Source organism: Algoriphagus sp. NBT04N3 (genome assembly GCF_019443765.1).
Taxonomy (GTDB): domain Bacteria; phylum Bacteroidota; class Bacteroidia; order Cytophagales; family Cyclobacteriaceae; genus Algoriphagus; species Algoriphagus ornithinivorans.
This window is the reverse complement of record NZ_CP048415.1, coordinates 3,182,501-3,413,186: the sequence shown is the minus strand read 5'-3', so window position 1 is coordinate 3,413,186 and position 230,686 is coordinate 3,182,501. Positions and strand designations below refer to the sequence as shown.

General features: G+C 40.2%; 201 protein-coding genes and 4 tRNA genes (2 of these 205 cut by a window edge). 132 read left to right on the top strand and 73 right to left on the bottom strand.

Translation table 11 applies throughout. The annotated features are described in order from the left end of the window. The 6 genes from GYM62_RS14800 to GYM62_RS14775 all read right to left on the bottom strand — a co-directional run. Window positions 1-458 carry the 5' end (the start) of a Fic family protein gene (locus GYM62_RS14800; RefSeq protein ID WP_219956991.1) on the bottom strand. Its footprint begins 922 nt before the window's first position, so only the first 458 of its 1,380 coding nucleotides appear in the window; its start codon is at window positions 456-458; the stop codon falls past the left edge of the window. Between the two features lie 204 nt (window positions 459-662). Beyond that, window positions 663-2,843, bottom strand: coding sequence for a TonB-dependent receptor domain-containing protein (locus tag GYM62_RS14795; RefSeq protein ID WP_219956990.1), 2,181 nt, complete (start codon window positions 2,841-2,843; stop codon window positions 663-665). A 55-nt stretch (window positions 2,844-2,898) separates the two neighbouring features. Further along, window positions 2,899-3,462 (bottom strand): hypothetical protein, encoded by a 564-nt coding sequence (locus GYM62_RS14790; protein ID WP_219956989.1) that lies wholly within the window; start codon window positions 3,460-3,462, stop codon window positions 2,899-2,901. Between the two features lie 1,240 nt (window positions 3,463-4,702). Beyond that, window positions 4,703-6,598: a PQQ-binding-like beta-propeller repeat protein gene (locus GYM62_RS14785; protein ID WP_219956988.1), complete on the bottom strand. Its 1,896-nt coding sequence runs from the start codon at window positions 6,596-6,598 to the stop codon at window positions 4,703-4,705. A gap of 250 nt (window positions 6,599-6,848) precedes the next feature. After that, on the bottom strand, window positions 6,849-7,145 hold the full coding sequence (locus tag GYM62_RS14780) for a hypothetical protein (protein WP_219956987.1): 297 nt from the start codon (window positions 7,143-7,145) through the stop codon (window positions 6,849-6,851). Between the two features lies 1 nt (window position 7,146). After that, a complete protein-coding gene (locus tag GYM62_RS14775) occupies window positions 7,147-7,347 on the bottom strand; it encodes a hypothetical protein (protein ID WP_219956986.1) in 201 nt (66 codons plus the stop codon). A gap of 199 nt (window positions 7,348-7,546) precedes the next feature. Between GYM62_RS14775 and hflK the strand changes: the two genes are divergently transcribed. Together hflK and hflC are read left to right on the top strand one after the other, a co-directional pair. Beyond that, complete coding sequence (gene hflK / locus GYM62_RS14770) at window positions 7,547-8,518, top strand: FtsH protease activity modulator HflK (protein ID WP_144607038.1); 972 nt, start codon at window positions 7,547-7,549, stop codon at window positions 8,516-8,518. Further along, complete coding sequence (gene hflC / locus GYM62_RS14765; protein ID WP_091652589.1) at window positions 8,515-9,453, top strand: protease modulator HflC; 939 nt, start codon at window positions 8,515-8,517, stop codon at window positions 9,451-9,453. Before hflK ends, hflC begins: the two co-directional genes overlap by 4 nt. Window positions 9,454-9,530: 77 nt before the next feature. Here hflC and GYM62_RS14760 read toward each other — a convergent pair whose 3' ends face one another. Then, entirely contained in the window at window positions 9,531-10,010 is a 480-nt protein-coding gene (locus tag GYM62_RS14760) for a thermonuclease family protein (protein ID WP_091652592.1), read from the bottom strand. Window positions 10,011-10,184: 174 nt separating this feature from the next. On the opposite strand from GYM62_RS14760, the gene GYM62_RS14755 reads away from it, so the two are divergent. Both GYM62_RS14755 and GYM62_RS14750 read left to right on the top strand, forming a co-directional pair. Next, the gene (locus GYM62_RS14755; RefSeq protein WP_219956985.1) at window positions 10,185-11,249 is read left to right on the top strand and encodes a hypothetical protein; all 1,065 of its coding nucleotides are present in this window, start codon (window positions 10,185-10,187) and stop codon (window positions 11,247-11,249) included. Window positions 11,250-11,373: 124 nt separating this feature from the next. Continuing rightward, window positions 11,374-11,856, top strand: coding sequence for a thiol-disulfide oxidoreductase DCC family protein (locus GYM62_RS14750; RefSeq protein ID WP_219956984.1), 483 nt, complete (start codon window positions 11,374-11,376; stop codon window positions 11,854-11,856). Between the two features lie 52 nt (window positions 11,857-11,908). On the opposite strand, the gene GYM62_RS14745 is transcribed toward GYM62_RS14750, so the two are convergent. Together GYM62_RS14745 and GYM62_RS14740 are read right to left on the bottom strand one after the other, a co-directional pair. Beyond that, on the bottom strand, window positions 11,909-12,655 hold the full coding sequence (locus GYM62_RS14745) for a TMEM175 family protein (RefSeq protein WP_219956983.1): 747 nt from the start codon (window positions 12,653-12,655) through the stop codon (window positions 11,909-11,911). 73 nt (window positions 12,656-12,728) lie between these two features. After that, a complete protein-coding gene (locus GYM62_RS14740; protein ID WP_219956982.1) occupies window positions 12,729-13,364 on the bottom strand; it encodes a GDSL-type esterase/lipase family protein in 636 nt (211 codons plus the stop codon). 106 nt (window positions 13,365-13,470) lie between these two features. On the opposite strand from GYM62_RS14740, the gene GYM62_RS14735 reads away from it, so the two are divergent. Then, a complete protein-coding gene (locus tag GYM62_RS14735; protein ID WP_219956981.1) occupies window positions 13,471-14,310 on the top strand; it encodes a hypothetical protein in 840 nt (279 codons plus the stop codon). A 331-nt stretch (window positions 14,311-14,641) separates the two neighbouring features. On the opposite strand, the gene GYM62_RS14730 is transcribed toward GYM62_RS14735, so the two are convergent. Then, window positions 14,642-16,000, bottom strand: a complete 1,359-nt coding sequence (locus tag GYM62_RS14730) for an acyl-CoA dehydrogenase family protein (protein WP_219956980.1) — start codon at window positions 15,998-16,000, stop codon at window positions 14,642-14,644. A 66-nt stretch (window positions 16,001-16,066) separates the two neighbouring features. On the opposite strand from GYM62_RS14730, the gene GYM62_RS14725 reads away from it, so the two are divergent. Beyond that, complete coding sequence (locus tag GYM62_RS14725; RefSeq protein WP_219956979.1) at window positions 16,067-16,660, top strand: methyltransferase domain-containing protein; 594 nt, start codon at window positions 16,067-16,069, stop codon at window positions 16,658-16,660. Here the strand turns inward: GYM62_RS14725 and GYM62_RS14720 are convergent. The 3 genes from GYM62_RS14720 to GYM62_RS14710 form a co-directional block, all read right to left on the bottom strand. After that, on the bottom strand, window positions 16,657-18,006 hold the full coding sequence (locus GYM62_RS14720) for a neutral/alkaline non-lysosomal ceramidase N-terminal domain-containing protein (RefSeq protein WP_219956978.1): 1,350 nt from the start codon (window positions 18,004-18,006) through the stop codon (window positions 16,657-16,659). The genes GYM62_RS14725 and GYM62_RS14720 overlap by 4 nt on opposite strands. Window positions 18,007-18,009: 3 nt before the next feature. Continuing rightward, window positions 18,010-19,173 (bottom strand): AIR synthase related protein, encoded by a 1,164-nt coding sequence (locus GYM62_RS14715; protein WP_219956977.1) that lies wholly within the window; start codon window positions 19,171-19,173, stop codon window positions 18,010-18,012. A gap of 1,381 nt (window positions 19,174-20,554) precedes the next feature. Next, window positions 20,555-21,541 carry a D-alanine--D-alanine ligase gene (locus GYM62_RS14710; RefSeq protein ID WP_219956976.1) on the bottom strand — a complete coding sequence of 329 codons (987 nt, stop codon included), beginning with the start codon at window positions 21,539-21,541 and terminating at the stop codon, window positions 20,555-20,557. A 306-nt stretch (window positions 21,542-21,847) separates the two neighbouring features. Here GYM62_RS14710 and GYM62_RS14705 point away from each other — a divergent pair, with 306 nt between their 5' ends. Beyond that, a complete protein-coding gene (locus GYM62_RS14705; RefSeq protein ID WP_219956975.1) occupies window positions 21,848-24,034 on the top strand; it encodes a S9 family peptidase in 2,187 nt (728 codons plus the stop codon). Between the two features lie 136 nt (window positions 24,035-24,170). Here GYM62_RS14705 and GYM62_RS14700 read toward each other — a convergent pair whose 3' ends face one another. Together GYM62_RS14700 and GYM62_RS14695 are read right to left on the bottom strand one after the other, a co-directional pair. Then, a complete protein-coding gene (locus tag GYM62_RS14700) occupies window positions 24,171-24,410 on the bottom strand; it encodes a hypothetical protein (protein WP_219956974.1) in 240 nt (79 codons plus the stop codon). 138 nt (window positions 24,411-24,548) lie between these two features. After that, window positions 24,549-25,883 (bottom strand): rhodanese-like domain-containing protein, encoded by a 1,335-nt coding sequence (locus GYM62_RS14695; RefSeq protein ID WP_219956973.1) that lies wholly within the window; start codon window positions 25,881-25,883, stop codon window positions 24,549-24,551. A 174-nt stretch (window positions 25,884-26,057) separates the two neighbouring features. Here GYM62_RS14695 and GYM62_RS14690 point away from each other — a divergent pair, with 174 nt between their 5' ends. Beyond that, on the top strand, window positions 26,058-26,540 hold the full coding sequence (locus GYM62_RS14690) for a C40 family peptidase (protein WP_219956972.1): 483 nt from the start codon (window positions 26,058-26,060) through the stop codon (window positions 26,538-26,540). Window positions 26,541-26,590: 50 nt separating this feature from the next. On the opposite strand, the gene GYM62_RS14685 is transcribed toward GYM62_RS14690, so the two are convergent. Genes GYM62_RS14685 through GYM62_RS14660 form a run of 6 tightly spaced genes read right to left on the bottom strand, consistent with a single transcriptional unit; the run spans window position 26,591 to window position 33,342 of the window. Then, window positions 26,591-27,199 (bottom strand): HmuY family protein, encoded by a 609-nt coding sequence (locus tag GYM62_RS14685; protein WP_144606999.1) that lies wholly within the window; start codon window positions 27,197-27,199, stop codon window positions 26,591-26,593. A gap of 17 nt (window positions 27,200-27,216) precedes the next feature. Next, on the bottom strand, window positions 27,217-29,511 hold the full coding sequence (locus GYM62_RS14680; RefSeq protein WP_219956971.1) for a TonB-dependent siderophore receptor: 2,295 nt from the start codon (window positions 29,509-29,511) through the stop codon (window positions 27,217-27,219). Between the two features lie 43 nt (window positions 29,512-29,554). After that, window positions 29,555-30,604 carry a hemin-degrading factor gene (locus GYM62_RS14675; protein ID WP_144606995.1) on the bottom strand — a complete coding sequence of 350 codons (1,050 nt, stop codon included), beginning with the start codon at window positions 30,602-30,604 and terminating at the stop codon, window positions 29,555-29,557. After that, complete coding sequence (locus tag GYM62_RS14670) at window positions 30,588-31,409, bottom strand: heme ABC transporter ATP-binding protein (RefSeq protein WP_219956970.1); 822 nt, start codon at window positions 31,407-31,409, stop codon at window positions 30,588-30,590. Before GYM62_RS14670 ends, GYM62_RS14675 begins: the two co-directional genes overlap by 17 nt. Then, on the bottom strand, window positions 31,409-32,470 hold the full coding sequence (locus tag GYM62_RS14665) for an iron ABC transporter permease (protein ID WP_219956969.1): 1,062 nt from the start codon (window positions 32,468-32,470) through the stop codon (window positions 31,409-31,411). The genes GYM62_RS14670 and GYM62_RS14665 overlap by 1 nt, the downstream gene beginning before the upstream one ends. Further along, a complete protein-coding gene (locus GYM62_RS14660) occupies window positions 32,470-33,342 on the bottom strand; it encodes a hemin ABC transporter substrate-binding protein (RefSeq protein WP_219956968.1) in 873 nt (290 codons plus the stop codon). The genes GYM62_RS14665 and GYM62_RS14660 overlap by 1 nt, the downstream gene beginning before the upstream one ends. A 307-nt stretch (window positions 33,343-33,649) precedes the next feature. Here GYM62_RS14660 and atpD point away from each other — a divergent pair, with 307 nt between their 5' ends. The 6 genes from atpD (at window position 33,650) to GYM62_RS14630 (ending at window position 38,761) form a co-directional block, all read left to right on the top strand. Then, the gene (atpD, locus tag GYM62_RS14655) at window positions 33,650-35,152 is read left to right on the top strand and encodes a F0F1 ATP synthase subunit beta (protein ID WP_091652627.1); all 1,503 of its coding nucleotides are present in this window, start codon (window positions 33,650-33,652) and stop codon (window positions 35,150-35,152) included. 80 nt (window positions 35,153-35,232) lie between these two features. Further along, window positions 35,233-35,478, top strand: coding sequence for an ATP synthase F1 subunit epsilon (gene atpC / locus GYM62_RS14650; RefSeq protein ID WP_219956967.1), 246 nt, complete (start codon window positions 35,233-35,235; stop codon window positions 35,476-35,478). Window positions 35,479-35,627: 149 nt separating this feature from the next. Then, window positions 35,628-35,822, top strand: a complete 195-nt coding sequence (rpsU, locus tag GYM62_RS14645; protein ID WP_091652632.1) for a 30S ribosomal protein S21 — start codon at window positions 35,628-35,630, stop codon at window positions 35,820-35,822. A 137-nt stretch (window positions 35,823-35,959) separates the two neighbouring features. Then, window positions 35,960-36,844, top strand: a complete 885-nt coding sequence (locus GYM62_RS14640; protein WP_219956966.1) for a tyrosine-type recombinase/integrase — start codon at window positions 35,960-35,962, stop codon at window positions 36,842-36,844. A gap of 36 nt (window positions 36,845-36,880) precedes the next feature. Then, window positions 36,881-37,186 carry a ribosome hibernation-promoting factor, HPF/YfiA family gene (gene hpf, locus GYM62_RS14635; RefSeq protein WP_091653053.1) on the top strand — a complete coding sequence of 102 codons (306 nt, stop codon included), beginning with the start codon at window positions 36,881-36,883 and terminating at the stop codon, window positions 37,184-37,186. Between the two features lie 66 nt (window positions 37,187-37,252). Continuing rightward, on the top strand, window positions 37,253-38,761 hold the full coding sequence (locus GYM62_RS14630; RefSeq protein WP_219956965.1) for a glycosyltransferase family 39 protein: 1,509 nt from the start codon (window positions 37,253-37,255) through the stop codon (window positions 38,759-38,761). Here the strand turns inward: GYM62_RS14630 and GYM62_RS14625 are convergent. Then, window positions 38,755-40,410, bottom strand: coding sequence for a glycosyltransferase family 39 protein (locus GYM62_RS14625; protein ID WP_219956964.1), 1,656 nt, complete (start codon window positions 40,408-40,410; stop codon window positions 38,755-38,757). The genes GYM62_RS14630 and GYM62_RS14625 overlap by 7 nt on opposite strands. Window positions 40,411-40,527: 117 nt before the next feature. Here GYM62_RS14625 and GYM62_RS14620 point away from each other — a divergent pair, with 117 nt between their 5' ends. The 10 genes from GYM62_RS14620 to GYM62_RS14575 all read left to right on the top strand — a co-directional run bounded on the left by GYM62_RS14620 (window position 40,528) and on the right by GYM62_RS14575 (window position 50,255). Beyond that, window positions 40,528-41,487, top strand: a complete 960-nt coding sequence (locus GYM62_RS14620) for a glycosyltransferase (RefSeq protein WP_219956963.1) — start codon at window positions 40,528-40,530, stop codon at window positions 41,485-41,487. A 112-nt stretch (window positions 41,488-41,599) separates the two neighbouring features. Continuing rightward, complete coding sequence (locus tag GYM62_RS14615) at window positions 41,600-42,475, top strand: lysylphosphatidylglycerol synthase transmembrane domain-containing protein (RefSeq protein WP_219956962.1); 876 nt, start codon at window positions 41,600-41,602, stop codon at window positions 42,473-42,475. Window positions 42,476-42,542: 67 nt separating this feature from the next. Beyond that, window positions 42,543-43,700, top strand: coding sequence for an ATP-binding protein (locus GYM62_RS14610; protein ID WP_219956961.1), 1,158 nt, complete (start codon window positions 42,543-42,545; stop codon window positions 43,698-43,700). Window positions 43,701-43,925: 225 nt separating this feature from the next. Further along, window positions 43,926-44,744 carry an orotidine-5'-phosphate decarboxylase gene (gene pyrF / locus GYM62_RS14605; protein WP_219956960.1) on the top strand — a complete coding sequence of 273 codons (819 nt, stop codon included), beginning with the start codon at window positions 43,926-43,928 and terminating at the stop codon, window positions 44,742-44,744. Between the two features lie 81 nt (window positions 44,745-44,825). Further along, the gene (locus GYM62_RS14600) at window positions 44,826-46,121 is read left to right on the top strand and encodes a DUF2851 family protein (RefSeq protein WP_219956959.1); all 1,296 of its coding nucleotides are present in this window, start codon (window positions 44,826-44,828) and stop codon (window positions 46,119-46,121) included. A 55-nt stretch (window positions 46,122-46,176) separates the two neighbouring features. Next, window positions 46,177-46,812 carry an acetyltransferase gene (locus tag GYM62_RS14595; protein WP_219956958.1) on the top strand — a complete coding sequence of 212 codons (636 nt, stop codon included), beginning with the start codon at window positions 46,177-46,179 and terminating at the stop codon, window positions 46,810-46,812. A 106-nt stretch (window positions 46,813-46,918) separates the two neighbouring features. Next, window positions 46,919-47,248 carry a transposase gene (locus tag GYM62_RS14590; protein WP_219956957.1) on the top strand — a complete coding sequence of 110 codons (330 nt, stop codon included), beginning with the start codon at window positions 46,919-46,921 and terminating at the stop codon, window positions 47,246-47,248. A 142-nt stretch (window positions 47,249-47,390) separates the two neighbouring features. After that, entirely contained in the window at window positions 47,391-48,290 is a 900-nt protein-coding gene (locus GYM62_RS14585; protein WP_219956956.1) for a DDE-type integrase/transposase/recombinase, read from the top strand. 113 nt (window positions 48,291-48,403) lie between these two features. Beyond that, window positions 48,404-49,408 carry a rhodanese-related sulfurtransferase gene (locus tag GYM62_RS14580; protein WP_219956955.1) on the top strand — a complete coding sequence of 335 codons (1,005 nt, stop codon included), beginning with the start codon at window positions 48,404-48,406 and terminating at the stop codon, window positions 49,406-49,408. Continuing rightward, window positions 49,386-50,255, top strand: coding sequence for a nucleoside phosphorylase (locus GYM62_RS14575; RefSeq protein ID WP_219956954.1), 870 nt, complete (start codon window positions 49,386-49,388; stop codon window positions 50,253-50,255). The genes GYM62_RS14580 and GYM62_RS14575 overlap by 23 nt, the downstream gene beginning before the upstream one ends. A gap of 6 nt (window positions 50,256-50,261) precedes the next feature. Here the strand turns inward: GYM62_RS14575 and GYM62_RS14570 are convergent, their stop codons facing one another. The 3 genes from GYM62_RS14570 to GYM62_RS14560 form a co-directional block, all read right to left on the bottom strand. Next, window positions 50,262-50,537, bottom strand: coding sequence for a hypothetical protein (locus tag GYM62_RS14570; RefSeq protein WP_219956953.1), 276 nt, complete (start codon window positions 50,535-50,537; stop codon window positions 50,262-50,264). 263 nt (window positions 50,538-50,800) lie between these two features. Next, complete coding sequence (locus tag GYM62_RS14565) at window positions 50,801-51,436, bottom strand: response regulator transcription factor (RefSeq protein WP_219956952.1); 636 nt, start codon at window positions 51,434-51,436, stop codon at window positions 50,801-50,803. Next, window positions 51,426-53,426, bottom strand: coding sequence for an ATP-binding protein (locus GYM62_RS14560; RefSeq protein WP_219956951.1), 2,001 nt, complete (start codon window positions 53,424-53,426; stop codon window positions 51,426-51,428). The genes GYM62_RS14565 and GYM62_RS14560 overlap by 11 nt, the downstream gene beginning before the upstream one ends. A gap of 84 nt (window positions 53,427-53,510) precedes the next feature. On the opposite strand from GYM62_RS14560, the gene GYM62_RS14555 reads away from it, so the two are divergent. Both GYM62_RS14555 and GYM62_RS14550 read left to right on the top strand, forming a co-directional pair. Further along, window positions 53,511-54,227, top strand: coding sequence for a DNA alkylation repair protein (locus tag GYM62_RS14555; protein WP_219956950.1), 717 nt, complete (start codon window positions 53,511-53,513; stop codon window positions 54,225-54,227). 96 nt (window positions 54,228-54,323) lie between these two features. Further along, window positions 54,324-54,500 (top strand): GxxExxY protein, encoded by a 177-nt coding sequence (locus GYM62_RS14550; RefSeq protein WP_219959473.1) that lies wholly within the window; start codon window positions 54,324-54,326, stop codon window positions 54,498-54,500. A gap of 209 nt (window positions 54,501-54,709) precedes the next feature. Here GYM62_RS14550 and GYM62_RS14545 read toward each other — a convergent pair whose 3' ends face one another. The 7 genes from GYM62_RS14545 to GYM62_RS14515 all read right to left on the bottom strand — a co-directional run bounded on the left by GYM62_RS14545 (window position 54,710) and on the right by GYM62_RS14515 (window position 62,471). Beyond that, window positions 54,710-56,638, bottom strand: coding sequence for an ABC-F family ATP-binding cassette domain-containing protein (locus GYM62_RS14545; protein WP_219956949.1), 1,929 nt, complete (start codon window positions 56,636-56,638; stop codon window positions 54,710-54,712). 329 nt (window positions 56,639-56,967) lie between these two features. Further along, the gene (locus GYM62_RS14540; protein ID WP_219956948.1) at window positions 56,968-58,002 is read right to left on the bottom strand and encodes a Fic family protein; all 1,035 of its coding nucleotides are present in this window, start codon (window positions 58,000-58,002) and stop codon (window positions 56,968-56,970) included. A gap of 95 nt (window positions 58,003-58,097) precedes the next feature. Next, window positions 58,098-59,219, bottom strand: coding sequence for a DUF4221 family protein (locus GYM62_RS14535; protein WP_219956947.1), 1,122 nt, complete (start codon window positions 59,217-59,219; stop codon window positions 58,098-58,100). Between the two features lie 96 nt (window positions 59,220-59,315). Then, complete coding sequence (locus tag GYM62_RS14530) at window positions 59,316-60,512, bottom strand: 6-bladed beta-propeller (RefSeq protein WP_144606940.1); 1,197 nt, start codon at window positions 60,510-60,512, stop codon at window positions 59,316-59,318. A 55-nt stretch (window positions 60,513-60,567) separates the two neighbouring features. Beyond that, complete coding sequence (locus tag GYM62_RS14525; RefSeq protein ID WP_144606938.1) at window positions 60,568-60,774, bottom strand: hypothetical protein; 207 nt, start codon at window positions 60,772-60,774, stop codon at window positions 60,568-60,570. Window positions 60,775-60,994: 220 nt separating this feature from the next. Beyond that, window positions 60,995-61,243, bottom strand: coding sequence for a hypothetical protein (locus tag GYM62_RS14520; RefSeq protein WP_219956946.1), 249 nt, complete (start codon window positions 61,241-61,243; stop codon window positions 60,995-60,997). 34 nt (window positions 61,244-61,277) lie between these two features. After that, window positions 61,278-62,471 (bottom strand): 6-bladed beta-propeller, encoded by a 1,194-nt coding sequence (locus tag GYM62_RS14515; RefSeq protein ID WP_219956945.1) that lies wholly within the window; start codon window positions 62,469-62,471, stop codon window positions 61,278-61,280. Between the two features lie 492 nt (window positions 62,472-62,963). Between GYM62_RS14515 and GYM62_RS14510 the strand changes: the two genes are divergently transcribed. From GYM62_RS14510 to GYM62_RS14500, 3 genes are all read left to right on the top strand, one after another. Next, on the top strand, window positions 62,964-63,446 hold the full coding sequence (locus GYM62_RS14510) for a peptide deformylase (protein WP_219956944.1): 483 nt from the start codon (window positions 62,964-62,966) through the stop codon (window positions 63,444-63,446). A 346-nt stretch (window positions 63,447-63,792) separates the two neighbouring features. After that, the gene (gene xerD, locus GYM62_RS14505; RefSeq protein ID WP_219956943.1) at window positions 63,793-64,698 is read left to right on the top strand and encodes a site-specific tyrosine recombinase XerD; all 906 of its coding nucleotides are present in this window, start codon (window positions 63,793-63,795) and stop codon (window positions 64,696-64,698) included. 66 nt (window positions 64,699-64,764) lie between these two features. After that, window positions 64,765-65,901, top strand: coding sequence for an ATP-binding protein (locus GYM62_RS14500; RefSeq protein ID WP_219956942.1), 1,137 nt, complete (start codon window positions 64,765-64,767; stop codon window positions 65,899-65,901). 47 nt (window positions 65,902-65,948) lie between these two features. Here the strand turns inward: GYM62_RS14500 and GYM62_RS14495 are convergent, their stop codons facing one another. Next, complete coding sequence (locus tag GYM62_RS14495; protein ID WP_219956941.1) at window positions 65,949-67,094, bottom strand: acyl-CoA dehydrogenase family protein; 1,146 nt, start codon at window positions 67,092-67,094, stop codon at window positions 65,949-65,951. A gap of 222 nt (window positions 67,095-67,316) precedes the next feature. Here GYM62_RS14495 and GYM62_RS14490 point away from each other — a divergent pair, with 222 nt between their 5' ends. Beyond that, on the top strand, window positions 67,317-69,248 hold the full coding sequence (locus GYM62_RS14490; RefSeq protein ID WP_219956940.1) for a tetratricopeptide repeat protein: 1,932 nt from the start codon (window positions 67,317-67,319) through the stop codon (window positions 69,246-69,248). A 90-nt stretch (window positions 69,249-69,338) separates the two neighbouring features. Beyond that, a complete protein-coding gene (locus GYM62_RS14485) occupies window positions 69,339-69,632 on the top strand; it encodes a hypothetical protein (protein WP_219956939.1) in 294 nt (97 codons plus the stop codon). Between the two features lie 162 nt (window positions 69,633-69,794). On the opposite strand, the gene GYM62_RS14480 is transcribed toward GYM62_RS14485, so the two are convergent. Next, entirely contained in the window at window positions 69,795-72,824 is a 3,030-nt protein-coding gene (locus tag GYM62_RS14480) for a hypothetical protein (RefSeq protein ID WP_219956938.1), read from the bottom strand. Window positions 72,825-73,158: 334 nt separating this feature from the next. On the opposite strand from GYM62_RS14480, the gene GYM62_RS14475 reads away from it, so the two are divergent. Next, a complete protein-coding gene (locus tag GYM62_RS14475; protein ID WP_219956937.1) occupies window positions 73,159-73,653 on the top strand; it encodes an acyl-CoA thioesterase in 495 nt (164 codons plus the stop codon). 2 nt (window positions 73,654-73,655) lie between these two features. Here the strand turns inward: GYM62_RS14475 and GYM62_RS14470 are convergent, their stop codons facing one another. The 5 genes from GYM62_RS14470 to bshA all read right to left on the bottom strand — a co-directional run bounded on the left by GYM62_RS14470 (window position 73,656) and on the right by bshA (window position 79,353). Next, window positions 73,656-75,767, bottom strand: a complete 2,112-nt coding sequence (locus GYM62_RS14470) for a PQQ-binding-like beta-propeller repeat protein (protein ID WP_219956936.1) — start codon at window positions 75,765-75,767, stop codon at window positions 73,656-73,658. Window positions 75,768-75,811: 44 nt separating this feature from the next. Continuing rightward, window positions 75,812-76,603 carry a sterol desaturase family protein gene (locus GYM62_RS14465; RefSeq protein ID WP_219956935.1) on the bottom strand — a complete coding sequence of 264 codons (792 nt, stop codon included), beginning with the start codon at window positions 76,601-76,603 and terminating at the stop codon, window positions 75,812-75,814. A gap of 12 nt (window positions 76,604-76,615) precedes the next feature. Continuing rightward, on the bottom strand, window positions 76,616-77,446 hold the full coding sequence (locus tag GYM62_RS14460) for an NAD(P)-binding domain-containing protein (RefSeq protein ID WP_219956934.1): 831 nt from the start codon (window positions 77,444-77,446) through the stop codon (window positions 76,616-76,618). Window positions 77,447-77,489: 43 nt separating this feature from the next. Then, entirely contained in the window at window positions 77,490-78,113 is a 624-nt protein-coding gene (locus GYM62_RS14455; protein ID WP_219956933.1) for a sterol desaturase family protein, read from the bottom strand. Window positions 78,114-78,216: 103 nt separating this feature from the next. Further along, window positions 78,217-79,353, bottom strand: coding sequence for an N-acetyl-alpha-D-glucosaminyl L-malate synthase BshA (gene bshA / locus GYM62_RS14450; RefSeq protein ID WP_144606902.1), 1,137 nt, complete (start codon window positions 79,351-79,353; stop codon window positions 78,217-78,219). A 337-nt stretch (window positions 79,354-79,690) separates the two neighbouring features. On the opposite strand from bshA, the gene GYM62_RS14445 reads away from it, so the two are divergent. Further along, complete coding sequence (locus GYM62_RS14445) at window positions 79,691-81,010, top strand: Xaa-Pro peptidase family protein (RefSeq protein ID WP_219956932.1); 1,320 nt, start codon at window positions 79,691-79,693, stop codon at window positions 81,008-81,010. Between the two features lie 43 nt (window positions 81,011-81,053). Here GYM62_RS14445 and GYM62_RS14440 read toward each other — a convergent pair whose 3' ends face one another. Further along, window positions 81,054-84,008, bottom strand: a complete 2,955-nt coding sequence (locus GYM62_RS14440; protein ID WP_219956931.1) for a glycoside hydrolase family 3 N-terminal domain-containing protein — start codon at window positions 84,006-84,008, stop codon at window positions 81,054-81,056. A 374-nt stretch (window positions 84,009-84,382) separates the two neighbouring features. Here GYM62_RS14440 and GYM62_RS14435 point away from each other — a divergent pair, with 374 nt between their 5' ends. Genes GYM62_RS14435 through GYM62_RS14420 form a run of 4 tightly spaced genes read left to right on the top strand, consistent with a single transcriptional unit; the run spans window position 84,383 to window position 88,368 of the window. Then, a complete protein-coding gene (locus GYM62_RS14435) occupies window positions 84,383-84,787 on the top strand; it encodes a hypothetical protein (RefSeq protein ID WP_219956930.1) in 405 nt (134 codons plus the stop codon). After that, entirely contained in the window at window positions 84,784-86,646 is a 1,863-nt protein-coding gene (gene mutL, locus GYM62_RS14430; protein WP_219956929.1) for a DNA mismatch repair endonuclease MutL, read from the top strand. The genes GYM62_RS14435 and mutL overlap by 4 nt, the downstream gene beginning before the upstream one ends. Further along, entirely contained in the window at window positions 86,639-87,430 is a 792-nt protein-coding gene (locus GYM62_RS14425) for a rhomboid family intramembrane serine protease (RefSeq protein WP_219956928.1), read from the top strand. Before mutL ends, GYM62_RS14425 begins: the two co-directional genes overlap by 8 nt. A 2-nt stretch (window positions 87,431-87,432) precedes the next feature. Then, complete coding sequence (locus GYM62_RS14420) at window positions 87,433-88,368, top strand: rhomboid family intramembrane serine protease (protein WP_219956927.1); 936 nt, start codon at window positions 87,433-87,435, stop codon at window positions 88,366-88,368. Here the strand turns inward: GYM62_RS14420 and GYM62_RS14415 are convergent, their stop codons facing one another. From GYM62_RS14415 to rlmN, 3 genes are all read right to left on the bottom strand, one after another. Continuing rightward, window positions 88,369-88,845 carry an outer membrane beta-barrel protein gene (locus tag GYM62_RS14415; protein WP_219956926.1) on the bottom strand — a complete coding sequence of 159 codons (477 nt, stop codon included), beginning with the start codon at window positions 88,843-88,845 and terminating at the stop codon, window positions 88,369-88,371. Between the two features lie 55 nt (window positions 88,846-88,900). Then, window positions 88,901-91,576: a TonB-dependent receptor plug domain-containing protein gene (locus GYM62_RS14410; protein WP_219956925.1), complete on the bottom strand. Its 2,676-nt coding sequence runs from the start codon at window positions 91,574-91,576 to the stop codon at window positions 88,901-88,903. Window positions 91,577-91,648: 72 nt separating this feature from the next. Next, a complete protein-coding gene (rlmN, locus tag GYM62_RS14405) occupies window positions 91,649-92,716 on the bottom strand; it encodes a 23S rRNA (adenine(2503)-C(2))-methyltransferase RlmN (RefSeq protein ID WP_219956924.1) in 1,068 nt (355 codons plus the stop codon). A 140-nt stretch (window positions 92,717-92,856) separates the two neighbouring features. Here rlmN and aroQ point away from each other — a divergent pair, with 140 nt between their 5' ends. From aroQ to rnhA, 4 genes are all read left to right on the top strand, one after another. Further along, window positions 92,857-93,270, top strand: a complete 414-nt coding sequence (gene aroQ, locus GYM62_RS14400) for a type II 3-dehydroquinate dehydratase (protein ID WP_219956923.1) — start codon at window positions 92,857-92,859, stop codon at window positions 93,268-93,270. A 14-nt stretch (window positions 93,271-93,284) separates the two neighbouring features. Then, entirely contained in the window at window positions 93,285-94,340 is a 1,056-nt protein-coding gene (locus GYM62_RS14395; protein WP_219956922.1) for an aminotransferase class V-fold PLP-dependent enzyme, read from the top strand. Between the two features lie 100 nt (window positions 94,341-94,440). Beyond that, a complete protein-coding gene (locus GYM62_RS14390) occupies window positions 94,441-95,022 on the top strand; it encodes a MarC family protein (protein WP_091652751.1) in 582 nt (193 codons plus the stop codon). 31 nt (window positions 95,023-95,053) lie between these two features. Further along, window positions 95,054-95,509 carry a ribonuclease HI gene (gene rnhA, locus GYM62_RS14385; RefSeq protein WP_219956921.1) on the top strand — a complete coding sequence of 152 codons (456 nt, stop codon included), beginning with the start codon at window positions 95,054-95,056 and terminating at the stop codon, window positions 95,507-95,509. A 4-nt stretch (window positions 95,510-95,513) separates the two neighbouring features. Here rnhA and GYM62_RS14380 read toward each other — a convergent pair whose 3' ends face one another. From GYM62_RS14380 to GYM62_RS14340, 9 genes are all read right to left on the bottom strand, one after another. Beyond that, window positions 95,514-96,728 carry an ATP-binding protein gene (locus GYM62_RS14380; protein ID WP_219956920.1) on the bottom strand — a complete coding sequence of 405 codons (1,215 nt, stop codon included), beginning with the start codon at window positions 96,726-96,728 and terminating at the stop codon, window positions 95,514-95,516. A gap of 100 nt (window positions 96,729-96,828) precedes the next feature. After that, window positions 96,829-97,956 (bottom strand): sugar phosphate isomerase/epimerase, encoded by a 1,128-nt coding sequence (locus GYM62_RS14375; protein ID WP_219956919.1) that lies wholly within the window; start codon window positions 97,954-97,956, stop codon window positions 96,829-96,831. 50 nt (window positions 97,957-98,006) lie between these two features. Then, window positions 98,007-99,350 carry a vanadium-dependent haloperoxidase gene (locus GYM62_RS14370; protein ID WP_219956918.1) on the bottom strand — a complete coding sequence of 448 codons (1,344 nt, stop codon included), beginning with the start codon at window positions 99,348-99,350 and terminating at the stop codon, window positions 98,007-98,009. 129 nt (window positions 99,351-99,479) lie between these two features. Then, the gene (locus tag GYM62_RS14365) at window positions 99,480-102,758 is read right to left on the bottom strand and encodes a VCBS repeat-containing protein (protein ID WP_219956917.1); all 3,279 of its coding nucleotides are present in this window, start codon (window positions 102,756-102,758) and stop codon (window positions 99,480-99,482) included. Beyond that, a complete protein-coding gene (locus GYM62_RS14360) occupies window positions 102,745-106,047 on the bottom strand; it encodes a VCBS repeat-containing protein (protein ID WP_219956916.1) in 3,303 nt (1,100 codons plus the stop codon). Before GYM62_RS14360 ends, GYM62_RS14365 begins: the two co-directional genes overlap by 14 nt. Continuing rightward, window positions 106,044-106,607, bottom strand: coding sequence for a hypothetical protein (locus tag GYM62_RS14355; protein WP_255590392.1), 564 nt, complete (start codon window positions 106,605-106,607; stop codon window positions 106,044-106,046). Before GYM62_RS14355 ends, GYM62_RS14360 begins: the two co-directional genes overlap by 4 nt. Beyond that, window positions 106,594-109,872: a VCBS repeat-containing protein gene (locus GYM62_RS14350; protein ID WP_219956915.1), complete on the bottom strand. Its 3,279-nt coding sequence runs from the start codon at window positions 109,870-109,872 to the stop codon at window positions 106,594-106,596. Before GYM62_RS14350 ends, GYM62_RS14355 begins: the two co-directional genes overlap by 14 nt. Before the next feature lie 64 nt (window positions 109,873-109,936). Beyond that, window positions 109,937-111,424 (bottom strand): RagB/SusD family nutrient uptake outer membrane protein, encoded by a 1,488-nt coding sequence (locus GYM62_RS14345; protein WP_219956914.1) that lies wholly within the window; start codon window positions 111,422-111,424, stop codon window positions 109,937-109,939. Window positions 111,425-111,443: 19 nt separating this feature from the next. Next, window positions 111,444-114,434: a SusC/RagA family TonB-linked outer membrane protein gene (locus tag GYM62_RS14340; RefSeq protein WP_219956913.1), complete on the bottom strand. Its 2,991-nt coding sequence runs from the start codon at window positions 114,432-114,434 to the stop codon at window positions 111,444-111,446. Between the two features lie 641 nt (window positions 114,435-115,075). Between GYM62_RS14340 and GYM62_RS14335 the strand changes: the two genes are divergently transcribed. Continuing rightward, entirely contained in the window at window positions 115,076-117,727 is a 2,652-nt protein-coding gene (locus tag GYM62_RS14335) for a DUF5686 and carboxypeptidase regulatory-like domain-containing protein (RefSeq protein WP_219956912.1), read from the top strand. A 49-nt stretch (window positions 117,728-117,776) separates the two neighbouring features. Here the strand turns inward: GYM62_RS14335 and frr are convergent, their stop codons facing one another. The 3 genes from frr to GYM62_RS14320 form a co-directional block, all read right to left on the bottom strand. Continuing rightward, window positions 117,777-118,337: a ribosome recycling factor gene (gene frr, locus GYM62_RS14330; protein ID WP_219956911.1), complete on the bottom strand. Its 561-nt coding sequence runs from the start codon at window positions 118,335-118,337 to the stop codon at window positions 117,777-117,779. A 5-nt stretch (window positions 118,338-118,342) separates the two neighbouring features. Then, window positions 118,343-119,053, bottom strand: coding sequence for a UMP kinase (pyrH, locus tag GYM62_RS14325; protein ID WP_219956910.1), 711 nt, complete (start codon window positions 119,051-119,053; stop codon window positions 118,343-118,345). Window positions 119,054-119,189: 136 nt separating this feature from the next. Then, window positions 119,190-119,684: an acetyl-CoA carboxylase biotin carboxyl carrier protein subunit gene (locus tag GYM62_RS14320; RefSeq protein WP_091652784.1), complete on the bottom strand. Its 495-nt coding sequence runs from the start codon at window positions 119,682-119,684 to the stop codon at window positions 119,190-119,192. A 74-nt stretch (window positions 119,685-119,758) separates the two neighbouring features. Here GYM62_RS14320 and GYM62_RS14315 point away from each other — a divergent pair, with 74 nt between their 5' ends. The 54 genes from GYM62_RS14315 (at window position 119,759) to cysM (ending at window position 159,765) form a co-directional block, all read left to right on the top strand. Continuing rightward, complete coding sequence (locus GYM62_RS14315; protein ID WP_219956909.1) at window positions 119,759-122,386, top strand: M1 family metallopeptidase; 2,628 nt, start codon at window positions 119,759-119,761, stop codon at window positions 122,384-122,386. Between the two features lie 148 nt (window positions 122,387-122,534). After that, window positions 122,535-122,617, top strand: a tRNA-Tyr gene (locus GYM62_RS14310). A gap of 105 nt (window positions 122,618-122,722) precedes the next feature. Next, window positions 122,723-122,795: transfer RNA gene (locus tag GYM62_RS14305), tRNA-Gly, on the top strand. A gap of 33 nt (window positions 122,796-122,828) precedes the next feature. After that, a tRNA-Thr gene (locus tag GYM62_RS14300) sits at window positions 122,829-122,900 on the top strand. 60 nt (window positions 122,901-122,960) lie between these two features. Next, window positions 122,961-124,148, top strand: a complete 1,188-nt coding sequence (gene tuf, locus GYM62_RS14295; RefSeq protein ID WP_091652789.1) for an elongation factor Tu — start codon at window positions 122,961-122,963, stop codon at window positions 124,146-124,148. Between the two features lie 111 nt (window positions 124,149-124,259). Then, window positions 124,260-124,333, top strand: a tRNA-Trp gene (locus GYM62_RS14290). A 15-nt stretch (window positions 124,334-124,348) separates the two neighbouring features. After that, window positions 124,349-124,537 (top strand): preprotein translocase subunit SecE, encoded by a 189-nt coding sequence (secE, locus tag GYM62_RS14285; RefSeq protein ID WP_091652792.1) that lies wholly within the window; start codon window positions 124,349-124,351, stop codon window positions 124,535-124,537. 18 nt (window positions 124,538-124,555) lie between these two features. Next, window positions 124,556-125,113 carry a transcription termination/antitermination protein NusG gene (gene nusG, locus GYM62_RS14280; RefSeq protein ID WP_091652794.1) on the top strand — a complete coding sequence of 186 codons (558 nt, stop codon included), beginning with the start codon at window positions 124,556-124,558 and terminating at the stop codon, window positions 125,111-125,113. 3 nt (window positions 125,114-125,116) lie between these two features. Beyond that, entirely contained in the window at window positions 125,117-125,560 is a 444-nt protein-coding gene (gene rplK, locus GYM62_RS14275; RefSeq protein WP_091652797.1) for a 50S ribosomal protein L11, read from the top strand. A 10-nt stretch (window positions 125,561-125,570) separates the two neighbouring features. Continuing rightward, window positions 125,571-126,269 (top strand): 50S ribosomal protein L1, encoded by a 699-nt coding sequence (rplA, locus tag GYM62_RS14270; RefSeq protein WP_091652800.1) that lies wholly within the window; start codon window positions 125,571-125,573, stop codon window positions 126,267-126,269. A gap of 2 nt (window positions 126,270-126,271) precedes the next feature. Beyond that, complete coding sequence (gene rplJ / locus GYM62_RS14265) at window positions 126,272-126,811, top strand: 50S ribosomal protein L10 (protein ID WP_091652802.1); 540 nt, start codon at window positions 126,272-126,274, stop codon at window positions 126,809-126,811. Between the two features lie 47 nt (window positions 126,812-126,858). Continuing rightward, complete coding sequence (gene rplL / locus GYM62_RS14260) at window positions 126,859-127,242, top strand: 50S ribosomal protein L7/L12 (protein WP_091652805.1); 384 nt, start codon at window positions 126,859-126,861, stop codon at window positions 127,240-127,242. 155 nt (window positions 127,243-127,397) lie between these two features. Continuing rightward, window positions 127,398-131,273, top strand: coding sequence for a DNA-directed RNA polymerase subunit beta (gene rpoB / locus GYM62_RS14255; RefSeq protein WP_091652807.1), 3,876 nt, complete (start codon window positions 127,398-127,400; stop codon window positions 131,271-131,273). 52 nt (window positions 131,274-131,325) lie between these two features. Further along, complete coding sequence (gene rpoC, locus GYM62_RS14250) at window positions 131,326-135,636, top strand: DNA-directed RNA polymerase subunit beta' (protein WP_219956908.1); 4,311 nt, start codon at window positions 131,326-131,328, stop codon at window positions 135,634-135,636. 63 nt (window positions 135,637-135,699) lie between these two features. Next, window positions 135,700-136,023 carry a DUF3467 domain-containing protein gene (locus GYM62_RS14245; protein ID WP_219956907.1) on the top strand — a complete coding sequence of 108 codons (324 nt, stop codon included), beginning with the start codon at window positions 135,700-135,702 and terminating at the stop codon, window positions 136,021-136,023. Window positions 136,024-136,121: 98 nt separating this feature from the next. Next, complete coding sequence (rpsL, locus tag GYM62_RS14240; protein WP_009183384.1) at window positions 136,122-136,511, top strand: 30S ribosomal protein S12; 390 nt, start codon at window positions 136,122-136,124, stop codon at window positions 136,509-136,511. 22 nt (window positions 136,512-136,533) lie between these two features. Then, window positions 136,534-137,001 (top strand): 30S ribosomal protein S7, encoded by a 468-nt coding sequence (rpsG, locus tag GYM62_RS14235; RefSeq protein WP_091652815.1) that lies wholly within the window; start codon window positions 136,534-136,536, stop codon window positions 136,999-137,001. Between the two features lie 5 nt (window positions 137,002-137,006). After that, window positions 137,007-139,130, top strand: coding sequence for an elongation factor G (gene fusA / locus GYM62_RS14230; RefSeq protein ID WP_219956906.1), 2,124 nt, complete (start codon window positions 137,007-137,009; stop codon window positions 139,128-139,130). A gap of 12 nt (window positions 139,131-139,142) precedes the next feature. Next, window positions 139,143-139,448: a 30S ribosomal protein S10 gene (gene rpsJ / locus GYM62_RS14225; protein WP_024284766.1), complete on the top strand. Its 306-nt coding sequence runs from the start codon at window positions 139,143-139,145 to the stop codon at window positions 139,446-139,448. Window positions 139,449-139,695: 247 nt separating this feature from the next. Beyond that, window positions 139,696-140,328: a 50S ribosomal protein L3 gene (gene rplC / locus GYM62_RS14220; RefSeq protein WP_219956905.1), complete on the top strand. Its 633-nt coding sequence runs from the start codon at window positions 139,696-139,698 to the stop codon at window positions 140,326-140,328. Window positions 140,329-140,331: 3 nt separating this feature from the next. Continuing rightward, window positions 140,332-140,961 carry a 50S ribosomal protein L4 gene (gene rplD, locus GYM62_RS14215; RefSeq protein ID WP_091652823.1) on the top strand — a complete coding sequence of 210 codons (630 nt, stop codon included), beginning with the start codon at window positions 140,332-140,334 and terminating at the stop codon, window positions 140,959-140,961. A gap of 4 nt (window positions 140,962-140,965) precedes the next feature. After that, on the top strand, window positions 140,966-141,253 hold the full coding sequence (gene rplW, locus GYM62_RS14210) for a 50S ribosomal protein L23 (protein WP_026956448.1): 288 nt from the start codon (window positions 140,966-140,968) through the stop codon (window positions 141,251-141,253). Between the two features lie 13 nt (window positions 141,254-141,266). Then, window positions 141,267-142,091 (top strand): 50S ribosomal protein L2, encoded by an 825-nt coding sequence (gene rplB / locus GYM62_RS14205; protein ID WP_091652826.1) that lies wholly within the window; start codon window positions 141,267-141,269, stop codon window positions 142,089-142,091. Window positions 142,092-142,093: 2 nt separating this feature from the next. Continuing rightward, window positions 142,094-142,372: a 30S ribosomal protein S19 gene (gene rpsS, locus GYM62_RS14200; RefSeq protein ID WP_106566639.1), complete on the top strand. Its 279-nt coding sequence runs from the start codon at window positions 142,094-142,096 to the stop codon at window positions 142,370-142,372. 2 nt (window positions 142,373-142,374) lie between these two features. After that, window positions 142,375-142,767, top strand: a complete 393-nt coding sequence (gene rplV / locus GYM62_RS14195) for a 50S ribosomal protein L22 (protein WP_091652829.1) — start codon at window positions 142,375-142,377, stop codon at window positions 142,765-142,767. 9 nt (window positions 142,768-142,776) lie between these two features. After that, a complete protein-coding gene (gene rpsC / locus GYM62_RS14190) occupies window positions 142,777-143,508 on the top strand; it encodes a 30S ribosomal protein S3 (RefSeq protein WP_091652832.1) in 732 nt (243 codons plus the stop codon). A 23-nt stretch (window positions 143,509-143,531) separates the two neighbouring features. Further along, complete coding sequence (gene rplP / locus GYM62_RS14185) at window positions 143,532-143,951, top strand: 50S ribosomal protein L16 (RefSeq protein WP_091652834.1); 420 nt, start codon at window positions 143,532-143,534, stop codon at window positions 143,949-143,951. Between the two features lie 9 nt (window positions 143,952-143,960). Further along, window positions 143,961-144,143: a 50S ribosomal protein L29 gene (gene rpmC, locus GYM62_RS14180; RefSeq protein WP_091652837.1), complete on the top strand. Its 183-nt coding sequence runs from the start codon at window positions 143,961-143,963 to the stop codon at window positions 144,141-144,143. Window positions 144,144-144,161: 18 nt separating this feature from the next. Continuing rightward, window positions 144,162-144,425 carry a 30S ribosomal protein S17 gene (gene rpsQ, locus GYM62_RS14175; protein ID WP_091652840.1) on the top strand — a complete coding sequence of 88 codons (264 nt, stop codon included), beginning with the start codon at window positions 144,162-144,164 and terminating at the stop codon, window positions 144,423-144,425. Window positions 144,426-144,427: 2 nt separating this feature from the next. Next, complete coding sequence (gene rplN, locus GYM62_RS14170) at window positions 144,428-144,796, top strand: 50S ribosomal protein L14 (protein WP_026956456.1); 369 nt, start codon at window positions 144,428-144,430, stop codon at window positions 144,794-144,796. A 2-nt stretch (window positions 144,797-144,798) separates the two neighbouring features. Continuing rightward, the gene (rplX, locus tag GYM62_RS14165; protein ID WP_091652843.1) at window positions 144,799-145,143 is read left to right on the top strand and encodes a 50S ribosomal protein L24; all 345 of its coding nucleotides are present in this window, start codon (window positions 144,799-144,801) and stop codon (window positions 145,141-145,143) included. After that, window positions 145,136-145,696, top strand: coding sequence for a 50S ribosomal protein L5 (rplE, locus tag GYM62_RS14160; RefSeq protein WP_219956904.1), 561 nt, complete (start codon window positions 145,136-145,138; stop codon window positions 145,694-145,696). Before rplX ends, rplE begins: the two co-directional genes overlap by 8 nt. A 2-nt stretch (window positions 145,697-145,698) precedes the next feature. Continuing rightward, a complete protein-coding gene (rpsN, locus tag GYM62_RS14155; RefSeq protein WP_026956459.1) occupies window positions 145,699-145,968 on the top strand; it encodes a 30S ribosomal protein S14 in 270 nt (89 codons plus the stop codon). A gap of 82 nt (window positions 145,969-146,050) precedes the next feature. Next, the gene (gene rpsH / locus GYM62_RS14150; protein ID WP_091652847.1) at window positions 146,051-146,446 is read left to right on the top strand and encodes a 30S ribosomal protein S8; all 396 of its coding nucleotides are present in this window, start codon (window positions 146,051-146,053) and stop codon (window positions 146,444-146,446) included. Between the two features lie 9 nt (window positions 146,447-146,455). Next, window positions 146,456-147,013, top strand: coding sequence for a 50S ribosomal protein L6 (gene rplF / locus GYM62_RS14145; protein ID WP_219956903.1), 558 nt, complete (start codon window positions 146,456-146,458; stop codon window positions 147,011-147,013). A 6-nt stretch (window positions 147,014-147,019) separates the two neighbouring features. Beyond that, on the top strand, window positions 147,020-147,370 hold the full coding sequence (gene rplR, locus GYM62_RS14140; protein WP_219956902.1) for a 50S ribosomal protein L18: 351 nt from the start codon (window positions 147,020-147,022) through the stop codon (window positions 147,368-147,370). Between the two features lie 5 nt (window positions 147,371-147,375). After that, window positions 147,376-147,894, top strand: a complete 519-nt coding sequence (gene rpsE / locus GYM62_RS14135; protein ID WP_091652857.1) for a 30S ribosomal protein S5 — start codon at window positions 147,376-147,378, stop codon at window positions 147,892-147,894. Between the two features lie 5 nt (window positions 147,895-147,899). Further along, window positions 147,900-148,079: a 50S ribosomal protein L30 gene (gene rpmD, locus GYM62_RS14130; protein WP_091652860.1), complete on the top strand. Its 180-nt coding sequence runs from the start codon at window positions 147,900-147,902 to the stop codon at window positions 148,077-148,079. A gap of 2 nt (window positions 148,080-148,081) precedes the next feature. Then, window positions 148,082-148,528, top strand: coding sequence for a 50S ribosomal protein L15 (rplO, locus tag GYM62_RS14125; RefSeq protein WP_091652863.1), 447 nt, complete (start codon window positions 148,082-148,084; stop codon window positions 148,526-148,528). 4 nt (window positions 148,529-148,532) lie between these two features. Next, the gene (gene secY, locus GYM62_RS14120) at window positions 148,533-149,852 is read left to right on the top strand and encodes a preprotein translocase subunit SecY (protein ID WP_091652866.1); all 1,320 of its coding nucleotides are present in this window, start codon (window positions 148,533-148,535) and stop codon (window positions 149,850-149,852) included. A 1-nt stretch (window position 149,853) separates the two neighbouring features. Further along, window positions 149,854-150,627: a type I methionyl aminopeptidase gene (map, locus tag GYM62_RS14115; protein ID WP_091652868.1), complete on the top strand. Its 774-nt coding sequence runs from the start codon at window positions 149,854-149,856 to the stop codon at window positions 150,625-150,627. A 1-nt stretch (window position 150,628) separates the two neighbouring features. Next, window positions 150,629-150,847, top strand: a complete 219-nt coding sequence (gene infA / locus GYM62_RS14110; RefSeq protein WP_008202999.1) for a translation initiation factor IF-1 — start codon at window positions 150,629-150,631, stop codon at window positions 150,845-150,847. 94 nt (window positions 150,848-150,941) lie between these two features. Next, entirely contained in the window at window positions 150,942-151,058 is a 117-nt protein-coding gene (gene rpmJ, locus GYM62_RS14105) for a 50S ribosomal protein L36 (protein ID WP_091652871.1), read from the top strand. Window positions 151,059-151,060: 2 nt separating this feature from the next. Continuing rightward, window positions 151,061-151,438: a 30S ribosomal protein S13 gene (gene rpsM / locus GYM62_RS14100; protein WP_091652874.1), complete on the top strand. Its 378-nt coding sequence runs from the start codon at window positions 151,061-151,063 to the stop codon at window positions 151,436-151,438. Window positions 151,439-151,453: 15 nt separating this feature from the next. Next, window positions 151,454-151,852 carry a 30S ribosomal protein S11 gene (gene rpsK / locus GYM62_RS14095; protein WP_091652876.1) on the top strand — a complete coding sequence of 133 codons (399 nt, stop codon included), beginning with the start codon at window positions 151,454-151,456 and terminating at the stop codon, window positions 151,850-151,852. 17 nt (window positions 151,853-151,869) lie between these two features. After that, window positions 151,870-152,475 carry a 30S ribosomal protein S4 gene (gene rpsD, locus GYM62_RS14090; protein ID WP_091652879.1) on the top strand — a complete coding sequence of 202 codons (606 nt, stop codon included), beginning with the start codon at window positions 151,870-151,872 and terminating at the stop codon, window positions 152,473-152,475. Between the two features lie 39 nt (window positions 152,476-152,514). Then, on the top strand, window positions 152,515-153,504 hold the full coding sequence (locus GYM62_RS14085) for a DNA-directed RNA polymerase subunit alpha (RefSeq protein WP_091652882.1): 990 nt from the start codon (window positions 152,515-152,517) through the stop codon (window positions 153,502-153,504). Between the two features lie 5 nt (window positions 153,505-153,509). Continuing rightward, the gene (gene rplQ, locus GYM62_RS14080; RefSeq protein WP_144606829.1) at window positions 153,510-154,043 is read left to right on the top strand and encodes a 50S ribosomal protein L17; all 534 of its coding nucleotides are present in this window, start codon (window positions 153,510-153,512) and stop codon (window positions 154,041-154,043) included. A gap of 115 nt (window positions 154,044-154,158) precedes the next feature. Beyond that, window positions 154,159-155,256 carry a glutamine-hydrolyzing carbamoyl-phosphate synthase small subunit gene (gene carA, locus GYM62_RS14075; protein WP_219956901.1) on the top strand — a complete coding sequence of 366 codons (1,098 nt, stop codon included), beginning with the start codon at window positions 154,159-154,161 and terminating at the stop codon, window positions 155,254-155,256. Between the two features lie 21 nt (window positions 155,257-155,277). Continuing rightward, window positions 155,278-156,561 carry a phosphopyruvate hydratase gene (gene eno, locus GYM62_RS14070; RefSeq protein ID WP_144606826.1) on the top strand — a complete coding sequence of 428 codons (1,284 nt, stop codon included), beginning with the start codon at window positions 155,278-155,280 and terminating at the stop codon, window positions 156,559-156,561. A gap of 655 nt (window positions 156,562-157,216) precedes the next feature. Next, on the top strand, window positions 157,217-157,504 hold the full coding sequence (locus tag GYM62_RS14065) for a septum formation initiator family protein (protein ID WP_091652892.1): 288 nt from the start codon (window positions 157,217-157,219) through the stop codon (window positions 157,502-157,504). Beyond that, window positions 157,485-158,036, top strand: coding sequence for a hypothetical protein (locus GYM62_RS14060; protein ID WP_219956900.1), 552 nt, complete (start codon window positions 157,485-157,487; stop codon window positions 158,034-158,036). Before GYM62_RS14065 ends, GYM62_RS14060 begins: the two co-directional genes overlap by 20 nt. Window positions 158,037-158,054: 18 nt before the next feature. Next, on the top strand, window positions 158,055-158,900 hold the full coding sequence (locus GYM62_RS14055; protein ID WP_219956899.1) for a serine O-acetyltransferase: 846 nt from the start codon (window positions 158,055-158,057) through the stop codon (window positions 158,898-158,900). Further along, window positions 158,887-159,765, top strand: coding sequence for a cysteine synthase CysM (gene cysM / locus GYM62_RS14050; RefSeq protein ID WP_219956898.1), 879 nt, complete (start codon window positions 158,887-158,889; stop codon window positions 159,763-159,765). The genes GYM62_RS14055 and cysM overlap by 14 nt, the downstream gene beginning before the upstream one ends. Window positions 159,766-159,826: 61 nt before the next feature. On the opposite strand, the gene GYM62_RS14045 is transcribed toward cysM, so the two are convergent. Next, entirely contained in the window at window positions 159,827-160,738 is a 912-nt protein-coding gene (locus GYM62_RS14045) for a sugar phosphate isomerase/epimerase (RefSeq protein WP_219956897.1), read from the bottom strand. Window positions 160,739-160,889: 151 nt separating this feature from the next. Here GYM62_RS14045 and GYM62_RS14040 point away from each other — a divergent pair, with 151 nt between their 5' ends. The 4 genes from GYM62_RS14040 to GYM62_RS14025 are packed head-to-tail and all read left to right on the top strand — an operon-like array spanning window position 160,890 to window position 167,095. After that, the gene (locus tag GYM62_RS14040; protein ID WP_219956896.1) at window positions 160,890-161,564 is read left to right on the top strand and encodes a hypothetical protein; all 675 of its coding nucleotides are present in this window, start codon (window positions 160,890-160,892) and stop codon (window positions 161,562-161,564) included. Beyond that, entirely contained in the window at window positions 161,557-164,301 is a 2,745-nt protein-coding gene (locus GYM62_RS14035; protein ID WP_219956895.1) for a TonB-dependent receptor domain-containing protein, read from the top strand. The genes GYM62_RS14040 and GYM62_RS14035 overlap by 8 nt, the downstream gene beginning before the upstream one ends. Further along, window positions 164,301-165,455, top strand: coding sequence for a DUF4249 domain-containing protein (locus GYM62_RS14030; RefSeq protein WP_219956894.1), 1,155 nt, complete (start codon window positions 164,301-164,303; stop codon window positions 165,453-165,455). The genes GYM62_RS14035 and GYM62_RS14030 overlap by 1 nt, the downstream gene beginning before the upstream one ends. Before the next feature lie 50 nt (window positions 165,456-165,505). Further along, window positions 165,506-167,095 carry a hypothetical protein gene (locus tag GYM62_RS14025; protein ID WP_219956893.1) on the top strand — a complete coding sequence of 530 codons (1,590 nt, stop codon included), beginning with the start codon at window positions 165,506-165,508 and terminating at the stop codon, window positions 167,093-167,095. A gap of 1 nt (window position 167,096) precedes the next feature. Here GYM62_RS14025 and GYM62_RS14020 read toward each other — a convergent pair whose 3' ends face one another. The 5 genes from GYM62_RS14020 to tilS form a co-directional block, all read right to left on the bottom strand. Continuing rightward, window positions 167,097-168,764 (bottom strand): mechanosensitive ion channel family protein, encoded by a 1,668-nt coding sequence (locus GYM62_RS14020; RefSeq protein WP_219956892.1) that lies wholly within the window; start codon window positions 168,762-168,764, stop codon window positions 167,097-167,099. Between the two features lie 62 nt (window positions 168,765-168,826). Next, complete coding sequence (locus GYM62_RS14015; protein WP_219956891.1) at window positions 168,827-171,532, bottom strand: hypothetical protein; 2,706 nt, start codon at window positions 171,530-171,532, stop codon at window positions 168,827-168,829. Between the two features lie 98 nt (window positions 171,533-171,630). After that, window positions 171,631-172,566 (bottom strand): malate dehydrogenase, encoded by a 936-nt coding sequence (gene mdh / locus GYM62_RS14010; protein ID WP_219956890.1) that lies wholly within the window; start codon window positions 172,564-172,566, stop codon window positions 171,631-171,633. A 213-nt stretch (window positions 172,567-172,779) separates the two neighbouring features. After that, complete coding sequence (locus tag GYM62_RS14005; protein WP_219956889.1) at window positions 172,780-173,295, bottom strand: Crp/Fnr family transcriptional regulator; 516 nt, start codon at window positions 173,293-173,295, stop codon at window positions 172,780-172,782. Next, complete coding sequence (gene tilS / locus GYM62_RS14000; RefSeq protein ID WP_219956888.1) at window positions 173,295-174,617, bottom strand: tRNA lysidine(34) synthetase TilS; 1,323 nt, start codon at window positions 174,615-174,617, stop codon at window positions 173,295-173,297. The genes GYM62_RS14005 and tilS overlap by 1 nt, the downstream gene beginning before the upstream one ends. A 48-nt stretch (window positions 174,618-174,665) precedes the next feature. Here tilS and GYM62_RS13995 point away from each other — a divergent pair, with 48 nt between their 5' ends. The 12 genes from GYM62_RS13995 (at window position 174,666) to GYM62_RS13945 (ending at window position 187,281) form a co-directional block, all read left to right on the top strand. After that, on the top strand, window positions 174,666-176,327 hold the full coding sequence (locus tag GYM62_RS13995; RefSeq protein WP_219956887.1) for an OstA-like protein: 1,662 nt from the start codon (window positions 174,666-174,668) through the stop codon (window positions 176,325-176,327). Window positions 176,328-176,472: 145 nt separating this feature from the next. Beyond that, window positions 176,473-177,189, top strand: a complete 717-nt coding sequence (locus tag GYM62_RS13990; RefSeq protein ID WP_091652931.1) for a T9SS type A sorting domain-containing protein — start codon at window positions 176,473-176,475, stop codon at window positions 177,187-177,189. Window positions 177,190-177,251: 62 nt separating this feature from the next. Then, the gene (locus GYM62_RS13985; RefSeq protein WP_370627633.1) at window positions 177,252-178,163 is read left to right on the top strand and encodes an outer membrane protein assembly factor BamD; all 912 of its coding nucleotides are present in this window, start codon (window positions 177,252-177,254) and stop codon (window positions 178,161-178,163) included. Window positions 178,164-178,178: 15 nt separating this feature from the next. Beyond that, a complete protein-coding gene (locus tag GYM62_RS13980) occupies window positions 178,179-178,493 on the top strand; it encodes a DNA-directed RNA polymerase subunit omega (protein ID WP_091652937.1) in 315 nt (104 codons plus the stop codon). Between the two features lie 2 nt (window positions 178,494-178,495). Further along, the gene (gene coaBC, locus GYM62_RS13975) at window positions 178,496-179,710 is read left to right on the top strand and encodes a bifunctional phosphopantothenoylcysteine decarboxylase/phosphopantothenate--cysteine ligase CoaBC (RefSeq protein ID WP_219956885.1); all 1,215 of its coding nucleotides are present in this window, start codon (window positions 178,496-178,498) and stop codon (window positions 179,708-179,710) included. A 23-nt stretch (window positions 179,711-179,733) separates the two neighbouring features. After that, the gene (locus GYM62_RS13970; protein ID WP_091652943.1) at window positions 179,734-180,636 is read left to right on the top strand and encodes a DUF4835 family protein; all 903 of its coding nucleotides are present in this window, start codon (window positions 179,734-179,736) and stop codon (window positions 180,634-180,636) included. 36 nt (window positions 180,637-180,672) lie between these two features. Further along, window positions 180,673-182,325 carry a DNA repair protein RecN gene (gene recN / locus GYM62_RS13965; RefSeq protein ID WP_219956884.1) on the top strand — a complete coding sequence of 551 codons (1,653 nt, stop codon included), beginning with the start codon at window positions 180,673-180,675 and terminating at the stop codon, window positions 182,323-182,325. A gap of 62 nt (window positions 182,326-182,387) precedes the next feature. Beyond that, window positions 182,388-183,203, top strand: coding sequence for an enoyl-ACP reductase (locus GYM62_RS13960; RefSeq protein ID WP_091652950.1), 816 nt, complete (start codon window positions 182,388-182,390; stop codon window positions 183,201-183,203). A 342-nt stretch (window positions 183,204-183,545) separates the two neighbouring features. Further along, window positions 183,546-183,812 (top strand): hypothetical protein, encoded by a 267-nt coding sequence (locus GYM62_RS21060; protein WP_255590386.1) that lies wholly within the window; start codon window positions 183,546-183,548, stop codon window positions 183,810-183,812. 8 nt (window positions 183,813-183,820) lie between these two features. After that, complete coding sequence (locus GYM62_RS13955; RefSeq protein WP_255590385.1) at window positions 183,821-184,546, top strand: transposase; 726 nt, start codon at window positions 183,821-183,823, stop codon at window positions 184,544-184,546. Window positions 184,547-184,800: 254 nt separating this feature from the next. Next, window positions 184,801-186,387: an amidohydrolase family protein gene (locus GYM62_RS13950; RefSeq protein WP_219956883.1), complete on the top strand. Its 1,587-nt coding sequence runs from the start codon at window positions 184,801-184,803 to the stop codon at window positions 186,385-186,387. Between the two features lie 93 nt (window positions 186,388-186,480). Next, on the top strand, window positions 186,481-187,281 hold the full coding sequence (locus GYM62_RS13945; protein ID WP_219956882.1) for an alpha/beta fold hydrolase: 801 nt from the start codon (window positions 186,481-186,483) through the stop codon (window positions 187,279-187,281). Window positions 187,282-187,303: 22 nt separating this feature from the next. Here the strand turns inward: GYM62_RS13945 and GYM62_RS13940 are convergent, their stop codons facing one another. Further along, window positions 187,304-188,170 (bottom strand): family 16 glycosylhydrolase, encoded by an 867-nt coding sequence (locus GYM62_RS13940; RefSeq protein WP_219956881.1) that lies wholly within the window; start codon window positions 188,168-188,170, stop codon window positions 187,304-187,306. Between the two features lie 66 nt (window positions 188,171-188,236). Beyond that, the gene (locus GYM62_RS13935; protein ID WP_139217465.1) at window positions 188,237-189,640 is read right to left on the bottom strand and encodes a hypothetical protein; all 1,404 of its coding nucleotides are present in this window, start codon (window positions 189,638-189,640) and stop codon (window positions 188,237-188,239) included. A 193-nt stretch (window positions 189,641-189,833) separates the two neighbouring features. On the opposite strand from GYM62_RS13935, the gene GYM62_RS13930 reads away from it, so the two are divergent. From GYM62_RS13930 to GYM62_RS13910, 5 genes are all read left to right on the top strand, one after another. Further along, a complete protein-coding gene (locus GYM62_RS13930) occupies window positions 189,834-192,752 on the top strand; it encodes a triple tyrosine motif-containing protein (RefSeq protein ID WP_219956880.1) in 2,919 nt (972 codons plus the stop codon). Between the two features lie 103 nt (window positions 192,753-192,855). Beyond that, a complete protein-coding gene (locus GYM62_RS13925) occupies window positions 192,856-193,308 on the top strand; it encodes a MarR family winged helix-turn-helix transcriptional regulator (RefSeq protein WP_091652965.1) in 453 nt (150 codons plus the stop codon). Window positions 193,309-193,381: 73 nt separating this feature from the next. Next, window positions 193,382-193,930, top strand: coding sequence for a YceI family protein (locus GYM62_RS13920; protein ID WP_219956879.1), 549 nt, complete (start codon window positions 193,382-193,384; stop codon window positions 193,928-193,930). Between the two features lie 173 nt (window positions 193,931-194,103). After that, complete coding sequence (locus GYM62_RS13915) at window positions 194,104-195,054, top strand: ring-cleaving dioxygenase (protein ID WP_219956878.1); 951 nt, start codon at window positions 194,104-194,106, stop codon at window positions 195,052-195,054. Further along, window positions 195,047-195,664: an alpha/beta hydrolase gene (locus GYM62_RS13910; RefSeq protein WP_219956877.1), complete on the top strand. Its 618-nt coding sequence runs from the start codon at window positions 195,047-195,049 to the stop codon at window positions 195,662-195,664. The genes GYM62_RS13915 and GYM62_RS13910 overlap by 8 nt, the downstream gene beginning before the upstream one ends. Before the next feature lie 791 nt (window positions 195,665-196,455). Here GYM62_RS13910 and GYM62_RS13905 read toward each other — a convergent pair. Continuing rightward, window positions 196,456-199,488 carry an SbcC/MukB-like Walker B domain-containing protein gene (locus GYM62_RS13905; RefSeq protein WP_219956876.1) on the bottom strand — a complete coding sequence of 1,011 codons (3,033 nt, stop codon included), beginning with the start codon at window positions 199,486-199,488 and terminating at the stop codon, window positions 196,456-196,458. Further along, window positions 199,485-200,720, bottom strand: coding sequence for an exonuclease subunit SbcD (locus GYM62_RS13900; protein WP_219956875.1), 1,236 nt, complete (start codon window positions 200,718-200,720; stop codon window positions 199,485-199,487). The genes GYM62_RS13905 and GYM62_RS13900 overlap by 4 nt, the downstream gene beginning before the upstream one ends. A 369-nt stretch (window positions 200,721-201,089) precedes the next feature. Here GYM62_RS13900 and GYM62_RS13895 point away from each other — a divergent pair, with 369 nt between their 5' ends. The 5 genes from GYM62_RS13895 (at window position 201,090) to GYM62_RS13875 (ending at window position 205,360) form a co-directional block, all read left to right on the top strand. Then, on the top strand, window positions 201,090-201,596 hold the full coding sequence (locus GYM62_RS13895) for a septal ring lytic transglycosylase RlpA family protein (RefSeq protein WP_219956874.1): 507 nt from the start codon (window positions 201,090-201,092) through the stop codon (window positions 201,594-201,596). A 229-nt stretch (window positions 201,597-201,825) separates the two neighbouring features. Beyond that, the gene (locus GYM62_RS13890; protein WP_219956873.1) at window positions 201,826-202,044 is read left to right on the top strand and encodes a hypothetical protein; all 219 of its coding nucleotides are present in this window, start codon (window positions 201,826-201,828) and stop codon (window positions 202,042-202,044) included. Between the two features lie 295 nt (window positions 202,045-202,339). Then, entirely contained in the window at window positions 202,340-203,188 is an 849-nt protein-coding gene (locus tag GYM62_RS13885) for a hypothetical protein (RefSeq protein ID WP_219956872.1), read from the top strand. Window positions 203,189-203,793: 605 nt separating this feature from the next. Next, entirely contained in the window at window positions 203,794-204,876 is a 1,083-nt protein-coding gene (locus GYM62_RS13880; RefSeq protein WP_219956871.1) for a hypothetical protein, read from the top strand. A gap of 331 nt (window positions 204,877-205,207) precedes the next feature. Then, window positions 205,208-205,360 carry a hypothetical protein gene (locus GYM62_RS13875; protein WP_219956870.1) on the top strand — a complete coding sequence of 51 codons (153 nt, stop codon included), beginning with the start codon at window positions 205,208-205,210 and terminating at the stop codon, window positions 205,358-205,360. Between the two features lie 353 nt (window positions 205,361-205,713). Here GYM62_RS13875 and GYM62_RS13870 read toward each other — a convergent pair whose 3' ends face one another. Both GYM62_RS13870 and GYM62_RS13865 read right to left on the bottom strand, forming a co-directional pair. Further along, on the bottom strand, window positions 205,714-206,562 hold the full coding sequence (locus tag GYM62_RS13870; protein ID WP_219959471.1) for an IS3 family transposase: 849 nt from the start codon (window positions 206,560-206,562) through the stop codon (window positions 205,714-205,716). Further along, window positions 206,532-206,909 carry a transposase gene (locus tag GYM62_RS13865; RefSeq protein ID WP_219956869.1) on the bottom strand — a complete coding sequence of 126 codons (378 nt, stop codon included), beginning with the start codon at window positions 206,907-206,909 and terminating at the stop codon, window positions 206,532-206,534. Before GYM62_RS13865 ends, GYM62_RS13870 begins: the two co-directional genes overlap by 31 nt. A 67-nt stretch (window positions 206,910-206,976) precedes the next feature. Here GYM62_RS13865 and GYM62_RS13860 point away from each other — a divergent pair, with 67 nt between their 5' ends. The 4 genes from GYM62_RS13860 to GYM62_RS13845 all read left to right on the top strand — a co-directional run bounded on the left by GYM62_RS13860 (window position 206,977) and on the right by GYM62_RS13845 (window position 215,874). Then, window positions 206,977-207,591 (top strand): hypothetical protein, encoded by a 615-nt coding sequence (locus GYM62_RS13860; RefSeq protein WP_219956868.1) that lies wholly within the window; start codon window positions 206,977-206,979, stop codon window positions 207,589-207,591. 992 nt (window positions 207,592-208,583) lie between these two features. Further along, complete coding sequence (locus GYM62_RS13855; RefSeq protein WP_219956867.1) at window positions 208,584-209,654, top strand: efflux RND transporter periplasmic adaptor subunit; 1,071 nt, start codon at window positions 208,584-208,586, stop codon at window positions 209,652-209,654. 3 nt (window positions 209,655-209,657) lie between these two features. Further along, the gene (locus GYM62_RS13850; RefSeq protein ID WP_219956866.1) at window positions 209,658-212,702 is read left to right on the top strand and encodes an efflux RND transporter permease subunit; all 3,045 of its coding nucleotides are present in this window, start codon (window positions 209,658-209,660) and stop codon (window positions 212,700-212,702) included. A gap of 1 nt (window position 212,703) precedes the next feature. Beyond that, window positions 212,704-215,874 (top strand): efflux RND transporter permease subunit, encoded by a 3,171-nt coding sequence (locus tag GYM62_RS13845; RefSeq protein ID WP_219956865.1) that lies wholly within the window; start codon window positions 212,704-212,706, stop codon window positions 215,872-215,874. A 217-nt stretch (window positions 215,875-216,091) separates the two neighbouring features. Here GYM62_RS13845 and GYM62_RS13840 read toward each other — a convergent pair whose 3' ends face one another. Genes GYM62_RS13840 through GYM62_RS13830 form a run of 3 tightly spaced genes read right to left on the bottom strand, consistent with a single transcriptional unit; the run spans window position 216,092 to window position 220,189 of the window. Continuing rightward, window positions 216,092-216,787, bottom strand: a complete 696-nt coding sequence (locus tag GYM62_RS13840) for a hypothetical protein (protein ID WP_219956864.1) — start codon at window positions 216,785-216,787, stop codon at window positions 216,092-216,094. A gap of 60 nt (window positions 216,788-216,847) precedes the next feature. Then, window positions 216,848-218,161 carry a hypothetical protein gene (locus tag GYM62_RS13835; RefSeq protein WP_219956863.1) on the bottom strand — a complete coding sequence of 438 codons (1,314 nt, stop codon included), beginning with the start codon at window positions 218,159-218,161 and terminating at the stop codon, window positions 216,848-216,850. A 21-nt stretch (window positions 218,162-218,182) separates the two neighbouring features. Continuing rightward, window positions 218,183-220,189, bottom strand: a complete 2,007-nt coding sequence (locus GYM62_RS13830; protein ID WP_219956862.1) for a thiamine pyrophosphate-dependent enzyme — start codon at window positions 220,187-220,189, stop codon at window positions 218,183-218,185. Between the two features lie 370 nt (window positions 220,190-220,559). Between GYM62_RS13830 and GYM62_RS13825 the strand changes: the two genes are divergently transcribed. Further along, complete coding sequence (locus GYM62_RS13825) at window positions 220,560-221,036, top strand: DUF6252 family protein (protein ID WP_219956861.1); 477 nt, start codon at window positions 220,560-220,562, stop codon at window positions 221,034-221,036. Between the two features lie 492 nt (window positions 221,037-221,528). On the opposite strand, the gene GYM62_RS13820 is transcribed toward GYM62_RS13825, so the two are convergent. The 3 genes from GYM62_RS13820 to GYM62_RS13810 all read right to left on the bottom strand — a co-directional run bounded on the left by GYM62_RS13820 (window position 221,529) and on the right by GYM62_RS13810 (window position 225,102). Continuing rightward, complete coding sequence (locus GYM62_RS13820; RefSeq protein WP_219956860.1) at window positions 221,529-222,896, bottom strand: Gfo/Idh/MocA family protein; 1,368 nt, start codon at window positions 222,894-222,896, stop codon at window positions 221,529-221,531. 123 nt (window positions 222,897-223,019) lie between these two features. After that, on the bottom strand, window positions 223,020-224,093 hold the full coding sequence (locus GYM62_RS13815) for an Ldh family oxidoreductase (RefSeq protein WP_219956859.1): 1,074 nt from the start codon (window positions 224,091-224,093) through the stop codon (window positions 223,020-223,022). A gap of 67 nt (window positions 224,094-224,160) precedes the next feature. Next, window positions 224,161-225,102, bottom strand: a complete 942-nt coding sequence (locus GYM62_RS13810; protein ID WP_219956858.1) for an exopolyphosphatase — start codon at window positions 225,100-225,102, stop codon at window positions 224,161-224,163. A 188-nt stretch (window positions 225,103-225,290) separates the two neighbouring features. Here GYM62_RS13810 and GYM62_RS13805 point away from each other — a divergent pair, with 188 nt between their 5' ends. From GYM62_RS13805 to GYM62_RS13785, 5 genes are all read left to right on the top strand, one after another. After that, a complete protein-coding gene (locus tag GYM62_RS13805) occupies window positions 225,291-226,874 on the top strand; it encodes an acyl-CoA carboxylase subunit beta (RefSeq protein ID WP_219956857.1) in 1,584 nt (527 codons plus the stop codon). A 160-nt stretch (window positions 226,875-227,034) separates the two neighbouring features. Then, window positions 227,035-228,102, top strand: coding sequence for a M42 family metallopeptidase (locus tag GYM62_RS13800; RefSeq protein ID WP_219956856.1), 1,068 nt, complete (start codon window positions 227,035-227,037; stop codon window positions 228,100-228,102). Window positions 228,103-228,180: 78 nt separating this feature from the next. After that, window positions 228,181-228,939, top strand: a complete 759-nt coding sequence (locus tag GYM62_RS13795; protein WP_219956855.1) for an ABC transporter substrate-binding protein — start codon at window positions 228,181-228,183, stop codon at window positions 228,937-228,939. A gap of 116 nt (window positions 228,940-229,055) precedes the next feature. Further along, the gene (locus GYM62_RS13790) at window positions 229,056-230,405 is read left to right on the top strand and encodes a Gfo/Idh/MocA family protein (protein ID WP_219956854.1); all 1,350 of its coding nucleotides are present in this window, start codon (window positions 229,056-229,058) and stop codon (window positions 230,403-230,405) included. Window positions 230,406-230,408: 3 nt separating this feature from the next. Further along, window positions 230,409-230,686: the 5' end (the start) of a DUF1080 domain-containing protein gene (locus GYM62_RS13785; protein WP_219956853.1), read on the top strand. 484 nt of this gene lie beyond the right edge of the window; the window shows 278 of its 762 coding nt (coding positions 1-278); it begins with the start codon at window positions 230,409-230,411; its stop codon lies off the right edge, out of view.

Genomic DNA, 230,686 nt, shown 5'->3' with positions numbered 1-230,686 from the left:
GCATAGGTCCCTGCTGGCTGTTCTCCATTCCTAGTATTTCCCCATTCAGCCAGTTTTTGTTTTTCTTCTTTGCTGAGAAAGCTGTCGATGTTGGGACGGTAATTTTCCAAGAAACTTCGTTCGTATCCGACAGGTTTCCTTTGTGCAACAAGACGTGAGACCAAGGCCCAAACGTCTTTGCCTTCTTGTGAAAGCGGAATGGTCGATTGTAGCTCCTCTTCTGATTTTATCTTTCCAGAATCCTGAGTTTGTTCAGGGACATTTGTATAATACTTTGTTGATCGAGCTTCTCCTTTTATTAGAATCAGATTCTTTTCTCTGAGGCTTTTTAGTCGTCTTTGAAGTGCTCTCTTTTCAATTTGAAATGGGAGCAACCTAAGAAGTTGTTCTATTCCTAAGCCATCAGATGATGATGCAATTATTTCTTTAATCAGTTGTAGCTCATCTCGATTTTCCATTTTCAATCCCATTTGTATCGCGACAATAATAGCATAAAAATGACGCAATAAAAAGAATCGTGTCACGATAATTGACGCAATATTTAAATCGCGTCATTCTTTGGAAAGAATGTCGATTCTCTATTTCTCCGCTTTTGTCGAGTCGTTTTGAAGAATTGTCTCTGAGTTTAATCCCTAAGTTATAATATAAGAAGGTGGAATTGATCAGATTCTAAAACCAAGGGAAATAACCAAACTTCTTCCATCAGACGACCATATGCCTGGTCCCGGATACATTTGAGGTCTTTTTGTGAAATAGGAGTTGTCGAAAATATTCTGAAAACTTGCCCGCAAAGTCAGGTTTTCATAGGTATAAATTCCCTGAAGATCCCAAATGTGATAAGAAGGAACCAAACCCACTGCACCTGATGGAGGTGGACTTTTTGTATTGAGTGCGTCGGAAAAAGATTCGCTTACAAACTGATGCTGTAGAGCCAATTGTAAAGAACCATAGGAAGCGGTTAGCCCGTTTCTGCTGATCCACTCGGGAACAGCCTCGACATGATTTCCCTCGATTTCTTCATTTCCTTCCGAACCAGCCACAAACCCGTTTAGATATCTTGCCCGCATCCAACTTGATGAGGTATAGAATGAGAGTGCAAAGCGATCTTTTTTCAAGAATTCCCAATCCCAAAGGAGCTCAACCCCGGCCGTTCCGCTGTCTCCGATATTGCTTTTTTGAATCAGGGTATTATCATCTTGCTCCACTAAAATACTGCCGATGCGTTTGCCTATAAATGTGTAAAACAGGGTAGCGTTTAAATGCATCGATTCCTTGGGGCTGAGTTCCCAGCCTATTTCCGAATTGTATCCAAAGCTGTGGGTAAGGTTTGGGTTGATTATAGTTAGAGGATTTCCGGGAATTATATCCTGAAACAGAACCGGTCTGTTGGCTTGGGAAATTCCTGCATAGAGGCGATTGGAAGGCGAAAACTGATAATTGGCGTTGATCCCCAACGTCACAAAATCATATTCAATTTCCTGAGGCACTTGCTCTGCTTCCACATAACTGATAGTTCCGCTCATTGCTGAACTTCCATTCTCTATCCGTAATCCAGGTGAAATTGAAAATCGGTCATTTAAGTGAAATTGGTTTTCCAGTGATGCTGCAATGCTTTGACTTTTCAAGTTGATATCTCTGGGAAAATCTCCTACAACAGACAGGTCGTAGTCTGTGCCAGTCGTCCCTTTACCCCTTTGCCTGCGATCAAAGGAATTATTGAAATATCGAACTGAAATTGAGAGATCATTTTTAACAGAACCTAATGTATATCCATGTAAAATTCTAGCCTCAAAAGTCCGGGTATGGTAATTATCAATATCCACATTTCTAGGAGCGTACTCAGAAGTTGCACTATTGATGGTGTCGGGCACGTTTGCAAGTGCATCAAAAGTGACTGAACTTCTCTGACCAAATATCCCGCTTCCCACCAAACTGAAACTTGTATTAGCTGCCAATCTGCCTTCCAGTGTCAATACCGGTACCCAGATTTCAGGACTGTAATAATTGCGTGACCGGGTGGCTTGTGTTGGATCCTCCTTAAACTGGGCGTCAGTGAGTGGACCCGGAATTCGGTAAAGAAAGATACTCCGACTCAGTTCTGCTTTAGCTTTCAGGCGGTCGTTAATCTGATAGGAAATTTCCGCATGCTGGGCATCAGATTCGGATTTTCCGCCATCCCGATATCCGTTGGAATTCCTCTTTTGATAGTATCCAAAGTAGCTGAACTTGCCAATCGTGCCTCCCACCGAAGTGTAGTTGGACAACAGTCCAAAAGACCCTACTGAACTGATGTTTTCAAGACTGAACTTTTTAATTGGATCGGGCTTTTTGAGCACATAATTCAGCATCCCACCAAACTGCTGACCATACTGTAGCGCTGCAGTTCCACGAATCAGCTCGATCCGTTCCACTGCTTCCATGGGCATGGAATAGTGGCTGGCAGGATATCCATAGATATCTGTATTGATCATGACCCCATTTTGCCTGACATTGAATTCCCAACTGCGATGCCCATCCAATCCCCTCACAGAGACGTTGATTTGGTTTCCGGTACCATCCATGTCATAAATGAATGCTGAGGGAATTTTTGCAAACAGGCTTCGGCCTGTCTTTTCTGCAAGATTCGTAGCTAATCCACTCAGGGAAATCACTTCCGATTTCCTTCCCCCGACTACCATCAATCCATGCGTCGACGGAAGACTGGTGACAGGGTTTTGAAGTCGAAAATTCTGGATTTTAATCTCTTCGAGAGTAAGTGTTTTAACAGTGTCTTGCTGCGCAAATGCATGGTTTGATAGCCAGTAAAAGCCCATAAGCAAGTAGATATAATACTTGTATTTCATAGAAAGAAGTCATAATTAATGGGGAAATTCAGGGATTATTTCCCTGAAAAAAGATTCAGGACAACTGGAGTCCTTGGGGAGGAAGCAGTATGATATCCTTGATTCCCATCGGAATGGTGATTAAAAAAGGAGAAGAATGCCGGATTAATATTTCGGAAAGTTTTGGTGCAAAGGAGAAATCGTGAATGCGTAGGACAAAGTCTTTTACGAAAGATTTTAAAAGTACTTTCTGTAAAGGCGGACCCTCAAAATCTCCCTGATCAGATGCGAGAGAAACTATCCAGAGTTTCACCTGTTCATTAAGTTTCGTTTGGAGCTCATCCTTCACCACGACTACCTCTAGGTGATCTTCAAAATACCGTTGTTTTATTACTCGGTTCATTTTTCCCTCAATTTCCATTTGGAAATTCACCGTTTGAAAGTTTTCCTGATTCTGTCCATACGGCATGGCAAAAGGAATTCGGATCAGTTTACCCTCAAGAAAGTCTTCGTCATTTTCCCAAATCTGATTTTCCCAATGTTGATGTATTGCCATAGGCATAAGGAACTGCACCGCAAAAAATCCCAGGTGATACAGTCCAAAGCACGTAAGGAGAAAAATGGCAGCTGATTTTCTCATGATTAAAGGCTAAAGTAAAGTTAAAAAAGAATGGAAATGAACTTAATATCCCAAGGATAAAAAATAATGATTTAACGCCATTGGAATTGATGGGTGGAAAATTATGAGGTTGACATTAAATTGAGTTTAGTAGAATTGTCTTTTAAAAATTGAACAGTTTACATGTTCCCTCTTATAGAGAAATCCTTTTTTTGTTCTTTCTCCGTGGCATCGATCTAAATTAGCCAACTGGAAATGATTAATTTTTCCGGTTGGATTGGGCTATCGGATCAAATCATTTGAAAATTGAGTTTGACTTTTCAACTGAGACACTAAAAGACATAGATAAGTAACCCAATCGTGTCAAGGAAGGCCATCCACTGTTGATGCTCAGTAACGAATTATAAACTGATCTATTCCAAGATAGTAGAAGAAATAAAGATTTTGGATATTAAAATTTAATTTAGAGGAACCTTTCTTGAAAAGGGAGAGCAGCCACTTTTCATAAAAATCCTGCTTCATAGCCTTTTCATGAATTATACCTCAATGGAAACTTTGGAATTTACTTTGTGAACACAGATTGTGCACAAAGTGATTGGTGAAGCGCAAAAACAATCAGTGGTGTTTTTGCCACAAAGAAAGATTCTCAAACAGCAAAAAGAAAAAAGGCTTAATTCGTACGGTTCGTACACTTCGCACACCTCGTACAGTACGAATTATTCGAGGGCTGAAATTAAAATCAATTCAAATGAATTTAAATTTCGAATAAAAAATGAAGATTCGATTTCTGATTAGCCTAGCTGAAGCCTTGGACGTTTTTTGTTCTTAACATCAAAAAGAAAAAAATATCATTCAAAACTGAACCCCCTCATACAGACCAAAAACCCAGATTTTGCAAAAAATCCGAGATTTAGACAAAAATCAATTCAAATGAATTTAATTTTTTTGGTACAAAATGAACCTGTCCCCCGATTTGTCCTCTTTAAGTCGTAAACTATTAGTAAACAGTAATTTAAAATAGTCCTGTTCCCGCTACTACGAAGCCGATCAGAAATGATCGGCTTTTTTTGTTTTAAGGTTTAGAAACCGGTATAGAGTTTTTTTATAAATGCTATTTTATCAAATCATTTAAGTCCTGAAATATCTATTGCTTTAACAACTCTTTTCCTATAATTTCAATACCATACCTTCTTACTAATCAAAAAACCTCTCTCAGTTAATTTCCGAGAGAGGTTTTTTTGTTGAATAGCGAGAAACGCTCTTATTTTTTTAAATCAAAGGCACTGATGACTCCATTTCCGGATAGGTAATACAAATAGCCTTCTATATCATCCACTTCATATACCGGTTTTTTATCTTTCAGGATGATTTCCTTTTCGGTTTTTCCAGAATCTTTGTTCACTTTGACCAAACCTACTCCGTCGCTCAAATCTGTTAGGATAAACTGATCATTAGCCGTTGCCATGGTGGCTTTAAATCGTTTGGTCATTTCTCCATAGGATACGGAAGCTATATTTGCAAAAGATTCTGCTGCAGCCGCATTGTTTTTAGCGCGCATGGCATCTGCACTATTATATTCTCCGATATAATAGGAATAGGTGGATTGGGAAGCTGCTGCCGCTGATACTGCTGCAGAAGCTACCGATAAAGCTCCCAATGCAACTTTTGCAAAGGTGCTTTGGCCCGGGGCCTTATGAAATACATGATAATTCTCTTTTCCCTCACTATTCAACAACATCATATTTTGATCAGATGCTAAATAGATTCCTGAGGAGCGAACTCCCATCGTGTAAGGACTTTCTTTTCCATCAAATTTGAATTTGGCAAGTGTGCTGAGATCTCCTGTATTTTCATCAATAGCTAAAATTTCCTCTCCTGTGCTGATCAAATAGCGTCCCTTCGCAGCATCATACGCGCTGGTAACAGCTGTTGCTTTCTTGTATTGAATTCCTTTTTTCCATTTAGAATCACCGGTAGTGAGGTTGATGATATTTGCATCGGTGTCGGTGATATAGATCATGCCTTGAGGAGTGGTAGCCATGGTATGGATATTTGCTCCTGTATCAATGGGCTTTTTGAAAAGTGGAGTGCCGTCAAACTTGATTTTATTAATTCCACCTTCTGCAATACCAAATAAAATTCCATCCTCCATTACATAAAAGTGCTGTACATATCCCTTGGTTTTAGGGGCTTTCTCCCAAAGATCTTCTCCATTGTTGGCATCAAGGAAAGCAATCTTGGATTCACCGCTTCCACCTATCTGGCTTACCAAGCTGCTTCCTCCTTTGAACACATCACTTACGATTGCCAGACCTTGGGGTAAAATCTGAAACCTTGTAATTGAACCTTTGATTTTTCGCTCTTTATCCCAAAGTTCTCGCCCGTCTTTTCCAAATTTGTGAATGCGGGTATCTCCATTACTTCTCTCTTCGAATCCGTAAATTTCATTTCCGGTATTATCTGCGATCATACTGGTGACATTTTTGATTTCATTCTGCCAGATAATGCCTCCATCTTTCACATTGGCGCAGATTACCCCTTTGGTTGTAGGAACAAATACTTGATTTTGAAGTAAAAATGGCGCTCCAGAACTCATAGGAATAGCAGCGCCACTTCTAACTTTCCCAATATTGGGATCGAGCTTTGCAAATCCCTCTTGTTTTCCAGAAGCTAGATCATAAATACCAACCGCTAGTACCTCTTCTTCACGCTTCTCACGGTTTCCCACCACGACAACCTTATTTTCCGGAAGGAAAATTTTTAATTGAGCTATTTGCTTCCAGCCATTTTCTTCAGTGACAAATACCTTCTCTCCGGTAATCACATCGATCACTGTACGTTTGGAGTTGGCGAAAATGGTTCCCGGAATTTGGGAAGCTCCGCCTTGGGTTAGAATTATGTAGGGGCTTAAAGGCACGAGTTCCATTTCTTCTTCTTTGATTTTACCATATTCGGCAAAACTGAAATGCGGGCTACTTGCTCCGGGTCTTATTCCGGATAGCCCGCTGCTACCATTGACTAATAGGACTCCTGCGTCTGTGAGGGTCATTTTTTCGATTTTCCCACCTATTTCATATTTAAATGTGGGAGCTGTTTGACTCCAGGCATTCCCTGCCAGGAAGATTACAGCCAGTAATAAAAAACTTAATTTTTTCATCTTTTTGGGAGTTGTGAGGTTTTCAAATTCTACACCCTAAAGAAAAAATAGCCACAGATGGATTACCATACGTTATATGGCGTATTTATATTGTAAAAAGCCTAGGAATGAGGGAAAAGAACTGATTTTGAAATGCTTAAGAACCCCAAAAAGGAAGATAAGCTGATTTTTTAAGCAAGGGGGCAACCTTGGATTTTACTTTTTAAAAAAAATACTGCTGACTTTATTGATGGAATGGTTGGATTTTATTTCAAGATGATCTGCTAAAAAGTAATCTGATAAGTGCTGAAACATTAGAAAAGCGAAGAAGAGATTTATCACTGCGATAAATCTCTTTTTGATTGTAAACAATGCGTATTCGCTGATTGATATTGGCTTTTGGGAAACTTCTTAGAAGCTTAAAAAGTCTCCAAGTGGAAATTCCTAAGTTGGGCATCCCATTTCCATTGATGGCAATTCCTATTTCCTCTGAATCACTCAAGACGATTAACTCATGAGTTTCGGAGGAAATAGTTAAATCAGCTGCAATTGTTAAGCTAGATGCCATCTTACTTCTCGCTGGTTGAGATTTTCAATTTGCCGTTGACTTTCCAATTGGTAAAAGTGGAAATGTCGCCAACTTCCTTCGGTACGCCCAACGTAAAATCTTCGAAATCATAGGAAATCACTGCACCTTTTCCTGTTAGCTTTTCATACAGTCCAATGGCCAAATCAGGCCAGGTTTGAATACTTTCTTTTTCTTTTGTCATGGTAATTAAAATTGGTTTATGAATACCTAACAGATTAAAAAAGGGATTGTTATGGCATTTAGTTAATTTCTGCGTTAAGCCACCTTCTCTTTTTACTATGAATTATTTCTTCTTTAGTATTTTTAGTGGTATTCTTAAATAATCAAGTCTGCTCGAGTTAACCTTTGAACTAGTAGGCAATAAACTGGCTTAATATTATATGGAAGAAAAAATTTATCAAATCAACCTGTATTGGTTCAGGAAACACCTCAGGAAAATAGTCCTAGGGTTTTTGTTGCTCATAGCCCTTTTCACTAGCATCCGAACCGTAGGTCCGGAAGAGGAAGGAGTGGTTATTCAACTGGGCCAATACAATCGTACGGTCAATCCCGGTCTGAATTTTATCATTCCATTTTGGATAGAGCGTATGTATAAAATTCCCGTTCAGCGTCAATTGAAGCAGGAATTCGGATTCCGAACTACCCGGGCAGGGACTCAAACTGATTATACCAAGACAGGCTTTGGTGATGAAAGTATGATGCTGACAGGTGACCTCAATCTCACCGATGTGGAATGGGTGGTACAATACCGGATTACCAATTCGTATAATTTTCTATTCAAAGTGAGAAATGCAGAAAAAACCCTCCGGGATATGTCGGAGTCAGTGATGCGGAAGGTGGTCGGAGACCGCACGGTGAATGAAGTTTTGACTGTAGGAAGACAGGAAATAGCCACGACGGTGGAGGGGCTGCTTCAGGAACTTTGTGACGAATATGAAAATGGAATCAGAATAGACCAGGTAGTGCTACAGGATGTAAATCCCCCAGAGCCGGTGAAGCCATCCTTCAATGCCGTAAACCAGGCTCAGCAGGAGCGGGAAACTTTGATCAACCAAGCTGAAGCGGAGTATAACCGTGTGATTCCTAGAGCTAGGGGAGAAGCGGAAGAGACCATCCAATTGGCAGAGGCTTTTGCCCTTAATCGGGTCAACCGTGCCAAAGGTGAAGCTGAGCGATTTAATGCTTTATATGAAGCGTACATCAAGGCGCCAGAAGTTACCAAACAACGAATTTACTTGGAAACCATGGAGAAGATTTTGCCTAAAATCGGCAACAAAATTATCGTAGATGAAAAAGGCAACAATGTCCTTCCTCTATTAAATATTGATAAAGCTAAAAGTCCTCAACAATGAGCAAGAGAAAGATAAGTTCCATCGTGATAGTGACTTTGTTGGTCCTAATGACCTTCAATAGCTATTTTGTTTTGGATGAAACGCAGCAGGCTATCGTTACCCAATTTGGGAAACCTGTCGGAGATCCTAGAACCTCTCCGGGCATCAATTTCAAAATTCCATTTTTGCATAAAGTGCAGTTTTTTGACAAGCGCTATTTGGAATGGGACGGAGACAGAAATCAGGTTCCTACTAAGGATAAGAAGTTTATATTCATCGACACCTATGCAAGATGGGAGATTACTAATCCTTTGCAGTTTTTCATTCGCTTGAGAGATGAGCGTTCTGCACAGTCTAGACTGGATGATATTCTGGATGGGGAAACCCGAAATGCAATTGCCAGTCATGATTTATTGGATATCGTGAGGTCAAGCAATCGGGAACCGGAAATCACAGAAGACTTTCTGGAGGAGATTGAGGTATTGCAGGATATTTCCGTCGGAAGGGATAAGATTGAGGAGATTGTTTTGAAAAAAGCCAATGAGAGAACCACTGATTTGGGGGTAAGAATCCTGGATTTTCGATTCAAGCGAATGAATTATGTGGATGATGTTCGGGACAGAGTATATGACCGAATGATTTCTGAAAGAAACCGAATCGCAGATCAATTTAGGTCTGAAGGGCAAGGAAAGGCCCGTGTCATTGAAGGGAATAAAGAGCGGGATTTGGCTGAGATACAGTCGGAAGCTTTCCGCCAGGCAGAGGAAATCAAAGGGAAAGCAGATGCGGAAGCTACTGCTATTTATGCGGCGGCTTATAATCGTAGTAGAACCTCTGTGGAACTCTACAAATTTCTTCGAACGATGGAGAGTTTCGAGAAGTCCATGGATGAGAAAACCAGTATCATTTTATCCACAGATTCTGAATTTTTCAGATACCTGAGGAAACTGAATTGATATCAGTAACCATTGAATAAAATGCCTTTGAGTTTTTTGCTCAAGGGCATTTTTTTTGAAAAAGATTTGGCCTTATCTCATTTCCCCCAAAGTCCTTTTCCTTTGGTTCGTGCCTCGCGCTGTAGTTTGATAAATAAAGATTCGTATTTGACATTGGGAGGGAACGTAGCTACTGTAGCATAGCCTTCCTGAACCAATAGCGCATTAAAAAACCTTCCATCTTCCAGGTAGACGTAGGCTAAAGTTCTTTGATACCTATCATAGCGCTGAACGTCATATTCCAGTCTCACTTTTTGGCCTTCCAATATGCGCTTTGCATAAGCTGAGCTCTCTTTTCCAAAGTACTCAATTCTTTTCCTTCCCGAATTACGTGCTTCCGGTGAGTCCACACCAATCAATCGGATTTTTTCCTCCTGACCTTTACTATTTAGAACCCAAAAAGTATCACCGTCAACCACTTTGGTGACAGGGAGGAGTGCTGTTTTTTGTTGGGAAAAAGCATATTGCTGAACCAATGCTAGCCACAGAAAAAGGATAAAAAAGTTTTTTGCTCTCATGTGATTGATGAATAATTCCAAACCTAAGAAAACAGGAGTAAAAGACCTGTCAAAAGATAAAATATCTTCAGAGTTACGACAGCTATTGTCTTAATTAGATAGGCTCGCATTGAAAATTACTTGGTCATTTCTGAGAAACTAGAGAACTTCAAGGTTCACTTAATTCTTTTTCCCATGGATTTTTATCTCAACCAAGTGCTTACTGCTTTTTCAAAAATGGATATAGATTCTTTGTGGGAATTAATGGATGAAAGTCGCACCTATTCGGATGTCCCTTTGGAGTCTTTTCTAAGAAGCTTGAATACATCTTTCAAACAATTTAGGGATGCTGGAGATGAAGAATTGGAGCTTCTTCCGGGATATTGTCATGAAATGTCCTGTAATCCCGATCAGATTAGAACTGGATACAGGCTACTTGGAAAGCAGTCTAAAAGTTATTTGGATTTAAGGTTTGTACTAGAACTCACCCAAGACAGGAAGGACCACGAAATTGCGGATATTTACTCTTGCTCTTGTTTTTCATGCCATCAAGAAGAGTTTGGCCTAGGTGCACGAGTTAATCTGAGAATTCATGCGGATGAGCATTTGAGATTTCTAGGGAAATCAGACCTGCAGATTTATGCCCATAAAGCCAATGTGGAGCTGAAATTATTAAAGAAGGAGCCCAATCCTTTAACCTATGATTGGGTGGAGGCTTGGCTGATCTTGACTCAGGCTACTTTTGATTATTTGGCAGAAGCCACGGAAGACCTGCCCTTTTATGAGGATTACAGCTGGGAAGAATATCTCCAAACTCGAGCACAGCTGAATAAATATTGGAATGTGGTTAGGGATTTATATGAAGAGGGACTATTGACTTGGGATTTTTCTCAGAAAATAAATGAAGAAGAGCTAATAGAAAAAGTGATTCAGGCAGAAACGATTATGGATGATTATTTCTGCGAATTTCTTTTCCAAAACACCAATCTCGATGAAGACTTTTTTATCAATTGGAGAGGCCATTCCTTCAGAGAGGGATATTTTGATCTGTTCCCAATCTTTTGGAAAGGATTTATTCCTATTCGTGCTCAATTAGTCCAAAAGTATTATGCGCTATCAGAATATGAGACTGAGGATTTTTTGGAAGATGAGTATTGCTTTAATCAGGAAGAAACTTTGGAGAGTCTTTACTTTCATATGAATATTAGAAAAGAGGCTAAGGAAAGAGGAGAAGAAATTCCCTTTTATTCAAAAGTTTAATCGATTCATGCTTCAATTGTGAAGCTATTTATTAGCTATATAAAACCCTGAAGCCTTAAAGCGGTTAAATAATTAAAAGTGCTTCCGGCTTTCATCTATTAACCACTAAATTTTTCATTTTCCTATGTTCCAAAAAATTTCCCGAACCCAAAGTCCTCCTTCTAAACCATTGATGATATGGGATGGAAACTGTGGCTTCTGTGCCTATTGGATTCAGGTTTGGGAAAGGAAATCTTCGGGTATAACTTTTAAAACCTATCAGGAAGTAGCGAATCAATTTCCTGAAATTCCTCTCAAAGAATTCAAGAAGGCTTCCCGGTTTATTGAACCAAACGGCCAAATATTCAGTGGTCCTGATTCAGCTTACAGGAGCTTTTTCCATTTTAAAAGGCCTTTGAAATTTCCGCACCGCTGGTATCAGAAGTCCAGATCTTTCAGATGGATGAGCGATCATGCCTACAATTTCATGGCTAAAAATAGGCCAGCCATGATGAAAATTACCCATGCTTTTTGGGGCAAAAATCCAAAGCAACAAAAGCCTTATTATTTAATTTGGCTTGCGCTCATTTTTGGAATATGCTTTATTGGTATAAGTATCCTTTTTTGAAGTCTAAGTTTTAGCCTTTCAGGAAATTATGTTTCTTTAAAATTGCCGGGTTTTAAGTAGAGGTTTTAAAATTTTCTAGCCTTTTAGAATTGAAAAAAGCCAAAATGGGCATAATGATTAGGTAAAGCATGTAGCTAAATCCGGAAATGATAAAGGTATAACTGCCACCCAGATTGAATAATGAAATAGCTACTGAAATAAGGGGAATCAGCCCCATTGCTAAATTGATCCTAACACTGTTTTGGGTGAGAAGTATTTCTTGTTGAGAAAGTAGTAATTGTTTCTTTTTCTTCAGTGATCGAACATTAAGCCATACGAAGACTAAAAATATTCCAGATGCACCTAGCCCGTAAATGACCATCAATTCTGAAGTGTCTTCAGGTCTGATTGTTTCAGTGAAAATCCGATTAAATAGCTCCTTATTATCAGTTAATAAAGCAGTGTAAATATCTACTAATAGCCTGATTAGAAATTTTAGGGGGTAGGTATAAAACAATACTAAAAAGAGGAGAATAGTATTTATGGCGGTGGTTCCAGAATCCCTGAGACCAAAACGGATAAAATATAGATAATGCTGGTACCATATCAACATCAAAATTGAAATAGAACCAGCGAAAGGAATAAAATCTTTGATGAAATCTCTTAACTGCTCAAAGTTTTCAGGAGGACTACTGGATAGTAAAAGAAGACCGATGGCTATGGCAAATACTCCGTCGCTCAGGGATTCTATCCGAGTATTTTCCAGCCCCCTTAGTTGAAAGCCCAGCTTTTCTTGAGAAGTTTGAATTTTTTGTTTCAATTAGAGTTTATTTTTGATTCAATGAAATTTCAGAAATCTAGTTCAATTGAAAGGTTTTGGACATGAAAATGAATTAAAGTCTAATTGCTCTCGCAATCACTGCTGCCATAATCCCCAAGCCTTCTTTATTGGGATGAACCCCATCAGGCAGCAACTCAGCTTTGTCCATCAAAGGGGTATACAAATCAATCAGCTCTGAAGCGCTGGATTGAGCAATATCCATGATCATCATACGCTGCTCGTTGTTCATAACATTGGCAGTAATTCCGAAATTATCCTTGGTAACCGGTACTGGCATGATGACATATACCTTTCCATCCACAGGCATATTCTGACGAAACTCTGCAATCATATCCAAATAGTCTTTTCTGAAATCGGCTTTATGGACCCAATTCTGTGGTTTGGAATCATTGGTGCCAAGCATGATTACCAAAATGTCTGGAGCAAAATCTTTCACTTCCTGAAACTGTGGTTCATTCCAATAAGGGAAATCTCCTTTTCTCAATAGCGTTCTGCCACTTACTCCAAAATTCTTTACTAGATAAGCTTCTCCCAATAATGCCTGCATTTGTAAGGGATAAGAATCCGGATTATCTCTACCGGGTCCTTGTGTGATTGAATTTCCCACACAGGCAATTTTGATAGGTGATTGGGCGTATGCCGATAGGCTGAAAAGAAACAGGCATAGAAAACTGAAATAGGTTCGCATAAAGCTGAAAGGTTTGATTTTTGGGTTTTATGAATTAATTGAATGTAAAATAGAAAATTCAGTCCATTTATTTTCCACTCCTTTTACCTTCCCCTATTTTTAGAAGATGAAGCCTATCAAAGCTCTTTTGCCTTTCATTTCTTGGCTTTCCATTGACGTGGTTTTAGGAGCCATGGCAGGGATGTTATTTTTTTCTCAACTCCTCCACGTGCAGCTAGGGTGGGAAATTTATGCCCTGTTGGGTCTCTGTGTTTGGGTAATTTATACAGCCGATCATCTGTTGGATTCCCGTAAAAAAGTACAGATTGACCTGAGTCCCAGGCATCAGTTTCATGCAAGAAATCAGAAAACCCTTTTGTTTAGCCTGGCTTTAGCTACGCTTTTAGGCTTGCTGGGAGCGATTTGGGTCTTAGGCTGGACCAGGGAGTTACTTTGGTCTCTGGTTCTTGCGGGGGCAATAGGCGGAAGTATGACCTTGATACGCTTAGGAGGAAATGCCGGGAATGGACTTAAGGAATTGAGTACGGCAGTTTTTTACGTTTTGGGGATTGCCTGGATCCCTCTTCTTCGAGCCGAAGCATTGGATAGAGACTGGAGACTGGGAGCCTTTTTATTAGTATTTACGCTGTTGGCCTTTTTAAACTTGCTAATGCTATCCTGGATGGACAGAAAAAAAGATGAAATAGCTGGTTTTCCCTCTGCGGCGCAGTTGATTCAGCCTACACAATTATTGGACTGGATTCGAAGACTTGCTCTGCTATTGATTATAGCTTCGCTTGCACTCTTTATCGCTTTGCCCTCTTTCTTCCGCATGTATTCCTGTATTTTGCTGATAATGGTTATCCTCCATTTCTTGATTTTTTTCAACAAAAATCTCAACGAAAATCAAATTCGGACTAGGATGGAGGCGGTTTTTCTATTGCCTTGGATATTATTGATTTTTTGAAATAAGATAGAAATCCCGTTCCTAAATGTATACCTAGAAACAATCCTCCCTTTTACAAAGTCGGCAAGAGCTTGTCCCGATAAATATCGGGACGGTTTAATTAATAAATTAATTCCCCTCAAAAGGATATAGAGGGGAATTAAAATAACTCTAAATGATCACAAAGTTCCATGCCTACAGCATGGCTAAGCTATTGTGAGGTCGTATTCTACCGAACTTTAATCCCTCCGGGATTGACTAGACTGCACTTTTTTGAGGATAGATGATTGTCAGTTAGGATAAATGTTGTACATCAATCTATCCAATTTCATCTGGAACCGTAATTTATGTACTACACAAAAGCACTGTGTCCGGTAATAGCTCTCCCTACAATCAAAGAATTGATTTCTTTGGTGCCTTCATAGCTGTATACTGCTTCTGCATCTGCCACAAATCTGGCAATATCATGTCGCAACAAAATTCCGTTGCCACCAAACAGTTCTCTTGCCTGATCCACGATGGATCGCATTCTTAAGGTGCAGAATACCTTGGCCAAAGAAGCATGCTCATCCAGCAGATCTCCTGCGTCTTGCATTTGGGAAAGCCTAAATACCATGGTTTGCATTGCTGTCAAATCTCCCAACATGGTGACTAAAAGATCCTGAACCAACTGGAAGGATGCGATCGGTCTTCCAAACTGACTTCTTTCATTACTATAAGCCAATGCGAGTTCATAAGCGCCTCTCGCACAGCCTACTGCCTGCCAGGCCACTCCGGCTCTGGTCATTCTCAAGACTTTGGCAGTATCTCTAAATGAATTTGCCTCTTGTAGCCTGTCGCTTTCCGGTACTTCGCATTTGGTTAAAGTGATCAGAGCATTTTGTACAGTCCTTAAGGCCATTTTGTCTTCCAGTTTTTCAGCAAAAAAACCTGGATTATCCTTCCTTACAATAAACCCTTTCACCTGATTATCATCCAGGTCTCTTGCCCAAATCACAGTCATATCTGAGAAAGTGGCATTTCCGATCCATTTTTTCTGGCCATTCAAAATCCATACATCACCCTCTCTTTTGCAGGTAGTAGTTAAGCCTCCGGCAACTCCCGAACCAACTTCTGGTTCAGTAAGCCCAAATGCTCCGATTTTTTCCAGTTTCTGCATGGCAGGAAGCCATTCTTGTTTTTGAGCTTCCGACCCACATAGGTACACAGATCCCATTGCTAAGCCACTCTGCACCCCGAAAAAAGTAGAAATTGAGGTGTCAATTCTTGCCATTTCCATAGCGATAAATCCTTCCAGTAAGGCGGAATGTCCAGGACAACCATAGCCTTGATAAGTTAGCCCGGCTATATCCAGCTCGGCCATTTTTGGAATGATGTGCATAGGGAATTCCCCGCGGTTCCAGTAATCATTGGCAATGGGTTTGATTTCACTTTCCATAAATTCCCGTACCCTCAGCTGAATATCCCGCTCGTGTTTGGGTAAGCTTTTCCCCAACTCGTAAAAGTCTCCGTTGATCGGTGGAATTTCTTTAGGTTTACCTCCTCCTTTAAGCATTCCCATCATTTTGGATATGTCTGATTCGCTCATTTGTGACACCAATCCTACCATCTTGGGGAGGTCAACTTTCTGGGAAAGTTTAGAGATTTGGTCTAAGTCTACAGATTTGAGTAGTTGGCGAAGGCCTGAGATATTCTTAAAAAGATTTTTCATACGATTATGTTAGGTTTATTGGAAAGGATCTGAAAAAAGAAATACTTAGATTTCTAATTCTGAGATATGAAAGATAATTATCGTTGGTTGACTCCTGTTTACGAATTGCTCTCCAGTCTGGTTTTTGGCCAAACTTTAAAGCAATCCAAAACTTGTTATCTTTCTAATATACGCAACAAGCATCTTTTAATCATAGGCGGAGGGACTGGTTCTGATTATCAGTCTGTTCAAAGGGATATGAAAGGGGACTTTGTGGAGGTGTCAGTTAGTATGCTTCGCAAAGCCGAAAAAAACTTAGAAAGCTCAGAGCTTAATTTTCATTTAGGAGAAATTCCTCTAGGTAAAACTTATGATTTGATCCTGTTGCCATTTGTATTGGATACGCTAATCGATGAAGAATTAGAGGAGCTTTTGATGAAAATAAAAGCTGTTTCCAAGCAAGGGGCATTGATCTATCTATCAGATTTTTTCCCGCAGAAAAATAGACGGAATAAGCTTCTTCAATCTTTGATGATACGGTTCTTCAGAGCTTTCACTAAGCATCCAAGAAAGGATTTGCCTGATTATAAGGAGTTTTTAGAGAAGGCTGGATTCCGCCTCTTGAAAGAAAAAACATGGTCTGAAGATTGGGTACGGGCTCAGCTTTGGCAAAAAGCTTAATTCCCGGCTTTTTGGATTATTCGAGTAATCAGCTCATCAAAGTATTGTCCATTCCCCGGGCCGTACCAATTCATCTCCCTTACCTCATGAAAATGCTCGTCATAGAGTTCATCTGGCGTGATGTAGCCAATATATCCTCCATTAAAAGTGGTTATAATTAAATTGAGTCCTTTTTCCTGAGCCAATTGATCCCATTTTTCATAAAAAACACCTGAAATCTCCCCGCTTGAAGAAATGATTAGCGTATTTCCGATTTGAGTGATACCCATATGTGGATTGGTTTCGCCTAGTAGTTTTTTAAATAACCATGGTCTAATCCGGATATCATCTGAGATCCTTAAATGGGGTTCTCTAAGCGATAAGTCCAATCTTGCATTTCGGATTCTTGGAAGTTTGACTGTGCTATACCGGGTCATTTTTAATTGACTGATGGAGTCGAGGGATAGGGCATATTCTTGAACTGCCGGTATATCATTCCCTGAACGAAGAGGTCTATGAGAACCAACCGTGCCTGCTGCAAAAAGTGCAAAATCAAAGTTGGACTGTTCCATTTTTTTCATCAGGTAAAAAGGGTAATCACCTGAAAGCCCCATAAACTTAGTACTCAAGCAAGTGGCATGGGCAGAATAGGTGAAGAGTGTGGCAGACTTCCCATCTTTCTTGGTAAAAATCAATTGTCTGGTAAATGGGTCAATCGGACCATCTTTTACGAATCGATTGGCCACCAATTCATTAGCGTCTGCTTTCCTAAAATGGATGCTCACAGTATCTAGGCTTGCTTTGGCTCGCTCAATGGCCTCCAAACTTTTATCTGCAATTCCAGCTACAATTTCCTCCTGAAAGCCTCCAAATGCCAGTTCTCCCAAAGGCCCGGGCATGTAGCCTCCCATGCCTGAATGCGTGTGTGTAGCTGTAAATAGGAGTTGAGAGATCTGAGGATACTTTTCTCTAATCTTCTTTTCAATTTTTTCTGCTAAATACGGGTGAACAATCAATAGCTCGTAATTCAACCAGGCTATTTCCTGTTTTCCATTACTCAAGACGATACTTTTTACATAACTGCTGTCGGCTACAAATTCATAGTTTCCTCTGGGAGCATAGCCTACCAAATCCACAGGCTTTTTTGGAGTCATATTACTTTTTCCCCATCCGGCCATCCAGCCATCCCCTATGCTTTGCTCAAAACTCAGTTGGTCCAGTCTGGTAAAGGTTTCTTGGTAAAAATCCTGTTCATCAAGCGGACTGCGGTCTACAGTTGTGAGAGTAAATAATGCAATCAGCAACAAAAACAGAAAGATCCCGAGCAGGATCTTTCCAAATAATTTAAAAGCTGATTTTAGGTCCATAGCTTAATACTCAAAAGTGCCGTGTGGACTTTGAATAGTTACTTTTTTTCCCTCAAATGGCTCTACTCTTCCGATAATCTGAGCTTCAACTCCATGAGATTCTGCTATATCAATGATTTCTTCCGCGTGTCTTTCATCGAGATATACTTCCATGCGGTGGCCCATATTAAATACTTTGTACATCTCTTTCCAGTCGGTTTTACTTTCTTCCTGTATGATTCTGAAGAGTGGAGGAGTTTCAAAGAGATTATCCTTAATCACATGTACATTCTCTACAAAATGCAGGACTTTGGTTTGAGCGCCTCCGCTGCAATGAACCAAACCATGAATATGAGGTCTCAAATAATTTAAGACATCCACCATTATTGGCGCATAAGTTCGGGTAGGAGATAGAACCAATTTTCCAATATTTACCGGAGCGCCTGGAGCTGCATCAGTTAGATTGTATTTGCCGGAATAGATTAAGTCATCCGGAACAGCTGGATCAAATGATTCTGGGTATTTGGTTTTTAAAACCTTGTTGAATACATCATGTCTGGCAGAAGTCAATCCATTGCTACCCATGCCTCCATTATATTCTGTCTCATAATTGGCCTGTCCGTATGAAGCCAAACCTACGATTACGTCTCCGGGCTGAATTTTATCATTGGAAATGACATCTTCCCTTCGCATTCTGCAGGTAACGGTGCTGTCTACGATCACGGTGCGAACCAAATCTCCCACATCGGCAGTTTCCCCGCCTGTTAGCACTGCATGAACTCCCTTGTCCCGTAGCATTTGAAGAACCTCCTCAGTACCTTCTATGATGGCAGAGATTACTTCTCCCGGGATCAGGTTTTTATTTCTACCAATAGTGGAGGATACGAGAATATTATTGATGGCTCCCACACAGAGAAGGTCATCCGTATTCATAATGATCGCATCCTGTGCTATTCCTTTCCACACGCTTAAGTCCCCTGTTTCTTTCCAATAGAGATAAGCTAGAGAGGATTTGGTTCCCGCACCGTCCGCATGCATGATATTGCAATAATCCGGATCAGAGCCTAAAGTGTCTTCTACGATTTTGCAAAATGCATTGGGAAAAAGTCCTTTGTCCAACTTAGAGATTGCATTATGGACATCTTCTTTGGAGGCGGAAACACCGCGCTGCATGTAGCGCTCGTTCATGGTTTTTTGGGATTGGTTACCAATGGACAAAGTTAAGTATTCCGAAGCATTGAAGAAGGAAATATTTGGGAAATATACTTTGTGAGATACGCTTTGCTGAAATAAGCTCTCCTTCGTCGAGCGAAATACGCCTTCGGCGAAATATTGGGTTCCAGGTAGATCAAAATCAGCGAATTAATCCGCGAAAATTTGCGGGAAAAAATCAAATAAATCACTTTGTTTCTTCTATACTTTGCGGGAGTCAAAAGAATCACTGCGCCGCTGCGCCGTTGCGAGAGATAAAAAGATATACTTCGTGAAATATAGCTTCGCGAAATATGCCTTCGGCGAAATATTAGGTTCTTGATGGATCAAAATCAGCGCTTATCTGCGAATTAATCAGCGAAAATCTGCGGGAAAAATCAAATCAATCACTTTGCCTCTTCTATACTTTGCGGGAGTCAAAAGAATCGTTGCGTCGCTGCGCCGCTGCGAGAGATAATTGATATGCTTCGCGAAATACAGCTTTGCTGAAATATGCTCTCCTTCGTCGAGCGAAATACGCCTTCAGCGAAATATTTGGTTCTTGGTAGAGCAAAATCAACGTTTATCAGCGAAGTAATCCCTGAAAATCTGCGGGAAAAAACCAAATAAATCACTTTGCCTCTTTCATTCTTTGCGGGATTATTAAAAAACTCTGCGCCGCCGCGCCGCTGCGAGAGATAATTGATATGCTTCGCGAAATACAGCTTTGCTGAAATATGCTCTCCTTCGTCGAGCGAAATACGCCTACGGCGAAATATCGGGTTTTGGGTAGATCAAAATCTGCGATTATCAGCGAAATAATCCGCGAAAATCTGCGGGAAAAAATCAAATAAATCACTTTGCCTCTTCTATACTTTGCGGGAGTCAAAAGAATCGTTGCGTCGCTGCGCCGCTGCGAGAGGAAAAGATATGCTTAGTGATATACGCTACACTGAAATAAGCTCTCCTTCGTCGAGTGAAATACGAGACAAATCCCCCTTTGGAATTCTGTACTGATTTGGGACGAGTTGTAGAATTAAAGGGGTTAGGGGGATTTTAGAAAAATACTTTGTGAAATATGCTTCGCTGAAATAAACTAGAAATACATATCGCTGCGCCGCCGCGTCGCTGCGAGAGATAATAGATATGCTTCGCGAAATACAGCTTTGCTGAAATATGCTCTCCTTCGTCGAGCGAAATACGCCTTCGGCGAAATATTTGGTTCTTGGTAGAGCAAAATCAGCGTTTATCAGCGAATTAATCCGCGAAAATCTGCGGGAAAAAAATCAAACCAAATAAATCACTTTGCCTCTTCTATACTTTGCGGGAGTCAAAAGAATCGCCGCGCCGCCGCGAGAGAATCTTTGCACTTTCAAAATTACACGAACATCTCCTCAATCAACTGGGTATAAAAGTCCTTTACTTCCATACCAATTGCCCGGATCTGCTGAGAAATTAAGCTGGTTTCTGTTTGCCCAGGCACCGTATTGATTTCAATAAAAAAGAACTTTCCGGTTTCCTTTTCCAAGAAATAATCAATTCGAACAGCTCCTCTGCAATTGAGTTTTTCATACACCCTTGATGCCACCCTTGAAACTCTTCCTATTTCCTCCTCATTCATTCGGCCTGGAGTTATTTCTTCGCAAACTCCAGGGATATATTTTGCTTCGAAATCAAAGAACTCCTTGCTGCTCACAATCTCCGTAGCAGGAAGTACTGTGATCTCGCCTTTTCCTCGGAAAACTCCCACAGAAAACTCCCTTCCTGATACAAATTCCTCAACCAATACCTGTTTGTCTTCCGCGAAAGCTTTTTCCAAGGCCTCAGATAACTCCTCCCAGGTTTTGACTTTACTCATTCCGATTGAGCTACCACCATTATTCGGTTTGATAAACAGTGGAAGGCTTAATTCTCCCTCAATTCGCTTTCTATTCTTTTCAGTATTTTCAAAAAGTTGAATGGACTGTGCAATATGTAATTCGGGGATATCTTGAACAATAGCTTTGGTATAGCCTTTATTCATAGTGATAGCTGAAGTCAGCTGATCGCAAGTGGTATAAGGGATTCCCAGCATATCAAAGTATCCCGCCAATTTGCCGTCTTCACCCGGGGAGCCATGTAAAATATTGAAAACTCCATCAAAGGTGATTTTTTCGTCTCCGATGGAAATACTGAAGTCATTGAGATCAACAGGGATTTTTTCTCCAGACTCGCAGACAAAATGCCAATCCCCTGGATAAATCAAGATTTTGTACACGTCATACCTGTCGCGGTCTATGGTTTTTTCGACAACAGCAGCGCTTTTTAGGGAGATGACGGATTCACCGGTGAATCCTCCGGTTACCAAGGCAATTTTCTTCTTCATGGCTGGGAAAAATCAATATGCGAAGTAGCTTAATTTCTTTTTATAGTCCAAGTTATTGCTACCCTCCAACGGTTTTTTAATAGGTTCTATTTTCAAAAAAAACTTAGAAATTCAAATGGGATGCTAGATCGAGGCATTTTTAAAATTTTCCTACTATAAATTTAATAAGCTTTTAAACCGCTCCAAGGGACTTAAAGCCCTTGGAGGGTTCTGTAACTTTTCATCCAAATGGAACAAAAATGCTATCGAGAGTTTTTTTATATTCGCCGTCTATAAAACTTGCAAATACCCAAAAATACGACTGATATGATTGAAAGTTTGAAAAAAGCATCTTCGCTTTTTCTGATCTTGTTTTTGGCCTCTGTCTCCTTGCAGGCTCAGGCTCTCAAAAAGGTAAGTCTTGAAGATGTTTTCAAGAAAAATACCTTCGCCCAAAAATCCGTTTACGGGATCAACTGGATGAAAGACGGGAAATATTACAGTTCCCAAGTAAACCGTGGAGGATTTCCCACAGTAGTAAAAATCAATGTAACCACAGGTGCTGAAGAAGCAGTCCTTTTGGACGGAAGAGCTTTAGGACTCAATTTTTCTTCTTATTCCTTCAATTCCGACGAATCAAAAGCTCTGGTAGCTACCGATGTTGAATCTATTTATCGAAGATCTACCAAAGGGATTTTCTATGTAGTCGATATGGCTACAGGAGAAAAGCAACAGTTGATGAATGGGGAGAAGATCTCCTATGCGACTTTATCTCCTGACAATGACAAAGTAGCTTTTGTAAAAGATAATAACTTGTACCTAGTGGAGCTGGCTACTAACCAAACCACTCAGATCACAAAGGATGGTGAGTGGAATAAAATCATTAACGGTGCAGCAGATTGGGTATATGAAGAGGAATTTTCCATGTCTCAGGCATTTTCTTGGTCACCTGACGGAAAGAAAATAGCATTTATCAGATTCGATGAAACAGATGTGCCTGAATTTAATATGCAGTTGTGGGGGCCGCTTTATCCTGCTGATTACAGATTTAAATATCCTAAAGCGGGTGAGCAAAATGCAGAGGTAAGCATTCATGTATATGATTTGGCTTCAAAAAATATTCAAAAAGTAGATGCTGGGTCAGAGAAAGATATTTACCTACCGAGAATCTATTGGACCAAAGATGCTAATCAACTTGCTTTCATTCGCTTAAATAGACTTCAGAATAAGTTGGACCTTTTCCATGCGAATGCTACAACTGGCTCCAGTAAACTTATTCTATCTGAGGAGTCTGAGACTTATGTGGATTTAGATTATAATGACAATTTACAATACCTAAGTGACGGAAAGAGCTTTATTCGAACTTCTGAAAAGGACGGGTATAAGCATATTTATCACCATGCGATGGATGGAAGCTTGATCCGTCAAATTACCAGCGGAGATTGGGAAGTGACTGAGTTGGTAGGAGTGGATGAAAAGAATAAAAAAATCTACTTTGTGTCTGCAGAAGCTTCTCCTTTGGAGCGAAACTTTTATGTGATTGATTTTTCTGGGAAAAATAAAAAAACATTGACTCCATTGGCAGGAACTCACAGAATCAATATGAGTCCGGACCATCGTTTCTTCATTGATTATTATTCCACCACAGAGATGCCTCAGGTAGTGACCTTGCATGAATCTAGCGGGAAATTGCTTAAGTCTTTGGAAGAAAATGAAGAGTTGAAGGAGCGATTGAAAAGTTTTGCCTTAGGTAAAAAAGAGTTCTTCACTTTCCCAACTGTTGACGGAACTGCATTGAATGGTTATGTCATCAAACCTGCGGATTTTGACCCGAATAAAAAATATCCTGTGCTCATGTATGTCTATGGAGGTCCAGGCTCTCAAAATGTCTTAAACTCTTGGGGTGGAACTCGTGATTTTTGGCATCAGGCTCTTGTTGCAGAAGGGTATATCGTAGCCTGTGTGGACAATAGAGGTACTGGAGCCAGAGGACGTGATTTCAAGCATGCGACTTACGCAAATTTGGGCAATCTGGAAACCATAGATCAAATCGAGGGCGCTAAGTATTTTGCGAAGCAATCTTATGTTGATTCATCAAGAATAGGAATTTGGGGTTGGTCTTATGGAGGCTATATGTCTTCCCTTTCTTTGATGATTGGCAATGATGTCTTTAAAACAGCAATAGCAGTTGCCCCAGTAACTACCTGGAGATATTATGATACAATCTACACTGAGCGCTATTTGCAAACTCCACAGCTTAATCCTTCAGGTTACGATGATAATAGTCCTATCTCACATGTCAACAAACTGAAAGGAAACTTCCTGTTAATTCACGGAACGGGGGATGACAATGTGCATTTCCAAAACTCGGTGGACTTGGTAGATGCTTTGATAGCTGCGGATAAGCAGTTTGAGACTTTTTATTATCCCAATAGAAACCACGGCATTTATGGGGGGAATACGACATGGCATTTGTATTCCATGATGACGGACTTTTTGAAAAGAAAGCTATAAAAAATGAAAACCGCAGAATGAGAGTTCTGCGGTTTTTTTATTGTCTCCCGCAAAGAGGAAAAGGAGCAAAGCATACTTTAACGCTAGGGGGAGTTATGGACTTGATTGTTCTGATCCTTTGCGACTTTGCGAGAGTCTAAGCCAATTTAATCTGATCAAGATAAAACTTCATCCGGCTATGATCCCGAGGTAAAAAGTCAATTTTATCGATTTTATCTTCCTTGTGATTGTAAAAAACTTCCACGTATTCATTCTCCAGCAGGTACAAATTAACCTTATGACGATAGTATCTAATGGCCACGACAAAAGTAGCCTCCATGTAGAGGGTTTTGATTTTTAGATGAAGGGGAAGTTGTCTGAACTCTTCTTTACTCATATCACATCTCGCAGTCTGATAAAGTTAACCAAAATTGTTTGGGCTTTTGTTCAACCGGGTGGGAAAGAAGTAAGTAAATGATCAAAAAAATACCCTTAGCAAACTTACCAAGGGTATTTTAAATTTTAATTGAGATTCTTACTGAAAGTTTTTGATCTCTTCACTAAAGTCAAAAACTTCAACATTTTGTTTTTGACCTGCCACAATACTGCTTCCCGCTGCAGACCTATATCCGCCTGCACAGTGTACCAAGATGGGTTTCTCATCAGGTATTTCAACTGTTCTTTCTCGCAGTTCCTGCAAAGGGATATTCATCGCTTTCTCGAAAATTGGTGAGTTGTGATTTTCATCTCTGCTTCGGATATCTACAATGGTAAATTTGTCTGGGTTAGTTTTAAATTCATCCACGTTGAAGCTTGATTCTCGGGCACTCATACCTTTAGGGTTGATTACCGCAGCTTTGATCAATTGCTCATATCCTATTTTCGATGCTTTATTTATCAAATCTTCCAATTCGGCAATTGAGTCAGAGACTAAAAAGAAATGTTCTTCCGGTGCTACAATTGAGCCTAACCAAGTTTCGAATTTTGCCCCATTCATAATATTAATCGAACCGGGAATATGCCCTTCGGCAAAGGTTTCTTTTTTTCTGGCATCTATTATCAATGATCCTTCGGAAATGGATGCGCCCTCTGACCAAATGCCTACTCTAGAAATAGATCTTTGATAGGCAGGAGCTCCTGTCTTATTCATATCTACATCATAGCTGAAATATTTGGGGATATAGGGTTGACCTTCCAATAAGGAGTCGACGAAACTTTTTTCATCCAAATCTCCAAATGCCCAATTGTTTTCTCTTTGCTCTCCAATAGTAGATTGGCGTTCATCACTGAGATTTTTTCCGCAAAGAGACCCCGCTCCATGAGCAGGATATACAATTATATCATCTGAAAGTGGTTTCAACTTAGTTTGAACCGTCTTATACATCATTTGAGCAAGTTCCTTCCTTTGAGCTTTCATGTTTCCTGCTTTTTCTCTCAAATCAGGCCTGCCCACATCTCCTATAAATAGTGTATCCCCGGAAAACAGCGCATAATCCTTCCCATTTTCATCTTTCAAAATAACACTGATAGAATCGGGAGAATGTCCTGGGGTATGCAAAGCATGAAAACTTAGTTTTCCCAATTTGAATGAATCCCCCTCATCAAATGAGCTGTGGGGATAGTCAGCTTCCACGAGTTTAGAAACGTAAATTGTGGCATCCTCATTTTGATGAAATTCTAAATGTGAACTCACAAAATCAGCATGCGGGTGAGTTTCAATTACCGCGACAATTTTGCCTCCGCAGGTTTCTGCAAAGTCGTAGTAAGGATTGGGATTTCTCCCAGGGTCCACCAAAGCGATCAGGCCTTCACTTTCAATAGCATAACTAGCGTGGGCCAGACCTTCATCATAAAATTGTTTGATATTCATAGATTGATTAGTTCAAATTGATGGTACAAAAGTACAGCTTAATGCAGCCTAGTTCAGTGATTCAGATCACCATCCCTTTCTAACAACACAAAATGAGAAAAATTTGAATAGGTTAAATCTTGCTTCTGATCCAGAAGAGAAGTAAAATTGATCAACTAAACCAAACGAGTTCCAGTGTTTTTAGAGAAAACCTATTTACGAAGTTTATTCTTTTTGATTGTTCTGGCGGTTCTGACTGCTTCCTGTAAATCTAAAAAAATCAGTAGGGAAGACCCGGTATTCACGGTAATTTCCACAGCAAAATCTTTTACCGGAACTCCTTATAAGTACGGGGGTACCACTCGGGCAGGTATGGATTGTTCTGCATTAGTATTTCACTCCTTTTATGCTGTAGGGATCACTATGCCCAGGATATCAGCGGATCAGGCCAAAATGGGGAAAAAAGTCAGCCCCCGAGAGTTGAAAGAAGGTGACCTTTTGTTTTTTGCAACAGGAAGAAGGAGAAATCAAGTGACGCATGCAGGAATAGTTACCGAATCAAAAAAAGGCGATATTCGATTTATTCATGCTTCAACTTCTTTGGGGGTTACCGAGGATTTTTTAAGTAATCGATACTGGAGCAAGGCCTTCCTTTTTGGGAGGAGACTTTTGGAGTAGCAGTTCAGAAAAAAAAAAGAGCGACTGAGCGCTCTTTTTTGGATTAGTGATTAGAAATTTTTACTTCCGTCAGTCTGGAGTACGTAGCGGAAAGTATAGTGCCCGCTTGGAGTGGCTCTTGGGTCAATTTGATCTGCCGGAGGATTTCCTTTGTAATAGCTTAGAATTTCGATTTTGCTGTAGTTACCCCCGGTGGTTTTTACCAGGATCACTCTGCCTGGGATCGGAGTCACTGTGAAAGTTGCTGAATTGTAATTATACCAGCCATTTCCACTACCTGTAGGAATCGCAAAAGTAGATTCGCTATCAGTGGCGAACGTAGCGGAAGTTGGCACTTGGTTGATTTCCTCAAAAATACCGCTTACAATCGCCGCCTTTACGTTTTTTGAACTGTTGGTTCGGATGGTGGTTCCTTTGAATGCCAAGTCCCAATCATCTGTTTCGCTGACAATGGCATTTTGCTCCAAACTGAAATATTGAAAGGGATTCACTTTTTCGACCTCGCCTGTATTTCGATCGATGACATCATTGGGAGCGGCTAAATCTGCTACAAGAATGGCCTCCAGCTCAACTCTAGGTTGAGCATCATCGGTAGTATCGCAGGCAAATGCTCCAAAGAAGATGAGAAGATAAAAGATGGATTTTAGGTTAGTTTTCATAGATGTATAAATTGAATTTAGTTTTTGATAAAGTTCATGAGGGGTAATTGAATTCCTGTAAATAGCATTCTGCCTGGATTATTAGGCTGGGCAGGAGTTTCTATGTTGAGAAGATTGGTTCCTCCCAATTCCAGTTGAATGCCGTTGGAGAATGTTTTGGTGAGGTTGATATTGAGGCTCATCCAGCCTGGTGCATATTCTCTCTTGTCGTCGAGGATGAGATTTCCATTCAGATCGGCAAAACCAAATTCGCCTCTGTAAATTCCTCGTAGGGCTAAATCAATCCCGGTCTTTGGATGATGATAATTGATTTTCACATTGCCACTGTGTCGACTTCTATTGAAAAGTCCTCCATAATCTGCCCGTGTTACTCTGACGGTTTGGTTTTGGGAGTTTCTTTGAAATAGTTCTCCTGATGCTATCCTTTCTAAAACATCCAAATCCCGAGAATCCAGGAAGGAGTAGCCGATACTGAAGGATAGGTGATTGTTCCATGCATAATTGAAATCCATTTCAAGCCCTTGCGTGACTACACTTCTTATGTTGAAATAGGAAAATGCATTTTGTCCACTTTTGAGCTGGGCTATAGGCGCTGTTTCAATCAGGTTGGTGATTTGGTTTCTAAATAAGTTGCCCTGTACTAGTATTTTGGAACCAATTTTCCACCTGAGCCCAGAATTGATAGCCCATGAGCTTTCCGCTTTTAGCTCTCCTAAGTTTTCAGGAGCGATTAATACTCTTGCTATTAACCCTTCGTTTTCCAAGCGTCGGATTCCTTCCTCAGCCAGGTTAGATCCAAATACATAGTATCCTGAGGAAGCGTTATTGAAGTTGAGAAGGATTTGACGAAAGTCCGGTGCCTTAAAACCGGCTCCTATGGATGCTTGCCAACTGAAATTTTCAGAAAATTTGTATTGTCCGGCAATTTTTGGGCTGAGCCTTCCTCCGTATTGAGAATGCAAATCTCCACGAAGTCCTGTTACCAGATTGACTTTTGGTTTAGGATCCCATTGATGTTGCAGGAAAAAATACCCTGCATCAAACCGATTTTTATCTTCATACCGGGTGGCATCTACTGTTTCGATCAGTTGTCCTAAGCCCAAAGTGATCAGGTGTGTGGGTGTAGCCTGAAAATCAGTTTGTACTTCTGTGCGATGATAAAATTGATCAAAATTCTGAATATCAAAAAAGCTTTGATCGGATTGGAATCTAGTCACCGAATTGGTGGAAAACCAACTGCTCATGCCTCTCAAGGATATTAGAAATTTTTGAGAAGGCTTGAATCTCAAAGTAGGGTTAATATTCAGGTCGCTTCTTGAATTATTCATATCCAGTATCTCGTTCCCAGACGACTGCATCTCTCCGGTAGAATTCTCCTGATAGGCACGGACGAATAGGCTCGATTGCCATTTTTCTGATAGGTTACCTGAGACTTTGACTTGAGCAGTATGTGCCTGATAGGGGTTCTGGGTCTGACCGATGGTTTCGGGTCTGAGATCAAAACCTCCGGTCTCGAAATAGTCATAAAATAGGCTTGTATTCCATTTTTTGGATCCCAAGTTCAAATTCCCAGTTGGATTCCAGGTGTTGAAGGAGCGGTGACGCAAGCCAACATCCAGCTGATTTTCTCTCCCGAATGACTTGGTGATAATATTGATCACTCCTGCCATGGCTTCACTTCCATAGATAGCGGAAGATGGCCCGCGTAGAATCTCAATTCGCTCGATATTAGAAATGGAGAGGCGGTTCAAGTCAAATGTTCCGGCTGTTCTACCGATCAATGGTTCTCCGTCAAGTAGGATAAGGATATAGTCAGAGTCCAGTCCCTGCATTTGAAGCCCGGTGCCATGTTGAGACACGATTTGCAAGCCTGTTTGCTCTTGAAGAACATCAGAAAGACGTAGTCCACCTGTTTGTTGGATTTTTTCGGAATTCAGCACTGTGACGGGTAAGGGGAGGCTTTCCACGGTACGGTCTGTCCTAGTAGCCGCGACTACCACTTCATCCAGAATCCCTGATTTTTCCTGCAATACTATTTTTTCGCGTTTTTGCCATTCCTCCCAGCTTAATTGCATAGTTTCAAAACCTAGGGCAACTATTTTGACGACTGTTCCCTTCGTTTCAGAACTTCTTACAGTACCGTCTTCTTCAATTGGAAGGTGTAGTTTTCCATCGACCCAAATAGAGGCATGGAGAACGGGCTGTCCATTTTGATCTACTACTTTTTTTGGCTGTGGACTAGCTAGGACAGCAATAGTAAATAAGACCATGCAAAAGGAAATAACTACTTTAATTAGATTAATTCTAAACATAGGTTTAAAATTTTGGCGGAGAATTATCCCTCCGCCTGTTGTATTATTTCAAAGAATCGATTAACGTTTTCCATTCTTCTTTTTGAGGGATTCCGGGTTTTCTAAGTCCGAAAAACTGTGCTACCATTTCCCCCGAAGAATCAAACAGCTCTAATGCAGATACTAGGCCTTCGGTTGTATTTTTATGAACTACAAATGCCCTTTCGACTTCATCCTCGTTCAAATGCATGTTGAAGTCCGGGTCCAATACATTCAGCCATTGGTCTAATTGTCGGATGGTGCGAACTTTGCCTTGATGGATTTGGATATTTCCGTTATTTCCGGCGAAAATCATAATTGGAAGCTGGCTTTTTGCTGCTTCATTTAATACCATGCGAGCTGAGAGTCTATCTACTTCATAGGCCCATTTGTCATCTATCCATTCCACTGCATTGAGCCTGTTCACCTTGTATTTTCGAAGCATTCCAAAAAAGTCATGAGTATCTTTCATATTTTCCCAATCTGAAGTGAAGGACTCGTAGTCCAGTTCCTCTCTCGATACTGTAATTGGTTTTTCGATACTCGTAAATTCCAGCTTTTCATGTTGATCGGTTGCTGTATGTTCGTTGACTAGCTGTTCTGCAGCATCATAATCTGACTCATCCTGTAAAAAAACCTTAAGAATTGCTTCTCCGGCGGAGTCAAAATATTGCAGTGAAATCATAGTGCCTCTAGGCGTCTCGTTTGACACAGCAAATCCAAATTTCCAGTTTTTAAAAAAAATACGTTGCTCAATAGGGCCAATGACTGTGGCAATTTGCTGAGGTCCGGCCTGATGGATTTCGATTTTTTGAAAAACCCCATGATGTTCCAGCACGCATCCTTCATTTCTTGTGAGTGCCATAACCTTTTTTAGTTTTGGAAATTTCTTTACCTGTTCGGTAAAGTCATTCGTCAGGCGAACTGCATTTTCTCCAATTCCTGTGGCAAGCAATTCTGCCTCACTTACGCCCAGTTGACTGGCAGCATTTCTTATCCTGAGTTTAGGATTTTCAGACTTTAATTTTTCCCATGCTGTTTTCAGTTGAGATTGAGTTTCAAATAGAGTTTCCATAGTAAGCTTTGTTAATATTTTGTGATGGATTTCGATAGAAATGGTCAGTACTGATAATTTTTCTTCCGGTAATTGGATGAATCATAACCGTAACGGGATGGTCAAACACTTTAGAAAGAGTCTTCTCTGTCAAGACATCTGTTGTCGGACCGCATGCTTCGATCATTCCGTTTTTGAGCAATAATACTCTGTCTGCATATTGAGCAGCCAGATTGAGATCGTGCAGGATCACAAGGACTCCAATATTCCGATCTTTGAGCTGCTGTAATATTTGTAACACGGTGTGCTGCTGGGCAATGTCCAAGGCTGAAGTTGGCTCGTCGAGAAGGAGGTAGCGCGTGAAAAGCTTCTTTTCCCAGATTTGTACCAGGACTCTGGCCAGTTGGACCCTTTGTCGTTCTCCCCCAGAAAGATGCTGAAACTGCTGATTTTGCAGGCTGGTGGTTTGAGTGAGCTCCATCACATCCTGGAGTAGTTTCTGAGGTTGAGAAGACCTGCTGGCAATGAGTCCCAGCTCAATAACTTCTTTGGCTGTAAAAGGAAAATTGACTTCACTGTGCTGAGGCATCACCGCCCGGATTTGGGCCAATTGTTTGGACTTAAGTTGGTGAAGAGGGCAGCCATTGTACCCGATTTCCCCTCTTTTACAGGGTACATCTCCGGTGAGAATTTTGAATAAAGTAGACTTCCCGGCACCGTTTGGTCCTAAAACAGCCAAAATCTCACCAGCTTCTAGGGATAAACTGGCCTGATCGACGATGGGTCTCTGTTTGACACAAAAGTGAATTTCGGAGGCAGAAAGCATCAGGATTTGGTTTGATTGAAGGTGGAAATAAGATAGATGAAGAAAGGTGCTCCCAATAATGCAGTGATTACACCTATGGGGAGTTCTGCAGGAATAGCGATTGTCCGCGCTACTAAGTCTGCTAGATTCAACAGGATTGCCCCGACCAAAAAAGAGGCGGGAAGTAAAAGTTTATGGTCCGCCCCAAATGAAATGCGAATCAGGTGAGGAACTACCAATCCGACAAAGCCTATCATGCCGGTGAGAGAAACTGAAACCCCTACAATGAGAGCTGTTAGAATAAGAAGTTTGATTTTCAATTGGGAGACATTGATGCCCAAATGAAAAGCTTCCTGTTCGCCAAGTGACATTGCATTGAGATGGGTGCTTTGATTCAATAATAAGGCCGCAGGAACTAAAATCAGCAATATTGCTGTGGGAATTTTTTGCCAGGTAGCACCCCCCAAGTCTCCCAAGCTCCAAAAGGTAAAACTTCTTAAGGCTGCATCGTCCGAATAAAACAGGGTCAATCCTATTAATGCGCCAGCCAGGGCATTGATTGCCACTCCGGCTAAAATCAGGTTGCTTGTTCTGGCTTTTCCGGAACCTTTTGACAAAAGGTAAACTGCAATCACATGAATAAACCCTCCAATAAAAGCAAATAGAGGTAGTCCCACTTGTTGGGTCCAAGAGATGGATGACAAGCCTGGCAATAAGACCAAATAAATTACTGCAAACAAAGCCGATCCACTACTCACCCCGATTAAACCAGGCTCAACTAGCGGGTTTCTGAATAAGCCCTGCATTGCCGCTCCTGCTATTCCCAAGCCACCACCAACTAAGGTGGCAAGGATAATCCTGGGGAGTCTTATTTGTAGCAATACATTGGCTTGTTGATTGGTGTAGGCTTCAGCAATCCAACCTGTATCAGATAAAAGAATGGCTAAACTTTGTAGAGGAGAAATTTCAAAGGCTCCTTTGGAAAGAGAAAAAACTACAATTACCAATAAGAGCATTCCCATTCCTCCAAGCAGAATAGCTTTGGATGTCGAGAGCGCTATGGACTTGCTAAATGAGCTCATTATTCACCGCGTACTGCTTTGGCCAAGTCCAAGGCTGCTTTTCCAACTCTAGGTCCAAAACCAGAGAGATAGTGACCGTCTAAACTGATAATTTGATCTCGGTTATAGGCTTGTGTCTGTTGGATACCCTGGATAGAGGAAACACCTTTTTTTCCACCCAAACTTTGAATACCTGAGTCAAAAAATACCAGGTAGTCCGGATCGATCTGAATCAAAGATTCCGGTGTTAGCGGAACAAAATCTTCAAAACCAGTTGCTGCTGACTCTATTTCAGCCAATTCAAACATTTTTTCTGCAAAAGATCCTTTTCCTGCAATAAATAAACTTTCAGGGCCTCTTGCCATAACAAAGGCAGCTCTTGGCTTACCTGAGGTGTTTGATAGGTAATCTTTCAGTACCTGTAAATCCTGATCGATTGCTGCAGTTATGGTAGTAGCCTCTTCTTTTTTATCAAAAAAATCCCCCAGCTGAACGACTAATTCCTTGGTTTCTTCCGGTGAAGTAGGTTTCTTGAATAGCTCGACTTGCAGCCCAGTGCCTTTCAGTTGGGCCACTACATCATCCGTAAGATATCCTTCTTCGATCAAAAGCAAGTCTGGTCCAAGACTTAGTATGCCTTCCGCTTTGATTTGATTTCTGTACCCGATACTAGGCAGTTCTTGCATGGATTCCGGATAAGTAGAGGTACGGTCGGTAGCGATAATTTGGTCTGCCATTCCAAGACTAAAAAGGACCTCAGTAATAGTACCTCCTGCGGTAATGATTTTTTGAGATTTCTCGGAAGTATTCTGACGTACTTCAGATTGCTTCTGCTCCTTGCAGGCCTGAAATAGGAAAACAGTGGAGATGAGCAAGGCAAATATCTTTTTCATTTATTTAGATTAATTATCAATAGTGATGCAAATGTATATTTAATTAGATTCAGTCCAAATAAAAATTAATAGAATATTTTTATGGTTTTCATAAAAAAATAGAAAGGGAGGAGGTGTTGGAGTATTTAATACAGTGAGGGGGGGCTAGCTATTAAAAAATTTTTCAGAGGTCTATTTCAGAGCTGCTTTCGGAGTCTCTTGAAATTGAATGGATTAATTTTCCAAATATCCTTTGGTATTAGGCTTTATTGATTAATTTTGCGGTCGAATTCAAAAAGCATATCCTTTTTACATTTCATTCAATCAAATGGCAAATATTGGAAAGATAACGCAGGTAATCGGACCCGTAGTGGACGTTTCCTTCGAAGGCGGCAAGCTGCCAAACATCCTTGACGCGCTGGAAGTAACCAAAGAAAACGGCCAAGTGGTCGTAATGGAGGTTCAGCAGCACCTTGGAGAAGACCGAGTTAGAACAATCGCAATGGACTCTTCCGAAGGGATGGTTCGTGGTATGGAAGTTAAAGACATGGGTCAGCCTATCTCTGTTCCTACCGGTGATGCGATCAAAGGTCGTCTTTTCAATGTGGTAGGTGAGGCAATTGACGGTCTTCCTCAGGTTCCTGCAGGAAAGCGTCTACCTATTCACAGATCCGCGCCGAAATTCGAAGATCTTTCTACTTCTACCGAAGTACTTTATACAGGTATCAAAGTAATTGACTTGATCGAACCTTATGCAAAAGGTGGTAAGATCGGTTTGTTTGGTGGTGCCGGTGTAGGTAAGACGGTATTGATCCAGGAATTGATCAACAACATCGCAAAGGCTTACTCTGGTTTGTCCGTATTTGCCGGTGTGGGTGAAAGAACCCGTGAAGGAAATGACTTATTGAGAGAAATGATCGAGTCTGGTATCGTAACTTACGGTGAAGACTTTATCCACAGCTTGGAAGAAGAAGGTGGATGGGATCTTTCTAAAGTAGATTTGAAAAAATTAGAAGACTCCAAAGCAACCTTCGTGTTTGGTCAGATGAACGAGCCTCCTGGGGCGCGTGCTCGAGTAGCCTTGACAGGATTGACTTTGGCAGAATACTATAGAGATGGTGATGGAGAAGGTGCTGGTAAAGATATCCTATTCTTTATTGATAATATCTTCCGATTCACTCAGGCAGGTTCTGAAGTATCCGCCCTTTTGGGCCGTATGCCATCTGCGGTAGGTTACCAGCCTACTTTGGCTACAGAAATGGGTGCCATGCAGGAAAGAATTACTTCTACTAAGAATGGTTCCATTACTTCTGTACAGGCAGTTTACGTACCTGCGGATGACTTGACTGACCCGGCTCCGGCGACAACCTTTGCTCACTTGGATGCTACTACGGTATTGTCTAGAAAGATTGCCGAATTAGGTATTTATCCTGCTGTGGATCCTTTGGATTCTACTTCCAGAATCTTGGACCCAACTGTATTGGGTGAAGAGCATTATGGATGTGCACAGCGAGTAAAAGAGATCTTGCAGCGATACAAAGAATTGCAGGATATCATTGCGATTTTGGGTATGGAAGAACTTTCTGAAGAAGATAAGATGGTCGTTCACAGAGCTCGTCGAGTTCAGCGATTCTTGTCCCAGCCATTCCACGTTGCAGAACAGTTTACAGGTCTGAAAGGTGTATTGGTAGATATCAAAGACACCATCAAAGGCTTTAACATGATCATGGATGGTGAATTAGACCACCTTCCTGAAGCAGCTTTCAACTTGGTAGGTAGCATAGAAGATGCAATCGCTAAGGGAGAGAAGATGTTGGCTGAAGTGAAATAATACAATTAGTTACTGGTTATTAGTTATTAGAGGGTTTCCACTAATAACTTTAACCTAATAACTCAATAACTAATCAAAATATGCAATTAGAAATCGTAACGCCGGATAAAAAAGTTTTTCAGGGTGAGGTGTCGGAAGCAAGTTTTCCGGGTGCATCCGGAGCTTTTCAGGTGTTGAATAATCACGCTCCTATCGTTTCTGCATTGGCCAAAGGAACAGTTTCTTTCACCACTGCAGAGGGTAAACAATCCATGGTTGTGGATGGAGGAGTTGTGGAGGTGAAAGATAATACGATTGTGGTGTTGGCTGAAAAAGTGGTCAGCTAACCATAGAAATAACTTAAAGTAAAAAGTCCAAACGAGAGTTTGGACTTTTTTGGTTTATATCCTTGAATAAAAGAAGTATAATTTATAATAAAATTCTGATTTAGAATTAATTTCCTTACCTTTGCAGTCGCGAAAGGGGGTGTATACTTATGATCATTGTAAACGTAAAAGAAAACGAATCTATCGAAAAAGCGCTGAAGCGTTTTAAGAAGAAGTTTGACAAAACAGGTGCTGTCAGAGAATTGAGAGCGCGTCAGGCATTCACCAAACCTTCCGTTAAAAGAAGAGATCAAGTTATCAAAGCTGCTTACAAGCAAAGACTCCAAGAGGAGGCTAGCAAATAAGCGCTAAGATTACATTCATAGCAAGACAGTTGTTCGAAAGAGCAGCTGTTTTTTTGTGCCTTTTTGTAAACTATCTGTGACATTTGTCAGTGAAAAGTTGTCTTTTTTAGCTTAACTTATCTTTTGAATTAGAGCTTATGATCAACTCCTTTGTCAACTATCTGGAATATGAGAAGCGAAGTAGCCCACATACGGTTGAGGCCTACGAGCGGGACCTGAGGCAGTTTGAAGACTTTGTCAAGCTTTCCTTTGAGCTGAACCAAATCAGTGAAGCCAGCCATAGTGAGATCAGAGCTTGGGTAATAAATCTGGTGGAGCAGGGTCTCAGTAGTACATCTGTGAACCGAAAGATTGCTACTCTTCGATCTTATTATAAATTTCTGTTGCGAACCGAAGTCATCACCCAAGATCCTACCTATAAGTTAAAGAGTCTTAAAAACCCGAAAAAACTTCCCGAATTCGTACAGGAAAACAGCATTGCTTCCGTTTTAGAAGAAAGTGTATACGATAGCGGATTTGAAGGGCAAAGAGATCGTATGGTCATGGAGTTTTTGTACCTCACCGGTGTCCGACTTTCGGAATTGATAGGCTTGAAATGGGAGGATATTCATCTGGGGCAGGAGCAGGTAAAGGTGCTTGGAAAAAGGAAAAAAGAACGAATAATTCCCATCACAAAAGGCCTCAAACAAAATATTCTTTCTTATCAAAAAGTATTTGAGGAAAGATTTCCAAAAGCAGGACAAAGTCACTATTTTATTGTGAGTAATTCAGGAAGTAAGAGTTATCCTATGATGATTTATCGCATTGTCAGGAAGTATTTAGATAGGTTTGCGCAGACATCCAAGCGCAGCCCTCACATACTGAGACATACTTTTGCGACTCACCTGCTCAATAAGGGAGCGGACCTGAATGCAGTCAAAGATCTGCTAGGCCATGCTAATCTGGCCGCCACTCAGGTATATACACATAATTCTATGGAAAAACTGAAGGCTGTGTTTGAACAGGCACATCCTAAAGCGTAAATAAATCAATTGTTCAACCATTAAATGCAAATCAATATGAAACTGCAGATGCACTCCATCCACTTTGACGCCGATCGCAAATTGATCGATTTTATTCAGAAAAAAGCCGATAAGCTGGATACCTTTTACGACCGAATCATAGATGGTGAGGTCTTCATGCGTTTGGACAAGAATGAACGAAATGAAAATAAAATTGTGGAAATTAAATTGAACGTGCCCGGAAAACAGTTTTTTGCGAAGCATCAAACAGATTCCTTTGAAGGAGCTGCTGATGAGGCTATTGAAGGTCTAAGAAGACAAATCAAGAAGTACAAAGAAAAAGTAGTGCTGGCAAAACAGTAAACCCCAAACGGTTTTTACGTATAAACCCTCAGGAGACTGAGGGTTTTTTCATTTTTAATACTTTTCATGAAAAACAAATTCAACTATATCGCCACTTTTTGGCTGGTTCAACTTAGCTTGGCGATCATCAAAATTATATTCACACTTCGCCCTGAAATCAATCTTTTCACCGAAGAGGCTCAATACTGGCTATGGTCTAAGAATCTAGCCTGGCACTATTATTCCAAGCCCCCTTTAATTGCGGCGGTTAATTATATAAGTACCTCCATTTTAGGGGATACAGAAATAGCCGTTAGAATCAATGCTATACTATTTGGTTTGGGTACATCATGGGTTGTATTCAAGTTTACTGAGTTCTTATTTCACTCTAGAAAGATGGCTTTTTGGGCCAGCTTGATACTGAGTGCGATGCCATTCTGGATGCTCTTTTCCACTTTCCATATGACCGATTCAGAGTTGACATTTTTCTGGATTCTCTCTTGGTATATGCTGGCTAGGGCGCTGGTGGAAAAAAGAACACGTTGGTGGATATTGGCAGGGGTGGCAGCTGCTTTTGGGCTGATGTCAAAAAGTATTATGGTGGTCATAGTACCTATACTGGCTATTTACCTATTATTTACATCGAATTTCTCCACCAATAGAAAGGGCTTTGCCTTCTTTCTGATCCTTTTTTCAACGGGTTTCTTACCAAGCTTGATATGGAACTGGCAAAATGGCTTTAGTACCTTCAGGCATTTGGCAACTCTGGGAGGTGTTTCAGGTGAATCAAGTGGAATAGACTTAGGAGAGAGTCTATGGGGTCTGTTGAGTTACTTGGGCGGACAACTGGCCATGATTTCAGTTTTCTTTCTTCCTTTCTTATGGCTGAGCTTAAAAGTGATATTCCATAGATCTGGCGTCAAACTTGGATTTTTATTTGTTCCTGTCTTATTTACTTTTTTCCTTTTTGCCGGATTGAGTTTGTTTACCAGTATAGAGGCAAATTGGCCTGCATACGCTTATCCTTCATTGGCTATAATATTTGCCTATGTACTCGAGCGTGATTATAAGAATTGGAAAAGGGTAAAAAGCACTCTGATAGCTTTGAGTTTTGCAATTCCTTTGGTACTCTTTTTACCTGATGTTGCAAGCTGGAAGTCAAAAGTCTATTTAGATCAAGCAGAAAAGGTTGCATTTAGAAGGCTTTCCGGCTATAAAGATCTTGCAGGAAGAATCCTGTATCTCAAAGACAGTTTGCAAGTGGAGGAGGCTTATTACTTTTCTGAAAGTTACCATATGGCATCAGAACTGGCTTTTTATCTTCCTGAAGTACCACAGGTTTATGTTGCCGGCATGGGTTCCAGAAAAAATCAATTTGATTTATGGAAAAGCCTTGACCAGGAAATTGGTTTAGAGAGAACTGGTATGTTCGTATCTTGGAATGAGTCTTCGCCTGAAAATGTAGCTCAGTTTGGGGAGCTGATTTATGAGGAAAAATATCCGGTATATTTCAAAGGAAAGCAGCTTAGAACTGCGACTATTCAGGTTTGGAGGGATTTAAGGTATTATCAAGCTATACAAACTGATCGCTATTGATTTCTTTTCTCTAATAAATAGTACTTCTTTCCCTTTTCTTGCAGAAGATCTTCAAACTCAGGTTTACCATAATTCTTTAAAAGCTCCGGGATCGCTCTGGAATTCCAATTGACTGAGGAATCTCTGACTGAGTAATTGCCTGATCGATAAAAAACAGAGTCTAGATAGCTGTCTTCTACTATGACCTGATCATACTGCTCGAATTGCACAGCCCAGTTAGTTCTGCTCAAATCTGTCAAATGAGTCTCTGGAAAAAGCATTAATCGAATTTTACTTCCAACATGAAGGTTTCCCAAAAAACCGACTTCAGATTTACTTTCAGTTTTTATTTTTTGAGAAAATTGCTGACCCTGATGTGGGAAAGAAATATGACTCGTTATCAGACTAATCCCTAGAAAAAGTGACATCATACTAAAGGCAATGACTTTAGGAAGCTTATTCCCCCGAAATAATAATAGTCCTAGATAGAGTAATACAAGGAGCAATAATGATAATTGCATCCAAGGCATTACTCCAGAAAAAGCCAAATATGCTCCTACAACCAACAGAATTAGATTCAAGGAATAAAAAGCAAGACTGCCTGCTTTGAGTCCTCTCCGTTGCGATTCAAATTTTGCTTCTACCAATAACCAGGCAATGCCAACTGCCAATACCGGAGCTACGGGTAATAGATAACGCTCGTAAAACTTACTGGTCAAGGCACCCATTCCCAATATAGCTAAGCCCCAAAGGATGGCGAAGCCGATGAATTGTGGATTTTCTTTCCAGCAGGTTTGAGCCGATTTTTTCAAGTTGGGGAACATGAAAAATATCCATGGTATGAATATTACCACCAGTAAGAAACTGGCCAATAATCCATTTTTTAAAATCAAAGCTATCCTTGATGCTACCCGGATTCCAACTTGATCTTCTAGGAAATTATCCAGGTAAGTAGGACCATGGATTTTCCACATGGCTGCAAACCAAAAGAGGCCAATGAAAACACTGATCAGTATGGCTGGTAAATGGAGTAGTTTTTTCCAGGAAATACGCTGCCAGGGATTAATTAGCAAATAAAGAATCCCGATCCCGCCTAAAGCAGCTGCCGGAAGTCCTTTCACTTCAAAAGCCAAAGCCAAACCCAGGTACAAAGCCCATGGGGACCATTTGGGTGCTTGATTTCCATATTTTAAATAGCCGGCAAAGCCAATGGCACTGATGGTCATTGTCAAAACCAAAAGCACATCCGGGATGGATCTGGATGCTGACAAAATCAATACCGGGTTGGAAGCCATAATCAGGGCTGATATTCCCGCGATTTTTTTCTTTTCAAATAGAATAATGGAAAGCTTATATGTCAATCCTACCGTAGCAGCTCCAGCCAAAAGAAAGAAAATTCTAGAAGCAAATGCATTGACTCCAAAGAGCTTAAACCCGGCTAAAACTGCCCAATAAGTCAGGATTGGCTTTTTGAAGCGCAATTCTCCACTTCCCAAATAAGTGGTCAGGTAGTCTCCATTTTCCATCATTTTGACTGCTGCATCCCGATAATAAATTTCATCTGGGTAATGCATGTGAAAATCCAAGGCAAATGGACCAACCAAAAGGCAAAAAATCCCCATCAAAATCCAGGGGTTGATACGAAGCTCAGTTGAAGGAGATAAAAGCATGCCCAAAGATATTTGAAATGCCTTGGCTAGCCCAAATTTAATTTGTGAAACGATGTTATTCGTGCTGATTTTTGACCCCCGAATTAAATTCCTGTATTTTTGACGAAATTTTATAGCATGAACAAGCCACTTTTGTCCGTTGTAGTGACCGTTTACAACGAGGAAGAAAATATACAGCCTCTATTAAAAGCTACCTATGAAGCGTTAGAAGGTATCGAATATGAGTTGATTTTAGTAGAAGATGGAGCTACTGATGGAACAGTAGCAGAGGTGAAGAAGTATGCCAATGAACGGACTAAGCTGATTATTTTTAATAAAAACTACGGACAAACCACCGCATTGGCAGCTGGGATTGATATGGCGATCGGAACTTATATTGCCACCATGGATGGAGATTTGCAAAATGATCCTACCGACATTCCCACTATGCTCCAAAAAGCTATGGATGAGGATTGGGACGTGGTAGCTGGAAGAAGAGCGAATAGAAAAGATGGATTTGTCTTGAGAAAAATTCCTTCTAAAATCGCAAACTGGGTAATCCGAAATACCACCAAAGTCTATCTCAATGATTATGGCTGTACGCTTCGTGTTTACAAGGCGGAAATCGCACAGGGCATGGGCTTGTATGGAGAATTGCACAGATTCATTCCGGTTTTGGCTAAGGAGCAAGGAGCTAGAATGACCGAAATGGACGTGAAGCATCATCCAAGAATTCACGGGGAGTCCAAGTATGGCCTTAGCCGTACTTTCAAGGTCATGGCAGATTTGATTTTAATGCTCTTCTTTCAAAAGTACTTTCAGCGCCCCATCCATTTGTTTGGGGGGATTGGTTTGATTGCTTTTTTGGTAGGGGTGGTGATCAACTTTTATCTTCTAATTCTCAAATTGATTGGAGAGGATATTTGGGGTAGACCAATCATGATATTGGGTTTTATCTTAGTTCTTGGAGGCATTCAGTTTATTACCACAGGGATTATTGCCGAGATCATCGTACGAACTTACTTCGAGTCTCAAGATAAGAAAACCTACACTGTTCGTTCAGTATTTGAGGGAAAGGCAGTGAAGTCAGAAGTATAAAGTGAGAAGGCTGAAAAATGTACATTGTACATCCCTAAATAACGTTGACCGTTTGGTTCAATAACCAACAACTAATAAGGATTAACCAATAACCAATAACAAATCCCCCAATTTGACCCGATATAAAAACCAGCTCAAAACTATCCTCAAACTGATTCTAACAGGATTGGCTTTGTATCTGGTTTTTCGAAAAATTGATACAGCACAGCTTTTTGAAATCCTGAAAACCATTCAATGGATTTGGTTGGTGCCAGCGGTGATACTTTTTGTATTGAGTAAAGTTGCTACTGCTGTTCGTCTCAATCAATACTTCAAAAACATCAGCCTTCAGCTTTCAGAATGGAAAAACTGGAAACTCTACCTTATTGGAATGTTTTACAATTTATTTTTGCCAGGTGGAATCGGAGGGGATGGCTATAAGGTATACTTGCTCAATAAGCACTTTAAACTGCCTGTCAAAAAACTGCTTCAGGCTGCTTTGCTGGACAGATTAGGTGGTTTGGTAGCCATTGTTTTTTTGCTATTCGGACTTTTCTTGATAGTTGAGGTGGAATTGGATTTTTTGGAAAGTGAGCTGTGGAATGGCTTAATGGTCGCGGGATTGATATTAACTGTTCCGGGGTTTTGGTTGGTTCAGAAACTGTTTTTCAAGGATTTTCTACCTTCATTTTGGTCTGCCAATGCTTGGTCCTTTGCAGGACAGCTTGCTCAGCTGATCTTCGCATGGTTTATTTTAATGGGCTTGGGAATTCATAATAATATCTTGGCCTATCAATTGGTGTTTTTGCTTTCATCAATTGTGGCAGTACTGCCCTTGACTATTGGGGGAGTGGGGGCCCGTGAACTGGTTTTTGTCTACGCTCATCAATATGCAGGGATAGAGGAAACGGCTGCAGTAGCTTTCAGTTTAATCTTTTTTCTCATTTCGGCGGCAGTTTCTTTGATGGGAGCTCTAGTAAAGGTGGATTTGGATAAAAATCATAAATAACTGAAAATCAACAAATATTCAATTATTTAACCTTGCATATTTAAAATATGAATTTAAATTTACAAGGATGATTAAACGATTTCTTTCCCAAAAACTCGAAGAATTATTACCGGATTTCCCGGCCATAGCCATTTTAGGAGCAAGGCAAGTGGGAAAGACTACGCTTGCACAAGCTTTGGCTGAAAACTTTGATCAGGAGTCCATTTATCTTGACCTAGAAAGTCCAAGTGACCAGGCCAAACTTGCAGAAGCAGAGCAATACTTTAATTTGAATGAGAGTAAACTCATTATCCTAGATGAAATCCAGCGTATGCCGGATCTATTCCAAGTTTTGAGAGGAGTCATTGACCGTAAAAGGAAAAAAGGCTTTCGCTCTTGCCAATTCCTGATTTTAGGGTCGGCTTCTCTCGAGCTGATTCGCCAATCATCAGAGAGCTTGGCAGGACGAATAGCTTACGAAGAATTGGGTGGCTTCACCATCCTAGAAGTGGAAAATAATCTTGAAAAACTCTGGCTTCGAGGAGGGTTTCCAGACTCATTTTTGGCAAGTTCGGACGAGTCCAGTATGACTTGGAGGCAAAATTTTATCACTACTTATTTAGAAAGGGATATTCCTCAGATTGCCCAGTTTGTACCTACCAATCGACTAAGAAGGCTTTGGACCATGCTCGCACATGAGCAAGGACAGCTGATCAACTTCTCCAAGTTCGGGGCAAGTCTAGACCTTAGTTCGCCCACGGTCAAGTCTTATGTGGAGCTGTTGGAAGATCTACTATTAGTCAGGTCCTTGCAACCTTGGACTGTTAATGTGCGCAAGCGTTTGGTGAAAACTCCAAAAGTGTATATTCGGGATTCAGGTATTACCCATGCACTTCTTCAAGTCGATACCTTTGATAGCCTACTCGGCCATCCGATACTGGGTTTCAGTTGGGAAGGATTTGTGATTGAGAATATTCTATCCGTTTTGCCAAAAAATGCAGACTATGGATTCTATCGTACATCGGCAGGAGCGGAATTGGACTTAGTCATCCAGTTAGGAAGTGAACGTTGGGCTATTGAAATAAAGCGAACGCTCAGTCCTAAACTTTCAAAAGGATTTTCGATTGCAGCAGAAGATGTGAAAGCAACGCATCGATTTTTTGTTTATGCAGGAAAGGAAGAATTTCCTCTATCTGAAAACACCAATGCTATCGGATTGGCTGGTTTATTGGAAAAGATTAATTAATAATTTTAAGTTTTTTGGACATGCAAAGAGGGACATACTTGCTATTAAGTAGGCCCCTCTTGAGTTTCAATGATTAGTTCAATATTGTGCCTTACAATTTCCACCTTTATTATTATAGTCTAAGTCGTATTTAGGTTTTGACCTCTCCAACATCCTAGGTTCTATAAACTAATTTTCGGACTGTTCTGAATTTTGTATTTTTGCAAACAACAGCAAACCCCACCCATGAATCGCTCCCAACTCATTGCCCAGATTGAATATAAGTCCTCATTTCTTTGCGTAGGTCTTGATCCAGATCTGGATAAAATCCCTGCCCACCTTAAGTCTGAACCAGACCCAATATTTTCATTTTGTAAAGCAATTGTGGAAGAGACGGCTGATTATGCAGTGGCCTACAAACCCAATATCGCTTTTTTTGAAGCCTTAGGACCCAAAGGCTGGGAGAGTTTGCAAAAGGTCCTGGAGATTATTCCCAAAGAAATCTTCACCATTGCAGATGCTAAGCGCGGAGATATTGGAAATACCTCCAAGCTTTATGCAAAAGCTTTTTTTGAATCAATGGATTTCGATTCTATTACCGTGGCGCCTTATATGGGAGCAGATTCGGTAACTCCTTTCTTAGAATTTGAAAATAAGTGGGTCATCCTTCTAGCCTTGACTTCGAATGCAGGGTCTCAAGATTTTCAGACGATTGAGGATGGACATTGCAAACCTCTTTTTCACTCCGTAATCGAAAAAAGTCAGGAATGGGGGAGTCCTGAAAATATGATGTATGTGGTTGGCGCCACCCGAGGAGAATTAATCGGTGAGGTGAGAACATTAGCTCCGGATCACTTTTTCCTAGTACCGGGAGTTGGAGCTCAGGGTGGAAGTTTGGCTGAGGTAGCCAGGTATGGAATGAATTCTAATTGCAGTCTTTTGGTCAACTCTAGTCGAGGCATCATTTATGCTTCCAACGGAAAAGATTTTGCGAAAGCTGCCAGAAATGAAGCAAAAAAGCTTCAGGAAGAAATGAGTGTTTTACTCGAAAAGCACAGAAAGTAATTATGTCCGAGCTTTTGGACTAAGCTTGACTGATTCAGCAATATTTTTTAATTTCCATAAACTTTTAGTCAAAGACTTTTTATGGATTTTAAAGAAGACTTTTTACAGCTGGTCTGGAAGTATCAATATTTTGATCGAAGAGACCTCAAAACTACCGATGGGCAAGAGATTCAGGTAATCAATGTAGGTTTTCATAACCTGACTGAGGGACCTGATTTCAGAGATGCGGCTATTTCCTTAGATGGTCTGATCTTACATGGTCATGTAGAGGTTCACAAGCTAACCTCAGAATGGAAGCAACATGCTCATAATTCAGATCCTGCTTATAATTCTGTCATTCTGCATGTGGTCTGGAAAAATGACCGGGAAGTCAAAAGGAATGATGGGACTCAGATGCCCACTTTGGAGCTCGATGGGAAAATCTATTTAGAAATCTGGCGGAAATATGAGCAGATGCTGGACTATGATCAAAAACTTCCCTGTGCGCATGGATTGCAAAATACTCCTTCGATCATTCGCTTTTCGGCCTTGGAAAAAGCTTTGGTTGAGAGACTTCAGGAGAAATCCACACTCATATTGGCAATATTAGATAAAACAAGGGGGGATTGGGAAGAAACTGCTTATCGATGGCTTTTTCAGTGCTTTGGGTTTAAAATCAATAGTCAGGCGATGCTTGAACTTGCAGAGAGCTTGCCTTACAAATTGATTTTGAAGCATAGAACTCAGCTTCCCGCCATAGAGTCCATGCTTTTTGGTTTGGCTGGACTGCTACCTGAGAGCTCAGATGAACCTTATCCATCGCACTTAATCAAGGAGTATGATTTTCTTCGTCAGAAATATCAATGGAATTCTCCCCTGAAAAGACAACACTGGAATTTTATGGGGGTTCGTCCGGGAAATTTTCCTACTCTTAGAATTGCTCAATTGGCAGCCATATTGTCCCATGCTCCCAACTTATTGCAAGCGGTTTTAGAAGATTCGCGTGATTTTGCTGGGCTTAAGAAACTCCTTCAAATCCCACCATCAGATTATTGGCTGTATCATTATTCTTTTGGAAAAGCCTCATCCAGAATGGCCTCCAAAGGAATTTCCAGTGCTGCATTGGAGCTTTTAATTATTAATTATGTGATCCCGCTTTGGTTTGCTTATGGGCGATATTTTCAAAATCCAGATTGGAAGGAGCGGTGTTTTGACTTATTGCAGGAGATCAATGGAGAAAATAATTATATCATCCGTCAATTTAATGAAGCCGGTTGGAAGGCAGAAAACGCCTTCGATTCTCAAGGGATGATAGGCTTATTCAGAAATTACTGTGAACCCAAAAAATGTTTGCAATGTAAAATTGCACAGAGTTTGATTCGTTCGGAAAACAAATGATGTTTGGGTAAGCCCGTGAATTCCTGTAATTTTGCAGTCCGAATTACAATACATTATGGATAAACCAGTAATTATTCTGGGCGCAAAAGGAATAGCTCACCCAGCTTTAGAGATTTTCAACAGCAATCAGGTGATCGTTTATGGTTTCTTGGAAGAGGATGAAAGTCTGCATGGATCAGAAATCAATACGGTGCCTATATTGGGTCATACGGAAGATGATGGTTTCTTGAAACTAATCGGGAAAAAAACCGAGGCTTTTGTGGCAGTGGACGACACCAAATACCGTAAGTTTTTGGTGGAATTGCTCAATGAAAGAAGAAAAGTACAGCCAATCAATGCGATCCATCATACAGCTTATATTGCAACTGATGCAAGTTTGGGGCATGGTAATTTCATCAATGCTCAAGTTAGTGTAGGTGCAGGAACTGAAATAGGTCATCATTGTATCTTAAACACAGGGGCTACCGTGGATCATAAAGTTAAAATTGGAGACTTCGTGCAAATTGGAGCTGGCTCCATCATCAATGCTGAAGTAACAATCGAGGAAGGAGCATTTATTGGTTCTGGCGTAACGATTGTCTCTGGTGTGACCATTGGTAAAAATGCCAGAGTTGGAGCCGGATCAGTAGTAATCAGCTCCGTAAAAGCCAATGAAACCGTATTTGGAAATCCAGCTGCTAAAGTTAAGTAAGGAAGAATCTAGGTCATTTCCCTTGTCAAGGAAATTAAAGAGAAAAAGTAATTGATTCACCCCCTTAAAGAGCTGGACTGAGATTAGTGAATTAAACACTAATTTTATGATTGTGAAAAAAGAACAAAGACGATGGAGTAAGGAAGAAAAAGAGCGGATGCTCTTGGATATCCAGCGATTGGGTGTCATAGCGGGCTGCCGTAAACATGGCATAGCCCCCTCTCAATATTATGACTGGTCCGAACGGTATAACGCCCAAGGGGTTGACGGATTAGAGAACAGACGGGGCAAATCTCAGGAACAGGAGCTGATTCGTCTCCGAAAGGAGTTGGCATTGGCCAAGGAAATTATTGCTGAGAAAGAACTGGAGAAGAAAATGCTGTCTGAGCTTTTAAAAAAAAAGATTGCAGAATGGAACAGAGGAGAGAAGTCGTAAACCGTTATTTGCAACAGGGTTTGAGGACTGCCGCTGCGCTACCTCTCGCCGAAATTCCGAGAAGCACTTACTACTATAAGCCCAAACAGGGAAAAGCAGGAAGAAAGCCTTCTACACATACATCCACGCAGTCTGGGAATTAATGTCCAATGGTCAGGTAGTGGAGTTGATCAGATCCATCTGTTTAGAGCCTTTTCTGAATTATGGAGCAGACATGATGTGTCTGGAACTTAAAAACAGAGGATTGCTGATTAATAAGAAAAAGGTTTACAGACTGATGAAAGAACACAGACTCCTCTATCCAAAAAGGGCCAGGAACGAAACCAAAAGCCGAAAGCGGGTAGTTTCAAACAGTCCCTGTGCGCAATTTCCTTTCCAGACCATTGAACTGGATATCAAGTACATTTATGTTTCGGGAGCAAACAGGACAGCTTATCTGCTTACTGCGCTGGATACATTTAGCCGTTTAGCGCTAGCTTGGACCTTGGATTACAGAATGAAGGCTGGCCAGGTGGTGGCCCTTATTAAGAGGATGTTTCAAGAGTATCCTGAGACTTCGGAGTCCCAACCTTTGCTGCGGATTAGAACCGATAACGGACCTCAATTTATATCTAAAGAACTTCGATCAGCTATTCAGCAGCTACCCTTCGAACATGAATTTATTCAGCCTGGAGTGCCGCAACAAAATGGGCATATCGAATCTTTTCATCACATCGTATCAAAGTCTGTTACCTCCGGTTACGAGTTTCAGGATTTGATTCATGCAAGGGCAGTTTTTTCAGAATTCTTCAGGGTATATAATCGAAAAAGAATCAAAAAGGAGCTTCTTGGAAAATCCCCTGAGCAGTTTTTGTCCCTGTGGAATCAAGAAAAAATAGGGCTAAGGACTAATGGAAAGAAAGTAAAATTTTTCTTCAAGGAGAAACCAAGCCTAGGCTCCGGTTCCCCCTGTGAAGATGTTCATTCTGCAATACGAACAAAATCAATAAATAATTTAAATTCAATACCTCTAACTAATTCTGTCCAGTTTATAGGGGGGTAGATCATAATATCGAATGCTGAATGTCGAACACCGAATAATGAAGTGAATCATCGGACATCCACCATCGGACATCAAACAAAAACCAAACACCCTGCCGAAACAGGGCTCAAGTTATGGAAGAGAACAAAAACAAAGACTATAGCATCCTGCTATACTACTGCTACGCCAAAATCGAAGATGCCGAGCAGTACAGAGAAGAACATCACTTATTTTGTGTTGAGAACAATATCCGTGGTCGTATCATCATTTCTGATGAGGGGCTGAACGGAACAGTTTCAGGTTTGAAAGAAGACTGTGAAAAGTACATGGCCTACATTCATGCAGATCCACGCTTTGCGAAGACCGAATTTAAAATCGATCATCATGATAAGCATGCATTTACCAAAATTCATGTCCGTTACAAGCCTGAGATCGTCCACTCTTCATTGCGTCATTTAGATCCAAATGTGAAAACTGGCAAACATCTCGAGCCTGAGGAGTTTAAGAAATTAAAAGATCAGGAAGATGTGGTGATTTTGGACGTTCGCTCCAATTATGAGCATGAATTGGGTCGTTTTAAAAATGCCCTAACCTTGGATATTGATAATTTCAGGGATTTTCCTCAGAAAGTGAAAGAGTTGGAGCATTTGAAAAACAAAAAAGTACTGACCTATTGTACTGGAGGAATCAAATGTGAAAAGGCCTCAGCTTTTCTTTTGGAACAGGGGTTTGAAGACGTGTATCAGCTTCACGGTGGTATCATCAAGTATGGTATGGAAGCTGGAGGAGAGGATTTCGAGGGCAAATGTTATGTCTTTGACAACAGAATCGCAGTTGACGTGAATAATGTCAATCCAACTATAGTCTCTGAATGTCATATTTGTGGGACCAAATCTGATCGTATGGTCAATTGTGCCAATCCAACCTGCAATATTCATGTGCCGATCTGTGAAAACTGTGGATGGGAATATGAAGGAGCATGCTCAAGCGAGTGTAAAGAAAATCCGGAAAAAAGGCCATATGACGGAACCGGATACTATCAGAAAAACACCAACGGTTACAATCCTTACAAAGGCTTACACAGAAAGCCAGACAAGGAAAAAATTCAAAAATTGCATGGAGAAGCATCGCATTCCTGAGTCGGAATTAATTATCAATTCTGATGGAAGTATTTATCATTTGCATCTGAAGCCAGAAGATCTGGCTTCAGTTATTTTTACAGTAGGGGATCCTGAGCGTGTTCCTTTGGTTTCCAGAAATTTTGATAGCATAGACTTCCAAACTCAAAAAAGAGAATTTGTTACGCACACTGGAACGCTAAATGGTCAGCGGGTAAGCGTGATGAGTACCGGAATGGGTACCGATAATATAGAAATCCTCATGACAGAGCTGGATGCTTTGGTGAATGTGGATTTTGAAACCCGTACGGTGAAAGAAGAAAAAACTAGCCTTCAAATAATTAGATTGGGGACTTCAGGTGCCATGCAGGCTGATCTTGCTGTAGGTACTCTTTTGGCGAGTGAAATTGCCATCGGAATGGATAGTTTAATGAGCTACTATCCACCCTTGTCTGGAAATCAAGAAATAGCTCAGGCTATTCAGGGCGAATTGAACTTACCTTTCCGCCCCTATCAGGCAAGAGCAGCATTCAAGTTGGTGAATAGACTGGACGATAGGTTTGAAAAGGGAGTAACGCTTACTTGCCCTGGTTTCTACGCTCCCCAAGGAAGAGAAGTGAGATTAAAGCCTAGATTTGATCAATTTATTGAAAGATTGGCTGGACTGGAAGTGAATGGAAGACGGCTGACCAACTTTGAAATGGAGACAGCAGGCTACTATGCGATGGGGGAACTTTTAGGCCATCAAATGCTCAGCTTGAATGCCATTGTTGCTAATCGGCCAAATAGAGAGTTTGATAAAAAAGCTGAAAAAACCGTGGATCGTATGATTCACGCAGCTTTGGAACTATTAGCTGTTAAAAAATGATCACCCTTACGCTAGATATCTTTTTTCAGTCAAGTTTTTTTCAATTCTGAAATCCTCGCTATCCTGATTGTCAATTTGTTGCAATATTTTAGTTAAAAAATCAGCACACTCTTGTTTGCACAAATAGAGGCCAAATAGGTTTTCAGCTCTATTAACCAAGAAAGTTCGGCTACTGTCAAAGAGTCTCACCAAATCATTCCAAGATCCCAAAACCAACAGTTCATCTCTGTTTTTCACGGTTTGTAGAATTTTAAATTCGCCAACTGCACTTGAAATTTTCATAGAAAAAATTGTTTACTGAATACATTTCAAACTTAAGCCTAAAGCGGGCCTACGGCAATACGTAGAAATACGTATTTTTTGTAAAAAATACCTTTAACCCGAAATATGCAGTAGACTTCTTATTACGAGTCCAAACCGCTTCAAAATCAATCGCTTTGCTGTATTTAGCTCAATCACCGTAGCGGTGCTATGCTTCATTCGCTAAATACTTGATTTTATTGCGGTTTGACCTCTCACTACAGATTCTAATGCATAATCCGGGTTTAACCTATCAGCTCCTTATTTTTTTGAGCCCAGATTAATAAGGAATTATGTTTTTTCTCCAAGTTCAACTTGCTTATCATATTTGACCTATGCTTATCAACAGTTCTTTCCGAAATAAAAAGTTTATCCGCAATTTCCTTGGTAGCCAGTCCTTCAGCGATTAAGCGTAAGATTTTTTTCTCTGAAGGGGTAAGAGAATGATTGTTTTGATCTTTTTGATGCTTTTCTAATTCTTCGAATATCTTTTCACTGAAAAAGCTTTCTCCATTCAATACTTGATCAATAGCTTTCGAAAGATCCGTCAGGGCAAAATCCTTAAGAATATATCCGGAAAGATTCAATTCCTTGGCTTGATGATATAAGTAAAGCTCTTTATGGAGGGTGAGGAGGATTATCTTGGTATTTAAATCTTCGGCCTTACATGTTGCTGCGACTTCCAGTCCGGTCATTCCTGGCATATCCAAATCCAAAATTGCCAATGGAGGCTGGAGTTGGCGGATTTTTTCCAAAGCTGAAATTCCGTCTTGAGAAGCTCCTACTACTTCTAATCCCAAATCATTCAAAAAATCCTGAAGACCTTTGAGTAGAATAGGATGATCGTCTGCTATGATTACCTGAGTAGGTTTAGTTTGCATATACTAAAAAACTGAGTTTGGTACCCTTTCCTTTTTCACTGTTCACCTTCATTGTACCTGAAATTGCAGCAGTCCTTTCTTTCAATGTTTTCAATCCTAAGCTATGAAAATCATTGAATTTCTCCGAAAAATCAAAGCCTTTTCCATTATCCTCAATGATCAATTCCACATGGCTATTATGTTTAAGGAGCTCAAGCTTCATCCCTTCTGCTTGGCTATGTTTTAAAATATTATTAATTCCTTCTTGTGCTATCCTATATAATTGAAGCTCTTTTTCCTTAGGCAAGAAACCCTTTACTTCTTCAATCTCAGAAGATACAAAGAGCTGAGTTTCCCTGTCAATCTGCTCCAGCATTTGCTCCAAAGCTTTAGAAAGTCCCAATTTTTCCAATTGCATAGGATGAAGGGATCTTGCGATTGATCTCAATTCATTGATGGCTGTATCTAGCATATCACCTGCATTTTCCGATTGATTTAAGGCCACCTTATTTTTAATCAATAATAAGCTTTGCCCCAACCCATCATGCAGGTCTTTCGATATTCTTTTCCTTTCTTCTTCCTGAGTTTTGAGCAACTCTCGTGAAAAGTTCTCCTGCAAGGCTTTTTCTTTTTTGCTGGTTTTTAATTGAAAGGCCAAAAAACCAGATCCAGATCCACCCAAAAGTAGGAGTAGAGTCCCCCCGAAAATCAGATTTCTTCTTCTGGAGCTTTCTTTCAAATTTTCCACTTCTAGTGATTTGGAAAGCAGTTCATTCTCTTTCCGCTCAGTCTCATACAATGTTTGGTAGTAGGCAAAGGAATTTGCTTGATTGACTTCGAAAATTGAATCCTGATAGCTCTTGAATGCAGTCAGATAATCCAGAGCTTTGGCAGGTTGACCGGATTTTCTGTAGGCTTCTTCCAAGAGCTGGTATGCTACAGACAAATGATCCATATTAGATGCTTCCTTGGAAATCCTCAATAGCTTTTCTCCTGATTGAATCGCTGATGAAATTTTCCCTTCACTCAAAAGAAGCCTTGTCTGAGCCATGAGATAAGACCCTGAATTTTGATCCAGTTCCGGAACTTGACTCATTGCTTTTTCACCTTCGTTGAAATACTCTTTTGCCTTGGTCAAATCTCCCATTTCTCCATAATAGATGGAAAGGTTGAACTTCAGAACAGTTTTAAAGTATGGGTCGCTGTTGGAAATATTTTCTAAGGAGTCTGCTTTAAGCAAGGCTTTTATTCGTTTTTCAGACTTCTTTTGCTTTCTATAATCTTCCGATTGATTGAATAATTGAATTCCTGCATCGCTGAAATTTTCGGATTTAATAGATTTTTGGATCAACTCTTTCCGGATTTCCTCAGCTTCCTGATAGATACCATATTTGCTGAATAAAATGGCAAGCCCGCCGTTCACGAAATCCACATATTCAAAGTCTTCCAGATTTTGATAAATGATTCTAGCAGTTTGGTAGTCTTTCATGGCTTGAAGCATATTGCCATAATAATCTTCAGCCTGACCTCGAAAAAAGTAACCATCTGCTATATAAAGTGAATCCTTTGAAGAAAATCTATCGATAGCTTTGGTATATTCCACTATGGCAGAGTCGAATTTTTGTTCATTGAAATAAGATGCAGCTAATTTTAAATGTAGGTTGCCTTTAATTAATGAATCCTGAATTTCTGACTCATACCGAACAGCCTCCTTTAGGATTTCTTTCTTTTGAATGTCCGCATCCGGATCTGTTGCCGGGGTTTGAAATAGCTGGATGCTGCTTTTCGCCAACTTTTCATATGCTTTTTCATTATTATAAATCTGAATAGCTTGAAGTAGGAGCTGATATCTTTCAGGGTCCTTTAAATCCTCTTTTTCCAGGGATTTTTCAATTTCAATAATGCTATTAAGAGACTTTTCTTGCGAAAGAGCGGGGTTTTCTAGTAAAATCGAAGAAAAGCCAATGCTGATGAGAAATACCAAAAACTTTTTAAAAATTTCCATCTCCATGACCAAAGATATATAAATCAGTTAGTTTTCAATGGGTTAATATTTTTGTTTCAGAAATTGAGGAAAAATCAATTATTTACAGTTATGAGTGAGCTGACGGAACAAATTACCCTGGCCTTAAATGAAAAAGCCATTCCTGAAAAAGCGGCCTTTTTCCCAAAATTTTTCAAGGCTTTCCCGGGAGGATATGGGGAAGGTGATCTGTTTTTGGGTGTGAAGGTGCCTGATCAGCGAAAGATAGCTAAGCAATTTTATAAGGAGATCAGCCTAAATGAGTTATCTGAATTGGTGAAAAATCCTTATCACGAAGTGAGGTTGACAGGGCTTTTGGCTTTGGTCTATCGCTATGAAAAATGCAAAACAGAGGATTTAAAAAAGGAGCTGGCTGATTTTTATTTAGCTCATTTGGACTTTGTGAACAATTGGGACCTTGTGGATACGAGTTGTCATCCGATTTTAGGGGATTTTTATTGGAAAAGGGAGAAAGACTTATTTTATGAGCTAGCAGATTCAAGCCATCTCTGGAGACAGCGCATTGCGATGATCAGTTCGTATTACTGGATTAAAAGAGGAGATTTCAAAGATGCCTTGGCATTGGCGGAGAAACTGAAAAATCACAATCACGACTTGATTCATAAGGCAGTAGGTTGGATGCTTCGTGAGATCGGAAACCGGGATTTCGAAACAGAATTTGAATTTCTAAAAATGCATTATCATACGATGCCAAGAACGGCATTGCGCTATGCCATTGAGAAGTTTCCGGAAGAATTGAGGCAGGAATTTTTGAAGGGAAGAATTTGAAATCAGAAGTATAAAATTAAAAAGCTGAACATGTGAAATACACGGAAAATTGTACCATCATTGGTATGAGATGTCAGCCTGTCTCACTAAACCTATATCTTAAGAATTATATCTGTTCTTATTAAAATTAAGCTTGTTTCGAAAATAGAACCTGTATACAAAAAGCAAGTTTTGACTTATTTGAGGTTGACCGGAATGAAACTAGGATTATTAGTCAAATTCAATGAAGCTTTAATTCAAGACGGAATTTCCCGAATCCTAAATAACCTTTAGTCTTCTTTATTGATTTCTCGCAAAGTCGGGAAACGTAAAGGTTTATTACCTTTTTCCCCGCTAGAACTACCAAAACCAAGTTAAATTGAAGATTTAGAGTATCTGTTAACTCTAATTTTGGCTTTGTAGAATATTAGGTTTCATATTTAATGGAAGACTCAAAGGTCTTCCATCTTTGCGCCGTCGCGCCTTTGCGAGAGCATAATAAATTAATCCTCTATCCCCTCCAATTCACTCAATTCCAACCAAGTCATTTCCAATTCTTCCAATTCAGAGTCAATTTCAGCGATTCGATTGGATAGTTTTAAAAGCTCCTCGTGGTCTTCGATGCCGCCGGCAATTTGCGCAGTGATTTTTTCCTTCTCGCCTTCAAGCTTTGCAATCTGTTCATTCGTCTTTTTGAATTCCTGCTTCTGCTTGTAGCTTGCCTTGATTTTTGACACAGACTTCTCTGCCTCCTCAACTTTAGTGTCTTTTCTCGTTTCTAGTCTCTCGCTTCTAGCTTCTATCGACTTGGTACTTGGTACTTGAGACTTTGTACTCTCTTCCTTTTCCCACTCCCTAAAATCTGTATAATTCCCAGGAAAGTCCCGAATTACTCCCTCTCCCTCAAACACAAAAAGATGCTCTACCAAGCGGTCCATAAAGTAGCGATCGTGGGATACGATGATCAGACAGCCGGGAAAAGTATCCAGAAACTCCTCCAAAATATTCAAGGTCATCAGATCCAAATCATTGGTGGGCTCATCCAAAATCAAAAAATTGGGGTTCTTGATCAGGACCAATAAAAGCTGAAGCCTTCTTCGTTCACCACCGCTCATTTTACCAATTGGAGTAAACTGCTGCTTGGGAGGAAAACCAAATTGGGTCAAAAACTGACTCACGGTGATTGTTTGCCCTTTATTAAGGGTAACGACTTCAGCTACTTCTTTCACCACATCAATCAGCCTTTTTTCCTCATCAAATCGATCTTCTTCCTGTCGGTAGTAACCAAAAAGGGTGGTTTGCCCTGCGGTGATTTTTCCCTGGTCGGGTTCAATAAGTCCTGTGATTAATTTCAAAAAGGTGGTTTTACCTGCTCCATTTGGACCTACGATCCCGATTCTGTCCTTTTTCTTAAAGATATAGGAGAAGTCCTCGATCAGTTTTTTCTCTCCATAAGACTTACTGATTTTTTCTATTTCAAGGATTTTATTGCCCAGTCGCTGGGTAGATACTGAGAGTTCGATATCCCGCTCTTCCCTTTTGGTGAAGGCCTTTTCCTTGGTTTCTTCAAAAGCATCTACTCTATATTTGGCCTTAGTTCCCCTTGCTTTGGGTTGGCGACGGATCCAGTCCAGTTCCTTTTTATATAGACTTTTCGCTTTTTCAATTTCGATATCTTCGATCTGCATCCGCTCTGCTTTCTTGTCCAGAAAGTAGCCATAATTGCCCTGGTATCTATGGATTTTGCCTTGATCGAGTTCGAGGATTTCATTGGTGACTTTTTCCAAAAAATACCGGTCGTGAGTTACCATAAAAATGGAAAGATTGGCTTTTGCCAAGTACTCTTCCAACCATTCTATGGTTTCCAGATCCAGATGGTTGGTGGGTTCATCCAGCAAAAGTAAATCCGGCTTTTCTAAGATTGCTTTAGCCAGTGCAACCCGCTTACGTTGTCCACCTGAGAGATTGCCAACAGGCAAATCCGTGTCGTGGAGGCCTAATTTCCCGAGCACCTCTTTGACTTGGTATTCAAAATCCCAAGCCTGCAAAGCATCCATCTGCTCAAAGATTTTAGCCATTTTATCGGAATTGTCTATCCCGCGCTCAGAGTCCAACATGGCTTTGTGGTATTCCTCGATAACACGAAGAACTTCAGAATTGCTTTGGTCAAAAATCGTTTGATAAATGCTCAGGTTAGAATCGAAAACAGGATTTTGATGGACATAGGCAATTTTCACGGCATTGTTGAGTGCCACTTGTCCGGTATCAGGGATTTCCAATCCCATGATGATTTTCATCAGGGTGGATTTGCCTGCACCATTGATGCCGACTAGGGCGATTTTTTGCCCCTGTGATATGCCGAATGATATATTGGAAAAAAGCTTGCGTTCGCCGAAAGCCTTACTGAGATTCTCAACTGAAAGGTAATTCATGCCGCAAAAGTACGGGAAATAACCTTAGAAATATGGTTGAAATAGGATAGAAATAGGTCCTGACAAGTCAGGATGAAATATAGTGGAAATATACCCTCCTTCGTCGGGTGAAATACAGTTTGAATACAAATAGGTTTTCCTAGGTAGGGAGAAATAAAGTGGAAATACAATAGAAATACACCCTCCTGAGTCGGGTGAAATAATCTGGAAATACTGGGATTCAGTTCAAAAAGTTTACAAATACAGCTCATTCTTAAAGCAAATTGAGCCGTATTTTGATAAATTATTTGAAAGTATGAGCCGGAAAAAATTACTGGCGACGAGATGTGTCAAAAATAGGTGTTGACGGCAAACTCAGCTTGGTTTATAAATAGCCCTTTCATGGGATGAAGGTTGGTTCTTTCGTAAAATACCAACATTGCTTTTTTATAATCTAATGGATCTACAGTTCTAAAACTTAGTGGGCAATACCCGTATGCAATTAGAATGGCATTTGACAAAATTCGTGCGGTCCGCTTATTCCCGTCCAAAAATGGTTGGATATAAGAAATTAAGACAAGGGTCAAAAAGCATTTTTGATATATTCCAGATGTTTGATTGACAAGTTGACACGTATTTTCAAGTGCCTCTCTTATCTGAAATTCATTGTCCAATGGATTATAATTTGTTCCGGTAATACCAACTTTCCTTCTCCTTATATTTCTATTTATGCCAAGGTCTTTGGTTAAAATGCTGTGAAGTTCTTCGATAATTTTTACAGAAAGTTTAGATGCGTAATCATTATTTGCAACGACAAAATCAATTGCCTCTTTGTGATTCAGAAGCATAGTTGCCTCATCTCTTGTTTTTCCCTTAGCTGTTTTCTTTTCCTTTAAAAGTAACTCAGTCTCTAATAATGAATAGGTATTTCCTTCTATTTGTGAAGATTTCCAACTCAAATCAATTGCGAGTCTTTCCATCTCGATTTGATATTCTTCTTGACTAGAGTCTTTAGTCCGTAGTAGAAATTTATCATGGATTTCTTTAAGCTTTCTTTCTTCCTCTTGAGAAAATATCGGTAATCCTTTCAGTTTGCCAAATATTTCAAAATCAAACTGATTTCGAATTTTTCGCTCGTCTTGTTCTAAGAGAAAATAGGAATTTAGATCTATGGGATAAGTCAGTTCTAAAAGAGGTGTTGTTTTGTAAACAGTGGCTTTACCTTTTCCCTCAGACTGGATTAATCCATCATTTTGCAACTCTGAAAGATATCTTTTTAGAGTAGCTGGGCTGATGGCTAGGTCAGATTTATCAGAGATTTCTTGACGATTTGCTACACCATCTTGTAAAAAGAAATCAATAAGTTCTTGTAGGTTTTTTTTCATTCGGCTCAAAATATACAAAAATGCGGCTCATTTAAACAAAAAAATGAGCCGTATTTCAATGAAAACCCAAATGAAATGAGCCGAATCGTCCGATTTCAATTTATTAATTGGATCAACTCAAATCGAAAAGCATCCTCTTCAGCTTCCGGATTTTCGGGATTGTTGGCGGAGAGGTAGAGTCCTTTTTCGGTGATGAAGGAATTGTTCGGAAAATACATTCCTCCCTCAAAATAGGTTTCGGTAATCAATTTGAGATCCTCATCAAATACCTGAATTACAAAAGGTCCTGGATTTTCCCGCAAAGCGAATAAATCTTCTTCTTTTTCAATAGCCAAGGTGGGGTAGGCAAAGCGATAATACACTTCTCGAAATTCATCGTAGACTAGCGCCTCATAGCGGGAGGAAGCGGTTAGGTATTTTTGGGTTTCAAAGCGCTCTCCATCTATTGGAAAATAGGGGAGAGATTCATCTAAGTATTGGCTTTTTCCATCGAAAGTTTCTAGGCCTCCGTAGCGTAGTTGCTTGTAAAGTCTATGGTCGCCAAAGAGAGAATAAACGGTGTATTCAGGATGGAAAACAAGGCTGGGTTCGAAAAATTTCAGGCCTGAATTTAAATAGCCTTCTGGGTAGGTTAGTTCTGAGGATTGATGGGATCCATCTTCAAGATTAATTCGATAAGCAAGAAAGGATTTATTGAGACGCTCTTCCGTCATTTGTCTGTAGTTTCCCTCTGCATGTGTTTTTACCAGCATTTTTCCATTTTGCAGGAAGGGAGTACTTCTAAAATAGGCATTGTGTACGAAGGCATTCGTATGGCCTTCAGGCTTGGTGTATTGGATTCGGTTTTTGATTATTCCCGTCGTATCTGTCAGAGTAATGACGGGTACCATTTGTGTAAATAGAAAGATGCTGTCAAGGCTGTGGATATGAATTCCAAAAATGCTTCCTACTCCCTGCGGACCCTCATATTGATAAAAAATTTCTTTGCTGAGTTTTTCAGAATTTAGATCATAAAACTGCAGGGAATTGGTATTCCAGTTGACATTGACCAAATAGTCTTCGTATCGAACCAATCCGGTACTGATATTGGCTGTCAGACTGTCGATGGGGATACGGAGGATTTCTCCGCTCGCTTGAAGTTTTATTACGGGGGTTTCGCTTGGATTTTTGGAGCAGCCAAGCAAGCAGAAGCAAAGTAGAATGAGGAAAATTCTCATGAAATAAAAGTTGAAATGATAGATAAACTGAAATTATCGCTGAAAATGATTGATAATTAAGGTTTTGGATCTTTTTAATGTCAATATAATTATCGCCTAAAAATTGTTGATACGAACTTTCAGCAAGTAAGGATTGTCGTAGGAATCAAAATTTTTAAGGATGTGATTAATTAAGGGGTTTTCGTTCAAGAATTCGGGAAAGGTTGGGTTTTCTTTTAGTTTATCTATTTCCGATTTAATTGCATAAGGGTCAATTGAGAAATATATGAATTGATCATCACTTCCAACCGGGGTATAGACTAAATAGGAACTCAAATTTGAAAAATCACCTCCAAAGTCGCTGGACCAACCTTCTGTTACCCTTATTTCATTGGTACTTCTTTTTAATATTGCAGTAAATAATTTAGAGCCTTGAATTACGAAAAGGAATATATGAGTGTTGGTGGGTTGGATTGAAAAAACAGAAGCATAATCATTTTCTGCTGCTTTATTTCTGAAGTCCATGATGTTTTCAAAGTCACGATCAAAGAATTCCTCAGGGGTTTGAAATTTTCCAAAATCAAAAAAATACTTTGCCCTAGCTCCTGATTCACCTAAAGTAAAAAGCGTATCGCTATCGGAATAAAAGAACTCGATTTCGTCTCCTTTATTATAAAATGTATCATTATTGAGTACGCTGAGATAATTTCTTTCTTTGCCAATTTGGCTAAATCCTATTATTTTTTCACCAGTCTTTCCCGAGACTAATACTGCACGATCTCCATCTCCATTGAAAAAAACTCCACCATAAATATAATAATCATCACCTTGGGGAATAAACGAAGTTGCTAAATAGAGATAAGGGTTTTTCCATTCATTTTGAAACACGCCTTCAGTAGTAAACCTTAGCAATTTGCCGCTGTTTTTATCTAGAACCTCCAAGAGATTGGAGTTTTCATTCCACCGGATATCATCAATTGACTGATATTCTCCTGGGCCCTGACCTTGGCTCGAGAGCTGATTTAAAATTTTACCATTTGAATCCAAGTGCAAGATTCTTTCTGAGGTAAGGATCCAATAATTATTTTCTCGTGATAGGATTCTTTTGATTTTGGTTATTGGAGTACCTTCTGAGTTTTTTAGAGAGATCAACTCCTCTATTGTAAAAATGGAATCAAATTTGGCTGATTCGGCATCTTGAAGATGGATTTCTATTGATTCTAATTCATTTGTGATTTCTTCATTTGGCGGTGAACAATTAACCAATAAAAAAGAGCTATAAAGTGTTAAGAAAAGAGCAAGACTTTTTTTCATAAAGTGAATAATTTAAAGGAGGGAATTATCCTCCTTTATGGTTTACTGTTTATTTCTAAGAACAGGGAATCCCTGAACAGGTGTCTATCGGATTCGTACTTTCTACGCAACAATAAGTATTGGGGCCTACCTGTGCCATCTTATAATATTTCGGTTTCTCCTCACAGTTCTCCTCACACATGGTTTGTGCTGTTGTTCCATTAGAAATCAAGAGTCCGAAGCTAAAAACAAAAAGCCCAACTCCTAAAATTAACTTTTTCATGATAAAATAAATTTAGAAAAACAGATCCTCCCCGAAAGGAACGGTTAGCCAATCGATTAACTACTTCGAACATATTATTATTATTATTATTATTATGCAAGAAATCAGATTTGAATCTAAAGCGAAATTAGTTTATTTTTTGATAAAAGGAATGATTAATATTTAGGTGGCTAGTTATAGGTTGACTAATAGTATAATGTGAATTGTAAATAAGAATTTTTTAGGTTTTTGAATCTAAATCATAAAACTTCAAAGTATTGGTATTCCAATTGACATTGACCAAAAAGTCTTTGTATCGAACTAAGCCGGTACTGATATTGGCGGTCAGACTATCTATGGGGATGCGGAGGAATTCTCCGCTCGCTTGAAGTTTGACGATTTCGCTAGACTTTGGTGATTTCGAGCAAGCAAATGCGATCAACAGAACGAACACTAGTGGAAAAAGATAAGAATTTCTTAAATTACGCATACTCAAAACTAAGAGGTTGTCAGCAAAAAAAAGCTTAATTGGAAGATTTGATATTTTCTTTTAATTCCAGAGAAACTAAAACTGTCTGATCATCTTTGAGTTTTTCTTGATTTTTCTGAAAAAATTCATGAACATTTCCGGGTTTGATTTCTACGTTTTGTCCTGAGAATTTTTGGATATACTGGTTATAAAATGTAGTGGAATTTACGATAATATAAACTTTGTCATCATGATAGGTCCATGGCACCCCACCGAGAGTCATTCCATCCAGATCATTTTTTGGATCTATGCATTGATAAAGTAGATTCATTCCTCTATCAAATACTAAAAAATGGTGAGTGGGTTTCCCATTTGGGTCATGTTGATATAAATACATGAAAAAATGATTTCTCATAGGGAAGAAAGAATGAATATCATTGATCATTCTATTTTCTGCCAAATGCCTATTTAACTCACGGTTTTCTGCCAATCTGAATCGTTTATCATGCGGCAATCCTTTTGAGCCCAGATCAAATTCAAAGCTTTGATAAATGTCGCCTTTTCTATCAAATTCCACGATTTCATAGCTATAGGGGATATTAAAATATACATTATCACTGGATGGATCTGCCATAAAACCATCTTTGGTGCCTACGCTCATCCAATAATAGTCATTGGGGAATCGGTAGAGCAAAGTTGTGTCATCAGAAGAATTTTTTTTTTGGTTAATAAATACTTTACCTTGCTTTAGGTCTTTTATGCCATTGAATAGAAGCCTATTTTCTTTAAGATGATAAAATGCGTCAAAAAAAAAGGGTTCTTTTTTTTCTTCAAGGAAATTTCCTTCAAGGTCAAAAACTACTGTTTTGGAAAGAGGAATGTCATAAATCAAGACCTTGTCATCCATAAGCTGGAGATATTCACTTTGCTTGATGGTGCCAGGACCTCCGGAATAGTCCGATTTGATAGAGGAAAGCCGTTTGCCTGCCAAGTCAAAAATGTGGATGTTGGAAAGGTCCCGGTCTTCTACGATTATCCTATCCGCTCCAAAAAGTATATGATAGGGTCTAGCCAAAATCTCAGAATCACCCATATCCAAAAGAAGATAGTTGATTTCAGAAAATATATCTGAAAATTTTTCCTTTTCAGATGTGTCTAATTTTAAGGGAATTTGCTTTGTGTGAGAATATTTGTTTTGGCACGAAATTGCGAAAATTAATAATAGAACTATTGTAGTATACTTATTCATAGCAGAGCAGGAGGGAAAAAAAACCACCAAAATTAGTGAGGGACTAAAGGATAAGTTTAATTACCTATTAAAGGGGTTTCACCGCAGAAAGTTTGTTCCATTATGGGACAAAATTCACCTGGAAATTCTCGGCAAGCGCTATACATTCCTCCATTTTCACATGCTTCTGTTTTCATTACATAGTGTTGGATGGGGAAAGCCTAGAAGCTTAATGACAATGCAGTTACACCTAGAATTAACTTTTTCATAATAAAATAAATTTAGAAAAACAGATCCTCCCCGAAAGGAGCGGCTAGCCAATCGACTAACTACTTCGAACATATTATTATTATTATTATTATTATTCAAAATTAAGGTAAACTAATTTAATGAATTTAGTTTAAAAATATTTTAGCGGTAGAAATTCAGGGATAAATGGTTGTCTGATAAAAACATCTTGATAATTTTTAAGTTTGTGATTATTCTTCAACCTCCCTGCGATATCTTTCTGTTATGAAAACCATCCATGACATTCTCAAACTGGGCGATCCCCGATTGTATCAGACATGTGAACCGGTACTCCGCTCGGAACTACCACAAGTTGCTGAATGGACTGAGCAGCTTCATGACGCGATGGAGGATATCCGCCGGGTATATGGCTTTGGAAGAGGAATAGCGGCTCCCCAATTGGGGATCATGAAGCGACTGTTTTACCTCAATCTCGACCGGTCTTATGTGGTTATCAATCCAGTTCTTAAAAATTTGAGTGATGAGAAATTCGAACTCTGGGATGATTGCATGTCTTTCCCTAATCTATTTGTGAAAGTAGAGCGGCATCAAAGCTTGACCCTGGAATATTTGGATGAAAACTGGGAAGCTCAATCCTGGACTGTGGGCGGTGCTATTTCAGAATTGATTCAGCATGAATACGATCATCTCGACGGAGTACTTTGCACGATGCGGGCGATTGATGAGAAAAGTTTTAAGTGGAGGTAAAATCTGAAAGATAGCCTTGCAGATAGGGCTCCCTTTGGTCGCCAAGATATGCTTTGCAAGATATGGGAAGGTTTAACTCTTCAGATTTATCTGAGTAGCCTTTGCTACCCTATCTTCATTTTATCTGCGTAGCTATCTTAATTTCTTATATGGCCTCATTTTTGACCTAATTCACAAAACTCATAATATATTCCGCTTTTCTGCCCATAGAGGGAAAATACGGCTAATTATTAGCTCAATGGATCAGAATCCGGAAGCTTCGGTCTTCGGTCATCGGTCTTCCAATCGGTCAAGCAAAGAAAATATGTTAACTGGCATGATTGCGGACAATTAGAAAATTTCAATTATGTCCAAATCCTGGGATAATTCCATCAAGCAGTTTCATCATTACCTCAAAATCGAGCGTTCCCTCAGTGAGAACTCGATCGAAGCGTATTGTAGGGATGCCAAAAAGCTGGGAGATTTTATGGAGTCTTACTATCCGGGAGTTGGGCCTCAAGCTGCGTCTAAAGTTCAGCTCCGAGAGTTTGTGGGCACCTTGGGAAAACTGGAAATATCCGACTTTACCCTGGCAAGAGTCATTTCAGGAATCAAAGCTTTTTATAAGTTTTTGATGTATGAAGGTCTGATTCAGGAAGATCCTGCTCAATTATTAGAAGCTCCGCGATTGGGTAGAAAATTGCCTGATACTTTGAGTTTTGAAGAGATCAGTGAAATCTTGGAAGGTATTCCGATGGGAGAGCCACAAGGTCATAGAAACCGAGCGATGTTGGAGCTGCTGTATAGCAGCGGTCTGCGTGTTTCGGAGTTAATTGGCCTGAAGAAAAGTCAAGTTTTTGAAGATATTGGTTTCCTGCGGGTAGTGGGAAAAGGGAATAAGGAACGATTGGTTCCCGTGGGAAAGGCAGCTTTAAAGTATATCCGTATTTATCAGGAAGAAGTTCGGAATCATCAGGAAATAGCTAGAGGTCACGAAGAATATATATTTCTTAATCGTCGTGGTAAAAAGCTAAGTAGAGTGATGGTTTTTATGATCATCAAGGAAGCGGTGGAACGTGTGGGCATCCAAAAAAATGTTAGCCCTCATACTTTTCGGCATTCCTTCGCTACACATCTAATCGAGGGAGGCGCTGACCTACGTGCAGTGCAGGAAATGTTGGGCCATGAAAGTATCACCACCACCGAAATTTACACCCACTTAGACAGAGATTACCTAAGACAGGTACTGACGGATTTTCATCCGAGAAAGTAGGAAAATGCATAATTGGTGATCGTAATCACTTATTATACGTATATTTGGTGAATATATTCACTAAATATGCATGTCGATCGAAAAATTTTTGAAAAACTCTTCTCCAAATTTGGCTCGGGTAAAGCGACAATTCTGTTGGGTCCAAGGCAGGTGGGAAAAACAACTTTGGTCAAAAAGTTAGCCGATACGCAAGGAGATTTTTTATATCTCAATGCGGACGAACCTACTGTGATTTCTTCATTATCCAGACCATCTTTACCTTTTTTGAAGGCATACCTTTCAAATTCAAAAACAGTGGTGATCGATGAGGCTCAGCGGATTCCTGATATTGGAATCACACTCAAATTAATTATTGATAATTTTCAAGACCTGAACTTAATTGTAACAGGCTCTTCGTCTCTTGAATTAGCTAATCAAATCCATGAACCTTTGACTGGTCGAAAGTGGGAGTTTCAGCTTTTCCCTTTCAGTTGGGCGGAGCTTATCCAAGCTTTTGGATTTCCTCATATGATTTCGGCCCTGGAAAAGCACCTTGTTTTTGGGGCCTATCCTGAGGTAGTCACGAATTCTGGAAATGAAGTAGAAATTTTAAAGAATTTAGCTTCAAGCTTTCTCTATAAAGACTTATTAAATTTTCATGGGATTCGAAAGCCGGAATTACTCCATAAAATTCTTCAGGCCCTAGCATGGCAAATGGGCTCTGAAGTAAGTATGAATGAGCTAGGGAGGACCGTACAGGCAGATAAAAATACAGTTTCAAATTATCTTGACTTATTGGAAAAGGCTTTCATCGTCTTTCGGCTACAGCCATTTTCCAGAAACTTAAGATCTGAAATTAGTAGTAGTCGGAAAGTCTATTTTATTGATAATGGAATTCGAAATTCTGTGATTGGGAATTTTTCAGCCTTAGGGAATCGTCAGGATATAGGCCCTATTTGGGAAAACTTCCTAATCAGTGAGAGGGTGAAGCTGCTCAGCTATAATGGCTTTTATGGGAAGAACTATTTTTGGAGATTAGCTCGAGGAGGAGAAATAGACTACATAGAAGAGATTGACGGTCAATTATATCCATTTGAATTCAAGTGGAACCCGAAGGCCAAAGTGCGAACCCCTAAAGCTTTTATAGAGAATTATAAAACCGCACCGGTCCAAGTGATTCACCGAGAAAACTTTATGGATTGGCTTACAGAATATCGGTATTAAAAAAACCTTCCCAAAGTTTCAAACTTTGGGAAGGCTAGAAAGTCAATTTACTTCTTCAACACCTCTCTCGAAATCACCAATTTCTGGATTTCTGATGTTCCTTCACCGATGGTGCAAAGCTTGGAGTCTCGGTAATATTTTTCTACCGGATAATCCTTGGTAAATCCATAGCCTCCGAAAATCTGAACCGCCTCATTGGATACGGATACGGCCACCTCAGAAGCATAATATTTAGCCTGAGCTCCGGCTAATGTCACTTTTTCACCTCTGTTTTTTAAATCAGCTGCTTTGAAAGTCAATAAGCTGGCGGCTTCTACCTGCGTAGCCATATCGGCTAGTTTAAAAGAAATGCCCTGGAATCTACTGATAGGCTGATTGAATTGCTGTCTTTCTTGGGAGTATTGGATAGAAGCCTCAAGCGCTCCCTGAGCGATGCCTAAAGATAAAGCTGCAATGGAAATTCTACCTCCGTCCAGAATCTTCATGGACTGGATAAAACCTTCGCCTACTTCACCTAAAATCTGACTTTCATGCACTTTACAATCTTCAAAAATCATTTCGGCAGTCTCGGAAGCTCTCATTCCGAGTTTGTCTTCTTTTCGACCTCCACGAAATCCTGGTGTTCCTTTTTCTACCACAAAAGCTGTCATCCCATGAGAGTCACCGACCTCGCCTGTTCTTGCAATTACTACCGCAACGTCTCCAGAAACGCCATGTGTTATAAAGTTTTTAGCCCCATTAATGATGTAATATTCCCCTTCTTTTTTGGCGACAGTTCGCATATTTCCGGCATCTGAACCGGTATTAGGTTCAGTCAAACCCCAAGCACCTAACCACTCGCAGGTAGCCAATTTTGGGAGATATTTCTTTTTCTGTTCTTCATTCCCAAACTGCATAATGTGTCCTGTGCATAGGGAGTTGTGAGCAGCCATGGATAACCCAACAGAGGGGTCCAATTTGGAAAGCTCTGCAATGGCAGTTACATATTCGAAATAAGTAAATCCGGATCCGCCGTATTCAGTAGGAACCAATACGCCCATTAATCCCAATTCCCCCAGTTTTTTAAAAAGTTCTATGGGGAAATGTTGCTGGTCATCCCACTCTTTGCGAAAAGGAGTGATTTCTTTTGCTCCGAAGTCACGGATCATATCAGCGATCATACGCTGATCTTCATTCATTGTGAAATTTAACATGGAAAATTTTGGGTTTATCTCTGTAATTCTAACCCTAAGATTCAGAATTAGTTTGGTTCTAGCAAATCACGTAAATCAGTAGAAGATAAGGAGTTTGCATGCATTTTCCTCCTTTTTTTGTAATTCCTGTTCAGCTATTCCAAATATTTTTTTTAGATTTTGGACAATGCATCCAGTAAATTTTTCAAAAGGCTAGGATAATAAATTTTAAAAGGCGCGATTATGGGTAAAAATGCTTTTTTGATTGGTTTTTTATTCTCTTCTCTAGTCAGTTCCGTATGGGCTCAGAATCCCAGACAGATAATTGACAGTCTCAAATTGAAAACAAAATCCATTTCTGAAAAAGAGGAATTGGCAAATGCCTACGGTGAATTAGCATGGCAGTATGCCGCTATCAACCTAGACTCATCTATTTTCTATGGAAAACGCTCAGTTGAACTCGCCGAAAGCAGTGGTAATCCCTCAGTTATCGCTCAAGCCTACACGGATTTGGGGAGTGGATTACTTCAAAAAGGGGATTTGAACTCAGCTAGGGACTGGTACCAAAAGGCATTGACTATTCGGCAAGAGATCAGTGATTCACTGGGTCTGGCAAAAGTTTATAATGCCCTTGGATTTATATATCAACGAAAATACGAGTCTGATTCAGCAATCCTCTATTTTTTGAAAGCACTTCCCATTTTTGAGAAATTCAATTCCCCACTTCATGTAGCCACCATCAAAAATAATTTGGGAGTTATTTATCAAGGCCTTCCGGATTATGAAAAAGCGCTTAAAGTATACCTTGAGGCTGCAACCATTCGTGAAGAATTAGGCGATACAAGGGGCTTGATCGGGAGCTACATTAATCTGGGCACGGTTTATAAATACTTGAAAAAGTTCGATGAAGCAGAACCTTACTTTCAAAACGCTATCAAGATTGGTGAAGAGACGGGTGATTTATTGAACATGGCGATGGCCTATAGAAGCTACTCGGTCTTTCTTCAGGAAAAAGGGGATATGCAATTATTGGAAAAAATCTCCCGGGAAGGTATTGAGATTGCGAAAGAAGTAAATGCTCAATACGAAGAGGCGGTACTAGAAATGAGCTTAGGAGTGGCACTAAAGGAGCAAGGGAGATATTCGGAGGCGAAAAAATGGTTACTATCCTCTGCCAATAAATTTGTTTCCCAAGGAGCTGATGAGGACGTATTAGTTCCCTATTTGGAGCTGGTCCCACTTTATGCCTCTTTAGGATTGCCGGATAGCTCTCGGTATTATTCCAATTTGTATCAAGAAACTCTTCGAAATAAGTACGAAAAAGAATCCAGAGAGACTACTGCTGAACTTGAAACAAAATATCAGACCGCCCTCAAGGATAGTCAAATTGCAGCGCAAGAATTGGAAATCAATAAAAAGAATTTACTCCTTTTTGGTTCGCTTGCTTTAGCATTGGTCTTGGTGGTAGTGGGATATTTGTTATATAAGCAACAGCGGTTAAAAAATCAGCAATTACAGCAAGAGTCCAAATTACAAGCTGCTTTGGCTAAAATTGAAACCCAAAATAAATTGCAGGAACAAAGGGAGTTAATTTCCAGAGATCTGCACGATAACATAGGTGCACAATTGACTTTTATCATTTCGGCAATAGAGAATCTGAAATTTTACCAACCAATTCAGGAACAATTAACCCATAGATTCGATCAGATTTCAAATTTTACCCGTCAAATTATTACTGAATTAAGAGATACTATTTGGGCGATGAACTCGGGGGAAATAAGCTGGCAGGAGTTGTGTAATCGGATTCAGGCTTATACTCAAAAAGCTGTGGAGTCTTCAGGAATAAGCATGGAGTTTCACATTGGCCAGAGTTTCCCATTGGAAAATACCATGCCTTCTTCTCAAAGCATTCAAATTCTCAGGATCATTCAGGAGTCTATCCAAAATTCAATCAAACACTCCGAGGCCAGTGAGGTGAAAATAGTGTTGGAAAAGAATAAAGGTGGGATTTCTCTTCAAGTCTCAGATAATGGAAAGGGTTTTGATCTTGAAAAAGTCATTGCAGGAAATGGTTTATATAATCTCCGAAAAAGAGCAGAGGAATTGGGAGCAGTCCTAGAAATCAATACTTCTCTCGGGTCTGGTACAAAAATAAAGCTGACCGAAGTTTCTTGAGTCCTCTATAAATAGGCGATTTGTCGTATTTCAGAGCTAAAGCGATACTGGTACTTTTAGCCAATCCAAAACCTTTTATCGTTTCGCAAAATGTTTTTATCCAAGCCGACTGATCCTTTATATATTCTTTTTCTGGGTGTTTTTTTAGGCTTGATTCTCCTTCATTATTTATTATTCCGCGAATATCTTCAGCAAGAAAAATTACAGGAAAAACGACTCAAAGATTTAGAATATCTAGTATACAAAGAAATTGAGCGTTCCTTGGAATTGGGCCTTGGGAATATCGCTTTGAAAGAACTCCGACAAAAGACTTTGGAAAAGCTGACCCTCATCCGCTTCCAGCTGGAAGCTTTAAAGAAAAGTGAGGGAAAAAATAGCGGATAGTAATTTTATTGAAAAAATGAGGCTGTCTCATAAATAGCTTGTATATCAGATTGAGTAGGTTCAATGGCCATTTTTATCAATCTGGGGCACATTTCGATCCCCTACAATTGTCGGGACCCTCAATGTGACAAACTTCACTTTTGAGACAGCCTGTTTGAAATTTTACTTGAGGGATTCAAATTGACTTTTTACCTCTTGGAACTGTTTTTTCAACTCCTCTAATCTATCATAAGCATCCTTTCCAGGTTTCTGGTCTGCGCTTCCCAGCATGGAATAAAGATAAGAGGCTTGATCTCTCAGCATAGGCTGCATGTAGGTGCCATCTTCAGTGACAACTTGATTGTAAAGTTCCTGAAGCTTTGATTTTTGAATCTCGATCTGCCGATTGCCTTTTTCTTGAGAGATTTGAGTTTCAAGCTGCTTCTTTTTTTGGTCCATGGCATCAATCAATTGGGCAATTTCATCTCTGAAAGCCTGAATTTCCAAAGTAAGTTTTTCCTGTTCTGCCACATCCTCTTCAGAAACTAAGGTGGTTCTCGGGTCCAGTATTACTTCAAACTCTTGCTCAAAGATCTCGTCTCCAGCTTTTAATCTGGCTATGTAAGTGCCTGTAGCCACTAAAGGTCCATTACCGGTATAAGCTCTTTTGGGATCCTTGTCCCAACCTCCAGAATGCCTCATATTCCACTTGAAATGATTCATCCCCGCTTGATTGGGTAGGGTAGGAGAAGCCGGAGGGTTGGAAAACTCAGTGCTCATATTTCTTTCCGTATCGACAGAATCCTTTTTTATAGTTGGCTCAAAAGCACGAACCAGTTTTTTGTTTTTATCCAAAATTTCCAGTCTTAGCTCTTGGATTTTATCTGCTAGGAAAAAATCCAATTCAGCGCCCGAGCTTGGGTACTCTGGACCGTTGGTTTCCCTTCTACCTGAAAGTTGATTTCTGACAGCAGGACGAGTTTCAAATAATACAACTTTCCTACTGCCGATTTCCGTCACGTTTCGGAGGCTGATCAAATTATCCAATATCCAGAAACCTCTACCCATAGTCGACATCACCAAATCACCTTGATGAACCTTAATGTCAGTGATAGGTGTGACAGGCAAATTGCTTTCGAAGGCATGCCATTTTTTTCCATCATCAAATGAGATAAATAGCCCAAATTCAGTTCCGGCGTACAAGACTCCTTTTTTATCCGGATCTTCCCGAACTACCCGTGTAGGGTAATCTGCTGGAATACCATTTTTTCCATCAGAAATTAAAGTCCAGGTTTGTCCATAATCCTCTGTTTTGTAAATGTATGGAGCATAGTCGTCCAGCTGATATCTCAGCACTGCTACATAAGCTTTGGCTGGGTTATGTGGAGATGGCTCTACTGCATCCACTCTGCCACCTGGAGGCATATTTGGAGTGACATTTTTCCAAGTTTTTCCTCCATCTCTTGTGACATGTACAGGTCCGTCATTGGCTCCCACCCAAATCAGGCCTTCCTGGATTGGTGACTCACGAATCGCATAGATGGTGCTGTAATATTCTTCACCTGTGACATCACGGGTGATAGGAGAGCCCGGTACCACCTGCTTGTCGGATTCAAATGCGGTCAAGTCAGGAGAAATGATTTCCCAAGTTTTGCCGTCATCAGTAGTCTTGTGTACATATTGAGAAGTGTGATAAACTACATCTGGATTATGAGGAGAGACATGTATAGGAGCCACTCGCTGAAAGCGAAACTTAAGATCTTTCGGGTTGTGGCCATAAATATTGCTTGCCCCTACATAGTATTGTAACTCCTGGCCAGTTCTCTTATCAAATACGCCAAACCTCCCCTTACAATTAGAATAAACAATGTTGTGATTTCCAGGCTTGGGTACGGCTGGACCAGTTTCACACCCACCTGTATTGATGATGTAAGAATTACTTCCTGCTTGAACACTTAATGGTGGTCTGCTTGGAACAGCGATCGTGCTGTAATTATCCTGTTGTCCCGCATATAACCAATAAGGGTACTGATCATCCACTTCCACCTGATAGAGTTCTGCGGTTGGCTGATTGAACTGGGTTGACCAACTCTTGCCACCATTTTGGGTGATATTTGCACCTCCATCATTGGCCTGAATCCAAATGGTAGTATCGTTAGGATTGATCCAGATATCGTGATTGTCACCATGAGGAGTTGAAAGAGATTTCCAGGTTTTACCTCCGTCAAAAGAGCTCAAAAATCTTAGGGAGTTATTGTAAACCGTATTGGCATCCTTTGGATTGGCGTAAATATTCGTGTAATAAAAGGGTCTGTTAGTCAGATTTGGATTATCTGAAACAAAAGTCCAGCTCTCGCCTCTATTTTCTGATCGATACAGTCCTCCTTGATTATCTGAAGCTTCAATGTTGGCATAAACCACATTTGGATCAGCTGGGGAAACAGCGAAGTCAATTTTCCCAGTCAATCCAGTAGGAAGTCCGTTTTTTAGTTTGTTCCAAGTTTTTCCTCCGTCGGTAGATTTGTAAACGCCACCTTCTGAGGAGCCTGATGTGATAGTCCAGGGTTTTCTTTCCCCTCTCCAAGCTCCAGCATAGATGGTGTTTGGATCATCTGGAGCAAGTTCCAAATCTGATACGCCCACACTGTCTGAATGGTAAAATACCTTTTCCCAGTTCTTTCCTCCATCTAGCGTTTTGAATACTCCTCGTTCGGGATTCTTTCCAAAGGGCTGGCCGATTGCAGCTACATAAACAATATCCGGATTTTGTGGATGAATCTCCACTGCTCCGATTTGTCCTGCATTTTTGAGCCCAATGAATGACCAGGTTTTTCCTTCATCTGTAGATTTATAAACCCCTTTTCCTACAATCACATTGGATCTAAGTCCATCCGAGCCAGTTCCCACATAAATGATTTCTGGTTTTGCCTGATAGACCGCAATCGCTCCAATAGAAGGAGTAGGGAAATAACCGTCAGAGATGTTTTCCCAGTTAATTCCATAATCATCTGTTCTCCAAACCCCGCCACCAGTAGCGCCCATGTAAAATACCGAAGGCTTTGAAGCCACTCCTGCTACAGCTGTGACTCTTCCTCCCCGAAGAGGGCCTACATTTCTAAATTGGTAAGAATTCAATATTTGTTGGATATCCTGAGCCACTGTCCACATGGAAAGTGAAAAAAGGAATATGCTTAGAATTGATTTTTTTAGCATAGTTGTCAAGTTTCAATCTCTCAAGGTATAGGGAAATTGGCTGAAATAACAAGAATTTTATGGGAACGGGTCTGGATGAAACCCCTTTTTTCCAGAATTTATACTTTCCTGCAGAAAACCTGTATCTTAAGCCTTGGCCTTGATTAGTTTGAACCTAAATTTTTGTATCTCGTTCGATAATCAAATTCACTAAAACTATTCTTTCATATGAAATGCCCATGAGGAAAAATCTCACACAACTTGTCCCGTCCGCCGCGGCGGATAGGGAGGGGGATGCCCCGATAAATCGGGGTAGGGCATGCCATATGACCTTTGAAAGATAAATTATAAACAGATGAAAAATATAGCCGAACTCCCCAACTTACATAAGACTTCTTTTCAATTCATCAGTGAACCTTCAGACATCAATTATGGAGGGAAGGTGCATGGTGGAGTGGTGATGAAATGGATCGATCAAGCTGCTTATACCTGTGCGAGAACCTGGGCTGAAAGTTATTGCGTGACTGTATATGTGGGCGGTATTCGTTTTTATAAGCCCATCAATATTGGAGAAGTGATCAAAGTGGATGCGGCGGTGATTTATACCGGCAAAACCAGTATCCATATCATGGTGGAGGTGTATTCAAGAGATTTTTCTGATAAAGTATTTGAAAAGAAAACGCACTGCATCATCATCTTTGTGGCGGTTGATGAAAACGGAAATCCCAAGCCCGTGAAGTCTTGGATTCCTCAGTCTGAGCAAGAAGTTAAATTGGCTGAGTATGCAGTGCGACTCAAAGAACTTCGTGAAAACATTCACAATGAGATGAAGCCTTTTTTCAACGAATAGGCTCAGTCAGGTAAAGCAAAAGCCACATAGGCATCACCACTCTTGGTTCCTTTTCCTCCTCCACAGGCTATGACTAGGAACTGCTTTCCGTTTTTTTCATAAATAGCTGGAGTTGCATGACCCGAGGCAGGAAGTTTTGCCTCCCAGAGGACCTTGCCATTTTCCTTATCAAAAGCCCTGATTTTCTCATCTTTAGTCGCTGCAATAAAAAGCAGTCCTCCGGCAGTCACTACTGGGCCACCGTAATTTTCGGTGCCGGTAGGAGCAAACCCCTGAGCGCTCAATGAGTCAATTTCTCCCAAAGTGACCTGCCATTTGTGCTGCCCGCTATTCATGTCTATTGCTGTAAGTAATCCCCAAGGAGGATTGGAACCATAGAGTCCTTCCTTTGTAAGGAGCTTTTTATAGCCTTTCATATAATATTGGGGTTCTAAATTGGCTTTTTGAGATTCTAGCTCCTTTTTATCACTTTGGGTTTCTTGACCCAAAAGGAAGTCCACTATTAATTTTCTGTTTTCTGCAGAAATATGTTGAAATGCAGGCATTGCTCCCCGGCCTTTCTGCAGAAGTTTTGACAAGGAATCCGTACTATATTTATTTTTCAGATCTACCAATCCAGGAATGCTGGGAAGGTTTCCCTTTAAGTCCAGTCCATGGCAATTCCCGCAATAAGTGGTGTAAAGGTTTTTACCGACGTTTTCGAAACCGGAGTTGGGAGTCATTTCAATAATCCATGGAATTTGATTGGCATTCACATAAAGAATTTGTGTCTCCGGGTCGAAAGCCGCACCACCCCATTCAGCTCCTCCATCCATTCCAGGGAAGAGCACAATTGGTTTTTCAGGGTGAGGGGGGAGCCAAGTGTCACCATACAATGTATTGCTTAATTGTGCTCGAATATCTTGTTCCCATTCCGGTCGAAGACTTAATATATCCTGCTCTTCAAAAACCATTTTCATAAATGGTTTGGGTAATTGCGGAATGGGCTGAGTGGGAGAGGAGAATTCACCGGGGAGAATAGATTGGGTGACAGGCTGCTCTGAAATTGGCCAAACAGGCTCTCCATTTTCTCTTTCAAAAACATAGGTGTAGCCCTGCTTGGAAATTTGAGCTACTGCATCAATCCATTTTCCATCTTTTTGGATGCGAATTAGGTTGGGGTTGGCTGGGAAATCTCTATCCCAAATGTCATGATGAACTCCCTGAAAGTGCCAGAGTCTTTTTCCTGTAGATGCATCGAGGGCTATTAGGGAGTTGGAGAATAGGTTGTCTCCTTTTCTAAATCCACCCCAAAAATCATAAGTGGCAGAACCTGTTGGTACAAACACAATTCCCCGCTGATAATCCACTGACATCCCTGCCCAATTATTAGCGCCCCCAATTTGGGAGATGTAATCGGAATCCCAAGTTTCATATCCATATTCACCCTGATGTGGGATGGTGTGAAAAATCCATTCTTGCTTTCCTGTCTGAACGTTGTATGCCCTGATATGACCCGGTGCAGCATCAAGTCCCTCTGAAAGGCGCATTCCTAAAATGATCAAATCCCCATAAATCACCCCCGGAGCATTGGCCACGATCAAAAAATCTTCTCGCTCAGTATCCAGTCCTTTTCTAAGATCAACTTTCCCTTCATCTCCAAAGTCTAGCTTAGGCATGCCAGTCAAAGCATCCACTGCCATCAACCAATTTCCTGCACCGAAAAGAATTCTTTTATCGTCTCCTTTTTCCCAATATGATACACCACGGTTGGTGCCTGCCCAGGAGTTTTCTCCTCCCAAAACCGTAAAAGGATCAAATCTCCAAATTTCTTGGCCTGTAGCTGCATCCAAGGCGAAGACATTTAATTTGGGAGTGGTTCCGTATAAAATTCCATTGATGACAATGGGCTGACATTGGATCTGGGATCTTTCACCTGCATCCTCAGTATGATAAACCCAGGCCACCTCAAGTTGGGAGACATTTTCCTTAGTTATCTGGGCTAAAGAAGAATAGCGGGAAGCATCAGCAGGGCCTCCGTAATGGGCCCAGTTTGTATAGTCGGTTTGTTCCTCAGCAGTTTGGCAAGAAAAGCACCAAGTAAGTAGAAAGATTGCAGCTAGTTTGTGTCTCATAAGAGTAAATAACAAGCTAGAATATCGGGGTTTTCTCGAATGATTCAAACCCTTTTCTGAGGCTGGGCTTTCAATCGATGTGACCCGGTGACTTGCTCATATTTTTGCTCATAATCTTTTCTCAACGTTCCAAAAAGTCTATCCCAAATCAGGGTATAAAGGCCATAATTCCCATGGAAATGTTCATGATGTTGATTGTGAGCAGTGCCTGTATTGATCCATTTCCCAATCAGGGATTTTTGGAAATTTTTAGGAAAAAGCTCAAAACCCAAATGGCCATAAACATTGTAGCAAAACTGAAACAAAAGAAATAAACCTAAGGCGGAAGGGTGTACGGGAAGTGTAAATGCAATCAGAGGAATAATACCTGCTTCTAGAAAAGCCTCCAAAGGATGAAAAGCATAGGAAGTCCAAGGTGATGGATTCGTAGAGAAATGATGAACACGATGAACTAATCGAAACAATTTGGGGTGATGCATCAGTCTATGGATAGCGTAAAAATATGCATCATGAACCAATAGCATGAGAGGAAATGTCAGAAAGTAATAAGCCTTTCCATACAAATCATAGGGTTGAAAAAAATTAGTATAAGGCCTGAGAACCACAAAGACCAAAGCTGCCATTGTGGCGAAGATCAATATGGTTACGAGTGAGAAACTAATGTCTCTGAAATAATCTTTCCTATGAGGAAATTTCGATTGCATCCTTCTTGAGAAAAGGGTGTTTTTGAGCAAAAAATAAAAAATCAAAAAGGATCCTCCTGCTATGATAAAGTAGCGGGAAGTAGTCAGTTCAGCTACCCGTATCCAACGCTGTCCAAATTCTGCCCAATCCATAAAGAAAGATACTTACTTTTTGAGATTATAGCTGAAGTCTAAGGGGTTAGCATAGGTAAAAGAATACCCCGTTTGAATTATTTTTTCGGATGAAATTAATCGGTTCTCTCCTTCTGCGGAGCTTTGAAAACTTTTGGGAGGAGCTAAACCGGTGTCTAGAGCACTCTTTTCAATGACTTCCTTTTTCAAGGGGTGAATTGGTGCAACCCCATTGAAGGTTTCATTCCATAGATTTTTTTCAATGATCCAAGTAATAATTCCAACGGCATCATCTTGATGGATATAGTTTACTCTGCTATGTCCTTCTACATTTTCTTTTCCGGCAAAATATTTACCTGGAACTCGCTCTTCGCCCATCAAGCCACCAAAACGGACAATGGTCAATTCGTAGCTTTTATCCTGATTCATCAGCTGCTCTGCCTTCCACAAAGTTTTATTTCCTGTGATGGAGAGATCCATTTCAAATTCTTCGGTATATTTTTCGGCCTGATTTTTCTCTGGATATATTCCTGTGCTGCTCACAAATACAAGTTTTTTGACAGAAGTATTTTGTAGCATGCTTTTTAAAAATTTGAGTTCTTCTAGATACCGTTCCCCGGATTGAGTTCGTGAGCGTGGAGGTATGGTAATAACTAGAATTTCGGCCTCAAAAAGTTTCTGAAAGCCCAGGCCTTTGGGATAAGGTTCCAAAGAAAACTGAACTGATGTGATTCCCTCTGCCTCAAGTTTTTTCACTTTTTCTCCGGTGGTAGTACTACCGATTACTTCATATCCTTTTTCCTGAAGGTTTTTTGCCAAAGGAAGTCCCAGCCATCCGAGTCCTATAATTGAAATTTTATTCATGAACTGATATTAAAAAAACCTCCCGAAATCAGGAGGTTTGAGTTTAGTCTTTTTTCGGCATGGTTCCCAGCAAGATATCCCATAGTGGTGTACTCACTCCAAAAGCTGAATCCGGATCCTTATAATGATGGATAGCATGATTCACCCACAAGATCTTCAAGAAGTTTTTGGGAGGATTGAAAGCATGCACTATGTAGTGTACACCCAAATAACTGGCATAGCCCAAAAGGAAACCAGGAAGAAAGTAGTAGGCAAAATCACCCATAATTAATTTAAATACCAGATAAAAGATGGCAGCATATGCAGCGCTCACAAAAGGAGGCATCGCCAATCTGTCCTTGTCTTTCGGGTAATCATGATGTACTCCATGGACTGAATACTGCAATTTATCCTTCATTGGAGTGTCTGGTTCCATATGAAAGAAATGCTTATGCATCATGTACTCCACGAATGTAAAGACAATGTATCCAATCAGCATCACCAATAGGCCTGTCCCCACATAAATGGATGTTTCCAGCGCATAGTAAAAAGATACAGCAGAAAACACCACAAACATGGTAATTGGGATCATAATGTGAGTACGAGAGATCCTCTCCAAAATCGGGTTTTCGAACATACGAGCCGAACCGAAATTGTCGGGTCTGTCCAGTCTTCCAATCTTTTTCATTTCTTTACTTGTTATATTCTTAATAGTTGGCTGCAATCTTGGTGCAAAAGTAACCCAGAACTTCCTTAATATACATTGATTTTCGTCATAATCAGGAGAAAAATTAGACTTTTGCTAAGGAGGCCTCTATGGTTTTTTGATAATATTTTACGTAAAGTGGAAGAATTTGGGATATGTCAAACTCCTTTGCCCTGGCTAAAGCATTAGCTTTAAACTGAGGTAAATTCTTTTCATCCAGAATTTGCAAGGCTTTTTTCTTCATATCCTGTATATCTCCAACATTTGAAACAAACCCCGTAACGCCGTCAATGTTTAGCTCCGGGATACCGCCAGCATTGGATGTCAAGATAGGCACCTCACAAGCCATGGCCTCTAAGGCTGCCAAACCAAATGACTCTTTTTCTGAAGGCATTAAAAATAAATCTGCTACAGAAAGTACTTCTTCTACAGCCTCTAGTTTGCCTAAGAAGCGAATATCATCACAAGTCCCTAATTCCCTGCAGAGTCTTTCCATTTTATCCCGTTCAGGACCATCTCCTACCAAAAGAAGCTTTGCCGGAATTTCCTTGCGTACTTCATAGAATACCCGAATTACGTCTTCTACTCGTTTCACCTTTCTAAAATTGGAGGTATGTACCAGTAGCTTTTCACCTTGCGGGCATATAGCTAGTTTGAAATGCTCTTTCTTCTGTTTTTTGAATCGATCTAGGTCAATAAAATTTGGAATGACCTCAATTTCTCGATTGACAGCAAAATGGCTGTAAGTTTCTTTTTTCAAATCCTCAGAAACTGCTGTAACTCCATCGGATTGATTGATGGAAAAAGTAACCACTGGTTCATAGCTTGGATCTTTTCCAACCAAGGTAATATCTGTTCCATGTAAGGTTGTGACTACTGGAATTCTGATTCCCTCTTCCTTCAAGATCTGCTTGGCCATGTAGGCTGCAGACGCATGTGGAATTGCATAATGCACATGCAATAGATCTAAGTTTTCATATTTGACCACCGAAACCATTTTACTAGCCAAAGCAAGTTCATATGGAGCATGCTCAAAAAGCGGATAGCTTTTGATATCTACTTCGTGATAGAATAGATTTTCGCTAAAAAAATCCAGGCGGGTTGGTTGACGATAGGTGATAAAGTGAATCTCATGCCCAGCTTTTGCCAGCCCTTTTCCCAATTCTGTGGCTACTACACCACTACCCCCAAAGGTAGGGTAACATACAATGCCAATTTTCATATTTTTTTCTAGGTGCCTTTTTGGCTAATCTGCCTTTAAACACGCTTAAGGATTACTTTTGTTCAAATTAAAAAGAAATAATCCAAAAGCCGACGAATTCTTAATTTTATCAGGAGCATTGAATACTTGGTTTTCAGTTTTTTAGGATCAAAAATCACTTTTATCAGCATAAAAAGAATTGAAACTTTCATTTAAAAGCCCCAATTTCCAAACCAATTCTTTGAATCAAAATTTTCAACAATCAATCCATATGAAATACCCATGAGGAAAAATCTCAAACAGGGGGATGATTATCTTGGGCATTCCATCTGACCTTTAAAAAACAAATTATAAAAAGATGAATTATAAGAGTTATTTATTTATTCTTTTCGCGGTAGGTTTTTTATTTGCCTGCTCTACCCCGCCGCAACAAACAGAAACGGTTAAACCTGACTGGTCTGATAATCCTTGGCCGGAAATCAGAAAAAAGAGAATCAGTCAATTACTTCCTGAGGCTATGAAAGCAGCTGGTGTGGACTGCTGGATTACTATTGGTAGAGAAAATCACAATGATCCCATTGCAGTACATGTCGGAGCGGAAAACGCTGGAGGCACCGCAGTTTTTATGTTTTATTTGGATGATTCAGGATTTCATTCATTGGCCTTTTCGCCTGATGGGGAGGCTACTTCCCTGGATGAATTGGATATTCACGATGAAGTAATCCGAGTAGATAGGGGAGCCTCAGCGGTTCAGGTTGCTGCAGATTTTATCAAAGAAAAGGGTTTTAAAACCATAGCAGTTAATTCTTCTTCCAGTAATACCATGGCGGATGGACTTTCCTACACGCAAAGAAGAAATTTGGAAGAGGCTTTGGGAGATTATTCTTCAAGATTGGTGTCTTCCACAGATTTAGTCTACGAATGGTTGTCTATCAAGCTTCCTGAAGAAGTTGAAATTCTGAAAAAAGCAGCTCAAATGGCTTCTGATTTTCAATATGAGGCCTACGCGATGATCGTACCTGGCAAAACTACAGATGCTGAGGTTGCTAAATTTTTGAAAGCAAAAATGGCTGAATATGGAGTGACAGATGCTTGGCATCCTGATCAAAACCCCAATGTCAACTCAGGTCCTGATCGAGGACATTCGCATGCAACGGATAAAGTGATCATGCCTGGAGATGTGATTCAAACAGATTTTGGGGTGAAACTTTACGGAATTTGGGTAAGTGACATTCAACGATTTGCCTATGTGTTAAAGGACGGGGAAACTGAGGCTCCTGCTGATATTCAAAAATATTGGGAGAATGGGAAAGCTGGGTCAAGAATTGCTCTGGCAGCCATGAAACCAGGAGTAAAAGGAGAGGATGTAGACAGAGCGCAGCGCGATTTGATGGATGCTAATGGATCTCTTTATGTTCCTTGGAGCACTGGGCATCCGGTTGGCTATGTGGCTCATGATGTTGGACCAAATTTAGGAGGAGCGAGACTGGAAACTCCCAGACCAGCTGCGCAAAAATTATTGAAAAAGGGAATGGTATTCGCCTTTGATGGTTTTCATACCTGGAAGAGGGAAGATGGAACTGAAAAGACCATTTCTGTGGAAGAGATGGCTGTGGTAACAGAGAATGGGGCAGAGTATTTGATTCAGCCTCAGGAGGATTTGATCCTTATTAAATAATCATCAATAAAAATGGTCCCGCTGATAACGGGACCATTTTTATTTAATTTTTAGCCATTGCCTTATAAATAATATCGTGAATATCTGTCCTGATATTCGCACTGAGCAGCTTTTTGTTTTCAGCATCCGGATACACCCTATTACTCAAAAAGACATAAATCAGATCATTTTTTGGATCTGCCCATACGCAGGTTCCAGTGAAGCCAGTATGCCCGAATGTGGATTTTGGAGCCAAATCCCCAGCACTTCCTCCCCGTCCAGCTTCTGGTTCAGGTTTGTCCCATCCCCATCCTCTTCTACTTTGATTGGATTGCCTCTTCGTGAATTGGGAAACTGTTCCAGGTTTAAGTAAGCTGACATCTCCATAATAGCCTTCATTGAGCATCATCTGCATCATTACTGCCAAATCATTTGCTCTTCCGAAAAGCCCAGCGTGTCCGGCAACTCCTCCATACATGGCTGCTCCCGGATCGTGGACATAGCCTCTCACCTGTCTTTTTCTAAAGGCTACATCATCTTCTGTCGGAGCGATGTTGTCCAAAGACATTTTATTGAATGGATTAAAAGTCATGGTATAAAGTCCAAGAGGAGCATAGAAATTTTGCTCTAAAAATTGATCTAAGGGTTGATTGACGATTTTTTCAACGACTGCCTGCATGAAATACATGGTCAAATCTGAATAAACATATCTATTTCTTCCTCCAGATTTTGGTAGTAAATCAGATGCTACTGTCCAGCTCCAAATACTGTCCCGAAGTCCATCTACCGCGTACATATCATTAGATACAGGTCTTGAAAATCCGGGAGCCGCTGAGGCCTGATAATACTCCGGTCTCCATTGTCCAGATTGTACTGTTTTTACATAATGAGGGATGAAAGCCTTCAATCCTGCTTCATGGGCCATTACATCTTTCAGAACCAGATCTTCTTTATTAGTGCCTTTCAGCTCCGGGAGATAATCACCCAAAGTTTTGTCCATATCCAATTCTCCTCGGCTATGTAAAAACATCACGGCTTGAGTAGTCGCCAGCACTTTAGTAATAGAGGCTAAGTCATAAAGAGTTTCACTATTGACTTTCGGGCTATTCTTGTATTCCAATTGTCCATAAGACCTTTCGAAAACAACTTTACCGTCTTTGACAACCAACACATTCGCGCCTGGAGTGGCTTGCATTTTAATCGCTTTCTCTACTACCTCATCGATCTCATCCAGGGTTTGGCTGTTCATACCCACACTTTCAGGAGTTCCATAAGCGAGCCTTCTCAGTCCTTCCATATATCCTCCCAACCCATGTGAAAAAGTAGGGCTAACTGATACCGGTAAAATTCCCATTCCCGGTCTAGCGCCAAACAGAACCTGAGGACTGAGCTTTTGAGTCATGTCATTATTCTCATAAGCAAAAACCACATTGCCCAATCCTTCAATAAATCGGGAAGCATAAGCATTTCCAAAAAGAACCGTGACTACTTTTTGTCTTTGTTCCAGTTTTCTGAGAAGGGCTACATCTCCAGGAGCGATTCCAAAGGCTCTTTTAGGACTGTTGGTCACGCCCATCAAGCCAACCACGACCACATCATAATCCTCCAATTGCTTCATTAAATTATAATGAGCGGATTCACTCGCTGCTTTTTCGATTTCAAAATGATCGAATTTGCTATACTTGCTGAGGCTTTGCTGGAAGTTTTTTCCCTCTCCTCCTATAGTAAGACTGGCAAACTTTTTCAAATCCAGCTGCTTGAAAGGGAGTAATTCTCCCTTATTGGAAGCAACTGTGATGGCTTCGGAATACAACTTTTCCCGAATCTCCTCGGTTTTTGGAGTGTTTAGTCTTTCTACCAAACCATGAGTTTTGATGGGTTTGTAATCATGAAGCCCAACCTTATACTTGGCTCGGAGGATTTTTCTTATTCTCCTATCTACTTCCTCTTGGGATATTTTACCGCTTTCTACAGCCTGCTTGATCAAAGCCTTCGCTTTAGGTACATCCTGAGAATACAATAGAATATCGTTACCGGCCAGAAGAGCTTCTACATCCACTTCACCCGGTTTGTGAGATTGGGTTACTCCCCGCATGTTCAAGGCATCCGTAAAGATCAAACCCTGAAAGTTCATTCGCTTTTGTAGCAGATCTGTCACAACTTTTTTGCTGAGACTGGTGGGGGTTTGTCCATTATTGTCCAAACTTGGGATATTGAGATGGGCAACCATCACCGACATCAAATTTTCTCTGAATAGCTCCTGATAAGGATATAGGTCTATGTCCCAAATTCTCTTTTCAGCATGTTTGATCAATGGAAGGGAATAATGGCTGTCTGATTCTGTATCACCATGTCCGGGAAAATGCTTGGCATTGGCAATTACACCATTATCCTGAAGGCCTTTCATATAGGCCACTGCTCTTTGAGCTACTGCTTTTTTGTTTTCTCCAAATGCCCTAAAGCCAATGACTGGATTTTCAGGGTTAGAGTTGACATCCACTACTGGAGCGAAATTAATGTGCATGCCCAATTCTTTGAATTGTCTGGCCATTTCGGCTCCCATATCATAAATCAAATCTGAATTCTGAATAGCGCCCAAAGTCATGGCTCTAGGAAAATCAGGAACTGAGTCCAGTCTCATGCTAATCCCCCATTCTGCATCCATTGCGATGAAAAGGGGTGTTTTAGCCAAGGCTTGATAGTAATTGGTCAAACGAGCTTGTCTGTCAGGTCCTCCCTGAAAAAATATCAATCCTCCAAGATTCTCGTCTTTTACAAGCTGACTGATTTCATCAATGTGCTTTTGATCTTTATTGGAATAAGCGGCAACCATAAAAAGTTGCCCCAAGCGCTCCTCTGAACTTAGACTTTGAAATACCGAGTCTACCCAATTTCTCTGTGCAAATCTATCGGGAGCATTTAATGGGTCATCCACTACCACAGCTACATCCATTTTACCGGATGTAAATGATAATGCAACAAAGCAAAGAAGAAAGATGCCTGCCAGCTTATGCCTCATACCTGAGTTAATTTTTAATCTTTAAATTTGTGGAAGTTCCTACGCCAGGATCTAAAGTATTCAACGTAGTGTCTCACATTTTAGCCTGAAATTGCAGAAGATTAGATTTACTAATCGATTGAAGATAGTAAAGAAAGGTCAACATTAGACCTGTTTTTGGGTTAAAAATGGTATAAATTTGATTGTCGGTGGACAGTCTCCTAACTTGTTCCTTGATGAACGTTCAAGCATCCACATTCAAAAATTGATTAAATGAAATCCAGCACGACAAGAACGACACACACTGGGATGCCCCGATATATCGGGGAAACTGTGCGACCTGCCTGCCGCAGGCAGGGATTCCGTCTGACTTCTAAAAAACAAATTATTAACAGATGAAATTTCCTTCCATATTTCGAACAGCCAGCCCCAGTCGATTCGATATCAAGCCCCGTTATTATGATCCGGTCAAAGAGGAATTGGATCAGCGGGAGTCTCGTATCAAAAAGCAGCTAGAAGCTGAAGGGAAATTAGGAGATATTAAGGAGGAAGATAGATTGAGAAATTACGAATCTGGTCTAAGAGGGGCTTTTTCCAATTATCAAGGAATCAAACCTCGAGATAAAAGTGTCTTTGCTTCTACAGCGATGATCAGATCTCTGATCTTTTTGATTTTAGTCGGCGGATTGGGTGGATATATTTACTTCGGGCCGGTAATTTTTGAATATCTCCTGTATTTAGTGGCTTTCATTGCAGCAATTTATTATTTCTCAAAGCTCAAATCTAAAGCCCGGAAATGAGCGATTTAATCCAATTATTACCTGATGCAATAGCCAATCAGATTGCAGCTGGAGAAGTGGTTCAAAGACCATCCTCCGCACTGAAGGAATTGCTTGAAAATGCAATTGATGCAGGTGCTACTAAAGTTCAGGTAATTGTAAAAGAAGCAGGTAAGCAATTAATCCAAGTCATTGATAATGGTAAGGGTATGTCGGCTACCGATGCCAGGATGAGTTTCGAAAGGCATGCCACTTCTAAAATTCGCACCAGTCAGGATTTATTTTCAATCCGTACATTTGGTTTTCGTGGAGAAGCTCTGGCCTCTATTGCGGCGGTTGCACAGGTTGAGTTAAAAACCAGAAGAAATGCGGATGAGCTGGGAACGCTAATTCATATTGAAGGATCAGAAGTTAAAAAACAGGAACCTGTTGCCACCACTCCCGGAACTTCTGTTTCCATGAAAAATCTCTTTTTCAATGTGCCAGCAAGGAGAAATTTCCTGAAATCCAATCCTGTAGAAATGCGGCATATTGTGGAGGAATTTCAGAGAGTAGCCCTGGCTTATTCTGAAATTGGATTTTCCTTGATGCAAAATGACATGGAGATCTATAATCTGCTCCCAGGCAAACTCAGTCAGAGAATCGTGGGGATTTTTGGGAAAAACTACCAAAGTCAGCTGGTTCCCTGCGAGGAATTGACACCCCATGTCAATGTAAAAGGATATATAGGCAAACCTGAATCTGCCAAAAAAACGAGAGGGGAGCAGTTCTTCTTTGTAAACAACAGATACATCAAGAGTAGCTATCTGAACCATGCGGTTAGCAATGCTTTTGAAAACCTCATACAGCCAGATCAGCATCCTTTTTATGTTTTGTTTTTGGAAATAGATCCATCCCATATAGATATCAACGTACACCCGACCAAAACCGAAATCAAATTCGATGATGAGAGAACGGTTTATGCGGTAATTCGGGCAGCTGTCAAACAGGCTTTGGGAGCACATCACGTGGTTCCGGCATTGGATTTTAGCGTGGATGTGAATTTCGAAGATAATTGGAATACTGACGCGCAGAAGAAGGCGGATGTGGATCGGGAATATAGTTATAAGACTTTCAATACTCCTGAATTCAAAAAATCTAGTGTTAGTGGTTGGGAAAGGCTGTTTGAAGGAAATCAGACTTTTATCCAAGAGCAAAAAAGACCTGTTTCTGAGGAAAGTGATGATTCTGAAGTCTTGACTTTTTCCAGCAAGGCAAATCCGGAAGAAGAGAGCAGTTCTTTTCCCAAACCAGCAGAGGGCGAGGGTACTGGGACAACTTTTCAGGTGGAGTTAAGCTATATCGTAGCTCAAATGTCCACTGGCTTATTGATTTTGGATCAGCAAGCAGCACATGAGAGGATATTATACGAACGCTATCTAAGACAATTGAAGTTGGCGCAAGGTCCATCGCAACAATGTCTTTTTCCTCCCGTAGTTCAATTAAATCCTTCAGATTATGAGTTGGTGGTAGGATTAATGGGAGAGCTGCACAGCCTTGGCTTTATGATTTCTGAATTTGGCAATAATGCCGTATTGGTTCAGGGAGTACCAGCTGATATTCAGGTAAAAAATGAAAAAGAATTATTTGAAGGATTGATCGAGCAATTCAAGAATTTCAAAAATGAGCTTTCATTGGATAATCGAGAAAATCTTGCCCGCTCTTTAGCCCGTAAGTCTTCCTTAAAAAAGGGTCAAAAACTCAATTCTCAGGAAATGGAAACTTTGGTTGGGCAGCTTTTTGCCTGCCAAAACCCAAATTATGGACTGGGAGGGAACAAAACCTTCGTAAAATTGGATTTATCCAGCATACATTCATTCTTCGGAAAATCGCATGTTTAGAAATATCACACCTGTAGTACAAAATTTACTGCTGATAAATATTATACTTTTTATCGTCAGCTCTTTCATTTTTCCTGTTCTCAATGAGTGGTTTGCTTTGTATTACATTGGAAGCCAGTATTTCAAGCCCTTTCAGTTTCTGACATACATGTTTATGCATGCCGACTTTTGGCATCTATTCAGTAACATGTTTGGTCTATTGATCTTTGGCCCTTTGTTGGAGCAGTTCCTCGGACCAAAGAAGCTTTTGATTCTTTGGATGGTTTGCGGAGTAGGATCGGGAGTTCTCTATTCAGGATATAATATTTACCGGATGAATAATCTGGAAGCCAAAGTAGAGCGATTTCAGGCAAATCCAGACCCAGAGTACTTCAACAAGATTGTATTAGAAAATAGAAATTTCTTCGACAGGAGAGTATTTGAGTTTGTGGATGATTTCAGTAGAGATCCTCAGGATCAAGTGAAAATTGATCGCGCAAATCAAACTTTAGAGGCCATTTCCGATATTCAGGGAAATATCCCTATGGTAGGGGCATCGGGAGCTTTATTTGGAATATTGATTGCATTTGCGATGCTTTTTCCAAACACCCAGCTCTTTTTGCTGTTTCCTCCTATGCCTGTCAAAGCGAAATATTTGGTCCTTTTTTATGGACTTTATACGATTTACAACGTATTGATAAACAATCCGCTGGATAATGTGGCCCATTTTGCCCATTTGAGTGGGCTGATTATAGGTGGCGCATTGGTTTACAAGTGGAAAAAAGATAGAAACAGTTTTTATTAATTATGTACGGCAATTTTTGGGAAAATCTTAGGAACGCTTTCAAGCACGGTGATAATAGCCTTTATAAACTAATCGCTATCAATATCCTTGTTTGGTTGGTATTCATGATTTCCAGAGTCATTATGACTATTGGAGGCTTTGGAGAATTATACTCTTCCCTGATCTCCTATTTTATGATGCCGGCATCGCTTCCCAAATTGGCCACTCAACCTTGGAGCCTGTTCACCTATATGTTTTTACATGAGGGGATTTTTCACATCCTCTTCAACATGCTTTTTCTCTACTGGTTTGGCTTGTTGATCCACCAATACTTAGGTAGTCGAAAATTGGCTAATTTATATATTCTTGGAGGCTTAGCAGGGGGATTGTTTTATTTGTTGATCTATAATTTAGCTCCCTACTTCAGTAATTCGGTAGATACTTCTCTCATGCTTGGAGCTAGTGCCGGTGTGTTTGCAATTGTGGTTGGTGCAGCTACATTGACTCCCAATACTACCTTCTTCCTAATCCTGTTAGGGCCTGTCAAAATCAAATACATAGCGATTTTCTATGTGGTTCTTTCCTTTGCCAATTCTGCTGGCGCAAATGCCGGAGGGGAACTGGCGCACTTAGGAGGGGCATTGATGGGATTTCTGTATATCACCCAACTCAGAAGAGGGAATGATTGGGGAGTTCCTGTTCAGAAAGTGGGGATTTTCTTCGAGAATCTTTTCAAAAAGAGCCCAACGAAAGTGAAAGTAAGCTATAGAAAAGCGAAGACTGAGTCGGGATCTTTTGGCTCTTTTTCCAGCCCAAAATCCAAGCCTACCGCTACCAAATCCTCTGAAGAAACGAGTCAGGAAGAAATCGATAGAATACTGGATAAAATTGCGGACCGAGGCTATGAAGCCCTGACCAAAGAAGAGAAAAGGAAACTATTTGAATTCAGTAAGAAATAATCAGAGTGGGAAAGCAAAACCTACTTTAAATCCTGCTTCTTGAGGATTTTGACTCTGTATTCTGAATTCAGTGTTCAGCCCCACCCAATCCACAATTCTTATATAAGCTCCCACGCCTACATTGGCGCCTTTGAATGTTCGTCTGACTCCTGGGTCTCCCGGTTGAAGGTTCTCCCAATTTTGGCTATAACCTGCCAGAAAAAAGAGTTGGGACGGACCATCAGAAACATAGTAGCGTAGATCCATGCTAAAATTGCTTCGGTTCCCTACATTCGGCATGATATAAGTGAAGCTTGGCATTATGGCGAAATTGTCGAGGAAAAAATACTCTACTCCTGCGCCTACTCCAAAGTCTTTCCATCTCAGGCCATAGGTTCCATAAGTGTGGAAGCGAGTATTTCCTTGTTCCAATGATTGAGCTTCTAGCCCCAAAGGAAGTAGGATTCCTAAAATTAAAATCACCAAAGCCTTTTTCATTCCATTCAAATTTATTTTTACAAAAATTAGAAGGCTTTGGTGAACATTACAAGTATTATTCTAAAATACGTGCCACTCTGCCAATTCTGCCCTCTTCGTCTATTCCTTCTATAAAGATCAAATGCTTCTTGGCTACATCAGTATTAAAGTATTCCAAATTTGCTTTTCCATCTTCCCCTATTTCTAAAATTGGTTTCCAGAAAATTGTAGCACGCTTATCATTCAAAGCAGTAGATGTGCCTTTTTCATCATAATTGGGCTGATAAAACTCCTTTGCAACGGAATAACCTCCGTAGGTAGTAACCAAAGTTCCGCCAACACTCGGAGTAAAGCCACTGCCTCTTTTGGTATAAACTGCAATCACTCCGTTTGCACCTTGAGCTCCAAAAATAGCAGCTCTTGCAGGATCCTTGAATACATCCACACTAGCTACATCCCTTGGATTCACCTGAAGTAGTGTATTAGCATCTACAGGAATATTGTCCAATAAATACAGCGGTCCTGTGCCTGCATTGATAGAGCCAACTCCTCGAATTTGTACACTTACATCCAAGCCAGATACAAATACTTTGACACCAGAAACCCTTCCCTGGATCAGTTGAAAAACATTGGTAAAGCCCACAGAACCCGGGATTTTTTCAGGGTCTATGCTGACATCTCCTGGGCCATAAATTTTTTGTACTTCTTCGTCCTCTTTTTTAAAGGTCTGAGCTTCCACAGTGACTCCTTCCAAGTCCAAAATATCAGGATCCTCATTCATTCTCCTCATAAGGGCTCTTTCCTCATAGGTAGCAGCTAGATTTTCAGGCCATTTTATTTCAGTAGAATAGTTGCCAGAAGTGCCGGTGAAAACAGCCTCCGGTTGGGTGACTTTGATATCCACAAAGTTCTTTAGTCTATTATCCACTGCTGTCAAGGTAACACTGGCAGAATCCTGATAATCTAAATCTCGAATAATGAATCGCCCATTAGAGCCAAATTCAGTCGTCACAATCTCGATTCCATTTCCTACCATTGCGGTAATTTTACCTCCGGATAATCCCTTTCTAGTATCCTCTTGGTCGCTAATCTGACCTTCTATATTTATTCCTCTTTCAATGAAATAATTGATTTCACCCTGTTCATTTTTAGCGATTTGATCCCAAGTAAATCGTCTCCATCCATGGGTCAGCATCACTAGATCTAATGCCTCTAAGGTACTTTCATCTTGGTTTTGGAAATAATAACCAGGTTGGTGGATTTGACCTTTTAGATCTGAACTCAGTAAAAGATGTGAATAAATGGTACCGTAAACTTCACTTTCATCTGACACTTGCTCTGCATCTACAATGGAAACTGAGAAGCTTCCAGAAACCTGGTTTCCTGCACTTTGATTCGTGATTTCCAATTTGATTTTTTCTCTTGGACTCAAAGATGAATTGGAATTCACATCAAGTTTTAGCTCATTCTCTTCTTTTCGGATAAAGATTAATCGCTCAGCCAGGGGAGTCCCCTCCGAAGTCAAAACTGTAATCTGATTGATTCCGGAAATCAAGTTTTCTTTGGGGATTCTTACACCCCAAACCCCATTCGTCAATTTTCCTTCAATCATATAATTGATTAGGCCTCTGGTTTGGCTTACTAGCAGGAGAGAATTGGCGTCCGAAACTCCCTGAATAAATGCTGTAAGATAGCTTGCGGCAGGGTTATTAATAACCTGTAATGCAAGACCATCAGTAGATGCTTTTGGCAGATTTATGGTTCTCTTCTGCCCAGAGACAGGATGACTAATTTCTGCCTGGTAATCCTGCTTATCCGGGGTAATTTCAAATTTCCCCAAGCCTGCAAAATTGCTTTCAAAAGAAATATCGGTTCCAGCAATAGTTCCCTGAATGCTAAGAGGATTTCCATCAGGAGCAATAGCCCTAAATGCTATATTGGATTTCTTGCTGACAACCCAATTTCCTCCTTCAGGTAAAAATTGGATATCTGCCAGATTGAAGCTGTAAGGAAGTCTGATTTTCTGGGAAACGGAATAATTTTCATTTTCCAAGTAGATCAACTCTACATGTTGGGATGGATAAGGCTTTTCTGGGATAGAAAAGGAAAAGCTGACAATCCCTTCTTCATTTAATAATAAGTCCTGACTGTGGACCTCTTCATCCCCTCCAAAGACTTTCATTTGAAGAGCTTTTCCCGCAAGGGGATTTCCGGATTTGTCGATGGCCAAAAGTTCAGTTCTGTAAGTTGCCTTTCCTCCTGAGCTTTCAATTGCATTAATTGTCATTTTCGGTAGAAAACTACCTCCTGCACCGTCAATTACTGAAAAGCCTCCTTCAAAAAAGAACTCTTCTCCTGAATTTCTCATCCAGGCAGTGTATGCCTTGATCTGATAATTCCCTGGTTTTCCGAAGGATGGTAAAGTGAAATCTCCGTTTCCTCTTCCTTTTTCTAATCGGATAATTTTTTGCTCCAGAAGCAAGCCATCCCCATCAAAAAGATCCACGTATAAGGTTTGGCTCAATGGAGAAGGAACTTGATATGAACCAGCAACCAAAAAAGCACTAAACCAAACATCCTCGCCTAATGTATAGGTGTGTTTATCTAGTTGTAAGTAGACTTTTTCAGGAGGGGTTTCATTTCTATATTCTTCGAAGAATTGCTGAACTTTTTCCGGAAAACTTTGAGAAAAAACTGGGTTCAGGCAAAAAAAGCAAAAGCCAAAAATGACTTTAAAAGTGATATGTTTCATATGAACTCAAGCAAAATTTTAATTTATGGACTAAGAAACATAATGACCTTATTAAAAACAAGTGAAAAAATCTTAAATATTAGTTAATTGACTGACCTCATTTTTATTTGCCAATTGACCACAAGCTGCATCGATATCCTGACCTCGGGATTTTCTGACTTTCGCAATGATTCCTTGAGATTCTAAAATTCTAACGTACATCTCTACGGCTTGTTGACTTGCTTGTCTAAATTCTCCCTCATCGATGGGATTGTACTGGATGATATTGACTTTGGAAGGAATGATTTTACAGAATTTGGCTAGCGCTCGGGCATGTGTTTCATCATCGTTGATTCCATCCCAAATCACATATTCATAAGTTACTTTTCGCTTGGTCTTTTCGTACCAATATTTCAATGACTCCGCCAATTCTTCCAAAGGACTTTTATCATTGATGGGCATTAATCGAGATCTAGTCTCATTGATCGCTGAGTGAAGGGAAATAGCCAAATTGAATTTCACTTCATCATCCGCCATTTTTCGGATCATTTTTGGAATCCCCACCGTAGATAGGGTGATTCTTCTTGATGCCATTCCCAATCCTTCAGGGGAAGTGATTTTTTCGATCGCAGCAATTACGTTGTTGTAATTCAAAAGGGGTTCACCCATGCCCATGAATACAATATTGGTCAATGGGCGATTGAAATAAGTTTCCGCCTCTTCTTTGATGGCCACTACCTGATCATAAATTTCATCAGGATTTAGGTTTCTCATTCGTTTCAGGCGGGCAGTTGCACAGAAGTTACAATCCAAACTGCAACCCACCTGAGAAGACACGCAGGCAGTGATTCTTTTGCTGGTTGGAATCAAAACAGACTCCACAATTTTTTCATCATAAAGCTTCACCGCATTCTTGATTGTACCATCTTGAGAATGCTGCATCAAATCAACCAGAATATGGTTGATAGAAAAATGCTGCTTGAGTAATTCTCGGGTTGAAAGAGAAATATTACTCATGTCATCGAAGTTTTTCAGGGATTTATTCCACAGCCATTCATAGACCTGTTTGGCCCGGAATTTTTTCTCTCCATGCTCCAAAAAAAACTCTTCCAACTCACTCAGGCTGAGTTTTCTAATGTCCCGCTTTTGAATTTCTTCCATACTGCAAAGCTACAAACAAGCATTGACTTTATCCCTTTTAAAAATAAATCCTTCCTGATTAGGGCATCATGACTCGTTTTATCGTGGTACTTTTTAACTTTGAGTGAAAATCATTCAATACTCTCAAACCAAATTAAATTTTGAAAATTCAAATCATCAATGGCCCTAATTTGAATCTTTTGGGAAAAAGAGAGCCTGAAGTTTATGGAAGTACCTCTTTTGAAGAATATTTGAAAAATTTGAGAAAAGCCTTCCCCCAAGTGGAGATTCATTATTTTCAAAGCAATGTGGAGGGAGAGCTGATCAATAAGATTCATGAAGTGGGCTTCACTTTTGATGCGATTCTATTGAATGCTGGTGGCTATACCCATACATCTGTTGCCATATCTGATGCCATAGCGGGTGTAAATACTCCTGTTTTGGAAGTGCATATTTCTAATATTTATAAGCGGGAAGAGTTTCGTCACAAGAGTATTATTTCCAAATCCTGTGTGGGCATGATTTCAGGCTTAGGCCTAAAAGGCTATGAACTCGGAATCCGTTATTTTCTTTAATACCCCTAATTCCTATGATCACATTTGCAGCCGGACCTTCCAAAGTCTATGACTCTTTGCCAACTTATTTGCAAGAAGCTTATCAAGAAGGAATATTAAGTGCCAATCACCGAAGTGGGGCATTTATGCAGCTATATCAAGAAACCGAATCCTTGATGCGGCAAAAACTGCATATGCCTGAAGATTACAAATTGATTTTTACCTCTTCTGCCACTGAAAACTGGGAGATTATCTCTCAATCTATTGTAGAAAGAGCCAGCTTTCATATCTATTCGGGTTCTTTTGGGAAAAAGTGGATAGAGTTGGCCAAGCACATTATTCCTGCAACAGATGGGCAGAAAATCCAGGCCAATGAAACGGTTGATATAGCTTCTTTAACGATTTCTGAAGAGTTCGATTTAATTGCAATCACTCAAAATGAAACTTCCAATGCTTCCCAGGTAAGGATGGAGTACTTGGAAGATATCCGTGAAAAATATCCGGAGAAATTAATTGCGGTGGATACCACCTCCAGTATGGCTGGAATAGAGTTGGATTTTAGCTTGGGAGATATCTGGTATGCTTCGGTTCAAAAATGCTTCGGTCTTCCAGCAGGATTAGGAGTCTTGATTTTATCCCCAAGAGCTATAGCCCAAACAGAAAGAAAAGGAGAGAAAGGCAGGTATAATAGTTTGAGCTTTATGTTGGAAAATGCGCGTTCTTATCAGACTCATTACACCCCTAATGTCTTGGGGATTTACTTGCTTAATAGAGTGCTGCAGGATATGCAGGAAATTCAGCATATAGATCAAAATCTTCGTCGTCGAATGAGTCAGTTGGAGGATTGTGTTGCTAAGACTAAAACGCTTCGACTTTTGGTGGATAATCAACAAGCCAGAAGTACAACTGTACTTGGTGTAACCGGTTTGGAGGATACGATTTCCCAAGTAAAAAAAGCAGCCGAAAAAGAAGGAATGCAGTTAGGTTCGGGATATGGGCCATTGAAGCCTATTTCATTCCGCATTGCCAATTTTCCTGCTATTACAGATGCTGAAATGGAAAAACTGATTGCTTTTCTGAGCCAATATTGAAAAGGGTAGAGGAGTTTGGGAGTGAAACTTAACTGAACGCTAAAAAAATCCTAACCTCACATATTTGCAAAGCAAATTTTATTTGGTGTAGCTTTGCAGCATGATTGACTTCAAGCAAATCCTTTCCGTGTCATTGATCCTGTTTTCGGTCATTGATATACTCGGTTCTATTCCGATCATCATTAATCTTCGAAAAAAAGTTGGCCATATCCAGTCTGAGAAGGCTACGGTTGCCGCAGGTGTTTTGATGATTCTATTCCTTCTTGCCGGAAAGTCAATTTTAGGTCTTTTTGGAATAGGAGTGGAGGACTTCGCCATTGCCGGAGCTTTGATCATATTTGCTTTGGGCGCTGAAATGATCTTGGGGATTGAATTGTTTAAACCGGATCCAGATGCTACAGCAGGAGCATCTATAGTTCCGATTGCATTTCCTTTGATCGCGGGAGCAGGTACTTTGACAACTATCCTAACCTTGAAGGCAGAATTTGCCCAAGTGAATATTGCTATCGGGATTTTGCTCAACTTGGTATTTGTTTATGCCGTTTTGAAAAGTACCACCTGGCTGGAAAGAAAGCTCGGAAAAACAGGTCTTGATGTTTTAAGACGAATTTTCGGTATTATTCTTTTGTCGATAGCTGTGAAGATTTTCAAGTCCAACGCATTCCCTATGGATATTGTCTGAGACAGTGGGCTGAATTTACTTTCTTTGCATCATGATTACCATTTACACAGATGGGGCTGCTAAGGGCAATCCTGGACCGGGAGGCTATGGGGCAGTCTTGAAATTCAACCAACACAGGAAAGAACTTTCCGAGGGGTTTCGGCTTACTACCAATAACCGTATGGAGCTTTTAGCGGTGATTAGAGCTTTGCAGGAATTGAAGTTGACCGGAATTCCGGTAACCATCTACTCAGATAGTAAATACGTGGTAGATGCCGTTGAAAAAGGCTGGTTGTGGGGCTGGCAGAAAAAAGGTTTCAAGGATAAAAAGAACCCTGATCTCTGGTTGAGATATATTCCACTTCATTTAAAATACAAGCCTAAATTCGTTTGGGTGAAAGGACATGCAGGAAATATTGAAAATGAGCGCTGCGATCAGCTAGCGGTAGAAGCTGCGGAAGGTCCAGGTCTCAAAGTAGATGAGGGGTATGAGACAAATACTAAATAGTGCTCTAAGACAAGTAAATCTTTTGGAAAGCCCTTATAGGTAGAATCCAAATCATTTTCCCATCCACAGAAAGACTGTCTTCTTGATCCAAGGTAAGTATAAAGCCTTCTTTCAGGTCAAAAAAACTCATTGCTTCAAGTAGGCCTTCTATTTCTCGATTTTTGTTTTCTGAATGGATTTTTTCAGAAACTTGTACAGCCCATTTACAGTTTTTCTCTTCAAAAACCACAAAATCACATTCCTTTTTCTCACGGTAATAGAACAACTTATGGGTGGTTTTTCGAAAGATTAAATAGACCAAATTTTCCAATAATCTTCCTTGATCCTTTGAAAAGCTCAATGAATTTGCCCGTGCAAATCCAGGATCTATGCAATATACTTTCTTGGGATTTTTGGATATGCTTTTAGCTGACCAGCTGAAGCGCGGTAGGAAAAATAGAAGATAGGCATCTTCTAACCAATTTAGATAATCAGAGACAGTATTTGCAGAGCCTATTTCAAAGGTTTTTTTGATTCCATTATAACTTATTTCTTTTCCCACATTGGATATCAGATAAAGAGTTATGTCTAAGAGTGTTTTGGTGTTTTTGATACCATAACGAATAGCGATATCTCGGAAAACGATATCCTTGAGTAAGTTTTGAAGGATTTCAGGATTTTTGTCTCTGAGATATTCAGGAAAGCCTCCTAAGTCCAAATAATTTTGAAAGTTCTCTGCATTGTCCTCCCAAGCATGATATTTTAAAAACTCTGAATAGGAGAAGGGGAATATTTCATAAGCTAAATACCTCCCGGTAAGTCGAGTGCCGAGCTCCCGGCTAAGAAGCGAAGCATTAGATCCAGTGATAAAGACTTTTTGCCCATTATCATGCAATTGCCGGACATATACTTCCCAACCTTTTACATTTTGGATTTCATCAAAAAAATAAGGCGAGCCACTTGATTCCAAGATTTCATCCAACTTGGAAAAATCATCAACTGTGAAGTCAAATAATCGCGGATCCTCAAAGTTTAGATAGGAGTAGTTTGGATCATATTCCTCGATAAGTTGTCGCATGAGCGAACTTTTTCCGGACCTTCTGATTCCAGTTATTACCTCTATTTGTTGACTTCCTTGATTTATTTTGTTTTTCGCCTCTCTAGGAGTGAGTGACAAATGTTGATCAAAAAGCTTTTTTTGACGATTGACTGCTAGTTCTATTTCTTCTTTAAGTAGCATATTTCTGCTGTTTATCCTACTCAAAGGTAAAGGTTTATTTTGATAATATAAACAAGTTTATTTTATCAGTATAAACTTTTGTTTTCTGTGAATATAAACTTTAGCCTTGTAAGTCATCCATTTTTACAATTTGGATGTCTTTTCGATTGACTTCTATTAGAGTTTGATGCTCAGATGCTGGAAATACCCAGCCTTCATCCGTCAACTCATAAAGCAAAGGGGCTAAGTTTTGAACAGCCGCCTTACAGCCTTGGACGATAGCACCCATTTTTCCGGTTTGCTTGGACAATACTGCTTCATTTTCTATTTCAAATGGCCCTGTGAATCCTTTTTCTTTTAGAATATTCACAAATGCTCTCCAGTCCAGATCATCCCCTAAGCCAAATCCAGGTAAGGTAGCCTCGTAGTGATGCCGATCCCAAGGATTGGTACTGGATGGGATTCCAGCCTTTTTGGCCCAATCTTCAGGAATCTGATGCATAGGATACATATTTCCCCAGAATGGATCTGGATTATTTCGAGTCGATTTGACATGGATTCTCTGAAGGCGAGTCATATCTGTATGCTTGATGACTTCTACAGGATCTGTATGTTGCCAAATATCATGTGAAGGGTCGTAAATCTCACCGTGATTCTTTTCCGGAATCAGTTGATACATCAGTTTTCTGGCGGCTAGGACTCCCGGTAAATTATTGAAAGTGCCAAAATGCCCAGAACTTCTCCAGCCTTCCATTGGGCAGTTTTCATACAAAATACTTACTCCTAAATCAGCAGCATATTGGATGATGGGTTTGAAAATACGCTGATATTCCAAGAGGTTTTTTTCAAATCCTCCGTCTTCATTTCCCAACTCATGGTTGTAGCCCACAAAGGTTCCAACTTTGACATCATTTTCATCTCCCCCAAGCAAATAAGCCATTCGGATCAATCTCAAAAGATGATTTTGGTTTTTTATTCTTTGCGCAGGATCTCCACCGATTAGATTTTCAAAAGCACCTAAGGAAAGTCTTAAAGAAGCAGCATTAAATTGATCAATTAATTTTTTTGCTTCATTTACACTGAAATTCTCATAATCCAAATGAGTAGCCACGAAATCATCCCGGGTTCCATCTCTTCTGAACACACATAAGTCCAATCCTTGAACTCCGATTTCATTGGCTTTTTCTATAGTCTGTTCCAAGTTCAGCTGATCAAAAGCTGAAGTCATAATCCAAATAGGATTCGCCATGGGTTTATAGGTTTTGGGTTAAAAAAAACAGCCCCTAAGGGCTGCTTAAATTACTTGTTTTCTGCCAAATTTTCAGGCTTGGTACTAATTCTGGACCAAATGAGCTCTCCAACTTTTCTTCCTTGCCAAACACCCTCATTGATAGCTGGCATGTAGTGGATGCCCCCATAAAATCTTGAAATAGCCGCTTCCGCAGAAGCCTCCATGAAAGAGTCAAACTCTCTTATTGGAAGTCCATAGTTGACTTCTGAACTATCAACAAAATGGAAGTCTTCACCAAATATCTGAGTTAGTGTAAAAGCAGCAGAGGTTGATGCTACGCTATGGCCACTGGTATGCTCAGGAAATGGAGGCGTTTGTAAATAAGGAACCCATTCCTGATCTATAAATTGATTGATGTAGGTTTCGGGTCTTACTAATTTGCTACGGTACTTCTCATCCCAACAAGCAACAAAGGCATCGTGCAGGGAAATTCCCGTCATTGCTAATGCCTCAGCTGTTTTTTTCCAGTCTGCATTGGCGGTTTTTGCTGCAATAGCAGCGATACTCATCCAGTGTCCACCAGGAGTAATTTTTTTCTCTGCAAACATCACATGTCCTTTCACATTCATTTTGTAGGGATTACAATCCCAGAACATGGCGATATCCAGTTCTTCTTTGGAAGCATTGACTACCGCATCATAAACTTCTTTGGCCTTTTGATAAAATTCCGAATTTGGATCAGTAGAATAGGCTGGGGGAGGGGAAACCTTAAATTGGGCAGCTGAGTCAATAACGAATGTTCTGATCTTATTCCAATGAGGCTCAATTCCTTCCATATATGCTGGCGGAGTAGGCTCCCAGGTTCCGGGTTGCCCAGTTACTGTATATTTCGGGAAGGATCTGCTTTGATGATAATTATCCTTGGATGAATAGGCTTTGATATGATCAGCGATTTCTTCTCCGAACTTCACTGATGCTTCAAATACATCATCCGGAATGCCTTTTTCCTTTAATTCTGCAAAAGCTTTCTCCTTGTGGTTTTGAACCATTTCTTCTGAAAAGATCAAGGCAGTTCCCATTTTGTAATAGGCTGCCAAAGAAGCAAGTGGAGGATAAATGTTCTTCGGAACTTGAATATTAATAGCTTCTGAGCCATTTAATTGTCCCATAAGAGACTTATATCCTGGATCCACTGCCGCTGCAACTTCATAGGCTGCAAGGGAAGAATAGGAATAAATTCGTGCTGCTACGGGAGGAGAAAATATATCATGAATAATTACTTCTGTAATCCTGTCCTGTGCTTCACTTAAATAATGGCCGTCGGTAATTGCATCGCTATAATCCACTGGTTCCTGACAAGAGAAAATCGTCAAGAGTAGTAGCGAAAAGAGCAACCCTTTTAATCTAATCATTTGAATTACTGTCTTTTAATGAATCTTAAATTTACTGAATAGTGCTGGGAGACTCAAGTTTTTGGACTGATTCTCCGCTAGGGTGAAGCCAAAAGTATGTTAAAATTCAGCTCTCTCAAATGATTTTTGTCAATTTTCAGAATTACCTAGAAAATATACCGGGCCATTATTGCTGATTCCGATAATGTAGCTGTTGCTCAGGGATTTGATTTGCTCTATTCTTCTCAGTTCGGCTTGAGAGGGAACCTTGTTTTCCTCTTTGATTACTTTCCACCCTTCCTTTGTCCATTGTAATTTTAAATTGGAACTGGAGGTGTTTTTCCCAAGATCTACTCTGAATCCTGAATCATTTCCAACTATCCAAAGTGTTTGAGTTGCAGCATTCCATTTCATGTCTTTGATGGGGCTAAGTTGTGCTTGCCATGGAAAGGCTTCAAACTCAAACGTCCCATCTTCTTTTTGAAAATAAACCCCGGATCTAAACTCATAGGCATATTTAGGGCTAAGTTTTCCAATTATATCTTTCCCAAAAAGATCTTCTGGCTTGGAAATCTTAGCATATTCTTGATAGGAAGAATGCATTCTTTTCACTCCGGGAATTTGCTTGATCAAATCATCCCTCGTAGCAAAAGGAACTAATTTCTCTCCCATATAATGAAATATCAATGGATCTGCTTGACCATTTCCATCAAAATCATGATGATAAAAAACAACTGGCTTTTCATGACTTGCTTTTAGCTTGGAATTAAGTCCAAGGTTGCCCACCAATATATCCTTGAGACCATCTCCGTTGATATCTTCCACCATTATCTCATTGACCCATCCAGTAGACTTTTCTAAACCACCTGAAAAAATCTCGTCCAATTTGTTGCCCTTATTCTTGAAAACCCGAATGGCTTGCCAATCTCCTGACAGGATCAACTCTTTGGCTCCATCTCCATCCAAATCACTCCAAGTAGCATCCTGAATCATTCCCAAATCTTTGCCTGCACCAAACCATTCTTGAGTTTGGTCACGGAATTGACCGCGACCGTTGTTGATCAAAAGATAGCTGTATGGACTCGCTCCATAATCTCCGGTTAGAACCGATGCGCCGACAAAAATATCGGGAAAGCCATCTCCATTGACATCATGAATGGCCAGTGAGGAGGTATTTTGTCCAATTGGAGGAAGTGCATTGGGAAAGAAGGCAAAATTTCCTTTTCCATTCCCGTAAAGTATGCGATCAAAGAGAAAGAGGTTATCAGCTTCGTATTCATTCCCCCCACTTCCTACATATAAATCCAAATATCCGTCTCCATTAAAGTCTTCAAAAGCGGCTACCACATCCTCGGCTTTGGCAAGCTGGGAAAATGACTTACTTTCTATGGGTTCAAAGCCTCCATCTTCCTTTTGTAGGAAAAATGCACCTGCCTGATCTTTGGCTCCTCCCAGAAAAATATCTGTAAGTCCATCTCCGTTGATATCAGCGCTAGCAGATGCAGGACCTTCAGCTGCAAAACTTCTAGGGATTAGGTACTCTCTTTTGGTTTCGTCCAGTTCATTTTTCTCCTGATGATACCAGGAGATAGAAAAGTCAGAGTTGGCGGCTTCAGATATTCTCCCCTCAGGAATAAATTCTTTTCCTCCTCCTTTGATTAATAAGTGCTTCTGATTGATAGAGAGGCCTTCGAATTGCTCAAAAGTTCCATCCGGCCATCTAACCTGGATAGCATCAATTTTGTCCACCTTGCCTAATCCAAAGATTAAATTCGTAGAAGTTCCTGATTGGAATCCCCTAGAAGTGCTTAAAAGTTGCCGATATTTTTTTTCAGGAGTAATAACCTTAACCTCAGCTCCGATCGCAAATGGATTATTTCCAGCACTTTTTAATTCTACACTGACGTAATTATGGCCGAGACTTTCAGACTTGTTGCGGTAGATAAATGCAGGTTGATTAAGGTTGTTGACGATCAAATCCAAGTCTCCATCATTATCCAAGTCAGCATAGGTGCTTCCATTGGAATAGGAGGCCTGATCCAAACCAAATTCTTTTGCTTTAGCCTTAAATTTTAAATTACCTTGATTATGAAAAGTATAATTCGGGAGCTGGACAGAAGGTAACATTTCAATTTGCCGCTTCCTAAGCTCATCCATTTTCAGATTTGGATCTGCCTCTTGAGAGTATTGGATGAAATCCAAATCATTAGGCCTCTTGACAATTCCATTGGTGACATGAATATCCATCAGCCCGTCGTTATCCATATCGAATATCAAGGGAGACCAACTCCAATCAGAAGCAAAAACTTCCGCATATAAGGCTACTTCACTAAACTCTCCTTTGCCTGTATTGAGTTGCAGGTGATTTCTTACGTATTGATCCCCATAATTGAACTGCTTTTTGATGGAGTAAACTTCTGCTTTATCCTCTCCAACAGATTTCATCCAAATTTCCGGATCTTCAGGAAGCATATCTGTGGTGAAAATATCCGGATACCCGTCTCCGTCAATATCAGCAGCATCATTTCCCATTGAATATCGGGACGTATTAGAAATAATACTTTGAAGACTCTCTAAAAATGTTCCGTCCTGCTGGTTGATATAGAGGTAATCATTCTCAGTGAAATCATTGGAAACATAAATGTCCAACCAGCCATCCTGATTGAAATCTTCTATACTTACTCCTAGTCCAAAACCCAAAACACTGGAGTAGATCCCGGCTTCTTCAGTTACATCTATAAAGCCTCTTTGGCCTTCAGATGCGAGGTTTTTTAATAACTTGTCTCCTCCTTCATCAGCTATTACCCTGTTTTCTGACTTTGCGAAAACCTCGGGTGATTTCACTCCATGATTTAACAGATAAAGGTCCAAATCTCCATCTCTGTCGTAATCAAAAAAGACGGCATGGGTACCGAAACCTTTGAAATCTACTCCATATTGCTCGCCAAGCTCAATAAAAGTCAGATCGCCCTGGTTGATATAAAGTTTGTTTTTACCCTGTATCCCTTTGTAATCTCCAACTTGACTGATATATAAATCAAGCAGGCCATCTCCATTAATATCTGCAAAAGTGGCGCCATTGGACCAGCTGCCTTCTTCATATATCCCCGACGATTCAGTTATATCTTCAAACTGGAAGTTGCCTTTGTTGAGGAAGAGGCGATTGGGAACTTGATTGCCAGTAAAAACCAAATCAACCAGTCCATCATTATTGATATCCCCCGCGGCTACCCCGCCTCCATTGTAGAAATAGAGATATTCTAAAATATTTATCTCGGGGCTTGAGGTAAGATTATTTTGAAAATCAATCCCCGTTTCCTGAGCCGAAAGTAACTCAAAGAGTTTCTCTTTTTTCTCCTCTTTTTTGCAGGAAAGCAATGTGATAGCCAGGATGCAGCCTGTAAATCTCCAAAATTTAGTAATTGTCATATTTCCAGATTTCTGCAGCACTGTTATTTTTTACAATTAGGAGTTTTTGATCATTTAATCGGCTGATTGCCCTGATTTCACCGGAAAGCTTGAGTTGATGTTGAGCGTTAGGAAGGTAACGAAAAGTTCCATCTCCATTTCCTATCAACACCTCACCGAAACTGGCGTCTGATTTGCCGATTTCCGGTTTTACTCCACTTAAATTTCCTCCCAAAATCAAATCTATTATTCCATCTTGATTGATGTCTATTGTCTCGCTTGCAAACACCCAGGATCTCTGAGCCATTCTTGGGAAAGAAACCCATTCAAACTGTGCTCCATCTCGATTCATTAATACCCCCGACTCTAAATGAGTTAATTCATTGACAATGGATTTGGAAATAATAGCGGGATCGAAAATCTGATCTAAGGATTGATTATTGTAATTCGAGTACCTCATGTACTTCTTTTTGATAGTCGGGATTTGTTTTTCCAGTTCATGTTTCAGCGTAAATGGCACCTGAATATCCCCTTGAGTAGCAGTGAATATTTGCTCTATAGATCCGTTTTGGTCAAAGTCATTTAAATACATCCGAATAGGGCTATCGGATTTTGCCTTGAACCGGGTATTAAGTCCCTGATTCCCTAGAATCAAATCTGGAAAACCATTTCCGTCCAAATCTGCAACTTCTACAGATCTGTACCAGCCTTTTAATTTCGCTAGTTTGGGAAGCTCCATCCTTTCCAATTTTTTTCCGGTGTTTTTGAAAAAAATAGGTTCAGTCCAGTCACCGACAAGTACCAAATCTTCTTTTCCGTCTTGGTCCAAATCCACTACTGCTGCGTCGGTGATCATTCCTATTTCCTGAAATCCCGGAGCAAAATCTTGGCTCTGTTCAGTGAAATTCCCTTTCCCATCATTAATCCAAATATGACTGCTTGCCGGTGCACCATAGACAAAAGGAACTAACCTTTCGGTGATAATAAGGTCCAAAGCTCCGTCTTCATTGATATCTATGGACTGAACAGATGAGCTTACTCCTCTTATCGTTTGGAAGCCAGTTTGGACGCTTTTGCTGAAATTTCCTTTCCCGTCATTAATGTAAAGCCTGTCCGCAAGATCAGGTGCATTGAGTGGAAATTCATTTCCGCCTGAAGTCACCAATAAGTCCAGAAAACCATTCCCATTGGCATCGAAGAATAAAGCGTCGGAGTCTTCTGCAGTGGAGTCAGCTTCAAATGCAGCTTGTCTTGATAAGGAGTATTTCCCAGAGCTAGAACCAAGATACAACTTGGCGCTAAACCCTTTCGATCCTCCGAAATATAGGTCTTCTATACCATCTCCATTGACATCCGCTTTGGCAAAAGCAGGACCTTCGGTAGAGAACATATGATACAGTAATCGGTCTCTGTCAAAGTCAACAAAAGTATTTTCCTGATGCTGGAAATCAATTAGGGGCTGCTCTTCCTTGCTAAACAAAGGCTTGATTCCTTTCGAGCTAGGCACCTCAATTCCTGCTTGAGCATCTTCCCATTTCAACTGTAATAATTGGTCTACTGATTGATTTTCCAATAAACTTACTTTTCCATCAGGCCATGTGATATAGATTTGATCAAGACTTGTGATTTTGCCTAGACCCAAAGTCAATTTAGGGTCCACTGAGGACTGAAATCCCCGGTTTGGCATTTGTTCTAAGTAAAACTTTTGATCACCTGCAATTGCCAAGATTTGGGTTCCAATTGCCTGTGTGTTCATGCCTTTTCCGATCAATTGGAATTGGATGAAATGATTTTCGGGTAATTGAGTTTTACTGAGATTTTTAAAAATCTGAGCAGGCTTATTTACATTATTGATGACCAAGTCCAAAGTTCCGTCATTGTCTAAATCTCCATAGGCAGAGCCATTTGAGTGAATAGCTTCTCCCAATCCCCATTCCTGAGCTTTGTTTTTAAACTGAAGGTCTCCCAAATTTTTGAATGCATAATTGGGTACTGGATTGACTGGAATAGGATCAATAAGGGCTTTGTAATCCACTCCTTCTTGGGTGATGATTTTTACTTTGGTCTCCTCATCATCGATAAAGTTCAAATAGTCCAAATCAGTAATATCCTGATAGATGCCGTTGGCTACGAATAAATCTCTCAAGCCATCATTGTCCATATCAAAAATTAAAGCTCCCCAGCTCCAATCTGTGGCTTCTACATTGGCCATTCTGCCCATTTCACTGAAAGTGCCGTCCCCATTATTGATATGAAGCATATTCCTTGAAAATTGATAATGATAGCCGTAATTCTTGTTGAATTGAAATCTGTCCCAGTTTTCAAAAGTGGTCACTTGCTTCAATCTATCCATAGGCTCCGGAAGCATGTCTGTGACGAAAATATCTAACAGTCCATCTCCATTGATATCCGCAATATCTGCACCCATGGAAGCTGCAGAAATAGATCTCATAGCAGACTCCAAAGATTCTGTGAAAGTGCCGTCTTGATTGTTGATATATAAATAGTCCTTTTCAAAAAAATCATTGGAAATAAAGATGTCTGGCCAGCCGTCTTGGTTCACATCTCCGATGGTGATTCCTAACCCAAATCCAATTACTGATCCATAAATCCCAGCCTCCTCGCTTACGTCCGTAAATTTCCCACCATCGTTTCTGAATAATTTATCTCCACCTACAGGGTCTCGTTCAGGACGCTTATTCTGCATTTTGTTGAAGCTTCCAATTGCCTGATAGCTGTTATTTAGAAGATAAACATCCAGGTCTCCATCTCTATCATAGTCAAAAAATACAGCATGGGTTGAAAATCCCTGGTCAGCCAAACCGTATTGTTCAGCCATTTCTAAAAAAGTGCCATCACCCTGATTAATGAATAACTCATTTTGCTTGTTATCTCCGGAAATATCTCCCGAGTTACAAACATAAATGTCTAAATATCCATCTCCGTTTACATCGGCCATAGCCACTCCGGTACTCCAAGCCCGGTTACCTTTAACGCCAGCTTTTTCAGTAATATCCTCAAATTGAAAATTGCCTTTGTTGAGGTACAACTTATTGTCTGTTAGATTTCCCGTGAAGTAGATATCTAACAACCCATCATTATTAATGTCTCCCAAGGCAACTCCACCTCCATTATAGTAATTTCGGTAGGTGAAAATGTTGAACTTTTCATCAAAGGAAAGGTCATTACTGAAGGTTACCCCAGATTCTTCCGAAGATATTTGTTCAAAGAGACTTGGAGTTTTAGCCTCTTCTTTTCCGCAGGAAAACAAAAGAATGAGTGCACAAAAGCCTATTATATTGTTTTTCATGATGGGTTAGCTTCTAGTTGTTTTTGGATAGGCAAATCCACTATTTCTACTCGAACTGAGGAAATAGATTTTTTGAAAACACGGATTCTTCGGTTTCCGTCAATTTTGACAAATGCGATCAATGATTTATCCTCATTGGAAACCTCAAAAAAGCCATCCCCATACCAGGTTTCTAATAAGGCGATAACGTCATCCCTGAGTTTTTCTACGCTTAACTCTTCATTCCAAAGAGCCCAAGATTCATAGGTGAACTCCATGGGCATCATATAAATTTTATTTTCTTCAAATCTTGGGTAAAAGCGCATTTTGGCAGGATTGCCTGAGGGCATTTCAGCCTGATATTCTACAGATAATTCAGTAGGGCCATTGGTTAAAACTCCTTGTTTATTGAGGTCCCAACATGTTTCGAAGAACTCCTTTTTATCCATTCCCAATTCCAATCCCAAGAATAGCTCATTAGCTTCTTTACCGGAGCTCAATTCCCTATCTTCAATTTTTTGGTACTCAGATTTGCAGGCACCAAGCGTAGTAACTATTAAAATTGCCTTAGCGAATCTCAAAAAGAATCGGTTCATCATTATTTCTTACTGCTATTAAATAGGGTTTGTTATTGATTATTATTTTATGAAGATCCCTGCTTTCTCCGGGAAGAACCAATCCGCTTTCTTCCGGGAGGGAAACCTTCCAAGTGTCGCTTTTTGTATGGTTTAGTAACCAACCATAGCTTCCCAAATTGGATCCCATTTCCGGCTTATTCCGACTTTGATTTCCTGCTAAGATGAGGAAATCATTGCTTTTTGAATCATGAAAGAAAAGGCTGGTGTAAATGGGGCCTTGCTGAACTTCAACAGGTAATTCCTGGAGTTTAAACTTCCCATTTCCATCGTTGATCCACAGGGAGGTTTGCAAGATATCGACTTCCAAATTTAGGGATTTTGAAAGAATTTGGGCAGGGAAAAGTTCCTCCATTGACTTATTTTGGTAAGCTGCATAAGTGGTCAATTGCTTTCTCAAAGAAGGAATCTGCTTGAGTAAGGTGTTCTTCATTACTAAAGGCATTGCCCTATTTCCGTCATAAAAACAGAGAATTTGATCTAAACTTCCATTTTGATCAAAATCATTGACATACATTCTCAGCTTGCTGCCAGTCGGAGGTTTGAATCGGGTATTTAAACCCAAATTACCCGCTAATATATCCGGCCTTCCGTCTCCGTTTAAATCCCTTACCAGAAGCGTGTTCCACAATCCCCTCGTCTGTGAAAAACCGAATTCCTCTGTTCTTTCATAGAATTGCCCACTTTTGATGGAAAAAATGCGAATAGGAGCCCATTCTCCGGCAATAATAAGTTCTAGCTGACCGTCACCATCCAAGTCAGCAAAGCTTCCTGATGTCAGCATTCCTTCTTTGAACTCTTGGGAAGTTGCTACTTTGGTGAAATTCCCTTTACCATCATTTAGCCATGTGTTAAATCCAGTTGGAATTCCGTAAGCAAAAGGCTGCTCTCTGTCACCAATGACTAAGTCTAAATCTCCATCTTGATCAATATCAGTTGCCAGAATAAATGAGCTAGGTACAGGATCAAATAATTGCTGGGACTTAAGGAATTTGCCATTTCCTTGATTGATATACAACCTATTTTGATAGAGTGGATTCCCCATTCCAAACTCAATGCCACCGCTGGCAATTAACAGATCGGGAAGTTGATCGTTATTAGCATCAAAAATTAAAGCATCCACATCTTCAGAAAGACTGTCTTGCTCAAATAAGCCCTCTAAGGCAGTTTGAAAGCTTCCGTTTGGCTGTTGATAAAAGAGTTGACTTGCCTGCCCTTTTGCGCCTGGAAGGAAAATATCATCTCTTCCGTCTTGATTTAGATCTCCGACAGCAGCTTTGGGGCCCTCATTGCTGATAGACCAAAAACGCAATCTGTCCAGGTCAAAATCAATAAACTGACTTTCCTGATGTCTAAAGGGGATAGGGTTGGAAGCTAATATGAGTGGCGTTTGCTTAGAACTCTTTTCAGTCGGAGTCTGAGTTTGATTTTTTTGAGGATTGATTACCTGATTTGCAGCAATATTTTTCTGGATACTCCGGCTACCATCTGGCCATGCGATTATCAGACTATCTACAGTTTTGTTTTGTCCAATACCAAAATGAACTCTAGGGTCTACCGATGACATGTAGCCTTTGACAGGCTGATATTCTTTATACAAAGTCTGACCTTCCATATAAAGCTCTACGGTAGCGCCAAAAGCATTTTTCAAATCAATGGCGAGATAATTGCCGAGTTGATTTTCAATGCTTTGATTTTTGTAGACTCCCAAGAAATCATTGAGGTTATTGACAACTAAGTCCAGATCACCATCATTATCCAAATCTCCATAGGCAGCTCCTGTACTAAAGGTTAATTGATTGAGGCCTACTTCCATGGCTTTGTTTTCAAATGACCAATTGCCAAGGTTTTTAAACCAATAATTTTGTAGTGGGGTGGAAGGAAACTCATCAATCATTTTGGTGATCAAAACTGAGTCTTTTTTAAATTGGCTAATATCTGATTGCTTATTGACATAAAAATCCACAAAGTCAAAATCAGTAAGGTCCTTTACGATTCCATTGGCCACAAAAACATCATTCAGACCATCTAAATCTGCATCAAAAATCAATGCTCCCCAGCTCCAATCTGTGGCATGCATACCAGTCATTCGAGAAACCTCAGTAAACATGGGTGCTCCTGTATTGGGGTTTTGACCTAGGTTCTTTTGAAGGGTATTTCGGGTGAACTGTCTGTGATACCCTGCTTTGAGGTTTGCATGGAATTTATCCCAATCTTCAAATGGGGTTTTTGTTTTTACCCGATTCCAGTCTTCAGGAAGCATTTCTGTTACAAATATGTCAGGCCTTGCATCATTATCCAGGTCAGCAATATCTGCACCCATGGATCCCATAGAAATTTCCGGGATCAATTCGGGAAGCACTTCTCTGAAAGTTCCGTCTTGATTATTGAGGTAGAGATAATCTCTTTCAAAAAAGTCATTAGACACATACAAATCAGGCCAAGTATCTTCATTTAAGTCTGCTACAGTTACTCCAAGACCATAGCCTATACTACTTCCAAAGATTCCTGCTGCTTCACTGATATCTGTAAAAAATGCTCCGTCATTCCTGAATAATTTATTCCCACCTTCTGGATCCCTGATTTCTCTTTGGCCTTCTCTTAAATCAAAAAGACCAACAGATCTTCCAGAATTACTAAGTAGGTACATATCAAGATCTCCGTCTTTATCCATGTCAAAAAATACCGCATGCTGGGACAGACCTTCTTCGGCAATTCTATAGGCTTTTGACTCTTCTTTGAATGTTAGGTTTCCCTGATTGATGAATAATTCATTGTATCTCTTTTCTCCTCCGGGAGGGCCGGATTTGCAAACATAGATATCCAATAGTCCATCATTATTGATATCTGCCATACTGACTCCGGTAGACCAAACTCCAGAAGAATTTAAGCCTGCTTGATCTGTAATGTCTTCAAATTTAAAGTTGCCTTTATTTAAATAGAGGCGATTAGAGGTTTGATTTCCGGCAATAAAAATATCCAATAGTCCATCATTGTTGATGTCTCCAAGGGCTACACCAGCACCGTTATAAAAATTCCTGAATGTATAAGGGTTATATTTTTCATTATAGGTGAGATCGTTTCTGAAATCAATCCCACTTTCTTCTGCTGAAATAAGTTTAAAAAGTTGCTTTTCCTGTGCTTCTTCCTTTTTGCAGGAAGAAAGCAAAATGATCATTAAAAGAGGCAGTATGCTTTTACTGTACTTCATGATTTTGTAAAAAAAAGGAAGTGCACAAATGTACACTTCCTTTCAATTAGATATTATTTTTTAATTAATAACCTGGGTTCTGAGTCAGGTTAGGGTTAGCATTGATTTGCTGCAATGGAATAGGGAATAGTGCTCTGAAAGGCTGAGATTGTCCTTTCTCCCACCATGGCTGATTCCACTTTCCGAACCTGATCTGATCAGTTCTTCTGGAAGCTTCAGCAAACATTTCTCTTCCTCTTTCTTCAAAGATAGTATCCAAAGTCACGGTAGTGAATGCAGGCATACCTGATCTTGTTCTAACCATATTTAGGGCAGTCAGAGCCTCAGAAGTTTGTCCCAAACGGAAAGCTGCTTCTGCTTTGGTCAAGTACATATCAGCCAATCTGAACAATGGATAATCATTGTTCAAGCTTGAAGCAGCACCCGAAGCAAACTCAAATTTACCTACTCTCGCACCAGCTTGTCTGAATGCATTTGGAGCCAACATGTTGATCTCAGGAGTAAAGGTCAATGGAGGACCATCAGGGTCATTTGCTTCCGCTGAGATATCATTCAAACGAGTGCCATCAGCAGCGAATTGAGGGCCTACAATGAAGGAGTTCTTTCTTACATCATTATCATCAAAAGAATTATAGAATTCTTCCAAAGATGCATATCCATTCCATGGCTGCTCCTGCAAATTGTAAGTATTCTGACTCAAATAGTGCAAAGTCATTTGAACAAGGTTGAATCCTTGTGCATTGTTCTCATCGTATGGCAAAGTCAAGATGTTCTCAGTAGATCCGCCATTTCTTGTAGCAAAGTTGCTGAAGAAATTAGCTGACAAAGAGTAAGGACCTGAAATAACCACATCTGCTGCAGCTTTAGCATCAGCCCATCTTGCAGTTCCGGTATAAACCTGTGCATTCAAGTATAACTTCGCAAGGATAGCATGAGCACTGTAATAGTTCAAGGTTGTCTTCGTATCGGACTTAGGAAGTAAGTCTACGTTTTCCAAAACTGAACGCTCGATGAAGTCAAATACTTCTTGACGCGTGTTATTAGAAGGGTTTCCTTCCAAGTCATCTTCAGTAACGATAGGAACATTTCCAAAGCTGTCGATCAACCAAGAATAAATCAAAGCTCTTAATACTCTTAATTCAGCTGTCAAAGCTTCTACATCCCTGTAAGCCACAATTAGGTTGTTGATTTCACCAATTGCAGTGTAGCAATAAGCCCAAGAGTTATTGAAAGCCTCATCAGATGGCTGCCAAGTATGTCTGTGCATTCTTAACCATAATCCACCATCTTCCCAGTCAGCTCCTTTTTGAGGAATTGCCATTTCGTCAGATGATACCTCGTAAATAGACCAGATACTGTTGTGTCCACCCCAGCTACCCACAATACGGGAGTAGGCAGAAGCTTTCAAAACGTCAATCAAGGCTGGGTTATTACTATTCGCCACATCCTCAGGAGTAATACCGTCAAGTACCTCCTGCTCCAGTTCCCAACAGGATCCCAGTAGGAATACTACCGGAATCAACAGAAAGGTTTTACTAATTGATTTTAACATATCTCTGTTGTTTGATTGATTACTTAAAGTTTAAACTAAGACCCAAAGTGAAAGATCTGGTTTGGAAGTATGTGTTTCTTCTCTCAATTCCAGGTGACAAAGAAGTTGTAAATGGATCATCATTTTCCAAGTCTCTTACTCTTACTTCAGGGTCAATACCAGAATAATTGGTTATTGTAAATAGATTTTGTGCTGCAAAATACACTCTGAAAGAACTCAAATTAGGAGAATTAGTTTTGAAATTATATCCTAATTCCATGTTATCCAGTCTGATAAAGCTTGCATCCTCTATGTACGAACTGTTGAAGGTCGGAGTTGAGGTAATCAATGGACTTGTTGGAGTTTTATCCGTAATTACAGAGTTCCAAGTGTTAGATGGAGCATCTGCATTTTCGTAGAAACCTCTGTAAGAATTGTACAAGTCATGTCCCCAAGCACCTCTTAAGAATACGTTTAATGACCACTGTCCATATTCAAATCCGTTTGCGAAACCGAATTCACCCTGTGGAAGACCATTGCCTAGTCTTTCGAATTCATCAGGATTAGTTGTAGAAAGGATGTATTCACCTGCTTCACTGATACCCAATAACCTTGGTCCGTAGAAGTCACCCAAAGTTTGACCTACTCTGTTGTAGATGATAGGGTTGTTGTTCTGACCAGGAGAACCTGGAGTAGCAAATCTCAATTCGTCAAATCCAAGACCACCTGCTGATAAGCTCTCGATAGTGGTTTTGTCATAAATGGTGAAGTTGAAATTCGGAGACCATTTCAATGTTCCTTTTCCAATTCTTGCTACACCTATTGCGAATTCAAAACCTGCAGCTCTCAAATCAGCCAAGTTTACCCAAGTACTTCCAACTGTATTGAATCTTCCTGGATCGAAAATATTTGGACCACCGGAAACCGGTACATTGAATAGCAAGTCAGAAATATTTCTAACATAATAGTCTACACTACCATTTACTTTTCCGTCAAACATCGCATAATCCACACCCACGTTGAATTCTTTCTTGGTTTCCCACTTCAAGAATCTGTTTGGATTGGAGTTTTGTACAATACCTACGTAGATATCATCTGTAGTCAATGGGTCACCATCCAAGTCAATTCTGTTTCCATTTCCGAATACACCTAATGCCAAGGTTGGAGATGGAGGAAGGTTACCAGTTACACCATAAGATACTCTCGGTTTGAACTGAGAGAATACTCCCATATCAAAAATCTGAGTGAAGTCAGAACCTACAGAGAATGCAGGGAACACACCAGTTTGGTTATTCGCTCCAAATCCAGAATATGTTTCAGCTCTCACTGAAGCAGAAAGGAATAGTAAGTTTCTGTAATTAAAGTTAGCTCTACCGAAAGCAGAATTCAATTGATCCTGATTAGCAAAGGAATATAGGTTTGTGTTGTTACCTAATCGGATAGCGCCTGCCCCTAAATTATCCCATCCTAGGTCAAACAGATATTGTCTAACTCTTGCTCCAAATCCTTGATTTTTTGTTGATTGGAAAGCAACACCACCCAATAAGGTCATGTTTAAACCATCCATTACCTCAGTTTCATATCTCAAGGTAGATTCAAAGATTTTCTGCTGTCTGTCTTCCGTGATTCTTTGTGCTGAACCTCTAGCTCCTAATCCTACTTGAAAATCTTGAATAGACCAAAATCCACCAATCAATTGATTTCTTCTATCCTGAGAGTACTGAGCCGAAGCAGTCAAATTAGGAAGAATATCAAACTCTGCTCTATACGAAGTCAAAGCAGATTTAATCTCATTCACAAATTTTTGTTGATTTGCTAAAGCAACTGGGTTATAGAAGTCAAACAAATCTCTCTGGAAATAACCACCAAATCTCTGATTAGCATCTTCTGTGTCTTCGAAGATTGGAGCAGTAGGGTTATAGATAGTGGCATATCTGAATGCAGCGCCATTGATATCTTCGGAATCTACATTTGTGAAGGATAAGTTCACATTCATTCTCAATCGATTATTGATTGCTGATTGAGAAAGGTTGATTCTAGTGTTCAATCTTTCGTTTCCTACTCCATTTACAATACCGTTGTTATCACGGTAGTTAACTGAAGCCATGTAAGAGGTATTATTAAAACTACCGGAAACACTGGCATTGGTGGTATACGAAAGTGCATCATCAATCAATTCCTTTCTCCAATCGGTTCTGCTACCAAAATCCTGACCGCCTCTTGCCACAAATTCTTCAGGAGAAAGGATTGGGATAAGGTTAGTAGCCTGATCTAAAGTTGCAAAAGAGTTGATGGAAACAGTTGTAGATGGTTCTCTAGTACCTTTTTTAGTGGTAGTAATCAAGATTACACCGGAAGAACCTCTGGCACCGTAAATAGCTGCAGCGGATCCATCTTTCAATACATCGATAGACTGAATATCATTCGGGTCAACGTTGTCAAGAGATGCACCGATTACACCGTCCAATACGATCAATGGAGAGGAGTTAGCTCCGAAAGTAGATAGACCTCTCAATCGAATATCAAAGCCACCGTTAGGATTACCTCCAGCACGGGTGATTGATAGACCGGCTACCTTACCTTGAAGTAATTGAGTAGGGTTTGCTACGTTACCTCTGTTAAAATCCTCAGGTTTTACACCGACTACAGCAGAAGTAATTTCCTTTTTGTCTTGGGAGCCGTAACCAATTACAACTGCCTCTTCCAAGCTCTGGATATCCTCTTCCAAATTAATGGTGAAAGTGCTTTGGTTACCGATCTCCACTTCTTTGGTGAGATAACCTACAAATGATACTACCAGAACACGGTCTCCTGGCTGGATTTCAAGGGTAAACTTTCCATCCAAATCAGTCGCCACGCCTCTGGTGGTGCCTTTTACTAGTACAGTGGCACCAGGTACAGGGTCTCCAAGTGAAGCATCCAGGACGGTTCCTGTGATGGTTCTACTTTGGGCATTGGCTGCTAGCGAAGCTCCGAATACGAGCGCCATCACCAGCATCAATGACTTAAGTTGTTGTAAATAATTTCTCATAGGGTTTTTTGTTTTGAAAAAAGCGAAATAGGTATGAGTACTTAATTTCAAACCTAAGGTGAAGTATTAAATTTAATTTTGCAATTATTAACTTTTCACCAACACTAATCGTAAAATATCCAATTTTAACAGAATAATGTATATTTTAATAATAATTCATTGGAATTCACTTATTTTTAATAATTAAGTAATGGAAATCGTTTTCCTTTTGCTGAATATTATAAAAACGAATTTTTATTAAAAAAATGAAAATTTCTTAGAGAAACAAAATCATTAAATTGAGCACAAATGAGCCTTTTTAAAAAAAATTAATTAAGTATTTAATTTTATTGAAAATTTCAGCTTAACTCACTGTAGTTTGTGGTTTCTTATTTTGGAAAAGAGTTTTTTAACTGTTCTATGAAACTTACCATTAATCTTCCCTTACGATTTTCAATACTAGGGATTATTTTCATATAAAGAGAAGTTATTGTCAGTTTTGAAGTCGGCTTAAATATTATAAAAATAACTTGATAGAATTGTAATTTTCGTTTAGTCCTTATCTGGATAAACTTTTCTCAAAAAACCTTAAAACCATTAGTCGTTCTTTTTCGCTTATAAACAGGTACTTATATTGACCTAGATTTTATTCTATCTCTTGGATGTCTCTATACAGCAAGCAACTCCTGCTTTTTTCGGCTTTTATGATCATTTCTCTTAGCGCCTTTTCTCAAGGTATAAAAGGAGTAGTGAAAGACGATGCTGGGAATCCCTTACCATACGCCTCTGTTTATATCAGAAATTTGGGAGATGGAGTGCCAACCAATTTGGATGGGAAATATGAAATCAAACTTAAAAAAGGAATATACGATGTCCTTTTCCAGTATTTAGGATATAAATCCAGAATAGAAACCGTAATAGTTCAGGATGATTGGGTAGAGTTTAATGTGCAGTTGGAACCACAGGTTTACACCTTGAGTCAGGTGGAAGTGAAAGCCGGGGCAGAAGATCCAGCATTGACAATCATGAGAAAAGCGATCGCTAAAGCGAAGTATCATAGACTTCAACTCCAAAAGTATTCCATGATGGTATATCTGAAAGGAACGGGTCAATTGACTGATGCGCCTTTTTTTCTCAGAAAATCCCTGGAGAAAGATGGACTTAATTTGAACGAAGCCTATACTTCGGAGTCTGTATCGAAAATCACCTTTACCCAACCCGATAAGGTGGAGGAGAAAGTCATCTCAATCCGGACCAATGGGGATAATCAGGCAACCTCTCCAGCCCCTTACATTCAAACCAGTTTTTATCAGGACCAAATCAATGAAATAATTTCTCCTTTATCCCGAGCAGCATTTAATTACTATCGCTTCAAATATGAGGGGAGTTTCTTTGATCAAAATGTGATGGTTAATAAAATCAAGGTGACTCCCCGTTCCCGTGGAGAGCGCGTTTTTGAAGGATACATATATATCATTGAGGATTTATGGGCCATACATAGCTTAGATCTCAAAACCTCACTTTTAGGCTTTCAAATACGAGCTACCCAACAGTATGCTCCTGTAGCTGAAAATGTATGGATGCCTTTGACTCATACCTATACTTTCGGAGGTAAGTTTTTCGGCTTTGAAGGTGAGTTCCAATACCTGGCCTCAACTCGGGATTATCAAGTAACACTCAATCCGGATTTGGTACAAGCTCCTGAGATTATTGATGAAACCTTGGAGGCCATTCCTGAGAAAAATACAGCTCAGAGTACTGGATTATCTGTTGTCGAAAAACTCTCTTCTGAATCTCCTAAAACCAGAAAGGAGTACCGAAAGCTCATGAATGAGTATGAAAAAGAAATGCTCAAAGAGCAGAAGAATCCGGAAGTGGTCACTGAGCGATATTATGAGATTGATTCTATGGCCAAGAAAAGAGATTTGAGCTATTGGGATAGTATTCGTCCCGTTCCACTGACGCTTAAAGAAATTCAAGGATATCAAAGGGATGATAGTTTGGCTACTGTAGAGGCTGCCAAACTTAGTGATGTAGATTCCATCGCAGAAAAGGCAAGAAGAAAGTATAAGCCTCTGGATTTTCTTAATGGGGCCAGTTATAGTTTTGGAAAGGGAGTTTCAATTGGTTTCCGTCAAAACTGGACCAAAATTTCTTTCAATACCGTAGAAGGATGGAAAGCAGGTCTCGGCCTATTTTACAGAAAATACCAAGAAGAAAAGCTGGCTGATAGCGTCTCTGTTTTAAGGAAAAGTTTCAATATAGAACCGGAATTCCGGTACGGATTTTCCAGTAAAAGAGCTTATGGAACTGTAGATTTCCGATGGTCTAGAACACTTCCTATTTCAGGGACTTCTTGGGGGATCCAAGGGGGAAGATATATCTATCAGTTCAATGGGGGAGAGCCGATCAATGAGCAAGTAAATGCATTGTACTCCATTCTATTCAGGCAGAATTATATGAAGCTTTACGAGCAGCGTTTTGGCAGGGTTTATTGGGCCCATAGAGTGGATTACGGATTTACCTATAGAATGAATTTCACATTAGCATCCAGAAGGGAATTATTCAACAATTCGGCTTATAGTTTTTACAAAAAGCCGGAGCGTTCTTACACCTCAAATAGACCAGATAATATAGAAGCCGATCAAGCTGCTTTTCCATCTGCTTTTGAAAATCACTCAATAGCTAAGTTTAACCTGAACATAGAGTGGAAACCGGGGATTCGTTATGGCATCAGAAATGGAAGGAAATACCCTATTTCAGACCGAGTTCCTTTGATCAAGTTTAATTATGACAGGGCTTTCCCGAATTTATTACAATCTAATACTGCGGCGGATTTTAATCATATGGAACTAGGAATAGAACATGATTTTAGGTTTGGGGTCAGCGGGAAGTTGGATTTCAATGTGATGGCAGGTACATTTTTCAACAGTAATCAGGTATACTTTCCCGATTTCCAGCACTTTGGAGGAAATAGAACCATCTTTTCCAATTTCGGTCCTGCTTCCAATTACAGGTTTATGGATTATTACAAATACAGTACAGCGGGTTCTTATGTATCAGGTATTTTTCATTATCAGTTTAGAAAATTTCTCCTGACTCAATTGCCGATGTTGCGTTTTTCAGGTTTACGTGAGAATCTGTTTTTGAACTACCTCAAAACCGAAAATAGCCCCCATTATGTGGAAGTAGGCTATTCCTTGGATAATTTATTCAGGATTTTCAGGTTGGAGTTGGGAGCAGGCTTTGAAAACGGAACTTACCTCAGAGGAGGAGTTAGGTTTGGGGTGGCTACTTTTATTTCGATCAACTAAAAAAAAGCTATCCTGATAGGATAGCCCTTAAAATAAGTTTTGAAAAGGATTACACCTTCATAATCTCTGCTTCTTTCTTAGCAAGAAGCTCATCTATTTTAGTGCTGTATTGATCTGTCAGCTTTTGCACTTTATCTTCTGCTCTCTTCACCTCATCCTCAGAAGCTCCTTCTTTTTGCAACTTTCTTAAGGATTCGTTGGTGTCTTTTCTTACAGTTCGAATGGAAATTTTTCCATTTTCACACTCATGCTTGGCCTGCTTTACCAAAGTTACTCTTCGCTCTTCCGTTAAAGTCGGGATTGTCAGGATGATGATCTCTCCGTTGTTTTGAGGGGCTAGGCCTAGATCTGAATTTATGATGGCTTTTTCGATTTCGCCGATCATATTTCTTTCAAAAGGCTTGATAGCTAAAGTTCTTGCATCTGGCGTGGTGACAGAGGATACCTGGTTCAATGGGGTAGGGGCTCCATAATACTGAACCAAAATTCCATCCAAAATATTAGGCATTGCCTTTCCAGCACGGATTTTTAATAGTTCTGAAGCAGTATGATCCACTGCTTTTTGCATCAGTTCCTGTGCTTCATCCAGATATAATTCGATTTCTTCCATAGTTTTTACAGTGAAGTGATCAATGTACCGATATTTTCCCCTTTTACTAAACTGCTGAGGTTACCGGCCTTATTCATATCAAATACGATAATTGGTAGATTGTTTTCTTGGCAAAGTGTAAATGCAGTCATGTCCATGACATTGAGGTTTTTTTCATAAACCTCGGAAAAAGAAATGGTTTGATACTTAGTTGCCGTCTTGTCTTTCTCAGGATCTGCAGTGTAGACGCCATCTACTCTTGTTCCTTTCAGAACCACATCCGCTTCGATTTCAATGGCTCTTAAGCTGGCTGTAGAATCAGTGGTAAAATATGGGTTACCAATACCTGCACCAAAAATTACTATCCTGCCTTTTTCAAGGTGACGGATTGCTCTTCTTCTTATAAATGGTTCGCACACTGATTCAATTTTGATTCCTGACATCAGACGGGTATATAATCCAGCTTGTTCCAAAGCACTTTGTAACGCCATGGCGTTGATCAAAGTAGCAAGCATACCCATATAATCCCCCTGAACTCGATCTATCCCCGATTTTTCAGCCTGAACTCCTCTGAAAATATTTCCTCCTCCAATCACAATTGCAATTTCTACACCTAGTTCTTTTACTCTTTTGATTTCTTGGGTGTACTGCTGCAGCCTGTTGGGATCAATTCCGTAATTTTTTTCTCCCATCAATGCTTCTCCACTCAGTTTCAGGAGGATGCGTTTATATTTCATTTCTCTAAAGATTTAAAAGGAATGCCCATTTGACTTTGGACACAAAATAACCCGACAAATATAATTTCTTCCGTTCAGAATGCTAATCAAATTTGGATTGAATCTGGGATTAGACGGGAAATCCAAGCAGGATTGATTAAAATGTAATCAGGACCTGATTTTTTTCGACACTCTGTTTTAGGTTAACTTTGATCTCTTTTACAATTCCATCTCCTGGGGATTTGATGGTATTTTCCATCTTCATTGCTTCCAAAATCAAAACCACATCTCCTTTCTTTACCTCATCGCCCGGCTTGACTTTCAAATCCAGGATCAATCCCGGCATAGGAGCTTTGATGTCTTGAATACCGGTATTTTCCAGCGCATCCATTCCCAATTCTTCCAATAAGAGATCGAATCGGTCTTTTAACTTCAGTTCGACTACCTTTTGGTTCAATTTGATTTGGAGCGTCTTACTTTCACGATCCAAAGCAACTAGCTCTGCTTCAAGGGATTGATGGTTTTTGATAAAATGAATCTTTCGATCTGAAATCCATCGCATATCCCAATCAAAAATTTCATCGTTAACTTTGACGTGTTGATCGGTTTTTTCAACCGAATAGGTCTTGTCCTTAATGATAACTGAAAACATTCCTGCTAATTTAAGCCTTTAATTCTCCCTGAACTTTCAAGTCTCCAAGAGATTTCTCTCCAAATATCCAATAAATGATTACGATGCCAAAGAATATTTTGCAATTCCCTGCCTCATTTTTTTTGATGGCGGGGCTTTTGATTTTTTCAGCCTGTAAAACTTCAGAACCCACTAGCAAAACTTCGGGTCAAAGCGCTCAGGTTTTAAGTCCACCTGTTGAGCAAATTAATGAAGATTCGCTTCAATATGTCTTATTAAAAAATCGCAAAGAGCGAGAGCTCCTGAATTATCAGGCAAGTGCTACCCGAAAAGTTGATATCCTACACACAGAATTAGACTTAAGTTTTGATTATCAAAAAACCGCCGTCATTGGAATCGCTAAGATTAGCTTGACTCCTTTTGCAAAAAGTCAAAAAACGGTTACGCTGGATGCGAAGGACTTTGAATTGGGGAAGATCAGCGGAAAAACGCGAGGACAAGAAAGCAATTTGAATTATCGCTATAATCAAAAGCAGGTAGAAATCCATCTTCCGGAAGCTCTAAATCCCGGCGATACGCTTCTTTTAACTATCGCCTACACGGCATTTCCGGAAAGAAATTCTGGACAGGGTTCGGAGGCAATCACTGATACCAAAGGTTTGTACTTTATTGACCCAATGGACACGATCCCGGGTAAGCCCCGAATGATTTGGACTCAGGGAGAGACAGAACATAATTCCAAGTGGTTTCCCACAATTGATAAGCCTAATGAGCGCTTTACCCAAACCATTCACCTGACAGTGGCTGATTCTTTGGTGACTATCAGTAATGGGGTGTTGACCAAACAGACAAAACTGGATAATGGAATGCGAAAGGATACTTGGGAGCTCCGTATTCCTCATGCTCCTTATTTGGCAGCTATTGCCATCGGGGATTTTGGAAAGGTGGAAGCGAAGCATGAAGATTTGCCATTAGCCTATTATGTGGAGAAAGGATATGAAAAAGGTGCCGAAAAAGTCTTTGCCCATACGCCTGAAATGATGGCTTTTTTTGAAAAAAAATTAGGGGTAAAGTTCCCTTGGCCAAAATATGATCAAATCGTAGTAAGAGATTTTGTTTCCGGAGCCATGGAAAATACCACTGCTTCGATTTTTATGGAAGAGTTGCGGCTTACTGAGCGGGAAGCCATAGATTCTGAATGGGATTATATCATTGCCCATGAACTCTTTCACCAGTGGTTTGGTGATTATGTTACCGCAGAATCCTGGTCGAATTTGACGCTTAATGAGGCTTTTGCCAATTATTCAGAATACCTCTGGAACGAATATAAAAATGGGAAAGACGAGGCAAAGCTGAAGCTGATCACCGAAAAGGAAACCTATTTTCAGGAGGCCTTGTCTAAAAAAGTCAATTTGATTCGCTTCTATTATGAGGATAATGAGGATATGTTTGATTCCCATAGTTATTCCAAGGGTGGAGTGATTTTGCATATGTTGAGAGAATATGTGGGAGACGAGCTATTTTTTCAATCATTAAATAACTACCTAACTACTCATGCGCTGAGCAGTGTGGAGGTGCATGATTTAAGACTAGCTTTCGAAAAAACCACTGGAGAGGACTTGAATTGGTTTTTTAATCAGTGGTTCTTGGATAAAGGTCATCCTGAATTGGAAGTTGATGTAGATTATTCCATCCCTGAAAATATTTTGATTAGCGTCAGTCAAAGGCAGGACTTGAAGGAATTTCCGCTGTACAAAATTCCTTTTGAAGTGAGTTGGTACGAGGAGGGTAGCCGAAAAAGCAAACGTTTTGAGTTAAATCAGGCTTTCCAGCAATTTGCCTTAGAGAATCAGACTCCTGTAGATCAGATTTATTGGGATGAGGAAAAAAATCTATTGCTGGAGAAAACAATTAAAGTTGATTCGGCATTCATGAGAAAGCAATTTTTAGAGTCGCAAGTAGGAGTAGCTCGCTATGAGGCTTTGGATAGTCTGGTAGCTTGGGAAAATTTCGAAGTCTTGCAGGAATTGATTCCTAACGCTTTGAAAGATGAGCTTTGGTCTATTCGCGAATTGGCATTAAGAATTACACAAAGCCATCCGGAATGGTTGCTTGACAGTCAGGACTTGGAAGATTTGATTTTTGAAATAGCCGAGGGAGATACCAGGAATTCTGTTCGGGCAGGCGCAATTGATGTCTTGGGGGCATATGATCCCTTCAAGTATCAGGCTGCGCTGAAGAGATATGTCAACGATGAGTCTTATCTTATTGCAAGTTCGGCCTTGATGGGCTTGGTGGCTTTGGGGGAAGAAGGACCGGGAGACGATTTTATGGAGCGTTTTGCCGGAGAGGATAATTTCAGGATAGTGATTCCAATGGCAGATTATTATCTCAACACTGCTAAGAAAGGAAAGGGAGATTGGTTTGAGCAAAAGGCCAGATCCTTGAAAGGAGAAGGGTTGTACTACTTTCTGGGATACTATGCAGAATATTTTGTGACCTTTCCTGAGGAAGGTAGAGATAAAGCTTTGGCATTTCTTTTTGACAAAATGGAAAATAGTAATCAGATATTTGTTCGTTTGGGAGCATTCCAAGGACTCTTGGGTTTTGCAGATGATGAGGATGTAGTGGCCAGAATTAAGAGGATTGCAGCTAAGGAAAGCATGCCCCAAGTGAAAAATTACTTTGATTATTTCCTGCAGGCCCTTTCAGATGAAAATTAATTCATTGATTTAGAAAGAATTGGAGCATTTAGGGATAAAATATTTTTAAAAATAAAATCCATGCTTTGAATCTTTCGGAAAAGGCTATAATTTTGCCATCCGTTAAGACAACAAGAGAAGAAAAAAACTTGAAATCTTAGCGCTAGTTGGGGGAATACCAAAGCGGCCAACTGGGACGGACTGTAAATCCGTTGACTTATGTCTTCACAGGTTCGAATCCTGTTTCCCCCACAAATTGCCTAAATGTGAAATTTTTTCCTAGTTTTGCAGGGCGAAAAAATATTCGGCGTAGCCGGATCGATTAAGGTACCACCTGAGTCGGTTAAATTAATAAAAGCGGGAGTAGCTCAGTTGGTAGAGCGGCAGCCTTCCAAGCTGCAGGTCGCGGGTTCGAGCCTCGTCTCCCGCTCTATGCTTTTCTCTGAAAAGCATCGGGTCATAAGCCGACGTAGCTCAGGGGTAGAGTACTTCCTTGGTAAGGAAGGGGTCACGGGTTCAAATCCCGTCGTTGGCTCATAACGGCTTTAAATTAAATCTAAACATATCTTTAAACTTAAACTGAGGATTTTCACGCATGGCAAAAGCAACATTCGACCGTTCCAAGCCGCACGTTAACATCGGTACGATTGGACACGTAGACCATGGCAAAACAACTTTGACTGCCGCCATTACTACCGTATTGGCAAAAAAAGGTCTTTCTGAACTAAGAGATTTCTCTTCCATTGATAACGCTCCGGAAGAAAAAGAAAGAGGTATTACTATTAATACTTCTCACGTAGAATATCAAACTGAAGCTAGACACTACGCTCACGTAGACTGTCCAGGTCACGCTGACTACGTTAAAAACATGGTAACTGGTGCTGCTCAGATGGACGGCGCTATCCTAGTGGTAGCCGCAACTGACGGACCAATGCCACAAACTAGAGAGCACATCCTTTTGGCTCGTCAGGTAGGTGTTCCTGCGCTAGTTGTATTCATGAACAAAGTAGACATGGTGGACGATCCAGAGCTTCTTGAGCTTGTGGAAATGGAAATCAGAGAACTTCTTTCTTTCTATGAATTCGACGGTGATAATATCCCTGTAATCGCTGGTTCTGCACTTGGTGCATTGAACGGTGAAGAGAAGTGGGTTGAGACAGTAATGGAATTGATGAATGCAGTAGATACTTACATTCCTCTTCCTGAGCGTCTAATCGACAAAGACTTCTTGATGCCAGTTGAAGACGTATTCTCGATCACTGGTCGTGGTACTGTAGCTACTGGACGTATTGAGAGAGGTGTAATCAACTCTGGTGATCCAGTAGATATCATCGGTATGGGTGCTCAAGGCCTTAAGTCAACTGTGACTGGTGTTGAGATGTTCCGTAAGATCCTTGACAGAGGTGAAGCTGGTGATAACGTAGGTCTATTGTTGAGAGGTATCGAAAAATCTCAAATCAAGAGAGGTATGATCATCTGTAAGCCAGGATCAGTAACTCCTCACGCTCACTTCAAAGCTGAAGTTTACGTACTTTCTAAAGAAGAAGGTGGGCGTCACACTCCTTTCTTCAACAAGTACAGACCTCAGTTCTACTTGAGAACTACTGACGTAACTGGTGAGATCAAACTTCCAGAAAACGTAGAAATGGTTATGCCTGGTGATAACGTAACTATCGAAGTAAACTTGTTGAATGCAGTTGCATTGGAGAAAGGTCTTCGATTCGCTATCAGAGAAGGTGGTAGAACAGTAGGTGCTGGTCAGGTAACTGAAATTCTAGACTAATCATCTGAATCTTTAATATACAATGCGATCCTGAAGTTTTTTGGGATCGCATTTGTTTCTTAAGAGAGTTATCTCTAATTTTGCGTTCCCATTAGCGGAGCGTTCATTCACACGGGCATAGTTCAATGGCAGAATAGCGGTCTCCAAAACCGTTGATGGGAGTTCGAATCTCTCTGCCCGTGCCAGTAAGTTATTACACTATGAATCTAAAAAACTTTGTCCTCGAATCGTATGATGAGATGAAAAACAAGGTCACTTGGCCTAAGTTTTCATTTCTGCAAAATTCTGCGGTATTGGTGTTGGTAGCATCTTTAATCTTCGCCCTATTTATAGGTGTGATAGATTTAGGATTTGAAAACATCATGACTTGGTTTTATGATTTATTCTAATTGAATTGACATTACAGAATGGCTGAACATAAATGGTACGTACTCAGAGTAGTAGCGGGACAGGAAAAGAAGACTAAGACTTATCTGGACAATGAGATCCAGAGACAGAAGATTGAAGAATTCATTCCTGAGGTCCTGATTCCTTCTGAGAAAGTATATGAGATGCGTAATGGCAAGAAGCGTGTTCGAGAAAGAAATTTCTTTCCTGGATACGTTTTAGTCAATGCTGATCTCTCCAATGGTGAAGCCAATCACGTAATAACAAGCATTCCGGGCGTCATCGGATTTCTTGGATCAAACCAGGGGGGAGCTTCCAAAACCCCTGAACCATTACGCCAGTCAGAAGTCAACCGTATCTTAGGAAAGGTTGAGGAGATTGATGAGTTTGCCGAGAAGTTAGATACACCATTTATAGTCGGAGAGTCCGTTAAGGTAATGGACGGGCCCTTCAGTGGATTTACCGGGACTATTGAGGAAGTATTTGATGACAAGAAGAAATTGAATGTTATGGTCAAGATCTTCGGTCGAAATACTCCTGTTGAATTAAACTTTATACAAGTAGAAAAACAAGACTAAGCAATGGCTAAGGAAATCACTGGTTATTTAAAACTGCAAGTGAAAGGTGGCCAGGCAAATCCGTCACCTCCAGTTGGTCCGGCTCTTGGTTCCAAGGGTTTGAACATCATGGAGTTCTGTAAGCAATACAATGCACGTACCCAAGATAAAATGGGACAGACGTTGCCTGTATTGATTACTATCTATTCGGACAAGTCTTTTGATTTCGTAGTAAAAACTCCTCCGGCTGCAAATATGCTGTTGGAAGCTGCGAAACTTAAAAGCGGTTCCGCAGAACCTAACCGTAAGAAGGTAGGATCTGTTACCTGGGATCAGGTAAAAGAGATCGCGGAAGTAAAAATGCCTGACCTGAATGCCTTCAAAGTGGAATCTGCCATGAAAATGGTTGCTGGTACCGCTAGAAGCATGGGAATCACAGTATCTGGTAAAGCCCCTTGGGAAGTATAAATAAACAATAATGGCTAAGTTAACAAAAAAGCAAAAAGAAGCTCTTTCTAAGTACGACCCAAGCCAAATGTACTCCCTGGAGGCAGCTTCTTCTATCGTGAAGGAAATCACCATGACGAAGTTTGATGCTTCTGTCGATGTTGACGTTCGTTTGGGCGTTGACCCTCGTAAAGCAGATCAAATGGTTAGAGGGGTTGTTGCCCTTCCTCATGGTACAGGTAAAGATATCAAAGTATTGGTTCTTTGCACTCCTGATAAAGAAGCAGAAGCTAAAGAAGCAGGTGCAGATTACGTTGGATTGGACGACTACATTGCTAAAATCGAAGGTGGATGGACTGACATTGATGTCATCATCACTATGCCTAACGTAATGGCAAAAGTAGGTAGACTAGGTAGAGTATTGGGACCGAGAGGTCTTATGCCAAATCCTAAAGCAGGAACGGTAACTCTAGAAGTAGGTAAAGCTGTAAAAGAAGTGAAGGCTGGTAAAATCGACTTCAAAGTTGATAAATTCGGTATCATTCACGCGAGCGTAGGTAAGGTATCTTTCAGCCCTGAAAAAATTCAGGAAAATGTGAGAGAGTTGATCTTAACTATCTCCAAGCTTAAGCCGGCATCTTCTAAGGGAACATATTTCAAGAGTATTTCATTATCCAGTACAATGTCTCCTGGTATCGCAGTGGACAAGGGTAGTATTCAAGGTATATAATCATGACTAGAGACGAAAAGAAAGAAATAATCGACGGTCTTACCGAGAAATTTAGAGAAAACCCTTTCTTCTACATCACAGATGCAGGAGGATTCAGTGTGAAGGAAGTGAACGCTTTCAGAAGAGCATGTTTTGAGAAGGGTGTTGAGTACAAAGTGTACAAAAACACATTGATCAAGAAAGCTTTGGAAAATCTGGATGCAGACTTCTCTCAGTTGGATAGTTCATTGAAAGGATTCTCTGGAATTATTTTCTCCAAAGAGACCAGTAACCTGCCAGCAAAAGTATTGCTGGATTTCAGAAAAAAACTAGGTAAAAAAGAGACGAGACCAAAATTCAAAGGTGCTTCTATCGATACGGATGTTTTCGTAGGTGAAGCAAACCTTGAAATGCTTTCTAATCTTAAATCAAAGCAAGAGTTGTTGGGCGACCTTATCGGTTTGCTACAGTCTCCTGCAATGAACCTCATCTCTGCATTGCAAAGTGGCCAAAACAACATCGCTGGTGTGCTTAAGGCCCTTGAAAGCAGAGAAGAAAAATAATACTTCAATTCAATCACAAATCACGAAAAATTTAAATTAATAATACGATGGCAGATCTTACACAACTTGCAGATCAGTTGGTAAACTTGACTGTAAAAGAGGTTAAAGAATTGACAGATATCCTTAAGGATCAGTACGGAATCGAACCAGCTGCTGCGGCAGTTGCTGTTGCAGGTCCTGCTGCTGGTGGTGCTGACGGTGGCGCTGCAGAAGAAGAGAAGACTTCTTTTGACGTTATCTTGAAGGCAGCTGGCGGTCAGAAACTTGCAGTAGTTAAGCTTGTAAAAGAATTGACTGGACTTGGCTTGAAAGAAGCTAAAGACCTAGTGGATTCTGCTCCTAAAGCTTTGAAAGAAGGTATCGCTAAAGACGAAGCTGAAGGCTTGAAGAAGTCTCTAGAAGAAGCTGGTGCTGAAGTAGAGATCAAATAATTTGGCGAAACCGAACCATCTGGTTTAGGTTTAGCCCTAAGACCTGACTATACAAGTCAGGTCTTTTCCTGTTTATGCACAGGTAAAAAATTGCATTATTTCTTGCGAAAATATTAATATTTCGTTATTTAATTTCACTATAAACATACACTACCTTGGCTATCAAGAATCAAACCGAAAGGAAAAGTTTCTCCTCCATTAAGGTGGTCAAAGACTATCCGGATTTTCTCGATATTCAGTTGCAGTCTTTCAAAGATTTCTTCCAGCTGGATACGCCTGCAGAAAAGCGCCGGGCTGACGGATTATTCAAAGTGTTTTCTGAGAATTTTCCGATCTCTGATTCCAGAGAAAACTTCACTTTGGAATTTATCGATTATGCAGTGGATCCACCTAAATATAGTGTGGGTGAATGTATAGATCGTGGTTTGACCTACTCAGTACCTTTGAAAGCAAAATTAAGATTGCTTTGCCATGATGAGGACAATGAGGATTTCGAAACAATCGAACAAGAAGTTTTCTTAGGCAACTTGCCTTACATGACTGAGAAGGGTTCGTTTGTAATCAATGGCGCAGAGCGTGTGATTGTATCTCAATTGCACAGATCACCAGGTGTATTTTTTGCTCAAAGTAAGCACACTAATGGTACGAAATTATACTCTGCCCGTATCATTCCTTTCAAGGGTTCTTGGATTGAGTTTGCTACTGACATCAACAATGTCATGTATGCTTACATCGATCGTAAGAAGAAATTTCCTGTAACTACCCTGCTAAGAGCTATCGGTTACGGTTCAGATAAAGACATTTTGGATTTATTTGGCCTATCCGAAGAAGTATCGGCAACCAAAACTGCTTTGAAAAAAGCTGCAGGCAGAAAATTAGCTGCTAGAGTTTTGAGAACATGGGTTGAAGACTTCGTAGATGAAGATACAGGTGAGGTAGTTTCCATCGATAGAAACGAAGTATTGCTTGAGCGTGATACCGTTTTGACAGATGAGGATATTGAAATGATTTTGGACTCTGGCTCTAAGTCTATCATTCTTCACAGAGAGGATGTAAACATTGCCGATTACTCTATCATCTACAATACACTTCAAAAAGATAATTCTAACTCAGAGAAAGAAGCGGTAGAAGTAATTTACCGTCAATTGAGAAACACTGAAGCTCCTGATGAGGCTACTGCCCGTGAGGTGATTCACTCTCTTTTCTTCTCTGATAAGCGATATGACTTAGGTGAAGTAGGCCGATACAGAATTAATAAAAAATTGGGTCTGGACATCGAGGCTGAGAAAATCGTATTGACTAAAGAGGATATTATTTCCATCGTGAAATATTTGATCGGTTTGATCAACTCTAAAGCAGTAGTCGATGATATCGATCACCTTTCCAATAGAAGAGTAAGAACTGTAGGGGAGCAGCTTTACAGCCAGTTTGGAGTTGGTTTGGCGAGAATGGCCAGAACAATCCGTGAGCGTATGAACGTACGTGACAACGAAGACTTCAAACCAGTTGATTTGATCAACGCTCGTACGCTTTCCTCAGTAATCAACTCTTTCTTCGGTACCAACCAGCTTTCTCAGTTCATGGATCAAACCAATCCATTGGCAGAGTTGACGCACAAGCGTAGACTTTCTGCTTTGGGTCCAGGTGGTCTATCCAGAGAAAGAGCGGGTTTCGAGGTTCGTGACGTTCACTATACACACTATGGTCGTCTTTGTACTATCGAAACTCCGGAAGGTCCAAACATCGGTTTGATTTCTTCTCTTTGCGTTCACGCAAAAGTAAACTCCATGGGATTCCTTGAAACACCTTATAGAAAGGTGAAAGAAGGTAAAGTGGGTATGAAGCAGGAGGATATTGTATTCTTGACTGCAGAAGAAGAAGATGACCATAACATTGCTCAGGCAAATGCTCCTTTGGATGAAAAAGGAACTTTCGTAAATGAGCGAGTAAAAGCAAGATTTGAAGGTGACTTCCCAGTGTTGGAGCCTTCTGAAATCAGCTACATGGACGTTGCTCCAAACCAAATTGTATCTGTTGCGGCATCTTTGATTCCATTCTTGGAGCATGATGATGCGAACCGTGCATTGATGGGATCCAACATGCAGCGTCAGGCAGTTCCATTGTTGAAAGCTGAAGCACCTATCGTAGGTACAGGCTTAGAAGCAAAAGCTGCTATTGACTCCAGATCTTTGATTATTGCAGAGGCTGACGGTGTAGTTGATTATGTAGATGCTAAGAAAATCACCATTAAGTATGACTTGTCAGATGATGAGTTGTTGGTGAATTTCACAGATGAATACAAAACCTACGATCTGATTAAGTTCAGAAGAACCAACCAAGATACTACCATCAACTTGACTCCTTTAGTTTTGAAGGGTCAGAGAATTGAAAAAGGTCAGGTATTGGTGGAAGGTTACTCTACCAACAATGGTGAGTTAGCCTTGGGTAAAAACTTGAAAGTTGCCTACATGCCTTGGCAAGGATACAACTTCGAGGATGCGATTGTAATTTCTGAGCGAGTAGTTCGTGAAGATATCTTTACTTCCATCCACGTTGAAGAATTCCAGCTAGAGGTAAGAGATACCAAGCGTGGAGAAGAAGAATTAACTTCTGAAATTCCTAACGTTTCTGAAGATGCAGTGAAGCATTTGGACGAAAACGGTATCATTGCAGTAGGTGCTGAAGTAAAAGAAGGAGATATCATTATTGGTAAGATTACTCCAAAGGGTGAAACAGATCCAACTCCTGAAGAGAAATTGCTAAGAGCAATCTTCGGTGATAAAGCTGGTGATGTGAAAGATGCTTCTTTGAAAGCTTCTCCATCCTTGAATGGTGTGGTAATCGAGACCAAATTGTTCTCCAGACCTAAGAAGGACAAAGACAATAGAGCTAAAGCTAAGGCAGAGGTTGAAAAACTGAAAGCTAAGTATTCCAAAGATCTTTTGGGCATCAGAGCCAGAATGATCAATAAGCTGGTAACTATATTGGATGGTAAGACTTCTTTGGGAGTGAAGCATAAGTTTGGTGATGAGATCATCTCCAAAGGAATGAAGTTCAACGCGAAGAACATTGAAAACAACTTATTCCCTGCTAAGAACCCTTACAGAGATGAGTCTAACTACAATGTTCCTGAAGAGGCGAATTTGATTTCTGATATCATCTTGGATGATTGGACTGATGATGCACACACCAACAATCTGATTGTTCAATTGGTGAAAAACTACACTAACTCAAGAAATGAGATCAGTGGTAGATTCAAGAGAGAAAGATTCACTTTGGAAGTTGGAGACGAGTTACCAGCAGGTATCGTTCAGCTTGCTAAAGTTTACATCGCTAAGAAGCGTAAGCTGAAAGTGGGTGATAAGATGGCTGGTCGTCACGGTAACAAAGGTATTGTTGCCAGAATCGTAAGAGACGAAGACATGCCTTTCTTGGAAGACGGAACTCCAATGGATATCGTTCTGAACCCATTGGGTGTACCTTCTCGAATGAACATCGGACAGATTTTCGAAACAGTATTGGCTTGGGCCGGACAAAAATTAGGTAAAAAATATGCTACTCCGATTTTCGATGGAGCTTCTATGGAAGAGGTTTCTGCTGAATTGGATGCTGCTGGATTGCCTTCTTATGGACGTACCTACCTATATGATGGATTGACCGGAGCTAAATTCGATCAGCCTGTGACTGTAGGTGTAGCTTACATGTTAAAGCTTGGTCACTTGGTTGATGATAAGATGCACGCAAGATCTATCGGACCTTACTCTTTGATTACTCAGCAGCCATTGGGTGGTAAAGCCCAGTTTGGTGGTCAGAGATTCGGAGAGATGGAGGTTTGGGCTCTTGAAGCATTCGGTGCATCTCACGTACTTCAGGAAATCCTGACAGTAAAATCTGATGACGTAATCGGTAGAGCGAAAGCTTATGAAGCAATTGTGAAGGGTGAAAACCTTCCTAAGCCTAACATCCCTGAATCATTCAACGTATTGGTTCATGAACTGAGAGGCTTGGCTCTTGAAATTACCTTAGATTAAATTGGCTCAATAGGGCAGGTCAAACTGCCCTTCATATATCTTTCAAAAAACTATGGCGTTCAGAAAAAACAAAAAACTAAACAATGACTTTTCGAGAGTCACCATCAGTTTGGCTTCCCCGGAATCTATTCTGGATAGTTCAAATGGAGAGGTGACCCAGCCAGAGACTATCAATTACAGAACTTACAAGCCAGAAATGGGTGGTCTGTTCTGTGAGAGAATCTTTGGTCCAGTGAAAGACTGGGAGTGTCATTGTGGTAAATACAAGCGCATCAGATATAAAGGCATCATCTGCGACCGTTGTGGGGTAGAGGTGACTGAAAAGAAAGTACGTCGTGAGCGAATGGGTCACATTGAGTTAGTGGTTCCTGTTGCACACATCTGGTACTTCAAATCTTTGCCTAACAAGATTGGTTACTTGTTGGGTCTTCCTACCAAAAAGTTGGACCAAATCGTTTATTATGAGCGATATGCAGTTGTTCAGCCAGGTATAAAAGCTGAGGATGGAATCCAATACCTAGACTTCTTAACTGAAGATGAGTATTTGGATATCATGGATAAGCTTCCTAAGGAAAATCATATGCTAGATGATGACGATCCAAATAAATTCATCGCCAAAATGGGTGCTGAGGCTTTGGAAATGTTGTTGGCTAGATTGGACTTGGATGATCTTTCTTATTCTCTTCGTCACCAAGCAGCTACAGATACCTCTCAGCAGCGTAAGGCAGAAGCCTTGAAGCGTTTGAAGGTAGTAGAAGCATTCCGTGATGCAAGAACTAGAATCGAAAACCGTCCTGAGTGGATGGTGGTAAGAATGGTTCCTGTGATTCCACCGGAATTGCGTCCATTGGTGCCATTGGATGGCGGTAGATTCGCTACTTCTGACTTGAATGACTTGTACAGAAGAGTAATCATCAGAAACAACCGTCTGAAGAGATTGATAGACATCAAAGCTCCAGAAGTAATCTTGAGAAACGAAAAGCGTATGTTGCAGGAAGCTGTGGATTCTCTTTTCGATAACTCCAGAAAAGTAAATGCGGTAAGATCTGATGGAAACAGAGCATTGAAATCCCTTTCTGATATGTTGAAAGGTAAGCAAGGTCGTTTCCGTCAAAACTTGCTCGGTAAGCGTGTGGATTACTCCGGTCGTTCTGTGATCGTAGTAGGACCAGAATTGAAGCTTCACGAGTGCGGTCTTCCTAAAAATATGGCAGCTGAGCTTTTCAAACCTTTTATTATCAGAAAGCTGATCGAAAGAGGTATTGTGAAGACAGTAAAATCAGCCAAGAAAATTGTGGATCGTAAAGATCCAGTGGTTTGGGATATTTTGGAAAACGTATTGAAAGGACACCCTGTTCTTTTGAACCGTGCCCCAACTCTTCACAGATTGGGTATTCAGGCATTCCAGCCAAAATTGATCGAAGGAAAAGCGATTCAGTTGCACCCATTAGTGTGTACAGCATTCAACGCTGACTTTGACGGTGACCAAATGGCGGTTCACGTTCCACTGGGACATGAAGCTATCTTGGAAGCCTCTACATTAATGCTTTCCTCTCATAATATCTTGAACCCTGCCAACGGAGCACCGATTACGGTACCTTCTCAAGACATGGTTTTGGGTCTGTATTATGTAACCAAAGGCAAAAAGTCTACTCCTGAAGAGCCAGTTCCTGGTGAAGGAATGACTTTCTACAGCCAAGAGGAAGTAATTATTGCTTTGAATGAAGGACAGATTTCCAAGCATGCGAACATCAAGTGTAAAGTACCTGTAAGAGGTGAGGATGGGGAAATTACCAGCCAAATCATCGATACAGTTGCAGGACGTTTGATCTTCAACCAGTTTGTTCCGGCTGAGGTAGGATATGTAAACGAGCTTTTGACTAAGAAAAAGCTTCAGCAGATTATCGCTCAAGTAGTGAAAGTTTGTGGTATTGCACGTACTGCCCAGTTCTTGGATGATATCAAGCATCTAGGATTCCAGATGGCTTACCAAGGTGGTTTGTCAATGGGTCTTAACGATGTAATCATCCCTGAGGAAAAAGAGCCAATGATCGCCAAAGCGAAAGAAGAGGTAGATCAGGTTTGGAATAACTACTTGATGGGTCTGATCACAGACAACGAAAGATATAACCAAGTAATTGATATTTGGACTCGTACCAACTCTCATTTGACTAATAATCTAATGAAGAAGATGGAGGAGGACAAGCAAGGATTCAATGCTATCTACATGATGATGCACTCTGGAGCTAGAGGTTCAAGAGAGCAAATTCGTCAGCTGGGTGGTATGAGAGGTCTGATGGCTAAGCCTCAGAAAAACTTACAAGGTTCAGTAGGTGAAATCATCGAAAACCCTATCCTTTCCAACTTTAAGGAAGGTTTGGACGTACTCGAGTATTTTATCTCCACTCACGGTGCACGTAAGGGTCTTGCGGATACAGCTTTGAAAACTGCCGATGCGGGTTATTTGACTCGTCGTTTGGTAGACGTAGCTCAAGACATGATCGTCACTGAAGAGGATTGCGGTACTTTGAGAGGTTTGGTTGTTCAGCCATTGAAAGACAACGACGAAATCGTTGAGCCACTTTCTGAAAGAATCTTGGGTAGAGTATCAGTTCATGATGTTTACGACCCACTAACAGACGAATTGATCGTTCCGGCAGGAGTTGAAATCGACGACGAAATTGCGAAGAGAGTAGATGAATCAGCTGTTGAAGAGGTTGAGATAAGATCTGTCTTGACTTGCGAAACCAGAAGAGGGGTTTGTTCTAAATGCTATGGACGTAACCTTGCTACCGGTAATATGGTACAGGCAGGTGAGTCAGTAGGAGTTATTGCAGCGCAGTCTATCGGTGAACCAGGTACACAGTTGACGCTAAGAACATTCCACGTAGGGGGTACTGCTTCCAACATGGCTGTAGAGGCGAGCATCAATGCTAAATTCGAAGGTGTTGTAGAATTCGATGAGGAATTAAGACTAATCGAAACTACCAATAAAGACGGTGAACCAGTTACAGTTGTAATGGGTAGATCCGGAGAAATAAAAATCAATGATGTGAAATCCGGTAAGACTTTGGTTTCAAACCACGTGCCTTACGGAGCATTATTGAACGTGAAAGATGGTCAGAAAATCGCCAAAGGTGATTCTCTATGTACTTGGGATCCATACAACGCCGTAATTCTTTCTGAATTCGACGGTAAAGTAGACTTTGAGTCTATTGTAGAGGGTGTTACTTACAAAGAAGTTGCCGATGATCAGACTGGTTTCCGTGAGAAAGTAATTATCGATACTAAAGACAGAACCAAGAACCCTGCAATTATTGTAGACTACGGAGAGGATTCCAAAGCATACAATATTCCAGTGGGAGCTCACTTGGCTGTTGAAATTGGAGATAAGGTGAAGGCTGGACAGGTATTAGTGAAAATCCCAAGATCCGTAGGTAAGACAAGAGATATTACCGGTGGTCTTCCAAGAGTAACTGAATTGTTTGAGGCACGTAACCCATCCAACCCGGCTGTGGTTTCTGAAATCGACGGTGTGGTAACTTACGGCGGAATCAAGAGAGGTAACAGAGAAATTATCATCGAGTCTAAGGATGGGGTGATTAAGAAGTACATGGTATCTCTTTCCAAGCATATCTTGGTTCAGGAAAATGACTTCATCCGTGCGGGTGAGCCATTGTCAGATGGAGCAATTACTCCAAATGATATCCTATCCATTAAAGGACCAACTGCCGTTCAGGAGTATTTGGTAAATGAAATTCAGGAAGTTTACAGACTTCAGGGTGTGAAAATCAACGATAAGCACATTGAGGTGATTGTATCTCAAATGATGCAGAAAGTTGAAATTCTTGATGCTGGAGATACTGGATTCTTGCAAGGACAGGTAGTAGATAAGTGGGCTTTCCGTGAGGAAAATGACAATATCCTAGATAAGAAAGTGGTGATGGATGCTGGAGACTCTAGCACTTTGAAGCCAGGTATGATTATTTCTTCAAGAAGACTGAGAGATGAAAACTCCAGCTTGAAGCGTAAAGACCTGAAATTGGTACAGGTGAGAGATGCTGAAACTGCGGTTTCTGCTCCTACACTTCAAGGTATCACAGCAGCTTCTTTGGGTACAGAATCATTTATTTCAGCAGCTTCCTTCCAGGAAACTACCAAAGTACTTTCTGAAGCAGCTATCAGAGGTAAGAGAGATGAGCTACTCGGATTGAAAGAAAACGTGATCGTAGGTCACCTAATTCCGGCCGGTACAGGTCAGAGAAGGTTGCAAAACTTGATCGTTGGATCTCAGGAAGAGTATGATAAGCTTTCTGAAAATATGGAAAAATCCACTCGCAGATCTAGCGAAGCGATTTTATAATACATAGTGAGTTTATAAACGAAAAGGCCTGTATGCGTACAGGCCTTTTTTAATCCCAATAAAATGAGTGACGAAAAAGGACAAAACAGACCAGATCAACAGATCAATGTAGAGCTTTCAGAGGAAGTTGCTGAAGGAGTATATTCCAATTTGGCTATGATTGCCCACTCCAATTCAGAATTTGTGATTGACTTTATCCGTTTGATGCCTGGTGTTCCAAAGGCAAAAGTGAAGTCAAGAATTATAGTGACTCCGGATCATGCCAAAAGATTATTGGCAGCATTGAAGGAAAATATAGAAAAGTATGAGGCTGCATTTGGCAAAATCAACCAAAATGGAGGTGCTCCGGAGTTCCCGATCACCTTTGGTACGCCCGGAGAGGCATAACAAAAATATAACTGCTTAATTTTGTTTGTCTTATTACTTTTTCTACCTTTGCAGTCCAAAATTTAACAGTTTACAGGAAAACTAAATTTTATCAGTTAATGCCTACTATTCAACAGTTAGTAAGAAAAGGTAGAACAACGCTGGAAACCAAATCTAAATCAAGAGCTTTGGACGCTTGTCCTCAGCGAAGAGGGGTTTGTACCAGAGTGTACACTACTACCCCTAAAAAGCCTAACTCAGCTATGAGAAAGGTGGCAAGGGTGAGATTGACAAATGGAAAAGAAGTGAACGCTTACATTCCAGGTGAAGGTCACAATTTGCAAGAGCACTCAATCGTATTGATCAGAGGTGGTCGTGTGAAGGATCTACCAGGTGTAAGATATCACATCATCCGCGGTGCATTGGATACTGCAGGAGTAAAAGACCGTAAGCAAGGTCGCTCCAAGTACGGTGCTAAAAGACCTAAGGCTGCTCCAGCCAAAAAGTAATTTATTTAATGTTTAAGAAGAAATGAGAAAAGCGAAACCAAAGAAGAGATATATTCTTCCTGATCCAAAGTTCAATGATACCTTGGTTACCAAGTTTGTGAACTGTCTGATGGTAGATGGGAAGAAGAGTATTGCTTACAAGATTTTCTACGATGCAGTAGAAAAGGTAGAATCCAAAGTAGGTGAGAATGGTCTTGAAGTTTGGAAAAAAGCGCTTAACAATATTGCTCCATCCGTAGAGGTGAAGAGTCGTAGAGTTGGTGGTGCTACATTCCAAGTTCCAATGGAAGTCCGACCTGAAAGAAAGATGGCCCTTGGAATCAAGTGGATGATCAACTATGCTCGAAAAAGAGGTGAGAAAACCATGATGGATAGACTTGCTGGCGAAATCATCGCTGCTGCAAAAGGCGAAGGCGCTGCAGTAAAGAAGAAAGATGATACGCACAGAATGGCAGAAGCCAACAAAGCATTCTCTCACTTTAGATTTTAATTAGGATGGCGAAAAGAGATTTAAAATACACCAGAAATATCGGTATCGCCGCTCACATTGATGCCGGTAAAACGACTACCACAGAGCGAATCCTTTTTTACTCTGGAGTTTCCCACAAAATAGGTGAAGTACACGACGGTGCTGCTACTATGGACTGGATGGCTCAGGAGCAGGAAAGAGGTATCACCATTACTTCTGCTGCTACTACCGTTTTTTGGAACTACAGAGATCAGAAATATCAAATCAACATCATCGATACTCCAGGACACGTTGACTTTACCGTTGAGGTAAACCGTTCCCTAAGAGTATTGGATGGATTGGTTTTCCTGTTCAGTGCTGTGGACGGCGTTGAGCCACAGTCTGAGACCAACTGGCGATTAGCTGATAATTATAAAGTAGCTCGTATCGGGTTCGTTAATAAAATGGACCGTGCAGGAGCTAACTTCTTGGAAGTTTGTAAGCAGGTGAAGGAAATGTTGGGTAGCTATGCTGTTCCATTGCAGATTCCTATCGGTTCTGAAGACAAATTCAAAGGAGTAGTTGATTTGATCAACAATAGAGGTATCGTTTGGAACGAAGAGGATATGGGAATGACTTACGAAGTAGTTCCTATTCCTGAAGACTTGAAAGAGGAAGTTGAACAGTGGAGAGAGCATTTGCTTGAGGCTGTTGCTGACTACGATGAGTCTTTGATGGAGAAGTTCTTCGAAGATCCAAACTCAATCACTGAAGAAGAAATCCTCAATGCTTTAAGACAAGCAACCATTGACATGAAAATTGTCCCTATGGTATGTGGATCTTCTTTCAAAAATAAAGGTGTTCAAACCATGTTGGACTTGGTGATGGAATTGCTTCCTTCTCCATTGGACAAAGATGATATCATCGCTCATGATTTGAATGACGAGGAGAAAGATGTAAGAATCGCTCCAGATGAGTCTGAACCATTTGCTGGTTTGGCCTTTAAAATTGCTACTGACCCATTCGTAGGTAGACTTTGTTTCGTAAGAGCTTACTCAGGTATTCTTGAGTCTGGGTCTTATGTATTCAATAGCCGTTCTGGAAACAAGGAGCGTATCTCCAGAGTATTCCAAATGCATGCCAACAAGCAAAACCAAATCGAAAGATTGGTTGCCGGTGATATCGGTGCAGTAGTAGGATTTAAAGATATCAAGACTGGAGATACTCTTTGCGACGAAAAGCGTAAGGTTGTATTAGAGTCCATGATCTTCCCTGAGCCAGTTATCGGTTACGCAATTGAGCCTAAAACTCAGGCGGATGTTGATAAACTAGGTATGGCTATCGCCAAATTGGTAGAAGAAGATCCAACTCTTCAAGTAAACACTGACCACGAAACTGGCCAGACTATCTTGAGAGGTATGGGTGAACTTCACTTGGATATCATCATCGACCGATTGAAGCGTGAATTCAAAGTTGAAATTAACCAAGGTGCTCCTCAGGTTGCTTACAAAGAAGCTTTGTTTGGTTCAGTAGAACACAAAGAAGTTTACAAGAAGCAAACTGGTGGTAAAGGTAAATTTGCCGATATCGTATTCGAATTGGGTCCAAAAGATCCAGATCCGGAAACAGGAGAAATCAAACCGGGATTGGATTTCGTAAACGGAATCGTGGGTGGTGTAATTCCAAAAGAATTTATTCCATCTATCCAGAAAGGATTTGCTGAAGCTATGAAGAATGGTCCTTTGGCAGGTTATCCTATCGAGTCTATGAAGGTTAGATTGTTCCACGGTTCTTTCCACGACGTCGATTCAGATGCACTATCTTTTGAATTGGCTGCTAGAATCGGATTCAAAGAAGCTGCTAAAAAATGTAAGCCTCAGTTACTAGAGCCAATCATGTCAGTAGACGTGGTTACTCCAGATGAATACACTGGTCCTATCACCGGTGACTTGAACAGAAGAAGAGGTTTGATGAAAGGAATGGATACCAAAGGTACTTCTTCCGTAATCAAAGCGTCTGTTCCCTTATCTGAACTGTTTGGTTATATCACCGATTTGAGAACTATCTCTTCCGGTAGAGCTACTGCTTCGTTGACATTCTCTCACTATGAGCCAGTGCCAAACAACATAGCGGAGACTGTAATTGCTAACGTAAAAGGTCAGAAAGCCTAATCAATATTTGCGATGAATCAGAAAATTAGAATAAAACTAAAATCATACGATCACAGCCTGGTGGACAAGTCATCAGAGAAGATCGTGAAAGCTGTAAAAGCTACTGGTGCTGTAGTAGTGGGACCTATCCCATTGCCAACCAAAAAAGAAAAGTTTACCGTGTTGAAATCCCCACACGTAAACAAGAAAGCAAGAGACCAGTATCAGCTTTGTACTTATAAGCGATTGGTAGATATCTACTCTAACTCTTCTAAAACTGTGGATGCTTTGATGAAAATCGAACTTCCAAGCGGAGTGGATGTAGAGATCAAGGTTTGATAAAACCTGAAAACTCAAACTCATCAGACCTGCATTTCTATGCAGGTCTTTTGTTTTTTTAAAAATTAACAACGATTCATTGGCCTTTGGACTGGCCAAAGGGCAAATTCCAAATGAAATATTTTCTAAATGTTTGAAAATATAGGAGTTGGGGTTTGTTGCAGAATTTTATTTCAGTAACTTTGCAGTCCTTAAAAAGGGCCCAAGCGTATAAATGCTTGTGGATTATCAAATTATCTTATAAAAGATGTCTGGTATAATTGGAAAAAAAGTAGGAATGACTAGCATTTTTAGTGCCGATGGACGTAATGTCGCATGCACGCTAATAGAAGCTGGTCCTTGCGTAGTGACGCAAGTAAAAAACGTTGAAACAGACGGGTACAACGCAGTGCAGTTGGCCTACGGTGAGCGTAAGGAGAAAAACACTCCTAAGCCACTGATAGGTCACTTTAAAAAGGCAGGTACAACGCCGAAGCACAAAGTTGTTGAGTTCCGTGATTTCCGGGTCGAGTTTGAAGGCCAGGTAAATCTAGGAGCTACTGTGAAGGCCGGAGAGGTATTCGTAGAAGGTGACTTCGTCGATGCTATCGGTACTTCTAAAGGTAAAGGCTTCCAGGGTGTAGTGAAGCGTCATGGTTTTGGTGGTGTGGGTGGACAAACTCACGGTCAGCACAACAGACAGAGACACCCAGGTTCCATTGGTGCTTGTTCTTGGCCATCCCGCGTATTCAAGGGTATGAGAATGGCTGGAAGAACCGGTGGTGACAGAGTGAAAGTATTGAACCTCAGAGTATTGAAAATTTACGCTGAGCAAAATCTCCTTCTGGTGTCCGGTTCAGTACCAGGTCCAAAAAATTCTTATGTAATTCTAGAGAAGTAAGCCATGGAATTAGCAGTAATTAATCAAAAAGGAGAAGACACCGGAAGAAAGGTGCAATTGTCTGACGAGATTTTCGCAATCGAGCCAAATGACAACGCTATCTATCTGGATGTAAAACAGTACCTGGCTAATCAGAGACAGGGTACTCATAAGTCTAAAGAAAGAAATGAAGTAGCAGGATCTACCAAGAAGATCAAAAAGCAAAAAGGTACCGGTGGTGCTAGAGCTGGATCTTTGAAATCCCCGCTTTTCAGAGGTGGAGGTAGAGTTTTTGGTCCTAAGCCAAGAGACTACTCTTTCAAATTGAATAAGAAAGTAAAACAACTAGCCAGAAAATCTGCTCTTTCCTACAAAGTGAAAGATAACAGCCTTTCAGTTTTAGAAAACATCTCTTTTGATGCTCCAAAAACTAAAAACTATCTGGCTTTGCTTAATGGATTGGCGCTATCCGATAAGAAGACGCTTTTGGTTCTCCCTGAAGATAACAAGAACGTTTACCTATCCAGCAGAAACCTTCCTAAGGCGAAAGTTGTGACTGTGAATGATGTAAATACTTACCAGCTTCTGAATGCTGATCACTTGGTGATCTGTGAAGATTCTGTAAGTAAATTGGAAACCATTTTATCGAAATAAGACAATGGATATTCTAAAGCAGCCTTTGATTACAGAAAAGATTTCTGCCATGAACGAAAAAGGCGTTTATGGATTCATTGTGGAGAAAACCGCAAAGAAACCAGAAATCAAGAATGCTGTAGAAAAAGCATATGGTGTGAAAGTGGTATCAGTAAGAACCATGAGATATGCTGCGAAGCATAAGACAAGATACACCAAGACAAGAATCGTATCAGGCTTCACTAACGCTTTCAAAAAAGCAATCGTGCAAGTAGCTGATGGAGAGGTAATTGATTTTTACGGAGAAATTTAATTGAATCAATATCATGGCAATTAAAAAATTGAAGCCTGTAACTCCAGGAACAAGATTCAGAGTAGCTCCAGCGTTTGACGAGATTACCAAGTCAACGCCGGAAAAATCTCTTCTTGCTCCTATTAAGAAGTCAGGCGGTAGAAATAATGAAGGCAAAATGACTGCCCGCTATATGGGTGGTGGTCATAAAAGAAGACTCAGAGTAGTTGACTTTAAAAGAAATAAGTTTGGTGTACCTGCTACCGTAAAGGCAATCGAGTACGATCCAAACAGAACAGCTCGTCTAGCCCTACTATATTATGCTGACGGTGCTAAAGCCTACATTATCGCCCCGGAAGGTTTGCAAGTGGGACAAACAGTGATTTCCGGTGAGCAAGTTGCTCCTGAAGTGGGTAACGCAATGCACTTGATGAATATCCCAATGGGTACTATTGTACACTGCGTGGAATTGAAACCAGGTAAAGGTGCTGCAATGGTAAGAAGTGCTGGTGGTTATGCACAGATTGTTGCCCGTGAGGGTAAATATGTGACCATCAAACTTCCATCCGGAGAGATGAGACTCGTTTTGGGTGTTTGTATGGCGACTGTAGGTACAGTTTCCAACGGAGACCACATGAACGTAGTGTTGGGTAAAGCCGGTCGTAAGAGATGGTTAGGAGTAAGACCTCGAGTAAGAGGTGTAGCTATGAACCCAGTAGATCACCCAATGGGTGGTGGTGAAGGTAGATCTTCCGGTGGACATCCAAGATCCCGTAAGGGCTTGTTGTCTAAAGGTAAGAAAACCAGATCACCTAAGAAGTATTCAAACAAGTTCATCGTTAGCAAAAGATCTAAATAATTATGGCACGTTCATTAAAAAAAGGTCCTTATATCGAGCACCATCTAGCGAAAAAAGTGGATGCTATGAACGAGTCCGGAAAGAAATCCGTCATCAAGACTTGGTCAAGAAGATCCATGATTTCTCCAGATTTCGTAGGACATACCTTCGCTGTGCATAACGGAAATAAATTCATCCCGGTATTTGTAACAGACAACATGGTAGGTCACAAGCTAGGTGAATTTGCTCCTACCAGAAATTTCAGAGGCCACATTGCCAAAAAAGATAAAGGAAAGAGATAATCATGGAAGCAATAGCAAGATTAAATAATGTTCCTACTTCCCCACGCAAAATGCGTTTGGTGGCTGACTTGGTCAGAGGCAAAAGAGTGGGATTGGCGCTCAGCATTTTGAAGTTTACTCCTAATCATGGAGCCATGAAATTGGAAAAACTTCTTCTTTCTGCAGTGGCAAACTGGCAGGCAAAAAATCCTGATGCAAAGCTTGAAGAAGCTGATCTATATGTGAAAACCATCATGGTGGATGAAGGTAGATCTCTTAAGAGATTGAGACCTGCTCCTCAGGGTCGTGGTCACAGAATCCGCAAAAGATCCAATCATGTAACCCTAGTAATTGATGCTTTCAATGCTGAGGATGTTACCGCTGATGTAGTAGAAACAAACGAAAAGGCAAATTAAGAACAGACTATGGGACAAAAGATTAACCCAATAGGATTTAGACTTGGTGTAGTCAAAGGCTGGGATTCCAACTGGTATGGTGGGAAAGACTTCGCTGAAAAACTATACGAAGATCAGCAAATCCGTAAGTACGTCCTTGCCAGAATTCCTAAGGGTGGGATTGCTAAGGTGATCATTGAGCGTACGCTTAAGAGAATCACACTTACCATTCATACCGCTCGACCAGGTGTAGTTATTGGTAAAGGTGGAGCCGAAGTAGATAAGCTAAAAGAAGAGCTTAAAAAGATCACCAACAAAGACATTCAAATCAATATCTTCGAAATCAAGAGACCTGAATTGGATGCCAAGTTAGTAGGTGAGTCTATCGCTCAGCAGCTTCAGGCTAGAATTTCCTTCAGAAGAGCAATGAAACAAGCCATTGCAGCATCCATGAGAGTGGGAGCAGAAGGAATCAAAGTAAAACTTTCTGGTCGTTTAGGTGGTGCCGAAATGGCCCGTTCTGAAATGTACAAAGAGGGTCGTATTCCTCTACACACATTGAGAGCCGACATTGATTACGCTATTTCCGAAGCATTGACTGTTTACGGTATTATCGGTATCAAAGTGTGGATCTTCAAAGGTGAAGTGTACGGTAAGAGAGACTTGTCTCCTAATCAAGGTGCAGCTAATGAGCCAAAAGGCCCAAGAAATGCTGGTCCTAAGAGAGACGGAGGTCCTAGACGCAGAAAAAGAAATAACTAATTTTCACCGATAAGTGAGAAATCATGTTACAGCCGAAAAGAACTAAATATAGAAAAATGCAAAAGGGCCGTGTCAAAGGCATTGCACAAAGAGGGCATACGCTCGCTTTTGGCAACTTTGGCATCAAGTCCCTGGAAGCAGGATGGATCACCTCTCGTCAGATCGAGGCAGCTCGTATCGCTATGACAAGAGCAATGAAAAGAGAAGGTCAGGTTTGGATCAGAATTTTCCCTGACAAACCTATCACTAAGAAGCCTGCTGAAGTACGTATGGGTAAAGGTAAAGGTGCTCCTGAATATTGGGTAGCAGTTATCAAGCCTGGAACCATCCTCTTCGAAGCTACTGGTGTACCTTTGGAAACTGCTAAGGAAGCCTTAAGATTGGCTCAGCAGAAACTTCCTGTAAGCACCAAATTTGTTGTTCGTAGAGACTACGCAGAATAATTAGGAACTATGAAAAATACAGAGATCCAATCACTTTCCGCAAGTGAAATCGCTGAGAAAATCAGCGCCGAGAAAACGAATCTGAGCAAACTTCAATTTGCTCACTCAATTTCTCCCATCGAGAATCCTAACAGAATACGCGAAACCAAGCGTCTTATCGCAAGATTGAAGACTGCATTGGCTGGCAAATAATAGCTAACAGAAAATAAAATGGCTACGATCGAAAGAAATCTTCGAAAAGAAAGAATTGGTAAAGTCGTAAGCAACAAGATGGATAAGTCCATTACTGTAGCCGTGGAGAGAAGAGTAAAACACGGAATGTACGGTAAGTTCGTTGCAAAGACTACCAAATTTATGGCTCATGACGAGAAAAACGAGTGTAACCCAGGTGACATCGTGAAAATAAGTGAAACTCGTCCGCTGAGTAAGAACAAGCGTTGGAGATTAGTTGAAATTATTGAAAGGGCTAAGTAATCATGATACAGCAAGAATCCAGACTAAGTGTGGCGGACAACTCCGGTGCCAAAGAGGTATTGGTCATCCGCGTATTGGGAGGAACTAAAAAACGATATGCTTCTATCGGTGATAAAGTAGTCGTGACTGTAAAGTCTGCCCTTTCCTCCAGCAACATGAAAAAAGGTACCGTTTCAAGAGCGGTTATCGTACGTACCAAGAAAGAAGTAAGACGTAAAGACGGTTCTTACATTCGTTTCGAGGACAACGCTGCTGTATTGTTGAACAACAACGATGAACCTAGAGGTACTCGTATTTTCGGCCCTGTGGCTAGAGAATTGAGAGAGAAGCAGTTTATGAAAATCGTTTCTTTGGCCCCTGAAGTATTGTAATCATGGAAAGAAAATTCAACAAGCAGTCTAAACTGCACATCAAAACCGGAGACACTGTGAAAGTGATCGCAGGTGATGACAAAGGTAAAACAGGGAAAGTTCTTTCTGTAGATACTGCTAAAAGCAGAGCTTATGTAGAAGGTATCAATATCGTGACTAAACACGTGAAGCCTACTGCTGCTAAGCCTCAAGGTGGTATCGAGAAGAAAGAAGCTTCTGTACATATCAGTAACCTGATGCTTGTAGATCCTAAGACTGGTGAAGCTACCAGAACTGGACGCAAGGCAGGCGAAAATGGTAAATTAGTAAGATACTCTAAGAAAACAGGGGAGGTGATCAATGGCTAATCCTAGAATGAAGCAAAAGTATGTGAACGATATCGTTCCTGCTTTGAAAGAAAAATTCCAGTATTCTTCTGTAATGCAGGTTCCTAAGTTGAGCAAAATTGTGCTTAACAAAGGTATCGGTGCTGCAGTAGCTGATAAGAAATTGGTTGACCAAGGCGTGGAAGAACTTTCTTTGATCACAGGTCAAAGAGCAGTTTCTACCAAAGCTAAAACTTCTGTTTCTAACTTTAAGCTAAGAGAAGGCATGCCTATCGGAGCTAAAGTTACTTTGAGAGGAGAGAAAATGTATGAATTCCTTGATAGATTGATGACCGTGGCACTTCCACGTGTTCGTGACTTCAAAGGAATTTCTGACAAAGGATTTGATGGAAGAGGTAACTACACTTTAGGTGTTACCGAACAAATCATCTTCCCAGAAATCTCTATCGAAAAAGTAAATAGAATTTCCGGTATGGATATCACATTTGTGACTACCGCAAATACTGACGAAGAAAGCTTCGCGTTGTTGAAGGCTTTCGGTATGCCGTTCGTTAATAAAAATAAAGAAGAATAATCATGGCAAGAGAGTCCATCAAAGCTCGTGAGAGAAAAAGAGAACGTCTGGTAGCCAAGTATGCCAAGAAAAGAGCTGAGCTGAAAGCAGCTGGCGATTATGAGGCACTTGATAAATTGCCAAAGAACGCTTCTCCGGTTAGACTTCACAACAGATGTAAGTTGACCGGTCGTCCAAAAGGCTACATGAGAAAGTTTGGTATCAACAGGGTAACCTTCCGAGAAATGGCCTCAGCAGGCAAGATTCCGGGAGTGACTAAGTCCAGCTGGTAAAATAACGACAGTAGTTTTTATTTAAAAAATCAATTCGTAACTTTGCACGCCCAAAACGGGTGGAGCTAGACTATATAATACCATGACTGATCCAATAGCCGATTATCTGACTAGATTGAGAAATGCCATTAAGGCTTCTCACAGAATCGTTGAGATACCTGCTTCTAATATCAAGAAGGAGATCACTAAAGTATTGCATGACAAAGGGTATATCCAGAACTATAAGTTTGAGGATAACGGACCTCAAGGCACAATCAAAATTGCTTTGAAATACAATCCAACTACCAAGAAGAATGCAATCGTGAGCCTGAAGAGAGTTAGTACGCCAGGTTTAAGAAAGTATGTAAAACATGACGAGCTACCAAGAGTCATCAATGGACTTGGTATTGCCGTTATTTCGACCTCTAAAGGGGTAATGACAGACAAAGAAGCCCGCACCGAAGGTATCGGGGGCGAAGTACTTTGCTACGTATATTAATTTACTATCATGTCAAGAATAGGTAAAAAACCAATAAATCTACCCAGCGGTGTTACTGTAGACGTGGCTACAAAAGGTGTAGTTACTGTTAAAGGTCCAAAGGGTACACTGACTCAGGATGTGAATCCTGATATTCAGGTGACAGTGGAAAACAACCAGATCGTTGTTTCCAGACCTACTGACTCTAAAAGACATAAGTCTATGCATGGTCTTTACAGATCTTTGATCAACAATATGGTGATCGGAGTTTCTGAAGGATTCAAGAAAGACTTGGAACTTGTAGGTGTAGGTTATAAGGCAACCAACCAAGGTCAAGTATTAGAATTGAACTTGGGATATTCTCACAACATCTTCTTTGCACTTCCTGAAAGTGTATCTGTGAAGACTGAGACTCCGAAAGGTAAAAATCCAATCATCTCTTTGGAAGCAATAGACAAAGAATTGATCGGACAAGTAGCGGCAAAAATTAGATCTCTTCGTAAGATCGAGCCTTACAAAGGCAAAGGTGTGCGCTTCGTTGGTGAACAAATTAGACGTAAGGCTGGTAAAACTGCCGGTAAAAAATAATAGGTTATGGCATTTAATAAGAATTCCAGAAGACTTAGAATCAAGCAGGGTATCCGCAGAAAGATCTCCGGTACCGATTCCAGACCACGTTTATCAGTATTCAAAAGTAATACTGGTATCTACGCGCAATTGGTGGATGACCTTAAGGGTCGTACTTTGGCTCAGGCTTCCTCTAAGGAGTTGGGCGCTAAAGAAAACACCAATGTATCAATCGCTACGGAGGTTGGTAAAAAACTCGCTGAGAGAGCCGTTGCCAATGGTGTTAGCGAAGTAGTATTTGACAGAAATGGCTACTTGTATCACGGAAAAGTGAAAGCTTTGGCAGATGGTGCCAGAGAGGGAGGCCTTAAATTTTAATTATTATGTCTCAACTGAAAAAGAAGCCCATTAGGGCCACAGATACAGATTTAAAAGAAAAAGTAGTAGCGATCAACCGAGTAGCCAAAGTGGTAAAAGGTGGTAGGAGATTCTCTTTTTCCGCAATCGTAGTAGTCGGAGATGGCAATGGTGTTGTAGGTTACGGCTTGGGTAAAGCCAACGAAGTAACTGATGCAATCACTAAAGGCATCGAGGACGCAAAGAAAAACTTGGTAAAAGTACCGGTTTTGAAAGGTACTATTCCGCATGAGCAGATTGGTAAGTTTGGTGGAGGTTTTGTCCTTATCAAACCAGCTGCTGCAGGTACTGGTGTTATCGCCGGTGGTGCGATGCGTGCCGTATTGGAATCTGCAGGTGTAACTGACGTATTGGCTAAGTCCAAAGGTTCTTCCAACCCACACAACGTGGTGAAAGCAACCATCGATGCGTTGATGCAACTGAGAGATGCTATCTCTGTGTCACAACAGAGAGGTGTGAAAATGTCTAAAGTTTTTAATGGATAATCATCATGGCTAAGATCAAAATCACACAAACGAAATCTGTTATTGACAGACCAAAAGATCAAAAAGCTACCATTACTGCTTTAGGTCTAGGCAAAATCAACAAATCTGTTGAAGTAGAAAATACTCCACAGATTGCCGGTATGGTCAAGAAAGTTAATCACCTTGTAAAAGTGGAGGAAGCTTAATTATGAAACTGCATACATTACAACCAGCCGAAGGATCAACCAAAAATCGTAAGAGAATTGGTAGAGGTACTGGATCCGGTAGAGGGGGAACTTCTACAAGAGGTCATAAAGGTGCAAAATCAAGATCCGGTTATAAGACTAAATTGGGCTTTGAAGGTGGTCAAATGCCACTTCAAAGAAGAGTTCCTAAATTTGGTTTCAAAAGCTTGAACAGAGTTGAGTTCAAACCGGTAAATTTGGATACCTTGCAAAGCCTTGCAACGACCTACAATCTTGAATCAATCGATATGGATACAATGGTGTCTCATGGCATCGCTTCCAAAAACGACAAAATCAAGATTTTGGGCGGAGGTGAATTGAGTTCCAAAGTATCAGTAACTGCTCATAGCTTCTCTGCCAGCGCTGTAGCTGCCATTGAAAAAGCGGGTGGTTCAGTAAACAAGATTTAATTAAATGAAAAAGTTTATTTCGACAGTTAAGAACATTTTCTCTATCGAAGACCTACGAGTGAGAATCTTGAATACGATCGGTTTTTTGATCATTTTCAGATTGGGTTCTTTTATCGTACTTCCTGGAGTTGATCCTTCTAAATTAGGAGGACCTCAAGAAGGGATATTTGGTCTGATAGATACATTCCTAGGTGGTGCGTTTAGTAATGCCTCCATCTTTGGACTGGGTATTATGCCTTACATTTCTGCTTCCATCGTGTTGCAGCTGTTGACTGTCGGAGTACCCTACTTTCAAAAAATGCAAAAGGAGGGTGAATCTGGAAGAAAAAGAATCAACCAGATCACTCGAGTTCTTACCATTCTGATTACAATCGCGCAAGGTATAGGCTACGTTACAGCTACTATACTACCTACTGGCGCAGTGATGGTAAGTACTTCCTTGTTCATGTTCAGCTCCCTTGTGTTGCTTTCTGCTGGAACTATGTTCTGTATGTGGTTAGGAGAGAAAATCACAGAGAAAGGTATCGGAAACGGTATCTCAATGTTGATCATGATTGGTATTATTTCTCGATTCCCTGGAGCATTAATTGCTGAAGGTGTTGAGAAAGGATCCTCAGGTCTTTTGCTTCTATTAATTGAAGCGGGTGTGTTGTTCTTTGTAGTAGTTGGGGTGATTGCCTTGACAGAAGCTACAAGAAGAATTCCGGTTCAATATGCCAAGCAAGTTGTAGGCGGCAAGGTTTATGGAGGACAGCGTCAGTACATTCCAATTAAAGTGAATGCGTCTGGTGTAATGCCTATCATCTTTGCTCAGTCTTTAATGTTCGTTCCAGCTTTGATCGCTCAGATTTGGGCAGGTGAAAGTGATATAGCTAACTATATCGGAACGACCTTCTCTGACTTCACTTCTTGGCAGTATAACTTGCTCTTTGCAGTATTGATCATTGTATTCACTTTCTTCTACACTGCCATCACGGTTAATCCTGAGCAGATTGCAGAAGATATGAAGAGAAATGGTGGGTTTGTACCGGGTATTAAGCCTGGAGCTCCTACCTCTGAGTTTATAGATGGAATCATTTCCAAAATCACATTGCCAGGTTCTATCCTTTTGGCAGCTGTAGCGATTCTTCCTGCCTTGGCTATAATTGCTGGTGTTGGTGGAGAGTTTGCTCAGTTCTATGGAGGTACTTCCTTGTTGATTATGGTAGGTGTTATTATGGATACACTTCGTCAGATTGAAAGTTATCTATTGATGAGACATTACGAAGGAATGATGAAGTCTGGTAATATGAAGAATAATCCTTCTAATTACCAAGTAGCTTAAGATGATTCATTACAAGACCTCAGAGGAGGTTCAAAAGATTAAAGAAAGTGCAGATATTTTGGCGAAAGCCCACGGGGAAGTAGCCAAACATATCAAGGTAGGGGAAAAGACCTCTCACCTAGATAAAATTGCTGAAGAGTTTATTCGGGATCACGGTGCAGTTCCTTCATTTAAGGGCTACAACGGTTTTCCCGCATCACTCTGTATTTCTGTGAACGAAGTTGTTGTTCACGGTTTTCCCAGCGAATATGAATTGAAAGATGGCGATATAATCTCAGTAGATTGTGGAGTCTTTCACCAAGGTTTTCATAGCGATTCCGCTTATACTTACCCTGTCGGTGAAGTTTCCACTCCTGTTCTGAATTTACTTAGAGCCACTAAAGATTCACTTTACTTGGGAATCGAACAGGCAATTTTTGGTAACCGTATTGGGGATATTGGCAATGCCATTCAAAAATTTGTTGAAGCCAAAGGCTATACAGTTGTAAGAGAACTTGTAGGCCATGGACTTGGTAAAAATTTGCATGAGGCACCAGAAGTACCCAATTATGGTAAAAGGGGGAGCGGTCCTCTGTTAAAAGCAGGGATGGTAATTGCGATTGAGCCCATGGTAAATCTTGGATCTAGAAATATTGTCCAAGAGGCTGATGGATGGACAATCCGGACTTCGGATAGAAAACCATCTGCACATTATGAGCATACAGTAGCGATTTTCGAAGATAGAACTGAGGTCTTAACGACCCATAAATACATAGAAGAGAATTTTAAATTCTAATATGGCAAAACAGACATCAATAGAGCAAGACGGAACAATCATCGAAGCTTTATCCAATGCAATGTTCAAAGTCGAGTTGGAAAACGGCCACCAGTTGATTGCGCATATTTCCGGCAAGATGAGGATGAATTACATTAAAATCCTACCTGGAGATCGTGTCAAATTAGAACTTTCTCCATATGATTTATCTAAAGGTAGAATAGTATATCGATATAAATAAACTGATATGAAATCGAGCAAGTCGGATTTTCTTTATTAAAGATGATCCACTGACAAGCGAGATATCATATGGCCGACAATAAAATTATACTCATATGAAAGTTAAAGCATCTATCAAAAAGAGAAGCGTTGACTGTAAGTTGATCCGAAGGAATGGGAAACTTTATGTCATCAATAAGAAGAATCCTAAGTTTAAACAAAGACAAGGTTAATCATGGCTAGAATTGCAGGTGTAGATATACCAGACAATAAGCGCGGGGAAGTAGGTCTTACCTACATCTTCGGAATCGGAAGAAGCTCCGCCAGAGCTATCCTGAGCAAAGCCGGTATCTCTTTCGACAAGAAAGCAGGTGAGTGGAATGATGACGAATCTACCGCTATCCGTAATATCATTGCCGAAGAATTCAGAACCGAAGGTGTTTTGAAATCAGAGATCCAATTGAACATCAAGCGACTAATGGATATTGGTTGTTATAGAGGTTTGAGACACAGAAAAGGACTTCCGGTGCGTGGTCAAAAGACTAAAAACAACGCCAGAACAAGGAAGGGTAAGAGAAAGACTGTTGCTAACAAGAAGAAGGCAACTAAATAAAACCTGATTTAGATTATGGCTCAGAAAAGAAACGATAAAGCAAAAGGTAAAAAAAGAGTAGTAAAGGTAGAAGCTGTAGGTCAGGCGCATATCAAAGCCTCCTTCAACAATATCATCATCTCTATTACCAATAATGCAGGACAAGTAATCTCTTGGGCTTCTGCCGGTAAAATGGGTTTCAGAGGTTCTAAGAAAAATACTCCTTACGCTGCGCAAATGGCCGCTCAAAACTGCGGTCAGGTTGCTTACGACTTAGGTTTGAGAAAAATCGAAGTATTCGTAAAAGGTCCAGGTGCTGGTCGTGAATCCGCGATCAGAACATTGCAAAATGTAGGTTTGGATGTGACTACTATCATCGATGTGACTCCAATGCCACACAATGGATGTCGTCCACCTAAGCGTAGAAGAGTTTAATTATAAAATTGTAAGAAATGGCTAGATATACAGGTCCTAAAGCAAAGATCGCCCGAAAGTTTGGCGAGCCTATCGAAGGGCATAGCAAAGCGCTTCAAAAGAAAAACTATCCTCCAGGACAGCATGGTCGTGGAAGAAGAAAGAAGCAGTCAGAATATGCTATCCAGCTTGCTGAAAAGCAAAAAGCAAAATACATCTACGGTGTATTGGAAAGACAGTTCGCTAAAATGTTTGATATCGCTTCTAGAAAGCAGGGTATCACAGGTGAGAACTTGCTTCAGCTTTTGGAAGCTAGATTGGATAACACCGTCTATAGAATGGGAATCTCCCCAACTAGAAGAGGTGCAAGACAATTGGTTTCTCACAAGCATATTCTAGTAAACGGTGAAGTAGTGAACATTCCTTCTTACTCATTGAAGCCAGGAGATGTGGTTTCTGTAAGAGAACGTTCCAAGTCTTTGGAGGCTATTACCAATAGCTTAGCTGGTAGAGGTGCAAACAAGTATTCCTGGTTAGAGTGGGATAGCGCTTCTTTGTCCGGCAAATTCGTCAGTGTGCCTTCTAGAGATGATATTCCAGAAAATATCAAGGAGCAGCTCATCGTCGAACTTTACTCTAAGTAATATTTACTATTTTCAGCTTTTAAAAAAAGAACAAGATATATGTCCATACTAGCATTTCAAATGCCCGAAAAAGTGGTAATGGAAAAAGCCGATGACTTCCATGGCTTGTTTACTTTCAAACCACTGGAAAAAGGCTATGGAGTTACCATCGGTAACGCCCTAAGAAGAATTTTGCTTTCTTCGTTGGAGGGTTATGCCATCACTTCCATCAAGATTCCTGGAGTGGTGCATGAATTTTCCACCATCGATGGTGTAGTGGAGGATGTGACCGACATTATTTTGAACCTGAAGCAGGTACGTTTCAAGAAAGTGCATGAAGCATTTGACGGAAAGATCACTGTGGAAGTAAAAAATCAGTCTGTCTTCACTGCAGGGGACATTGCGAAGTTCACTTCTTCCTTCGAGGTATTGAATCCGGATTTGGTTATTTGCCACATCGATGAGTCCAAAACTTTCGAGATCGAATTGAATGTCGAAAAAGGAAGAGGCTACTTACCAGCTGAAGAATCCAAACCAAAAGAGCAGGTATTCGGGCAAATTGCCATCGACGCCATCTTTACACCAATCAAAAATGTAAAGTACAGCGTAGAAAATACCCGTGTGGAGCAAAAGACTGACTTCGAAAAATTAATCCTTGAAGTTTCAACTGATGGTTCTATCCATCCTGAGAAAGCACTTCAGGAATCTGCTAAGATTTTGATTCAGCACTTTATGCTATTCTCTGATCAGACTATGGTTCTTGACTCTACTGGAGTTGCCGAGCCAGAGCCAATCGATGAAGAGTTCCTTCACATGAGAAAGCTTTTGAAGACTTCTCTAAGCGATCTAGATCTTTCTGTACGTGCTTTCAACTGTTTGAAAGCTGCTGATGTGAAGACCTTGGGAGATCTTGCCAAGTTAGAAATTTCTGATATGATGAAATTCAGAAACTTCGGTAAGAAGTCACTTGCTGAATTGGAGCAGTTGATTCAGGAAAAAGGCTTGACCTTTGGAATGGATATTTCAAAGTATAAACTTGATGAAGAATAAATAAAATGAGACACGGTAAGAAATTTAACCACCTTGGAAGGAAGGCTGCTCACAGGAAATCAATGCTTTCCAACATGGCAACTTCGCTGATTCTTCACAAGCGTATCTCAACCACGCTTGCCAAGGCAAAAGAATTGAAGAAATATGTGGAGCCTTTGATCACTAGAGCAAAGGAAGATACCACTCACAACAGACGTATGGCTTTCTCTTACTTGAAAAACAAAGAAGCTATCATTGCTTTGTTTGGTGAAGTAATCGCGAAAGTTGGTACTCGTCCCGGAGGATACACTCGTATCATCAAAACTGGTTTCAGATTGGGTGATAACGCTGAAATGTGTATCATCGAATTGGTTGACTTCAACGAATTGATGTTGAAAGATGCGAAGCCTGCTAAGAAAACTACTAGAAGATCTAGAAGAGGTTCTAGCAAGCCTGCTGAAACTACTGCTGCTGCACCTGCTGCTGAAGCAAAAACTGAAGAGCCTAAGGCTCCAGAAGCTTCTGCTGATTCAACTGATGCTGACACAGAAGAAAAGTAAATTGATATTCAATTTAAAATATAGAAAGGATTGGACTCTCGTTCAATCCTTTTTTTATACCCATACATTCCTCCTCCTTGCAAGAAATCTTTAACTTTGGGCAACTTTCTCAAACATGATTAAACATAAAGCAACCTTACTTCTAGCTGACGGAACCGTTTTCCACGGTTCATTGATTGGAAACCCCGGTACCAATGGGGGTGAGATTTGTTTCAATACCGGTATGACTGGCTATCAAGAGATCTATACAGATCCTTCTTATACAGGTCAGGTTATTGTCACTACCACTTCACACATTGGGAATTATGGTGTACATAATGAAGAAGTAGAGTCTGATCATCCTACTATTGGCGGTATCGTTGTCAATAGTTTCTCAGAAGTTTACTCCAGACTGGATGGGCATGGTTCTCTTCAGGATTATTTGGTGAAATATAAAATCACCGGAATAGCAGATATCGATACCCGTAAGTTGGTGAGACATATCCGCTCCCAAGGAGCGATGAATGCAATCATCAGTTCTGAATTTGAAGGCAATTTGGAAGGTCTTAAAGTTGAGCTTGAGAAGTTACCGGACATGAACGGCCTGGAACTTTCATCTCAAGTTTGTACTCAAGAGCCTTATTATTATGGGGATGAAAATGCTTCAATCAAAGTTGCCTGTATGGATTTCGGGATTAAGAAAAATATCCTGAGAAACTTAGCCTCACGCGGAGTTTATTGTAAAGTATATCCAGCTAAAACAAAATTGGCGGAAATGGAAGAGTGGCAGCCAAATGCCTATTTCTTATCCAATGGTCCTGGCGATCCAGCTGTGATGGATTATGCAGTGGAAACTGTAAAGGATATTCTAAATACAGGAAAACCTGTTTTTGGAATTTGTCTCGGACACCAATTATTGGCAGAGTCAGTAGGTATTTCTACTTACAAGATGCACCATGGGCATAGAGGAATCAACCATCCTATCAAAAATATGGTGACAGGTAAAAGTGAAATTACCTCTCAAAACCACGGCTTTAATATCGTAAGAGAAGATACTGAAAAGCATCCTGAGGTGGAGATTACTCATGTTCATCTGAATGACAATACAGTGGCGGGCATCAAGCTGAAAAATAAACCGGCCTTTTCTGTGCAGTATCACCCGGAGTCTTCACCTGGACCGCACGATTCCCGGTATCTTTTTGATGACTTTATCGCCTTAATCAATCAAAATTAAATCTTATAAACCTTTTAGACTATGACGTTGATTCAATCAATTCATGCAAGACAAATCCTCGATTCACGAGGTAATCCAACCGTAGAGGTGGATGTGGTAACAGAAAATGGTGCATTTGGCCGAGCGGCTGTTCCTAGTGGTGCATCTACAGGAGTTAACGAGGCCGTAGAGCTTCGTGACGGTGACAAGAGTGTATATTTAGGAAAGGGCGTATTGAAAGCCGTTTCCAATGTGAATGATATCATTGCCCCGGAATTGGTAGGAATGGAAGTTTTTGAGCAAAACATGATTGACCAGATCATGATTGACTTGGATGGGACTTCCACTAAAAGCCGCTTGGGAGCGAATGCAATACTTGGCGTTTCTTTGGCTGTTGCCAAGGCAGCAGCAATGGAAGCAGGTCAGCCATTATATCGCTATATCGGCGGTGTAAATGCTAATACGCTTCCTGTACCAATGATGAATATCATCAATGGTGGATCTCACTCTGATGCACCTATCGCATTCCAGGAGTTTATGATTCGCCCTGTAGGAGCTCCTAGCTTCTCCGAGGCAATCCGTATGGGAGCTGAAATCTTCCATAATTTGAAAAAAATCCTTCACGATAAAGGTTTGAGTACCGCAGTAGGAGACGAAGGTGGATTTGCTCCAAACTTCTCCGGCGGGACAGAGGAAGCTTTGGGTTGTATTTTAGATGCAATCGAAAAAGCTGGTTATAAAGCTGGTGACGATGTGACTATTGCTTTGGACTGTGCTGCATCTGAGTTTTTCAAGGATGGAAATTATGATTACAAGAAGTTTGAAGGTGATACAGGAGTAATCAGAAGCAGAGAAGAGCAAGTAAACTATTTAGCTTCACTTACTGAGAAATATCCAATCGATTCTATCGAAGACGGATGTGCTGAAGAAGACTGGGAAGGATGGGCTATGTTGACCGCTAAAATCGGAGATAAAGTACAGCTGGTAGGTGATGACTTGTTTGTAACAAACGTGAAATTCCTGCAAAGAGGTATCCAAGAAAAATCGGCTAATTCCATTTTGATTAAAGTAAATCAAATCGGAACATTAACTGAGACCTTAAATGCAATCAGTATGGCACATAAGGCTGGATTTACAGCTGTAATGTCTCACCGATCCGGAGAAACTGAAGATTCAACCATCGCTGATTTGGCTGTGGCAGTTAACTGTGGTCAAATCAAAACTGGATCTGCTTCTAGATCTGATAGAATGGCTAAATACAACCAGTTGCTTAGAATTGAGGAGCAACTTGGCGATGCGGCAGTTTTTAAAGGAAGATTGAAGTAAGTCTTACTAGCTCATAAAACTTTTAAAATCCTCTGTCATAAAGACAGGGGATTTTTTGTTTAAAAAGGTAGGGTCTGGAAGTTAGGTTTCAATTTCTTCTTTGATATTATTTTTTCACCACAGAGGGAAATGATTTTTGATTTACGCCCCGATAGCTATCGGGGTACGATTTACGGGCAGTAAAGAAATTGTTATCGGAAAATTACAGCATAACATTTTTTCATCCACATAAACGTTGCTTCGTTGCGCCGCTGCGAGATTTTCTCACCACAGAAGAGCCAGATTTTGAATTTTTAATTTCAGCTTTAAACAATCAAATCGCATCTCTGAATCTCTGATAGTCTCTTTCAAACCAAAGTCTGCAATCAGAGCGCCTCTCCGATGCTTGACAGCCTAACTATTTGAAGCGCCAGAGGCGTGTTTTGATTGTAGCAATAAATTTGAATAAGAATTCCAGAGAACCAACGGCGCGATTTGATAACTCTTTCAAAAATTTCTTTGCTTCTTCTATCCTTTGCGGGAGAAAATAAGCTTTGCGTCGCTGCGCCGCTGCGAGCATTTTTTTACTTCAAGAGATTTCAAAACCCACAATTATCCTCCACTCGCTTCATTTTTGCATCATTTTTGTAATTTAACTTTCTGTTCTGTTTATACTATGAAGAAGCTTCTCAAACTAGGTGGTAATTTTTATGGATTGGCAACTCTTTGTTTCCTGTCTTGGATGATCTTTATTGACTCCAATAACTTGGTAAACCAGTTTAAACTAAGTCAAAAACTGAATCAGCTGGAGGATCAAAAGGAATATTATCAAGAGCGAAAAGTGAAAATTAAGTCTGAAAGAGAAGAATTAATGAGTAATCCCGAACTCTTAGAGAAGTTTGCCCGTGAAAAATACCTGATGAAGAAGCCAAGCGAAGATCTCTATGTTATTGTCAAAAAATAAACTCCTCACTCTTACTTTTCTTTTATCCTTTGGTCTGTTTTTTCAAGCGCAGGCCCAAAGAGAAATCTATTCAGATTCTGTATCATTCAAAGACAGGCTGTATTTCGGAGGGAACTTTGGGATGCAGTTTGGAACAGTTACTCTATTAGACATTTCTCCTCTTGTTGGTGTTATGATCACTAATAGATATTCTGCAGGAATTGGGGTTACTTATCAATATTTTAATGACAGGAGATTTTTTGGGAATGAATTTTCATCTTATGGCGGAAGGGTATTCAATAGGTTTAATGTACTACCTAATATTTTTATTCATGGGGAGTTCGAATCCTTGAATTTTGAAAATTATAATACCCAATCTGAGCGTTTTGAGAGGATTTGGTCCAATGCCCTGTTCTTAGGCGGAGGCTACTTTGCTCCTTTCGGTGGAGGAAGGGGAGGAGCCAACTTTACTTTCCTATATAATGTGCTTCATGATAATTTAAGGTCTCCTTATGGTGAACCTTATGTGATTCGAGTTGGTTTTGTGTTGTAAGTCTCTCAACTCAAACCTATGAATTCTTTTGTTTCTAAAATTCACCGCGCTCATCAGGAGTGCTCAGATTGCCCCTCTCCCAAGGTGATACAACAATTTTTTGAAGAGGTTTTGGGATTATTATTTCCAGAGTATTCTGTACAAAAGATCAAGGATGAGTCTGAGGTAGAACAAAAATTAGCCGCAAGCCAATTCACTTTGGAAGTGATCCTTCAGAGGAATACCCAGCTTCATGGTCAAAACGGAAAGGAATTGGCAGCTGAGTTTTTCAATAGACTGGAGAAAGTATACGATTGGATTCACTTGGACGTGGATGCAATGTATTCAGGAGATCCAGCAGCCAAATCCAGAACTGAGATTCTTCGTTCTTATCCAGGGTTTTATGCGATAGCAGCCTATAGAATTGCTCATGAACTGCATATGTTGGGAATTAAGTTAATTCCCAGAATGATTACAGAAATTGCTCATAGTCGTACGGGAATTGACATCCATCCAGGGGCTAAAATTGGCAAGTATTTCTGTATAGATCATGGTACTGGTGTAGTGATCGGAGAAACCACAGTAATAGGAGAGCATGTAAAAATTTACCAAGGGGTTACTCTTGGTGCTTTAAGCGTAGCAAAAGCTGATGCAGATAGCAAGCGTCATCCAACCATTGAAGATCATGTAGTGATTTACGCTGGAGCCACTATTTTGGGTGGCGAAACTGTCATTGGAAAAGGGAGTACTATTGGTGGGAATGTCTGGCTGACTAAATCTGTGGCAGCAGGGTCTAAAGTTTATTATCAGGCCCAAATGTACCATGCAGATTCAGAAGTGACGGATGTGTATGTATTCAAAAACGATTCCCATGAAGCTATTTGAATTAATTGGCAATACTCCTTTGGTGGAGCTTTCCCATATCCCGACCAATCCAAAAGTCAAGTTTCTTTGTAAAATGGAGGGCCAAAACCCGGGCGGAAGTGTCAAGGACAGAGCTGCGTTTAATATGCTTCAATCTGCCTTGGATAGAGGGGAAATAAAAAGGGGTGATAAATTGGTTGAGGCTACCAGCGGTAATACTGGAATTGCCTTGGCAATGGTAGCCAAAGTTTTGGGACTGGATATGACCTTGATTATGCCGGACAACTCAACTCGAGAACGGGTACTTTCCATGGAGGCTTATGGGGCAAGAGTTATTTTGACACCAGCAGCTAAAACCATCGAGTATTCTAGAACTCTGGCGGAGGAAATGAATGAGAAAGAAGGCTATTTCATGCTGAATCAATTTGCCAATCCGGATAATTATTTGGCCCATTACAAAACCACTGGACCAGAAATCTGGAATGATACGCAGGGGAAAGTTACTCACTTTGTATCTGCAATGGGTACCACAGGTACTATCATGGGGGTATCTAGATATCTCAAAGAAAAAAATCCTTCAATCCAGATAGTGGGCACCCAGCCTACCGATGGATCGAGCATTCCAGGAATCAGAAGATGGTCTCCAGAATTTTTGCCTGCGATTTTTGAAAAAGAGAGAGTTGACCGAGTGATAGATGTTTCACAGGATCAGGCTACTGAAATGACACGTAGGATGGCCAAAGAAGAAGGAATATTAGCCGGAATGAGTAGTGGCGGAGCTTTACATGCAGCTATCGAGCTTTCCAAAGAACTTGAAGAAGGAGTGATAGTCTGCATTACCTGCGATAGGGGAGACCGGTATTTGAGTTCGGATTTGTTTGGGTGAAAAGCATAAATAAATGTTAGTTTTTTGTCTTTAAACTCAGGCTAAATGAGCCCAATTTTTTTCAAAAAAACCGCTTCATTTTCTCCAACCCTTCTTTCACAACCACTTCCGCATCCATGGCATAGTAGGTTGGATTGAAAAGCTCTAAGGACAAAATAATGGGTTTTCCTTTAGCTTTGAGCGTATTGGCAAGTTCTTGCATGGGAGCAGCCCCGTCGCCTGGCATAACTCTATCCTTATCCTGTTGCTCCAAGCGCGGAATATCACCGGGTACATCATTCATATGGAAAATATCAATGGCTTGCCCGTCTAGGAGTTTCATGCCTTCAAAACCGGAGCCTCCTCGGAAAAGGTGATACACATCTGCAAGGATTTTTGCATCAGGATCGTTAGCCACAGCGGCAACCATCATGGCTTGACCCAAATGATGAAATGAAGGGAAAGCTCCCCAGAATTCCAGTTGGGGCATTACACCTGTTTTCCTGCCAAGATCCAATAATTGTTTGTACTTCTCTCCCGCCTCCATCAAGTTTAAAGGTGCCTCCGAACCAATAGCAGGAGCAGCTACGCGAGGGCAGCCTAATTCAGCCAAGACCCCCATCTCTTTTTCCATTTGAGCAAATCCAACTTTACTTTTTTCAGCATCTTGGGACATCCAGGTAGGAAAACCTATGCAATCGAAAAATTCCAGCCCCGCATCGGATGCTAATTTCTTGAGTGAAGCCAAGCTTTTTCCGGAATCCAAATAGGTTTGAATCTCCATCATCCATGGCTCAAAGCCATCATATCCAGCTCTTGCGGCTAGTTCGATGATTTGGGGAAGGCTCAATTTTTGTCCGCGAATAGTAGAAGTATTGAGAGAAAACCGAAACTGAGGTAGCGTTTTTTCCGCTGCTTTCGTTACAGCAAGAGGAGCTCCCACTGCTATGGATGAAAGGGCAATGCTTTTGAGTACTTGTCTTCTACTGGTCATATGGGGCTCATTTAGTGGATAGATTTTTCCTTCTAAAAGGAAACTTTGCCTTTCTAAACATAATTTTTAAAAACCTGAATCAAAAATCGATTCTCTCGTATTTTCGACCATGAGGAAAAGAATTTTTTTACTGGGCCTAATTAGCCTATCAATGGTTGGGGCATTTGCTCAGAGCCTCCAAGAAAATTTGGCTAACCTGGAATTTTACCAGGAAAAGCTACCTTTTTTTCAGGAGTTGATCACTGGAGCCCAATACCCTGAGCCTCCCAAAAACCATGAAGGCTTTCCTTTTTTGAAAGGCAGGTCTTTTGAATACGGCGGCTTAACCATCAATCAAGTGTATTACCCTGACATCCCTCTTTTATATGATATCAGATATGATCAGGTCATTACAGTACATCCCATTTACATGCAAAAGCTTCTTATAAACCCAGCCAAAATCAATTCATTTAGACTTGGGGATGGAAGCAATTTCGAGCAGTTGACCGGAAATGAGTCTTATGCTCACCATAAAAACGGATTTTATGAAATTGTGGAAGAGGGGAGTGTGACCTTGCTCGCCAAGCATTATAAAATTCCGAAACCCACCCGCGAATTGGGAGATTATGTGGCTAAATATGAGGAGTTCGAAGATTTTTTTATTTGGGATGGTGGCCAGTTTTTTTCCATAAAAACAAAGAAGTCTGCGATTAAAACTCTGGAATTGAGTAAAAAACTTGTCCGGGAGAATCTGACTAGAAAAGGTATTTATTATGGAAGCAACAAGAGACGATACCTAAAGATGTTAATTCAAATTCATTCACAAATAGGTACTGAAAATGAATAAAAGATTTTTAATCGCATTGCTAGGAGTTTTTTGCCTGTCCTTTGGTCTAGCAGAGGCTCAAACGCAGGAGAAAATCACAGGACTTTTTGCGGGAGTATCTTTTGAAAGGTTTGCTGAGCTCATAGAAAAGGAAACCTCCTATCGCTTTGTCTTTGATCCGAAGGTGATGGAGGAAGTTTCGGTTAATATCCAGGCGAAAGAGGGGAAATTAGATGATCTCCTGACCGCAATTTTTCAAGGGACCAGTTGGAAGTTTTCCATAGCTGCCGACAATAGGGTATTTATTACCTCAGGAAGAAAAATGCCTGTTGAATTTGTAAGGGGATATTTTGAGCCTAAAAACCAGGTTTCCAAGTTGGCAACAGATCAACAGGAAGATTTAGGTGCCTTTGCTAGGAACATGCGATATGAAATCGGAAAGGACAAAGAAGACCCCGCTCAAAAGACCGCAGTGCTATCTGGTAAAGTAAGCAACATAGAAAATGGTGAGCCCATGCTGGGAACAGTGATTTATGAAAACATTGGTTTTCAAAAGTCCATCACTGATGAAAATGGGTACTATCAAATCACCCTGCCTAAAGGAAGACATACTTTAATAATTCAAAATCCAGGAGGCTATCAAGAGCAGCGTCAAATAGAGCTTTTCGGAAATGGAGTCTTAAATATGGAGGTACAGGAAAGTTTTCTTTCTTTAGATGAAGTAGTAGTAAGCTCTGGGGCATTGTCCAATATTAACAAACTTGAAATGGGAGTTCAATCCATTTCTATGGCAGAGGTAAAGCGTCTTCCGGCTATTTTGGGAGAAGTGGATGTGCTGAGGGGCATATTAACCATGCCCGGTGTAAATACTGTAGGAGAGGCGAGTGTTGGCTTCAATGTAAGAGGAGGTGCTGCTGATCAAAATCTAATTCTCTATAATCAATCGACCGTATTTAATCCTGCACATGTCTTTGGGTTTTTCTCTGCCTTCAATCCTGATATGGTGGCAGGAGTGGAGCTTTACAAAGGTTCTGTTCCTGTTAATTATGGGGGCAGGCTTTCCTCAGTGCTTCAGGTAAGTCCAAAGTTTGGAAGATCTGATAAAATCGGTGGAAGTGGGGGTATAGGAATCATGACTGGCAGATTGAGCTTGGAAGGCCCTATAGGAGAAAAGACCACTTTTATTCTAGGTGGGAGATCTACTTACTCTGATTGGGCTTTGAATTTATTGGATGATGAAGCTGCCTTAAATGGTTCAAGAGCCTCTTTCTATGATTTTAATGCCAATGTTAGGCATATTTTTAACGAGAAAAATCATTTGGAAGTCACTAGCTACATTTCCAAAGATGAGTTTGCCTTTGATCCTGACACTACCTATTCCTATCAAAATCTAAATGTAGCAGCGACTTGGCGTCACTTTTATAATGAACAGTTGGAAGCTCGGTTTACTGCTGGTTATGATGCATATCAATTTGGAATTATCGGGCAGGATAATCCTTTAAATGCATTTGATTTCAATTTTGATGTAAAGCAAGTCCATTTGAGAACCGATTGGGAATACAGAAAGGACCTCAACCATATTTATAAATTTGGGCTCCACGCAATCCAATACCAATTAAATCCTGGGACAAATAACCCCTTTGGCACAGAGTCAATTGTAATTCCTCAGGATTTGGAAAATGAACAAGCGCGGGAGTTAGCAATCTATTTTGGAGACGAATGGACGATCAACGAGCGCCTTTCAGTTAGTTATGGAGGCCGATATATGTTGTACCAATTTTATGGTCCCAATACCGTGAAAGAGTATGTGCCCGGAGCACCCATAATTGAAAGCAACCTTACGGGGGAAAGAAATTTTGGAAAAGGAGAAACTATTCAGACCTATCATGGACCAGAATTCCGGCTTTCTGGTAGGTATAACTTAACCAACCAATCTTCAATTAAAGCTGGGTTTACTACAACAAGGCAAAACATTCATTTGCTCTCCAATACTTCCGTAATAGCTCCTACAGACTCATGGAAACTCAGTGATTCATATATCAAGCCTCAAACAGGAGGGCAGTTTTCTTTAGGATATTATCAAAATATTGGAGTAACAAAATTTGAATTTTCCTCTGAAGTCTACTACCGGTACATGAGTAATATTCTGGATTATAGGTCAGGAGCATCTATTATTCTAAATGAGGATATAGAGCAAGATGTACTCAATTCCCTCGGTAGAGCTTATGGTATTGAATTTTTATTGAAAAAGAACACAGGCATTTTAAAAGGCTCACTGGCATATACCTATTCTCGTTCCTTACTGAGAACCTCTGATGAACCGAGTATTGAAAAAATTAATCAGGGTGCTTTTTACTCCAGTAATTTTGATCAGCCCCACCATGTCGTATTAGTGACAAATTACGAATTGAGTAAGCGAATAAATGCTTCTTTAAATGGGAATTATAGCACCGGAAGACCGGTAACCTTACCTATTTCAAAATTTGAGTATGGCGGATCTGAAAGGGTTTATTTTTCGGATAGAAATGCCTACAGAATTCCGGATTATTTCAGAGTTGACCTTTCTGTCAATTTGGAAGGAAATCATAAAGTAAAAAAACTCGCCCATTCGTCCTGGTCAGTCGGAGTCTACAATGTATTGGGTAGAAGTAATCCTTATTCAGTCTATTACACCCCAGTAGAAGGAAAATTAAGAGGGTATCAATTATCCATTTTTGCTAAACCAATTCCATTTATTACTTACAATTTCAGATTTTGATGAAAATACAGAACCTTTCTTTTTTCTTGCTTCTTTTGCTCTTTTGGGGGTGTAGGGAGCCTTTTGAGCCGGAGATTGAAGCACGGGATCTCAATGTTCTGGTGGTAGAAGGTTATCTCGATTCGGAAGGATTAAGTAGTAATTTAAGATTGAGCTTTACTTCCAATATCCAAGATGAATTTAATTTCAATCCTTCAGCGCTTGGTGCTACTGTTTACTTGGAAAGCAGTTCCGGCGCGAGATATTCCCTTTTAGAGCGAGGTGAGGGTATCTATGAATTCCAACATGATATTCCTGAAAATGAAACTTATCAATTAAGGATTTTTCTCAATGATGGTACGAGCTATACCTCTAGTGAATTAAAGCCTGTGATTACTCCTGAGATTATTGATGTTGGTTTTGAACAAAATGAGGCTGGTGTGGAGGTGTTTTTGACCACCAAAGGTAATCCTGATGCAGATGATTTTCTCTGGACTTATGAGGAAACTTGGGCTTTTCGCCCTCCAATTATCTCTTTTGACAAATATGATCCAGAATTGAAAAGGATTATTCCGCGTTCAGCCGAAGAGCGAATTGATTTATGCTATCGAAGTGCCTTAAATTCTGATCTGATTTTAGAGACCTCCTCTAGATTTCAAGATCAATTTGTATTTAGACAATCTATCAAGCAAATCAATCTAGGAGATGAGCGACTTTCCCTTCGCTACAGTATTTTGATCTCGCAAAAGGCTCTAAGCAAAGATGCAGTTGAATTTTGGGAAATTTTAAAGAAAAATACAGATGATTTAGGCTCAATTTTTAGTCCACTCCCTTCGAATATTAGAGGGAATATAAAGCAAGACCAAAACCCTGATGTCCCGGTAATTGGGCAGGTGAGTTTAGGGAAAGTTCAACAAAAGAGGCTTTTTATTGATATTAGAGAAGTGGCACCATGGAGGCCGGAAGTTCCTGAGTATGCAGGATGCTTTTTGTCTGCTGATACGGTTTTTGTAGCAAATTATGATGCTGTTTTCCGCTCCGAAATCAATATACCGGCTTTGCCTATTTATCTCGAAAATGCCATTGAGCCAATCGGCTACAGGTATTCCACTCCAAGATGCGTGGACTGTACTCGAAGAGGAACTAATATTAGACCTGATTTTTGGGAAGAATGAGCATGCTGCCTAAAATATATCGTCCCATATGCATAGTGATTCTTGCTTTTATGTATCACTTGCCCAATGCTTTCTGTCAAAATCTTGTAGAAGAACAGGTTTCATACAGTATTCCTAAGACTATTTATTTTACTGAAGAAAAAATATGGATTTCTGCAGAAGTTACTCAGAAAGGAAAGCCTAGCTCCTCCCAGGTGCTCTATGCAGAATTGTTAAATCGGGAAAATGAGTCCGTTCATTTAGCGAAGATCTTACTAGAACAAGGAGAGGCATTGCACTTTTTGGAAATTCCTTCCAATCTTCCTTCAGATCATTATTTATTGAGAATATATACCCGTATCAGTCCCTTGCTCAATTTGGAAAATGGGATGAAGCAACAATTGGTTACTATTTTCAATCCAAGAATCCCTCCGAAGGTAGTAGCCAATAGGTCAGAGCAAATAGTCAAAAAAGGACATCAAAAAGAGAGCTATACTTTGATCCAAGGTCAATTCAACCCAAAGGAAATTATAGATATTCCTGAAGAATTAAAGGGGCAAAAAATACAAGAGCTCAAGGTAAGCTTGGTTAATCCATTCTTGGAAGAGGAAAGACAAATCTCATCCTCTCAATTGTATGAAGGAAAAGCCGAGGGAGTTTTAATACCAGAATTGTTTGGACATATCGTAGCTGCCAAGGTGAACCCAAATGAAGTGGACACCTCTAAGGTTTACTTTCTTTCTGTTCATGGAATAGAGTCAGCACTCTACTCAGATAGACCAGATGCAAATGGAAATCTATTTTTTGATATCGGTGGCCTGAAGCATTGGAAGTTCTTGATTGCTCAGGCAGATCAAAATGGAGATCTGATGAATTTTGAACTTCAATCTCCGGCAGTAAAAACCCGTTTCAAGAATGGATTCACTTTCCCTCAACTTGAGATATCATTGGCAGATCAAGAGTTGCTTCAAAAACTATTATTGAGCAGTGGAGTGCAAACTTATTTTCGAGAAAAATTGAATCAGGAACCTGTTCCAGTAGTCACGGGTTTTGTTGCTGATTACTCCTATAATCTCGATGATTATACTCGCTTCGAAAGTGTGGAAACGGTGATCAAAGAATATGTCCCTTCTGTAGCAGTTAGGACCCGATCAGGGAAGAAAGAATTTAGATCTAATAATGAATTCGGGAATCGGTTCGAAGGTAACCCCTTGATGCTGGTAGATGGAATGCCAGTTTTCAATTCGGATCAATTGGCGGCATTTAATCCAAAAAGCTTCGAAAAGTTGGATGTGCTGGCAAGGGTCTTTTACCTGAATGAACAGAACTACGAAGGGGTGATTAGTTTCTCTTCTTACAAAAGTGATGTTGGTGGCTTTCCTTTACCGACCAATGCCATCTATTCTCCTTATCAAGGTATCCAAATTCCCGTGGAGCTTGAGTCCGAATTCGGTCAGCCTCAGGAAATCAGAAATCTTCAAGACTTAAGGTCTGTACTAACCTGGAAATCAGAAGCTAGAGGTAGGGTAGATCTTTCTGAAGTCAAAATTATAACTTCAGATTTACCGGGATTGTACCAAATGTCTATTCAATATCAATCGGAAGATGGAAGCGCACAAAGCTGGGAAAGTTATTTCGAAGTAAAAGCTGCAGAAGATTAGATTAGTCGTTTTTCTTATGAATCTCCTGCTGCATAAATTCCCCCAGTTTTTTCTGGTAGTACACAGATTCAGTCGCATATTCCGGTACTAATCCCTTTTTCTCAGGGAAAGATTCCATGTGCAAGGTTTGCGTAGGGAAGGCAAATCTAACGCCCAAAGTATTTGCCAGCTTGACTATTTGTATCAATAATTCATGTCTGCAGCGAAGCTCTTCCGGCCAGGTTGGGACTTCGAAAAAGACGTAAAACATGATGTCTTGGCTATAGGCTGAAAGGTTGTTGAAATAAACATTAAAATAATCCTTTCGGGTATTAGGATGTGCTAAGACAATCTCCTTTAATCCTTTGACAAATTCCTCAATCAGCTGTGGAGGAGTATCATAAGTAATGGTTAGAGTAGTATAAAATCTCCTATACTGTCTCAGTCCATGGTTATCCAATACAGCATCTGCAATTTTTCCATTTGGGACATACATCAAGGAATTTCTGAATGTTCTGATTCTGGTAGATCTAAAGCCTACTTCTTCCACTGTACCATCAATATCTCCGGATGTAATCCAGTCGCCCACCTGAAAAGGTTTGTCAATAAATATCATGACTGAACCAAAGAAGTTTTTGATGGTGTCTTGAGCTGCCAGAGCGATTGCCACACCACCGATAGAAAGACCAGTTAGGAATGGGATAATGTCTAGGTTCAGGCCATCTCTGAGGATAAAAAGGGTACCGATGATGACCACAAATGCTTTTAGCGTTTTGCGCATCAGTGGCACTAACTGGTCGTCAAGGGTAGATTCTGTTTTGGTTGCTAGTCTTGCAAAATATACGGCTACCACATTGACCAATTTGTAAAAAATGACCGTGATCAGGAATGGCTTTAAAGTATTCAGGATAATCACAATCCAGGACCATATTTCTACGGGTAACTGTAATACCGGAAGAAACAAGGACAAGACCATTACAATCAGATAGAAGCTAGTCACTCTAGCAACGGGGAGAAGATAATTTTCTCCTAATTTTTGATAACCTACTCTTCTGAAAAAGTAAACCAGCACCTTGTCTACCACGAAAGTGAAGAAGAAATGGGCAACAAATACCAATAAAATCAGGAAGAATATGCCTGTTAATTGCCACAGGTGAAGACCTAAATATTCATCATTTCCTATTTTAGGAAGGAGATTGAGTAATCGGTCCGTCCCATAAGGATAAGTCTGCTGATGGAGATCATCTATCTGACTTACTGTGAAAGATGAAAATTTCCACTGCTTTCCAACTTTCTCCAGGAATACCCCAGGCATTTTTGATTTATCAAAAAAATAAACCGATTCAGGTGCGCCTGAAGTGGTGTCTTGGTAATTAGGTAAGTTTGGGATAGAACTGGTGCGAATAATCACGCCTTTCCCTTCAAAAATCTGCTTTAGCTTGACACTTAATTTTTCATCATCATACTCTTCTTCCAAGCCTGTGAAATCCAAGGCTCTCGAAGCTCTTTCAGGCTTATAGTTGCTCTCCTCTAGATTATAGAAGAAAGTAAGCGTGGTATGATAGGGTGAGCTTAAATTTACCTCTTTGGCGACTGTTTCAACTTTTGGATTATCAGTGATAAGCTGCGCAGAGGCAAATCCAATAAAAAAGAATGTAAAAAGGCAGTTGACTAGAAATTTCTGAAGCATAGGATCTCTAATGATTCCCGCAAAGGTACTCAATTTAGAAGCCTAGGGCAATTTAAAATCAATTAGTCGCTTAATTGATAGGTAGTCAGATAATTCCCGCTGATGGTTCTGATTAAATATTGACCTAGGTTAGCCTGATAGCTGATTTCCAGTTTGCCCAGACTTTCAGGAGGGAGCTGCGTCAAAAGATTTCCGCTCATATCGTAGAGGTAAGAAAACTCCTGCAAGGGATCCGTAATCACTATTATTTTCCTTCCTGATCCAAAATCGAAATATTGGTATTTTAAATTACCTTCTGCAACCCGAACAGAAAAGAGTTCTTCCTCTTCTCGGTTCATCACTTTGATTTGATTGAAGTTTCTGGAAATAATCACAAAATCCATCTCTTGCTGATCTGGTACTAGGACAAAATCATTGTCTTTGTCCTCAATGATCAATTGATTTCTATAGGAGACTTCCCCATCAAAGTTGACATGGATGATTTCTCCATTGGAGGAAATGGCTGAAAGGAAAAAGCCGGCACTTCCTGCAGTTCTATTGTAAACTAAACCTGAACTTAATTCATCTGTAAGCTTGATTGGGCTGCCGCTTTGCTTTTCGCCTCTCCTGTTGAAAAGAAATAGAGATCCAGACTCAGTGCTGGCAACCATGAAGTCTCCCTTACCAGGCACCCTATAGTGAGTAGGAGGGGAAACGGTTTTTCCTCCAATCTGAAGTGGGTTCCAGCCTTCCAGTCTTTCCCCGGTTTTATCCAACAGATACAGGCTTCCCTGTTCTGTACTTAGGAAATATCGATATTCCTTGTTGTTATCGTAGTCTACAAGATTCAGATGTCTTATTTTTTCGGAATTAAACCTGAAAGGATAATTGGGTAAAGGATTACCCAATCGGTCAATTCCATAAATAGCATCAGAGGTAGCTAAAAGGGCTTGAAGTTTTCCGTTTTTGTAATAGTCTATCTGGAAAACATCTGAAACAATAGGTCCGGAGAGCTTTTGATTGTAAACAATTTCGCCGGCAGAATTTATCAGATAGACCACATTTTCCTGATCCTGTACAATTATGTCCTCTGTTCCATCCTGATAATTACTGATAGCCTGGGGCCCGAATATTAATTTGCTGTTAAATGGGATTTTGCTTTCAGCCTTCAAGCTGACCATGGTCTCGGTCTTGATTTCTTTGATGTCAGTGCTAGCTAAAGGCAAAATCAAAGTTGCCCGACGTTCATCTCCTATCTGATTAATTTTAAAACTGACATAGGGGAAGGCCTGAAATGCTGACGCATATTTCTGCAAAAAGGTGCTCCAAGAGGGGTTTGCGAGTTTGGTCCAGGAATCCCAGATTTTTGAGGTCAAATAAATCCTTGAAAAACCGGAAGTTGGACTAAGTGCTTTTTTTGCTTCTGGGGCTCTTTGTTCATTAGCCCAATTGTTTTGGTTTTGGTAATCATCCAAAATCAGCTTCATTGCTTGTTGGGAGTTGGCAAAAATCAAAAGCTCATCTACTTGTGTGATGAAGGTTTGATTGAATCCAAAAAATTTTCCTTTGAAAAGATGAGCAGGAAACTCTTCATCTCCCACATATAGGATTTCCTTATTAGCATAAAAGTCTGTAGTTTGACTCCCTTGTGAATTGACGAAATTTCTGAGAAGATCAAATGCTTGTTGGCTTTCAGAGCTTCGCGCCAATAGCGCCAAGTTTTGACTGGATCCACCAAAGGCCTCCAATTCTAAAAGGTAAAGTTCACCAGTAAAGCTGTCGAGAAAACCACGGTCCACTAAATTTCTTTGTACTTCTGCCAAAAAAGTGGATTTCCCTGAAAAGGCTCTATTTTCCAAAGCCTGCGTCTCAAAAATGCTTTGCAGATTAAACTGGGTCACGGAATAGGTGGCCATGGAAATGGCTTTCTGTATTTCTGTGAGGTTTGCAGAGATTGATGGGGTGAAATTAATATTTTCCTGAAGGAAAATAGGGCCTTCCATCCTGATTTCTCCCTCTTCCAAGGAAATTTCAAGTCCAGTGACTGCTTCTATATTTTGGAGGCTTCTAACTGCAAGGCTTTCCCTTTGATTCCCCACGCCTCTTAATAAACTCCCAAGCCCTTTTCCGCTTACCCATAAGGTTGGTCTGCTTTTAGTGTTTTGCTGGTTTTTTGGGATGAGATCCTGATAGGTTGGAAGTTCTGGGTTAATGAAATTTCGAATGGCTTCTTCTATCAATAAAGAAGACTGTGAGGCAACGATTACCGACCCCAAAAATGAAAAGCTCCAACTGCGCGTATTTTTTTCATCGAAATACTCAATCACAGGTTGATCAGAATAACTTCTGGTACTTAACCTTGCACCTTTTGGAAGCTTTTGAGTAATCTCTTCCTGGAGATTTTGACCAGTTCCTTCTGATGCCTGAAGAGTGAAGAGCAAGTCAAAGTTTTCGGAACCCGTGGGATGATAACTTACCGTGAAAGTATTCTTATTGAGAAGTTGGTTGATTTTTCCACTGTTTCCGGTAAGGCTATCTAAGGTGATTAAGTGAGATGATAGCTTTTGGAAGGCAGGGTAATTTTTGAAAATATTCCAGGAAGGATGAGCGACTAGCTCATTCCAAAAATCTCCTGTTTGTTGCGACTCTAAGACAAAAACTGCATCCTGACTGAGTAGTTCGAGATTACTAATTTTAGAGGAAGAAAAATACTTGGTATAAACCCAATATCCAGCAGCAGCCAGGGTTAAAACAGTAAGGAGAACAAGTAAGCTTTTCCAGATTTTCACTTAGTCGGTTTTAGTCTTCTCTGAAATTAACAAAAATCAGACCCGAGACGCAAGGTATTCCAAGCATCTCGGGTCATTTATTGTGAGTTCAGAAAGAATTACTTGGATAAACCATCCAATACATTCATCACTTCTTTCACGTGACCTCTAGAAGTTTCTAGCAATGCTTTTTCTTCAGCGTTTAGGTCTAGTTCGATCACTTTCTCGATACCATTTTTACCAAGAATTACAGGCACACCTAGGTAGCAGTCATCGATTCCGTATTCACCTTCCAGTTTGATACAAACAGGGAATACTCTTCTTTGATTTTTCAAAATAGCTTCTACCATCTGAGCAGCTGCAGATCCTGGCGCATACCAAGCAGAAGTACCCATCAATTTCACCAATTCTCCACCTCCGAATTTGGTTCTTTCAATGATTGCATCCAGTTTGTCTTTTGCGATCAATTCTGTCACCGGGATACCTGCCACTGTAGTATATCTAGGAAGAGGAACCATGGTATCACCATGACCACCCATCAGAATTGCCTGAATTTCTTTTCCAGAAACGTTCAGTTCATCGGCTAAGAAAGCTCTGTATCTGGCAGTATCCAAGATACCAGCCATACCCATTACCTTGTTTCTTGGAAGTTTTGATGTCAAATGCGCCTGATAAGTCATTACGTCAAGTGGGTTGGATACCACGATAATGATTGCATTCGGAGAATGCTTGATCACATTTTCAGTTACGGATTTTACGATTCCTGCATTGGTCTCGATCAAGTCATCACGAGTCATTCCCGGTTTACGAGGTAGACCAGACGTGATTACAACCACATCAGAATTTGCGGTTTTGCTGTAATCATTAGTGCTTCCTACAGTTCTGGAGTCGTACTGATTGATAGGAGCCTTTTGCCAAATATCCAAGGCCTTGCCTTCAGCAACTCCCTCTTTGATATCTACCAAAACAATTTCTTCAGCGATTTCTCGATAGGCTAATACGTCAGCGCAGGTTGCTCCTACGTTACCAGCCCCTACTACGGTTACTTTGCTCATGATATATTGATTTTTTTATTGATAAAGCCTTTAAAAAGCGGCGCTAAGTTATTAAACAATGAACGGATTAGAAACCCTCAGGCCAATACTTTGTTTATCGGCTTTCTGAAGGGATAAATTAATGGTTAAGCTTTTAGATTTTCTGAAAGGATTTCCAAATTCAATCAAGCTTGGATGATTTTCCTCAAGGATCAATTTCCTAATTGATTATTCTCATTCAAACATCTGCCTCAAGCTGAAGAAGCCAAACGATTCTCTGTAGGACCTGAATAGCCTCTGATTGTTTTCGTTGTAATATTCTGCCAATGATGTCATCATTTTAGCTTTGATTTTTGGATTGGAATCGAAGATTTCCTGGATAGCAAAATGAGGAATCACGATCAGATCTGCTTCATCGGATGATACGATGGCTGTATAGGTTCTTTTTGCATTTTCCAAAAGAGAATTCTCCCCGAAGGCTTCTCCTTTGTTAATTTCCAAAATTGACTCAAAATTATCCTTGATATCAATGGTTAGGATTACCTGACCTTTTTTCACCAGATATAAAGCCTGACTCGGATCCTTGCTGAAAAATATCACTTCGTCTTTGGCATATTTTCTCTGATGCATAGCGGGAAGAAAACGAGCCATTTCCTTATTTCTCAGACGCTCAAAAAACTTGATCATCCGCAGGAAATCAAAAGTTTTCTGATCTTCCTCTGTATAAGTTTTAGAAAATGGGTTCAGCATCAGGATAAATGTTTGATGTAATAAATTTTTCTGGTGGAGGCATCACACTTAGCCCAGTCGGCAATTCTGTAACCGATTACCCATGCGATTTTTCCGTTGGAGATCAATACCTTCACTTTGGATTTTTCTGCCAGAGATACTTTCAAATCTATCAAAAAGTCTGAGATTTTCTTGCTGTTTTTCATTCCTAATGGAATAAATCGATCTCCCAATTCCCAGCTTCTGATTTCCAGTGGAAAATCCAATTTTTCAAAATCCAACATGGCATTTTCCCTCAATGTATCCATCCTTGAGCCAGTATCCATCTTGATCAACTCGTAGCGGTCTTCTTCGATAGTTAAACCAATATCATCTCTGTTGATCTCAATAGGATCGAAGTTTTGATGCTTAGGACTTAAAATAACTTCCTCTCGGTCAATACTTGCTTGGTAAGCTCCAGTTTCAAAGATTTTTCCTGCTTGAGGATTACTACAAGCATCAACTATTCCTTCAGCCTGATCTGAATTAAACCCAAATGGTTTGAGCCAGTGAAAAACCAAAGAAACTGCACCAGGGGTGTTTTGAATGGCATGAAATGGTAGAAATTGGTAATCCCCATCAACTCGGATTTGATCCTTTTTCCAGTTTTCAAAAAGATGATTAAAAGCTTTGGCAGAGTCCTTTAGTCTTACAAAGCTGCCCAATATATTTTTCCGGGCATCACTGGCTACTTCATATAAAGCAGGCAAGGCTTCCAATCTCAATTTATTTCGCTTGTAATCTGTTTTGAGATTTGAGCTATCCTCTCTCCAGCTTATTCCGTTTTCTTTTGCATAATTCTCGATTTCGCCTCTGCTAAATGGAAGTAGAGGACGTATGAGTAAGCCTTTTCTGTCGGCCATACCCTGTATGCCTTCCATGCCGGTTCCTCTTAAAAGGTTTAAAAAAATGGTTTCCAGTTGATCATCCTCCTGATGAGCCAATATGATTCCGGAAAGTTTTCTTTCAGTATTCAGCTTTTCGAACCAAGCGTATCGAATTTCCCTGGCAGCCATCTGAATTGAAATCTTCTTTTCCTCTGCCACCGCCATTGCATCAGCATGGTGGTTGTGAAGGCGAAGCTGATTTTTCTCTGCCCATTTTTTTACAAATTCTTCGTCCCCGTCGCTCTCATGACTTCTTAATCCAAAATTGACATGGGCAACTTCAAACTGAATATCCGATTTGAGCAATAAATCCCCCAATACCATGCTGTCTATTCCTCCGCTGCAGGCAAAAAGATAGCTGAAGTTCTCATCTAAAAGAGACTTTTGGCGTATATGCTCTTTAAAAGCTGTAATCATTGATCAAAAATAGCTTTTTCTACTAATTTTGCCCACTTGAATTCATCAATGAAAAAATCCCCGTTCAGTTTCCTTTCCGTTTTGATTTTCACCCTTTGGACTTTTTCGTCTTTTGGGCAGGGAACCAATACGCTGGAAATTTTGAAAGCTGACTCCCTAAAAGGTGCAAATGGTTTCGAAAGATTGCTGGGGTCTGTTCGGATGAAGAATCAGAATACACTAATTTCCTGTGACTCGGCTCATTTTTTCAGAACGAGCAACATGGCAAAACTTTATGGAAGAGTTTTGATAGAGGATCAGGAAGATCCGGTCACCACCCGAAGTACTTATGCTGAATACGATGGAAATACTAAGTTGGCCAAGCTGAGAAATAAGGTGGTTTTCACCAATGGAGAAACCACGCTTTACACAGATTATCTCAACTACGATAGAGCTCAAAATATAGCCACTTATTTCAACAAAGGGAAGGTGGTAGACTCGACCAACGTACTGACCAGTGAAAGAGGTAGGTATGAAGTGAATCGGGAACGTATCACTTTTTTGGATAAGGTGGTCTTAGTGAATCCAGATTACACCATGAAAACTGAATATCTGGTGTATCTGACAATCCCCAAAACTGCAGAGACCAAAGGGTTGACTAACCTGGTATCAAAAGAAGGTAATACGCTGGATGCTCAGAAAGGGAGTTTTTATGACACTCAAAATAAGAATTTCCGATTTTTTGACGGGGTAGTGGAGACTGAGACTAGTAGAGTGAAAGCGGAAGAGCTTTTGTACAAAGAGCTGGAAGCGTATTATGAAGGAAAAGAGAATGTCCGAGTTTTTAACAAGGAAAGGCAAGTTGAGATTTTTGGGGATGTAGGCCAATATTGGGAGGATAGAGGATATAGCTTGGTGCATGGTAAAGCTTTGGTAAGAAGATACTTCGAAAAAGATACGCTTTATTTAACTGCAGATACCTTGATTTCTCAGGATCATGAGTCGGATTCTGCAAAGTATTTATTGGCTTTTCATTCTATAAATTTAATCAAAGCCGACCTGTCCGGGATTGCGGATTCTTTGGTTTATAATTACAATGATTCCACCATTCAACTGTTTCAAGACCCAGTCATATGGAATCAAAAAAGCCAGATTTCTGCTGATTCTATGGTTTTTTATATTGAAAATGAAGAGTTGAAACGGGTCTTTATGAAGGAAAAGGCTTTTGCCATAATGACTGATACTTTGACAAACTTCAATCAAATGAAAGGCAGGAAGATGACTGGCTTTTTTGAGGAAGGGCAAATCAGTAAACTGAATATTGAAGGGAATGGAGAGTCATTATATTTTGCGCTGGAGGGCGATACTTTGACTCAGGGTGTCAACCGAACCTTGTCAGCCACTATTGAATTAAAGTTCAAAGAAGGAGCAATTAAGCGTGTGAAGTATGATATTAAGCCTGATGGGCGTTTTATTCCAGTGCAAAAATTGGATGAAAAGAGCTCAAGACTCGATGGCTTTTTATGGAGGTTGGAGGAAAAACCAGTTTTGGATTCAATTTTCGCTTGGAGACCGGTAATTGAAATCGATCCTAATCAAAAAAATCTTTTTAATGAACCTAATGCGGAAATCAGGATGCCGACCGAAGAGGAAATACAAAAATCACTGGAAAAAAGAGGTTTGAATAAGAAAAAACCTGTTTTAACACCTCTGAAGACTAAGAACAACTGAGGTAACGAATAAGTCTAAAAAATATTTTAAGGAGGTTAACAACAATTAACCCAAATTTTTTACCGAAAGACTATCCTCGACATAAATTTGTACGTATATTCATTGAAGTATAAACAACTCAAGGGCTTATCGATTAAAACTTTACATGAAGAATTTTCTCAAACTTTTCGCGTGGCTAGTGCTTGCGTTTCCGCTATTTTCGGAAGCTCAGCAAGTTCATGTGCTTAGTGAAAGTTTGGATTTTTCAGGCTCTATAGGCACTTCCCAAAGAAAAACTGTAATTCTTCAAAATGAATCCGATAAGACAAAAACCTTTTTCTTGAAAAATTTGGTTGGAAATATCGGTTCCTCTCAAAAAATGAAAGTTTGTATAGGGGAGCAGTGTTATGATGCCAAAAGAGATTTGGCTAAAATCAAATTAACTCTTAAGCCTGGTGAAATTGTGACAGATTTTTACCTGGATTTTGAAATGGGAATTGCTGAAACGAGAGGTTCTTTCGATTTGGTTTTTGTCAATGTAGATAATTTGAGAGAATCTTTCTTGGTGGAAGCAGAATATAATGTCAACAATCCTAATAAAAAGGCAGATGGCTTTGATTATGAGGATTTGACCCTTTCAGATGTATATCCTAATCCGAGCAATCGTATCGCACAGCTGGATTACGATATCAAGAATGAAAAAGCGAAAGCAAAAATTACAATTAACAGCTTTATCGGAAATCCAGTAGCTGAATATGAGTTAGATCCGGAAAGAAACACCCTGGTCATCAATGTTTCTGACTTCAATCCCGGAGTTTATTTCTACACTCTTTTTGTAAACAATAAAAATATTGTGACCAAAAAGCTCGTTGTGAAGAAGTAATTTAGATCCCATCCTATCCATTTGAATACCAATTAATATCCCGTATATTTGCGGTCTTGAAAATGAACATGCGCTTACAGTACCTTAATCTTCTTCTAGTAATCCTTTTATTAGGCTCATGCGGCCCTTTCAGCAAGTTGGAAAAAAGTACCAACTGGGAAGAGCTCTACAACGGAGCAAATAAATATTATCAGGAGGGAGAATATAATAAAGCAATCATCTTGTATGACAAGGTTTTACCGGTGATTCGTGGAAGTGAAAAAGCCGAATTGGCTGATTACAACTATGCAAACTGTCACTTCAAAACCAAAAGGTATATTGAGGCAGCAGGGTATTTCAATAATTTCTATAGAACATACAATCGAAGCCCTTTAGCAGAAGAGGCTTTGTTTATGCATGCGTATTCTCTCTATCTAGATGCTCCTGATTATAATCTGGATCAGCAAAGCAGCAGAGAGGCCGTAGCTGCCATTCAGCAGTTTGTGACCAGATTCCCTGGATCGGCTAGTTATGAAAGAGCTATAGAAATGCTTCAGGATTTGGAGCGGAGATTTGAAGAAAAAGCCTATCAAGAGGCTTCTATGTATTACAGATTAAAGGATGGGCTTTATCCTGGAGATTTTTACCGGGCTTGCATCATCAACTTTCAGAATTTTGCCAAGGACTATCCTGAAAGTAAATACAATGAAGAGTTAGCTTACAAATTGGTGGAGGTGAGCTCTGGATATGCTGAAAACAGTATTTTCAACAAAAAAGAGGAAAGATTGAATGATGCTATCAAGTTTGCATCCAATTTTTACCGCAGATACCCTGAGAGTAAATTTACCGCGCAGGTTAAAAACATAGAGACTGAAACTCGTCAGGAATTGGAGTCTCATCTCAAAAGGAAAAAAGAATTAGCTGAGAGGGCTGCCGAGGCTGAAAAAGCTAACGCAACTGCAGAAGTAGCTCAGATAAATAAAATTGATAATTAATTAAATTGATATAAAATGGCTACAAACCCATCCATCATCACAAGAGATTTGGATAAGGTTGCTGATCACACTGGCAACATTTACGAATCAATCCATATTATTGGACAGCGTGCTAAGCAGATTTCTACCAATTTGAAGGAAGAGTTGAATAACAAACTTTCCGAATTCGCATCTACGGTAGATAACTTAGAAGAAGTATTCGAAAACAAGGAGCAGATCGAAATCTCCAAGTTTTATGAAAGAATGCCTAAGCCGTCAACTCTTGCTATGGAAGAGTTTATGGAGAAAAAGGTGTTTTACAGATTCCCAGAGCAGGAAGAAGGCCAATAAAAATGAGCCTTAAAGGAAAGCGAATCATACTTGGCGTAACCGGTAGTATTGCCGCATACAAGTCTGCTTTTCTAACCCGCTTATTAGTCAAAGAAGGAGCAGAAGTGCAAATCATCATGAGCGCTTCTGCTCTTGATTTTATTACCCCATTGACATTATCTACCTTATCCAAGAGGCCTGTTTTACATCAATTCCAAAAAGATGAAACCGGCGAATGGAATAATCATGTTGACTTGGGGCTTTGGGCAGATTTAATTTTAGTTGCACCGATTAGTGCCAATACCTTAGCAAAGTTTGCTAACGGGATCTGTGACAACCTACTCACTGCTGTTTATTTATCTGCAAAATGTCCTGTTATGGTTGCCCCAGCCATGGATTTGGACATGTATCAACATCCATCGGTGCAAAAAAACATTCAAACACTCTCCAATTTTGGAAATTATATTTTGGAGGCGGAGTCGGGAGAATTGGCAAGCGGTCTTTCCGGTCAGGGAAGAATGATGGAGCCAGAACACATTTTGGAGGAACTTTTTAAATTCTTTCAAAAAAAAAATGATTTTTTAGGGAAAAAGGTCCTGATTACTATGGGACCTACTCAAGAAGCGATAGATCCAGTAAGGTATATCAGCAATCATTCCAGCGGCAAAATGGGATACGCCCTCGCAGAATCTTTTAAAAATAGAGGCGCTGATGTTTATGTGGTTTCAGGGCCAGTTTCAATTCCTATAGAAAAAGAGAAGTTCCAATGGGTCGATGTCAAATCAGCTCAAGAAATGTATGATGCAGCAAAATCTTTTCACACTGATTGTGATTATGCAGTTTTTACAGCAGCAGTAGCTGACTATGGACCTGCTGAAGTAGCCCCTGAAAAAATTAAGAAGAACGATTCTCAAATGAGTATTCAACTCAAAAAAAATGTGGATATCGCTCAATCATTAGGTGCAAATAAAAACCTTAATCAAATCCACGTTGGGTTTGCCTTGGAGACAGAGAATGAGTCAGAAAATGCTCAGGCTAAATTGAAAAAGAAAAACTTTGACCTCATTGTTCTCAATTCTATGAAAGAAAAAGGGGCAGGTTTTCGTTTAGATACCAACAAGGTTACCATTTTCACCAACAAAGCAGAAAAAATAGAATCTCCACTGGCTCCAAAAACTGAAATCGCAGAGTTTATTCTGGATGAAATCAAAAAATTGGAGCTTTGGGAAGAAGCCTGATAAATTCACTTATTTTTAGAGGAATGAAAAAACTGCTCTTCGCTATTCTTTTTTTAGGACTTGGATTGAGAGTTTCTGCTCAGGAACTCAATTTTACCGTTATCATTAACAGTGATCGGGCGAGGATACAGAATACCAATATTTTTGATCAGATGAAAACTTCTTTTGAGCAGTTTCTCAATGGGAGATCTTGGACTTCGGATGAATTTAGACCTGAAGAAAGAATTAAAGGAAACCTATTGATTACCATTAATGAGGTGCCTCAGGTTGGTATTTATTCAGCAACTGTTCAGATTCAAACTGTCCGACCCATCTATGGGACCGATTATGAAAGTTTGGTATTCAACTTTGCCGACAGAAATTGGAATTTTGAATTTATAGAGTCCCAGCCACTGGAGTTCAACCGTTTTACCTTTTTGAATAATATCAGTTCTCTTTTGGCATTCTATGCCAATATCGCTTTAGGATTGGATTATGATACCTTCGAAAATAAGGGGGGAGATCCATTTTTTGCGATTGCCAATGATATAGTAAACAATGCCCAGCAATCTGGTCGTGCAGGCTGGGTTCAAAGTACATCAGACCGTAGAAATCGCTATTGGTTGATCAATGATATTTACACTTCATCCGTTTTTTCCTCAATCAGAGAGGCTTATTATCTCTATCACCGACAGGGTTTGGATATTTTACAGATTGAGCCCGATCAAGCCTACAAAAACATTTTGGAGGCCATCAAACTGGTTGCGAATGCAAACAAAACTCAGCCCAATGGGATTTTCACTATATCATTTATGGATGCCAAAAGTGACGAGATTTCTAACGTGTTGAAGAATGCTCCGCTGGAAATTCGGACCGAAGCGGTGGAGTTGCTGCTTCAGGTGGATCCAAATAATGCCAGAAAGTACAATGAGCTGCTGAAAAGCTAAGCCTCTTTTTTTAGCTTTGTAATATTACAAAAAGTCATGCTAAAATCACTGAGTATTTCCAATTATGCCTTGATGGATGAGTTGCAAATGCAACCTAGCTCTGCCTTGAGCATGATTACGGGTGAGACTGGCGCTGGTAAATCAATTATGCTGGGTGCGGTGGGCTTGCTTTTGGGGAAAAGAGCTGATACCAAAGTGCTGTTGCATGAGGATAAAAAATGCATCATTGAAGGGATTTTTGAAATAGGTAATTATGGCTTAAATGCTTTTTTCGAAGCCCAAGAACTGGATTTTGATCATCAATGCATCATCCGAAGAGAAATCTCTCCTAGTGGTAAATCCAGATCCTTTATCAACGATACTCCTGTGCTTTTGGACGTTCTTAAGGAGCTAGGAGTAAAATTAATGGATGTTCATTCGCAACATGACACACTCCAACTCGCAGACGGTAACTATCAGCTGGGATTAGTGGATGCCTTTGCGCAAAGCTCGGGTGAACTCGAATCCTATAAAAAAGCCTTCCAACACTACAGAAGTATCAAGAAGGCCTTTGAGAAACTTCAAAAAGAGGCGGCAGATCTACAAAAGGAGGCTGACTTCAATCAATTTTTATTGGATGAATTGAGCGTACTGACCTTGCAAAAGGGCGAGCAGGAGGAGCTGGAATCCAGCCAGGAGATCCTTGAAAATGCGGAAGATATCAAGCTTCGAATCAATGAGATGTTGAATCTTTTTCACGAAGATCAAGTCGGCTTGATTCAGGGCTTGGGACAAGTGCAACAGGGACTACAGTCCTTGGCTCGTTTGGCTCATAAATTTTCCGGAATTCAGGAAAGATTTCAGGAGGCCTATATAGAAATGAAGGACCTTGCTGAGACTTTGGCCGATGAAGAAAGCAAAGTGGAGATTGATTTCGAAAAGCTGGAAGAGATTAGAGAAAGGTTAAGTAAGATTTACCAACTGCAAAAGAAGCATGGAGTAAATTCTGTAGAAGAGCTGATTCGAATTGAAAGCGAATTGGCTGACAAAGTTTTTCAGTTTCAGAATCTCGATGAGAATTTGGCTGAGGCAGAAAAGAAGCTCAAGCTATCTGAAAAAGAAATGCTGGACGCCGGAATGCTTTTGAGCGAAAAAAGAAAATCTTGTTTTAAGGCATTTGAATCCTCTTTGCAAGGGCTTTTGGGGGATTTGGGAATGGAGAATGCCAAAATTCAAATAGAACAAAAGAGTATACCTCCATCTGCCAGTGGATTGGATGAAATTGAGTTGTTATTTACTGCAAATAAAGGCTCCCAACCTCAAGCATTGAAAAAGGTGGCCTCGGGAGGGGAGTTCTCAAGATTGCTTTTTGGAATCAAGTACCTGATGGCTGATAAAATGGCTTTGCCTACTTTAATTTTTGATGAAATTGACACAGGGATTTCGGGAGAAGTTGCCTTGCAGATGGTAAGGATGATGAAAGAAATTTCCAAGAGGCACCAAGTGATCTGCATTACTCATTTACCACAAGTAGCGGCAAAAGGAGATAGACATTATTTTGTTTTCAAGGATAATCAATCTGAACGCACAGTCAGCAAAATCAAATTATTAAATGATTCGGAGCGGGTCGAAGAACTCGCAAAAATGATTGCCGGATCCAATCCTTCCTCCTCTGCAGTAGAGAGTGCTCGAGAGCTCTTGTTGAATTAAGGCGGCTATTCCCGGAAAATTCCTATTTTTACAGCGTATTTTTGACATCAATCAAAAGCTATATGCCAGAAAATTTGCTAAAAGGAAAAGTAGGGATCATCACTGGTGCCTTAGACGAAAACTCAATTGCCTGGAAAACAGCACTCAAGGCTAAAGAACAAGGTGCAAAGTTCGTGTTGACAAATGCTCCAATCGCCATGCGTATGGGAGCTATTAATGAGCTTGCAAAGGAATGTGACACAATTGTAATTCCGGCTGATGCCACTGTGGTGGAGGATATCGAGAAATTGTACACTGAAGCCAAGGAGTTTTTAGGAGCTGATTTTGACTTCCTCTTGCATTCAATAGGAATGTCGCCTAACATCAGAAAGGGACGCTCTTACGGTGAGCTGAATTACGATTGGCTGAATAAGTCCTACGACGTTTCTGCTATCTCATTTCATAAAATGATGCATGTGGCAGAGAAAATGGATGTGATGAAGGAGTGGGGTTCAATTGTAGGTTTGTCCTATATCGCCGCTCAAAGAGTATTCCCATTTTACACTGATATGGCAGATGCGAAAGCCTTATTGGAAAGCATAGCAAGAGGTTATGGCTATAGATTTGGAAAGCTTAAGAAAGTGAGAGTGAATACTATTTCCCAATCTCCAACCAAAACCACGGCAGGTACTGGAATTGGAGGGTTTGACTCTTTCTTCAATTTTGCAGAGGCCTTATCTCCACTAGGAAATGCATCTGCGGATGCCTGTGCAGATTACATCGTGACCATGTTCTCTGATTTGACTAAAATGGTGACTATGCAAAACCTGTTTCATGATGGAGGATATTCTTTCACGGGAATTTCTGAGGATATCATGGAAAAGTTTAAAGACTTATAATTCTTTCTGATTCTCCACAATCATGCCAGTTGCCTTATTTTCTTTGCTTGACTGGTTGGAAGACCGATGACCGAAGACCCAGCCACGGCCTTTAGGTTTGCAAAGTAGAATTATTTGAGAAAATCAGAGCTAATATCTTTACGATTATTAAGTGACTCAGATATTGAATAAATTGAAAAAGAATGGGGTGAACTTTCGCCACGGCTAGGCTAGCGACCTCTTGCCAGTATCAGTCCCCATTCTTAGTTGAGTTGCCAGTAACCAGTTAGAATTTTAGGCTTTAGGCCTGTTAAAGGTTTTAGTTTCCGCAACTCTCATTTGTTAAACTTCAATGTCTAAATTATGAAATTCAAATCAATTATTGGAGTCGATGTAAGTAAATCTACACTTGATGCTTATCTGAAGATCAACCAATGCCACGCAGTCTTTGAAAATAATGAGAAAGGTTACCAGGAGCTGGTGGAATGGGTAATGGAAAACTCTGGGTTAATACTCGCAGAAGAACTGCTTTTCGGATTTGAATCCACTGGGATTTATTCTTCAGAACTTGCTTTGTTTCTTGAAAAAAGCACTCCCTACCATTTTATATCATCTCAGGACTTGAATTAAAGCGATCCTTGGGAATAAGAAGAGGTAAGTCAGACAAGGCAGACTCTAAAGACATAGCTGAATATCTTTATGAAAAGCAGGAGAAGATTATCCCCACTGTTCTTCCCAAAAAGGTCATCCAGGATCTCAAAAAGCTGTTTAATTACAGAGAGCGACTTGTAAAAGACAGAGCAGCTTACATCACCCGTATCAAAGAATATGAAGCTGTAGTTTCAGAAATCAAATTAAAAGTCTATCAAAAATCCAATACCGAAGTGATCGCTTGTTTGGATAAGCAGATCCAAACCGTGGAGAAAGAAATAGACAAACTTTTACGCAAAGATGAACTGTTAATGAACCAATATAAGCTGATTAACTCTATCAAGGGCATAGGCCCACAGACAGCTGTTGCACTTATCGTCTTAACAGAAGGGTTTACCCTATTCGATAGCTGGAGAAAGTTTGCCAGTTATGCAGGAACAGCACCGTTTCCCAACCAGTCAGGTACATCCTATCGAGGGAGAACCAAAATCAGTCCGCTGGCGAATAAGAGAATTAAAACACTGCTGACATTATGTGCAGGCACAGCCATCCAATACAGCACTGAGATGAAGACCTATTACAAGAGAAGAACCGGTGAAGGGAAAAGCAAAATGAGCACACTTAATATTATCAGAAATAAACTTATTGCAAGGGCTTTTGCTGTTGTCAACCGAAATTCCAGCTATGTAGACATATTAAAATATGCCGCATGAAAAAAAACTGAAAATCTTCTTGCTTAAACCTTAGAATACTGGCAGGCGAAGCTTCCAGATTCTGATCCTTCTACCGGATAATAAGCCGTATTTTTGTCAATACTGGTAAGAAAGCGGATATCCAAATAATTCTTTAAGGAATATTTATAAAGGCTCTGTTCATTCAGGGCCTTTTTCATTTCTGCTTATCCCAAATCCATTTTATGATTTGGCTTTTTACCTTATCTTATTGCACCTTATCAAGCACCAACCGTATGTTAAAGAAAATTTTATTAGCTGTAATCTGCTTGACTGCAACGATTCAGCTGTCAGCACAAATTCAACCTGCCCCGGATAGGGGAGAAGGAGATGGTCCATATGACAAGTTAATTTTAAGAGGAGTCGTTTTAATCGATGGCACAGGAGCGCCACCTACGGGTCCAGTGGATATTGTAATTGAAAAAAATATCATTACCCGCATCCAGAATGTAGGTTACCCAGGATTACCAATTAATGAGTCTAGAAGGCCTCAAGCTGATGAAAAAACCAAGGTGTTGGATTTGGAAGGTCATTACTTGCTTCCAGGATTCATTGATATGCATGCGCATATTGGAGGTACCGGACAAGGCACACCTGCAGAGTATGTCTATAAATTATGGATGGCTCACGGCGTCACTACTGTTCGTGACCCTTCTGCCGGGAATGGATTAGACTGGGTACTAAGTCAGAAAAACAGGTCTGCGAAAAACCAGATTACTGCGCCTAGGATTTTAGCATATACAGCTTTTGGGCAGGGTTCTGAAAGCCCTATTACTACAGCGGATCAAGCCAAAGCTTGGGTGAATCAAAATAAAGCGAAAGGTGCGGATGGGATCAAATTTTTCGGAGCAAAGCCGGAAGTCATGGAGGCTGCTATTTCTGAGAATAAGAGAATTGGTTTACGATCAGCAATGCATCATCAACAACTGGATGTCGCCAGATGGAATGTTTTGAATTCCGCCAGAGCAGGATTGACCTCTATGGAGCATTGGTATGGATTACCAGAGGCTTTGTTTCAGGACAGAACTATCCAGGATTTTAGACTGGATTACAATTACCAGAATGAGCAGCATCGATTTGCTGAGGCAGGCAAGCTTTGGAAGCAAGCAGCACCTCCATATTCCGATCATTGGAATAATGTCATGAATGAATTATTGGAACTGGACTTCACATTAGATCCTACTTTCAATATTTATGAAGCTAATAGAGACCTGATGAGGGCTCGGACTGCCGAATGGCATGAAGTATATACTTTGCCTTCACTATGGCGATTCTACGCCCCTAGCAGGCAGTCTCACGGCTCTTATTGGTTTGATTGGACAACAGAGGAAGAGTTGCAATGGAAAGAAAATTATCGCCTCTGGATGACTTTTGTTAATGAGTATAAAAACAGAGGAGGAAGAGTGACCACTGGCTCTGATTCAGGTTTTATTTACCAGTTATATGGCTTCGCTTATATCAGAGAAATGGAGCTCCTCAGGGAAGCAGGTTTCCATCCATTGGAAGTTATTCGATCGGCCACTATGTATGGAGCAGAGGCTTTGGGGCTTGAAAAGACGCTTGGCACTGTGGAAGTAGGGAAATTAGCAGATATGGTGATCGTGGAGGAAAATCCATTACAAAATCTGAAAGTACTCTATGGAACGGGAGCTATCAGGATTGATGAAAATAATAAACCAATTCGGGTAGGTGGCGTAAAATACACCATCAAGGATGGGATTGTATACGATGCCAAGCAACTTCTTGCTGATGTGAAGAAAATGGTGGAGGAAGCCAAAGAGAAAGAAAATACTTCGCTAAAGCAACCAGGCTTGGATTGGTAATAGGTAAATAAGCAAATGGGAATAGGATTTAGAGACTTTTTCTATTCTCATTTTTTTATTTTTCTAAAGTTTATTCCTTAAAAGCAATTAGCTATGCCTACAATTACGGTAAATGGAGTAAGGCTCTTTTATGAGGAAAAAGGTAGTGGAAAAGAAACCCTGGTTTTCTCTCATGGTCTACTTTGGAGTCATCATATGTTTAGGGAGCAAATCGCTCATTTTTCGAAAAGATATCGGGTGATTGCTTATGATCATAGAGGTCAAGGACAAAGTGAGACTAAGGCTCCATACGATATGGAGACGGTTGCGAATGATGCGGCTGAATTGATTCAAAATCTAGGTTATGGACCAGTTCACTTTGTTGGATTATCCATGGGAGGTTTTGTAGGTATGAGACTTGCTTCCCGTCATCCTCAATTAATAAAAAGCTTAATATTATTGGAAACCTCTGCAAATGCAGAACCAGTTGAAAACCTCCCAAAGTATAAAACCCTAAATGGAATAGTGAAATGGCTGGGAGTAATCCCGCCCGTAGCCAATAAGGTAATGCCAATCATGTTTGCGGGATCTTGGCTGGCCAAAGAAAGTAATCAGGCCGAAGTTAAGTATTGGAAAAAGCAATTGATGGCTAATAAAAGAGCTATCACAGGACCTGTTGAAGGAGTCATCTATAGAAAAGGAGTGGAGTCTGAGCTTGCTGATATCAAATGCCCTACGATGATCATAGTTGGCGATGAAGACGTCGCCACTAAACCGGAAAAAGCGAAATTTATCCAAATGGGAATTGAAAAGGCTGAACTACATATGATTACTGGGGCAGGGCATAGTAGCTGTATCGAAAAACCAGAAGAAGTCAATAGGTTAATTGAAGAGTGGCTCTTGGAAAGGAAATAAAAAAAGCCCCGAAGGGCTTTTTTTATTGTTTTTGAAATACTCTTACGTAATCTACAATCATATGCTGAGGAAAGGTGGTCGTGGCATTGGGAGACCCAGGCCAATTTCCGCCCACAGCGACATTCATGATAAAGAAAAAGCTTCTTCTAAACTCATCTAATTCGGCTGGAGTCGTATCGATTACGTGATACTGTTGATTGTCTAAAAACCATTTGATGGAAGTAGCATCCCATTCGATAGAATAAACATGGAACTCGTCTGCCAATGTGCCATTGCTTTTGGTTTTTTTGCCACTGAATTCAGCATGAGAGCCATTATTTGACCAGTGAACTGTCCCATGAACAGTATTTTCACGGCCTTGCCCACCTACCATCTCCATGATGTCTATCTCTCCACAAGCTGGCCAACCCTCAGTTTGAAAGTTTGAACCAAGCATCCAGACGGCAGGCCACAATCCTTGTCCTCTTGGCATAACTGCCCGAACGTCTATCCTGCCATATCTAAATTGCTTCTTATTCATAGAAACAATTCTAGAAGAGGTGTATTTCCTGCTCCCAAAATCTTCCTCTTTAGCGGTAATGATCAAATGTCCGTCCTGAAAACTGGTATTTTGAGATCTGTAGTATTGGAGCTCATTGTTTCCCCAACCATTCTGTCCGGTACCTGTTTCATGAGACCAATTTGCCGCGTCCAAAGAACTTCCATTGAAATCATCTTCCCAGACCAAAGTCATTCCTGTATAGGAATTCGGGGAAGTGTACCCAGTAGATGGAATTGGAACTTTAGCTACTCCATTACCCGGATTGGGTCCATCTCCTCCATCAGAAGAACAGGAAATAAATCCTGCTGTTAGCATTAAAATGCAAAAAAAATGAATTGTCTTTTTCATCCTCACCCTTTTTAAATAAGAAATGTCTGCTGCATTTACGTAGCAGCAGACATTCTCAATTTATAATTATTCAGATACTAATCTGAATGTCCACCAAGCACCGCCTCCAACTTCAATGTGAAGAGTCATTTTCTTCTTACCACCTTCTTCAGTAAGGCTTGCTACCTTATAAGTGATTTCATCAGGTACACCTACTGAAGGTAATTCCGCTCCATTGACAACTTTCGCAAGTGCAACGTGACCACCCTTACCAATGATTTTTAGGTTGCCGCCAGCAAACTCATAGGTGTATGAGCCTTTTCCATCATGAGGAGCTATTGGTGCTCCACAAGCATCAGCAGCTACTCCTTGCCAAGCTTCCAACCAAGTTTGAGAGCCCATATCCATAGTGAATGTTCCGTCAGCATTGAAAGTGTAAACATCATCGAAGAAACATGCTCTCGCTGTTACATCACCGGCTCCATTAGCCCAATAATCTGATGCGCCTTCAGAGGATCCTACAGCCAATGCGCCAGCTACTGGTTCCATTTTCCAGTTTCCAACAACAGAATTAGCAGTTGCGGGAGTTCCGGAGATTAATCTGAAATCCCACCAAACTCCACTGCCGGCCTCGATTCTCAAGGTCATTCTTCTGATTCCATTGCTTTCTGTTTGTTCAACGATTGTATATGCAATTTCATCTGCGATAGCAACACCATTAGAGATTTCACCTGCATTATTCACTTTGGAAAGACCAACATGTGCTCCTTTACCTACTAGTGTAAGGGCAGTAGAGGTGTAGGTGTAAGAGTAAGTTCCTTTTCCATCGAATGGTGCTTTTGGCGCGCCGCATCCATCATTGGCAACTCCTTGCCATTGCTCTAACCAAGTTTGAGCTCCCATATCGATTTCAAATGAGCCGTCAGCATTGAAAGTGTAGACGTCATCGAAGAAACATGCTCTTGCTGTTACTTCACCTGCTCCACTAGTCCACCACTGACCATCGCCAGGAGCTGGACCAACTTTCATGGCTCCAGCTACTGGTTCCATTGTCCAAGCGCCTGTGATATCAAAGGCTGGCTTTAAGGAAGCAACTGTAAATGATCTATTAGCGGCCGTGGAATTTCCGTTTGTATCGGTAACCACTGCATCAAAGTTGTAATCCCCAGCAGGGAAACCACCGGAAATCACTAAATCGATAACTTGATTATCACCTGTTAAAGCTTCTGTTCCGGATGCTACTGTAGCCCCGCCGCTAGTAATTGTATAAGTAAGGTCTCTTAATGCACTAATTGTGCTCCCCTCAACACCGTCAGAAACCGTGATTTTAATTTTGAAATCCTGTCCTTCTGTCGTACCGCTAGTAATGCTACCTAGTGTTATGGTAGGTGGAGTGTCGATCACATCCACATCCGCAAAGCCATTGTCGCATGATGAAATAGCCATCACGGACAATAGAATCAATGTTAAATTGAGTAATACTTTTTTCATGGGTCTATTTTTTTGACCTAATGTCTATTTTTTGCTTTGTGAATGCAAAAAAAGGAATGCTACAACATTTCATCTGTGAGAATTTTTCAATACATCAAAAATTCATCAAATTTTAAAAAATCTTGCTATTTGACTTTAATTTAAGGATTTTGGCTGAAATTTATTTTCGCAATCTACCCAAAATGCCTTCTCAATGTCTTTTTCCTTTCAAAATAGAGTTAAGCAAGTCGGTTTATATTGCTTGCTGAGCCTTATTGCCTTGCTTTTTACGGATAATCACCTTTTTGGACAGGAAAATAATTCTTTCAAGGGCCTTCCTTTTATTTCAAATTACGGGCCAGAAACCTATAAAGCTGGTATCCAAAATTGGGATATCATTCAAGATGATAAAGGACTGATTTATGTAGCCAATAATATGGGTTTACTTGTCTTTGATGGAAGGGCTTGGACTCGTTATGGATTAAATAATACCAAGGTAAGGTCTGCCCATTTCGGAAAAGATGGGAAAATTTATGTAGGAAGCCAGGCTGATTTTGGTTTCATAACACCAGATCAAAGGGGGCAGTTGCTATATACTTCTCTGGCAGATAGTTTGCCGGATGAAGTTCGAGACTTTGATGAAACTTGGAAGGTTTATGAAATAGAAGATAAAATATACTTCTGTACGTTTAAGCGGATCTATGTTTATGATGGAAATTCAATTGATATTATTCAACCTGATAGCAGGTTGGAAATATCTTTTCAGGTAGATAACCTGCTCTATACTTTTCAAATGGAAAGTGGCTTATCTGTTTTGAAAGGGACTCAATTCGAATTGGTGAGAAATGGGGATTTTTTTAAAGAAAAGCGAATTGCCAATGTCCTGAATTATGAAAAGGGTAGCTTATTAATTGCAACAGTAGAATATGGTGCTTTTTTATATAATAATGGATCAATCAATCCATTTCAATTTAAAGGTGATTTTTGGAGAAATGATTACCTGATCAATTATAGCACCCGCCTGAGAAATGGGAATATCGCTATTGGAACTCAGAACGCAGGTTTGTTTATCGTTGAAAAAAATGGAGAACTGGTTCTTCATTTAGATAAGGAGTCAGGCCTGATGGATCTGACAATCAATTATATCTACGAGGACATTAACGGTGGGCTTTGGCTGGCAATGAATAATGGAGTAGCAAGGGTAGACTTAAATTCTCCTTTTACTTTCATTGATGATAGAATGGGCCTTTCGGGGTCTGGTTACACTGCTTTGTTACAAGATGATGTAGTTTACCTGGGGACAAATAATGGTCTTTTCAAGTGGGAAAATGGAAAGATAAATTTTGTTGGTGGAACATCGGGGCAAGTTTATACCATTCAGGAGCTAAACGGGAAAGTGTTAGTGGGACATCATAACGGTACTTTTATCGTAGAGGGAGGGAAAGCCAGAAAGGTCTTTGACGAAAATGGGGCTTGGACTTTTAAGTCTCCGCCTGGTCAGCCCAATTTGGTGATCCAGGGAAATTACACCGGCCTTTTCTTGTTTGAATGGAAAAATGGAAGCTTAGAGTTTAAGCAAAAAATTAAGGGATTTAGCGAATCTTCAAGAATCCTTGAGTTTGATGGAGATAAACTTTGGATTGCCCACGGGTATAAAGGTGTATTTAAACTGGAATTCAATGAGAACTTCACCGAGGTAATTTCCAGTAAGAGATACGATAGTAGAAGTGGATTTCCTTCAGATGTATTAATAAATGTGTTCAAGATTTCGAACCAATTGATTTTTACTGCCGACAGAGGATTTTATAGATTTAATGAGACCGAGGATAAATTTGAACCCAGTGTAGAGTACGGAGATGTGTTGACCAAACAGGCAACTATGGTCGATATGGAATCTGATGAATTGGGTAACATCTATTATATAGAACAGAATAAACTCGGTGTCTTAAAACTCCAAGCCAACAATAAGTTTGAAAATCACAGTTCTTCCTTCAATAAAATCAGAAGTTATTGGAATGATGATTTAGCTAATGTAATTGTACTGGATAACCACAATATATTGATTGGAGGAAAGCAGGGATTTATTCATTACAGCCCTGAAAAAGATATTCCAAGGACAGTTCAGCCAAAAATATTATTCAAAGAAATTATCAATTCCGGTAAAAAGGACTCCTTGATATTTTCAGGACATGAAAATGACAAGCATCCACTTGAAGCGATTCAGGATCAGAAATTTAAATACAGTCAAAACTCCTTTTCTTTCGAATTTGTATCACCGCATTATGAAAGTGGAAGAGAGGTGCTTTATCAATATAAGCTCGAAAACTACGATGAAAACTGGTCGGCTTGGGGCTACGAAAACAAAAAGGAGTATACCAACCTAAGGGAGGGGACTTATCATTTTGTAGTAAGAGCCAAAAATATTTTTGAGGAACCCACGGAGGAAATCAGATTCAGTTTCACGGTAGCTCCTCCATTTTACAGATCCGTTTTGGCCTATCTCTTTTACACTTTTGGAACAATTTTCCTGCTATATCTGGCATTCAGATGGTTGGATAAAAAGCATAAAGAAGAAACCCTATTATTGGAACAAGAGCAAAATCAAGCCTTGAAAAAGAAGGATTCTGAAATCAAATCCATTACTCAAAGAACGGAAGAAGAGATCGTGAAGCTAAAAAATGAGAAGCTTCAAAATGAAATCGAATATAAAAATCAAGAGCTGACTTCTTCGGCTATGCATTTGATCCAAAAAAACCAGTTGCTGTCTAACATCAAAAACACCTTGAAAAATATTACCAAGGATGAAAAAAGCCGACAACTGAATTCACAACTTCTAAAATTGATCAAGTCAATTGATAAGGATTTAGAGACCGGAGATGAATGGACTCAATTTTCGGAAAACTTTGATCAGGTTCATGGAAACTTTATTACTAGGCTTAAAGAAAAATATCCCGACATGACTCCGCAGGAAATCAAGTTTGCTGCCTATATCAGAATGAATCTGAACACCAAAGAGATTGCTAACCTCTTGGGCATCTCTGTGCGAGGGGTAGAAATAGGCAGGTATAGAGTTAGAAAAAAATTGGGATTGGAAAGAAAGGATAACCTAAGCGATTTTTTACTTCGCTTTTAACAGCTGAACTTCTACTCATCTTCAGCTCAAAAAAATAATTTTTTTAAATCTTGAAACTTTTTCATACATTTACATGTATATACATTAAATACAAATGTAAGAAATGGTAAAGATAGAAGAGGCAATACAGCAAAAAGAATTCAAGGATCCTTACAATAAGTTGGTGGTAAATTTATTATACACCCACAGCTATTTGGTAACGGCCCAAGCAAGTCTTTTCAAGCCTAAGGATCTTTCACCTGAGCAGTATAATGTACTGAGAATTCTGAGGGGCCAAAATGGAAAGCCTTTAACAGTTTCTTCTATTCAGGATAGGATGTTGAACAAAATGTCCAATGCATCCAGATTAGTCGAAAAATTAAAAAATAAAGGCATGGTGAAGCGGGAAGAATGCCCGGCAGATCGCAGACAAGTTGATATTGTCATCACGGAAAAAGGCTTATCTGTATTAAATGAGCTTGAAAAGCAAGTGGAGGAATTTAACCAACAAATCGTGAATTTAAACACTCAGGAAGTGAATGAGTTGAATGATTTATTGGATAAGCTGAGAGGCTAAAATTTTTTCCCCAAAAAGATGTCTATACATAAAATGTAAATACAATTCAAATTTAAACTTAAACTACAAAACAATGAGCACAGCTAAATGGACAATTGATCCAACCCATTCCGAAGTATCTTTCAAAGTAAAGCATTTGGTAATTTCTACCGTGACAGGTTATTTCAAGAAGTTTGAAGGATCTGCAGAATCTAATTCCGATGATTTTGACGGAGCTAAAGTAAATTTCTCTGCAGAAATTGACAGTATTGATACCAATCAGTCTGATAGAGATAACCACTTGAAGTCAGCAGACTTTTTCGATGCAGCAAACCATCCTAAACTATCCTTCGAAGGAACCGTTCAGAAAAACGGTGGTGATTACAAATTAGTAGGAGACCTGACCATGAGAGGAACCACTAAAACAGTAGAGCTTGATGTGGACTTTGGTGGAGTTGCAGGTGATCCTTATGGACAGACAAAAGCAGGTTTTGAAATTGAAGGAAAAGTAAACCGCAAAGATTTTGGTTTGACTTGGTCTGCTGTAACTGAAGCTGGAAATGTGGTGGTAAGCGATCAAGTAAGACTTTTATTGAGCGTGCAGCTAGTAAAACAAGCTGTCGCTGAAGGAGCTTCTGCCTAATTGAACATTAAACCAACTATTCAGAGGCTGTCTCAAAAAAGTTTGTCCTGTCTGCCAGAGCGGAGTAGAAGGCTAATCATAGATATTTTAGTCATTTCGACTTCTTGAAAGGCGACATTCAACACTCATGAGACAGCCTCAATTAAAAATTACCCACAATACCCACAAACGCCATGAAACCATTAATCAAAGGAATTCATCATATCACAGCGATTGCCGGGAATCCACAGGCAAACATTGATTTTTACACAGGAATACTGGGATTGAGACTGGTCAAAAAGACCATCAATTTTGATGCTCCAGATGTATACCATTTTTACTTTGGTGATGAATTAGGACAGCCAGGTACTGTATTTACCACCTTCCCATTTGCAGGGGCGAGAAAAGGAACCAAAGGAACTGGTGAGCTCACTTACACTGCATTTTCAATCTCAAGCAATTCTTTAGCTTATTGGAAAGAAAGATTGGGTAAATATGGAATTGCCATTTCCGATACCTTAACCCGTTTTGGTCATGAGCTGATCCGATTCGAAGACCACGACGGAATGGGAATTGAATTGATTGCAAATGATCAGGATGATAGGCCAGGATGGTCTTATGGAGCTATTCCTCAAGAGCATAGTATCAAAGGGTTTTACGGTGCGACCTTATTGCTTCGAGCTAAGGAATTAACTGCTAAACTTTTGACCGAACATATGAATTATCGCTTGATCGGGGAGGAAGGTAATCGCTACAGATACGGAACTGAAGGAAAACCAGGTGATATTGTAGACATAATAGTGGAACCAAATGGCAACCGAGGTATGCAAAGTGCTGGAACCGTTCATCATATTGCATTTAGAACCGAAAATACATCCACTCAATTGGAGATTCAGCAGATTCTGTTGAAGCATGGTTATCAAGTAACCGAGGTGAAAGACCGAAACTATTTTAAATCCATTTATTTCAGAGAGCCGGGTGGGGTGTTATTTGAAATAGCCACTGATGAACCTGGATTTGCTATTGACGAGGAGGAAGCTCACTTGGGAGAATTGTTGAAACTACCAGACTGGGCAGAGCCTTCCAGAGATAGAATTGAAAAAAGCTTGGCTCCGGTATCCTTAAACCCATCTAAATATGACTGATTTGATTCAAGCAGGTAAGGACTTAAAAGAAGCATCCAGTGCGGCCATCCTAATTCATGGCAGAGGCGCAAGTGCTCAAAGTATTATCTCTTTGAAATCCTATTTGAAATTAAAAGATTTTGCACTTCTGGCTCCACAGGCTGAGAGCAATACTTGGTACCCTTATAGCTTTATGGCTCCTGATGAAAGCAATCAGCAGTCCTTGAAAAAATCTTTGGGGAAAATTCAGAAAGCTTTCGATCAAATTGTGAAAAAAGGTATTCCCACGGAAAGGATATACCTAATTGGTTTTTCCCAAGGAGCTTGCCTGAGTCTTGAGTTTGCTGCACTCAATGCCCAAAAGTTGGGTGGTGTAGTCGCTTTTACTGGTGGTTTGATTGGAGAAAAATTACAACCTGAAAAATATAAAGGAAATTTCGATGGAACTCCTGTTTTCATAGGGAGTAGTAACCGCGATTTTCATGTCCCTTTGACTCGAATTGAGGAATCTGCTCAACTATTGGAAAAAATGGGAGCGAATGTAAAAACATTGATTTTTGATGATCCTGAGCATACGATTCGGGAAAAGGAATTGGAGTGGGTGAATGAGCATCTACTCTCCCAAAACTAGATTTACTTGGTTTTCTTAATTCAAAAAGTCTCAGAGTTATGCTTTGAGACTTTTTTGTTTTTATGTGTTAGAATGACAGCAGATTCTAACTTAAGTCTGAATTCTTAAGTGAGAAATCGGAAAAGTACGAAGGGAACAGTGAGTAGTGAGCAGGTAGCAGTATGCAGTGCCGTCACTGCGAACCCATCACGCTTTTTTATTGTGATAATTAACTTCGAGTATTTGACAGTCATTATAAGAGAGAAAGCTTTAGATCGGGTGAAGCAGTCTCTAAAAGTAAGAAATCAAAAATCTGAAGTATGAAAAAAACCAGTTAAAAAAGAAGGTTCATCTTATTAATCCTCTGAGGTTTTCTGAGTTTTCCTCTGTGACCTCTGTGGTGAAAAAAAGGTCAAATAATGGTTGATCCTTCGGTTTGAGGATAAAGATCAAAATCCCCCTAACCCCCTTTGAATTAATGTTTTTTTCCCAATGAGGCTTTTCCTCAAAGGGGGAATTGACTCACGCCTGAATTCAGAGTTGATATCTTTTGCCACTGATCTTATACCATTTTTGGGGATTCAGATGGTGGTGAATGGTTGAAGGATATATCTAAGGCTTTTACTTTCAATGCTGCTCGTAAATCAAAAATCATTTTCCCTCTGTGGTGGGAAAATTATAAAGTTTCAATAAGGGCTTCGACTTCGCTCAGCCTGACATTAAGTTCTATTCTGAAAAGGTTAAAAACTAACCAAATCTATGTTTTCTATGTGTCTATGTGGTGGAAAATCATTAATGACCCAAAATCAGATTTAAAACGAATAACTAACCTGCGAGCCTTTTTCGGGATCTAGCACTATTTGGGCAAATGCCCCGATTTCCTGCTGCAATTCTTCCACATGGCTGATGATGCCTACAATTCTATTTTCATGTCTTAGAGACTTCAGCGTTTCAAACACCACGCGAAGGGAAGTTCTATCCAATGCCCCAAAGCCCTCATCCAAGAAAAAGAAGCTTTGATCTGCTTGATTCAAAGCCTTCACTTTCTCTGCCAAGGCCAAAGCTAGACACAAGGAAGCCTGAAAAGTCTGTCCACCGGAAAGAGTTTTGAGTAAACGCCTTTTCCCTCCATTGAGGTAATCCACCACCCAGAAGGTATTGTTTTCGTCAATCTCCAAACTCAGACTGTTTTTACTGAGTTTCATAAATCGCTGATTGGCAGTATGACACAACTCCTTCAGATAGATTGAACTCACATATTTCACAAACCCACTTCCTTTGAATAATCCTTCCAGTTCCTTCAGGTATGTGGCTCTTTTTTCCAGCTTCGCATGCTCCAACTCCAGCTTCTTCTTCTCCTGGATTTTCACAGAGATGGTTTTGATATCTTCCCTAAGTAAAGTCAAGGTTTCCTGAATTTCTTCCTCTTCAGATTTTTTTAGCTGTAACTCCGCATTTAATTGGAGGAACTCTTCCTCTTTAAAGTTCTTCAACTCTTTGATTTGCTCCAGTTCCAGAATTCTGGATTCGACCAAAGCCATTTGCTGATCAAACTGCTGAATCTGCTTTGCCACTTTTTCAGCATCCAGTGAATGCTCATAGAGGCGAATTAATTCTTCTTCATTTTCAAAGCCATGCTGTTTTTTGGCTTCCTCATACTCCGTTTCTAATTTTTCAATTTTTGAAAGACTGGCCTTCCATAGATTTTGAAAATTGACGAAATCAGCCTCATTTTTTGCCTGCTTTTCTCGTACTTCCTGTATCCGCTTCTGCTTTCCCTCGTATTCCAATGCTGCATTTTCAATATCTCTTTCTACTTTGGCAATCATCTGCCGGATATCAGTTTCTTCTTTTTCGAAAAAGGGTTTGCAAAAGGTTGGGTCTTTGATTTCCTCTTTCTTAGTCAAAATACTAGCTTGCAAGCCCTCATGTTTGATTTGGGCTTGTTGAAATTCCTGCTGGGTCTTTTCCAGCTTTGCTCTGTTATCCTGCCATTTTTTTCTGGATTCTTGCAGGTGTATCAAAAGCTTTTCCCTGGCTTGATTACTTGCCGCCAATCCTTCAATTCGACTTTTCAACTCAGCAATAGTCTGAATAGCATGTTTTTCCAAACTGCTTTTTAAAGTCTCCAGTTTTTGACGAACCTGTGCAATTTCACTGGATCTCACTTTAATATTATTTTGGTGATTTTCCAGATGCAATTGCTCCTCTTTTCTTTGCTGTATGATCAAGAGTATTTTCTCCGATTCTTCCTTAGCGAATTTTAACTCTTGCTCTTTTTCCCGAAGCTGCAATTCCTGCTTTTCACTTTCCAAAGGATTGGGATGCTCTTTGGATCCACACAAAGGACAGGGCTCTCCATCTTGCAAAAGATGTGCGTGGGCATTTAAACCCAGGTTTTTCATCAATTGCTCCCTGGAATCTTCTATTTGCCGGATGGTTTTCCTTTGATTATCCAACCAAGCATCAGGAGTGGGGAAATTTGCAGGAATTTTATGCTGGAGGTCTTCCAATTTCTGAAGGACTTGCTTCTCCTCTTTCTGAAAATTGGTAAGAATTTCTATCAAAGTGGCTTCTTGCTCCTCCAGATCTTTCCAGCTTTGAAGTGAGGTTTTTAACTCTGAAAGTAAGTTGGTGTCAGGATTTGTATGTTGGGCAGCTTGAGCTTCTAATTCTTCCTGGTTTTTTTCCAGCGCAGATTGCTCCCTTTTCAAAGACTGAATACTGGGTTCCAAATTTTGAATTTTCTGTTTAGCGTCTGCCAAATTTTGATGAAGACTTTTCAGCTCAATCACTTTTTTCAAATCCCGTACTTTACTCTCTCTTTCGGGCCTTTGCTGATTTTTTACTTTTAATTCCTGCTCTTCTTGAATGAGTTGGTCTATCGTTTCTTTGAAAGTTTTCTTAAAGCCCTCGCTTTCATTCATACTGACCTGAAATTTCTCAGAATCAGCTTTGGTTTCTTTGAGTTGGTTCCAAATCGGTCTCAAGTATGTTTTAGCAAGGATAAATTCCTTGTGAAGCTGTCTCTTTTCTTCAATTTCAGGTTTTTGCTGGATCAATTCCTGCTTCCGTTCTCCAAACTTTTTCCATTCACTGAATTTTTCCTGCAACTTTTCCCGCTCTTTTACCTGCTTTGATAAAAAATCTACCTGAGCAGAAGCTTCTTTCAGTTGAGTTTGTATCTGCTGTAATTGGCTGTTTTTTTCTTCCAGCAGTTCCTCCTGAAATCCTTCCAGGTTTTGTAATTGTGTATCAATCCGGATTTTTTCATCTTTTACTTTTCTGAAAAGGACGGCAGTTTTCCCGGATAGGTCAAATCGCTCCAATCCGAAGAGTTCTTTCATCATTTCGGCTCGTGGGCCTGGAGTCAGGTCAATAAACTCCCGGAATTTTCCCTGTGGAATAATGACGGTCTGCTTAAAATGCTCCTTTTTCATCCCAACGAGTCGCTCGGGTTCAGATTCTATCGGAATCCACTCTCCCTGGATTCTTTCATAAAAAGTATGCTCTGCGGGATCTACTTTTTCAGGATCTTTGCTGTTCCTTTTGGCTGCATATCGGGCAAGAAAGGTTTGCTGATTATTTTTCCCTCCGAGAAATTCAAAGTTGATTACTAACTGATTGCTTTGAAGGTTGAGCATAGAGCCTTTCTCTCCTCTATCGGACAATCGCTCTGTGCTTCCATAAAGGGCCAATAAAATACCTTCCAGAATGGAAGATTTGCCACTGCCCACTGCTCCGAAAATACCGAATAATCCAGCCCCGGTGAGCTGATTGAAATGCACAGTTTGTGGCTCCTTGTAAGAATATAGACCTTGGATTTCTAGTTTTACCGGAATCATGAATTTTCTTCTGTTGAGATGATTTCTTTAAAAATTTCCATGAGCTCTTCATTGGCTTCCAGTCCCTTGCTGTTTTGATAATATAGTTGAAATAAGGCCAACATATCTTTTTCTAAGTCCTCCGCCTTGAGACTGAGATCTTCTTGTGCTCTAGGGTTCTTGATTTGGGGAATCAGATTGACTATTCCGTCATGTGCTTTCAAAAGTGCTTTTCGGGTGCTGGCATCGATGGATTGTTCGGTTACGTAGGTTAGCTCCACAAAGCAATAAGGGTGTTTTTCCAGCCAAAGTAAGGCTTCTTGCAATTGTTCAAACTTGACCCGATAAAGTGGGCGGCCTTTTTTCAATTCTATAGGTGTGTAGCTAACCGGCTTGCCGGCTTCCGCCTCAATAATTACCACCTTTTTTTCCTGATCTGCTTCTGAAAAAGAGTAGGCTAATGGAGAACTAGCATAGACCACAGGACAAGGCTTTGTGCTCACTGCATGATAGCGGTGCAAATGTCCTAAAGCGGCATATTGCATTTGGGGAGGTATTTGCTGGGTGAATAATGCCTGCGTGCCTCCTACGTGCAAAATGGGACGCTCTGATTCGGGCTCAGCATTGGTAGGAATAGGCTGACCCTCTTGGATGAAAAAGAAGTGACCCATGAATAAATTGATTCCATTTTCATCACAGTAGCGATCTGCAAGATTGCTCCATTTTTCGCTTAGGATAGCTCTGAACTCCTTCTCTCTATCGCCTTCTCCCAAGTAGGTTTTGAGGCTGAGTTCAGTTGCATATGGAGCCAAAATCAATCTGATTGGGATGGAATGACCCGGTATGGAAAGTTCCACAAAGCCAGATTCAGAATGAATAATTTCTAGTCCAGATTCGATTTTTCCTTTTGGAATGACTGAATCAAAGCGGCTGTAAAAAAATATACCCATTTCCCGGGCTAGCGGGTCAGGAGCTTCTATAAATTGATTGCTGTCATGATTTCCGGATATGGCAAAAATGGGCCTATGGCCATTGTTGGAAAGTTTGCGGAGACTTTTGTACAGCAATTCTACCGCCTCATGAGATGGATTGAAGGAGTCGAAAATATCACCGGCAAGCAAAACCAAATCAACTTTTTCCTGATCAGCGATTTGGATGATTTCATCCAATACCAATTTCTGTTCTTCTATCCGGGTGTATTCTTGTAGTCGTTTCCCTAAGTGCCAATCAGCGGTATGGAGTATTTTTAGCATTTTTCTGAGTTTCCGGGTTGCTTGACAGAAGAGTGATATAAAAGTAGGGCTAGAGAATCCTATCTTATTTTCTCCTGAAAAAGAATAATTATTAAGTATGGATATCCGCTTTCTTACCAGTATTGACAAAAATACGGCTTATTGTCTGCTTAAAGGATCAGAATCCGGAAGCTTCGCCTGCCAGCCGTGGCTGGGTCTTCGGTCATCGGTCTTCTAACCAGTCAAGCAAAGAAAATAAGGCAACAGGCATGATGGCGGATAATCAGATTACTAAGATAGCCCAAGGGAAGTCTTAGTCCAAGTTGGGAAATCTAATTGACAATAATTGGCACTTTTGTTGAATATGCAGGCGAATAGATAAATTTGGATATGCGCTATTGGGTGGTTTTAATGTTGAGCATAGGACTAAGCTATTCTGCTTGGGCTCAGTCACCGGATCCGGTAAGAATTCAGACGGGTTGGGCGAGTTTTTATGGCAAGAAGTTTCACTTGCGCAAAACTGCCAATGGAGAGATTTTCCATATGGATAGTTTGACTGCAGCCCATAAATACTTGCCATTTGGTACTTGGGTAAAAGTAACCCGTGTAGATACCAGGGACAGCGTATGGGTTCGGGTCAATGACCGGCTTCCCAAGACCTCCAGGAGGATTATCGATTTATCCCGAAGTGCAGCTACCAAGCTGAACATGCGGGACGATGGAATAGCCGAAGTAACGGTGCAGGTATCTTCCATCGAAGAAATGAATCGTTTATTTCATCACTTTGACGGAGAGGCTCCCGGGACTTTGCGTTTGAGGTGGTATGAGGAAGCCATCCATGTACCGGAGCGGACCATAGATTGGATCTGGAACCTGGTAGGTAAGTGGTTGAAGTAGAGGGGCTAGTGAAATTTAAGAAACCTATTAAAACTAAGGTTATAAATTTTTTTACATTGAAAATCAAGAATTTAAGAGTTGTAAAAAGAAATATTTAATACTAATTCTTGCGTTTTTTTTTTTTGAATTAGCTTGACTAACGAAAGATCAAGGTATCGGCCGACCAGGGTATTTTTCATAGAGAACCAAATTTGGTTCTTGGTAATTCTTAAACATAATTTTAAACAAAATGAAAAGATCAGTTTTAAAAATCGGAATCTTAGCCTTTGGCTTTTTTGGGTCGTTTTTCGTCTTTGGTAATAGTGCTGAAGCTCAAACCATGACTTGTTCATTAAAATCGGATAGTATCACCTATTATCCTGATGGAATGGTTTGTGCCTTTTATGACTGTCCAAACGGAGAACAAGTTCAAGCTTGTAACATGCCTTTAGCAGAAGTTGGAGGTTGATAATTATTAATTAAACTTTGGTTTTCTTTTTTTGAAAACCAAGGTTAATTTAAGAGACATGAAATCGAGTATTTTTAACTTTTGCATATTCTTTATTGTACTTTTTTCTTGTAAAAGTAAAAGTGAAGAGCAATTGGATCTTGGTTTAACGATAACCGAATCCGATACTACTTTTTTGAATGTTGGATTTTTGCAATATCAAAACGCAAAGTTTCATTTGAGTTCAGAAGGGAGTTTTATTGTAATTAATCAGGACCGGCAGTTTTTTTGGTATGATTTTAAGTCTGATTCCATAGTGAAAGCTTTAAATCTTGATACCACAGAAATAATCTTGCCTGAAGTGGCTTTATCTCATGCAAAGTATTTCGAATCTGACAGTGCATTGAGTCTTTTTTTTCCTCAAAAGAGCAAACTTTTAAAATTAAATTCCAAAAATAAAATTATCCAAGATCTTACTCTGAAAGGATTCACGGAATCGGGCTTTACCTTTTCATCTAAAGGAGATCACTTTTTTATGCCAAATTCTTCTGAATCAGTTTTTATTGGGATAATGAGTTTAGAAAATAATAATCAAAAGCTTTTTCTTGATGAAACTAGGTTTATTGGTGAGTTTAGTATGAGAACAGGTGATTTAATTAATTCTTTCGGAAATTTTGGTGAGTTAAGAAAAAAACTGAAAGAAAGAATTATGGTTGAAGGTATAGTACTTATTGATTTTCTAAAAGACAGGTTTTATCTAAGAGAAGTCGCTGCTGATCCATCTATTAGAGTTTTTGATTTATCTGGTAAAAGAATTGATGAATTTTCTTTAGGTACGAAGAAAATTTCCTATGAATTAAAACTATTGGTGAATAATGACTTTTTAGACTCTCAATCGACAGATCAGTTTTACTCCATGAAATGCGCTTCGGATCATTTAATTGTTTCCAATACCTTCTCCAGAAAAAAAGTTAATGGTCGGTTTTCCTTCGAAAGTTTTTTGCTTGTTGAAGATTTGAAAAATGGTAGAACCTATTCTACAAAAATTCCAGCTTTTCAAAAAATAGTGCACGCCACAGAATCAAAAATTTACTTAGTTTCAAACCATCCCACGAAAGAAGATTTGATCTTGGTAACCTTGGAGTATTCTTTAGGTATGGCCTAATTGGAAGAAATTCAATATGGTAGTTGGAATTCGAAGTCAATTCGTTTTTTCTGTTGCTAGGAAGCCATCCATGTACCGGAACGAACCATAGACTGGATCTGGAACCTGGTGGGTAAGTGGTTGAAGTAGAGGGAATAGTATAATTTAATTAACCTATTCAAACTAAGGGTGTAAATTATTATATTGAAAATCAAGAAGTTAAGAGTAATAAAAAGAAATATTTAATACTAAGACTTGCGTTTTTTTTTTTGAACTAGCTTAACTAACGAAAGATCAATGTATCGGCCGATCAGGGTATTTTTCATAGAGAACCAAAAGTTGGTTCTTGGTAATTCTTAAACATAATTTTAAACAAAATGAAAAGATCTGTTTTAAAAATCGGAATCTTAGCCTTTGGCTTTTTTGGGTCGTTTTTCGTGAATATTGCGGAGTCAAAAGCCGAAACTTGTAGATTTTTGTACGTTACAGAAAATCCTTTATTTGCAGTTTATGATTGCGAAGGTACTTTAATAACAGTAATGAGAGGTGCGACTGTAGAGTCGTAATTTACCAAAGGTCAATAATTTGAATTCAAATTATTGACCTTTACAAATCAATTAACCTTTATGAAAAAATATATTTTTTTAATTTTTATTTTACTGGGATGTAATGAAAAAGAAGATTTTGAATCAAATGAATTTTTACTTCAATCAGGTTTGGTTAACTTTTTAGACTCAATAGCTTTGGACGAGTCTGGTAGTTCCTTTAATTTTGTTTTTAACCCTAAGGTTTATCAAGATTCACTTTTAGTTTTTGGAGATGGTTCATTTTCTTCAATTCATCTGTATAATACAAATAATGGAAGCAAGCTCAAGACCTATTCCTACCTTGATGTATTAGATTATCCTTTACCAAAAACTGGTTTTTCAAATGCTTATATACAATCGGATTCTCTTTTTTTGCTAAATTTCATGTATAATAAAATTTATATTTTTGGTATTAATGGTGAATTTTTAGATGAATTTGATTTAAATATTTCCAAATTAAATACCAGATTAAATTTTCAACCTTTTTTTGAATCTATTAAAGGAAACTATTATATCAGTCAAAGGATGGATTTACCTATTAAAGAAAGTTTTCTAAATGGTAAAATGATAGCTATTTTCTCTAAAAATGGAGATTTTTCAGCCAATTTTGGTAATTATCCGAAAAACTATTCTGAAGGGAATCTTGCTCTAATTAAAGGTGAAAATGTGGTTTATAAGAACAATAAATTTTACATTATAAATTCTGTTGGAATTCCTATATTGAAAGAATATAATTTAAATGGGGATTTATTAAATTTCTTTGAACTCAAGAGTAATTTTTTTAATACTGATTTACATTACTTTGAAGACTCTCCTTTTGACGCTAAGCCAATGAATCAAATTATAGCAATTGCTTCAGATTCAAGTAATAATGACAGGATTTTTTATTTATCTTATGTGCACTTTATAAATGATGATTTGGATAACCCTGAAAATACTTTTAGACTAATGATTATGAAAATAGATTTAGACAATAAAATTATTAAAGAAAGTGAGCTTGTCGGTCCTTGGCACTATTTTGAATTGCGGTCTTTGATACCTCAAGTTAATGAAGATACCCTTAGTATTTTAATGCGAGGTTTTGATGAGAACCTTTATTTGAAAAAGTTTACCTTCGAGTAGTTATATTAAATTATTCAAAGCAATATCCGTGCGATTGATTCATTTTTTCTTTATTTCAGATCGAATGGAAAAATTAAGTTTTGATTTTGTTTCTAGCTACCATCTAATTGATCCTTAGGAAGTTTTTTTTCTCATTAAGCCTAGTTTTAATGGGTCTTGCATAAGGGTTTTCTTCAAAATTTAAATTTGTCCTCCCCCAATCCTAAGAATTTCCCAAAAATGATTCTGGTATTTTCAAAAGATTTTTTTCACTTTATTTAACAGTGTGCAATCCGATTTTTTTGGTCAATGGGGGATAAATTAGTCACTTAGGACTTTAACGATTATCTCGATGAGCAACTACCGTATTATTCTTTTTGCATTTTTTGCAAGTATTCTTTCTGTTCATGCTGGAATAGCAGGATTTTTGGGAGGTGCAATATCAGGCGCATTAGTAGGGGGTACTTATCTTGCCATTCAAAAAGCTATTGAGTGTTCCAAATAACTAAAAGATTGAATCTTTATTAAGTAAAAAAAAATTTGGATTGTTGAAATTATGAACTACGAAGTCAAATCAATATTAAACTCAAGATTGAAAAGAAGTTTTTGGATTGGATGGATACTATTTTTTTTACTTTTCTTCCTTTTGGGAGTTTTTGTTCAGAATTTATCTTTTTTGACCTCTGCAATTTCTGCATTTATTGGTTCTTTCGTTGGTGTTTCTTTTTACTTCTTTTTTATGAAAAAAAATTATTAACCATCTCCTTAAAAAAAAGCATGAAAGTTTTTCAAATTTAATAATTCCTGAATCAGAATTTGAAGATTACGCTTGCTCTTTCCGCTTGAAAGTTGGACTAGTTATGCAGCGATTTTAAAGTTATAAAATTCATTTGGTGTTTTCATTTCTAATGCAGAATGTGGTGCATATGTATTGTATTCATTCATCCACTTCTGTATTTGCCTGTGTACGGTTTTTGGATTATCCAGGCAGCTCTCATAGACATAATCTCGTTTAAATGTAGCATTGAAGGCTTCACACATCCCGTTTGATTGTGGTGAATAGGTTGGGGTATTACAATCGATTATATTCCAGGATTTCAAGCTGGCTCTGAGCTTTTTTTCAATGAATTCCGGTCCATTGTCATGTAAAAACTGCAGTGTATCCGGTTCAGGCAAACTCTCCCCAAAGCGGGTATGTAAGGCTTCTTGAACCATTAATTCAATATCAACTGCCTGCATATGTTTTCCTGCTTTCCAGGCGATGATGGACCTGTCACAACAGTCGAGAAGAAAGGCCACCCGGAGCTTTTCCCCATTCCAGCATTTAATCGAAGTGATATCACTAGCCCATCGCGTATTAGGTGTTTCTACTGCTATCTGCCCTGTATGGGATCTGCTGCTGCCTCTGGTTCGGTGTCGGGTAATCAACAACCCTTCTTCCTTCATGTAGCGGTGCACCATGTATTTGGTCACGTTGAGCCCATAATCCCGTTTGAGCAGCGCCATGACCCGGGGTACCCCATAGGTGGATTTCTTTGCCGTGATTTCTACAACAGCCAGTTTCATCTGCTCACACAGTTCTTTTCGCACTGTCCTTTTTCGTTCAGGATAGGGCTTTGCTTTATAATATACAGAGGATTTGGCGACTCCCAGTGTCTTGATAATCCTATTCATGCTTACTCCGAATTGTCTGGATAACGATTCAATTTCTTGTTTCGAAGTTGATCCATCTCTAACTTTTTTTTTAGGATCTTAATATCCAAAGTAGATTCCCCGAGAGCCTTCTTGAGCTCTTCATTCTCTTTTCTAAGCATTTCCAATTCAGCTTTGGAATGTAGGTCACCTTGATTTTTGATACTCATAATGGCTCCTGATTTAGCAAGTGAACGCCAGCTATACACCTGACTGGTGATCAGCCCGTGTCGGCGACAATATTCAGGACAAGATAAGCCAGAACTTTCCCAATCTTCTACAATAAAGGCTTTTTGTTGTGAAGTGAGTAGCTTTCGACCACCGGAAGAAAGTCGCGCGTTTTTAAGTAAGTCTTCGATCATTTTGTTCCTAAGTTTAGGCAACAAAACTGGTCCAGTTATTTAAGCGGTTAGGAACATATCGTTTGTAATGATTTTATCCAGTTGTGATTTGGTTGACAATCCTGATAGTCATGATAGTAAAGTAATCGGCGATTCTCCGTTTCTTTTGAAGAAATTAGACAAAGGGAATCTATTAGACACTTTTATTCAAAATAAGGAAAGTTTATTTCGTGGACTTCGAGTCGAATCTGATGTAACATTTAATAATGGAGAAGTCTTTGAGTTAATAGTTAAAGATGATGGTTCAAGAGTTTTAGTATTAAATCAAGATGAATTTAGTGAAGAAAATCCCTCAAATTATGGTTTGATAGCTTCAGTTGAAGGTGGAAAAATTGGAGATTTTATGTTTATTCAAACTAGGAGATTACAAGACGGTAGATTATCTATTGATTATTTTTCCAAAAACTTGATAAGATTATCAAACGTAACGTTGAATCCAAGTAAAAAAACGATTGTATTTGGTGAAACAAATTCTGATAAAATGAATGGGAGAATTCTTTGCGGGGATGGCGTAGCCGGATGTATAGCGGACGCGTATACTAATCATGGTTGGATTTCAGTTTGGGCATTTGTTCAAACGGCATTTATTCCGGCCACAGCCGCAGGAATTGCCGCAGGTTGTACTTATGTTAATTGTATTTAAATTTACTTCTTTAAATGTTTGAGGAAAATTTTAATTTATGAAAAATCTATTGGTTTATTATTTCGCAATTTTATTGCCGGTTCCGTTCCTTATTTGGTACGCATTTAATGAGCCTGTTACATTTTGCTTTCTATTAGCATCCTACTACATTTATCGAGGGTTTATTGACGGTCAAAGATTAATTGATTTGAATATTTTGGAACGAAGCAAAATTTATTTAGCATTTATACCATTTTGGTCTGCAAGATATTTTGGCAAATTGTATTTCAATTTAAATTAGTTTTAAGATTTTAAAGAGGCTGTCTCATTAATAGCTCTAGTGTCAGCCTGAGCGGAGTCGAAGGCCATTTCTATCTTTGTGGCCTACATTTCGACTTCGCTCAATGTGACATATTGCACTTTTGAGACAGCCTCTTTTCTTATTGAGTCTGTTGAAACTTTTTCTACTTTTAAATATTCAATTTTTGGGTATTCATCGTTGTTCAGTCAAGTAAAGAAAATATGGTGTCTGGCATGATTGCGAAAGACCAGATTTTATAATACTAGGAAGATGGATTAGACACCGGATTATGCCGTAAATGTCAACAAATGGGTGGTTAAAATGTATTTAATGACGCATCTTTCCATCAATGTGAGTCATTAATTTTATATCGATGATGAAAATTAGATTATTTTAAAGCACCGAAGGGAACCATAGACTGGATCTGGAACCCGGTTGGTAAGTGGTTGAAATGATATTTTAAAGATATAAGTCTTCTAGTTTAATGTGCTCAGACTATTGGTTTAACAATTTTATTTTTTGTAGCCAAAGCTCTTTCATCACTTCTAAAGATCAAAATTTAAATTTGGCCTTCATTCAAATCTTGAGAATTTGTCTGAAATAATTCTGGTATTTTCAAAAGATTTTTTTTGCTTTTTTTAACAGTGTGCAATCTGATTTTTTTGGTCAATGAGGGATAAATTAGTTACTTAGGACTTTAACGATTATCTCGATGAGCAACTACCGTATTATTCTTTTTGCATATTTTGCAAGTATTCTTTTTTCCTGCAAAGAGGAAGCCGAAAAACAGGAAGAAATTCCCTCCGAATCATTTAGAAATGAAGTAGCAGCTACCGAAGTAAAGGTGGCCAAAGCTGAAACTAAAAGCTTTGACTACCTGATCAATGCTACTGGAAAGTTAGAAGCTTCTGCTCAGGTCAAGGCTTTGATTGAGCAGCCGGGTTATTTGATTGAGCTTCCCATCCGGGAAGGTCAGTCCGTTACGAAAGGGCAAGTCATAGCAAAACTAGACCCAACCGAAGCCCAAATCCGCTTAGAAAAAGCCAAAATAGCCCTTCGAAATGCTCAGGCTGCCTATGAAAATGACAAGTTTGGCTTCCAACGCGATTTTGAATCAGGCGATGAAGCTCGAAAATCCTACTTAGAAGAACAGTTGAAAGCCCAAAATGGGGTTTTCCTGGCTGAAATTGAACTGAAAGAGGCGCAGTTGAATTTGGAACGCTGTCAGGTAAAAGCTCCCATTTCGGGTAAAATTGCAGATTTAAAATTCAAGGAAGGGAGTCTGATCTCAAGCAATGCCGAACTCTGCGAAATTCTAAGCACCAATAGTTTGGAGCTAAAGGTAAAAGTGCTGGAATCAGATATTGCGATGATTTCCTTGAATCAAAAAGCAGAAATTTATCCTATCTCCAATACAAGTACTGCTTTAGAGGGCCGGGTAACAGGCATCAATCCCAAAGTAGATGAAAATGGCTTGGTTCAGGTCGCTATTCGCTTGACATCTTCTCAAAACCTCCTGCCAGGTATGAATGCTAGAGCTATCATTCGTGCTCCTCAGTCTAATTCATTGGTGGTGCCAAAAGATGCGGTAGTTTATCGCTCGGGAAGGGCTGTTGTATTTACCATAGAAAACAATGAGTCCAAGTGGAACTATGTGGAAGTCGGTAAGGATAATGGGCAGGAAATAGAGATTTTGGATGGGATTACATCCGGTAGTACTGTCATCACCACCAACAATTTGCAGCTGGCACATCAGGCACCTGTCCAAATCGTAAGCGAATAAGTTATGGTTAGATTTTTACTCGCCCGGCCTATTGCCGTATTTATGACTTTTCTGGCTTTGATGGTTTTTTCCTTCATAGTCTTTCGCACGCTTCCGATTTCTTTACTCCCCCCAATTGACGTTCCTCAGATTGTAGTCAAGGTCAATTATCCCAATGCTTCCCCTGAAGCAATCGAACAAAATGTACTCAGTACAATTCGGGAAGGCTTGATCACACTCAATGGCTTAGAAGAAATGGACTCCAAGGCTGGGTCGGAAGTAGGGACTATTCGTCTGACTTTTGATTATTCCACCAAGATGGAATTGGCCTATATTGATGTCAATGAAAAGATTGATAGAATAACCAATGCACTTCCTGAAGGATTGGCAAGACCTGAAGTGATTCGGATCAATACTTCTGATATTCCAGTAGCTAGAGTACAAGTAGTGCCTAAAGAAGGGGTGGATGAAATCGAGGTGAGTCTTCTGGCAGAGAACGTGCTCAAAAAAAGAATTGAACAACTGCCAGGAGTGTCTCTGGTAGATATCAATGGCAAAAAGGAGCGAATAATTACCGTGGAACCCAAAGAAGAGGCACTTCGGGCTTTGGGAATGACTCAGCAAAATATCATTTCAGCCATACAATCCGGGAATTCTGAATTGCCTGGGATTTCTGTGAAAGATGGTCAATTCCGGTACTATCTCCGATTGGCCACTAGGGTAGATTCTCCCACTGATATAGAAAGCCTGCCGGTAGCCGCAGCATCCGGAGCTATACTTCCCTTGGGAAGATTGGCCACTGTCAATTACCAGTCCAAAGAAATGCTTGGATACCATCTCTTTGGTTCTAAAGAAGCCTTGGTGATTACTGTTCATAAGCAGGCAGCTGCCAAAATGAATGAGTTGATGCCTGAATTGAAAGCCGCTTTGGAGCTATTCAAAACTGATTATCCTCAGGTAGATTTTGAGCTGACCCAAGACCAATCCAACCTTTTGAATGCAGCTATCTCCAACTTGCAGACTTCTTTGCTTTTTGGGGGATTGTTTGCTTTTGGGGTGCTATTTCTTTTTATGAAAGATTACAGATTGCCCCTGATTATTGGAGTCAGTTTGCCATCTTCCCTATTGATTTCCTTCTTAGTCTTTTACTTTTTTGATATCTCGATAAATATCATTTCTCTTTCAGGTCTTGCTCTGGGAATAGGGATGTTGATCGATAATGCCATCATTGTATTGGACAATATCACCCGAAAGCGGGAGGCAGGATTATCGCTTTTTGAAGCCTGTGTGGCTGGAGTGGATGAGGTCATGAGTGCCCTTGTCTCTTCAGTGCTTACCACGCTTTCTGTATTTGTTCCTTTGGTTTTCCTCAGCGGGATCTCGGGTGCTCTCTTTTTTGATCAAGCAGTAGCAGTTGCGGCAATTTTGTCCGTTTCCCTGGCGGTTGCATTTATCTTATTGCCTATGCTGTATTTTCTCTTTTTCAGCAAAAGCAAAAAGCTAGGCGATGGGAGAGAGGGTCCATTCTTTTCGGCAGTATTAGGATTGTATGAAAAAGGGTACAGTGCAGTTTTTGCACATAGGAAAATAGTTTTGGCTGTCTTTACACTATTGATTCCCTTGGGTTTGGGGATTGGTTACTTGCTTGGGACAACAGGACTTCCTGAAATAGAGAAGTTGGATGCTACACTAGAAATTGACTGGAATGAGCCTATTTCTGCCTTAGAAAATAGAAATAGAGTAATTGCTCTGATGAAATCTATGGAAGGCAATTATGAAAAAGCAGAGGCAGACGTGGGAGTAAGGCAATTTTTGCTTTTTGACGGAGAAAATTCTATACAGCAATCCCTGCTTTATTTTCTCTTTTCTTCGGTAGAGGAAAAAAATCAACATTTGCCAAAAATCGATTCTTTTCTGGAAGCCAATTATCCAGGAGCCAATTATACCTTGGGAGATGCTCCCAATGCTTTTGATCAGCTTTTTTCCAGTTCCTTGCCTTACTACGAGGTCCGGTGGAAGGATTTGGCACAAAAGAAACCGGTAGAGGAGAAAAAAGTAGATCCTTGGCTGAGTCAGTTTCCTACATCTGAGTGGGAAAGAGGACCGGGTTTGCAGAAAGAAGCCTCAGTGGTTTTTACCTTAAAAGCGGATCGTTTGGCGACCTATCAGATTCCTGTTGAACAAGTTCAGGAGCAACTTTCCCGTTTATTTGGAAGCTATACGATTACTGATATCCGCCGCTTTGGAGAAGTTACCCCAATCCGATTAAAAGAATCCCAAGAGAGATTTGAGGATTTACTGAAAACCACCCGTATTAATCGAACAGATTCAAGCTCCTATATTTTGGGAGAATTTGTGGATTACCGCTACGATGATCATTATAAATATGTGACTGCGGACAAAGGTGGAATCTATCAATCGGTTTTGGTCACAGCGGAAGAGCCGCATGCACTCGCCTCTGACTACATCAAATGGGGAGCTGATAAAAATCTGGGGATTTCCATGGTGGGACAGTATTTCAAAGACCGAGAGAATATCCGTCAGCTCATCGGGATTTTAGCCATTTCTGTTTTGCTCCTGTATTTCATATTAGCAGCACAATTTGAAAGCTTTATCCAGCCTTTGATTGTGGTATTTACTCTTCCCTTGGGTATTGGAGGGGCATTTTTGGTTTTGCTTTTGGCAGGAGCTTCCCTCAATGTCATGTCAGCGATTGGCTTGGTGGTAATGTTGGGGATTATGGTGAATGATGCTATTCTAAAAATAGACACGATTAATCGCCTGCGAAAAGAATATGTGGAAAGCCCGACAGTTTCGGCTGAGGCTGCCTTGGAAATGGCTCTTCATAAAGCTGGACAAATACGTCTCAAGCCCATTTTGATGACTTCCATTACAACGATATTGGCTTTGATTCCAATCATTTTCAGTTCGGGTTTGGGAGCAGACTTGCAAAGGCCTTTGGTGTATTCAGTGATAGGCGGATTGACCATTGGAACCTTGACTGCTTTGTATTTTGTGCCATTGGCTTACTGGTTTTTTGTGTCAAAGAAGAAGTTGAAGGAGGCTTGATATGACCCCATTTCGAGTATTAGTTGCGTTTGTTGTTTTGGCTATCATGGGAGTGGCAGTCATACCTCTACTGTCTGTGGATTTGAATCCCAGAGAGCGCGAACCCGTCCTGTCTATTTCCTATCAAGTTCCACGCTCTTCTCCCGAAATTGTAGAAAAACTTGCCACATCACCTTTGGAAGGGGCAATGTCCCAGCTTTCCGAGCTCAAAAAAATCAACTCCATTTCTAATTATAATCAGGGAAATATCACCTTGAGGTTTGATAAAAAATCGGATATGGAGATGAAGAAGTTTGAGGTTTCTTCTCTAATCCGTCAAGTTTATCCTCAGTTGGACTCCCGAGTCACTTATCCTATTGTCACGCAAAGCGAGCAAGCTAGAACTGACTTTAAAACTCCCATTCTGACCTATTCTGTCAACGGTCCTTTTGCATCCTTTGAAATCAAAAAAATCACCGAAGATGTCATTAAGCCGGCCTTAACCATTTTTGAAGAAGTGGAGGAAGTGACGATTCGAGGAGCAAATGATTTGCAGTTGTATGTCACTTTTGATGTTCAGAAGCTGCAGGCATTTGGCTTTTCCCGTGGTCAGCTCACCAGCCAAATCAATCAGGCTTTTGGGAGAAACTTCCCTGGTTCAGTTCTGAATAATAAGGGTGAAACTCTTTTTGTCCAGGTGGACCGCTCTCTGAAAGATTTGAAGCAACTGGAGAATCTTCGCATAGGTCAGGTGGATGGAAAGGATGTATTTCTCAGAGATGTAGCCAAGCTTACACTGGAAGAAGAAGAGGCCAATTCCTATTATAGAATTAATGGAAATAACTCGGTTACGGTCTCAGTTTTCAATCGGGAGGGAGTCAATAAGGTTCTCTTGGCTAAAAATCTAAAACAAGCCATTGAGAATTCTAAGGTATTGCTGCCAGCGGGATTTGAAGTGCGTTTGGAAAATGATGATACGGAGTTCTTAGACAAAGAGCTGGATAAGATTTATAAGCGATCTGGGCTCTCCATTTTGATCCTGATTGTATTTATTTTCCTGATCAACCGCAATCTCAAATATCTCAGCATATTGTTTTTGGGTATTCTGATCAATCTGAGTTTGTGTGCGATTATCCTCTATTTCCTGAAAGTGGATATTCATCTGTATTCTTTGGCAGGATTGACGATTAGTTTTGGTTTGATCGTGGACAATGCGATCATCATGATTGATCATTTGCATAAGCATAGAAACAGGCGAGTGTTTTTGGCTTTATTGGCGGCCTCTCTGACTACCATAGCGGCACTGATGATCGTATTTTTCCTACCGGAAGAAGATCAAAAGAATTTGACGGAATTCTCCATCGTGGTTTCAGTGATGCTGGGAATATCCTTGTTAATCGCTTTGTTTTTTACCCCAGCATTTTATGAGGTACTGTTTAAAGAATCTGCCCAAAAAGGTAGAAAGTTGAGCATTCCCCAGCTGAGAAGGCGGGCTAAAAATCTTCAGCTATATGAGGGTGCAATAGCTTGGACTGCTAGGTATAGAAAGACATTTGTGACACTGTTGATTTTACTTTTCGGAATTCCGATTTTTTACCTTCCGGCAAAATGGGAAGGTCATGAATGGTACAATAGTACCATTGGCAGTACTTTTTATCAGGAAGAAATCCGGCCTTATGTGGATAAAGGACTGGGAGGTTCTGTTCGAATGTTTGTAAGAGGAGTTTTCGAGAAAAGCTCCTACAGGGAAGCTGAAAAGACCAGACTCTATGTGTCCGCCCGTTTACCTTTTGGAAATACGCTGGATCAGATGGATTTTATCATGCGGGAATTTGAAGCCTACCTGAAAGGTGTGGAGGGAATAGATCAGTTTGTGACCTATGTGGCATCAGGTCAGAGAGGTCAAATCACTATTACGTTTAAAGAAGCCTATGAACGCTCAGCACTGCCTTATCAGCTCAAAGGGAAATTATCTGTCAAATCAACAGACTGGAGTGGTGCCCAGTGGAATATCTATGGAGTAGGGCAAGGTTTCTACACCGGTGGTGGAGGTGAAGGAATTCCATCGTTTCGGGTGACCATGAAGGGCTACAATTTTGATGAACTGGAACGCCAGGCCAATGTGTTGGCAGAAAAACTGCTCAAGCATAAGCGAATTCAGGAAGTTAATACCAATGAGCGTTTGGGATGGGGAGAGCAAAAAACACAGGAATATGTACTCCGGCTCAATCAAAACCAGATTGCTTTGGGTAAAACCAATCAGTTTGAACTGATCAATACCATGCTGGACCTGAGCAAACCTCAAGGGCCATCCGGTTTTTTAACTTTGGAAGATAAAAACTATGATTTGGTGATCAGGGAAGCCAATGCAGGTGATTTTAGCAAGTTTGATCTGGAGCAAAAGGGGTTGATCAGTGGGGAGGATAGAATATTTAAGATTACAGATTATGGGACCCTGACCAAAGAAACCACTACTAATGCTCTCCATAAAGAGGACCGCCAGTATATCCGAGCGGTGGCATTTGAATATATGGGTTCGGGCAAGTTTGGAAACGAGTATTTGGACGAAGTTTTGGAAGAAATGAAGCAGGTCATGCCTATTGGGTATACAGCAGATAAGCAAACTTGGAGTTTCAACTACGAAAAGGCCAAACGTCAATATTCTCTTCTTGGATTCCTGATTATTGGGATTTTTATGATTTGTGCAGTCCTGTTTGAAAACCTGAAGCAGCCTGTGTATATCATTGCGATCATTCCAATCAGTTTTATCGGGCTCTTTTTGATCTTTTCACTCTTTGATTTCTACTTTGACCAAGGAGGATATGCCGCTTTTGTCATGCTGGGAGGTCTGGCCGTAAATGCAGGGATCTTCATAGTCAATGATTTGAATAATAGATTGAAAGGGAATTACAATAAGAATGTCTTGAAGTCGGTAGCTGGAAAAGCCATTCCTATTCTTTTGACTATTTTATCTACTTGCTTTGGTTTGATCCCATTTATTATGGAGGGTCAAAATGAAATTTTCTGGTTTTCCTTGGCAATAGGAACTATAGGAGGACTGGTTTTTAGTATGGTAGGGGTGTTTTGGGCTTTGCCTGTCTTTTTGTGGAAAAAAGAAAAAATGATTGACTCAACGTCAGCGCAAATTCAAAAGACTGGTAAAAGTCGAGGTTGGAGATTTTGGAAGAATTAGGCTCCTCTTTAATTCTTTATCTTAATATTATTTTACGTGGATATCCGCTTGCTTACCAGCAAGAAGAAGAATATGGCTTAGTGTTAGCCCAAAGGATCAGAATCCCAAAACTTCGGTCTTCGGTTGCCTGTGCTGAGCGAAGTCGAAGTATCCAATAGATCAAACAAAGAAAATATGGTAAGTGGCAAAATTACGGATAATCAAACCATTGAATTTTCTATCTAAACACATCAATCCCAATAATCCCCACTGAAAAAGTCATGTATTGCAATGGGGATCTTCTGAAATCATAGAGGAAAATTCCTTCATCTGGGTCATAGCCGACATCTCCTTTTTGGAGGAAGCGCACATTTCCACCATCCTGAAAAGTTCCTCTAAGCTCAAGCCTTAGGTTGTCATTAAACCCTAATGGGATTTGAATACCTGTCCCAATTTTATATCCTATGACCCAATCCTCGTAATCTTTGCCACTTTCAATGGACTCAGTTTCAAAAATATTATCACGAATTTTATACCGGGTATAGAGGTAATTAGTCCCCATTTGAGCTTCTATAAATGGGGTGATTTTGGTATTCACCCAAGGCAAATATCGGAGAACTATCATTCCCGAGGCAAGATTGTTATTCCTTCTCAACCTCAATTCCTGATTAAATCCCGGAAATAGATCATTTCTTTTTTGAAGCTCTGACCCATAAATGCCATAGCTGATTTCCAATCCAACTTGAAGTGGAGTAGTGGGGAATTCATATAGTAGTAAAGCAGATACCGAAGGAATGAAAATGGATCCGGTTTCCTGCTTAAATCTTCCTGAAGGAAGCCCTCCATTCAAATGTCCACCAGCCAAAAAGAATTGAGGATAGGCGGTAATTGAAGAAGCTAGAAATAAAATAAACCCCAAAAATGCCTTTTTCATTTTTACACCATTTACCCAATCAACGTAGGTAAAGTATTTGGGTTTTTGAGATTTCGAAATTTATTGCTTGCTGTAGATAGGTATCCTCAAACCCACATATAAGTCTGTGGAATATGAATTGCTAGCCAAAAGATTGGATAGAATGGAGCCAGAACCCAGCATAACTGGTCCTGCACGAAAGCCTAAACCCCAAGCTGGACCACTCTGATACTGTCTAAAACTTAAAGGTGAATAGATGCTGAACCATTTCTTCTCAAACCTTGGATTCAAGGTGATAAAATTAATCAAACTGGAACTCGGGTTTTCACCAAATTCCCTCAAGCTTACTGCTGTTTGCAAACTGACAAATAGTCCAGAAGTGATTGGCAAATCAACAAATGCCCGGAAAGCTGTAGGCAACTGAAAATCTAGATTTCTTCTACTTTCTGATCCTGGGTAGTTATCTGCCAGCACCTCATCCAAAGTTTTATTTCTAAACTCATCCGAATTAATCGTAGCGTTTAGATCGTAGTCAAAAAAGGTGCTGTTATCATAGGAGACTTTCCCTAAATCTGTGATGGAAATCCCTCCTTTTAATTTATAACTAGAAAGAGACTGGTCGCTTGAAGGTATTTTAAAAGAAATTCCTAAATCTGCTCCTAGTCCCGAACTTCCGGAAGAAAGACTGAAAGAATCATTTTCAAAACCTTCAGTATATGCATAATCCAAAGATCCAGAGGTAGTGAGTGCTTTATTGGATGATGCATAATTAGCTTGAAGTCGTTGGCTGTAACCGAAAACGCCTCCTCCTCCGATCAAATATTTAAGCGTAACTCCCGCATTCAATTCCAGTTGGTTCGAATTTATAAGTGTTCTTGCATAACTCAGACCCACTTCTCCCCAGCCATGTCCCGTTCCCGAAAGTTGCTCAAGAGTTACTCCAAAATCAGAATTGATATCCACAGAGGAGGCTAGGTCGTATATTTCCCCATCAAGATTGTAGATGTTAAAGAATGTTCTAAATCTTGAACTGATAGCTAATCCACTGGTTGAGTTTAGTTGGAAAAGCACTGAAGGACCTAAAACATCTCCATTTCCGAAAAACTTATTTCTTGGATTGGGACTTCTGCTTAAATCTGTGTCAAAATTAAAACCGTCCCGAAAGCTATTCCAGTCACTAAAGTCAATAGCCACATAGTCATTTCCCAGAAAACCACTGACAGCAAACAGGTTGACATCTAATTTATAGGAGTCATCCTTTGCCAGAGCGGGGTTTTCCAAAACACCAAATATGCCGGAATATTGGCCAATGTTTCCTCCTACGAAATTTTGGGCTTGTAGACTTGTCTTCAGGCAAAGGAGGAAAATGAAAAATGCGAAAGTGATTTTTTTCATAGAAAAGATGGAATATGAAACTTAGTAATTGATAAGACTTTGCAATTTGATTTTAAATCGGTTTTCAGGTAAAAATTGTTTTTCTAAACTCGGTGCAAATGGCACTGCAGTATCCAAACTTCCTTCTCTCATGACAGGAGCATCCAAATCCTGAAAACAATGCTCTGAAATCCAAGCACAGATTTCGGCGCCAATACCTCCTGTGAGGGTATCTTCCTGCAAGAAAATTACTTTTCCTGTTTTTTGAACCGTGTTTTTCACTGCTTCTTGATCCCAAGGAAGGAGCGTTCTCAAGTCCAAAATATCTGCGGAAATGGAAAGCTCTTCCACTGCTTTTTTTGCCCAATGAACTCCCATTCCGTAGGTGATGATGGAGACTTGCTCACCTTCTTGGATCAGATTGGCTTTTCCGATTTCCACTGTGTAATAATCATCCGGGATACTTTCACTGATGGATCGGTAAAGGCCTTTATGCTCGAAATACAAATAAGGGTTCGGGTCTTCCAAGGCTGCATTTAATAAGCCTTTCGCATCGTAGGGATTAGAAGGATAGACAATTTTCAAACCAGGGGTATGAAAAAACCATGCCTCATTAGACTGGGAGTGAAAAGGGCCTGCAGCCATACCAGCTCCTGTAGGCATTCGAACCACAACATCTGCTTGTTGTCCCCAGCGGTAATGGATTTTGGCCAAATTGTTGACAATCTGATTAAAACCTACGGAGACAAAGTCAGCGAATTGCATTTCAACCATTGCCTTGTATCCTTTAATAGAAAGCCCAAGACCTGCTCCAATGATAGCACTTTCACAGAGAGGAGTGTTTCTTACTCGATCAGCTCCAAATTGTTTTTTGAATCCATCAGTGATTTTAAAAACTCCTCCATACTCTCCTATATCCTGACCCATCAAAATTAAGTTGGGGTACTTTTCCATAGACTGTCGGAGTCCATCACTGATGGCATCTACAAATCGCTTTTCGCTGCTTTTTCCACTTTGTGGCTGAATCAGTTTTTGTACATAAGGAAAATACATGTCTGCTAATTCCTCATTTAGATCCGGAATTATAGCTTCCTCAGCAAATGCTTTTTCCAGCCCATCATTGATTGCTTTTTTGACTTTTTTATTGATTTGCTCTTTGGTTTTTTCGTCAAGCAAACCAATGGATTCCAGATATGCCTCGTAATTGTCTACGGGGTCTAACTTAGCCCAATCTTCCATTAACTGTTTGGGCACATATTTCGTCCCGGAGGCTTCCTCATGTCCTCTCATTCTGAAAGTAATGGCTTCAACCAAAACCGGTCTAGGGTTTTTTCGGATGTCTTCGGCCAGTTCAAGAATGGTTTGGTAAACGTCTAAGACATTGTTGCCTTCAACCCGAACAGTCTCCATGCCATATCCAGGCCCTTTTTCAGTAAAATATTTAAAAGCAAACTGCTCTTCACTTGGGGTAGAAAGTCCATAACCATTATGCTCTATCACAAAAATCACCGGAAGTTTCCAAACGGCTGCTACATTTAGGCCTTCATGAAAGTCACCTTCAGAACTTGCTCCATCTCCGGAAAAAACCAAAGTGACTTTATTTTGCGCGGATAATTTATCGGCTAAAGCGATACCATCAGCAATAGCCAGCTGTGGACCCAAATGGGAAATCATTCCTACGATATGATGCTCAACAGTTCCAAAATGGAAAGATCGATCTCGACCTTTGGTGAAACCGGATTTTTTACCTTGAAACTGGGCGAAAAGTCGCTCCAAGGGGATATTTCTACCGGTAAAAATCCCCAAATTCCTGTGCATAGGAAGAATGAATTCATCCTTTTTCAAGGCATTCACAGCTCCGATTGAAATAGCTTCCTGTCCCCAACCGCTAAACCATTTACTAATCCTGCCTTGTCGGAGAAGAATGAGCATTTTTTCCTCAATCCTTCTAGGCATAATCAGGGATTCATAGAGATCCAATAATTTTTGGTTACTCAGATTTTTTCGATCAAAATTTAAAGCGGTTGCTTGGGTTGTACTGGTTTCCATAAGGCAAGAATTACCCATCTAAGGTACAAGAAGGGCTTAAAATCTCAAGGGAAATTTTCAGGAAGATTCCTGCAAAGTGGCCCCGACGATTGTCGGGGCTAAAAGTGTAATGCAAGAAGTTAAAAAGTATTTGCTGTACAGTTCAAAATTAGAGAAAAGGACTTGGTCTGCCTTAAATAGGACGTTAAGCTTGTTTTAAATAAAAAAGGGTTCGTTGATGTTTTGGTAATATTTGAGAAACAAGGAGATCCAATTGATAGGAATAAGGCAAATGTCGTATGGAATCCTATTCAGTTTTGAATCAAATTAGCTTACCAAATAGGCCATTAAAGGCTTTTAGGTAATTGTTTCAAAATTAAAATCGTGTATTATGAAAAATCTCAGAACTCTCCTTTCAATTCTTGTGGTAAGCATTTTTCTGCTTGCCTGCGAAAGTGACGATGAAAATGATCCTGTTTCAGGAAATTGCCCAGCAGGGAAAGTATGTTTCAAATTGAACGGAGCAGACGTACAGGTGAATGCAGTTTGGTATGATATCAATGGTCAGAGGACCAGGATTTATTATGAAAATGGATCAGGAGCTAATTATGAAAATATAGAAATTGATTTTTATGGGAGTAGCGCCGGTGATTACCCGATTGTGGGTCAAAATTGGAGTTCAGGAGATGCAAGTTTTCAGTTTTTTAAAGCCAATGGATCAGGAGGATTCTCTGGAAGCAGCGGTACTATAAAAATCAGCCAAAAGAGCTCAATTATCTCCGGAACCTTCACTGCCTCAGGGAAAGATGCCCAAGGGAATACCGTTCAAGTAACAGATGGAGTAATCAATCAAGTGCCCGCTGAGTAGTAGGGTTGAATTTTTAAGTGAAAAGTTTGAATTCTAAAGTGAGAAAGCTGGAAAGGCTGAAATCTAAAGTGAGAAAGCTGAAATGTCTGAATTTTAGCCATTCTTCAAATTGAATATTTGATTTATTTAATAGCCTTAATCCACCATCAAAAGTTGGCAGTCTTAAGTTAGCAGTAGGCAGTGAACACAGGCCTAAGGAAAGTTTAGAGGCTTCATTGCAAACCCATCAAGATTTTCTGTCCTGATGCTAAACTTTCAGCATTCGATTTTATTTAATGAAACAACAACTTTTAATCGGGTGAGGCCCACTTTCTCCGGGTTAGGCAGTCTCGTAAAGTCGGAATTCAAGACTTTGAAGAAAGGCTGAGAAATAAACTGAAAAATGGGGTAGTAGTATTTTCACTCTCTGAGTTCCTCTTATTATTTCACTCATTGATCTTTGGGGTAAAACAAAAGTAGGCAATCATAATTGACTGCCTACTTATTACAATATTAAACCTGATCTGGCTCTGGGTGTATATAAGGAGCCCTATATGGTCTTCTCAGTTTGGCGGTGGCTTCCGGGTCTCCAATTACAGTTCTTGTTTTTGGATCATATTTGAGAGGTCTTCCTCCCAATTCCATAGAAATATTTGCCAAAATACAGGAAGCTGTTGAGATGTGTCCATTTTCTACATCCGCAACAGGCAGTGTATCATTCTCAATCGCTTTGAGCCAGTCTTTCATATGTAATCTTGTGGCCGGAGCTGCATTCAGTTCTATCCTTTCTTCAGTGACATCTTCTGGATATTGTTCTTTTTCATAGACTACATCATAATGCTTAGGCTCCTCTCCTTCACCATATGGGAAGAAGTCTGCCTGCATGGTACTGCCAGCGAGCATTCCCTTTTCTCCATAGATTTTAAATGCCCAAGGATATTCAGGATCGGCAGGATTACCCCAAGTTCTATGTTGCCAGACTACTTCCAGTTCAGGGAATTGAAAAATGGCAGTTTGGGTATCTGAGATATTGGATTTGCCTTCCTTTTGAACATAAATGCCTCCGGTGGAGGTGACCTGAGTCGGCCAGCCCAACTGGAGCATCCATCTGACTGTATCTAGCATGTGTACACACATATCACCGGTAATACCATTTCCATATTCCATGAATGTCCTCCACCAGCGGATATGAGGTAATCCATCATAGGGTCTCAAGGGTGCCGGCCCAGTCCACAAATCGTAATTGAAAAAGTCGGGTACCGGCTCCACTGGAGGATTTCCATTAGCTCTCATGTGGAAATAACAGCATACTTCTGCATGGCTTATCTTTCCAAGTTTGCCCGTATCAATAATCTCTTTTTTAGCCTGAATGAGATGAGGGGTTGATTTTCGCTGGGTTCCAATCTGAACTTTTCTATCATACTTCCTCGCAGCAGCTAAAATAGCTTCACCCTCAATGACATCTACTGAGATAGGCTTTTGCAGATAAACATGGGCTCCTGCCTTGAGGGCATCAATAGCCATTAAGGCGTGCCAATGATCCGGAGAGCCAATTAAAACATACTCAGCCTTTTCTTTTTTCAGGAGCTCCTGATAATCTTCGTACAAGGCAGGTACTTTCTTGGATTTTTGACGTTCTGAAACAAGTTTTCCAGCAGCTTCCAGAATCCGGCGATCGGGGTCAGCTAATCCCACTACTTCCACATCTGCAACTTGGATCAGTCTGAAAAGATCGGATTTTCCGTACCATCCTGTTCCTATAAGGGCAACCCGAATTGGGCCTGTTTGATCTTTAAAGTCCATGCCCAGCAGTCCAAAACTTGCAAGGGTCATTAGTGCAGAAGAGCCTTTTAAAAAGTCTCGGCGGTTGAATTGATTCATAGGTAATTGGGTTTGAGATAATTGCTAAAAACAAGATACAAAAAGTGCTCAATTCAACAAATGAGGATGGGATAGGCGGATTTCAATAAAAAAAGCTCAGTATTTACCGAGCTCTCTTTTTATTTAAAATTTTACCCCAAACTTTTCTCCCAACTCAGTCAAATCTTTGACCACAGGATCCAATAAAGGGATTCCATCTTTTCTTCTTTCTTCTTCTAACTCTCTTTCCGGATCACCTGGAATCAAAACTTTTTCATTTCCAGGAGTTGGTTTGGCTGATCTAAATCTTCTGATCCAATTGTCCATATGGGATTTAAATTCATCTGCCGGTCTAAAAGCATCCACACGCATAGCACCAAAAAAGTGTCCTATTCCTTCACCTACCGGATTGGGGTCAGGCTCTAAAAAAGCTACAAAAGGAGGGACCCACGGCCCATAATTAGCTCCCGAAAGTACCGCCGAGAAAATATCGACAATAGAACCCAATGCATACCCTTTATGGGAACCATGCTCTCTATCCCCTCCCAATGGGAGCAAGGCGCCTCCATCTTTTACTCCATTGGCAGAGGTAGTAGGAAGACCTTCTTTATCCTGAATCCAGCCCTCTGGAGCATCTTTTCCTTTCCGTTGAAGAATCTCTAATTTCCCGTTAGCTGCTGTGGTTGTAGCCATATCTGCTACAAAAGGAGGCTCTTGATCTGCCGGGATGGCCACAGAAATTGGATTGGTACCTAATAGCCTTTCCTTTGAAAAAGTAGGGCTGACTAAGGGACTGGCATTGGTCAAAGAAATTCCAATCATATCGTGATCCAAAGCCATCATTGCATGGTATCCAGCAATTCCGTAATGGTTGGAGTTTCTGACGGAAACCCAGCCTGTTCCTGCTTTACTTGCTTTCTCGATAGCAACATTCATGGCATAGGGAGCGACCACTAATCCCAATCCTCCATCCCCATCGACTACAGCTGTTGAGGGACTCTCATGGACAATTCGAATATTGGGGTTGGTATTAATCCTACCTTTTTCCCATAGCCTCACATAGCCTGAAAGTCTAGCAACTCCATGACTATCTACGCCTCTCATATCTGCTGAAAGCAAGACCTCGGCCCCAATTTGAGCATGAACCTCCGGACAGCCGATTTTGATCAGCATATCATGAGTAAACTTATAGAGTTGGTCGTAGGTAAAAATAGCCATAGGTCAATCAGTCTAGGTTTCGATGTACAAAACAAAGATAACAGGATTGAGAAGAAATAGGCAGGATTTAGGAGGTAGTTACCTGTTTTAAAAGAGTGGAGATAGCTCCTTCTTTCAAAGCATAATGAGAACAAGTCATAGAATCCACAGGCACATAGCGCAAGATGAAATCAATCAGAGTAGAGGCTACCACTATCATATCAACTCGCATAGGAATCATACCGGGAATCTGTAATCTTTCCTCCCGATTGAGAGTCAGGAGCATTTGATGAATTCTGTGAAACTCAGGACTCGGGAGTTCAAATACATGCTGCCCAGTTAGTTTACACTGCAGCATAGACTCGAAATAGATATCCGTCAATGTATCAAAAGTACCGGAGGCGCCTACCAAGCTGCTGGGTCGGTGGGTTTTGATAGCTTCTAAAAGTGGTTGTAGTTTTTCCTCTAAATAGTCATAGAGTCTGATTATTTCATCAGGCAAGATGGGGTCGTGGTGATGAAATAATTCCAATAATCGCTGTCCACCAATTTCAAAACTTTTTTTCCAAAAAACCTCTTCAGAGTTTCCGATGATAAATTCCACAGACCCTCCGCCTATATCCATCATCAATTCAGTTTGTCCGTTCAGAGAGCCAGATAATTTGATGCCTTCATAAATCATCATGGCTTCCTCCTCTCCGGAAATCACCTTGATATCAATGTTGAGGGTTTTGCGGACCTCGTCTACAAACTCTTGTCCATTTTGGGCATTTCTGACAGCGCTGGTTGCAAAAGCAAAAACATGTTCGATTTTTTCTCCATCAATCATGTTTCTAAAGTGGCGAAGCGTGTGGTAAGCTCTTTTGAGAGCCTCGGGAGCAATTCTGTCCTGATTGATTCCGCCTTGACCGAGTTTTACAGGGATTTTCTCCTTGTAGATTGTCTTGAAATCTCCATCATTAATTTCAACCAATAGCAAGTGAAATGTATTGGTTCCCATATCTATCACCGCGGCCTTTCGGGTACTCATAAGCTGCCAAAATTTTGGATGGGCGAATATAGAAACTAATTCTAAAATCCATTGAGAATTCAAATTTTAATTGTCATTTATTTCAGAAGGTTATGCTGCTTTAGAAAAGATTATTCTCTCACTCTTCAGGATATTTTTTTCCGCCTTGACAAAGCCTGTTATATTTGGCTAACACAAAGGATTCTTTCATGGAAAATCAGAATAAACCCATTTATACCGCTCCGGGAAATCAGGAGAAAATTGATTTATTAAAAAAGAAAAATGAAGAGGCATTACTGGGCGGAGGAGAAGCCCGGATAGCTGCACAGCATAAGAAAGGGAAGCTCACTGCAAGAGAGCGAATTGATTTGCTACTTGATGAGGGCTCATTCCAAGAAGTAGACAAGTTTGTTATGCACAGAGCCAAAGATTTTGGCTTAGACAAAGAGCATTACTTGGGCGACGGGGTAGTGACTGGATATGGTGAAATTCACGGGCGTTTGGTATACGTCTTTTCTCAGGATTTTACGGTTTTTGGGGGCTCACTTTCTGAAACCCATGCAGAAAAAATCTGTAAAATCATGGACATGGCCATGAAAAACGGTGCTCCTGTGATTGGTTTGAATGATTCTGGAGGAGCAAGAATTCAAGAAGGCGTTAACTCTCTAGGGGGCTATGCCGATATATTTTACCGGAATACCCTTGCTTCGGGTGTGATTCCTCAGCTTTCCGCTATTATGGGACCTTGTGCAGGAGGAGCTGTTTACTCTCCAGCCATTACGGATTTTATTTTGATGGTTGAGAATACCTCATATATGTTTGTAACTGGGCCTAATGTTGTAAAAACAGTGACGCAGGAAAATGTAACTGCTGAAGAATTAGGGGGGGCTTCTGCGCACAGCACCAAATCTGGAGTAACTCATTTTTCCTGTAAAAATGAGGTAGAGTGTATCCGCCATATCAAAGAAATTCTCAGCTATATCCCTCAAAACTGCGAAGAAATTGCCCCAGTGTATCCTTACGAAATGAAGGATGATGAGAGCAGAGCGGAGCTGGACTCTATTGTTCCTGAAAATCCAAATCATCCTTATGATATTCGGGATGCTGTTAAAGGAATTGTTGATGCTGACTCATTTTTAGAAGTTCATGAGAATTATGCAGATAATATCGTTGTTGGCTTTGCCAGATTAGCTGGGAGGAGTATCGGGATCGTTGGAAACCAGCCTCAATCTATGGCAGGGGTTTTGGACAACCATGCTTCTATCAAAGCGGCACGGTTTGTAAGATTTTGCGATAGCTTTAATGTTCCCTTATTGGTCTTGGTTGATGTTCCTGGGTTCTTACCCGGTACAGACCAAGAGTGGAATGGTATTATTACAAACGGGGCAAAATTGCTTTATGCTTTTTCCGAGGCCACTGTTCCAAGAATTACTGTGATTACCAGAAAAGCCTATGGGGGTGCTTATGATGTAATGAACTCCAAGCACATTGGAGCTGACTTGAATTTTGCTTGGCCAACAGCTGAAATTGCAGTGATGGGAGCTAAGGGTGCTTCTGAGATAATTTTCCGAAAAGAGATTGCGGAAGCGGAAGATCCCGAAGCAAAATTGCAAGAGAAAGTGGATGACTATACAGCCAAGTTTGCCAATCCATATCGTGCAGCACATAGAGGCTTTATCGACGAGGTCATCATTCCGTCAGAAACCCGAACCAAATTAATCAAGGCATTCAAAATGCTGGAAAATAAAGTGGATAAGCTTCCTAGGAAAAAGCATGGGAATATTCCGTTGTAGTAAGCTTGTTTTGAAGTTTTCGTTTTCTTTTGGGGGCCCACAATGCTGTCAGAAAGCAATTGGGAACATTGAACGCTGAACTTTGAACCATTAATATCGAACATCGAATGATGAATGTCGAATAATCAAGTTTTATAAGAAGTAATCTTTAACACAAAACATGAACATCGAAACCACATTTCTTCACAAATACCTCAACAACGCCTCTCCAACTGGTTTTGAAGCATCAGGTCAGCAGATTTGGCTGGATTATATCAAACCTTTTACAGACACTTATTTTACAGATAACTATGGTACTGCAGTGGGTGTCATTAATCCAGAGGCTGAATATAAAGTAGTCATTGAAGCGCATGCTGATGAAATCAGCTGGTTTGTCAATTATATAAAAGATGATGGCTATATCTATGTGCGTAGAAATGGTGGATCCGATCACATGATTGCTCCTTCCATGCGGGTAAATATTCATACTGACAAAGGAATTATACCGGGGGTGTTTGGCTGGCCAGCTATTCACGTTAGAAAAGAAGGAAAAGAGGATGCACCTACATTAGATAATATATTTATAGATGTAGGAGCCAGATCCAAAGAGGAAGTAGAAAAAATGGGAATTCATGTGGGATGCGTGATCACATTCAAAGATGAATTAATCGAGCTGAACAATAAATTCTATTCTGGCCGGGCATTGGATAACAGAATCGGAGGCTACATGATTGCACAAGTAGCCAAAAAAATCAAAGAGTCTGGTAAAAAGCTTCCTTTTGGATTATATGTGGTCAATGCCGTTCAGGAAGAAATTGGTCTTCGAGGTGCTGAAATGATTGCTCATAGAATCAAACCGAATGTCGCTATTATAACCGATGTATGTCATGATACCACTGCACCGTTATATAATAAGGTGACTAGCGGAGATCAAACTGCCGGAAAAGGGCCTGTTCTTACCTATGGAGCCTCAGTACACAAAAAATTGCTGGACCTCATTATTGAAACTGCAAAAAAGAAGGAAATTCCATTTCAAAGAGCCGCAGCTTCCAGAAGTACCGGTACAGATACGGATGCCTTCGCCTATTCAAATGAGGGTGTTCCTTCTGCCTTGATTTCATTGCCTCTAAAATATATGCATACTACCGTAGAAACGGCCAGTAAGGATGATATCGAACAGGTGATCAATTTGATGTTTGAATTCCTGATGGAATTTGATCCCTCTTTTGATTTTAGATATATTAGTTAATGGTATGTTGGTTATTAGTTATTTGGATAGAGAGTTTAAGTCTATTTCCAATAACTAATAACCAATAACTTTTTTCAAATGGAATTCACTGACCAACTTAACAGAACAATTTTTCTTCCGCATCCTCCCCAGCGGATTGTTTCTTTGGTTCCATCTCAGACAGAGCTTTTGGTTGACTTAGGTTTGGAGGATAGAATAGTTGGGGTCACCAAATTTTGTATTCATCCCAAAGGCCTTAAGAAATCAAAAACTATAGTGGGAGGGACCAAAAATTATAGGTTTGAAGTCATTGAGGAATTGAAACCCGATCTGATCATTGGGAATAAAGAAGAAAATGATCAGAAAGGCATAGAAAAACTTGCTGAGCGATTTCCTGTATGGATGTCAGATATTTTTACAATTCCAGATGCACTGGAAATGATTCGCTCAATCGGTGAATTGACCGAATCTCAGGAAAAAGCCAAAGAGCTTAGTGTTCAGATTTCTCAAGAATTTTTAAAACCAATGCCTAAGAAGGGAAAGGCTGTTTACCTTATTTGGAACAAGCCTATGATGGCTGCAGGGAGAAATACATTTATCGATGAAATGTTGAGATATGCTGGCTTTGAAAATGTAATTGCTCAGGAAAGATATCCTGAATTGAGCATTGAAGAAATTAAAAGCCTAGATCCTGAATGGATTTTATTAAGCTCAGAGCCATTTCCTTTCAAAGAGAAGCATATCGAAGAATTTGAAGGGCTTTTTCCGAATAAGAAAATCAAAATTGTAGATGGGGAAATGTTTTCTTGGTATGGTTCAAGATTATTGAAAAGTAAAAGGTATTTTCAAAGCCTTTAGAAAGCCATAAAATTATCTTTCATCTTATCGTCATGAAAAATTTTATTTTCTGAGCACACTTTTTTAAAAATTTCAATTAACTTTTCGATTCAATTAACCATAAACCTATTCAGATAATGAAGAATAACAGAAGGAGTTTTTTGAAAAAACTGGGTTTGACTGCTGGGACAGCAGCAATTGCACCCGCTGTTTTTGCAAATGACCAACCGGATATCCAATTTCTCAATCGAAATACGACTTGGGATGCTGCTCAGCCTATACGTTTGGGCTTGATCGGTGCGGGCATTATGGGGACGGAAGATATGAATACGGCCCTTCGCCATGCCAACGTTCAAATGACAGCTGTTTGTGATTTGTACGATGGAAGATTGGAATCTGCCAAACAAAAATGGGGGTCCAATATCTTCACAACCAAAGATCATAAGGAGTTACTTAAGCGTTCGGACGTAGATGCAGTAATCATTGCTACCCCTGATCATTGGCATAAGCAAATATCTATTGATGCTATGAACGCAGGAAAGCATGTATACTGTGAAAAGCCTATGGTTCACAGTGTGGCTCAAGGGATGGATGTAATCAATGCATGGAAAAAGTCCGGTAAGGTGATGGTTGTTGGTTCCCAAGGCTTATCATCGCTTGGTAATGAAAAAGCAAAAGAACTTTTAGCCGCAGGAGTAATAGGAGATATTGTATATGCAGAAGGATTCTGGGCAAGAATGTCCCCAGAAGGGGCTTGGCAGTACAATGTTCCTGCTGATGGAAGTCCAAAAACAGTAGACTGGAAGAGGTATATTTCCAATACTACAGATAGGGAATGGGATCCGTTGAGATTTTTCAGATGGAGAAACTACTTGGATTATGGAACCGGAATGTCAGGGGATCTTTTCGTCCACCTATTTTCCAGTCTTCATTTTATTACCAATTCCAAAGGCCCAAGTAAGGTTTCTTCTATGGGGGGATTGAGATATTGGAAAGACGGAAGAGAAGTGCCTGATGTACTATTAGGTTCTTTTGATTACCCTGAAACTCCTGAGCATCCTGGGTTCAATCTGTCATTGAGATGTAATTTTGTAGACGGAACCAGCGGTACAACTTATCTGAGAATCGTTGGTACTAAAGGCTCAATGGATGTGAAGTGGGAGGAGGTGGTAGTGAAGTTAAATCAAAATGCTGAGAGCGATGATCCTTTTATGAAAGAGCAGGCAAAATTACGTGCTGCTTCAGGTCAGGAGGAGAGAGCTAAAATTTTACCACCTAGAGAAACATCTTACACAGCTGAGAGATCGTGGAAAGGCGCGCATTACGATCATTTCGGAAACTGGTTTAATGCGATCAGGACAGGAGGGACTGTAGTAGAAGATCCCGTTTTTGGGTTCAGGGCTGCGGCACCCGCGCTATTGTGTAATGATTCTTATTTCCAGGATAAATTTATCAAATGGGATCCAGTAAATATGAAATTAGTATAAGCTATGAAAACTAGAATAATAACAGGAGCCTTTTTGGCAGCAATTTTTTGGGCATGCGGTCCAAATGAGCCAAAAGAAACAATTGAAGAAGTTGAAGAGGTAGTAGTTCCGGACAATACTTTGACCGAGGAAGAGCGGTCTGAGGGTTGGATGCTTTTATTTGACGGGCAATCTATGGAAGGTTGGCGTGCTTTTAATGGAGATACCACTCCTTCTAACTGGATTATTGAGGATGGAGCTATGAAAGGACTGGGGGCGACCGGTGGAAGTGATATTGGCGG

What these genes read in the sequence shown, in the direction of transcription:
- GYM62_RS14040 (WP_219956896.1), top strand. Translation starts at nt 160,890, where the DNA reads ATGGTTGGGGCATTTGCTCAGAGCCTCCAAGAAAATTTGGCTAACCTG.
- rplL (WP_091652805.1), top strand. Translation starts at nt 126,859, where the DNA reads ATGGCAGATCTTACACAACTTGCAGATCAGTTGGTAAACTTGACTGTA.
- GYM62_RS14475 (WP_219956937.1), top strand. Translation starts at nt 73,159, where the DNA reads ATGAAAAATATAGCCGAACTCCCCAACTTACATAAGACTTCTTTTCAA.
- GYM62_RS14005 (WP_219956889.1), bottom strand. Translation starts at nt 173,295, where the DNA reads ATGCTGAACCCATTTTCTAAAACTTATACAGAGGAAGATCAGAAAACT.
- mutL (WP_219956929.1), top strand. Translation starts at nt 84,784, where the DNA reads ATGAGCGATTTAATCCAATTATTACCTGATGCAATAGCCAATCAGATT.
- mdh (WP_219956890.1), bottom strand. Translation starts at nt 172,566, where the DNA reads ATGAGCAAAGTAACCGTAGTAGGGGCTGGTAACGTAGGAGCAACCTGC.
- GYM62_RS14555 (WP_219956950.1), top strand. Translation starts at nt 53,511, where the DNA reads ATGAGTGAGCTGACGGAACAAATTACCCTGGCCTTAAATGAAAAAGCC.
- tilS (WP_219956888.1), bottom strand. Translation starts at nt 174,617, where the DNA reads ATGATTACAGCTTTTAAAGAGCATATACGCCAAAAGTCTCTTTTAGAT.
- GYM62_RS14585 (WP_219956956.1), top strand. Translation starts at nt 47,391, where the DNA reads ATGTCCAATGGTCAGGTAGTGGAGTTGATCAGATCCATCTGTTTAGAG.
- GYM62_RS21060 (WP_255590386.1), top strand. Translation starts at nt 183,546, where the DNA reads ATGAAATTCAAATCAATTATTGGAGTCGATGTAAGTAAATCTACACTT.
- infA (WP_008202999.1), top strand. Translation starts at nt 150,629, where the DNA reads ATGGCAAAACAGACATCAATAGAGCAAGACGGAACAATCATCGAAGCT.
- rpsJ (WP_024284766.1), top strand. Translation starts at nt 139,143, where the DNA reads ATGAATCAGAAAATTAGAATAAAACTAAAATCATACGATCACAGCCTG.
- GYM62_RS14730 (WP_219956980.1), bottom strand. Translation starts at nt 16,000, where the DNA reads ATGAAAAATCTTTTTAAGAATATCTCAGGCCTTCGCCAACTACTCAAA.
- GYM62_RS13890 (WP_219956873.1), top strand. Translation starts at nt 201,826, where the DNA reads ATGAAAAGATCAGTTTTAAAAATCGGAATCTTAGCCTTTGGCTTTTTT.
- rplR (WP_219956902.1), top strand. Translation starts at nt 147,020, where the DNA reads ATGGCATTTAATAAGAATTCCAGAAGACTTAGAATCAAGCAGGGTATC.
- GYM62_RS14575 (WP_219956954.1), top strand. Translation starts at nt 49,386, where the DNA reads ATGGAGAAGCATCGCATTCCTGAGTCGGAATTAATTATCAATTCTGAT.
- GYM62_RS14435 (WP_219956930.1), top strand. Translation starts at nt 84,383, where the DNA reads ATGAAATTTCCTTCCATATTTCGAACAGCCAGCCCCAGTCGATTCGAT.
- GYM62_RS14630 (WP_219956965.1), top strand. Translation starts at nt 37,253, where the DNA reads ATGAAAAACAAATTCAACTATATCGCCACTTTTTGGCTGGTTCAACTT.
- GYM62_RS14740 (WP_219956982.1), bottom strand. Translation starts at nt 13,364, where the DNA reads ATGCGAACCTATTTCAGTTTTCTATGCCTGTTTCTTTTCAGCCTATCG.
- GYM62_RS14425 (WP_219956928.1), top strand. Translation starts at nt 86,639, where the DNA reads ATGTTTAGAAATATCACACCTGTAGTACAAAATTTACTGCTGATAAAT.
- GYM62_RS14625 (WP_219956964.1), bottom strand. Translation starts at nt 40,410, where the DNA reads ATGCTTTTATCTCCTTCAACTGAGCTTCGTATCAACCCCTGGATTTTG.
- GYM62_RS14245 (WP_219956907.1), top strand. Translation starts at nt 135,700, where the DNA reads ATGAGTGACGAAAAAGGACAAAACAGACCAGATCAACAGATCAATGTA.
- GYM62_RS14485 (WP_219956939.1), top strand. Translation starts at nt 69,339, where the DNA reads ATGTTTTTATCCAAGCCGACTGATCCTTTATATATTCTTTTTCTGGGT.
- GYM62_RS14510 (WP_219956944.1), top strand. Translation starts at nt 62,964, where the DNA reads ATGAAAACCATCCATGACATTCTCAAACTGGGCGATCCCCGATTGTAT.
- GYM62_RS14670 (WP_219956970.1), bottom strand. Translation starts at nt 31,409, where the DNA reads ATGCTTTCTGCCTCCGAAATTCACTTTTGTGTCAAACAGAGACCCATC.
- GYM62_RS14620 (WP_219956963.1), top strand. Translation starts at nt 40,528, where the DNA reads ATGAACAAGCCACTTTTGTCCGTTGTAGTGACCGTTTACAACGAGGAA.
- rplC (WP_219956905.1), top strand. Translation starts at nt 139,696, where the DNA reads ATGTCTGGTATAATTGGAAAAAAAGTAGGAATGACTAGCATTTTTAGT.
- GYM62_RS13960 (WP_091652950.1), top strand. Translation starts at nt 182,388, where the DNA reads ATGCCAGAAAATTTGCTAAAAGGAAAAGTAGGGATCATCACTGGTGCC.
- GYM62_RS13940 (WP_219956881.1), bottom strand. Translation starts at nt 188,170, where the DNA reads ATGAAAAAGACAATTCATTTTTTTTGCATTTTAATGCTAACAGCAGGA.
- GYM62_RS14760 (WP_091652592.1), bottom strand. Translation starts at nt 10,010, where the DNA reads ATGAGAGCAAAAAACTTTTTTATCCTTTTTCTGTGGCTAGCATTGGTT.
- rpsG (WP_091652815.1), top strand. Translation starts at nt 136,534, where the DNA reads ATGAGAAAAGCGAAACCAAAGAAGAGATATATTCTTCCTGATCCAAAG.
- GYM62_RS13810 (WP_219956858.1), bottom strand. Translation starts at nt 225,102, where the DNA reads ATGAGTACCCGAAAGGCCGCGGTGATAGATATGGGAACCAATACATTT.
- GYM62_RS14720 (WP_219956978.1), bottom strand. Translation starts at nt 18,006, where the DNA reads ATGGACCTAAAATCAGCTTTTAAATTATTTGGAAAGATCCTGCTCGGG.
- GYM62_RS14055 (WP_219956899.1), top strand. Translation starts at nt 158,055, where the DNA reads ATGAATTCTTTTGTTTCTAAAATTCACCGCGCTCATCAGGAGTGCTCA.
- GYM62_RS14470 (WP_219956936.1), bottom strand. Translation starts at nt 75,767, where the DNA reads ATGAGACACAAACTAGCTGCAATCTTTCTACTTACTTGGTGCTTTTCT.
- GYM62_RS13905 (WP_219956876.1), bottom strand. Translation starts at nt 199,488, where the DNA reads ATGATTCCGGTAAAACTAGAAATCCAAGGTCTATATTCTTACAAGGAG.
- GYM62_RS14560 (WP_219956951.1), bottom strand. Translation starts at nt 53,426, where the DNA reads ATGGAGATGGAAATTTTTAAAAAGTTTTTGGTATTTCTCATCAGCATT.
- GYM62_RS14610 (WP_219956961.1), top strand. Translation starts at nt 42,543, where the DNA reads ATGATTAAACGATTTCTTTCCCAAAAACTCGAAGAATTATTACCGGAT.
- hflK (WP_144607038.1), top strand. Translation starts at nt 7,547, where the DNA reads ATGGAAGAAAAAATTTATCAAATCAACCTGTATTGGTTCAGGAAACAC.
- GYM62_RS14525 (WP_144606938.1), bottom strand. Translation starts at nt 60,774, where the DNA reads ATGAAAAAGTTAATTTTAGGAGTTGGGCTTTTTGTTTTTAGCTTCGGA.
- GYM62_RS14365 (WP_219956917.1), bottom strand. Translation starts at nt 102,758, where the DNA reads ATGACAATTACTAAATTTTGGAGATTTACAGGCTGCATCCTGGCTATC.
- GYM62_RS13995 (WP_219956887.1), top strand. Translation starts at nt 174,666, where the DNA reads ATGAAAAAATCCCCGTTCAGTTTCCTTTCCGTTTTGATTTTCACCCTT.
- GYM62_RS14320 (WP_091652784.1), bottom strand. Translation starts at nt 119,684, where the DNA reads ATGTTTTCAGTTATCATTAAGGACAAGACCTATTCGGTTGAAAAAACC.
- GYM62_RS14570 (WP_219956953.1), bottom strand. Translation starts at nt 50,537, where the DNA reads ATGAAAATTTCAAGTGCAGTTGGCGAATTTAAAATTCTACAAACCGTG.
- rpsC (WP_091652832.1), top strand. Translation starts at nt 142,777, where the DNA reads ATGGGACAAAAGATTAACCCAATAGGATTTAGACTTGGTGTAGTCAAA.
- GYM62_RS13945 (WP_219956882.1), top strand. Translation starts at nt 186,481, where the DNA reads ATGCCTACAATTACGGTAAATGGAGTAAGGCTCTTTTATGAGGAAAAA.
- rpsE (WP_091652857.1), top strand. Translation starts at nt 147,376, where the DNA reads ATGTCTCAACTGAAAAAGAAGCCCATTAGGGCCACAGATACAGATTTA.
- rplW (WP_026956448.1), top strand. Translation starts at nt 140,966, where the DNA reads ATGGATATTCTAAAGCAGCCTTTGATTACAGAAAAGATTTCTGCCATG.
- GYM62_RS13925 (WP_091652965.1), top strand. Translation starts at nt 192,856, where the DNA reads ATGGTAAAGATAGAAGAGGCAATACAGCAAAAAGAATTCAAGGATCCT.
- rpsU (WP_091652632.1), top strand. Translation starts at nt 35,628, where the DNA reads ATGATCATTGTAAACGTAAAAGAAAACGAATCTATCGAAAAAGCGCTG.
- GYM62_RS13970 (WP_091652943.1), top strand. Translation starts at nt 179,734, where the DNA reads ATGAAAAAACTGCTCTTCGCTATTCTTTTTTTAGGACTTGGATTGAGA.
- GYM62_RS14780 (WP_219956987.1), bottom strand. Translation starts at nt 7,145, where the DNA reads ATGGCATCTAGCTTAACAATTGCAGCTGATTTAACTATTTCCTCCGAA.
- GYM62_RS13900 (WP_219956875.1), bottom strand. Translation starts at nt 200,720, where the DNA reads ATGCTAAAAATACTCCATACCGCTGATTGGCACTTAGGGAAACGACTA.
- GYM62_RS14490 (WP_219956940.1), top strand. Translation starts at nt 67,317, where the DNA reads ATGGGTAAAAATGCTTTTTTGATTGGTTTTTTATTCTCTTCTCTAGTC.
- GYM62_RS14045 (WP_219956897.1), bottom strand. Translation starts at nt 160,738, where the DNA reads ATGACCAGTAGAAGACAAGTACTCAAAAGCATTGCCCTTTCATCCATA.
- GYM62_RS13910 (WP_219956877.1), top strand. Translation starts at nt 195,047, where the DNA reads ATGACTGATTTGATTCAAGCAGGTAAGGACTTAAAAGAAGCATCCAGT.
- GYM62_RS14535 (WP_219956947.1), bottom strand. Translation starts at nt 59,219, where the DNA reads ATGAGAATTTTCCTCATTCTACTTTGCTTCTGCTTGCTTGGCTGCTCC.
- GYM62_RS13840 (WP_219956864.1), bottom strand. Translation starts at nt 216,787, where the DNA reads ATGAAAAAGGCATTTTTGGGGTTTATTTTATTTCTAGCTTCTTCAATT.
- GYM62_RS14725 (WP_219956979.1), top strand. Translation starts at nt 16,067, where the DNA reads ATGAAAGATAATTATCGTTGGTTGACTCCTGTTTACGAATTGCTCTCC.
- rplD (WP_091652823.1), top strand. Translation starts at nt 140,332, where the DNA reads ATGGAATTAGCAGTAATTAATCAAAAAGGAGAAGACACCGGAAGAAAG.
- GYM62_RS14035 (WP_219956895.1), top strand. Translation starts at nt 161,557, where the DNA reads ATGAATAAAAGATTTTTAATCGCATTGCTAGGAGTTTTTTGCCTGTCC.
- GYM62_RS13985 (WP_370627633.1), top strand. Translation starts at nt 177,252, where the DNA reads ATGAACATGCGCTTACAGTACCTTAATCTTCTTCTAGTAATCCTTTTA.
- GYM62_RS14060 (WP_219956900.1), top strand. Translation starts at nt 157,485, where the DNA reads ATGTTATTGTCAAAAAATAAACTCCTCACTCTTACTTTTCTTTTATCC.
- rplB (WP_091652826.1), top strand. Translation starts at nt 141,267, where the DNA reads ATGGCAATTAAAAAATTGAAGCCTGTAACTCCAGGAACAAGATTCAGA.
- GYM62_RS14685 (WP_144606999.1), bottom strand. Translation starts at nt 27,199, where the DNA reads ATGAAAACTAACCTAAAATCCATCTTTTATCTTCTCATCTTCTTTGGA.
- rpoC (WP_219956908.1), top strand. Translation starts at nt 131,326, where the DNA reads ATGGCGTTCAGAAAAAACAAAAAACTAAACAATGACTTTTCGAGAGTC.
- GYM62_RS13830 (WP_219956862.1), bottom strand. Translation starts at nt 220,189, where the DNA reads ATGGAAACCAGTACAACCCAAGCAACCGCTTTAAATTTTGATCGAAAA.
- GYM62_RS14445 (WP_219956932.1), top strand. Translation starts at nt 79,691, where the DNA reads ATGAATTATAAGAGTTATTTATTTATTCTTTTCGCGGTAGGTTTTTTA.
- GYM62_RS14030 (WP_219956894.1), top strand. Translation starts at nt 164,301, where the DNA reads ATGAAAATACAGAACCTTTCTTTTTTCTTGCTTCTTTTGCTCTTTTGG.
- GYM62_RS14420 (WP_219956927.1), top strand. Translation starts at nt 87,433, where the DNA reads ATGTACGGCAATTTTTGGGAAAATCTTAGGAACGCTTTCAAGCACGGT.
- GYM62_RS14595 (WP_219956958.1), top strand. Translation starts at nt 46,177, where the DNA reads ATGGATAAACCAGTAATTATTCTGGGCGCAAAAGGAATAGCTCACCCA.
- rplA (WP_091652800.1), top strand. Translation starts at nt 125,571, where the DNA reads ATGGCTAAGTTAACAAAAAAGCAAAAAGAAGCTCTTTCTAAGTACGAC.
- GYM62_RS14410 (WP_219956925.1), bottom strand. Translation starts at nt 91,576, where the DNA reads ATGAAACATATCACTTTTAAAGTCATTTTTGGCTTTTGCTTTTTTTGC.
- GYM62_RS14795 (WP_219956990.1), bottom strand. Translation starts at nt 2,843, where the DNA reads ATGAAATACAAGTATTATATCTACTTGCTTATGGGCTTTTACTGGCTA.
- GYM62_RS13950 (WP_219956883.1), top strand. Translation starts at nt 184,801, where the DNA reads ATGTTAAAGAAAATTTTATTAGCTGTAATCTGCTTGACTGCAACGATT.
- GYM62_RS13915 (WP_219956878.1), top strand. Translation starts at nt 194,104, where the DNA reads ATGAAACCATTAATCAAAGGAATTCATCATATCACAGCGATTGCCGGG.
- GYM62_RS13845 (WP_219956865.1), top strand. Translation starts at nt 212,704, where the DNA reads ATGACCCCATTTCGAGTATTAGTTGCGTTTGTTGTTTTGGCTATCATG.
- rplX (WP_091652843.1), top strand. Translation starts at nt 144,799, where the DNA reads ATGGAAAGAAAATTCAACAAGCAGTCTAAACTGCACATCAAAACCGGA.
- GYM62_RS13835 (WP_219956863.1), bottom strand. Translation starts at nt 218,161, where the DNA reads ATGAAAAAAATCACTTTCGCATTTTTCATTTTCCTCCTTTGCCTGAAG.
- GYM62_RS14025 (WP_219956893.1), top strand. Translation starts at nt 165,506, where the DNA reads ATGTATCACTTGCCCAATGCTTTCTGTCAAAATCTTGTAGAAGAACAG.
- rplF (WP_219956903.1), top strand. Translation starts at nt 146,456, where the DNA reads ATGTCAAGAATAGGTAAAAAACCAATAAATCTACCCAGCGGTGTTACT.
- frr (WP_219956911.1), bottom strand. Translation starts at nt 118,337, where the DNA reads ATGGAAGAAATCGAATTATATCTGGATGAAGCACAGGAACTGATGCAA.
- eno (WP_144606826.1), top strand. Translation starts at nt 155,278, where the DNA reads ATGACGTTGATTCAATCAATTCATGCAAGACAAATCCTCGATTCACGA.
- GYM62_RS13930 (WP_219956880.1), top strand. Translation starts at nt 189,834, where the DNA reads ATGTCTTTTTCCTTTCAAAATAGAGTTAAGCAAGTCGGTTTATATTGC.
- coaBC (WP_219956885.1), top strand. Translation starts at nt 178,496, where the DNA reads ATGAGCCTTAAAGGAAAGCGAATCATACTTGGCGTAACCGGTAGTATT.
- atpD (WP_091652627.1), top strand. Translation starts at nt 33,650, where the DNA reads ATGGCAAATATTGGAAAGATAACGCAGGTAATCGGACCCGTAGTGGAC.
- rpsQ (WP_091652840.1), top strand. Translation starts at nt 144,162, where the DNA reads ATGGCTACGATCGAAAGAAATCTTCGAAAAGAAAGAATTGGTAAAGTC.
- GYM62_RS14020 (WP_219956892.1), bottom strand. Translation starts at nt 168,764, where the DNA reads ATGCTTCAGAAATTTCTAGTCAACTGCCTTTTTACATTCTTTTTTATT.
- carA (WP_219956901.1), top strand. Translation starts at nt 154,159, where the DNA reads ATGATTAAACATAAAGCAACCTTACTTCTAGCTGACGGAACCGTTTTC.
- rnhA (WP_219956921.1), top strand. Translation starts at nt 95,054, where the DNA reads ATGATTACCATTTACACAGATGGGGCTGCTAAGGGCAATCCTGGACCG.
- GYM62_RS14545 (WP_219956949.1), bottom strand. Translation starts at nt 56,638, where the DNA reads ATGAATTACCTTTCAGTTGAGAATCTCAGTAAGGCTTTCGGCGAACGC.
- GYM62_RS14085 (WP_091652882.1), top strand. Translation starts at nt 152,515, where the DNA reads ATGTCCATACTAGCATTTCAAATGCCCGAAAAAGTGGTAATGGAAAAA.
- pyrH (WP_219956910.1), bottom strand. Translation starts at nt 119,053, where the DNA reads ATGAAATATAAACGCATCCTCCTGAAACTGAGTGGAGAAGCATTGATG.
- GYM62_RS13855 (WP_219956867.1), top strand. Translation starts at nt 208,584, where the DNA reads ATGAGCAACTACCGTATTATTCTTTTTGCATATTTTGCAAGTATTCTT.
- GYM62_RS14530 (WP_144606940.1), bottom strand. Translation starts at nt 60,512, where the DNA reads ATGAAAAAAAGTCTTGCTCTTTTCTTAACACTTTATAGCTCTTTTTTA.
- GYM62_RS14715 (WP_219956977.1), bottom strand. Translation starts at nt 19,173, where the DNA reads ATGAACGAGCGCTACATGCAGCGCGGTGTTTCCGCCTCCAAAGAAGAT.
- bshA (WP_144606902.1), bottom strand. Translation starts at nt 79,353, where the DNA reads ATGAAAATTGGCATTGTATGTTACCCTACCTTTGGGGGTAGTGGTGTA.
- GYM62_RS14540 (WP_219956948.1), bottom strand. Translation starts at nt 58,002, where the DNA reads ATGAAAAAAAACCTACAAGAACTTATTGATTTCTTTTTACAAGATGGT.
- GYM62_RS13860 (WP_219956868.1), top strand. Translation starts at nt 206,977, where the DNA reads ATGATTTTATCCAGTTGTGATTTGGTTGACAATCCTGATAGTCATGAT.
- tuf (WP_091652789.1), top strand. Translation starts at nt 122,961, where the DNA reads ATGGCAAAAGCAACATTCGACCGTTCCAAGCCGCACGTTAACATCGGT.
- GYM62_RS13850 (WP_219956866.1), top strand. Translation starts at nt 209,658, where the DNA reads ATGGTTAGATTTTTACTCGCCCGGCCTATTGCCGTATTTATGACTTTT.
- GYM62_RS14660 (WP_219956968.1), bottom strand. Translation starts at nt 33,342, where the DNA reads ATGAAAAAGATATTTGCCTTGCTCATCTCCACTGTTTTCCTATTTCAG.
- GYM62_RS13800 (WP_219956856.1), top strand. Translation starts at nt 227,035, where the DNA reads ATGAACATCGAAACCACATTTCTTCACAAATACCTCAACAACGCCTCT.
- rplP (WP_091652834.1), top strand. Translation starts at nt 143,532, where the DNA reads ATGTTACAGCCGAAAAGAACTAAATATAGAAAAATGCAAAAGGGCCGT.
- GYM62_RS14755 (WP_219956985.1), top strand. Translation starts at nt 10,185, where the DNA reads ATGGATTTTTATCTCAACCAAGTGCTTACTGCTTTTTCAAAAATGGAT.
- GYM62_RS14375 (WP_219956919.1), bottom strand. Translation starts at nt 97,956, where the DNA reads ATGGCGAATCCTATTTGGATTATGACTTCAGCTTTTGATCAGCTGAAC.
- GYM62_RS14500 (WP_219956942.1), top strand. Translation starts at nt 64,765, where the DNA reads ATGCATGTCGATCGAAAAATTTTTGAAAAACTCTTCTCCAAATTTGGC.
- rplK (WP_091652797.1), top strand. Translation starts at nt 125,117, where the DNA reads ATGGCTAAGGAAATCACTGGTTATTTAAAACTGCAAGTGAAAGGTGGC.
- GYM62_RS14350 (WP_219956915.1), bottom strand. Translation starts at nt 109,872, where the DNA reads ATGAAGTACAGTAAAAGCATACTGCCTCTTTTAATGATCATTTTGCTT.
- GYM62_RS14480 (WP_219956938.1), bottom strand. Translation starts at nt 72,824, where the DNA reads ATGCTAAAAAAATCAATTCTAAGCATATTCCTTTTTTCACTTTCCATG.
- GYM62_RS14345 (WP_219956914.1), bottom strand. Translation starts at nt 111,424, where the DNA reads ATGTTAAAATCAATTAGTAAAACCTTTCTGTTGATTCCGGTAGTATTC.
- rpsN (WP_026956459.1), top strand. Translation starts at nt 145,699, where the DNA reads ATGGCAAGAGAGTCCATCAAAGCTCGTGAGAGAAAAAGAGAACGTCTG.
- GYM62_RS14065 (WP_091652892.1), top strand. Translation starts at nt 157,217, where the DNA reads ATGAAGAAGCTTCTCAAACTAGGTGGTAATTTTTATGGATTGGCAACT.
- rpmD (WP_091652860.1), top strand. Translation starts at nt 147,900, where the DNA reads ATGGCTAAGATCAAAATCACACAAACGAAATCTGTTATTGACAGACCA.
- GYM62_RS14590 (WP_219956957.1), top strand. Translation starts at nt 46,919, where the DNA reads ATGATTGTGAAAAAAGAACAAAGACGATGGAGTAAGGAAGAAAAAGAG.
- GYM62_RS14390 (WP_091652751.1), top strand. Translation starts at nt 94,441, where the DNA reads ATGATTGACTTCAAGCAAATCCTTTCCGTGTCATTGATCCTGTTTTCG.
- GYM62_RS13820 (WP_219956860.1), bottom strand. Translation starts at nt 222,896, where the DNA reads ATGAATCAATTCAACCGCCGAGACTTTTTAAAAGGCTCTTCTGCACTA.
- rpsM (WP_091652874.1), top strand. Translation starts at nt 151,061, where the DNA reads ATGGCTAGAATTGCAGGTGTAGATATACCAGACAATAAGCGCGGGGAA.
- rlmN (WP_219956924.1), bottom strand. Translation starts at nt 92,716, where the DNA reads ATGGAAGAAATTCAAAAGCGGGACATTAGAAAACTCAGCCTGAGTGAG.
- rplN (WP_026956456.1), top strand. Translation starts at nt 144,428, where the DNA reads ATGATACAGCAAGAATCCAGACTAAGTGTGGCGGACAACTCCGGTGCC.
- GYM62_RS14675 (WP_144606995.1), bottom strand. Translation starts at nt 30,604, where the DNA reads ATGGAAACTCTATTTGAAACTCAATCTCAACTGAAAACAGCATGGGAA.
- rplO (WP_091652863.1), top strand. Translation starts at nt 148,082, where the DNA reads ATGAAACTGCATACATTACAACCAGCCGAAGGATCAACCAAAAATCGT.
- GYM62_RS14775 (WP_219956986.1), bottom strand. Translation starts at nt 7,347, where the DNA reads ATGACAAAAGAAAAAGAAAGTATTCAAACCTGGCCTGATTTGGCCATT.
- GYM62_RS14790 (WP_219956989.1), bottom strand. Translation starts at nt 3,462, where the DNA reads ATGAGAAAATCAGCTGCCATTTTTCTCCTTACGTGCTTTGGACTGTAT.
- GYM62_RS14440 (WP_219956931.1), bottom strand. Translation starts at nt 84,008, where the DNA reads ATGAGGCATAAGCTGGCAGGCATCTTTCTTCTTTGCTTTGTTGCATTA.
- rpsL (WP_009183384.1), top strand. Translation starts at nt 136,122, where the DNA reads ATGCCTACTATTCAACAGTTAGTAAGAAAAGGTAGAACAACGCTGGAA.
- GYM62_RS14415 (WP_219956926.1), bottom strand. Translation starts at nt 88,845, where the DNA reads ATGAAAAAGGCTTTGGTGATTTTAATTTTAGGAATCCTACTTCCTTTG.
- GYM62_RS14360 (WP_219956916.1), bottom strand. Translation starts at nt 106,047, where the DNA reads ATGAAAAACAATATAATAGGCTTTTGTGCACTCATTCTTTTGTTTTCC.
- hpf (WP_091653053.1), top strand. Translation starts at nt 36,881, where the DNA reads ATGAAACTGCAGATGCACTCCATCCACTTTGACGCCGATCGCAAATTG.
- secE (WP_091652792.1), top strand. Translation starts at nt 124,349, where the DNA reads ATGAATCTAAAAAACTTTGTCCTCGAATCGTATGATGAGATGAAAAAC.
- rplV (WP_091652829.1), top strand. Translation starts at nt 142,375, where the DNA reads ATGGAAGCAATAGCAAGATTAAATAATGTTCCTACTTCCCCACGCAAA.
- GYM62_RS13980 (WP_091652937.1), top strand. Translation starts at nt 178,179, where the DNA reads ATGGCTACAAACCCATCCATCATCACAAGAGATTTGGATAAGGTTGCT.
- GYM62_RS14370 (WP_219956918.1), bottom strand. Translation starts at nt 99,350, where the DNA reads ATGATTAGATTAAAAGGGTTGCTCTTTTCGCTACTACTCTTGACGATT.
- GYM62_RS14665 (WP_219956969.1), bottom strand. Translation starts at nt 32,470, where the DNA reads ATGAGCTCATTTAGCAAGTCCATAGCGCTCTCGACATCCAAAGCTATT.
- GYM62_RS14315 (WP_219956909.1), top strand. Translation starts at nt 119,759, where the DNA reads ATGATTACGATGCCAAAGAATATTTTGCAATTCCCTGCCTCATTTTTT.
- GYM62_RS14465 (WP_219956935.1), bottom strand. Translation starts at nt 76,603, where the DNA reads ATGGATTGGGCAGAATTTGGACAGCGTTGGATACGGGTAGCTGAACTG.
- GYM62_RS14515 (WP_219956945.1), bottom strand. Translation starts at nt 62,471, where the DNA reads ATGAATAAGTATACTACAATAGTTCTATTATTAATTTTCGCAATTTCG.
- GYM62_RS14710 (WP_219956976.1), bottom strand. Translation starts at nt 21,541, where the DNA reads ATGAAGAAGAAAATTGCCTTGGTAACCGGAGGATTCACCGGTGAATCC.
- GYM62_RS14580 (WP_219956955.1), top strand. Translation starts at nt 48,404, where the DNA reads ATGGAAGAGAACAAAAACAAAGACTATAGCATCCTGCTATACTACTGC.
- GYM62_RS13815 (WP_219956859.1), bottom strand. Translation starts at nt 224,093, where the DNA reads ATGGCTATTTTTACCTACGACCAACTCTATAAGTTTACTCATGATATG.
- cysM (WP_219956898.1), top strand. Translation starts at nt 158,887, where the DNA reads ATGAAGCTATTTGAATTAATTGGCAATACTCCTTTGGTGGAGCTTTCC.
- secY (WP_091652866.1), top strand. Translation starts at nt 148,533, where the DNA reads ATGAAAAAGTTTATTTCGACAGTTAAGAACATTTTCTCTATCGAAGAC.
- GYM62_RS13875 (WP_219956870.1), top strand. Translation starts at nt 205,208, where the DNA reads ATGAGCAACTACCGTATTATTCTTTTTGCATTTTTTGCAAGTATTCTT.
- rplQ (WP_144606829.1), top strand. Translation starts at nt 153,510, where the DNA reads ATGAGACACGGTAAGAAATTTAACCACCTTGGAAGGAAGGCTGCTCAC.
- GYM62_RS14640 (WP_219956966.1), top strand. Translation starts at nt 35,960, where the DNA reads ATGATCAACTCCTTTGTCAACTATCTGGAATATGAGAAGCGAAGTAGC.
- GYM62_RS14340 (WP_219956913.1), bottom strand. Translation starts at nt 114,434, where the DNA reads ATGAGAAATTATTTACAACAACTTAAGTCATTGATGCTGGTGATGGCG.
- GYM62_RS13880 (WP_219956871.1), top strand. Translation starts at nt 203,794, where the DNA reads ATGAAAAAATATATTTTTTTAATTTTTATTTTACTGGGATGTAATGAA.
- rpsD (WP_091652879.1), top strand. Translation starts at nt 151,870, where the DNA reads ATGGCTAGATATACAGGTCCTAAAGCAAAGATCGCCCGAAAGTTTGGC.
- GYM62_RS14380 (WP_219956920.1), bottom strand. Translation starts at nt 96,728, where the DNA reads ATGCTACTTAAAGAAGAAATAGAACTAGCAGTCAATCGTCAAAAAAAG.
- rpsH (WP_091652847.1), top strand. Translation starts at nt 146,051, where the DNA reads ATGACTGATCCAATAGCCGATTATCTGACTAGATTGAGAAATGCCATT.
- fusA (WP_219956906.1), top strand. Translation starts at nt 137,007, where the DNA reads ATGGCGAAAAGAGATTTAAAATACACCAGAAATATCGGTATCGCCGCT.
- GYM62_RS13990 (WP_091652931.1), top strand. Translation starts at nt 176,473, where the DNA reads ATGAAGAATTTTCTCAAACTTTTCGCGTGGCTAGTGCTTGCGTTTCCG.
- rplJ (WP_091652802.1), top strand. Translation starts at nt 126,272, where the DNA reads ATGACTAGAGACGAAAAGAAAGAAATAATCGACGGTCTTACCGAGAAA.
- GYM62_RS14700 (WP_219956974.1), bottom strand. Translation starts at nt 24,410, where the DNA reads ATGAGTAAAGAAGAGTTCAGACAACTTCCCCTTCATCTAAAAATCAAA.
- rplE (WP_219956904.1), top strand. Translation starts at nt 145,136, where the DNA reads ATGGCTAATCCTAGAATGAAGCAAAAGTATGTGAACGATATCGTTCCT.
- atpC (WP_219956967.1), top strand. Translation starts at nt 35,233, where the DNA reads ATGCAATTAGAAATCGTAACGCCGGATAAAAAAGTTTTTCAGGGTGAG.
- GYM62_RS14785 (WP_219956988.1), bottom strand. Translation starts at nt 6,598, where the DNA reads ATGAAAAAATTAAGTTTTTTATTACTGGCTGTAATCTTCCTGGCAGGG.
- GYM62_RS13805 (WP_219956857.1), top strand. Translation starts at nt 225,291, where the DNA reads ATGGAAAATCAGAATAAACCCATTTATACCGCTCCGGGAAATCAGGAG.
- rpmJ (WP_091652871.1), top strand. Translation starts at nt 150,942, where the DNA reads ATGAAAGTTAAAGCATCTATCAAAAAGAGAAGCGTTGACTGTAAGTTG.
- GYM62_RS13920 (WP_219956879.1), top strand. Translation starts at nt 193,382, where the DNA reads ATGAGCACAGCTAAATGGACAATTGATCCAACCCATTCCGAAGTATCT.
- GYM62_RS14735 (WP_219956981.1), top strand. Translation starts at nt 13,471, where the DNA reads ATGAAGCCTATCAAAGCTCTTTTGCCTTTCATTTCTTGGCTTTCCATT.
- GYM62_RS13790 (WP_219956854.1), top strand. Translation starts at nt 229,056, where the DNA reads ATGAAGAATAACAGAAGGAGTTTTTTGAAAAAACTGGGTTTGACTGCT.
- hflC (WP_091652589.1), top strand. Translation starts at nt 8,515, where the DNA reads ATGAGCAAGAGAAAGATAAGTTCCATCGTGATAGTGACTTTGTTGGTC.
- rpsS (WP_106566639.1), top strand. Translation starts at nt 142,094, where the DNA reads ATGGCACGTTCATTAAAAAAAGGTCCTTATATCGAGCACCATCTAGCG.
- GYM62_RS14695 (WP_219956973.1), bottom strand. Translation starts at nt 25,883, where the DNA reads ATGAATATCAAACAATTTTATGATGAAGGTCTGGCCCACGCTAGTTAT.
- xerD (WP_219956943.1), top strand. Translation starts at nt 63,793, where the DNA reads ATGTCCAAATCCTGGGATAATTCCATCAAGCAGTTTCATCATTACCTC.
- rpmC (WP_091652837.1), top strand. Translation starts at nt 143,961, where the DNA reads ATGAAAAATACAGAGATCCAATCACTTTCCGCAAGTGAAATCGCTGAG.
- pyrF (WP_219956960.1), top strand. Translation starts at nt 43,926, where the DNA reads ATGAATCGCTCCCAACTCATTGCCCAGATTGAATATAAGTCCTCATTT.
- GYM62_RS14680 (WP_219956971.1), bottom strand. Translation starts at nt 29,511, where the DNA reads ATGTTTAGAATTAATCTAATTAAAGTAGTTATTTCCTTTTGCATGGTC.
- GYM62_RS14705 (WP_219956975.1), top strand. Translation starts at nt 21,848, where the DNA reads ATGATTGAAAGTTTGAAAAAAGCATCTTCGCTTTTTCTGATCTTGTTT.
- GYM62_RS14750 (WP_219956984.1), top strand. Translation starts at nt 11,374, where the DNA reads ATGTTCCAAAAAATTTCCCGAACCCAAAGTCCTCCTTCTAAACCATTG.
- recN (WP_219956884.1), top strand. Translation starts at nt 180,673, where the DNA reads ATGCTAAAATCACTGAGTATTTCCAATTATGCCTTGATGGATGAGTTG.
- GYM62_RS13935 (WP_139217465.1), bottom strand. Translation starts at nt 189,640, where the DNA reads ATGAAAAAAGTATTACTCAATTTAACATTGATTCTATTGTCCGTGATG.
- GYM62_RS14335 (WP_219956912.1), top strand. Translation starts at nt 115,076, where the DNA reads ATGTCTCTATACAGCAAGCAACTCCTGCTTTTTTCGGCTTTTATGATC.
- GYM62_RS13895 (WP_219956874.1), top strand. Translation starts at nt 201,090, where the DNA reads ATGCGCTATTGGGTGGTTTTAATGTTGAGCATAGGACTAAGCTATTCT.
- GYM62_RS14460 (WP_219956934.1), bottom strand. Translation starts at nt 77,446, where the DNA reads ATGAATAAAATTTCAATTATAGGACTCGGATGGCTGGGACTTCCTTTG.
- GYM62_RS13825 (WP_219956861.1), top strand. Translation starts at nt 220,560, where the DNA reads ATGAAAAATCTCAGAACTCTCCTTTCAATTCTTGTGGTAAGCATTTTT.
- map (WP_091652868.1), top strand. Translation starts at nt 149,854, where the DNA reads ATGATTCATTACAAGACCTCAGAGGAGGTTCAAAAGATTAAAGAAAGT.
- GYM62_RS14395 (WP_219956922.1), top strand. Translation starts at nt 93,285, where the DNA reads ATGATCACATTTGCAGCCGGACCTTCCAAAGTCTATGACTCTTTGCCA.
- GYM62_RS14520 (WP_219956946.1), bottom strand. Translation starts at nt 61,243, where the DNA reads ATGCGTAATTTAAGAAATTCTTATCTTTTTCCACTAGTGTTCGTTCTG.
- GYM62_RS14600 (WP_219956959.1), top strand. Translation starts at nt 44,826, where the DNA reads ATGGATTTTAAAGAAGACTTTTTACAGCTGGTCTGGAAGTATCAATAT.
- nusG (WP_091652794.1), top strand. Translation starts at nt 124,556, where the DNA reads ATGGCTGAACATAAATGGTACGTACTCAGAGTAGTAGCGGGACAGGAA.
- GYM62_RS14455 (WP_219956933.1), bottom strand. Translation starts at nt 78,113, where the DNA reads ATGAAAAAGATTGGAAGACTGGACAGACCCGACAATTTCGGTTCGGCT.
- GYM62_RS14565 (WP_219956952.1), bottom strand. Translation starts at nt 51,436, where the DNA reads ATGCAAACTAAACCTACTCAGGTAATCATAGCAGACGATCATCCTATT.
- rpsK (WP_091652876.1), top strand. Translation starts at nt 151,454, where the DNA reads ATGGCTCAGAAAAGAAACGATAAAGCAAAAGGTAAAAAAAGAGTAGTA.
- GYM62_RS13795 (WP_219956855.1), top strand. Translation starts at nt 228,181, where the DNA reads ATGGAATTCACTGACCAACTTAACAGAACAATTTTTCTTCCGCATCCT.
- GYM62_RS14495 (WP_219956941.1), bottom strand. Translation starts at nt 67,094, where the DNA reads ATGTTAAATTTCACAATGAATGAAGATCAGCGTATGATCGCTGATATG.
- GYM62_RS13865 (WP_219956869.1), bottom strand. Translation starts at nt 206,909, where the DNA reads ATGATCGAAGACTTACTTAAAAACGCGCGACTTTCTTCCGGTGGTCGA.